The sequence below is a fragment of the Thiosocius teredinicola genome, assembly GCF_002009425.1.
GTDB lineage: Bacteria > Pseudomonadota > Gammaproteobacteria > Chromatiales > Chromatiaceae > Thiosocius > Thiosocius teredinicola.
This window is the reverse complement of sequence record NZ_CP019936.1, coordinates 1-230686: the sequence shown is the minus strand read 5'-3', so window position 1 is coordinate 230686 and position 230686 is coordinate 1. Positions and strand designations below refer to the sequence as shown.

At 61.0% G+C, this 230686-nt stretch carries 189 protein-coding genes and 1 pseudogene (1 of these 190 cut by a window edge); 104 read left to right on the top strand and 86 right to left on the bottom strand.

What is annotated here, in order from left to right:
• The 3 genes in view from B1781_RS01040 to B1781_RS01030 are tightly spaced (at most 34 nt apart) and all read right to left on the bottom strand, a layout consistent with a single transcriptional unit that may run on beyond the window.
• Nucleotides 1-698 carry the 5' portion of an alpha-E domain-containing protein gene (locus B1781_RS01040; RefSeq protein WP_078117905.1) on the bottom strand. Its footprint begins 253 nt before the window's first position, so only the first 698 of its 951 coding nucleotides appear in the window; its start codon is at nucleotides 696-698; its stop codon lies beyond the left edge, outside the window.
• A gap of 11 nt (nucleotides 699-709) precedes the next feature.
• Nucleotides 710-2161 (bottom strand): circularly permuted type 2 ATP-grasp protein, encoded by a 1452-nt coding sequence (locus B1781_RS01035; RefSeq protein ID WP_078117904.1) that lies wholly within the window; start codon nucleotides 2159-2161, stop codon nucleotides 710-712.
• 34 nt (nucleotides 2162-2195) lie between these two features.
• A complete protein-coding gene (locus B1781_RS01030) occupies nucleotides 2196-5531 on the bottom strand; it encodes a transglutaminase family protein (RefSeq protein ID WP_078117903.1) in 3336 nt (1111 codons plus the stop codon).
• A 153-nt stretch (nucleotides 5532-5684) separates the two neighbouring features.
• Between B1781_RS01030 and B1781_RS01025 the strand changes: the two genes are divergently transcribed.
• The 13 genes from B1781_RS01025 (at nucleotide 5685) to B1781_RS00965 (ending at nucleotide 20139) form a co-directional block, all read left to right on the top strand.
• A complete protein-coding gene (locus tag B1781_RS01025; RefSeq protein WP_078117902.1) occupies nucleotides 5685-6491 on the top strand; it encodes a 20S proteasome subunit A/B in 807 nt (268 codons plus the stop codon).
• Between the two features lie 114 nt (nucleotides 6492-6605).
• Nucleotides 6606-7892 (top strand): glutamate-5-semialdehyde dehydrogenase, encoded by a 1287-nt coding sequence (locus B1781_RS01020; protein ID WP_334223840.1) that lies wholly within the window; start codon nucleotides 6606-6608, stop codon nucleotides 7890-7892.
• Between the two features lie 85 nt (nucleotides 7893-7977).
• Nucleotides 7978-8595, top strand: coding sequence for a nicotinate-nucleotide adenylyltransferase (nadD, locus tag B1781_RS01015; protein ID WP_078117900.1), 618 nt, complete (start codon nucleotides 7978-7980; stop codon nucleotides 8593-8595).
• A gap of 120 nt (nucleotides 8596-8715) precedes the next feature.
• The gene (rsfS, locus tag B1781_RS01010; protein WP_078117899.1) at nucleotides 8716-9078 is read left to right on the top strand and encodes a ribosome silencing factor; all 363 of its coding nucleotides are present in this window, start codon (nucleotides 8716-8718) and stop codon (nucleotides 9076-9078) included.
• 46 nt (nucleotides 9079-9124) lie between these two features.
• Entirely contained in the window at nucleotides 9125-9595 is a 471-nt protein-coding gene (gene rlmH, locus B1781_RS01005; RefSeq protein ID WP_078117898.1) for a 23S rRNA (pseudouridine(1915)-N(3))-methyltransferase RlmH, read from the top strand.
• Entirely contained in the window at nucleotides 9588-10184 is a 597-nt protein-coding gene (locus B1781_RS01000) for a Maf family protein (RefSeq protein ID WP_334223839.1), read from the top strand. The genes rlmH and B1781_RS01000 overlap by 8 nt, the downstream gene beginning before the upstream one ends.
• Nucleotides 10185-10193: 9 nt before the next feature.
• A complete protein-coding gene (gene rng, locus B1781_RS00995) occupies nucleotides 10194-11645 on the top strand; it encodes a ribonuclease G (protein WP_078117897.1) in 1452 nt (483 codons plus the stop codon).
• A gap of 38 nt (nucleotides 11646-11683) precedes the next feature.
• Nucleotides 11684-15685, top strand: coding sequence for a YhdP family protein (locus tag B1781_RS00990; RefSeq protein ID WP_078117896.1), 4002 nt, complete (start codon nucleotides 11684-11686; stop codon nucleotides 15683-15685).
• Nucleotides 15686-15799: 114 nt separating this feature from the next.
• Entirely contained in the window at nucleotides 15800-16630 is an 831-nt protein-coding gene (locus B1781_RS00985; protein WP_078117895.1) for a carbon-nitrogen hydrolase family protein, read from the top strand.
• Nucleotides 16631-16678: 48 nt separating this feature from the next.
• Nucleotides 16679-18121: a metalloprotease TldD gene (gene tldD / locus B1781_RS00980; RefSeq protein WP_078117894.1), complete on the top strand. Its 1443-nt coding sequence runs from the start codon at nucleotides 16679-16681 to the stop codon at nucleotides 18119-18121.
• A 13-nt stretch (nucleotides 18122-18134) separates the two neighbouring features.
• Nucleotides 18135-19466 carry a metalloprotease PmbA gene (gene pmbA / locus B1781_RS00975; RefSeq protein WP_078117893.1) on the top strand — a complete coding sequence of 444 codons (1332 nt, stop codon included), beginning with the start codon at nucleotides 18135-18137 and terminating at the stop codon, nucleotides 19464-19466.
• A 45-nt stretch (nucleotides 19467-19511) separates the two neighbouring features.
• On the top strand, nucleotides 19512-19901 hold the full coding sequence (gene gloA, locus B1781_RS00970; RefSeq protein ID WP_078117892.1) for a lactoylglutathione lyase: 390 nt from the start codon (nucleotides 19512-19514) through the stop codon (nucleotides 19899-19901).
• 10 nt (nucleotides 19902-19911) lie between these two features.
• Nucleotides 19912-20139, top strand: a complete 228-nt coding sequence (locus tag B1781_RS00965) for a hypothetical protein (RefSeq protein ID WP_078117891.1) — start codon at nucleotides 19912-19914, stop codon at nucleotides 20137-20139.
• A 106-nt stretch (nucleotides 20140-20245) separates the two neighbouring features.
• Here the strand turns inward: B1781_RS00965 and B1781_RS23360 are convergent, their stop codons facing one another.
• Entirely contained in the window at nucleotides 20246-20959 is a 714-nt protein-coding gene (locus B1781_RS23360) for a histone H1-like repetitive region-containing protein (protein ID WP_334224008.1), read from the bottom strand.
• A gap of 90 nt (nucleotides 20960-21049) precedes the next feature.
• Nucleotides 21050-21598, bottom strand: a pseudogene (locus B1781_RS23355) (adenylate kinase family protein); the annotation flags it as partial.
• A gap of 330 nt (nucleotides 21599-21928) precedes the next feature.
• Here B1781_RS23355 and B1781_RS00955 point away from each other — a divergent pair.
• The 4 genes from B1781_RS00955 to B1781_RS00940 all read left to right on the top strand — a co-directional run bounded on the left by B1781_RS00955 (nucleotide 21929) and on the right by B1781_RS00940 (nucleotide 26264).
• Nucleotides 21929-22288, top strand: coding sequence for a hypothetical protein (locus B1781_RS00955; RefSeq protein WP_078117889.1), 360 nt, complete (start codon nucleotides 21929-21931; stop codon nucleotides 22286-22288).
• A gap of 56 nt (nucleotides 22289-22344) precedes the next feature.
• Complete coding sequence (locus B1781_RS00950; RefSeq protein ID WP_078117888.1) at nucleotides 22345-23601, top strand: 6-phosphofructokinase; 1257 nt, start codon at nucleotides 22345-22347, stop codon at nucleotides 23599-23601.
• Between the two features lie 267 nt (nucleotides 23602-23868).
• Nucleotides 23869-26007: a putative bifunctional diguanylate cyclase/phosphodiesterase gene (locus tag B1781_RS00945; protein ID WP_078117887.1), complete on the top strand. Its 2139-nt coding sequence runs from the start codon at nucleotides 23869-23871 to the stop codon at nucleotides 26005-26007.
• Between the two features lie 53 nt (nucleotides 26008-26060).
• Complete coding sequence (locus B1781_RS00940) at nucleotides 26061-26264, top strand: hypothetical protein (RefSeq protein ID WP_078121860.1); 204 nt, start codon at nucleotides 26061-26063, stop codon at nucleotides 26262-26264.
• 45 nt (nucleotides 26265-26309) lie between these two features.
• On the opposite strand, the gene B1781_RS00935 is transcribed toward B1781_RS00940, so the two are convergent.
• Nucleotides 26310-28310, bottom strand: coding sequence for a sodium-translocating pyrophosphatase (locus B1781_RS00935; RefSeq protein ID WP_078117886.1), 2001 nt, complete (start codon nucleotides 28308-28310; stop codon nucleotides 26310-26312).
• Nucleotides 28311-28623: 313 nt separating this feature from the next.
• Between B1781_RS00935 and B1781_RS00930 the strand changes: the two genes are divergently transcribed.
• The 9 genes from B1781_RS00930 (at nucleotide 28624) to B1781_RS00890 (ending at nucleotide 37854) form a co-directional block, all read left to right on the top strand.
• Entirely contained in the window at nucleotides 28624-30633 is a 2010-nt protein-coding gene (locus B1781_RS00930; protein ID WP_078117885.1) for a sodium-translocating pyrophosphatase, read from the top strand.
• Nucleotides 30634-30805: 172 nt separating this feature from the next.
• Nucleotides 30806-31351 carry an inorganic diphosphatase gene (gene ppa, locus B1781_RS00925; protein WP_078117884.1) on the top strand — a complete coding sequence of 182 codons (546 nt, stop codon included), beginning with the start codon at nucleotides 30806-30808 and terminating at the stop codon, nucleotides 31349-31351.
• A gap of 234 nt (nucleotides 31352-31585) precedes the next feature.
• Nucleotides 31586-33349, top strand: coding sequence for a bifunctional alpha/beta hydrolase/class I SAM-dependent methyltransferase (locus tag B1781_RS00920; protein ID WP_078117883.1), 1764 nt, complete (start codon nucleotides 31586-31588; stop codon nucleotides 33347-33349).
• Between the two features lie 5 nt (nucleotides 33350-33354).
• Entirely contained in the window at nucleotides 33355-34680 is a 1326-nt protein-coding gene (locus B1781_RS00915; protein WP_078121859.1) for a phosphatase PAP2/dual specificity phosphatase family protein, read from the top strand.
• A gap of 17 nt (nucleotides 34681-34697) precedes the next feature.
• Entirely contained in the window at nucleotides 34698-35120 is a 423-nt protein-coding gene (locus tag B1781_RS00910) for a hypothetical protein (RefSeq protein ID WP_078117882.1), read from the top strand.
• Between the two features lie 87 nt (nucleotides 35121-35207).
• Nucleotides 35208-35750: a metallophosphoesterase family protein gene (locus B1781_RS00905; RefSeq protein WP_078117881.1), complete on the top strand. Its 543-nt coding sequence runs from the start codon at nucleotides 35208-35210 to the stop codon at nucleotides 35748-35750.
• On the top strand, nucleotides 35747-36241 hold the full coding sequence (gene moaC / locus B1781_RS00900) for a cyclic pyranopterin monophosphate synthase MoaC (RefSeq protein WP_078117880.1): 495 nt from the start codon (nucleotides 35747-35749) through the stop codon (nucleotides 36239-36241). Before B1781_RS00905 ends, moaC begins: the two co-directional genes overlap by 4 nt.
• Nucleotides 36238-36852, top strand: a complete 615-nt coding sequence (gene yihA, locus B1781_RS00895) for a ribosome biogenesis GTP-binding protein YihA/YsxC (RefSeq protein ID WP_078117879.1) — start codon at nucleotides 36238-36240, stop codon at nucleotides 36850-36852. Before moaC ends, yihA begins: the two co-directional genes overlap by 4 nt.
• Nucleotides 36853-37098: 246 nt before the next feature.
• Nucleotides 37099-37854: a hypothetical protein gene (locus B1781_RS00890; protein ID WP_078117878.1), complete on the top strand. Its 756-nt coding sequence runs from the start codon at nucleotides 37099-37101 to the stop codon at nucleotides 37852-37854.
• A 73-nt stretch (nucleotides 37855-37927) separates the two neighbouring features.
• Here the strand turns inward: B1781_RS00890 and polA are convergent, their stop codons facing one another.
• The 3 genes from polA to trkA form a co-directional block, all read right to left on the bottom strand.
• A complete protein-coding gene (gene polA, locus B1781_RS00885; protein ID WP_078117877.1) occupies nucleotides 37928-40633 on the bottom strand; it encodes a DNA polymerase I in 2706 nt (901 codons plus the stop codon).
• A gap of 184 nt (nucleotides 40634-40817) precedes the next feature.
• Nucleotides 40818-42269, bottom strand: coding sequence for a TrkH family potassium uptake protein (locus B1781_RS00880; protein WP_078117876.1), 1452 nt, complete (start codon nucleotides 42267-42269; stop codon nucleotides 40818-40820).
• 5 nt (nucleotides 42270-42274) lie between these two features.
• Nucleotides 42275-43648 (bottom strand): Trk system potassium transporter TrkA, encoded by a 1374-nt coding sequence (trkA, locus tag B1781_RS00875; protein ID WP_078117875.1) that lies wholly within the window; start codon nucleotides 43646-43648, stop codon nucleotides 42275-42277.
• A gap of 209 nt (nucleotides 43649-43857) precedes the next feature.
• Here trkA and B1781_RS00870 point away from each other — a divergent pair, with 209 nt between their 5' ends.
• Complete coding sequence (locus B1781_RS00870) at nucleotides 43858-44307, top strand: ligand-binding protein SH3 (RefSeq protein ID WP_078117874.1); 450 nt, start codon at nucleotides 43858-43860, stop codon at nucleotides 44305-44307.
• Nucleotides 44308-44340: 33 nt separating this feature from the next.
• Here B1781_RS00870 and ybaK read toward each other — a convergent pair whose 3' ends face one another.
• The 7 genes from ybaK to def all read right to left on the bottom strand — a co-directional run bounded on the left by ybaK (nucleotide 44341) and on the right by def (nucleotide 51799).
• Complete coding sequence (gene ybaK, locus B1781_RS00865; RefSeq protein WP_078117873.1) at nucleotides 44341-44820, bottom strand: Cys-tRNA(Pro) deacylase; 480 nt, start codon at nucleotides 44818-44820, stop codon at nucleotides 44341-44343.
• A complete protein-coding gene (locus B1781_RS00860; RefSeq protein ID WP_078117872.1) occupies nucleotides 44820-46187 on the bottom strand; it encodes a sigma-54-dependent transcriptional regulator in 1368 nt (455 codons plus the stop codon). Before B1781_RS00860 ends, ybaK begins: the two co-directional genes overlap by 1 nt.
• The gene (locus B1781_RS00855) at nucleotides 46184-48379 is read right to left on the bottom strand and encodes an ATP-binding protein (RefSeq protein WP_078117871.1); all 2196 of its coding nucleotides are present in this window, start codon (nucleotides 48377-48379) and stop codon (nucleotides 46184-46186) included. Before B1781_RS00855 ends, B1781_RS00860 begins: the two co-directional genes overlap by 4 nt.
• Nucleotides 48376-48936, bottom strand: coding sequence for a DUF4390 domain-containing protein (locus B1781_RS00850; RefSeq protein ID WP_078117870.1), 561 nt, complete (start codon nucleotides 48934-48936; stop codon nucleotides 48376-48378). The genes B1781_RS00855 and B1781_RS00850 overlap by 4 nt, the downstream gene beginning before the upstream one ends.
• Nucleotides 48933-50240 (bottom strand): 16S rRNA (cytosine(967)-C(5))-methyltransferase RsmB, encoded by a 1308-nt coding sequence (rsmB, locus tag B1781_RS00845; protein WP_334223838.1) that lies wholly within the window; start codon nucleotides 50238-50240, stop codon nucleotides 48933-48935. Before rsmB ends, B1781_RS00850 begins: the two co-directional genes overlap by 4 nt.
• Nucleotides 50233-51168: a methionyl-tRNA formyltransferase gene (gene fmt / locus B1781_RS00840; protein WP_078117868.1), complete on the bottom strand. Its 936-nt coding sequence runs from the start codon at nucleotides 51166-51168 to the stop codon at nucleotides 50233-50235. Before fmt ends, rsmB begins: the two co-directional genes overlap by 8 nt.
• Before the next feature lie 100 nt (nucleotides 51169-51268).
• Nucleotides 51269-51799, bottom strand: a complete 531-nt coding sequence (def, locus tag B1781_RS00835) for a peptide deformylase (protein ID WP_078117867.1) — start codon at nucleotides 51797-51799, stop codon at nucleotides 51269-51271.
• Nucleotides 51800-52050: 251 nt separating this feature from the next.
• Between def and B1781_RS00830 the strand changes: the two genes are divergently transcribed.
• The 8 genes from B1781_RS00830 to B1781_RS00795 all read left to right on the top strand — a co-directional run bounded on the left by B1781_RS00830 (nucleotide 52051) and on the right by B1781_RS00795 (nucleotide 60947).
• Nucleotides 52051-53016, top strand: coding sequence for a LysM peptidoglycan-binding domain-containing protein (locus B1781_RS00830; protein ID WP_334223837.1), 966 nt, complete (start codon nucleotides 52051-52053; stop codon nucleotides 53014-53016).
• 23 nt (nucleotides 53017-53039) lie between these two features.
• Nucleotides 53040-54155 (top strand): DNA-processing protein DprA, encoded by a 1116-nt coding sequence (dprA, locus tag B1781_RS00825; RefSeq protein ID WP_078117865.1) that lies wholly within the window; start codon nucleotides 53040-53042, stop codon nucleotides 54153-54155.
• A gap of 85 nt (nucleotides 54156-54240) precedes the next feature.
• Nucleotides 54241-54720 (top strand): DUF494 family protein, encoded by a 480-nt coding sequence (locus B1781_RS00820; RefSeq protein ID WP_078117864.1) that lies wholly within the window; start codon nucleotides 54241-54243, stop codon nucleotides 54718-54720.
• 215 nt (nucleotides 54721-54935) lie between these two features.
• Nucleotides 54936-57233, top strand: coding sequence for a type I DNA topoisomerase (gene topA, locus B1781_RS00815; RefSeq protein WP_078117863.1), 2298 nt, complete (start codon nucleotides 54936-54938; stop codon nucleotides 57231-57233).
• Between the two features lie 45 nt (nucleotides 57234-57278).
• Entirely contained in the window at nucleotides 57279-57845 is a 567-nt protein-coding gene (locus B1781_RS00810; protein ID WP_078117862.1) for an L-threonylcarbamoyladenylate synthase, read from the top strand.
• Between the two features lie 133 nt (nucleotides 57846-57978).
• The gene (locus B1781_RS00805; RefSeq protein WP_078117861.1) at nucleotides 57979-59565 is read left to right on the top strand and encodes a GGDEF domain-containing protein; all 1587 of its coding nucleotides are present in this window, start codon (nucleotides 57979-57981) and stop codon (nucleotides 59563-59565) included.
• Nucleotides 59566-59635: 70 nt separating this feature from the next.
• Nucleotides 59636-60568, top strand: a complete 933-nt coding sequence (gene hemF / locus B1781_RS00800; RefSeq protein ID WP_078117860.1) for an oxygen-dependent coproporphyrinogen oxidase — start codon at nucleotides 59636-59638, stop codon at nucleotides 60566-60568.
• An 82-nt stretch (nucleotides 60569-60650) separates the two neighbouring features.
• Nucleotides 60651-60947, top strand: a complete 297-nt coding sequence (locus B1781_RS00795; protein ID WP_078117859.1) for a hypothetical protein — start codon at nucleotides 60651-60653, stop codon at nucleotides 60945-60947.
• A gap of 226 nt (nucleotides 60948-61173) precedes the next feature.
• Here the strand turns inward: B1781_RS00795 and B1781_RS00790 are convergent, their stop codons facing one another.
• Nucleotides 61174-61521, bottom strand: coding sequence for a thioredoxin family protein (locus tag B1781_RS00790; RefSeq protein ID WP_078117858.1), 348 nt, complete (start codon nucleotides 61519-61521; stop codon nucleotides 61174-61176).
• Nucleotides 61522-61524: 3 nt separating this feature from the next.
• Complete coding sequence (locus tag B1781_RS00785) at nucleotides 61525-62004, bottom strand: DUF302 domain-containing protein (RefSeq protein ID WP_078117857.1); 480 nt, start codon at nucleotides 62002-62004, stop codon at nucleotides 61525-61527.
• Nucleotides 62005-62125: 121 nt separating this feature from the next.
• Between B1781_RS00785 and hemC the strand changes: the two genes are divergently transcribed.
• The 4 genes from hemC to B1781_RS00765 all read left to right on the top strand — a co-directional run bounded on the left by hemC (nucleotide 62126) and on the right by B1781_RS00765 (nucleotide 66544).
• Entirely contained in the window at nucleotides 62126-63058 is a 933-nt protein-coding gene (hemC, locus tag B1781_RS00780; RefSeq protein ID WP_078117856.1) for a hydroxymethylbilane synthase, read from the top strand.
• Nucleotides 63059-63063: 5 nt separating this feature from the next.
• On the top strand, nucleotides 63064-63849 hold the full coding sequence (locus tag B1781_RS00775) for a uroporphyrinogen-III synthase (protein WP_078117855.1): 786 nt from the start codon (nucleotides 63064-63066) through the stop codon (nucleotides 63847-63849).
• Between the two features lie 149 nt (nucleotides 63850-63998).
• On the top strand, nucleotides 63999-65243 hold the full coding sequence (locus B1781_RS00770; protein ID WP_078117854.1) for a uroporphyrinogen-III C-methyltransferase: 1245 nt from the start codon (nucleotides 63999-64001) through the stop codon (nucleotides 65241-65243).
• Complete coding sequence (locus B1781_RS00765; RefSeq protein ID WP_078117853.1) at nucleotides 65240-66544, top strand: heme biosynthesis HemY N-terminal domain-containing protein; 1305 nt, start codon at nucleotides 65240-65242, stop codon at nucleotides 66542-66544. The genes B1781_RS00770 and B1781_RS00765 overlap by 4 nt, the downstream gene beginning before the upstream one ends.
• 19 nt (nucleotides 66545-66563) lie before the next feature.
• Here the strand turns inward: B1781_RS00765 and B1781_RS00760 are convergent, their stop codons facing one another.
• Entirely contained in the window at nucleotides 66564-67586 is a 1023-nt protein-coding gene (locus tag B1781_RS00760; protein ID WP_078117852.1) for a CDP-6-deoxy-delta-3,4-glucoseen reductase, read from the bottom strand.
• A gap of 75 nt (nucleotides 67587-67661) precedes the next feature.
• Between B1781_RS00760 and B1781_RS00755 the strand changes: the two genes are divergently transcribed.
• The 3 genes from B1781_RS00755 (at nucleotide 67662) to B1781_RS00745 (ending at nucleotide 69508) form a co-directional block, all read left to right on the top strand.
• The gene (locus B1781_RS00755) at nucleotides 67662-68534 is read left to right on the top strand and encodes an SDR family oxidoreductase (protein ID WP_078117851.1); all 873 of its coding nucleotides are present in this window, start codon (nucleotides 67662-67664) and stop codon (nucleotides 68532-68534) included.
• A gap of 91 nt (nucleotides 68535-68625) precedes the next feature.
• Entirely contained in the window at nucleotides 68626-69045 is a 420-nt protein-coding gene (locus B1781_RS00750; protein ID WP_164513198.1) for a hypothetical protein, read from the top strand.
• Between the two features lie 13 nt (nucleotides 69046-69058).
• Nucleotides 69059-69508, top strand: coding sequence for a hypothetical protein (locus B1781_RS00745; protein WP_078117849.1), 450 nt, complete (start codon nucleotides 69059-69061; stop codon nucleotides 69506-69508).
• A 128-nt stretch (nucleotides 69509-69636) separates the two neighbouring features.
• Here the strand turns inward: B1781_RS00745 and B1781_RS00740 are convergent, their stop codons facing one another.
• The gene (locus B1781_RS00740; protein WP_125931809.1) at nucleotides 69637-70536 is read right to left on the bottom strand and encodes a hypothetical protein; all 900 of its coding nucleotides are present in this window, start codon (nucleotides 70534-70536) and stop codon (nucleotides 69637-69639) included.
• A 283-nt stretch (nucleotides 70537-70819) separates the two neighbouring features.
• Here B1781_RS00740 and B1781_RS00735 point away from each other — a divergent pair, with 283 nt between their 5' ends.
• Complete coding sequence (locus B1781_RS00735; RefSeq protein WP_164513197.1) at nucleotides 70820-71359, top strand: pyroglutamyl-peptidase I family protein; 540 nt, start codon at nucleotides 70820-70822, stop codon at nucleotides 71357-71359.
• A 40-nt stretch (nucleotides 71360-71399) separates the two neighbouring features.
• Here B1781_RS00735 and B1781_RS00730 read toward each other — a convergent pair whose 3' ends face one another.
• Complete coding sequence (locus tag B1781_RS00730) at nucleotides 71400-72134, bottom strand: 2,3-bisphosphoglycerate-dependent phosphoglycerate mutase (RefSeq protein WP_164513196.1); 735 nt, start codon at nucleotides 72132-72134, stop codon at nucleotides 71400-71402.
• 191 nt (nucleotides 72135-72325) lie between these two features.
• Between B1781_RS00730 and B1781_RS00725 the strand changes: the two genes are divergently transcribed.
• From B1781_RS00725 to B1781_RS00700, 6 genes are all read left to right on the top strand, one after another.
• Entirely contained in the window at nucleotides 72326-72958 is a 633-nt protein-coding gene (locus B1781_RS00725; RefSeq protein ID WP_078117846.1) for an HAD-IA family hydrolase, read from the top strand.
• A gap of 160 nt (nucleotides 72959-73118) precedes the next feature.
• Nucleotides 73119-74480: a (Fe-S)-binding protein gene (locus B1781_RS00720; protein WP_078117845.1), complete on the top strand. Its 1362-nt coding sequence runs from the start codon at nucleotides 73119-73121 to the stop codon at nucleotides 74478-74480.
• A gap of 9 nt (nucleotides 74481-74489) precedes the next feature.
• Nucleotides 74490-76163: a SagB/ThcOx family dehydrogenase gene (locus B1781_RS00715; protein ID WP_078117844.1), complete on the top strand. Its 1674-nt coding sequence runs from the start codon at nucleotides 74490-74492 to the stop codon at nucleotides 76161-76163.
• 14 nt (nucleotides 76164-76177) lie between these two features.
• Nucleotides 76178-76507, top strand: a complete 330-nt coding sequence (locus B1781_RS00710; protein ID WP_078117843.1) for a hypothetical protein — start codon at nucleotides 76178-76180, stop codon at nucleotides 76505-76507.
• Nucleotides 76504-77472 carry a Rossmann-like domain-containing protein gene (locus tag B1781_RS00705; RefSeq protein ID WP_078117842.1) on the top strand — a complete coding sequence of 323 codons (969 nt, stop codon included), beginning with the start codon at nucleotides 76504-76506 and terminating at the stop codon, nucleotides 77470-77472. Before B1781_RS00710 ends, B1781_RS00705 begins: the two co-directional genes overlap by 4 nt.
• Before the next feature lie 281 nt (nucleotides 77473-77753).
• Nucleotides 77754-79070, top strand: coding sequence for a multidrug effflux MFS transporter (locus B1781_RS00700; protein ID WP_078117841.1), 1317 nt, complete (start codon nucleotides 77754-77756; stop codon nucleotides 79068-79070).
• Nucleotides 79071-79104: 34 nt separating this feature from the next.
• Here the strand turns inward: B1781_RS00700 and B1781_RS00695 are convergent, their stop codons facing one another.
• Nucleotides 79105-80046, bottom strand: coding sequence for a LysR family transcriptional regulator (locus B1781_RS00695; RefSeq protein WP_078117840.1), 942 nt, complete (start codon nucleotides 80044-80046; stop codon nucleotides 79105-79107).
• A gap of 130 nt (nucleotides 80047-80176) precedes the next feature.
• Between B1781_RS00695 and B1781_RS00690 the strand changes: the two genes are divergently transcribed.
• The gene (locus tag B1781_RS00690; RefSeq protein ID WP_078117839.1) at nucleotides 80177-80731 is read left to right on the top strand and encodes a cytochrome b; all 555 of its coding nucleotides are present in this window, start codon (nucleotides 80177-80179) and stop codon (nucleotides 80729-80731) included.
• Between the two features lie 107 nt (nucleotides 80732-80838).
• Here the strand turns inward: B1781_RS00690 and B1781_RS22690 are convergent, their stop codons facing one another.
• Nucleotides 80839-81153 (bottom strand): hypothetical protein, encoded by a 315-nt coding sequence (locus B1781_RS22690; protein WP_125931808.1) that lies wholly within the window; start codon nucleotides 81151-81153, stop codon nucleotides 80839-80841.
• A gap of 249 nt (nucleotides 81154-81402) precedes the next feature.
• On the opposite strand from B1781_RS22690, the gene B1781_RS00680 reads away from it, so the two are divergent.
• From B1781_RS00680 to B1781_RS00670, 3 genes are all read left to right on the top strand, one after another.
• Entirely contained in the window at nucleotides 81403-82086 is a 684-nt protein-coding gene (locus B1781_RS00680; RefSeq protein ID WP_164513195.1) for a c-type cytochrome, read from the top strand.
• Between the two features lie 132 nt (nucleotides 82087-82218).
• Nucleotides 82219-83229: a HAMP domain-containing protein gene (locus B1781_RS00675; RefSeq protein ID WP_078117836.1), complete on the top strand. Its 1011-nt coding sequence runs from the start codon at nucleotides 82219-82221 to the stop codon at nucleotides 83227-83229.
• A gap of 16 nt (nucleotides 83230-83245) precedes the next feature.
• Entirely contained in the window at nucleotides 83246-83857 is a 612-nt protein-coding gene (locus tag B1781_RS00670) for a methyl-accepting chemotaxis protein (RefSeq protein ID WP_334223836.1), read from the top strand.
• A gap of 26 nt (nucleotides 83858-83883) precedes the next feature.
• Here B1781_RS00670 and B1781_RS00665 read toward each other — a convergent pair whose 3' ends face one another.
• From B1781_RS00665 to ubiD, 3 genes are all read right to left on the bottom strand, one after another.
• Nucleotides 83884-84267, bottom strand: a complete 384-nt coding sequence (locus B1781_RS00665) for a hypothetical protein (protein WP_078117834.1) — start codon at nucleotides 84265-84267, stop codon at nucleotides 83884-83886.
• Nucleotides 84249-84878, bottom strand: coding sequence for a nucleotide-binding protein (locus tag B1781_RS00660; protein ID WP_078117833.1), 630 nt, complete (start codon nucleotides 84876-84878; stop codon nucleotides 84249-84251). The genes B1781_RS00665 and B1781_RS00660 overlap by 19 nt, the downstream gene beginning before the upstream one ends.
• 102 nt (nucleotides 84879-84980) lie before the next feature.
• The gene (gene ubiD, locus B1781_RS00655; RefSeq protein WP_078117832.1) at nucleotides 84981-86447 is read right to left on the bottom strand and encodes a 4-hydroxy-3-polyprenylbenzoate decarboxylase; all 1467 of its coding nucleotides are present in this window, start codon (nucleotides 86445-86447) and stop codon (nucleotides 84981-84983) included.
• A 99-nt stretch (nucleotides 86448-86546) separates the two neighbouring features.
• On the opposite strand from ubiD, the gene B1781_RS00650 reads away from it, so the two are divergent.
• From B1781_RS00650 to B1781_RS00640, 3 genes are all read left to right on the top strand, one after another.
• Nucleotides 86547-86795 (top strand): GlsB/YeaQ/YmgE family stress response membrane protein, encoded by a 249-nt coding sequence (locus B1781_RS00650; RefSeq protein WP_078117831.1) that lies wholly within the window; start codon nucleotides 86547-86549, stop codon nucleotides 86793-86795.
• A gap of 25 nt (nucleotides 86796-86820) precedes the next feature.
• Entirely contained in the window at nucleotides 86821-88038 is a 1218-nt protein-coding gene (locus tag B1781_RS00645; RefSeq protein WP_078117830.1) for a TIGR03087 family PEP-CTERM/XrtA system glycosyltransferase, read from the top strand.
• A gap of 69 nt (nucleotides 88039-88107) precedes the next feature.
• Nucleotides 88108-88734, top strand: a complete 627-nt coding sequence (locus tag B1781_RS00640; protein ID WP_456300671.1) for a D-sedoheptulose 7-phosphate isomerase — start codon at nucleotides 88108-88110, stop codon at nucleotides 88732-88734.
• Nucleotides 88735-88823: 89 nt separating this feature from the next.
• Here B1781_RS00640 and B1781_RS00635 read toward each other — a convergent pair whose 3' ends face one another.
• The 7 genes from B1781_RS00635 to B1781_RS00605 form a co-directional block, all read right to left on the bottom strand.
• Complete coding sequence (locus tag B1781_RS00635) at nucleotides 88824-89084, bottom strand: hypothetical protein (RefSeq protein ID WP_125931807.1); 261 nt, start codon at nucleotides 89082-89084, stop codon at nucleotides 88824-88826.
• Nucleotides 89085-89381: 297 nt separating this feature from the next.
• Nucleotides 89382-90092 (bottom strand): TIGR04211 family SH3 domain-containing protein, encoded by a 711-nt coding sequence (locus B1781_RS00630; RefSeq protein WP_164513193.1) that lies wholly within the window; start codon nucleotides 90090-90092, stop codon nucleotides 89382-89384.
• A 79-nt stretch (nucleotides 90093-90171) separates the two neighbouring features.
• Nucleotides 90172-90732, bottom strand: a complete 561-nt coding sequence (locus B1781_RS00625) for a UPF0149 family protein (protein WP_078117826.1) — start codon at nucleotides 90730-90732, stop codon at nucleotides 90172-90174.
• Nucleotides 90732-92765, bottom strand: a complete 2034-nt coding sequence (gene prlC, locus B1781_RS00620) for an oligopeptidase A (RefSeq protein ID WP_078117825.1) — start codon at nucleotides 92763-92765, stop codon at nucleotides 90732-90734. The genes B1781_RS00625 and prlC overlap by 1 nt, the downstream gene beginning before the upstream one ends.
• 111 nt (nucleotides 92766-92876) lie before the next feature.
• A complete protein-coding gene (locus B1781_RS00615; protein WP_078117824.1) occupies nucleotides 92877-95114 on the bottom strand; it encodes a putative bifunctional diguanylate cyclase/phosphodiesterase in 2238 nt (745 codons plus the stop codon).
• 146 nt (nucleotides 95115-95260) lie between these two features.
• Complete coding sequence (locus tag B1781_RS00610; RefSeq protein WP_078117823.1) at nucleotides 95261-96217, bottom strand: GIDE domain-containing protein; 957 nt, start codon at nucleotides 96215-96217, stop codon at nucleotides 95261-95263.
• Nucleotides 96218-96220: 3 nt separating this feature from the next.
• Nucleotides 96221-96793 (bottom strand): LemA family protein, encoded by a 573-nt coding sequence (locus B1781_RS00605; protein ID WP_078121857.1) that lies wholly within the window; start codon nucleotides 96791-96793, stop codon nucleotides 96221-96223.
• Nucleotides 96794-96856: 63 nt separating this feature from the next.
• Here B1781_RS00605 and B1781_RS00600 point away from each other — a divergent pair, with 63 nt between their 5' ends.
• Complete coding sequence (locus B1781_RS00600) at nucleotides 96857-97402, top strand: gamma carbonic anhydrase family protein (protein ID WP_174575395.1); 546 nt, start codon at nucleotides 96857-96859, stop codon at nucleotides 97400-97402.
• A gap of 66 nt (nucleotides 97403-97468) precedes the next feature.
• Here B1781_RS00600 and B1781_RS00595 read toward each other — a convergent pair whose 3' ends face one another.
• Both B1781_RS00595 and aroE read right to left on the bottom strand, forming a co-directional pair.
• Complete coding sequence (locus B1781_RS00595) at nucleotides 97469-99196, bottom strand: hypothetical protein (protein ID WP_078117822.1); 1728 nt, start codon at nucleotides 99194-99196, stop codon at nucleotides 97469-97471.
• 38 nt (nucleotides 99197-99234) lie between these two features.
• Entirely contained in the window at nucleotides 99235-100050 is an 816-nt protein-coding gene (gene aroE / locus B1781_RS00590; protein ID WP_078117821.1) for a shikimate dehydrogenase, read from the bottom strand.
• Nucleotides 100051-100458: 408 nt separating this feature from the next.
• On the opposite strand from aroE, the gene B1781_RS00585 reads away from it, so the two are divergent.
• Nucleotides 100459-101277: an ABC transporter substrate-binding protein gene (locus tag B1781_RS00585; protein WP_164513192.1), complete on the top strand. Its 819-nt coding sequence runs from the start codon at nucleotides 100459-100461 to the stop codon at nucleotides 101275-101277.
• A gap of 9 nt (nucleotides 101278-101286) precedes the next feature.
• Nucleotides 101287-104028: an EAL domain-containing protein gene (locus B1781_RS00580; RefSeq protein ID WP_078117819.1), complete on the top strand. Its 2742-nt coding sequence runs from the start codon at nucleotides 101287-101289 to the stop codon at nucleotides 104026-104028.
• A 3-nt stretch (nucleotides 104029-104031) separates the two neighbouring features.
• Here B1781_RS00580 and B1781_RS00575 read toward each other — a convergent pair whose 3' ends face one another.
• Genes B1781_RS00575 through B1781_RS00560 form a run of 4 tightly spaced genes read right to left on the bottom strand, consistent with a single transcriptional unit; the run spans nucleotide 104032 to nucleotide 107409 of the window.
• The gene (locus tag B1781_RS00575; RefSeq protein WP_078117818.1) at nucleotides 104032-104613 is read right to left on the bottom strand and encodes an HPP family protein; all 582 of its coding nucleotides are present in this window, start codon (nucleotides 104611-104613) and stop codon (nucleotides 104032-104034) included.
• Nucleotides 104606-105619, bottom strand: a complete 1014-nt coding sequence (gene hemB, locus B1781_RS00570; protein ID WP_078117817.1) for a porphobilinogen synthase — start codon at nucleotides 105617-105619, stop codon at nucleotides 104606-104608. The genes B1781_RS00575 and hemB overlap by 8 nt, the downstream gene beginning before the upstream one ends.
• Before the next feature lie 48 nt (nucleotides 105620-105667).
• Complete coding sequence (locus tag B1781_RS00565; RefSeq protein WP_078117816.1) at nucleotides 105668-106390, bottom strand: LytR/AlgR family response regulator transcription factor; 723 nt, start codon at nucleotides 106388-106390, stop codon at nucleotides 105668-105670.
• Complete coding sequence (locus B1781_RS00560; RefSeq protein WP_078117815.1) at nucleotides 106390-107409, bottom strand: sensor histidine kinase; 1020 nt, start codon at nucleotides 107407-107409, stop codon at nucleotides 106390-106392. The genes B1781_RS00565 and B1781_RS00560 overlap by 1 nt, the downstream gene beginning before the upstream one ends.
• 94 nt (nucleotides 107410-107503) lie before the next feature.
• Here B1781_RS00560 and argH point away from each other — a divergent pair, with 94 nt between their 5' ends.
• Both argH and B1781_RS00550 read left to right on the top strand, forming a co-directional pair.
• Nucleotides 107504-108883 carry an argininosuccinate lyase gene (gene argH, locus B1781_RS00555; RefSeq protein ID WP_078117814.1) on the top strand — a complete coding sequence of 460 codons (1380 nt, stop codon included), beginning with the start codon at nucleotides 107504-107506 and terminating at the stop codon, nucleotides 108881-108883.
• A 74-nt stretch (nucleotides 108884-108957) separates the two neighbouring features.
• Nucleotides 108958-109314: a nucleotide pyrophosphohydrolase gene (locus tag B1781_RS00550; protein WP_078117813.1), complete on the top strand. Its 357-nt coding sequence runs from the start codon at nucleotides 108958-108960 to the stop codon at nucleotides 109312-109314.
• A gap of 45 nt (nucleotides 109315-109359) precedes the next feature.
• On the opposite strand, the gene B1781_RS00545 is transcribed toward B1781_RS00550, so the two are convergent.
• Nucleotides 109360-109818, bottom strand: a complete 459-nt coding sequence (locus B1781_RS00545; RefSeq protein ID WP_174575394.1) for a hypothetical protein — start codon at nucleotides 109816-109818, stop codon at nucleotides 109360-109362.
• Nucleotides 109819-110045: 227 nt separating this feature from the next.
• Between B1781_RS00545 and B1781_RS00540 the strand changes: the two genes are divergently transcribed.
• From B1781_RS00540 to hslU, 11 genes are all read left to right on the top strand, one after another.
• A complete protein-coding gene (locus B1781_RS00540; RefSeq protein ID WP_164513191.1) occupies nucleotides 110046-110843 on the top strand; it encodes a sensor domain-containing diguanylate cyclase in 798 nt (265 codons plus the stop codon).
• A 17-nt stretch (nucleotides 110844-110860) separates the two neighbouring features.
• Nucleotides 110861-113680: a class I adenylate cyclase gene (locus B1781_RS00535; protein WP_078117811.1), complete on the top strand. Its 2820-nt coding sequence runs from the start codon at nucleotides 110861-110863 to the stop codon at nucleotides 113678-113680.
• Between the two features lie 83 nt (nucleotides 113681-113763).
• Nucleotides 113764-114216, top strand: a complete 453-nt coding sequence (locus B1781_RS00530) for an RT0821/Lpp0805 family surface protein (RefSeq protein ID WP_078117810.1) — start codon at nucleotides 113764-113766, stop codon at nucleotides 114214-114216.
• A 159-nt stretch (nucleotides 114217-114375) separates the two neighbouring features.
• Nucleotides 114376-114513, top strand: coding sequence for an LPS translocon maturation chaperone LptM (gene lptM / locus B1781_RS23050; protein WP_164513190.1), 138 nt, complete (start codon nucleotides 114376-114378; stop codon nucleotides 114511-114513).
• 6 nt (nucleotides 114514-114519) lie between these two features.
• Entirely contained in the window at nucleotides 114520-115770 is a 1251-nt protein-coding gene (lysA, locus tag B1781_RS00525) for a diaminopimelate decarboxylase (protein ID WP_078117809.1), read from the top strand.
• An 11-nt stretch (nucleotides 115771-115781) separates the two neighbouring features.
• Entirely contained in the window at nucleotides 115782-116456 is a 675-nt protein-coding gene (locus B1781_RS00520; RefSeq protein WP_078117808.1) for a class I SAM-dependent methyltransferase, read from the top strand.
• 76 nt (nucleotides 116457-116532) lie between these two features.
• The gene (gene dapF, locus B1781_RS00515; RefSeq protein WP_078117807.1) at nucleotides 116533-117384 is read left to right on the top strand and encodes a diaminopimelate epimerase; all 852 of its coding nucleotides are present in this window, start codon (nucleotides 116533-116535) and stop codon (nucleotides 117382-117384) included.
• Between the two features lie 49 nt (nucleotides 117385-117433).
• Nucleotides 117434-118120: a DUF484 family protein gene (locus B1781_RS00510; protein WP_078117806.1), complete on the top strand. Its 687-nt coding sequence runs from the start codon at nucleotides 117434-117436 to the stop codon at nucleotides 118118-118120.
• Nucleotides 118121-118128: 8 nt separating this feature from the next.
• Nucleotides 118129-119058 carry a tyrosine recombinase XerC gene (gene xerC / locus B1781_RS00505; protein WP_334223834.1) on the top strand — a complete coding sequence of 310 codons (930 nt, stop codon included), beginning with the start codon at nucleotides 118129-118131 and terminating at the stop codon, nucleotides 119056-119058.
• Between the two features lie 108 nt (nucleotides 119059-119166).
• On the top strand, nucleotides 119167-119712 hold the full coding sequence (gene hslV, locus B1781_RS00500) for an ATP-dependent protease subunit HslV (protein WP_078117805.1): 546 nt from the start codon (nucleotides 119167-119169) through the stop codon (nucleotides 119710-119712).
• A complete protein-coding gene (gene hslU, locus B1781_RS00495) occupies nucleotides 119705-121045 on the top strand; it encodes an ATP-dependent protease ATPase subunit HslU (RefSeq protein ID WP_078117804.1) in 1341 nt (446 codons plus the stop codon). Before hslV ends, hslU begins: the two co-directional genes overlap by 8 nt.
• A gap of 48 nt (nucleotides 121046-121093) precedes the next feature.
• On the opposite strand, the gene B1781_RS00490 is transcribed toward hslU, so the two are convergent.
• From B1781_RS00490 to B1781_RS00365, 6 genes are all read right to left on the bottom strand, one after another.
• Nucleotides 121094-122407: a TolC family outer membrane protein gene (locus B1781_RS00490; protein ID WP_164513189.1), complete on the bottom strand. Its 1314-nt coding sequence runs from the start codon at nucleotides 122405-122407 to the stop codon at nucleotides 121094-121096.
• A gap of 227 nt (nucleotides 122408-122634) precedes the next feature.
• Nucleotides 122635-127356 carry a retention module-containing protein gene (locus tag B1781_RS00485; protein ID WP_078117802.1) on the bottom strand — a complete coding sequence of 1574 codons (4722 nt, stop codon included), beginning with the start codon at nucleotides 127354-127356 and terminating at the stop codon, nucleotides 122635-122637.
• Between the two features lie 197 nt (nucleotides 127357-127553).
• Complete coding sequence (locus B1781_RS22685) at nucleotides 127554-142868, bottom strand: Ig-like domain-containing protein (RefSeq protein WP_125931806.1); 15315 nt, start codon at nucleotides 142866-142868, stop codon at nucleotides 127554-127556.
• A gap of 118 nt (nucleotides 142869-142986) precedes the next feature.
• Nucleotides 142987-143640 (bottom strand): response regulator transcription factor, encoded by a 654-nt coding sequence (locus B1781_RS00375; protein WP_078117801.1) that lies wholly within the window; start codon nucleotides 143638-143640, stop codon nucleotides 142987-142989.
• A gap of 3 nt (nucleotides 143641-143643) precedes the next feature.
• A complete protein-coding gene (locus B1781_RS00370; protein WP_078117800.1) occupies nucleotides 143644-144972 on the bottom strand; it encodes an HlyD family type I secretion periplasmic adaptor subunit in 1329 nt (442 codons plus the stop codon).
• A gap of 11 nt (nucleotides 144973-144983) precedes the next feature.
• On the bottom strand, nucleotides 144984-147143 hold the full coding sequence (locus tag B1781_RS00365) for a type I secretion system permease/ATPase (RefSeq protein WP_334223833.1): 2160 nt from the start codon (nucleotides 147141-147143) through the stop codon (nucleotides 144984-144986).
• Nucleotides 147144-147257: 114 nt separating this feature from the next.
• Here B1781_RS00365 and B1781_RS00360 point away from each other — a divergent pair, with 114 nt between their 5' ends.
• The 3 genes from B1781_RS00360 to B1781_RS00350 all read left to right on the top strand — a co-directional run bounded on the left by B1781_RS00360 (nucleotide 147258) and on the right by B1781_RS00350 (nucleotide 152388).
• Nucleotides 147258-147560: a hypothetical protein gene (locus tag B1781_RS00360; protein WP_078117798.1), complete on the top strand. Its 303-nt coding sequence runs from the start codon at nucleotides 147258-147260 to the stop codon at nucleotides 147558-147560.
• Between the two features lie 117 nt (nucleotides 147561-147677).
• Nucleotides 147678-151271, top strand: coding sequence for a pyruvate:ferredoxin (flavodoxin) oxidoreductase (nifJ, locus tag B1781_RS00355; protein WP_078117797.1), 3594 nt, complete (start codon nucleotides 147678-147680; stop codon nucleotides 151269-151271).
• A gap of 106 nt (nucleotides 151272-151377) precedes the next feature.
• Nucleotides 151378-152388 carry a dihydroorotate dehydrogenase-like protein gene (locus tag B1781_RS00350; RefSeq protein WP_078117796.1) on the top strand — a complete coding sequence of 337 codons (1011 nt, stop codon included), beginning with the start codon at nucleotides 151378-151380 and terminating at the stop codon, nucleotides 152386-152388.
• Between the two features lie 25 nt (nucleotides 152389-152413).
• Here B1781_RS00350 and B1781_RS00345 read toward each other — a convergent pair whose 3' ends face one another.
• The 4 genes from B1781_RS00345 to B1781_RS00330 form a co-directional block, all read right to left on the bottom strand.
• Nucleotides 152414-152671: a hypothetical protein gene (locus B1781_RS00345; protein ID WP_078117795.1), complete on the bottom strand. Its 258-nt coding sequence runs from the start codon at nucleotides 152669-152671 to the stop codon at nucleotides 152414-152416.
• A gap of 235 nt (nucleotides 152672-152906) precedes the next feature.
• Nucleotides 152907-153905, bottom strand: coding sequence for an alpha/beta hydrolase (locus B1781_RS00340; protein ID WP_078117794.1), 999 nt, complete (start codon nucleotides 153903-153905; stop codon nucleotides 152907-152909).
• A 29-nt stretch (nucleotides 153906-153934) separates the two neighbouring features.
• The gene (locus B1781_RS00335; protein WP_125931805.1) at nucleotides 153935-154291 is read right to left on the bottom strand and encodes a hypothetical protein; all 357 of its coding nucleotides are present in this window, start codon (nucleotides 154289-154291) and stop codon (nucleotides 153935-153937) included.
• A 263-nt stretch (nucleotides 154292-154554) separates the two neighbouring features.
• Nucleotides 154555-155079 carry a M23 family metallopeptidase gene (locus B1781_RS00330; protein ID WP_078117792.1) on the bottom strand — a complete coding sequence of 175 codons (525 nt, stop codon included), beginning with the start codon at nucleotides 155077-155079 and terminating at the stop codon, nucleotides 154555-154557.
• A gap of 196 nt (nucleotides 155080-155275) precedes the next feature.
• On the opposite strand from B1781_RS00330, the gene B1781_RS00325 reads away from it, so the two are divergent.
• The gene (locus B1781_RS00325; RefSeq protein ID WP_078117791.1) at nucleotides 155276-156025 is read left to right on the top strand and encodes a M48 family metallopeptidase; all 750 of its coding nucleotides are present in this window, start codon (nucleotides 155276-155278) and stop codon (nucleotides 156023-156025) included.
• A 34-nt stretch (nucleotides 156026-156059) separates the two neighbouring features.
• Here the strand turns inward: B1781_RS00325 and B1781_RS00320 are convergent, their stop codons facing one another.
• The 3 genes from B1781_RS00320 to B1781_RS00310 form a co-directional block, all read right to left on the bottom strand.
• The gene (locus B1781_RS00320; RefSeq protein ID WP_125931804.1) at nucleotides 156060-157898 is read right to left on the bottom strand and encodes an SLC13 family permease; all 1839 of its coding nucleotides are present in this window, start codon (nucleotides 157896-157898) and stop codon (nucleotides 156060-156062) included.
• Between the two features lie 85 nt (nucleotides 157899-157983).
• Nucleotides 157984-158742 (bottom strand): toll/interleukin-1 receptor domain-containing protein, encoded by a 759-nt coding sequence (locus B1781_RS00315; RefSeq protein WP_078117789.1) that lies wholly within the window; start codon nucleotides 158740-158742, stop codon nucleotides 157984-157986.
• A 183-nt stretch (nucleotides 158743-158925) separates the two neighbouring features.
• Nucleotides 158926-160239, bottom strand: a complete 1314-nt coding sequence (locus tag B1781_RS00310) for a hypothetical protein (RefSeq protein WP_125931803.1) — start codon at nucleotides 160237-160239, stop codon at nucleotides 158926-158928.
• Between the two features lie 194 nt (nucleotides 160240-160433).
• Between B1781_RS00310 and B1781_RS00305 the strand changes: the two genes are divergently transcribed.
• The 5 genes from B1781_RS00305 (at nucleotide 160434) to B1781_RS00285 (ending at nucleotide 164592) form a co-directional block, all read left to right on the top strand.
• On the top strand, nucleotides 160434-160802 hold the full coding sequence (locus tag B1781_RS00305; protein ID WP_078117787.1) for a gamma-butyrobetaine hydroxylase-like domain-containing protein: 369 nt from the start codon (nucleotides 160434-160436) through the stop codon (nucleotides 160800-160802).
• Between the two features lie 40 nt (nucleotides 160803-160842).
• A complete protein-coding gene (gene ubiE, locus B1781_RS00300; protein ID WP_078117786.1) occupies nucleotides 160843-161595 on the top strand; it encodes a bifunctional demethylmenaquinone methyltransferase/2-methoxy-6-polyprenyl-1,4-benzoquinol methylase UbiE in 753 nt (250 codons plus the stop codon).
• Nucleotides 161596-161607: 12 nt separating this feature from the next.
• The gene (locus tag B1781_RS00295; protein ID WP_078117785.1) at nucleotides 161608-162234 is read left to right on the top strand and encodes a ubiquinone biosynthesis accessory factor UbiJ; all 627 of its coding nucleotides are present in this window, start codon (nucleotides 161608-161610) and stop codon (nucleotides 162232-162234) included.
• Complete coding sequence (gene ubiB / locus B1781_RS00290; RefSeq protein ID WP_078117784.1) at nucleotides 162231-163868, top strand: ubiquinone biosynthesis regulatory protein kinase UbiB; 1638 nt, start codon at nucleotides 162231-162233, stop codon at nucleotides 163866-163868. The genes B1781_RS00295 and ubiB overlap by 4 nt, the downstream gene beginning before the upstream one ends.
• Nucleotides 163869-164043: 175 nt before the next feature.
• The gene (locus tag B1781_RS00285) at nucleotides 164044-164592 is read left to right on the top strand and encodes a DUF2058 domain-containing protein (RefSeq protein WP_078117783.1); all 549 of its coding nucleotides are present in this window, start codon (nucleotides 164044-164046) and stop codon (nucleotides 164590-164592) included.
• A gap of 49 nt (nucleotides 164593-164641) precedes the next feature.
• On the opposite strand, the gene modA is transcribed toward B1781_RS00285, so the two are convergent.
• The 11 genes from modA to gpmI all read right to left on the bottom strand — a co-directional run bounded on the left by modA (nucleotide 164642) and on the right by gpmI (nucleotide 177624).
• On the bottom strand, nucleotides 164642-165391 hold the full coding sequence (modA, locus tag B1781_RS00280) for a molybdate ABC transporter substrate-binding protein (RefSeq protein WP_078117782.1): 750 nt from the start codon (nucleotides 165389-165391) through the stop codon (nucleotides 164642-164644).
• Between the two features lie 200 nt (nucleotides 165392-165591).
• Entirely contained in the window at nucleotides 165592-166362 is a 771-nt protein-coding gene (locus tag B1781_RS00275; RefSeq protein ID WP_078117781.1) for a type IV pili methyl-accepting chemotaxis transducer N-terminal domain-containing protein, read from the bottom strand.
• Between the two features lie 143 nt (nucleotides 166363-166505).
• On the bottom strand, nucleotides 166506-167870 hold the full coding sequence (locus tag B1781_RS00270; RefSeq protein WP_078117780.1) for a TRAP transporter large permease: 1365 nt from the start codon (nucleotides 167868-167870) through the stop codon (nucleotides 166506-166508).
• Nucleotides 167860-169041 carry a TRAP transporter small permease subunit gene (locus tag B1781_RS00265; RefSeq protein WP_078117779.1) on the bottom strand — a complete coding sequence of 394 codons (1182 nt, stop codon included), beginning with the start codon at nucleotides 169039-169041 and terminating at the stop codon, nucleotides 167860-167862. The genes B1781_RS00270 and B1781_RS00265 overlap by 11 nt, the downstream gene beginning before the upstream one ends.
• Nucleotides 169042-169423: 382 nt before the next feature.
• Nucleotides 169424-170572, bottom strand: a complete 1149-nt coding sequence (gene dctP, locus B1781_RS00260) for a TRAP transporter substrate-binding protein DctP (protein WP_078117778.1) — start codon at nucleotides 170570-170572, stop codon at nucleotides 169424-169426.
• A gap of 251 nt (nucleotides 170573-170823) precedes the next feature.
• On the bottom strand, nucleotides 170824-172134 hold the full coding sequence (locus B1781_RS00255; protein WP_078117777.1) for a hypothetical protein: 1311 nt from the start codon (nucleotides 172132-172134) through the stop codon (nucleotides 170824-170826).
• A gap of 44 nt (nucleotides 172135-172178) precedes the next feature.
• Nucleotides 172179-172730: a DJ-1 family glyoxalase III gene (locus tag B1781_RS00250; RefSeq protein ID WP_078117776.1), complete on the bottom strand. Its 552-nt coding sequence runs from the start codon at nucleotides 172728-172730 to the stop codon at nucleotides 172179-172181.
• Nucleotides 172676-173467, bottom strand: a complete 792-nt coding sequence (locus B1781_RS00245; protein WP_078117775.1) for a divergent polysaccharide deacetylase family protein — start codon at nucleotides 173465-173467, stop codon at nucleotides 172676-172678. Before B1781_RS00245 ends, B1781_RS00250 begins: the two co-directional genes overlap by 55 nt.
• A gap of 16 nt (nucleotides 173468-173483) precedes the next feature.
• A complete protein-coding gene (locus B1781_RS00240) occupies nucleotides 173484-174797 on the bottom strand; it encodes a S41 family peptidase (RefSeq protein WP_078117774.1) in 1314 nt (437 codons plus the stop codon).
• A gap of 38 nt (nucleotides 174798-174835) precedes the next feature.
• A complete protein-coding gene (locus B1781_RS00235) occupies nucleotides 174836-175996 on the bottom strand; it encodes a murein hydrolase activator EnvC family protein (RefSeq protein WP_164513188.1) in 1161 nt (386 codons plus the stop codon).
• Nucleotides 175997-176073: 77 nt separating this feature from the next.
• The gene (gene gpmI, locus B1781_RS00230; protein ID WP_078117773.1) at nucleotides 176074-177624 is read right to left on the bottom strand and encodes a 2,3-bisphosphoglycerate-independent phosphoglycerate mutase; all 1551 of its coding nucleotides are present in this window, start codon (nucleotides 177622-177624) and stop codon (nucleotides 176074-176076) included.
• Between the two features lie 327 nt (nucleotides 177625-177951).
• Between gpmI and B1781_RS00225 the strand changes: the two genes are divergently transcribed.
• From B1781_RS00225 to B1781_RS00210, 4 genes are all read left to right on the top strand, one after another.
• Nucleotides 177952-178287 (top strand): ArsR/SmtB family transcription factor, encoded by a 336-nt coding sequence (locus tag B1781_RS00225; RefSeq protein WP_078117772.1) that lies wholly within the window; start codon nucleotides 177952-177954, stop codon nucleotides 178285-178287.
• A 120-nt stretch (nucleotides 178288-178407) separates the two neighbouring features.
• Nucleotides 178408-178830, top strand: coding sequence for a rhodanese-like domain-containing protein (locus B1781_RS00220; RefSeq protein WP_078117771.1), 423 nt, complete (start codon nucleotides 178408-178410; stop codon nucleotides 178828-178830).
• 21 nt (nucleotides 178831-178851) lie between these two features.
• Nucleotides 178852-179322 carry a protein-export chaperone SecB gene (gene secB / locus B1781_RS00215; RefSeq protein ID WP_078117770.1) on the top strand — a complete coding sequence of 157 codons (471 nt, stop codon included), beginning with the start codon at nucleotides 178852-178854 and terminating at the stop codon, nucleotides 179320-179322.
• Nucleotide 179323: 1 nt separating this feature from the next.
• Nucleotides 179324-180325 carry an NAD(P)H-dependent glycerol-3-phosphate dehydrogenase gene (locus tag B1781_RS00210; protein WP_078117769.1) on the top strand — a complete coding sequence of 334 codons (1002 nt, stop codon included), beginning with the start codon at nucleotides 179324-179326 and terminating at the stop codon, nucleotides 180323-180325.
• 103 nt (nucleotides 180326-180428) lie between these two features.
• Here B1781_RS00210 and B1781_RS00205 read toward each other — a convergent pair whose 3' ends face one another.
• The 4 genes from B1781_RS00205 to B1781_RS00190 form a co-directional block, all read right to left on the bottom strand.
• Nucleotides 180429-182525 carry a vanadium-dependent haloperoxidase gene (locus B1781_RS00205; protein ID WP_078117768.1) on the bottom strand — a complete coding sequence of 699 codons (2097 nt, stop codon included), beginning with the start codon at nucleotides 182523-182525 and terminating at the stop codon, nucleotides 180429-180431.
• Nucleotides 182526-182910: 385 nt separating this feature from the next.
• Entirely contained in the window at nucleotides 182911-183198 is a 288-nt protein-coding gene (locus B1781_RS00200; protein WP_078121853.1) for an antibiotic biosynthesis monooxygenase family protein, read from the bottom strand.
• A gap of 157 nt (nucleotides 183199-183355) precedes the next feature.
• Nucleotides 183356-183961 carry a nitroreductase family protein gene (locus tag B1781_RS00195; protein ID WP_078117767.1) on the bottom strand — a complete coding sequence of 202 codons (606 nt, stop codon included), beginning with the start codon at nucleotides 183959-183961 and terminating at the stop codon, nucleotides 183356-183358.
• Between the two features lie 22 nt (nucleotides 183962-183983).
• Nucleotides 183984-184535 (bottom strand): carboxymuconolactone decarboxylase family protein, encoded by a 552-nt coding sequence (locus B1781_RS00190; protein WP_078117766.1) that lies wholly within the window; start codon nucleotides 184533-184535, stop codon nucleotides 183984-183986.
• A gap of 292 nt (nucleotides 184536-184827) precedes the next feature.
• Here B1781_RS00190 and B1781_RS00185 point away from each other — a divergent pair, with 292 nt between their 5' ends.
• The 7 genes from B1781_RS00185 (at nucleotide 184828) to B1781_RS00155 (ending at nucleotide 191664) form a co-directional block, all read left to right on the top strand.
• A complete protein-coding gene (locus B1781_RS00185; RefSeq protein ID WP_078121852.1) occupies nucleotides 184828-185247 on the top strand; it encodes a heavy metal-responsive transcriptional regulator in 420 nt (139 codons plus the stop codon).
• Complete coding sequence (locus B1781_RS00180; RefSeq protein WP_078117765.1) at nucleotides 185225-185518, top strand: heavy-metal-associated domain-containing protein; 294 nt, start codon at nucleotides 185225-185227, stop codon at nucleotides 185516-185518. Before B1781_RS00185 ends, B1781_RS00180 begins: the two co-directional genes overlap by 23 nt.
• Nucleotides 185519-185598: 80 nt before the next feature.
• Nucleotides 185599-185997: a hypothetical protein gene (locus B1781_RS00175; protein ID WP_078117764.1), complete on the top strand. Its 399-nt coding sequence runs from the start codon at nucleotides 185599-185601 to the stop codon at nucleotides 185995-185997.
• Nucleotides 185998-186079: 82 nt separating this feature from the next.
• Complete coding sequence (locus B1781_RS00170; protein WP_334223832.1) at nucleotides 186080-187351, top strand: efflux RND transporter periplasmic adaptor subunit; 1272 nt, start codon at nucleotides 186080-186082, stop codon at nucleotides 187349-187351.
• A 10-nt stretch (nucleotides 187352-187361) separates the two neighbouring features.
• Complete coding sequence (locus B1781_RS00165; RefSeq protein WP_078117763.1) at nucleotides 187362-190724, top strand: efflux RND transporter permease subunit; 3363 nt, start codon at nucleotides 187362-187364, stop codon at nucleotides 190722-190724.
• Nucleotides 190721-191284 (top strand): DUF924 family protein, encoded by a 564-nt coding sequence (locus B1781_RS00160; protein WP_078117762.1) that lies wholly within the window; start codon nucleotides 190721-190723, stop codon nucleotides 191282-191284. Before B1781_RS00165 ends, B1781_RS00160 begins: the two co-directional genes overlap by 4 nt.
• 41 nt (nucleotides 191285-191325) lie before the next feature.
• Complete coding sequence (locus B1781_RS00155; RefSeq protein WP_078117761.1) at nucleotides 191326-191664, top strand: hypothetical protein; 339 nt, start codon at nucleotides 191326-191328, stop codon at nucleotides 191662-191664.
• 150 nt (nucleotides 191665-191814) lie between these two features.
• Here B1781_RS00155 and B1781_RS00150 read toward each other — a convergent pair whose 3' ends face one another.
• The 3 genes from B1781_RS00150 to trmL all read right to left on the bottom strand — a co-directional run bounded on the left by B1781_RS00150 (nucleotide 191815) and on the right by trmL (nucleotide 195497).
• Entirely contained in the window at nucleotides 191815-193839 is a 2025-nt protein-coding gene (locus B1781_RS00150; protein WP_078117760.1) for a putative bifunctional diguanylate cyclase/phosphodiesterase, read from the bottom strand.
• A 101-nt stretch (nucleotides 193840-193940) separates the two neighbouring features.
• Nucleotides 193941-194891: a PDC sensor domain-containing protein gene (locus B1781_RS00145; RefSeq protein ID WP_078117759.1), complete on the bottom strand. Its 951-nt coding sequence runs from the start codon at nucleotides 194889-194891 to the stop codon at nucleotides 193941-193943.
• Nucleotides 194892-195032: 141 nt separating this feature from the next.
• On the bottom strand, nucleotides 195033-195497 hold the full coding sequence (gene trmL / locus B1781_RS00140; protein WP_078121850.1) for a tRNA (uridine(34)/cytosine(34)/5-carboxymethylaminomethyluridine(34)-2'-O)-methyltransferase TrmL: 465 nt from the start codon (nucleotides 195495-195497) through the stop codon (nucleotides 195033-195035).
• A 19-nt stretch (nucleotides 195498-195516) separates the two neighbouring features.
• Between trmL and B1781_RS00135 the strand changes: the two genes are divergently transcribed.
• The 6 genes from B1781_RS00135 (at nucleotide 195517) to B1781_RS00110 (ending at nucleotide 205138) form a co-directional block, all read left to right on the top strand.
• Nucleotides 195517-196485, top strand: coding sequence for a dihydroorotate dehydrogenase (locus B1781_RS00135; RefSeq protein WP_408646315.1), 969 nt, complete (start codon nucleotides 195517-195519; stop codon nucleotides 196483-196485).
• Between the two features lie 123 nt (nucleotides 196486-196608).
• On the top strand, nucleotides 196609-196833 hold the full coding sequence (locus tag B1781_RS00130) for a hypothetical protein (protein ID WP_078117757.1): 225 nt from the start codon (nucleotides 196609-196611) through the stop codon (nucleotides 196831-196833).
• A 123-nt stretch (nucleotides 196834-196956) separates the two neighbouring features.
• Entirely contained in the window at nucleotides 196957-198216 is a 1260-nt protein-coding gene (locus tag B1781_RS00125) for an HDOD domain-containing protein (RefSeq protein ID WP_078117756.1), read from the top strand.
• Nucleotides 198217-198260: 44 nt separating this feature from the next.
• Nucleotides 198261-199571, top strand: a complete 1311-nt coding sequence (locus B1781_RS00120; protein ID WP_078117755.1) for an HDOD domain-containing protein — start codon at nucleotides 198261-198263, stop codon at nucleotides 199569-199571.
• Between the two features lie 338 nt (nucleotides 199572-199909).
• Nucleotides 199910-202828 (top strand): type VI secretion system Vgr family protein, encoded by a 2919-nt coding sequence (locus tag B1781_RS00115; protein ID WP_334223831.1) that lies wholly within the window; start codon nucleotides 199910-199912, stop codon nucleotides 202826-202828.
• Between the two features lie 3 nt (nucleotides 202829-202831).
• Nucleotides 202832-205138: a hypothetical protein gene (locus B1781_RS00110; protein ID WP_125931801.1), complete on the top strand. Its 2307-nt coding sequence runs from the start codon at nucleotides 202832-202834 to the stop codon at nucleotides 205136-205138.
• Here the strand turns inward: B1781_RS00110 and B1781_RS00105 are convergent.
• The 10 genes from B1781_RS00105 to B1781_RS00060 all read right to left on the bottom strand — a co-directional run bounded on the left by B1781_RS00105 (nucleotide 205135) and on the right by B1781_RS00060 (nucleotide 216362).
• Nucleotides 205135-206199, bottom strand: coding sequence for a formylglycine-generating enzyme family protein (locus tag B1781_RS00105; RefSeq protein ID WP_164513187.1), 1065 nt, complete (start codon nucleotides 206197-206199; stop codon nucleotides 205135-205137). The genes B1781_RS00110 and B1781_RS00105 overlap by 4 nt on opposite strands.
• Before the next feature lie 655 nt (nucleotides 206200-206854).
• The gene (locus B1781_RS00100) at nucleotides 206855-207925 is read right to left on the bottom strand and encodes a formylglycine-generating enzyme family protein (protein WP_078117751.1); all 1071 of its coding nucleotides are present in this window, start codon (nucleotides 207923-207925) and stop codon (nucleotides 206855-206857) included.
• 310 nt (nucleotides 207926-208235) lie between these two features.
• Nucleotides 208236-208994 carry an oxygen-binding di-iron domain-containing protein gene (locus B1781_RS00095; protein ID WP_078117750.1) on the bottom strand — a complete coding sequence of 253 codons (759 nt, stop codon included), beginning with the start codon at nucleotides 208992-208994 and terminating at the stop codon, nucleotides 208236-208238.
• A 121-nt stretch (nucleotides 208995-209115) separates the two neighbouring features.
• Entirely contained in the window at nucleotides 209116-209514 is a 399-nt protein-coding gene (locus tag B1781_RS00090) for a hypothetical protein (RefSeq protein WP_078117749.1), read from the bottom strand.
• Nucleotides 209515-209626: 112 nt separating this feature from the next.
• Nucleotides 209627-211045, bottom strand: a complete 1419-nt coding sequence (gene ntrC / locus B1781_RS00085; RefSeq protein WP_078117748.1) for a nitrogen regulation protein NR(I) — start codon at nucleotides 211043-211045, stop codon at nucleotides 209627-209629.
• Nucleotides 211038-212147 (bottom strand): nitrogen regulation protein NR(II), encoded by a 1110-nt coding sequence (gene glnL, locus B1781_RS00080; protein ID WP_078117747.1) that lies wholly within the window; start codon nucleotides 212145-212147, stop codon nucleotides 211038-211040. Before glnL ends, ntrC begins: the two co-directional genes overlap by 8 nt.
• A 162-nt stretch (nucleotides 212148-212309) precedes the next feature.
• The gene (locus B1781_RS00075; protein ID WP_164513186.1) at nucleotides 212310-213062 is read right to left on the bottom strand and encodes a DUF4124 domain-containing protein; all 753 of its coding nucleotides are present in this window, start codon (nucleotides 213060-213062) and stop codon (nucleotides 212310-212312) included.
• Between the two features lie 141 nt (nucleotides 213063-213203).
• Entirely contained in the window at nucleotides 213204-214613 is a 1410-nt protein-coding gene (gene glnA, locus B1781_RS00070) for a glutamate--ammonia ligase (protein WP_078117745.1), read from the bottom strand.
• Nucleotides 214614-214944: 331 nt separating this feature from the next.
• Nucleotides 214945-216123 carry a cation diffusion facilitator family transporter gene (locus B1781_RS00065; protein WP_078117744.1) on the bottom strand — a complete coding sequence of 393 codons (1179 nt, stop codon included), beginning with the start codon at nucleotides 216121-216123 and terminating at the stop codon, nucleotides 214945-214947.
• The gene (locus B1781_RS00060; RefSeq protein ID WP_078121849.1) at nucleotides 216123-216362 is read right to left on the bottom strand and encodes a sulfurtransferase TusA family protein; all 240 of its coding nucleotides are present in this window, start codon (nucleotides 216360-216362) and stop codon (nucleotides 216123-216125) included. Before B1781_RS00060 ends, B1781_RS00065 begins: the two co-directional genes overlap by 1 nt.
• A gap of 170 nt (nucleotides 216363-216532) precedes the next feature.
• Here B1781_RS00060 and B1781_RS00055 point away from each other — a divergent pair, with 170 nt between their 5' ends.
• Entirely contained in the window at nucleotides 216533-218149 is a 1617-nt protein-coding gene (locus tag B1781_RS00055; RefSeq protein ID WP_125931799.1) for a methyl-accepting chemotaxis protein, read from the top strand.
• 42 nt (nucleotides 218150-218191) lie between these two features.
• On the opposite strand, the gene B1781_RS00050 is transcribed toward B1781_RS00055, so the two are convergent.
• Entirely contained in the window at nucleotides 218192-219235 is a 1044-nt protein-coding gene (locus B1781_RS00050; protein ID WP_078117742.1) for a tRNA (5-methylaminomethyl-2-thiouridylate)-methyltransferase, read from the bottom strand.
• A gap of 109 nt (nucleotides 219236-219344) precedes the next feature.
• Here B1781_RS00050 and glyQ point away from each other — a divergent pair, with 109 nt between their 5' ends.
• Genes glyQ through B1781_RS00025 form a run of 5 tightly spaced genes read left to right on the top strand, consistent with a single transcriptional unit; the run spans nucleotide 219345 to nucleotide 224004 of the window.
• Nucleotides 219345-220268: a glycine--tRNA ligase subunit alpha gene (glyQ, locus tag B1781_RS00045; protein WP_078117741.1), complete on the top strand. Its 924-nt coding sequence runs from the start codon at nucleotides 219345-219347 to the stop codon at nucleotides 220266-220268.
• Nucleotides 220261-222348: a glycine--tRNA ligase subunit beta gene (gene glyS, locus B1781_RS00040; RefSeq protein WP_334223830.1), complete on the top strand. Its 2088-nt coding sequence runs from the start codon at nucleotides 220261-220263 to the stop codon at nucleotides 222346-222348. The genes glyQ and glyS overlap by 8 nt, the downstream gene beginning before the upstream one ends.
• Nucleotides 222349-222351: 3 nt before the next feature.
• Nucleotides 222352-222693, top strand: coding sequence for a MazG nucleotide pyrophosphohydrolase domain-containing protein (locus B1781_RS00035; protein WP_078117739.1), 342 nt, complete (start codon nucleotides 222352-222354; stop codon nucleotides 222691-222693).
• Nucleotides 222694-222724: 31 nt separating this feature from the next.
• Nucleotides 222725-223285 (top strand): D-glycero-beta-D-manno-heptose 1,7-bisphosphate 7-phosphatase, encoded by a 561-nt coding sequence (gmhB, locus tag B1781_RS00030; RefSeq protein WP_078117738.1) that lies wholly within the window; start codon nucleotides 222725-222727, stop codon nucleotides 223283-223285.
• Complete coding sequence (locus tag B1781_RS00025) at nucleotides 223282-224004, top strand: lysophospholipid acyltransferase family protein (protein WP_078117737.1); 723 nt, start codon at nucleotides 223282-223284, stop codon at nucleotides 224002-224004. The genes gmhB and B1781_RS00025 overlap by 4 nt, the downstream gene beginning before the upstream one ends.
• Before the next feature lie 177 nt (nucleotides 224005-224181).
• Here B1781_RS00025 and gyrB read toward each other — a convergent pair whose 3' ends face one another.
• From gyrB to dnaA, 4 genes are all read right to left on the bottom strand, one after another.
• A complete protein-coding gene (gene gyrB, locus B1781_RS00020; RefSeq protein WP_078117736.1) occupies nucleotides 224182-226605 on the bottom strand; it encodes a DNA topoisomerase (ATP-hydrolyzing) subunit B in 2424 nt (807 codons plus the stop codon).
• A 58-nt stretch (nucleotides 226606-226663) separates the two neighbouring features.
• Nucleotides 226664-227734 (bottom strand): DNA replication/repair protein RecF, encoded by a 1071-nt coding sequence (recF, locus tag B1781_RS00015; RefSeq protein WP_078117735.1) that lies wholly within the window; start codon nucleotides 227732-227734, stop codon nucleotides 226664-226666.
• 86 nt (nucleotides 227735-227820) lie between these two features.
• A complete protein-coding gene (gene dnaN, locus B1781_RS00010) occupies nucleotides 227821-228921 on the bottom strand; it encodes a DNA polymerase III subunit beta (protein WP_078117734.1) in 1101 nt (366 codons plus the stop codon).
• A 233-nt stretch (nucleotides 228922-229154) separates the two neighbouring features.
• Nucleotides 229155-230525, bottom strand: coding sequence for a chromosomal replication initiator protein DnaA (dnaA, locus tag B1781_RS00005; RefSeq protein ID WP_174575393.1), 1371 nt, complete (start codon nucleotides 230523-230525; stop codon nucleotides 229155-229157).
• Nucleotides 230526-230686: the final 161 nt, after the last annotated feature.

The window sequence follows — 230686 nt, the reverse complement described above, 5'->3', positions numbered from 1 at the left end:
GAGTGACGAAACAGGAAATCCAGCACCTCAGACCGGCTTACCCGAATCGCGACATGTCGCCGGTATGCCTGGTAGCCGGACAGCGAGCGCAGCACGCTGATCCATTGCAGCGTATCGAGTGAACGCGACTCAAGGAGGTCATCGGCGAACAGATCGGTCGAGCGCACGTCGATGATGCGCGTCGTCATGTCCGCGCGTTCCAGGTTGCGGCCGATGCGGGCGAATTCCCAGGCCTCGTCGCGGTACATCACCGACCCGAACAAGCCGGTAAGCTGTTGCGATCCGGTGATGATCCCGTCGAGAAAATGATCGCGCCCGCCTTTGGTCAGACCGGACTGAACGTTTTCCTTGGCGAACAGGTAGAGTTCGTTGAGACCTTCCCACGCCGAACGCGGCAGAATCTCTCGCACCGTACGACAGTTCTCTCTGGCTGCCGCGAGCGACCGCAGGATCGAACCGGGATTGTTCGTGTCGCCGATCAGGAAGCGCACGACATTGCGTTCGTTGGCTTCGCGCTCGACCGCGCTCCAGTAATAGCGCAGCCCGGTGATATCGACCAACGGCTCCCAGCCGGGCGTAATCCCGCTCGGTGTGTCGAGCACCAGATGCGAGTTGACGCGCACCAAGCGCGCAGTGTTTTCCGCGCGTTCGACATAGCGCGCCAGCCAGTAGATGTTTTCAGCTACACGAGAGAGCATGCTGCCTCCGATTACGATCCGCTTTCAACGATCCAGGTATCTTTGGATCCACCGCCCTGCGAGGAATTGACGACCAAAGAGCCTTTGCGTAACGCCACGCGCGTGAGCCCACCGGTGGTTACCGACGGCGTGCGTCCGCTCAGAATGAACGGCCGCAGGTCGACGTGCCGGGGCTCGAGCGTCTCGCCTACCACCGTCGGGACGGTCGAGATGCCGAGCGTCGGTTGGGCGATATAGTTGCGCGGGTTGCGCTTGATCAGCTTCTGGAATTCTCTGCGTTCGGCCTTGGTCGACCGTGGGCCGATCAACATGCCATAACCACCGGATTCGTTGGCCGGCTTGATGACCAACTCCTCGATATGCTCCAGCACGTACTCACGCTCTTCTGGGTACATACAGCGGTAGGTCGGCACGTTGGGGATGCCCGGTTCTTCGTCCAGGTAGTAGCGAATAATCTCGGGCACGAAGGCGTACACGACCTTGTCATCCGCCACACCGGCCCCCGGGGCATTGGCCAGGCCGACATTGCCGGCCTTCCAGGCGCGCATCAATCCGGGTACGCCAAGAATCGAATCGTCGCGGAACACCTCGGGATCGATGAACTCGTCGTCGATGCGCCGATAGATTACGTCAACCCGCTGCGCGCCGGACACGGTACGCATGTAGACACAGTCGTCTTTGTCGACGAACAGGTCACGGCCCTCGACCAGCTCGGCTCCCATCTCCATCGCGAGATAGGCGTGCTCGAAGTAGGCCGAGTTGTAGATACCCGGCGTCAACACAGCGACCTTTGGCCGCTTCAACTGACGTGAGGTAAGGCAAGTCAGCGTCTCGTACAACTGGGTGGGGTAATCGCCGACCGGCAAGGGATTGTAGGAATCGAAGAGCTCAGGAAAAACCCGCTTGGTCACCAGGCGGTTCTCGAGCATGTACGACACGCCCGACGGAACCCTGAGGTTGTCTTCGAGCACATAGATCGTGCCCTTGTCATCGCGCACCAGATCCGAGCCACAGATGTGCGCCCAGATCCCGTGCGGTGGATTCACACCGATACACTGCGGACGGAAGTTTTTCGAATCCGCCAGCACCTCTTTGGGAAACACGCCGTCCTTGATGATCTTCTGGTCGTGATACAGATCGTCGATGAACATATTCAGCGCCTTCACGCGCTGCTTCAGTCCAGCCTCGACGATGTCCCACTCCGCCTTGTCGATCACCCGCGGCACGATGTCGAACGGCCAACTTCGGTCGATCATGCCGTCGTTTTCGCTGTACACCGTGAAGGTGATGCCCATCTCTTTGATGGCCATATCGGCCGCTGCCTGGCGCGCTGCCAGTTCTTCACTGTCCATCTTACGGAACAGACCGATCAGTTCCTTCGCAATCGGCCTCGCCCGGTTCTTACCTGCCATCATCTCGTCGAAGAAGGGGCCCGGGTCGTAGTCTTTGAGTTCTATGGGCATCGTTGCATCCTTTTCGGTATGCGCTGTGGTTGTTCTAGCTCTTGTTCGAGAACCTCAGATCCAAGGTATAGGGATGATCGCACTGCGGAGCCTCGTTCGGGGCCGTGACGTTACCGGCGGTGTGACCGACAGGCCAAAACCGTGCCAGCCTGCGCGATTCAGCCTCGTAGGCGTTGACCGGCAACGTTTCGTAGTTGCGCCCACCTGGGTGTGACACATAGTACGTGCAACCGCCAAGCGATCTATCCGACCAGGTATCGAGAATATCGAACACCAATGGTGCATGTATTGGAATTGTAGGATGTAATCCGGAAGGTGGGTTCCAGGCTTTATATCGGACGCCCGCAACAAACTCGGCACGTTCGCCTGTGCACCGCAATGGGACGCGGCGTCCGTTGCATGTGACAACATGGCGCGTATCCGTCATGCCACGTGCCTTGATCTGCAAACGCTCGACCGATGAATCAACGAAGCGCGCAGTCCCCTGCCCGGTCACCTCTTCGCCGAGCACATGCCATGGCTCGATCGCGAAGCGCAGTTCCAGCTCGATGTCATCGACGTTGATCGTGCCGTAACGCGGGAAACGGAATTCGACAAACGGCTCGAACCAGCTGTCGTCGACCGGGTAACCCCAGCGCTGCAGATCGGCGACCACATCATTCATATCGCGCTCGACGTAATGCGGCAGCATAAAGCGGTCGTGCAGTTCGGTACCCCAGGTCACCAGCTCCTTGTCATACGGCTGCTTCCAGAAACGCGACACGAGTGAGCGCAGCAGCAGGCTTTGCACCATCGCCATGCGCGAATGCGGCGGCATCTCGAACCCGCGGAACTCAACCAGACCCAAACGCCCGGTCGATGAATCCGGCGAATACAGTTTGTCGATACAGAACTCCGAGCGGTGCGTGTTGCCGGTCATGTCGGCCAACAGGTTGCGCAACACGCGGTCGACCAGCCACGGCGCAGGCACCTCGCCCGGTGGAAGCTGCTGCATGGCGATGTTCAATTCATACAGACTGTCGTCACGCGCCTCATCGACGCGCGGCGCCTGCGAGGTGGGGCCGATGAACATACCGGAGAACAGGTACGACAGCGACGGATGGTTCTGCCAATAGCGCACCAAGCTGCCGAGTACCTGCGGGTTACGCAGTATCGGGCTGTCCGCCGGGCTCGGGCCGCCCAGTGTCACGTGGTTGCCGCCGCCGGTACCGGTATGCCGCCCATCCAACATGAACTTTTCGGTACCCAGTCGCGACAGGCGCGCCTCTTCGTAGAGGATCTCGTTGTTCTCCACCATCTCCTTCCAGCTATGCGCAGGATGGACGTTGACCTCGATAACACCCGGATCGGGCGTCACCGAAAAACGCTTGAGGCGTGGATCATGCGGTGCAGGATAACCCTCGAGCACAACCGGCTGCCCAAGTTCACGCGCGGTATCCTCGATGCCGGTGACCAGCTCCAGCCAGTGCGCCACGTCGCCGATCGGCGGCATAAACACATGCAGATTGCCGTCGCGCGGTTCGAACGCCATCGCGGTGCGCACGAAGTGCTTGCCCTGATGCTCGGCGTCGGCCAACGACTGCTCACTCAAACCATGGGTCTGGTAGTTGGACGGCGGATAACCCTCGGTGAACTCGGCGTAACGCTCGGCCACATCGCCCGGACCGCGACTGCGCCCGGCACCCGGCAATGCACCGCGCGGTGCAAACGGATCGGTGAACAGCAACGGCTGGCGCAGTTCCGGTTTCTCCCAGACCAATGCATCGAGCGGTAGACGGAGACCCATCGGGGAATCGCCGGGCAACAAGAACATGTGGCCGCGGCGGAAAGACCATCGCGAGCTGGTCCATCGGTCTGCATCGTGATCCCAGCCGAGCGGCAAAGCGTAGCCGACGGTCTGATCCAGTCCGCGCTCGAACAGCCGACGCAGGCGCGCGCGTTCGAGCTTGTCCGACAGCTTGCTGTCCAGCACGTCGACGTTCTCCGGCAACGTGCCTTCCTTCCACAGGTAGTACAGCACGTCTTCGAAACCGGCTTCGACGTTGCCGGCCGACACACCGAGACGCTTGGCCAATGTCTGGGCAAACCGCTGCGCACTGCTTGCATCGGCATTGCCCGGCGATGTCGGATCGGTGAGCAACGACGAATCTTCCCAAACCGGCGTGCCGTCTTCGCGCCACAGGCAGGACAAGGCCCAGCGCGGCAGCGGCTCGCCCGGGTACCATTTGCCCTGACCGTGATGCAACGCGCCGCCCGGTGAAAAACGCTTCCACAGACGGCGCAGCAACACCTCCGCACGTTCGCGCTTGTGCGGCCCGAGGGCTGCGGTGTTCCACTCGGCGCCGTCCATATCGTCGATCGAAACGAATGTGGGCTCGCCACCCATGGTCAGGCGCACATCGTTCGCCGTCAGCTCGGCATCGACACGTTCGCCCAGCGCCATGACGGCCGCCCATTGTTCATCCGAATACGGCAAGGTGACGCGCGGGTCTTCATGGATGCGCTTAACCTCGTTGAGAAACTTGAACTCGACCTCACACTTGTCGGTCGCCCCCGTGACCGCAGCGGCACTGACATAGTCCGGCGTGCAGGCGAGCGGGATATGCCCTTCACCGGCGAACAGGCCCGAGGTCGGATCCAGGCCGATCCAGCCTGCACCGGGTACGTAGACCTCGGCCCAGGCATGCAGGTCGGTGAAATCCTCGGTGGGTCCGGACGGGCCATCGAGTGACTCCTGGTCGGGTGCGAGCTGCACGAGGTAGCCCGACACAAAACGCGCAGCCAAGCCGAGGTGACGCAGTATCTGCACCAGCAGCCAGGCACTGTCACGGCACGACCCTTTGGCCCGCCCCAGCGTTTCTTCGCAGGTCTGGACTCCGGGTTCCATGCGGATGACATAGCCGATGTCTTTCTGCAGCCGCTGGTTGAGCTCCACGAGGAAGGTCACGATGTGCACCGACTCGCGCGACACCGACTGCAGCCACTCGCTCAGCCGCGGCCCCGATTCGGTGCATTCAAAATAGGGTTTGAGTTCCTTATGCAGCTGCTTCGGGTACTCGAACGGAAAATGCTCGGCGAACTCCTCGACAAAGAAATCGAACGGGTTGATCGTGACCATCTCGACCACGAGCCCGACATCGATCACCATTTTGCGGGTCTTTTCAGGGAACACGTAGCGCGCGGCGAAGTTGCCGAACGGATCCTGCTGCCAGTTGAGGAAGTACTCCTCCGGCTCGACCTTCAGCGAATACTCATGGATCGGCGTTCGCGTGTGCGGTGCGGGACGCAGGCGAATCAGGTGCGGCGAAAGCGCCACGCTTCGATCGAACAGGTACTCGGTTCTATGGCGTATCGCCACCCGGATCGACATGTCACCACCTCGGCCAAACAACGGCCTGCAAAGGAAAAAGCCGTCATCAGCTTAGCAGAGCAGAAGGCCGCTGAGACACGAAAAAAAGACTTCCATCACCGCGGCGTTTCATCCGATACTATTACACTCTGCAACCTTCGGTTGGATCCTCCCATGACTTACTGTGTCGGTCTCAGCCTCGACGATGGCTTGGTATTCGCATCTGACTCGCGCACCAACGCGGGCGTTGACTATGTGACTACCTACAGCAAGATGCACGTGTTCACGCCTTCGCCGGATCGCCTATTCGTGATCCTGTCGGCCGGCAACCTCGCGACCACGCAGGAAGTCATCAATCACATCCAGCGCGACCTCGACTACCCGTCGGGCGGGCCCAACCTGGCGAATGTCCGCTACCTGTTCGAGGCCGCCGAGTATGTGGGCGCGGTCAGCCTGTCGGTGCAGAAAGAACACAACATGGCGCTGTCTCAGTCAGGCGTCAGCGGCGAAACCACCTTGCTGATCGGCGGCCAGATCGCAGGACAGCCGCACGGCCTGATGCTGATTTATCCGCAGGGCAACTACATCACCTCGTCGCCCGAAACGCCCTACCTGCAGATCGGCGAAAGCAAATACGGCAAGCCGGCGCTCGACCGCATCGTGCATCCGGGCCTTTCCCTGAATCAGGGTGCACGGCTGGCGCTGGTCTCGCTCGACGCCACCACCCGATCGAACATCACGGTCGGACCGCCGTTCGAAGTCGCCACCTACGAGAAAGACAGCCTGGTGCTCGGTTGTCGCTGTCGCTTCGATGCCGACGACCAGTACCTGATCGCCCTGCGTGACGCCTGGAACAACGGCATCCAGGAAGGTTTCCGCAACCTGCCGAAGTTCTCGTGGGAGCAACCGGCGAAGAAAGCCGCGCAGGCCGCGAACAAAGAGCCCGCGCCGACCGGACCGGTACCGGTTCCCAACACCTGAGCCGAACCCCGGCTCCCCAAGCGGCTTGCCAACCGGCCCCGGCCGCGGCGCTCCCTGGCCGCCGCGGCTTTTGCTAGTATGAGGAGTTCCCGTACTACCTCAGCCGACGTCGCCATGACCCAAGCCGCACAGATCCAGATCGACGACATTGCCAGCTATATGCAGGACACCGGTGCGCGTGCTCGCACCGCGTCACGCGTCCTGGCCGCCGCGGAAACCGCCGCCAAGAACGCCGCTCTGCTGGCTATCGCCGACACTCTCGACCGACAGCGCGCCACGCTGATTGCCGAGAACCGCAAGGACCTCGACGCCGGCGCCGCGAAAGGCCTCGATGCTGCGCTGCTCGACCGTCTGGAACTCAACGAAGCACGCATCGACTCGATGATCGAAGGCGTGCGCCAGATTGCCGCGCTGCCGGATCCGATCGGTGAGATGTTCGATATGAAATATCGCCCCAGCGGTATCCAGGTCGGCCGCATGCGGGTGCCGTTGGGCGTCGTCGGGATCATCTACGAGTCGCGGCCGAACGTGACGGCCGACGCGGCGGCGTTGTGTCTGAAATCGGGCAACGCGACCGTCTTGCGCGGCGGCTCTGAAGCGTTTCATTCCAATCAGGCGATCGCCGCCGCGATTCACGCTGCACTCGAAAGCGCGGGCCTGCCTGCCGATGCCGTGCAGGTCATCGCCACGACCGACCGCACCGCCGTCGACCTGATGGTTACCATGCCGGAATCCATCGATGTAATTATTCCGCGTGGCGGCAAAGGCCTGATCGAGCGCATCTCGGCTGCCGCACGTGTACCGGTCATCAAACATCTCGACGGCATCTGTCACGTCTATGTCGATGACGAAGCTGACCCCAAAAAAGCCTTCGACGTCGCGCTGAATGCCAAGACCCAGCGCTACGGCACCTGCAACACGATGGAAACGCTGTTGGTCAACGATACTATCGCCGCCGACTTTCTGCCGGAGATTGCTGCGGCATACCTCGAGAAAGGCGTTGAACTGCGCGGTTGCGACAAGACTTGCGCACTGCTGGGCGATCGCTGCTCGCCCGCCAAGCCGCAAGACTGGGACGAGGAGTATCTCGCCCCCATCCTGTCGATCCGAGTGGTCGACGATCTCGACGGCGCGATCGACCACATCACACGCCACGGCTCGATGCATACCGAGAGCATCATCACTGAGAACATCACCAAGGCGCGCCGTTTCCTGCGCGAGGTCGATGCCAGCTCGGTCATGGTCAACGCATCGACGCGCTTCGCCGACGGCTTCGAATACGGCCTGGGTGCGGAGATCGGGATATCGACCGACAAGTTCCACGCGCGCGGACCGGTCGGCCTCGAAGGGCTCACCTCGGTGAAATACGTGGTGCTCGGTGACGGCCACATCCGGCAGTAAGCCGTTCTTCTCGGCGACGCCGGAACGATCTTCGAAGCGAGCTCCATGTGCTGACGGGCACTGAGTTCGCCGACGGAGAGAAACCATGATCGGCGTATTCGGCGGCACCTTCGATCCAGTTCATCTCGGGCATCTGCGCATTGCGCTGGATGCCCTGGAGCAGCTCCCTCTGGAGCAAGTACGCCTGATACCTCTGGCGCAGGCCGTGCACCGTGACCAACCCGGCACACCTGCGGCATTTCGCCTGCAGATGCTGAAGGTCGCCACCGAAGGGCGCAGCGATCTGGTCGCCGATGACCGGGAGATTCTCCGCAGCGGTCCGTCGTACACGATCGATACACTGCGGTCGCTGCGCGCCGATTTCCCCGACCAGGGTCTGTGCCTGCTGCTCGGCGGCGATGCATTCGGCGCGTTCGATACCTGGCGTGACCCGCAAGGCATCCTGGCGATCGCCAACATCGCGGTGCTGCAACGCCCGGGGCATTTGCCGCATACCAATCCAGCCGTCAGGCAGATGTTGGACGACAGGCAAACCGAGCGCCTGGTGGCCGGAGTAACCGGGCAGGTCGTATTCTGTCCCGTCACTCAGCTCGAGATCTCGTCGAGCGACATTCGTGACCGCCTGCGTGGCGGCCGGAGTATCGACTACCTCGTGCCCGACAGGGTCCGCGATATGATTCTCGAGCGAGCACTTTACGCCTGAATAATCAGTCACCTACATGTCGAACATCGGGCTGACGGGAGCGCCGACGAGGCGAATCGGGGTGCAGTCCCCGGTAGTTGGTTTATCATTCACCATTAGCAGCTTTTTTCGGAATCCCGCATGCAGGTAGAAGAACTCCGCGATCTTGTCGTCAAAACGCTAGAAGATATGAAGGCCTTCGACATCGCCACGATCGATGTTCGCGGCAAAACCAGCATTACCGATTACTTCGTTATTGCCTCCGGCACCTCAGACAGACACGTCAAATCGACCGCCGAATCGGTCGCATTCCAAGCCAAACAGGCGGGCCAGCCTCCCATCGGCACCGAGGGCCTGCAGGAAGGCGAATGGGCGCTGATCGACCTGAACGGCGTGGTGGTTCACGTGATGCAACCCAAGGTGCGCGATTTCTATCAGTTGGAACGCCTGTGGAACCTCGATCCGGTCATGGCCGAGAAGGTCAGCAAGGAGCGCGGCGGCTGATCACAATCGCCGACGTCCGGTTTGAACGGACTGACTCTGATAACCCATGCAGATCCATTTGATCGCCATCGGCGAAAAGATGCCGGCGTGGGTGCAGCAGGGTTATCAAGAATACGCAAAACGCCTTCCCGCTGAATGCCGCCTGAAGCTGGTCGAGATCCCGGCCGGCAAGCGCGGCAAGAACGCCGACATCGAACGCATCATGCGCGACGAAACCGACCGCCTGCTCAACGCGATACCCAAAGGGGCACGCGTTGTTGCGCTTGAGGTCGGCGGCCGCAACTGGTCGACCGAGCAGCTCGCCGAGCAACTCGGTGATTGGATGCAGTCGGGTCAGGATGTCGCCCTGCTGGTCGGCGGACCTGACGGTATGACCGAACGCGCCCGTTCCGCAGCAGATCAGCTATGGTCGCTGTCGGCCCTGACCCTGCCCCATCCACTGGTGCGCATCGTGCTGGCCGAGCAGCTCTATCGGGCGTGGAGCGTGCTGCGCAATCACCCCTACCATCGTGCGTGACAAGTCCACAGCCGACCCGATGATCATCCTCGCCTCGCAATCCCCGCGGCGCGCCGAACTGCTGTCGCAGATGGGCGTGGCATTCCGCACCGCACCGGCGGACATCGACGAGCGGGTATTGCCGGGCGAATCACCGACTGACTATGTACAGCGCATCGCCACCGCCAAGGCGCAGGCCGTCCACGCGCTGCATGCCGATATGCCGGTGATCGGCTCGGATACCGCCGTGGTTGTCGACGCGCAAATACTCGGCAAACCGGGCGGACGTGACGACGCCGTGCGCATGTTGCTCGCGCTGTCCGGCCGCAGCCATCAGGTGATGACGGGCGTGGCCATCTGCCACGAGAACATCGACTACCGGCTCAGCGTCAGCAGCGTGACCTTTCGCACGATCAGCCAAAGGGAAGCCTTTGCCTACTGGGACACCGGCGAACCCGCCGATAAAGCCGGCGGCTACGCGGTACAGGGGTTGGCGGCGGCGTTCATCGAGCGCATCGAAGGCAGCTACTCAGGCATTATGGGATTGCCGTTATTCGAGACCATGCAATTACTCAACTCGGTAGGGGTTCGCGGCCGCCTCGGCGTGTAAACTCTTCTTATGAGTGAAGAAATCCTGATCAACGTTACGCCGCCGGAAACCCGCGTGGCCGTTATCGAAAACGGCGTTGTTCAGGAGATCATCGTCGAACGCACGGCCAAGCGCGGCATCGTCGGCAACATCTACAAGGGCAAGGTATGCCGGGTACTGCCCGGCATGCAGGCGGCCTTCGTCGACGCCGGCCTGGAACGCGCAGCGTTTCTGCATGCATCGGACATACACGCCGAGAACGGCGACAAGTCCGATCAGATCACCGACCTCGTACGCGAAGGTGCCGAGGTGATCGTGCAGGTCGTCAAAGATCCTCTGGGCACCAAGGGCGCCCGCCTCACGACCAACATCTCGATTCCTTCGCGCTACATGGTGTTCATGCCAAACGTAAGCAACGTCGGCGTATCGCAGAAGATCGAAGACGAAAGCGAGCGCTCCCGCCTGCGCGAAGTACTGACGCAGTACGCCGAGGCCAACCAGGTCAACGCCGGTTTCATCGCGCGCACCGCTGCCGAAGGCATCTCTGAAGAGGCGCTGCACAAAGACATGCGCTTTCTGACCCGGCTGTGGGTGTCCATCCAAGAGCGAGCGGCAGCCGTGCCGGCCAAGGAGATGATCCACGAAGACCTGCCGTTGGCGCTGCGTGCATTGCGCGACCTGATCAACCCGGAGGTCGAAAAGATTCGCATCGACTCGCGTTCCACCTGGGAAAAGGCGCAACTGTTCGCCAGCAAGTACATCCCGGATCAGCGCGCATCGATCGAGTACTACCCGGGCGAACGCCCGATCTTCGATCTCTATGGCGTTGAAGACGAGATCGTCAAGGCGCTCGAACGCAAGGTCGACCTAAAGTCGGGCGGCCACCTGGTTATCGATCAGACCGAGGCGATGACCACCATTGACGTCAATACCGGTGCCTTCGTCGGCCACCGCACGCTCGAAGAGACGATCTTTAAGACCAACCTCGAGGCGGCGCAGGCGATCTGCCGTCAGCTAAGGCTGCGCAACCTCGGCGGCATCATCATTATCGACTTCATCGACATGACCGACGATGAACACAAGCGCCAGGTGATGCGCGCACTCGAACGCTGCCTCGCGCGCGATCATGCCAAGACGCATATCTCCGAGGTCTCATCGCTCGGCCTGGTCGAGATGACCCGCAAGCGCACGCGCGAGTCGTTGGAACATGTGCTGTGCGAGAGCTGTCCTACCTGTGGTGGTCGCGGCACGTTGAAAACCGCCGAGACAACCTGTTTCGACATATTCCGCGACATACTCCGCGAATGGCGTCAGTTCGACGTGGAACAATTGCTGGTTCTCGCGTCGCAGGAGGTCGTCGACCGCTTACTGGACGAAGAATCGCAGAACCTCGCGGAGCTGGAACAGTTCATCGGCCGACCCATCAAACTGCAGGCCGAAGCACTGTATAACCAGGAACAATACGACGTCGTACTGATTTGATAGACGCAGCACGGCGACCGGGACGTTAAGGAACCAGATTGCGTATCGTCAGAAATCTGCTGGCCGGATTGGTAATCCTGTGGGCGATCCTCGCCATCACGGTGCGCGTCGCTGCACCGTTCATCGCCGACCATCGCGACGATCTGGCCTCCTATCTCAGCAGTGAACTCAATACACCGATCACGATCGGCGACATGTCGTCGCGCTGGTATGGCTTAAGTCCACTGATCGAATTGCACGACGTCACGGTCGGCGCCGAACCCGACGCGATCGATGTCAACAGCGTGTCGGTGAGTTTTGCCGCCGGCGAACTCCTGGGCGGCTCGCTGCTGGATGCACTACGAGTGACGGTCGATGGCATGCAACTCACCCTGGTGCGCGAAGAATCCGGGCAACTGCATCTCGAGGGCATCGGTATCCTTAACACGGATGACACGGCCAGCGAACAGATCGCACTACCGAATCACGTCAACCTGGTGAACACCCGCGTCGTCTGGATCGACCGCAAAGCCGGGCGCGCACCCATGACGCTCGACAACGTCGCCGTGATACTCGATCGCGACGGCAGCGAACTGGCGCTGCATGCGCATCTCGAAACCGAGGTCGGCCGGGCCGAAATGGGCGCGCGACTCGATGGCCTGCTGGCGACCACGGCGTGGAATGGCGACGCCTACCTCCACGTCGAGAACCTGGATGTGGCCAATATCCTGTCCGGCTACATCCCGGAAAGCTTTGGCCTGACCAGCCTGCAACTCAACCTCACGGCCTGGAGCGAATGGCGCGACGCCTTCCCGGTCGCGGTACAGGGCGACTTACGCATCCGCGACCTCGACCTAAGCCCGCGCAGCGAACACTCGAAAGCGCTGGCGATCCCAGCCGCGAGTGCGGAGTTCACCGTCAATCACGAGGACGACAGACTGCGGGTCGGCGTGCGCAACCTCGAATTGCAGATGGAGGACCACACCTGGCCGGCAACCGACCTGGCCCTGTCATTGGCGGATACCGATGACGGCACGCTGCAGATCGCAGCGGCCGCCGACTATCTGCGCATCGATGATGTCGTGCGCATGCTGCAGGTGCGGGTGCCCTGGGCAGCGTTGGGTGAGACCTTCGATCAACTGCAGCCCGGCGGTGAGATTCGCAAGCTGCGCATGGCCGCCAACATCGGCGACCAACAGTTCGACTGGCGCGGCACGGCCGCTTTCAGCGGTCTGCAAATGTCGCCTACTGGCGGTGTTCCAGGCATCGAGAACATCAGCGGCACGCTGCACGGCCAACAGGATCATGTGCAGATAACGCTCGACAGCAGCGATGCCAAAATCCTTTTCACCGACCTGTTCCGCAATCCGCTGCCGTTCGATCGGCTCGCCGGGCAACTCGACTTCGAGCAACACGCACTGGGCTGGCGGCTATCGAGCGACAAGCTGGTCGCGAATACGCCGCACATCAAGAGCAACACCCGCCTGGCACTGGTGCAGGAACCCGGCAAACCCCTGTTCGTCGATGTGCAGTCGGACTTCGCCGACGGCGATGCCGCCTATGCCTCGCTGTATTACCCAGCGGCCATCATGGGCGACGAACTGGTGGCGTGGCTCGACAAGTCGGTCATTTCGGGCAAGGTAGTCTCCGGATCGGCGCTGGTCTACGGCCCGGCCGATTCGTTCGCGTTCGAAAAGTCCGGCAACGGCGTGTTCGAGGTCGTGTACGACACCCGCGACGTGGTACTCGCCTACCGTGAAGGTTGGCCGCACCTGGAAAACATCGATGCCTACGTGAAGTTCTTCGGCAACCATCTCGACATCGTGACGCGCTCCGCCACGCTGTACGACAGCAAGGTCGTCGAGGCACATGCCCACGTCGCCAGCCTCGAGCCGACCTCGCCGATCGAGATCAGCGGTCGCCTGGTCGGCCCGTTGAAAGACCCGCTGCAACTGTTGCGCGACGAAGGCCTGCGCGATCGTTTTGGTCAGTTCGCCGACGCATTGCAGGCGCAGGGCGATTCGGATCTGTCGCTCGATTTCACGATACCGCTGGTGAGCGGCCGGGGAGACTATGCGCTCGACGGCAAATTGCGGCTCAACGGCAGCACGCTGTCGTTGCCCGACTGGCAGCTCGACATCACCCAGATCGACGGTACGCTCGATTTCACGCTCGACGGCCTGCGCGCCAAGGGCATCAAGGCGCGCGCGCTGGGCTCGCCCATCCGAGTCGACCTGGCCCCGGCCAAAAACGGAACGACTCGCATCAGTTCGAGCGGCACGTTTGATCTTGCCGACATCCACCGCCAGCTGCCCGCACTCGATATACCGCTAATCAAAGGCAAGGCCGACTTCGCCGTTGACATCGATATTCCACCGAGCAGCGCAGGCGACAACAAAGCCGCCCGGTTGACTGTCGCCAGCCAGCTCGAGGGTATCGCGGTGGCGTTGCCGACACCCTTTGGCAAGGCACCGCCCGAGAAGCGCTCGTTTAGCGTCACCATCCCGCTGAGCGGCAAGGATCGCACCGGCCATGCGCGCTACGCCGATCTGGTGGATGCCGAGTTCGGCCTGGATGGCCGGCAGGTCGACGTCTTACTGGGCGGCGACGAAGCGGTACTGCAACGCGGCCCGGGCGTGCGCATCGGCGGGCACATGAAGGTGCTTGACGTACTCGCATGGGCCGACGCGCTAAGCGCCGTAGCCACACAAAACGCTGCGGATACGCCCCCGCTGACCGTCGACCTGCGTTTCGACCGGGTATTGGTCGACGAATTCAGCATCAAGGATGCCCACCTCAACACCACGCACAGCGACCGACAGTGGCGCGGCATCGTCGACGCCGACTCGTTGGCCGGGACGTTCGTGGTCGCCGATGCGATCGACAACATCCCGGTGCAGATCGAACTGCAGCGGCTGCATCTCGACATACCGGTCGATGGAGTTGAAGAAGAGGTTGCCGCACCACCGGACCCTGCTACCGGACCCGACCCCTTGTCGCTGCCGGGCTTGGTGCTAAGCATCGTCGACTTCAAGATCAATCAGGCTGAACTCGGCCAGCTGCGCCTCGATGCACAGCCCAGCGGCAGCGGCATGCAGATCACGCGCCTGGATCTGAGCGGCGGGCAGTTGGAACTGCAGAGCGCAGGACATTGGTCGCGAGAAGGCGATGGCTTCGTCAGCCAGCTGGGCGGACACGCGCACAGCAAGGCGATCGGCGACTTCCTGGTCGCGCTCGGCTATTCGCGCCAGGTCGAAGAAGCAAAGACCGACATCGAGTTCTTCGGCCAGTGGCCGGGCAACCCGGCGCAGGTTCACCGCGCCACGCTCGACGGCCATTTCAATCTCGATGTCGGACGCGGAAGACTCGCCGAACTCGACCCCGGCGTAACCCGGGTGGTCGGCCTGTTGAACCTGAACGCACTGACCCGGCGACTACGCCTCGACTTCAGCGACTTCTACAAGAAGGGCTACAGTTTCGACAGCATCAAGGGGCACTTCAGGATCGCCGACGGGGTCGCCAAAACCGAGGACCTGAGCGTACTCGGGCCGACCGGCAGCATCGATCTGAAAGGCACGGCCGATCTCGTGGAGCGCACCCTCGACCAACACGTCACCGTCGTCCCGAACCTGGATGCGACCCTGCCGATCGCCGGCACGATCGCCGGTGGACCGGTCGCCGGGATTGCCGTGTACGTCGCCCAGAAACTGGTCACCAGCGGGGAGAAGATCAACCGTTTCGAGTACAGCCTGAGCGGATCGTGGGATTCACCCGAGATCACTCAGCTCGATACCGGGGGCACGCTGTCGAAGATCCTCGGTCCCGGCGGCGACTCGAAGGAACAAACCGCACAACCGCCCGACCCGGATGCACCGCTACCCGGCCAGACCCTGCCGCAAGATCCTACCGAGGCCTTCGAGCCACCGTCGGCGGGCGTGCCCAGCACGCAGCCGCAAGAGCCTGCCTCGTCGTCGGACGACGACGAGGCAGGCAATGGATTGATGCGTCTGCTGAAGAAAGGCGATCCGCACGGCGCGGACATACCCGGCACCCCGGATTGATCTGTCTTGGGCAATTACCATCCAGACTCACCTGGTTTCTTGGCGCAACAAACCTTTGCGCTCGGCGCGTCAGGCAGTAGAGTTCGTAACAAGGACAGCAGTTAAGCACCCCAGATGAGCAAATCGCAGAAAAAAGTGGCCGCTATCCAGCTGGCGTCAGGCAGCAATGTGAGCGCCAACCTGCTGGAAACGCAGCGGCTGGCTGAACAGGCCGTCAAGGAAGGCGCAGCCATGATCGTGCTGCCCGAGAATTTCGCCTTCATGGGCAACACCTGCAGTGATGCCAATGCGCTGCGCGAAGAACCCGGCGACGGCCCGTTGCAGTCCTTCCTGTCGCAATTGGCCAAGCGGCTCGGCATCTGGATCGTCGGCGGCACCATCCCGATCGAGGCCGACCACGCCGCCAAGTGGCGCGCCGCCTGTACCGTCTACGACGACCGGGGCAAGCAGGTCGCGCGCTACGACAAGCAACACCTGTTCGACGTCAACCTGATCGAGAGCGACGAGCAGTTCGTCGAATCCGAGAGTATCGAACCGGGTGACCGGGTTGTGGTGCTCGATAGCCCGGTAGGTCGATTAGGGGTGTCGGTCTGCTACGACCTGCGCTTTCCCGAGATCTACCGCGCGATGATCGACCGTGGCGTCGAGGTGATCGCACTGCCGGCGGCCTTCACCGCCATCACCGGCCGCGCGCACTGGGAAATCCTGGTACGCGCACGTGCGATCGAAAACCTGTCGTACGTGATTGCGGCAGCGCAGGGAGGCTTTCATGTCGGCGGTCGCGAAACCTACGGCCACAGCATGATCGTCGACCCCTGGGGAACCAAGCTCGCCGAGCGCGAACGCGGCAGTGGCTTCGTGGCCGCGCACATCGATCCCGACTTTCAACACACGACGCGACGCAACTTCCCCTGCCTCGATCATCGTCGCCTGCATTGCCGCTGACAGCGAGGCCCTTGCGGCCCGCCGTCACGCTAGAGAGAGCTATCAACTATGTCTCAAAGTCTGACCATTGCCCGCCAGACCCTGCTGGACCTGCCCGGGCTGAGCGACAACCAGCTGGAAAAGGTCATGGACCGCCTGCTGAGCCGACAGGTCGATGCGGCGGACATCTATTTTCAATACGGCCGGTTGGAATCCTGGGTGCTCGAAGACGGCATCATCAAGGAAGGCAGCCACAGCATCGAACAGGGCGCCGGGCTGCGTGCGATCAGCGGCGACAAGACCGGGTTCGCCTATACCGACAGTCTTGAACTTTCGCGCCTGCTCGAAGCAGCCGGCGCCGCGCGGGCGATCGCGCAGGCAGGGCAACACGGCAGCCAAGCGGTCTCGGCATCGCCCCAGGTGCCCGCCTTGTACGCCCCGATCAACCCGCTGGAAACGCTCAGTGAGGCGGAGAAACTCGACCTGATGCGGCGTGCAGACGCGGCGGCACGCGCCGCCGACCCGCGGGTACAGCAGGTTATCGTCAGCCTCGTCGCGGCGCACGATATCGTGCTGGTCATGGACAACGGTGGACAGATCCATGCCGACGTCCGCCCGCTGGTACGCATGAATGTTCAGGTGATCGCCGAGCATCAGGGCCGGCGCGAACAGGGCAGTGCCGGCGGCGGTGCACGCCAGGGCCTGGATTATTTCCTGCAGGACGATCGCGGATTGAGCTTCGCCCGCGAGGCGGTACGCCAGGCACTGGTCAATCTCGAGGCGGTCGCCGCCCCCGCCGGCATGCTGCCGGTGGTGCTCGGCCCGGGCTGGCCCGGGGTGCTGCTGCACGAGGCGGTGGGCCACGGTCTCGAAGGCGACTTCAACCGCAAGGGCACCTCGGCGTTCTCCGGGCGCATCGGTGAACAGGTCGCCTCGCCGCTGTGCACCGTGGTCGACGACGGCACCCTGCCCGGCCGGCGCGGCTCGCTGACAATCGACGACGAAGGCACCGCCTCCGGCAACAACGTGCTGATCGAGAAAGGGATCTTGAAAGGCTACATGCAAGACAAAATGAACGCCCGCCTGATGGGCGTCGCGCCCACCGGCAACGGGCGCCGCGAGTCATACGCCCATCTGCCGATGCCGCGCATGACCAACACCTACATGCTGCCCGGCGAACACAAGCCCGAAGAGATCATCGCCTCGGTGGATCGCGGCATCTATGCCGTGAACTTCGGCGGCGGCCAGGTCGACATCACCTCAGGCAAGTTCGTGTTTTCGGCCAACGAAGCCTACATGATTGAAAACGGCAAGATCACGCACCCGGTGAAAGGCGCCACCCTGATCGGCAACGGGCCGGAGGTCATGACCCGCATCAGCATGGTCGGCGACGATCTCGAACTCGACACCGGTGTCGGCACCTGCGGCAAAGAGGGCCAGAGCGTGCCGGTCGGCGTCGGCCAGCCCACCCTCAAGATCGATCAGCTTACCGTCGGCGGCACCGCCGCCTGACCCCAGGGACGTAATGACAGATTCACAACAGATAGAACACCTGCAGCAGGTCGTCGCCGACTTGCTGCAAGAGGCCCGCACCCAGGGCGCCGACGCAGCCGAAGCCGGCGTCTCGGCGCAGACCGGGCTGTCGGTGACCGTGCGCCTCGGCGAGACCGAGACCATCGAACACAACAGCGACAACGGCCTGGGTATCACCGTCTACTTCGGCCAGCGTAAGGGCTCGGCCAACACGACGGACCTGCGTCCCGAGGCGATACGCGAAAGCGTCGCCGCGGCCTGCCGTATCGCCAAGTACACCTCGGAAGACCCGGCCGCCGGCCTGGCCGATCCGGAACTGATGGCACGCGACATCCCGGATCTCGACCTGTTCCATCCATGGGATATCAACGCCGACCAGGCCGCCGATATCGGCAAACGCTGTGAAGATGCAGCACGCGGATTCGACGCACGGATAACCAACTCCGAAGGCGCAACCGTGTATACCCAGCGCTCGGCGTTCGTGTACGGCAACAGCCACGGCTTCGTCGGCGGCTACCCCACCTCGCGCCATAGCGTGAGTTGCGCCGTGATCGCCCAGGAAGGCGACGACATGGAGCGCGACTACTGGTACGACAGCGGTCGCGTCGCCAGCGAACTCGGCGATCCGATCGCGATTGGTCGCAAGGCGGCCGAACGTTCGCTGGCACGCCTCGGCGCCAGGCACTTGGGCACCCGCGAATGTCCGGTGCTGTTCCGCGCCGAGACCGCGCCCAGCCTGCTACGCAGCCTGTTCGGCGCGATCCGCGGCCACGCGGTGTATCGCAAATCGACGTTTCTGCTCGACCAGGTCGGCACGCAGTTGTTTCCCGATTGGGTAAAGATCAGCGAGAACCCGCTGCTGCCACGCGGTCCGGCGAGTGCGCCATTCGACAACGAAGGCGTTGCCACCCAGTACCGCGAACTGATCAGCGACGGCGTGCTGCAGGGTTACCTGCTCGACAGCTACTCGGCACGCAAACTCGGGCTGCAAAGTACTGCCAGCGCAGGCGGCGTGCGCAATGCCAGCATCAGCAGCACCGGCCAGTCTTTCGACCAACTGGTGCGCGAGATGGACCACGGCGTGGTCGTCACCGAGCTGATGGGCCAAGGGTCGAACATGGTAACCGGCGACTATTCGCGGGGCGCGGCAGGCTTCTGGGTGGAGAACGGCGAGATCAAATACCCGGTCGAAGAGATCACGATTGCCGGCAACCTGAAAGACATGTTTCGTCAGCTGGTCGCCGTCGGCAACGACAACGATATACCGGGCAGCATCGATACCGGCTCGTGGCTGATCGAGCGAATGATGGTCGGTGGCGACTGAAACCGTCGCCACGCAGCCGTACAAACTGAACGGAGGACTCTTCTGATGCGTATCCTGCACACGATGCTACGTACCGGCGACCTGCAGCGGTCGATCGATTTCTACACGCAGGTGTTGGGCATGCGCCTGCTGCGTCAAAAAGACTACCCGGATGGCGAGTTCACGTTGGCATTCATCGGCTATGGCGACGAGTCGGACAACACGGTGATCGAGCTCACCTACAACTGGGGCGTCGACACCTACGAGATGGGCAGCGCCTATGGGCACATCGCGATCGAGGTCGACGATGTATACAAGGCGACCGACGATATCCGCACCCGCGGCGGCAAGATCCTGCGCGACGCCGGCCCGATGAACGCCGGTACGACGATCATCGCGTTCGTCGAAGACCCGGACGGTTACCCCATCGAACTGATCGGCAAAAAAAGCCACTGAGGTTGTACAGATGTCGAGTTCTGACCTGATGATCCTGCCCGCAAGCAACAAGTCGCATATCCGGCTGGTGAAGATTCCGCCGGACTATCAAGGGCAGGAGGTCTATCGCAAGGTCACGGGGCTGATCGCCGAAGTGGAAGAACAGAACCCCGATTACACCTGGGAAGATGTTTTGGCGATGCTCGAAGACCACGGCTTCGAGGCCGTCGAGTTTCAGCTCGGACCGTCGTTGGATTGATACTGCAGCAGCCCCGGCAGCGTACGTTCCGCTGAACCCGCCGCCACCGGTCTGACATCGACAGCGATCCGCCGCAACGGCCGGCGCCAGCCCGCCATATCGGCGATCACCGCCGTCCGGATTTCTTCTTGGCCGGCTTTTTCGCCGCTTTCTTCTTGGCAGCAGCCTTCTTGGAGGCGGCTTTTTTCACCACCTTCTTCGCTACAGCTTTTTTGGCTGCCGCTTTCTTCGCCACCGTTTTCTTTGCCACGGCCTTCTTGGCTGCGGCTTTCTTCACGGCGGCCTTCTTCACGACTTTCTTCTTGGTTGCGACTTTCTTCGCAGCCGTTTTCTTGGCGACGACCTTCTTCTTGGCGGCAGCCTTCTTCGCCGCTGCCTTCTTGGCAGTCACCTTCGTTGCCGTGGCCTTCTTGGCCGCAACCTTTTTGGCCGGCTTGGCGGCTGCCTTCTTCTTCGCAGCCTTCTTGGCGACTGCCTTCTTCGCTGGTTTAGAGGCCGTCTTCTTGGCCGCGGCTTTCTTGCCTGCCGCTTTGCCGGTCTTGGCTGATGCAGGTTCGGCCGCTTTCGTGGCTGCCGCCTTTTTCTTGGCAACCGGCTTCGCTTCGGGCTTTTGCTCTGCCTTCCTCGCCGGCTTTTCAGTCTTGCCCTTGGCCGCCGCAGCCTTCTTCGTCGACTTGGATTTGGTGACGCTGTCCGCTGCTTTTGCCTTGGCTTTGGCTTTGCCGCCTGCCTTTCGCTCGCCGGCGGGCTTTTCCGCGGCAGCCGGCGGCTCGGCCGGTGCTTCCTCGGCGGCTGATGCCGGCGGTACGCTCGGCGGCATGGCCTTGATAATCGCACCCACCGCTTTCCAGACCTTTTCGCCGCCGTCATCAGCGTCGATGCGCTTGAGCTTGTCGCTCAGCTGGTAGTACTGCAGCAGCGGCCCCATCTGGTTCTCGTAGACGCGCAGACGGTTGCTGATCGTTTCTTCGTAATCGTCTGGCCGACGCACGACACGGGCGCCGCAGGCGTCACATACGCCTTCGACCATCGGCGGATTGACGTAGGTGTTGTACTGGGCACCGCAGTTGTCGCAGGTGATCCGGCCCACCAGCCGCTCCATCAGCTCGTCCGGGTCGACTTCGAGATTGAGCACCAGCTCGATATCGGCGCCCAGGTCGCTGAGCACGCTGTCGAGCACGTCGGCCTGGCCGGCGTTTTTCGGCAGGTCGACCAGTACGAATCCCTTGCTGAGGTCCATCTGCGGGATCTGTATCCGCAGGAGCGCCAGCAGCAGCTCGTCGGATACCCGCGACATATCCATCGCTTCTTTGGCCAGCCGGCCAAGCTCTGAGGATTCCGAGGCGGCACGCTGCATCACGCTGGAGACGGTGATGATCGGCATGCCGTAGTGTTCTGAAATCTGTTGGGAGAGTTCGGATTTCCCCGATCCAGGGGGACCTAAAAGAACGATCCTCATTATGGCTCCTCAGTGGCCTTTATTGTTTTGTTTGGCGCGTCGCTGCCTGCACTCTGCGGGTGTCGGCGGCAAGTTTTCCAACTATTTGTCATATAAGGAAATTAGGATTTTCCTATGGGGGCATGCGTGTTTTGCATTGGCTGCGTTGTGCCGCGTTGTCTAAGCTAATCGCACATTAAATTACCTGTCAACGAAGCGCCTGATTTTCTAAAGATTTTAGGCGATTAACTGAAATAAACGAGTATATTAGCTTGGTTTTTTCTAAAACCGGGCTTTGAGCCGCGCTGTCTATTCCGACCAGGTCGCGGTACCCGGACACGGGTAAACGCCATGAGCACAATTCCAGACATCACCGAGACCGAGGAGTGGATCGTCAAGACCACCCTCAAAGAACGCTACGGGCGCGACATCGATCTGCAATACGCAGACGCCGAAATCCGCCTGAATCCCGCCGACCGCGAGCTCACCTCGTGCCCCGTATTCGTGTGGGAGGCCGAAAATTGCCATTTCGTCATCTTTAAGAGCGGCGAAAGACGATATCGTTGCCAGTTCTTCTACCGCGGATATCAACAATACGGCACCGGGGTCCACGAGTATGACGACCTGACCGAGTGCGCCGTTTCGCTGCTCCAGGCGCAGGCCGACCACCTCGCCCGAGAGCGCGGCGACATCGACGCCAAGCGTCGCTAAGCAACTGAATTCACGGCAGATTCTTCAAAACAAACAACCGACCAGAGGGAACATAAATGACGGCGAAAAACGCCTTTTACGCACAGTCCGGCGGGGTCACCGCCGTTATCAATGCCTCGGCCTGTGGCGTTATCGAGACCGCCCGCGCCCACCCGGACAAGATCGCCAATGTGTATGCCGGCCGCAACGGCATCATCGGCGCACTCACCGAAGACCTGATCGATACCAGCCAGGAATCTGCCGAAGCGATCGCAGCCCTCAAACACACCCCGTCAGGCGGTTTCGGCTCTTGTCGTTTCAAGCTCAAGAGCCTGGAAGACAACAAGCGCGAATACGAACGCCTGATCGAGATCTTCAAGGCGCACAACATCGGCTACTTCTTCTACAACGGCGGCGGTGACTCGGCAGATACCTGCTACAAGGTCTCGCAGCTGTCCGAGAAGATGGGCTACCCGGTGCAGGCGATCCACGTGCCGAAGACGGTCGACAATGATCTGCCGATCACCGACAACTGCCCGGGCTTCGGTTCGGTCGCCAAGTACATCGCGGTATCGACGCTGGAGGCCAGCTACGACGTGCGTTCGATGGCGGCCACCTCGACCAGGATCTTCGTCATCGAGGTCATGGGTCGTCACGCCGGCTGGATCGCCGCCGCGGGCGCTCTGGTTGAAGACGAGGGCATTCCCGTGGTCACGCTGTTCCCCGAAGTCGAATTCGACAAGGACAAGTTCCTGGCGAAAGTCGACGCCAATGTGAAAAAGCATGGCTACTGCACAATCTGTGTCTCGGAAGGCTGTCACTGGCCGGACGGCAAGTTCCTCGCCGAGCAGGGCACGCGCGACTCGTTCGGGCATGCCCAGTTGGGTGGCGCAGCACCGGTGGTCGCCAACATGATCAAGGACGCGCTGGGCTACAAATACCATTGGGCGGTCGCCGACTACCTGCAGCGCGCCGCGCGTCACCTGGCGTCGGCGTCGGATGTCGAGCAGGCCTACGCGCTGGGCAAGGCGGCGGTCGAGAAGGCATTGGAAGGCAAAAACTCGATCATGCCGACCGTGGTGCGCACCTCGAACAGCCCATACAAATGGGAGATCGGCGAGGCGCCGCTGAGCGAAGTAGCCAATGTCGAGAAGATGATGCCGACCGATTTCATTTCCGACGACGGTTATGGCATCACGCAGAAGTGCAAGGACTACCTGTATCCGCTGATCCAGGGCGAGGCCTATCCACCCTACAAGAGCAACGGCATGCCGGACTACGTCACCCTCAAACTGGCCGGCGTGGCGCGCAAACTGGATAACTTCGAGCTGTAAGCGGCAGGTTCCAGCCGACCCTCTCAAGGGCCCCATGTTGGGGCCCTTTTTATTTGCGGCACGGAAGCGGGCTCGAGTAGGGCGCTAAGTCCGGCGTTCTGTAGGGTTATGTGGCCGTGTCTTTGAGAGGGAATCAAAGTACACTCGGCGCAACCCGACCAAAAACGTGCGCCAGATCACACTTTTGTAGCAACCGCAGATGCCTGTCGACCTGACAAATCTTCAATTCGGAGACGCCTGCAGCGGCGACTCGGGCGCAGGTGTCGGGTGAGCGCAACGGATATCCTCGGTCGCCCCATTAGGCTTCTGGTCGTCGACGACGACGCGACCGTGGCCCTGATGGCCAAGATGGCACTGAGTGACTTCGGGTTCGAGGTACGCACGGTGACCTCTGGCGACGCTGCGCGGGACGCGATCCAACGGCAGACCCCGGACATCATCGTGCTCGACCTCGTGCTGCCCGGCACCAGCGGCTTCGAGATCTGCCGAGAGGTGCGCAACTCGCCGGCCGGCCACCAGATTCCGATCGTTATCGCGAGCAGCAACGACGACACGGCATCGATCGAGGCCGCTTACCAGGAAGGCGCGACCACGTTCGTCAACAAACCGATCAACTGGGCCATTCTGCGCCACCAGCTGCAATACCTGCTGCGCGCGGCGCGCGACCGTGCCCGGCTGGCCGAGAGCGAGGAACGCTACGCACTCGCCGCCGCGGGCGCCAACGATGGCCTGTGGGACTGGAATATCGCCCAAGACACCGCCTATTTCTCTCCCCGCTGGCGCGAGCAGCTGAAGTTGCGCGAGGCAGACCTCGGCGGCAAGACCAGCAACTGGTTCAGCCGCATTCATCCCGACGACCAACTGGGATTTCACAACGAACTCAATGCCCACCTCGCCGGGCAAACGCCCAAACTCGAGATCGAATACCGGGTGCGCGATCGCGACGACACCTATCGCTGGATGCTGTGCCGCGCCCTGGCGATCCGCGATGGCGACGGCAATCCCTACCGCATCGCCGGTTCACAGACGGATATCACGGAACGCAAAGACGCCGAGCAACAGGTGTTGCACGATGCGCTGCACGACCCGCTCACCGGGCTGGCCAACCGAAGACTGCTGCTGGAGCGGATCTCGCACGCGATCAAGCTCGCTCGCCGGCGCGTCGACTACGCATTTGCTGTCGCGATCATCGACCTCGACCGTTTCAAAACCATCAACGACAGCCTGGGCCACTTGGCCGGCGACAGCCTCTTGCGCCGTATCGGCGAACGCATCGCGGGCCACTTGCGGGCGTCCGACACCCTGGCGCACCTCGGCGGCGACGAATTCGCGATCCTGTTCGACGACTTCGCCGATTTCACCAACCTCGATCACCTCATCGAGCGGATCCGTCACGAGATCGCTCAGCCCTTCGTACTGATGGGACAAGAAGTCGCGACCGCCGCGAGCATCGGCGTGACCTTGAGTTCGGTCGCCTACAACGTTGCCGAAGACATGCTGCGCGACGCCGACATCGCCATGTACCGCGCCAAAGCGACCGGCAAGAACCGCTACCAGGTGTTCGACAGCACCATGCATACACAGGTCGCGAGCATGCTGCAGATGGAAAGCGAGTTGCGCGCTGCGACCACGCGCAACGACTTCGAGATCCACTACCAACCTATCCGCCACCTGGGGGACGACCGTATCGTCGGCTTCGAGGCGCTACTGCGCTGGCGGCATCCCGCCAGGGGCGAGCTTGCGCCGGAAGCCTTTATCGGTCTCGCCGAAGAGACCGGGCTGATCGTGCCGATCGGATATGGCGTGATCCGCCAAGCGACGCAGCAACTCGCCGCCTGGCACCAGGAATTATCGGCAGCACGCAAGACCTTTGTCGCCATCAACCTCTCCAGTCGTCAGTTCAGCCACCCCGACCTGCTGCAGCACGTCGCCGCGGCGCTCGAAGACAGTGGACTGCCGGCCGAATTTCTGCGTCTCGAGATCACGGAGTCGGTGCTGATCGACAACACCCGTCAAGCCGCCCAGGTTCTGCAGGAACTGAAGCAACTGGGCGTCAGAACGATCATCGACGACTTCGGCACCGGGTACTCGTCATTCAGCTATCTGCATCGTCTGCCGTTCGATGCGCTCAAGATCGACCGCAGCTTTGTCGCCGGTGTGGACCGCGACACCAAGAGCCGCGAGATCGTGCGCGCCATCGTCTCGCTGGCGCAGAACCTGGGTCTGGCCGCCATTGCCGAAGGCGGTGAGACACAACAAGAAGTCGAATACCTGCAGTCCATCGGCTGCGAGTTCAACCAGGGCTTCGCGTTCTCCAAGGCTATCTCAGCCGATAAGATCGTGGAATTTGTCCGCCGGCATTCTGCAGCCAGGCTTAAGATGATTGACGGTGGCAAGAACGCCTGATGCCGCTTGCGGCGTCACCGAGCAACTCAACCGCAGCAAGCAGGAGCCGCAGCATGACACTCGACAGGGCACGCGAACTGATCCAGGTCCAACTGTCGTTCACCAGTGGGTACAACCGCAATGCGGTGCGCCTGATTCTCGCCGAGGTGAGCAATGTGCACGGCCAGGGTGCGGTCGATCAGTTGATACGCGAATTCGACCTGCAGCAGAAGTTCGAGCTCGAACCCGGTACGGACTTCTCCAAGGTGGGTCGCTGAGGCGAACGCCGAGCGGCATCCGCCTCAGACTTGATTGCCGCGCCCTTACAGCAACGGCGCAATCACCAGCGACACGATCGCCATGACGTTGATCAGGATGTTCATCGACGGACCTGAGGTGTCTTTGAACGGGTCGCCGACGGTATCGCCGACCACCGCGGCCTTGTGAACCTCAGAGCCTTTGCCGCCGAGGTTGCCTTTCTCGACCCATTTCTTGGCGTTGTCCCAGGCGCCACCGGCATTCGCCATGGTCAGCGCCAACAGCACGCACGACACCAGCGCGCCGCCGAGCATCCCGCCGAGCGCCTGGGCACCGACACCGAATCCAACCGCAACCGGGGCGACCACTGCGATGGCCCCGGGCAACACCATGCGTTGCAGCGCGGCGCTGGTGGCGATATCGACGCAGCGCGCGGTATCGGGCTCGCCCGTGCCTTCGAGCAGGCCGGGGATCTCGCGGAACTGCCGACGGATCTCGTGAATCATCTCGTAGGCGGCATCGCCAACCGCAGTCATCGTGATCGAAGCAATCAGAAACGGCAGCAGCCCGCCGACGAACATACCGATCAGCACCAAGGGATCGTTTAGATTGAGGGCGAAATCCGGTATCCGGGCAGACACGGTTTCCACGAATGCGGTGATGATCGCCAGCGCAGCCAGGGCAGCTGCGCCGATGGCAAAGCCCTTGCCGATCGCCGCCGTGGTGTTGCCCAGTTCGTCCAACGAGTCGGTGATCTTGCGGGTTTCTTCACCCAAGCCCGCCATTTCGGCGATGCCGCCGGCGTTGTCGGCGACCGGGCCGTAGGCGTCGATCGCCATGGTGATACCGACGGTCGCCAGCATGCCGACAGCGGCAATACCCACGCCGTAAAGGCCAACCAACCAGTTGGACACGAAGATGATCGCGCAGATCGTGATGACCGGAATAACGACCGACTGCATGCCGACCGCCAGGCCGGTAATCATGACCGTGGCCGAGCCGGTTTCACCCGACTTGGCGATCCGCCGGACCGGGGCACCGCCGGTGTAGTACTCGGTGACCAGGCCGATGATCACGCCACCGACCGCACCGGAAACCACCGCGCCCCAGATGGCCACCGAGCCACCCATCGCATCGATCAGCAGGTAGGCAACCACGATGAACAGCGCCGACGCGCCGAGCGTGCCCGTGCGCAGCGCCTTTTCCGGCGCCTTGTCGGACGACTTGCGCACCAACAGGATGCCGGCGATCGAACACAACAGCCCGATGGACGCCAGATGCAGCGGCAATCCCATCAACATCTCCCTGCCGCCCAAGGCGTCGGCCGCAACCAGCGTCATGGTCGAGGCGATGGCGATCGTGGCGATCATCGAGCCGCAGTAGGATTCGAAAATGTCCGATCCCATCCCGGCGACGTCGCCCACATTGTCGCCCACGTTGTCGGCGATCACGCCCGGGTTGCGCGGATCGTCTTCCGGAATACCGGCCTCGACCTTGCCGACCAGGTCCGCACCGACGTCTGCGCTTTTCGTATAGATACCGCCGCCGACACGCGAGAACAGGGCAACCATTGAGGCGCCCATGCCGAAGCCGTGAATCGCATGTGCCGTGTCCGGGTCACCGCCAAACACCAGGTACAGCGTGCCGAGCCCGAGCAAACCCATCGAGGCGACCAACAGGCCCATGACCGAACCGCCGAAAAAGGCCACCGACAGGGCCGCGGCCGGCCCTTCGCGGTTGGCGGCCGTCGTGGTGCGGACGTTGGCGTGGGTGGCGGTAAACATGCCGAAGTAACCGGCCAGACCCGAGGCCAGCGCGCCGGCGACGAAGGCGATTGAGGTTTTCACACCGAGAAAGATGAGCAGGAACGCGAGAACGATCACGCCGAAGATGCCGAGCGTCTTGAATTCGCGCTTCATGAACACCATCGCGCCGAGGTGGATCTGGTTGCCGATGCCGGTCACCTTCTCCTCCCCCGCAGGGTGCTCATGGATAAGCCGATAGATGTAATAAGCGGAAAGCAGACCGATGATGCCAAGGATCGGCGGCAGGTAAGTGCCCATCATTAAACTAACTCCTCCGGTGTTATTGTTTTGTGTTTCTGGCGAAACGCATATCGACTTTTACATGGCAAGTGTCTTGCGCTACCCCAAAATTTTCTAATAGTTATCCATTGTAAGAACCGCCCCCGCGACTGCAAGCGCCGCCCGAAAACCCGTCACCACGGCGCCCATTACCCTGCTAGCAGCACTGTTAATCGCGCCATTCGAACAATTTGGTTGGTAATTTGGTTCCGAAAGCGAACAATCCGTCACGGGAATTACCAATAAAAATTATAAATTTCCAAAATAACGAGGTTTTCATAAAGGGGATACGTTGATGGACACTGCACTGTGGTTCGCGCTCGCCTGCTCGCTGTTGGCGATCGGTTATGGCTTCGTTTCCGTCAAATGGATATTGAGCCAGCCCAGCGGAAGCGAACGGATGCTGGAGATCGCCCAGGCAGTGCAGGAAGGCGCCTCGGCCTACCTCAATCGCCAGTACACCACGATCGGTATCGTCGGGGTGATTCTCACCATCGTCCTGTTCATCACCCTCGGTTGGGCCACGGCGGTCGGTTTTCTGATCGGTGCGGTTTTCTCAGGGCTCGCCGGCTACATCGGCATGAATATCTCGGTCAGGTCCAACGTGCGCACCGCAAAGGCCGCCGAGCACGGCATCAACGCTGCCCTGCAGATCGCATTCCGCGGCGGTGCGATCACCGGCCTGCTGGTCGTCGGCCTGGGGCTGCTGGGCGTTGCCGGCTACTACGGCATCCTCGTCTGGCTGGGGGTCGAAGACCCGCTGCATCCGCTGGTCGGGCTGGCATTCGGCGGCTCACTGATCTCAATCTTCGCCCGTCTCGGCGGCGGCATCTTCACCAAGGGCGCCGATGTCGGTGCCGACATCGTCGGCAAGGTCGAAGCAGGCATCCCCGAAGATGATCCGCGCAACCCGGCCGTGATTGCCGACAACGTCGGCGACAATGTGGGTGACTGCGCCGGCATGGCGGCCGACCTGTTCGAAACCTACGCCGTCACGGTGGTCGCCACCATGTTGCTCGGCGGGCTGATCCTCGGTTCGGCCGAGGCCATCATGTACCCACTGATTCTGGGCGGGGTGTCGATCGTCGCGTCGGTTGTCGGCACATTTTTCGTCAAGGCGAAAGCCGGCGATACCAAGATTATGATTGCGCTGTATAAGGGCCTGATCGTGTCCGGCGTGATCGCCGCGATCGGCTTCTACTTCGTGACCGACTCGATGATGAGCGGCAACGAACAGTTCTCGTCATTCGACCTGTATCTCGCCGCCCTGATCGGCCTGGCGCTGACCGCGGCCATGGTCGTCATCACCGAGTACTACACCGCGACCGAGTACAGCCCGGTGCGCCACATCGCCTCGGCATCGACCACCGGCGACGGCACCAACGTGATTGCCGGTCTCGCGGTATCGATGAAATCGACCGCACTGCCGGTGCTGGCGGTTTGCGCGTCGATCTGGGCGGCCTACGATCTGGCCGGTCTGTACGGCATTGCGGTCGCGGCGACCTCCATGCTGTCGATGACCGGCATCATCGTCGCGCTCGACGCCTACGGACCGATCACCGATAACGCCGGCGGCATTGCCGAGATGGCCGAGTTGGACGAGAAGATCCGCAACATCACCGACCCGCTGGATGCCGTCGGCAACACCACCAAGGCGGTCACCAAGGGTTATGCGATCGGTTCGGCCGGCCTCGCCGCACTGGTGCTGTTCTCGGACTACACCCACTCGCTGGAGAAAGAAGGCATCAGCATGGCCTTCGACCTGTCGGACCACATGGTGATCATCGGCCTATTCATCGGCGGCCTTGTTCCTTATCTGTTCGGTTCGATGGCGATGGAAGCGGTCGGCCGCGCGGCGGGCGGCATCGTCAACGAGGTGCGCCGTCAGTTCAAGGAAAAGCCGGGCATCATGGATCACTCGGAAAAGCCCGACTATGGCCGCGCAGTCGACATGCTGACCAAGGCCGCGATCAAGGAAATGATCATCCCATCCCTGCTGCCGATTGCGGTACCGGTGGCGGTCGGCCTGCTGCTCGGCCCGAAGGCACTGGGCGGCCTCTTGATCGGCACCATCGTCACCGGCCTGTTCGTCGCGATCTCGATGACCACCGGCGGCGGCGCATGGGACAACGCCAAGAAATACATCGAAGACGGCAACCATGGCGGCAAGGGATCGGATGCTCACAAAGCAGCCGTGACCGGCGACACCGTCGGCGACCCCTACAAGGACACCGCCGGACCAGCCGTGAACCCTTTGATTAAGATCATCAATATTGTGGCGCTGCTGATTGTGCCAATGCTCTAAGCAACGGATTTTTGGTGGAAAATTAACGGGGGCCGATGAGCCCCCTTTTTTGTGGGCGGCCGGCGCGGGTGTGGACGGCGACCGGAGCTACGCTTACTCTACCCAGCTATTTCACGTCCGGCCGAGTCCGGGCCGTTCAGAATCTGCAACTAAGAATCCCAAGGAAACGCGCATGAACCTCGACCGCGTGAGCAAGGGCGATGTGCCCAATCAAATCAACGTCATCATCGAGATCCCGGCCAACTCCGATCCGGTCAAATACGAGCTCGACAAAGAGACCGGCGCCATGTTCGTCGATCGTTTCATGTCGACGGCGATGTACTACCCGTGCAACTACGGCTACGTGCCGCACACCCTGTCGAAAGACGGCGACCCGGTCGACGTGCTCGTGCTGACGCCGCACCCGCTGATCTCCGGTTCCGTCATCAAGTGCCGTCCGGTCGGCGTGCTGAAGATGACCGATGAATCCGGTGACGACGCCAAGGTGCTCGCCGTGCCGGTCGACAAACTCAGCAAGGCCTACCGCGGCGTGGAAACCTTCCGCGACCTGCCGGGCGACGTACTCAACAAGATTTCGCACTTCTTCGAGCATTACAAAGACCTCGACGAAGGCAAGTGGGTGCGCGTTGACGGCTGGTACGGCATCGACGAGGCGAAAAAAGAGATCATGGACAGCGTGCAGATGTACAAAGAGGCGCCGGAAAGACCGGCTTTCTGATAGCCCTCTGTCCATCTGCCAAATGAAACGCCCGTGCATCGCATGGGCGTTTCTTTTTGCAGCCCGGTGTCCTGCTGAATCTTCCGCAAGTCCTGCCGCTCACACCGACAGGTATCGCGATGCGCAACTTTTTGCAAAGTTCGCGCCGGCTCGGCCGCCGATAGCTATGCTCTGCACAACTTAAAACGCGAAGCGGGCCCCAAAGCGGTCCGTCAAACCAAGGCAGGTGTCTTCATGAACGCGCTGAGCGAACGTCCCGTAACAGAATGCAGCTTCACAACCCACGACGGCGTCGAGCTTTTCTACCGTCACTGGCCAGCGACCGGAACCCGCCGCGGCGCAGTGGTGATGTTTCATCGCGGTCACGAGCACTCAGGACGAATGGCCCATCTGGCCGATGAACTGAAGCTACCGGACCTCGACGTGTTCGCCTGGGACGCCCGCGGCCACGGCCGCTCGCCCGGCAAACGCGGCTATTCACCAAGCGTCGGCACCTCGGTGCGTGACATCCAGACCTTCATCGATCACATCAACGCACACCACGCGGTCGCCACACGCGATATCGCGGTGGTCGCGCAGAGTGTCGGCGCCGTGCTTGCGGCCACCTGGGTACATGACTATGCACCGCCGATCCGCTCGCTGGTGCTTGCCTCGCCGGCATTCAAGGTAAAACTCTATGTCCCGTTCGCACGCCCGGGGCTGCGCCTTCTGCAGCGCATCAAAGGCAACTTCTTCGTCAACAGCTACGTCAAATCCTCGTTTCTCACCCACGACAAGGCGCGCCAGGCGAGCTATGACAAAGACCCGCTGATCTCGCGACCGATCTCGGTCAATATCCTGCTCGGCCTGTACCGAGCCGCCGAACGCCTGGTGGCAGACGCGCAAGCCATCACGGTGCCGACACAGCTACTGATCTCAGGCGCCGATTGGGTCGTGCACCATAAACCCCAGCACGATTTCTTTGACCGCTTGGGCAGCCCTGTCAAAGAAAAGCACGTGCTCGACGGCTTCTTTCACGACACGTTCGGGGAAGATGGCCGCGAACGGGCGGTGCGCCAAGCGCGTGACTTCATTCTGCGTCAGTTCGACGACCCGGCACCTGCCGTCGATTTCAGCGATGCACACAAACATGGCTATACGTTCGACGAAGCCGAACGCCTTGCCGCACCGCTACCTCCGCGATCATTGCGGGGCATCGGCTGGAACCTGTACCGCAAGGGACTCACTTGGTCCGGCATGCTGTCTGAAGGCGTTTCGCTAGGACAACGTACCGGCTTCGACTCCGGTAGTACGCTCGACTATGTCTACCGCAACCAGGTGAACGGACTGACACCGCTGGGGAGGATGATCGATCGCAACTATCTCGACGCCGTCGGCTGGAAAGGCATTCGGCGGCGCAAGGTACACATCGGCGAGTTGATCCGCGCCGCCATGCAACATCTGCGCGACCAGGATCGCGCGGTCAAGGTGCTTGATATCGCGGCCGGACACGGACGCTATGTTCTCGACGCGCTCACCGCAGACAGCGGCAAACCCGACGCCATCGTCTTGCGCGATTTCAGCGACATGAATGTCGAGGCGGGCCAACGGATGGTCGAGCAAAAACATCTCGGCGACATCGCGCACTTTGAACAAGGCGACGCCTTCGACACTGATTCGGTGGCGGCCGCCCAACCGGCAACCACGATCGGCATCGTTTCGGGGCTGTACGAACTCTTTCCCGACAACGACCTGGTCCGACGGTCGCTCGCCGGCATGGCCAGTGCTGTCGAACCCGGTGGCTACCTGATCTACACCGGCCAACCCTGGCATCCGCAACTGGAGATGATTGCCCGGGCATTGACCAGCCACCGCGATGGCGCCGCCTGGGTGATGCGTCGCCGCACGACCGCCGAGATGGATCAGTTGGTGCGCGATGCCGGTTTCGAGAAGATCGAACAACGCATCGACGAATGGGGCATCTTCACCGTCGGCCTGGCGCGCCGGGTTACAGCGTGAACCCGATGGATGGCAAACAAGGGTATGCCATTCAGTGGGGGCGCAGCCTCGCCTGGCTCGCGCTGCTCGGCCCGCTGTTCTTCATCAGCTATGGATGGTCCAACCAATTGGCTGCCGAACGCCAGATCACGACCAGCATCGTGTTCGGCTGGGAGCAGCAGATTCCGTTTTGGGCCTGGACCATCGTGCCCTACTGGTCAATCGACCTGCTGTACGGCCTATCGTTTCTGCTGTGCCGCACACGCCGTGAGGTGGATCGACATGCACTGCGGCTATTGACGGCACAGCTCATAGCTGTGGCCTGTTTCGTACTGTTCCCACTGCAATACAGTTTTGATAAACCGCCGGTCGATGGGTTCTTCGGCTTGTGGTTCGACGCCCTGGCCGCCTTCGATCAGCCTTATAACCAGGCGCCCTCTCTGCATATCGCATTGCTGGTCATCATCTGGCACAGTTTCGCCGCGCATGTCACGCGCTACTGGCGTTGGTTGATCAATGCCTGGGCTATCCTGATCGCGGTCTCCGTGCTGACGACCTACCAGCATCACTTCATCGACGTGCCGACCGGCGCCCTGCTCGGCTTTGTCTGCCTGTGGCTTTGGCCCGATACACAACAAAGCCCGCTAAGACGCGGTGTGGTACCAACCGAACGACACCGGCGTCTCGCCAGCTACTACGCCATCGGCAGCATGATCTTCGGCGCCATGGCATTGTTCGGCGGCGTGGCACTGTGGTCACTGTGGCCCGCCGTTTCGCTGGCCATGGTCGCGGTGATCTACGCCTGGAGTGGCGAACGAGGCTTTCAGAAAACGCGCACCAGGCAGAGCATCGCCGTCGCCGTGCTGTTGGCCCCCTATCATCTGGCCGCCTGGATCAATTCACGGCTATGGACATGGCGCAAACCCGAGCCTAGTCACATCACAGAGGGGGTGTGGCTCGGCCGCTTCCCGACCGGAGACGAATTCGCACGGCTCGGTTTCACTGCGTTTGTCGACCTCACTGCGGAACTCAATCCGCCGACAGGCATCGCGCATGTCGCCAATGTGCCGATGCTCGACCTGGTGCCGCCAACCCCGACGCAATTGCGCGAAGCAGCCGCGCACATCGAGCGCCTGCATCGTGCCGGCGGCAACCTGTTGGTGAGCTGTGCACTTGGCTATTCACGCAGCGCGCTGGCGGTCGCCGCATGGTTGTGTGTGAGCGGTCGGACGCACTGCTGGGAGACGGCTTTGCAACATGTGAGGGAACAACGCCCGCAGGTGGTGCTGGGCGCCAAGTGGATCGACAACCTCAGGACGGCAGTGCAGCAGCAGTCACCAGCGATGCCCTGATGTCACCATCGTCTTCAATGAGCACCGATCAGCACGCAGCGCGGGCCGCGCAGACTGCCCGGCGACTGCGAAACGGCGCATGGCTGGCACTGGTCTCGATACTGGCCGGCGTGCTGGCGTTCATCGCGGTCGGCGTCGCTGGCCTTGCGAGCAACACCGCCTGGCTGGTCGTGTCGATCGCTGCCGGGGCCGCTCAGCTCTATCTCGCCGCCAGAACCCAGTTTGATGCAACCGTCTTCCATCGCTGGGCCAATCAGTGGAAGACAGGCACAGACCCACACGCCGACATGGCCGCATTCGACCGGAAAATAGGCCGCGACACCGATCCGCCGCGCTCGCTGGACGCCCGAATCGAGGGCGCAATGCGGCTCCTCCGCTATCAGGGCGCCATGCTGTTGGTGCAACTGGTCGCCTCGGCACTGGCTTTCCTGCTGCCTTAAAGCGGTTATGGACCAGCCGGCTTCGCCGCCGGGTGGCCGGAATTACGGTACGATACGCGCTATTCCGCCGCATAGATGTTGTCACCCATGAAGGTATGCATTCTTTCCGACAGCCATGACCATATCGCGCTGATCGACGCCGCCGTCGCCGATGCCAAGGCAGCTGGCGCCGAGGCCGTGTTGCACTGTGGCGATCTGGTCGCGCCGAGCACACTGCATTGCCTGGAAAAGTACGGCCTGCCGGTGCACGTCATCCACGGCAACAACACCGGTGACCTGTACGCCCTGACCCAACTGGCGCACAAACCCGGCGGCGTCGTGCGCTTTCACGGCATGGACGCGGGCATCGAGCTGGCCGGCAGACGCATCTTTCTTGTGCACTACCCACACTATGCACGCGCCATGGCGGCAACCGGCGACTGGGATCTGGTGTGCTGCGGCCACAGTCACAAGGTCGACATCCTCGAACAGAAGAACTGCAAGGGCGGGACGACGCACGTCGTCAATCCCGGCACCATCGGCGGTGTCGGTCAGGCGCCGGCCACCTGGGTGATGGGCGATCTTGAGAGCATGCGGTTCGAGCAACACGAAATACCCAAATCACTCGAGTATCGGGACCGCGTTCAATGAGCGACCGGTTCACCCATTTCGATGCCGACGGCCAGGCGCACATGGTCGACGTTGGCGACAAAGCCGTCACGGAACGGGTCGCGATCGCCAGCGGGTTTATCCGGATGCAGGCAGAGACGCTGGCGATGATCCTCGAAGGTGGGCACAAGAAAGGCGACGTACTTGGCGTGGCGCGAATCGCCGGCATCATGGGCGCCAAGCGTACCAGCGACCTTGTTCCCCTATGCCACCCGCTACCGCTGACCAAGGTATCGATCGACTTCACACCGCTGGTGGATCAGCAGCGCATTCGCTGCGAGGCGACGGCAAAGACCCACGGCAAGACCGGTGTCGAGATGGAGGCCCTGTGCGCTGTCCAGGTCGCATTGCTGACCGTGTACGACATGTGCAAGGCGGTCGACCGCGGCATGGTGATCGAGCAGGTCCAGCTCGAGGAAAAAGTCGGCGGCAAATCGGGCCATTGGCGGCGTAGCGCATCCGAATCGACGTGAACCCGATCTATCGACAGACGGCGTTTCTGACCAGCGCCGCGAAACTGCACCAGGCACCGGACGACAGCGGCTACGAGGTGGCGTTCGCTGGGCGCTCGAATGCCGGGAAATCGAGCGCGATCAACGCCATCTGCGATCAGAAGACGCTGGCGCGCACCAGCAAAACGCCCGGGCGCACCCAGCTTCTGAACTTCTTTGCGGTTGACGAGCAACGGCGCATCGTCGACCTGCCGGGCTACGGGTATGCCAAGGTGTCGGAAGGCATCAAGCGTGAATGGCAGGGCACGCTGGCGAGCTATCTCGAGGAACGCAAATGCCTGCGCGGCCTGATGTTGATGATGGATATCCGCCATCCATTGAAAGAATTCGACCTGGAGATGCTGAACTGGGCGAAGCACATTGCCTTGCCTGTGCATGTGTTGCTGACCAAGGCCGACAAACTCAAGAGAGGCCCGGCATCCAGTACCTTGCTCAAGCTGAAAAAAGACCTGAAGAATATGGATGAGCGTTTCAGCGCGCAGACGTTTTCTTCGCTGAAACGCGACGGCATCGACCAGGCACATGCCAAGCTCGATGCATGGTTCGAGTTGACGACTCCGCCATCCGACTGACCCCCACCCCACTGCCATCGCAGACATTGCCACGCCGACCGTGACCGGTCCCGTCAAGCGCGAACCCGGTCACATCCGTCCAGCCACTATTCAGCGGCTGTTCAGCTTCCACTCCATAAGCTGACCCTACGTCAAACAACAAACTACGCGCAGCAAAACGGCACGTGCTCGATGGCTCTTACAAGCGGGCGACACAGCGTGGCGTACCGATCAGCCAGAGATTTGCGCTGTGCAGAGGAGAATGGCATGAACACACCGCTACCGCATCACCGCACGGCCCTGCGGTCGATCGTCGTACTGAGCCTGCTGTCGCTTGGCCTCGGAGGCTGCGTAACGACCATGGGAGCAGGCTACGGTGGCCACTACAATTCGCACTATGACGGTTACCACGACCACGGCTATTCGCGTCGCGACTACTACGACCGTGGTCATGACGACTATTACGGCAGTTCTTTTCCCGGCTCAGCGCTGATCTTCAACTACTCCAAGCACTCCAGTCACGATCGCGATCGGCGCTCACACCGCGATAATGCTTCGTCGCATCGGCAGGGCCACGACCGCGATAGACGTAGCCATCGACGCGACAACGATCATCGCCAGCGCGCCGACAACCGAAATCGCGAATCGCGACGCGACAGAGACCGGCACGAACGACAGCGTAATCGCGCAGACGGGCGGTCACATCGGGAGCGGCAGCAGAAAGACGTGCGCAACCGCCAAGACAAGGGCAACCGCAACAAGCAACAGCGGCGTGGCGACGATCGCATGGAAAGACGGCAACGCGCAGCGTTCGGTCCGCTCGAAGCCAAGGAGCGTCGACATCACTCGCGTGACAATTCGTCTCCGCGCAAAGCGCCCGTCGCCCCCGTCAGAGCGCAGCATAGACCAAAGAATAACGAGCGACACGAGCAGCGTAGAAACCATCCGCGGGTAAACAAGCAAGAGCGTCAAGACAGAAGGGACTGGCGCCGAGAACGCCGCGAGCGCCACGCTGAGCGATGAGTGGATGCGGGCAACCTTGTGCAAAGGTGCCCGCAATATCCTACGGTGTCGACGCTCAATGTAGGTTGACCGACTAGTGGGCCTCGTCCCAGTTGTCGCCGACACCCACATCGACCAGCAACGGCACCTTGAGTTCGGCAGCGCCCTGCATCAGGTCGCGGATCTTCTTGCCTGCCTTATCGACCTCCGATTGCTTCACCTCGAACACCAGTTCGTCGTGCACCTGCATCAACATCCTGACCGGCGGCTGCTTCGCAACGATCCAATCGTCGACTGCGAGCATCGCCCGCTTGATGATATCGGCGGCCGTCCCCTGCATCGGCGCATTGATCGCGGTACGTTCTGCACCGGAACGTACCTGCTGGTTGCGCGCATTGATATCCGGCAGGTAGAGACGTCGGCCAAACAACGTTTCGACGTAGCCCTGCTTACGCGCCTGCTCGCGCGTGCTTTCCATGAACTCCTTTACGCCGGGATAACGGGCAAAGTACAGGTCGACATACTCCTGTGCCGCGCCACGTTCGATACCCAGCTGTTTCGCCAGGCCGAATGCCGACATACCGTAGATCAGGCCGAAGTTGATCGCCTTGGCCGACCTGCGCTGATCGCTGGTGACCGCCTCCGGGCTGTCTGCACCGAACACCTCGGCGGCCGTTGCCCGGTGGATGTCTTCGCCCGCAGCAAACGCCTTCAGCAATCCCTCGTCGCCAGACAGGTGCGCCATGATGCGCAACTCAATCTGTGAGTAGTCGGCCGCCAACATCTTCCAACCTTCTTCAGGTATGAAGGCGCGCCGGATCTTGCGACCCTCATCGCTACGCACCGGAATGTTCTGCAGATTCGGATCGGATGAGCTCAGACGTCCGGTCGCTGCGACTGCCTGGTGATAACTGGTGTGTAAGCGCCCGGTCTGCGGATTGACCAGCTCGGGCAGTTTCTCGGTATAGGTCGAGCGCAGCTTGGCCAGGCCGCGATGCTCCAGGATAACCTGAGGTAACTCGTGCCCTTGGTCGGCCAGCTCCTGCAAAACCGACTCTGCCGTAGATGGCGCGCCTTTCGGCGTCTTGGCAATTACCGGCAGCTCGAGTTCTTCAAAGAAGATCTGGCCGATCTGCTTCGGTGAGCCCATGTTGAAGTTACGTCCGGCGATTTTGTAGGCCTGCTGCTCCAACTCGTGCATACGCTTCGCCAATTCCTGACTCTGACGGTTGAGCATCTTGGTATCGAGCCGCACACCTGTACGTTCAATGCGTGACAACACGCTGAGCAAAGGCACCTCAATGTCCTTCAGCACCGAGCGCAGCGATGGCTCTTTCTCAAGCTGAGGCCACATGGTCTGGTGCAGGCGCAGCGTGATGTCGGCGTCTTCCGCCGCGTAAGGCCCAGCCTGGTCGAGTGGAATCTGATCGAAGGTCAGCTGCTTCGCGCCTTTGCCGGCGATATCTTCGAAATGGATGGTCTTGTGATTGAGGTAACGCTCGGCCAAGGTGTCCATGTCGTGTCGACCGGTCCCTGCATTCAACACGTAGGACTCAAGCATCGTGTCGTACGCGATGCCGACCAAGTCGATGCCATGGTTTGCGAGCACGCTCTTGTCATACTTCAGGTTCTGACCGACCTTTGCGTACTTTTTCGCTTCGAGTATGGGCTTGAGCTTGTTCAGCACCTCATCGCGGCCGAGTTGGTCGGGGGCACCCGGGTAGCTGTGGGCGAGCGGCACATAGGCCGCTTTGCCGGCCTCAACGGCAAACGAAACCCCGACGACTTCCGCCACCATGTAGTTGAGGCTGGTGGTCTCGGTATCGAAGGCGAAAAGATCAGCCGACTTGAGCTTCTTCAACCAAGCGTCGAGTGACTTGGCATCGAGCACCGTTTCATAGTCGGCGTCGGCCGCGACGGGCATTGACTCACCGTCGTCTGTGTCGCCATCGTCCAGGCTGGCCAGCAGGCGCCGCGACTCCAGGCGTTCATAGTGCCGGCGCAAGGCAGACTTGTCTCCGTCGTGCGGCTGCAGATCGCCGGGCGCTTCATCCAGCTCGACATCGGTCTTGATCGTCGTCAACGTGCGCGATAGCGGCAGAAAGTCGAGACTCGCGCGCAGGCTCTCGCCGATCTTGCCCTTGGCCTCTTCTGCATGCTCCATCACCGCGTCGAGCGTGTCGTATTGAGCAAGCCATTTGGCTGCCGTCTTCGGCCCGCATTTGGGAACACCCGGGATGTTGTCGACGCTGTCACCGGTCAGGGCCAGAAAATCGATGATCTGGTCAGGACGGACACCGAATTTTTCTACCACGCCATCTTCGTCCGTAACCTTGTTGGTCATCGTGTTGATCAACGTGACATGCTTGTTGACCAGTTGCGCCATGTCCTTATCGCCAGTCGACACGAGCGTTTCGACACCCTGCTCTGTGGCTTGACGTGCGAGCGTGCCGATCACATCGTCGGCCTCAACACCTTCCACGATCAGCAGCGGCAAGCCCATTGCGCGAATGATGTCGAGCGTGGGCTCGATCTGTGATCGCAGATCCTCGGGCATCTCCGGGCGATTGGCCTTGTATTCGGGATACAGGTCGTCACGGAACGTCTTGCCGGGCGGGTCGAACACTACTGCTATGTGTGTCGGTTGATAGTCTGCGATCAGCTTGCGCAGCATGTTGATCACTCCCACCGTTGCGCCGGTAGGTTCGCCTTGACTGTTGGTCAGCGGAGGCAGGGCGTGGAAGGCACGAAACAGGTACGAAGACCCGTCGACCAGGATGAAAGGCGGTTTCTTGCTCATGGAGTGGAGGATACTACGAACGCCGCGTGCGGATATGCGGCCGAGGGCATTCACGAGGGTGCAACTGATCGGTTTTTTGCCCGCGCAAATGACCCGCCGGCTCAAGCAGCAGTCGAGCGAAATTCTTGCGTTCTCAGCCGGCGTATGACAGTGGCCGCCTGCGCTGCGAAGCCAAACAGAATGCTCACTTGCGCCAAAAGGCCGGTGTCAACAATACCAGCAGGGTGAAGATCTCCAGGCGCCCCAGCAACATCGAGAAACACAAAATCCATTTTCCCGGATCGTGCATGTAGGCGAAGTGGGCGCCGACGCTGCCAAGTCCGGGGCCGAGGTTGTTGATGGTGGCTGCCACCGCACTGAAGGCCGTCATCAGGTCGAGACCTGTTGTCGCCAAGGCCAGGTACATCACGGTGAAGCTGGCGACATACAGCGCGAAAAATCCCCACACCGCTTCGACGACGCGCGAGCTGACCGTCTTGCTACCAACCCTGACAGGGATATGTGCACTCGGGTGCACGAGGCGGGTGATCTCCCGCATCCCCTGCTTGACCAGCAGCAACAGACGAATGACTTTGATGCCGCCCCCGGTCGAACCGGCACAACCTCCGACGAAGCTGGAAAACAACAACAGAATCGCCAGGAAGCCCGGCCAGTTGTAGTACTCCGCGGTGGTGAAACCTGCGGTCGTGCCGATCGATACCGCCTGGAACAGGCCATTGACGATCGCGTCGGGCCAGGTCTCGTAGGTGCCGGTGAAATACAGGCCGAGAATCGTGATGCAACTGACGATTCCGATCAGCAGCAGGTAGAAGCGGAACTCGGCATCGTGAAAATAGCCGGTGATGCTGCGATACCGGATAGCGATGAAATGCAGCGAGAAGTTCACGCCGGCGAGCAACATGAACACGACCGCAATCATGTCGATTAATGGGCTGTTGAAGTAGCCCATGCTGGTATCGTGGGTCGAGAAACCACCGATGGCGACCGTCGAAAAGGCATGGCCGACCGCATCAAACGCGCTCATACCGGCCAGCCAATAGGCCACACCGCAGGCAACCGTTAGCCCGAGATAGATGTACCACAACGCCTTGGCCGTCTCGGTGATCCTCGGGGTCAGCTTGTTGTCCTTCATCGGCCCGGGCGTTTCGGCACGGTACAACTGCATGCCACCGATACCGAGCATCGGCAGTACGGCGACCGCCAACACGATGATGCCCATGCCGCCCAGCCACTGCAGCTGCTGCCGATAATACAGAATCGATTTGGGCAGCCCTTCGAGGGTGGTGATCACGGTCGCGCCAGTCGTGGTCAGCCCGGATATCGACTCGAACACGGCGTCGGTGATCGACAGGTGAGGATGATCGGCAAGCACGAAGGGCAACGCCCCGATGGCCGACAGCACGGTCCAAAACATCACCACGACCACGAACCCGTCGCGCAACCGCAGCTCGCGGCGCACGTTGCGCACCGGGAACCAGCTGATGAAGCCGACGACCAAGGTCAGCGCAAACGCCATCGCGAACGCCGTCGACGCACCGTCCTGCGCAAACAGCGACACGATGAACGGCGGCACCAAAGTGAAGCTGAACACAGTCAGCAGCAGGCCAAGGATGCGCTGAACGGCGGCAAATGACATGGCGATCAGAGAAAGGTGATGCCGACCTGGAACAGGCGCTCTACATCGGTGATGCGCCGCTTGTCGGTGAGGAACAGGATCACGTGGTCTTCGGATTCGATCACGGTATCGTGGTGCGCGATGATGACCTGATCACCGCGTACGATCGCGCCGATGCTGGTGCCAGCGGGCAGCTTCACGTCTTCGACCGCACGCCCGACCACGCGTGACGACACCTTGTCGCCATGCGCTACCGCCTCGATGGCCTCGGCTGCACCGCGCCGCAGAGAGTGCACCATGACCACGTCGCCACGACGAACGTGGGTCAGCAGCGTGCCGATCGTGGCATGTTGCGGCGAGATCGCGATATCGACAGTCCCCGAATGCACCAAGTCGACATAAGCGGCGCGGTTGATCAGCGCCATGACTTTGCGCGCACCCAGGCGCTTGGCCAGCATGGCCGATAGGATGTTGGCCTCGTCGTCGTTGGTTACCGCGCAGAATACGTCGGTGTCTTCGATGTTTTCTTCGAGCAGCAGGTCTTCGTCAGCGGCATCGCCCTGCAGCACAATCGTGTGATGCAGATCTTCGGATACCCGGCGTGCCTGTTCTTCGTTGTGCTCGATGATCTTGACCCGGTAATCGTTCTCGAGCGCGGACGCCAGGCGCTTACCGATGTTGCCGCCACCGGCGAAGATAAGCCGGCGGAATGGTTTTTCGGCCTTACGCAGTTCGGCCATGACGGCCGGGATATTGTTCGCCGCGGCGACGAAGAACACCTCGTCATCCGGCTCGATCACCGTGTGGCCTTCCGGTTGAATCGCACGTCCCTTGCGATAGATCGCCGCGACGCGTGCCTCTGCCCCGCTCAGGTGCTCGTTGAGCGTACGCAGTTCGTGCCCGACCAACGGACCACCGTAATAGGCACGCACAGCTACCAAGCGCACGCGGCCGCCGGCGAAATCGAGCACCTGCAGAGCGCCCGGATGCTCGATCAAGCGCAGGATGTAATCGGTCACGAGCTGTTCCGGGCTGATCAGCACATCGATCGGCAAAGCGCCTTGGCTGAACAAGGCCGGATGGCTCAGGTACTCGGGTGCGCGCACACGCGCGATCTTGGTCGGGGTATGAAACAGGGTCCATGCGGTCTGACAGGCGACCATGTTGGTTTCATCGCTGTTGGTAACCGCGATGATCATGTCGGCATCGTCGGCGCCGGCGCGCTGCAACACGCCGGGGTGCGATGCCTGCCCGAGTACGGTGCGAATGTCGAGGCGGTCCTGCAGATCGCGCAACAGGTGCGAATCCTGGTCCACCACGGTGATGTCGTTGGCCTCGGTAGACAGGTTGTACGCGACAGTTGTGCCGACCTGTCCGGCGCCGAGGATGATGATCTTCACTGTGTCCGATTCTACTTCTTCGTATTTGGCGCCAATTCTAGCCGGAATGCGGTTAAAGCGAACCCGGTTTCGACATAAACACAATTGGATTTTGCAATGCGTTGGGCAGTACGCATACCGATCGCCGGACAGGCAGGTGAAGCGTGCGGAACCATTCCTTAGTGTTTTAGTCAGATATTAAGAATATGCCGAAATACAGGAGGCCATTGATGAGCGGTTTGATCAGTAACTTTCCGTACAACGGCGTCGTGACGGTCAACCGGGTGATTCTCAAACCCGGTTACACGGTCGACGACCTGCAGGAACGTGTCGCCGAACTTTGCGAAAACGTAAAAACGTATCACTCCGATACGGGTTTCGTCGGCGGCTTCGTGGCACTGAACAGCGGTGATATCTCGAACGAGGGATCGACAGTTGGCCAGGCCGTGCGCAGCCCGCTGAAAGACAAAGAGGCGTTGATCGTCACATTCTGGCGATCGTTTGAAGACCACGAAGCGTCGCATCGCAGCGATACCTTCCAGCCGCTGTTCCGAAAGGTTTTGGAACTGTGCGAAAACGGCAACGAAGAGATCGCCTACGAGATGTTGTGGTCGGGCAAAGCCTATTCGCCGGAAGATGCGAAAGCGGCACGTGCCGCCAAGGCGCAATACGCTGCCTGACGTTGAACCACCCGCCCCAATGGGGCGGGTTATTCATGCCGCACGGCCTATCGCCGCGGTGTGCGCACCGCACACCTTCAGCAGGTCGTTCGGCGCGATCTCGATATCCAGGCCGCGCTTGCCGCCGCTGACGTAGATCGATTCATAAGACAGCGCAGATTCGTCCAGGACCGTGGGCAAACGCTTCTTCTGACCGAGCGGACTGATCCCGCCGACGATGTAACCGGTGGCGCGCTCGGCATTTTTTGGTTCGGCCATCTCGACCTTCTTGACCTTGCATGCACTGGCCATCGCCTTGAGATCGAGTTGACCGGTAACCGGCACGATCCCCACGGCGAGTTGTCGCTGATCACCATTCAGCGCAACGAGCAGCGTCTTGAACACCCGGACCGGATCGAGATTGAGCGCCTGGGCCGCCTCCAGACCATAGTTGGTGTTGGCCGGGTCGTGACTGTATTCATGCGCCTTGATAGTGATACCGGCGGCCTTGGCCGCGCGCATGGCCGGCGTCATCAGCGACGGTCCTTGATCTCGATGCCGCGATCACGCAGCTTGCGATACAAGTGGGTGCGCTCCATGCCGGCTTCGTCGGCCATCTGGCTGACGTTGCCCGCATGCTTCTCGAACTGATATTCGAGGTAGGCCTTCTCGAAGGCATCGCGCGCGTCGCGCAACGGCTGATCGAACGACACCCCCGGTATTGCGCTGACCGCGGTGGCTGCCTGCGCTGCCCCCATGGCCGCCTCGACTTCCTGTGCACTGATCTCATCGCCGGTGCCCAAGATCAGCACGCGCTGCACGAGGTTCTTCAACTCGCGGATATTGCCCGGCCAGCTGTGATTGCGCAGCACGTTCTGCGCGCCGATCGAAAACCGCCGATAGGGCAGCTTGTCCTGCTCGACCAGACGATCGACCGCATTCTCGAGCAACTCAGGGATGTCTTCGCGATGCTCGCGCAACGGCGGTACGACCAACGGCACGACATTGAGCTGGTAGAACAGGTCTTCGCGAAACTTGCCTTCCTCGACAGCCTTGTGCAGGTCATGTTGGGTCGCCGCGATCACGCGCACATCGATCGTCACCGGCTCGGAACCCCCGACGCGCAGGAAAGAGCCGGTATCGAGTGCGCCGACCAGTTGCGCCTGCGCCTCCAGGTCCATGTCGGCAACTTCATCGAGAAACAGCGTGCCGCCGGCGGCCTGTTCGAGTCGGCCGTACTGAGTGCCGCCCTCACCCTCACTGCCGAACAGTTCGCGCGCCGCATTGCCTTTGCTGATCGCCGAGACACCGACGTCAATGAAAGGCCGGTCCTTGCGCGAGCTGTGGGCGTGCAGGTATCTGGCGAAAGTTTCGCGGCCACTGCCAGGTTCTCCCGAGATCAGCACCCAACTGTCGTGCTGGGCAATCCGCTTAACCTGTTCACGCAGGCGTTGAACCGCGGGACTGTGCCCGATCGGCTCGATAACAGGCAGACCACGACGTTTGAGGCCCACATTCTCTTGTGCCAGGCGGTCGGCTTCGAGCGCGCGTTCGACGGTCAGCAGCAGCTTGGCCAACGACAACGGCTTTTCCAGAAAATCGTAAGCGCCCAAGCGGGTCGCCTCGACCGCCGTCTCGACCGTCCCGTGACCCGACATCATGATGACCGGGCATACCAGCCCCCGCCCCTCGGACCACTCCTTCAACAGGCTGATGCCATCGGTGTCAGGCATCCAGATGTCCAGCAAGATGAGATCCGGACGGCGATCGCGCAATGCCCGCCGTGCCGCCGCCGCGTCTTCGGCGATGCCGACGCTGTAGTTTTCGTCTTCGAGAATATCGCGCACCAGATCGCGGATGTCCGGCTCATCATCGACCACCAGGATATGCGGTGCACTCATCGCGACACCCCGTGACCGTTGAGGCCGTTGGCCGCGACTACGGATGCACCGTGCGCATCGCTGTGCGCCGGCAAACGCAGGACGACGCGTCCGCCGCCATCGGCCGGATTTTCGGCATGGATCACGCCGCCGTGTTCGGCAACGATCCTCTTGACGATCGCCAGACCAAGACCGGTACCCTTGGTTTTATTGGTCACATAGGGCTCGAACACCTGGCCGATCAACTCAGGGTCGAAGCCCGGGCCGTTGTCACAGACCGCAACCTCCACGAAATCTCTCCCTTCTTCTTCTCCCGCCCGGCTGCTGACCTCGATACGGCCATCGTCACCGGCCGCTTCGACGGCATTCTTCACAAGATTGTGCACGACCTGGCGCAAGCGCACCGGGTCGGCCTCGATACTCATCTCCGGCGCGTTCAAATTCATCTTCACCTGCTGCGGTCCACCCTCGTACAACGCGACCACCTCGTTCAGGAAGGGGTCGATCTTGAGCGGTTCGATCTGCAGCTTACTGGGTTTGGCATAATCGGAGAAATCGTTGACCATCGCCTTCATGGCCTCGACCTGCTGCACGATGGTGTGCGTCGCGCGGTCGAGCACGGCACCATCTTCCGGCGCCATCTTGCGCAGGTATTTGTGGCGTAAGCGTTCTGCCGACAACTGGATCGGCGTCAACGGATTCTTGATTTCGTGCGCCAGGCGGCGCGCGACTTCGCCCCAGGCCGCATCACGCTGCGCCTTCACCAGTTCGGTGATGTCGTCGAATACCAGTACATGGCCAACGGCGCCGCTGGGATCCGTTTCCAACGGCGAATGGCGGCACAGCAATACCTGGCGACCGCCCCCGCGATACAGGGTGATCTCCGCCCGACCCTCGCGCTCACCGGCCTCCAGACTTTCGATAATGCCGTCGACGAAGGGTTTCAGCGCATCGTTGCGCGCCCCCAGCGCCTTGAGCTCGCGCCCCTCGAGTTCGACCAATGGCACCCCGAGGATTTGGTTGGCCGCGCGGTTGGCCGTCTGGATGCGGCCTTCCGCATCGAGCGCCATCACGCCCGTGGACAGACCGCCGAGCACGGTCTCGAGGTAGTTGCGCTGCGCCTGCAGCTTACGCCGGCTCTCTTCGAGCGCGTTACGCGCCAAAGCAACGCGCCGCGTCATCGAGTTAAACGACGACACCAGGAAGCCGAGTTCATCTTCGACCTTCGGCAACGGCAGGCGCTTGTCATAGTCGCCTTCGGCCACGGCGCGGGTACCTTCGGCTATGTCACTGAGCGGCTGCACCAGGCGGCGTGCCGTGAACACCGCGGCCCACGCGGCGGCGAACAGGCCCAGCAGCAGCACCAGCGAAAGGCTCAGCGCAAAACTGAACTTGATCTGCGAGCGCATGTAGGCGCGGGTACGGTACGTCTCGTAGGCATCCTGCACGTTCTGGCTCAGATCGCTGAGCGACTCGGGCACGGGATACAGCGCTTGCAGCACGATGCCGCGTTGCGCCTTGTCCAGCACCAGGCAACGCACCAGCAGCCGGCCGTCCTGCGCATTGAATACGCCGACGTAGTCCTGGCCTCCGACCACCTGCTGCACCATGCCACTGTCGGGCGGGGTCGGCAGCAGGATGTCCGGGTTGGCGTTGCTCAAACCGAGCAGCTTGCCCTGGGTGGTGAACAGGGCCATCTCGGTCGCACCCGAGTCGGCACGCAGATCGTTGATACTCAGCGCAATCGCCGTCTGCGAAGTATCTTCGATGTTATCCAGGATGCCCTCGGTGGCACGCAGGCGTTCGCGTTTGTGCAGGTCGAGCGACACCTTGCTGAGGGTCAGCGCATCTTCCATCGCGCTGTCCACCTGCAGGTCGAACCAGCTGTCAATTCCAGTCGACAGGAAACGGATCGAGTAGAAATAGACGACGCTGACCGGCACCAGTGCCAATACCAGGAACAGCACCGAGAGCCGCGCGCTCAGGCGCGAACCGGCCACACGCTGGCGATAGTCGCGTAGCAGCTGCGAGAGGTTCCAGCCGACCAGCGCAAACAGCAGGATCAGGCCGACCACGGTGAACAGCAACAGCGGGGTAAACCATTCGCCGAACTCCTCGGAACGCTGCACCGCCGCGCTGATCAGGTGGAGCGAGGCCAGCAGCAACACGAACAGCATCCCTGCTGCGAGGACATCGAATCGCCGTTTGTTCATGGCCGCAGACGCCACTCCCAGGGTTCGCTGACGATCGACCAGTCGCGCGTCAGATAGGCCATCGGGCGCATCGGCAGCGGCAGGGCCTCGATGTCGAGGCTGACGTCGAGCCGGACGATGTAGTCTTCATCGAGATCGAGTTTGCCGCGTTTGACGATCGGCATGCCGACGATCTTGCCGAGCGTTCGCAGCGCGGCGTCACGCGTTGCGAACGACAGGCGTTCGTCGCCGCGCAGGTTTACCAGTTCGTACAGTCCCGACAGCGGCCGATAACGCAGCACGGTGCGCAGACGATGCTCGACGACATCCTTTTCCCAGGCCCAGGCATCGGCGCGCCGCATCTCGACGTGGGTTTCGAAGGTCAGTGGTACGCCGTTTTCCAGCGCCTCGGAGACGGTATCGTTGAGCTCGAAAGCGATCTCGGCATCGAGCACGATCTGGTCGTCTTCATCCAGTGCAATCGAGACACGCTGGAACTCGACACCGTCGGCCCACGCGCTCAGCGGCACACAGACGACCAGTGCAAGAACGACATTGCGCACGAGTGCTTTCATCATGTCGAGTGGGGGGCCTTTACCAACGCCGCGTAAAAGAATCCATCCGTATCATCGCGATTCGGCAACAACTGTACACCGTCACCGATACAGGTGCCGGGATTCGTCGGCAATTCACAGGCTTTTGCATCAGGCGTACGCGCCAGGAACGCGGCCACCTGCTCGTGGTTCTCGGCAGGCAACAAAGAGCATGTCGCGTACAGCAGCCGGCCACCCGGCGCCAATACAGACCACATCGCATCCAGAATATCGGACTGACGACGAACCAGGGCCGGGATGTCCTCGGCGCGACGCAGCAAACGGATGTCGGGGTGACGGCGCATGACGCCGGTGGCGGAGCATGGCGCATCGACCAGGATGCGATCGTACATGACACCACCCCAATCAGTACTCTGCGGACGTGCGGCATCACCCACCGACAGTTGCGCCTGTACCCCGGCTCGCTGCAGGTTCTGCCCGACACGCTGCAGACGCTGCTCGTCGATATCGATGGCCGTCAGCCGAACCTCGGGTTGATGCTGGGCGATATGCAGCGTCTTGCCACCAGGTGCTGCGCAGGCATCGAGCACGCGTTGCCCCGGCTTCAAATCCAGAAACGGCGCAGCCAACTGAGCCCCGGCATCCTGCACCGACACCTCACCATCGGCGAATCCCGGCAGTCGATCCACGCCGACCGGCCCATCCAGCACCACCGCGCTGGCAACACCTGCGTGTGGCTTGGCGGCGATGCCGGCCGCCGCGAGCTTGTGTGCATACTCGGCACGGTCGGTACGCCGCAGATCGACGCGCAGCACCATGGGTGCCCGCTGTTGCAGCGCGTCCATCAACGGATCCACTTGTTGCGGCCAGGCCTCTGCAATCGCGCGGTACAGCCAGTCCGGCTGCGCATGGCGAATCGCCGGGTCCGCATCGATGGCTTGCTGCAATGCCGATTGTTCGCGTTGCAGACGCCGCATGACGCCATTGACCAGTTTGCTGGCCCAGCCTTTGCCGAGTTGCCGCGAGACGTCGACGGTCGTCGACACGGCGGCATGCGGCGGCACGCGGCTGTACAACAGCTGATACGCGCCGAGCATCAGCAACAGGTGCAGATCGCGATCTTTGCGTTTGAACGGCTTTTTCAGCAATTGGCCGACCAGGGCATCGAGGCGCCGGTACCAGCGACAGACACCGAAGCTCAGTTCGGCGACAAAGGCGCGATCGCGCTCATCGATAGCCGGCGGCATGCCGGCCAACACGTCATCGAGCGATCGCCCATCGAGCACCGCCGCGATGTTGCCGATCGCCGTCGCACGCGGATCAGCCAAGCAACATGCCCTGGATACTGTTGGCATTGATGAAGTCCTGCGCACCCATGGCACGCTTGCCCGGTAGCTGCAGTTCGGTGATCCGCAGCAGGCCGTCGCCGGTAGCGACATCGACGCCGCTGCGCGTGGCATTCATGACGGTGCCGGGCGTGCCTGCAACACCGCCGATGGCGTGGGCACGCCAGACACGCAGGTTGGCATCTTCGAAACGTGTCTGTGCCACCGGCCAGGGATTGAAGGCGCGAACCTGGCGCTCGATGTCCTGCGCCGGCCGCGACCAGTCGATCCAGGCCTCAGACTTGTCCAACTTTTTGGCATAACAGCTCAGGCTGTCATCCTGCGGTTCGGGCCGTGAACTGCCGTCGAGAATCCCCGGCAGTGCCTTCATCAGCGCATCTGCCCCGAGTTCCGACAGTCGATCATGCAGGCTGCCGCCGGTCTCGCTGTCATGCAGCTCAACCTCTTCGATCAGGTACATCGGGCCGGTGTCCAGCCCTTCTTCCATCTGCATGATGGTCACGCCCGACACCTTGTCTCCGGCCAGCACGGCGCGCTGGATGGGTGCAGCACCACGCCAGCGCGGCAATACCGAGGCATGGATATTCACGCAGCCGCGCCGCGGGGCATCGAGCACCGATTTGGGCAGCAGCAGACCGTAGGCCACGACGACCATCAGATCGGCGTTGAGCGCCTTGAGTGCCTCCACATCGGCGGGCTCTTTGAAGTTGACCGGCTGGTATACCGGGATGCCGGCATCCACCGCTACTTCTTTGACCGGGCTCGGGCTGAGTTTGCGGCCGCGCCCGGCGGGGCGGTCCGGCTGGGTGTACACGGCCACGACCTGGTGGGGCGACGCGAGCAGCGCGCGCAGCGGTGGCACCGAGAAGTCCGGCGTGCCGGCGAAGATGATGCGTTTTGAGTCAGTCATGGCGCGTGGTCAGATTTAAATTCGCAAGAGATCAATCCCGCCGAACCGTTCACATGTCGGGCAGGACGGCCCGGCCTGGTGTCGCCGGAGATGCCGAAGACTAGATCGCGCGTCGCTTTTGCGGCTTTTCGCCGGACTGGCGAGCCTCTTTTTCCAGCTTCTTGCGAATCCGCTGGCGCTTCAGGTTGGACAGGTAGTCAACAAAAAGTTTGCCGTCGAGGTGGTCGATCTCATGCTGAATGCAGACCGCCAACAGGCCGTCGACATCCATCTCGAACTGCTTGCCGTCCCGGTCGAGGGCGCGTACCCGCACCTTCTCGGCCCGCTGTACCGTCTCATACACGCCCGGCACCGATAGGCAGCCCTCGTCCATCTCTTCTTCGCCTTGTTTTTCAACGATTTGCGGATTCACCAGCGCGAGCGGGGCGTTGCGCTCCTCGGATGTGTCGACGACGATCACTCGGCGCGGATCGTTAACCTGGATGGCTGCCAGACCGATGCCTGGCGCGTCGTACATCGTCTCGAACATGTCGTCGATCAGTTTGCGCACCGAGTCGTCCACCTCGGTCACCGGTTTGGCGACATTGCGCAGACGGGCATCCGGAAAGTGCAGGATATCGAGGATCGCCATGTTCTCTCTCGCGTTCTATAGTTAGGGCTCAAAAATGACTTCTAGACAGCTGTATAGGCTAGAATTTCGCCGGAAAATCACGGTTTGGGATCAATCACCCTAAAGAGTGAGGGCATCCAGGCCGTAAATAATACCGCAATCGAATCTTTTTGACCGTCCAGAAGTCGCCATTGCGCCAAGGGAATTCCATGTTTAAAGCCTGTAAAAGTTTGATTCTGCTGTTGTCGTGTGCTCTCACGATGCCCATCGCAATGGCAGAGGATCTGCTGAAAGCCGACCACCCCGATCACTACACCGTCGTCAAGGGCGACACGCTCTGGGACATCTCAGGGCGCTTTTTGCGTAGCCCATGGCGCTGGCCGGAGATCTGGCACGTCAACCAGCAGATCGCCAATCCGCATCTGATCTATCCCGGTGATGTGCTCGAATTGGTCTACATCGACGGCAAGCCGCAACTGCGCCTGCGCCGCGGACCGCTGAAGCTGTCGCCGCGGGTGCGTTCAACGCCGTGGGACGGCGCCATACCGACCGTGCCGATCGACGCAATCGGTCCGTTCCTGACCCGCCCGTACGTGATGGACGAAAACCAGCTCGACACCGCGCCTTACATCGTCGACTTCGCCGACGAGCACATTCTCGGCGGTGCCGGCCAGAAGGCCTATGTCCGCGCCATCGAGCAGGATCAGCCGACCAAGTACGAAATCGTGCGTCCCGGTGGCCCGTACAAGGACGCTGAAACCGGTGAAATTCTGGGCTACGAGGCGGTTTACATCGGCACCTCGGAACTGCACCGCACCGGCGATCCAGCCACCGTATTCATCAACTCGACCGAACTCGAGGCGGTGATCGGCGATCGGCTGATGCCGGCCGGTGAGGAACGCGCCTCGGTCAACTTCACCCCGCACGCCCCGATCGCTCCGGTCGAAGGCAGCATCATCTCCGTGATGAATGGCGTCAGCCAGATCGGCCAGTACAACATCGTGGTCATCGACCGCGGTGAAGCCGACGGCATCGCGGCCGGTACCGTGCTGCGCGTCGACCAGAAGGGCGAAGAGATCCGCGACGTGGTAACGCCGGATTCGCGCGACACCGTGCAACTGCCGGACGAGGAAGCCGGCCTGATGATGGTGTTCCGTACTTTCGAACGGGTCAGCTTCGGACTTATCATGCACGCAACCCGCGTCATGCACGTCAATGACAAGGTCCGCAATCCCTGACTCCTGACCCAAAGCGAGGTTGAATGGACTCAACCCCCAACGATGAACTGGCCGCCTGGTGCGTGCTGCTGCGCGCACCAGGCATTGGCTGCCAAACCCTGAACCCACTGCTTGCCGACGGCATACCCGCCCGGCAACTGATCGACCATCCACCCCCATCGCTACCGCCGTCACTGGCCGACTACCTGCGTGAGCCCGATTGGCAGGGGGCAGAGGCCGACATGGCGTGGCTCGAGCAGCCGCGCAACCATCTGCTGCGGATTACCGATCGAGACTATCCGGACCGTCTGCGCCAGCTGGCCAATCCGCCTTCGCTGTTGTTCCTGCATGGCGACCCCGACCTGTTGCCCCTGCCCCAACTCGCCGTCGTCGGCAGCCGCAACCCGAGCACCGGTGGCGCACGGGCTGCACGCGAGTTCGCCGAGCACCTGGCCGGAGCGGGACTGGTTATCGCCAGCGGACTGGCGATGGGCATCGATGCCGCCGCCCACCAGGGGGCCCTCGATGCGGACGGCCTGACACTGGCGGTGACCGGGACGGGGCTGGACCGCGTCTACCCAGCCAAAAACCGCTCGCTCGCCCATCAGATAGCAATGAACGGCTTGCTGGTATCGGAGTTTCCGACCGGCACCGCCCCACTGCCGGGCAACTTCCCGCGCCGCAACCGGATCCTTGCCGGTCTCAGCCTGGGCACCCTGGTGGTCGAGGCCGCCCTCAAGAGTGGCTCGCTGATCACCGCCCGCCTCGCGGGCGAGGCCGGACGCGAAATCTTCGCCATTCCCGGCTCCATCCATAACCCCCTGGCGCGCGGCTGCCACGCCCTGATCCGCGATGGCGCAAAGCTTGTAGAAACCGCGGATCACGTGCTCGAAGAGCTCGCTCCGCTGCTCGGCGAGGGCTTTGTGCCGGCACCGCAGAACGAGCTGCAATTCCCTGAAAAAACTGGGAATATTGATCCCCAACATCAGGTCATTCTGGACGCCATGGGCTATGATCCCACGACAACGGATGAGTTGGTGGCGCGAACCGGCTTCCCCGCGGCCGAGGTGTCATCGATCCTGCTGTTGCTCGAACTGCAAGGTCATGTATCATCGGCCGCAGGTGGATTGTTCACACGTATTGGAAATAGCGCTGAGTGAACCCTAACCCTGCCCTAATCGGCCCAAACACGGGACACAGTCCGTCGTCCTCCGAGGCCCCCCTTTCTCCGCCAGGAAGATTGCCGTGAACGAAAACGTCATCGACGTCCTGATCTATATCTACGAGAACTACATGGATGCTGAGGAGTCCGTTCCGACCGATCAGATCATGCTGGAAGAAGAACTGGTCCAGGCTGGATTCCCGCAAGGCGAGATCAAAAAAGCGTTCAACTGGCTCGACGAGCTGGCGTGGCGGCAGGGGTCGCTGGCGTACGGTGACGCGCAGCCCAACCGCTCGATGCGCATTTACAGCGAGCGCGAGCAGCAGCGCATGGATCTCGAGATCCAGGGCATGCTGCTGTACCTGGAGCAGACCGGCATCCTCGACCCGATGAGCCGCGAGCTGGTCATCGAGCGGGCCATGGCGCTGGAAACCGAAGAGCTGACCGCGGATGACGTCAAATGGATCGTGCTCCTGGTCCTGCTGAACCAACCGGGTCAGGAGAATGCGTTCGCCCTGATGGAAGAGCTTGTCTACAACGGCGAACCCGTTTATCTGCATTGATTTTCTTAACGCTTCCGGTCCGTGGCCGGGGGCGCATATTTGGTCAAGCGCGGCAATTCGCGCTTGACATCACTTCCGCTTGGCGGCTATCCGTATAAAAAAGCAAGTCGGCCTGCGCATGCTCAGAATGGCATAACCCGCGCCGGTCCTTGTTGAAAAACACCCGACCCGTACCGACGCCAGGTGCGGGTTTTTTTGACAGAGCAGTTACAACGATGAACCTGGTAATTGTCGAATCGCCGGCCAAAGCGAAGACAATCAAGAAATACCTTGGCAAGGACTTCGAGGTCCTGGCCTCGTACGGCCACGTGCGCGACCTGGTGCCCAAAGAGGGCGCGGTCGACCCTGCCAACGAGTTCGCCATGAAGTACCAGGTGATCGACCGCAACGACAAGCATGTCAAGGCGATCACGACCAAGCTGAAAAACTCCGATGCCCTGTACCTCGCAACCGACCCGGACCGCGAGGGCGAGGCCATCTCCTGGCATCTGTACGAACTGCTCAAGACCAAGCGCGCGCTCAAGGACAAACCGGTCCACCGCGTGGTGTTCAACGAGATCACCAAGAAGGCCGTGCAGGACGCCGTGGCCCATCCGCGCGAACTGTCGATGGACCTGGTCAACGCGCAGCAGGCACGGCGCGCGCTCGACTACCTGGTCGGTTTCAACCTGTCGCCGCTGCTGTGGAAGAAGGTCCGCCGCGGCCTGTCGGCCGGTCGCGTGCAGAGCCCGGCATTGCGCCTGATCTGCGAACGCGAAGAAGAAATCGAGGCCTTCAAGGCCCGCGAATACTGGACCATCGAGGCCGACACCGAGAAAGACGGCCAGGCGTTCAGCGCCAAGCTGACCCATTTCGCCAACGAGAAGCTGTCCCAGTTTTCCGTCACCAACGGCGACCGCGCCACCGAGATCGAAACCGCGCTGCACGCGGCGGCCGGTGGCAAGCTCGATGTCCTCAAGGTCGAAAAGAAGCAGCGCAAGCGCAACCCGGCGGCGCCGTTCACGACCTCGACGCTACAACAGGAGGCCTCGCGCAAGCTCGGCTTCACCGCGCAGCGCACGATGCGCATCGCGCAGCAACTGTACGAGGGCGTAGATATCGGCAGCGGCGCGGTCGGCCTGATTACCTATATGCGTACCGACTCGGTCAACCTCGCAGACGAGGCCGTCGCTGAGCTGCGCGGCTTTATCGGCGACAAGTACGGCAAAGACCAATTGCCAAAGGCACCACGCCAGTTCAAGACCAAGGCCAAGAATGCGCAAGAGGCGCACGAGGCAATCCGCCCGACGTCTGCCTTGAACGTGCCCGACGAGATCGCTAAGCACCTCGATAAGGACCAGCTCAAGCTCTACAGCCTGATCTGGAAGCGAACCGTGGCCTGCCAGATGATCCATGCGACCATCGACACTGTCGCCGCCGACCTGGGCGCAGGCGACGGCAACGTGTTCCGCGCCAATGGCTCTACCATCGCCAGCCCGGGCTTCATCCAGGTCTACCTAGAAGGCACCGACGACGCCAAGCCGGGTGAAGACGACGAAAAGATGCTGCCGCCGCTGAGCGAAGGCGAGAAGGTCTCGCTGAACAAGATCCGGCCCGAACAGCACTTCACCGAGCCGCCACCGCGCTACAGCGAGGCCAGCCTGGTCAAGGCGCTCGAGGAGTTCGGTATCGGCCGCCCCTCGACCTACGCCTCGATCATTTCGACGCTGCAAGATCGCGAATACGTCGAGATGGACAAGAAACGCTTCATCCCGACCGACGTCGGTCGTGTGGTAAATAAGTTCCTGACCAACTATTTCACGCAATACGTCGACTACGACTTCACCGCCCGCCTTGAAGACGAGTTGGATGCCGTATCGCGCGGCGAGGAAGAGTGGATTCCGCTGCTGGAGAAATTCTGGCAGCCGTTCAAAGACCGCATCGACCATACCCAAGAAAACGTCCAGCGCTCGGACGTCACCCAGGAAAAGATCGACGAGAAATGCCCGAAATGCGACGGCCAACTGGCGATCCGGCTGGGCCGCAACGGTCGCTTCATCGGTTGCACGAACTATCCCGAATGCGACTACACGCGCAACCTGGATGACGACGGCTCGGCCTCGGCCGAACCCGAAAAGGTCGGGCGCGATTGCCCAGAGTGCGGCAGCGAGCTGGTGTTCAAGCAGGGACGATACGGCAAGTTCATCGGCTGTTCCGGCTACCCCAAGTGCCGCTTCATCGAACCTCTCGAAAAGCCGAAAGACACCGGCGTGAAGTGCCCCAAGTGCCACAAAGGCACGCTGATGCAACGCAAGTCACGCCGCGGCAAGATCTTCTATTCCTGCTCCACCTACCCGAAGTGTGACTACGCGGTATGGAACGAACCGGTGGCGGAAAACTGCCCAAGCTGCGGTTGGCCGATCCTGACGATCAAGACAACCAAGCGCAGTGGTACGCAAAAAGTCTGTCCACAGCAGGACTGCTCCTTTGCCGAAAGCTATGAAGCACCGGCCGACACGCCCAGCGATAGCTGATCGACGTGTAAGAGTTGCAGCGGCCGGCAGGTCAGCCGACGACCGATGACTGATCGCCCCGATCATTTTCGCCTGCGACTCGCCGCTCGCCTGCTGCGCGAGGGCGCGGTCATCGCCTACCCCACCGAGGCCGTATTCGGCTTGGGTTGCGACCCGCTGAATCGGCGCGCGGTCTATCGACTGCTGGCAATCAAACAACGTCCCGTCGAGAAAGGCCTGATCCTGATCGCCAGCGATATCAGCCAGCTACTGCCCTTCGTTTCGATACCGAGTACCGTGTTGCGCGCCGAACTGGAGGCGACCTGGCCCGGCCCTGTGACCTGGTTGCTGCCGACCCGGCCCGAAACACCAAAGTGGTTGCGTGGCGAACACACAACCATCGCGGTTCGCGTAACGGCACATCCCGTCGCCGCTGCCCTTTGCGATGCCTTTGGCGGTCCGATCGTATCGACCAGCGCCAATGCCAGCGGCAGACCCCCGGCGCGCACCGCACTGCAGGCAAGACGCCGATGCCCAGGCATCGATGCGATCCTGAACGGCAAGACCGGTGGGCGGGCACGCCCGACCGAGATTCGCGACGCGGCGACGGGACGCACCGTCAGACCTGCTTAGACAATCCCGGCGTTCTCGAAGGACGCCAATTTTCGCGAATCTCCACGGAGTTTGACAGCCGACGCGGGCTGCGACGTCTACACTGGTTCTACAACGCCGCAGATCCGATAGCGGTCGATTTTAGGTGAGCCGCATGGGTATGCGACAAGACAACAGGACGTTGTATTCAGCGATCAGTTTGATTATCGCTCTGTTCCTCGGGATGGGCCTGTCTGCCATTTATGCGGTCTTCGACCTCAATCGTGATGTCGAACGACTGTATCGACATCCGTTTGCGGTCAGCAACGCAGTCAAGAACATCCGCATCCATCTCGCCTCCATGCGCGGCATGATGAAAGACATCATTCAGCTCGAATCGGATGAAAACATCCTGAAGCAAGCGCGCACCATCAGTGATCGTGATATCGAGGTGTTGCGCGAGTTCGATACGGTCTTCGACCGTTTTCTCGGCAATCCTGAGCAGATCCACGCCTTTCACGATGCATTCACCGAATGGCGAAGTTCACGGGACGAAGTGATTTTCCTGGTGCGCTCCGGCCAACGCCAGGCGGCGAAAGCATTGTCGCAAGGCAGACAGGCAGAACAGGCTGCGGCACTGGAACGTCAGGCTACGGATGTCGTGGACTTCGCCGTCGCCAAGGCCCGCGAGTTCCAGGCCAAGGCAGCAGAACGACGCGAAAATTATTTTCTGCTGCTCGGCATGTTGCTCGCACTGGTGTTGCTGTTGTCGATCTGGATAACGCAGAAGGCGATGATGCGCCTCCACCGCAGCCAGCAAACCCTATTGCGACAATCGCAATTGATCGATGAGCACATCGGCATGGCGACCATGGACACCGCCGGTCAGATCAAGACCGCCAGCAGACAGTTGGCGCGCATGCTCAGCGTACCGCCGCGCAAGCTGCCGGGCCTGCGCGCAGAAGCCATACTGCCGGTCGGCGAAGATGCGCCGTCGGTGCAAGACATTATCGACTTCGGTGGCAGCGGACGTAACTGGTTCGGCCGCGCCCAATCTGCCGATGCCGATATCGCCGCCAAGTTTTTCTCGCTCGAGGCACACCCGGTTCACGATGAACACCTGAATGTTCAGGAATTCATGCTGCTGTACGAAGACATTACGGAAAAAGTGCGGATCGAGGAATTGTCGCGCATCGACAAGCTCACCGACCTGCCCAACAGGCGGGCCTATGATGAGCGGATTGAGTACCTCGTGCGTCGGGCAAGGCGCGATCGCTGCAACCTGACCCTGGCGGTGATCGATGTCGACAATTTCAAAGCGTTCAATGATCTGTACGGCCATCCGCAGGGCGACTACGCACTGACCCAGGTTGCCGACGTATTGACCTCTGCCATGCGCCGGCCGGACGACCATGCATTCCGGCTCGGTGGTGAAGAATTCGCTTTGTTGTTCATCGGCCTCGATGTCGAACGCTCCTCCAAACTGTTGGAAACCGTTCGCAGCAACGTCGAGGCATTGGGTCTGGTGCATGCCGGCAATACCGGCGTCAGCAATGTACTGACAGTCTCGATCGGTGCCGTGGTGGCCAGCGACAGCCACGCCCTTCGCCCCCAAGTCATGTACCAACAGGCCGATCAACAACTGTATCGCGCCAAACGCAAACGCAACGATCTGGCCGTGCTCGAAGGCACCGAACTCACCGTAGTCGAAAACCTTGCCGCCGCCGAACATCCGGCTGACCAACAGCAGGAGAAAAGCTGAACGCCGCTTGTGACAGCAGGCGCGGTTCTGGTCAAATGCCGTCAAGCTTTCCACTTGCCCGACGATCACTATGCCCGATACGCCCGATATCGAAGCCGTCAAAAGCTACCTGCTCGATCTGCAAACCCGCATCTGCGATGCCCTAGGCAGCGAAGATGGCGAGGCTTTTCGCGAAGACAGCTGGGAACGACCCGGTGGTGGCGGTGGCCGATCGCGCGTGCTCGAAGGCGGCAATCTGTTCGAAAAAGCGGGCGTCAACTTCTCGCATGTGTTCGGCGACGGCCTGCCGCCTTCGGCCACTGCGCAACGACCGGAACTCGCCGGACGCAGCTTCCAAGCCATGGGCGTGTCGCTGGTCATCCACCCACGCAATCCCTACGTGCCGACCTCGCATGCCAACGTGCGTTTCTTCGTTGCCGAAAAAGCGGATGCCGACCCTGTCTGGTGGTTTGGCGGCGGATTCGACCTGACGCCTTACTACGGCAATCGTGACGACGCCCGACACTGGCACGAAACGGCCAAAGCCGCATGCGACCCGTTTGGCGAAGAGGTCTATCCGCGTTTTAAGAAGTGGTGCGACGACTATTTCTTTCTCAAGCACCGCAACGAACCACGCGGTATCGGCGGATTGTTTTTCGACGATCTGAACGAATGGGGATTCGAGCAATCCTTTGCCTTTATGCGCAGCGTCGGCGATCACTACATCCCCGCCTATCTGCCGATCGTTCAACGCCGGTGCAAACACGCCTACGGCGAGCACGAACGCGAGTTTCAACTCTATCGACGCGGCCGCTACGTGGAGTTCAACCTGGTCTACGATCGCGGCACCATCTTCGGACTGCAGACCGGTGGGCGCACAGAATCTATCCTGATGTCCCTGCCGCCACTGGTTACCTGGCGGTACGATTGGCAACCCGAGCCAGGATCGGCAGAAGCCGAACTGTACGAGGTGTTCCTGCAGCCACGCGATTGGCTCGCCGAAAAAGAAGTGAAAATGGATTGAAAAGTTTTCGTGGGTGCCCGGGTCTTTAGGGGCAAGAACGCACAACACGTTCCAAACATTGACCCAACTTCAGGAGACACCCATGAAACACTTTATCGCTATCGCCCTGCTCGCATCGACCGGCCTCGCCCAGGCAAGCTCTTTCGATTACGAAAAAGCCGTCGGCGCACCGGAACTGTTCTCGACGCTGGTCACCGACCAGGTAACGCATACCGCCGCCTCGTCGGCCGAGTTCAGCTATCAGCGCAGCATCGGATCGGACGACCTGTTCTCAACGCTGAACATCCAGCGCGGCGACACTCACGTATCGAACGGACCGAGCGCATTTGAGTACCAGCTGTCGATCGGCAGCAGCGAACTCGATCCGTCGCTTTCCTGATCGTCGAACGCTACGCAGCTGACTGGGCGCCCCTGGCGCCCTTTTTTCCTTGGCCCAGAAAGCAGACAAAAAAATACCCACCCGTTGTGCGGGTGGGTTACGAATGCGCATTCGAGCGCCGGAGGAGGACCAACCTGGAGCAAAGCTCGCAAAATGCTCCAGGCCATCGCTAGGTGAATTAGCGTCCCCTCGCGCCGAAACCTTAGTCGCTTAAGAATTTAATTCTCTATACGTTCAGATGCTCGTCGATCCACTCGCGGATCCAGTGCGATGCACGCGCGCCGCTGAAACGTCCGCGTTCCTCGCCGTGCTGGAACAGGATAACGGTCGGAAAGCCACGTAGACGGTAGCGGCCCGCCAGTTTCATGTTGTCGCCCTCATCGACCTCGACCTTGCACAGCCTGACGGCACCATCCAACCCTTCGATCACGGTCTTGAGGTGCGGCGCGATGGCATGGCACGGTGCACACCAGTCTGCCCAGAAATCGACCAGGATCGGGGTCGCCGCCGATGCCGCCAACACCTTGTCTTCGAAGTCTTCCAGATCGCAATTAAAGGTCTGTGCTTCGCTCATACTTCAATCCTTCTCCGCTTTGCTGACAGCGGACTGCAGCGCCTTGGCGATCACATCCTCGATCTCTTTGACGATACCGATGGCCGGGCTGCCCTCGGCAACCAGGGTCGGCCGGGCGAACAGCACCCGCGTGATGCCGTCTTTTTCGACCAAACTCACGCGTATCGGGCACAGCGCCAACAGGTCGGGGTCGGCGTTACTCACTTGATTGGCATACCAGGCATTGCAGACGACGATACTCTTGATCGCGTCGAGCGCATTGCGGTTGTAGTCGTCGCCCCAGCGTTCGGCAAGGCCAGCCATGCCACCACCGACGTCCGCTTCGAATACCACCCAGAAGCGCGCCTCTTCCAGCGCCGCGTACACCGCCGGATAGGTCTTGCTCAACGGCGCCTTGGCGTCGAAACGCATGACCCCCGGCGCGGCCGCATGTACACCCAACGACACCATCAGCAGGCACAGCGCCGGCAACAACTTCCTCATCGCGAAATCTCCGTAATTTTCAGATGACCGATTGTAACCCGGGCCGCAACTACGCTTTGTCAGACGCGCCGCGAGCCATTAGCATTAGCGCCTCCCTCGTCAGCCGGCGGTAAACACCGACATGTCCGAAGCGCCCATTCGCATCGCTACCCGCAAATCCCCCCTGGCCATGTGGCAGGCGGAACACGTCGCCGACGCGTTGCGCAAAGCCCATCCCGGCCTGGAAGTGGAATTGCTCGGTATGAGTACACAGGGCGACAAGATTCTGGACACGCCGCTGGCCAAAATCGGCGGCAAAGGTCTGTTCGTCAAAGAGTTGGAGCAACGCATGCTCGAAGGCGACGCAGACATTGCCGTGCACTCGATGAAAGACGTGCCGGTCGAGCTGCCCGATGGCCTGCACCTGGCGGTCATCCTCGAACGCGAAGACCCACGTGACGCCTTCGTTTCGAATCACCATGCCAGCCTGGTCGCCCTGCCCGAAGGCGCACGCGTCGGTACGTCCAGCCTCAGACGCCAGTGCCAGCTTGCCGACCAGCGGCCCGACCTCGAGATCATCCCGTTGCGCGGCAACGTCAACACCCGCCTCAAGAAACTCGACGATGGCGAATACGATGCCATCATCCTCGCCGCCGCCGGATTGCTGCGCCTCGGCCTGGCCGAACGCATCCGTAGTTTCATCGATACCGAACACAGCCTGCCGGCGATCGGGCAAGGCGCGATCGGCATCGAATGCCGCAGCGACGATGACCGTATCAATTCGCTGCTGGCGCCGTTGCACCATGCACCGACCGCAGCGCGGGTACGTGCCGAACGCGCGATGAATCACCGGCTCGAAGGTGGCTGCCAGGTGCCGATCGGCGGGCACGCCACGCTCGACGGCGACCAACTGTTTCTGCGCGGCCTGGTGGGCACCGTCGACGGTAGCGAGATCGTGCGCGCCGAGATCACGGGCCCCGAAGCAGACGCCGAACAACTCGGTACAGCGCTGGCCGAGGAACTGCTCGCGCATGGCGCCGCCAAGATTCTCGCTGAGCTGTATGCCGAGCACTGATCGCGTTGAGCCAGTCTGCATCACCCTGTGATCTCGGCGGCCTGAGCGTGCTGGTCACGCGGCCGGCACACCAGTCCGAAGGCCTGTGCAGTGCGATCGAAGGGTCACGCGGCAGACCGGTGCGTTTCCCCACGCTCGAGATCCTCGGGCCACGCGACAAGCGCGAGGCGCGCACACAGCTGACGGGAGCCAGCCGGGCAGACCTGTTGATCTTCATCAGCGCCAACGCCGTGCAATATGCGTTTCCACTTCTGCCGGAGCAGCTGCCGGTCGATGTCGACATCGCCGCCGTCGGCAGTGCGACCGCCCGGGCGCTGACGGACGCCGGGCTCGACCCCACGCTGACCCCCGATCGCATGGACAGCGAGGGATTGCTGGCGCTGCCCTCGCTACAGAACGTAGCGGGTAAAACCGTGTACATCCTGCGTGGTGAAGGTGGGCGCGAACTGCTGTATGACACCCTGGTCGAGCGCGGCGCGCTGGTCCAGCAAGTCGACGTCTATCGCCGCCAGGTGCCGCAGCGCCCTGCCGGCACAAACAACCTGGTGCAAAACTGGGAACGTCTGGTCGATGCCGTCAGCGCGACCAGCAATGCGATCCTCGACAACCTGTTCACCTTGCTGGGCGAACCAGGCGCCGCCCTGATCCGTGGCACACCGTTGGTGGTGGTCAGCCAGCGCATGGCCGAGCATGCGGTGGAGCTTGGTTGCGAAGTCGTCTACGTGGCCTCATCCGCGCGCGACGCCGACGTACTGGCGACCCTGTGCGAGGTTGAAGCCGATTTAAATTGAATGCGCGCAGGTGGCAGTCCTGATCGCCGTTCGTCCGGCCCCCGGTTCCCAAAAAAACCATCCCGATTTAGCGATCACCGCCAGTCTTGTTACTATCGACACGCTAACCGAAACAGAGCTGCTCAACGCAATCCGGTAACCAATCCCTGATGAGTGAAGAAGATCCGAAACCGGGCGTCATAATCGACGTTGAACCGGAAGACGCAACGCCGGCGCCAGACGAACACGCCATCGACGCAGACAACGAGCCGCAGGCGCAAACGCCCACGGAGACCGGTCAGGAAAAGTCCGGTAGCAACATCCTGCCGTTGGTCATCGCCATCATCGCGTTGCTGTCTGTGGCCGGCGCCGGCTGGTACGGCTACGAATACACCAAGCAATTGCGCGAAGAACTAGCCGCGATGAATGTGCGCGTCGAGCAGGCCCGCGAGCAACAAACCCAGCTCAACAACGCCCTGGGCAACGCCACCGAAACACTGCGCGCACAAGAAGGCGTGCTCGGCGAACAGCAGCAGGTGTTGTCGCAGCAGCAAGATGCCGTGCAGCAGGCGCGCGATGCCTTCAAACAGCAGGAGCAAAAACTCGCCGACGAGAACGTGCGTCTGCAAGAACGCGAAGCCGAGCTGCGCGCCGCTGTCGCCGATGTCCATCGCCGGGTCGGTCGCTCGGGCACGCAATGGATGATCGCCGAGGCCGAATACCTGTTGCGCATCGCCAGCCATCGCCTGAGTCTCGCACGCGATACCAAAACGGCGCGCCTCGCTCTCGAACTGGCCGACCAGCGCCTGCGTGATACCAACGATCCCGGCTGGACCGGCGTGCGCGAGCAGATCGCGCGCGATATCGCCAAGCTGAGTGCGTTCGAGGCACCAGACGAGGCCGGCATGTCGGCCCGCCTGTCGGCCTTGATCGAGCAGATTCCTCAACTTCAGCTGGCACGCGCGACGATCGGACCGGAGCGCACGCTGCCGGAACGCCCGGATCGCGACCCTAGCGAGCGCAGCTGGGATACCCTGCTCGACGACCTATGGGGTGGCCTGAAGGATTCGGTGCGTATCCACGAGCGCGATCAACCGGTGCAGGCCATGTTGGCGCCCGAGCATCAGTTCTTCCTGTACGAAAATCTGAAACTCCAGATGGAAGCGGCCCGCCTCGGCTTGGCGCGCAACGATCAGGCGCTGTTTCACGACAACCTGGCCACCGCAGGCGAATGGTTGAACAAGTATTTCAACCCCGAAGACGGTACCACCAAGGCGATCGGCGAGGCGATTGCCCAGATGCGCGATGTGCAGATCCGTCCCGAGCTGCCGGATATCAGCCAGTCGCTGCGCACCCTGCAGGTGCGCAAGAAGCTGATGGAAGATGTCGCGCCGAGCGGAGTGGCTGAGCAATGAGAGCGCTGCTCAAAGTCTGGCTGTTCGTGCTGGCCGGAGCCGGGATCGGCGTGATCCTGAGCCGCGACAGCGGCTACGTGTTGATGTCTGTCGGCAACTACACGATCGAGATGAGCTTGGCTTTGTTGTTGATGCTTATCGCAGCCTTGTTTGTTGCGACCTATTTCGGTATCCGCCTGATGGTGCGTACGCTGCATCTGCCGCGCGATGTCCAGAAATGGAAGCAGAAACGCGGCTCGCGTATGGCGCAACAGGCCATGACGCGTGGGCTGCTCGAGATGTCCGAAGGCAACTGGCGCAACGCCGAGCGCCGCCTGGTGCGCTTCGCCGATCGTTCAGAGACACCGCTGCTCAACTACCTGGCTGCAGCGCGCGCCGCCCAATTGCAGGGCGCGCACGACCGGCGCGATGGTTACATCCGCCTGGCACATGAATGCATGCCGTCGGCCGACGTCGCAGTCAGCCTGACCCAGGCCGAGTTGCAGCTCGCCGACCATCAGTTGGAACAGGCGCTGGCAACCCTCAAACACTTGCGCAGTGTCGCGCCGAAGCACAACTACGTACTACGCCTGCTACGCCGTCTGTATGAACAGCTCGGCGACTGGGAACACCTGCGCGAACTGTTGCCGGAGCTCAAGCGGCGCAAGGTCGAAGAAGACGACGACCTGAACCGTCTCGAAATCCGCACCCATCGGGCATTGCTCGAACAGGCGTTTCTGGCCGGAGACGAACGCCGCCTGAGCATTGCCTGGGCCGACGTACCCAAAGGACTGCGTGACGATCCTCAGATACTCGGTGACTACGCCGGCTACCTGCAGGAGGCCGGGCAAGATGCCAAGGCCGAACAGCTGTTGCGCGACGCACTGCGCAAGCGCTGGGACGCGGGGCTGGTCGAGACGTATGGCTTACTGGAAACCAGTGAGCCCGGCAAACAATTGTCGCATATGGAAAAACTGCTGGCCGAGCATCCCGACGACCCGACGCTGCTGCTCACGCTTGGCCGATTGAGCCTGCGCGCGCAGCTGTGGGGAAAGGCGCGTGGCTATCTCGAAGCCTGTATCGGCCGCAATGGTCCGGCGCAGGCCTATCGTGAACTGGGCCAGCTGCTCGAGCACATGAACGAACCGGACAAGGCGATCGACATCTACCGTCGCGGCCTGGCCGGCACCGGCGGTCCCGACCCGGTGGCGTTGCCGCGGGAGATCGGCAAGACCAAGGCCAACCGGCCGATGCTCGATGAACAACCGCAGCAACCATCGACGCACGAGGTTGCGCAGCACAACCCCGAACCGTCAGCTTGACGGGGCCACGAGTAGCACGTCAGTTCCCGGCGTCGTCTTTGTTACTGTCAGCAGCGTATTCGAACGAATCGTAGTGCATCTGCTCGGCCGGCATGCCGGCCGCCATGAAGGCGTCGCGTGCAGCATTCACCATCGGCGGTGGGCCGGCCATGTACAGGTCATAGCCGGACAGATCATCGAAGTCGGCCGCCACCGCCTCATGCACCCAGCCGGTCCGGCCCTGCCAGTCGTCATCCGGCTCGGATAACACCGGCACATAGCGGAAGTTGCCATGCTCGCGGGCCCATTGCTCGGGCAGATCGGGCAGATACAGATCACGTTTCGACCGCACCCCCCAATACAGCACCATCGGGCGGGTGATGCCTTCTTCGAACGCCTGTTCGATCTGGCCTTTCAGCGGTGCGAAACCGGTACCGCCACCCATGAAGATCATCGGGCGATCAGACTGGTCGTCCAGGGTGAAGCTGCCGAGCGGCGCCTGGATACGCAGGATGGCGCGTTCTTTCATCTGGTTGAACACCCAATCGGTGAACTGACCACCGTCGACATGGCGGATGTGCAGTTCGATGAACTCGTCATCGTGCGGCGCGTTGGCGATCGAGAAGGCGCGCCGGCGGCCATCGGCCAGCATGAAGTCGAGGTACTGGCCGGCAAGAAACTGCAGACGCTGGCCCTCGGGCAACTTCAGCAACAGGCGCACCACGTCATGTGACAGATGATCGACCGCGTGGACCCGGCAAGGCATCATCTTGACCTCGATGTCGGCCGACGTCTCGGCCTCGCGAATGGCGATGCTCAGATCGCTCGCGGCGAACCCCTGGCACGGCAGGCATTTGCCCTCGCCGGCCGTTTCCAGGGCCGGCGGCTGCCCGTAATACTTCACCTCGCCCGACTCAAGATCAGCGGCACACGCACCACAGCGACCGTTACGGCACCCATACGGCAAACCGACGCCCTGCCGGATGGCAGCATCCAGGATCGTTTCGTTTTCCTCAGCCTCGAACTTGTGGCCGCTGTTGCTGATCTTGACGGTAAAAGTCATGGTTTCCTGCTTGCGGGGGTGCGAAACTCTGCGATTCTCCTTGATTTCAACGGCTTTTAAAACCGTGGGGTGCTCATGCTAATCATCGGTTGCGGCGATGTCGGAAGGCGACTTGCCGCGCTGGCGCGGACACGCGAGGAGGCCGTTTTCTGCCTCGTGGCGACGGCTCCGAGCGCCGAAAAACTGGTGGCTGGCGGTGTCGAGGCACGCGCTGTCGACCTCGACAGCAGCACGCCCACGTTCGATGGCGACTGGAACCAACGCGACGTCTTCTATTTCGCGCCGCCACCGCCGACAGGCGACAACGACCCGCGCATGCAGCGCTTTCTCGCCTCGCTGCCGACCGACAGTGCACACCGCATCGTCTACATCAGCACCACCGGCGTGTATGGCGACTGCGATGGCCAATGGGTCGACGAACAGCGGGCGCCGAATCCCCAGGTCGACCGGGCCAAGCGTCGCTTCGATGCCGAGCAGCAGTTACGCGCCTGGCACGCCGCCGGCCACGGTGAGATCGTGATCCTGCGCGTCGCCGGCATCTACGGCCCCGACAAGCTGCCGCTGGATCGGTTACGCAAGCAGGTGCCGATGATCGGCGAAGACGAGGCGCCGTGGACCAACCGGATCCATATCGACGACCTGGTCGAGGTGTGCACTGCCGCGATGAAGAACGGCGGCGATGGTGCGGTCTACAACGTCAGCGACGGCACACCCGGCAACATGCGCAACTATTTCGACAACGTGGCCGACCTGTTCGACCTGCCGCGGCCGCCGATGGTGAGCATGGCCGATGCGAACGGTCGCCTGTCGGCCGGCCTGCTATCGTACCTGCGCGAATCCCGCCGGCTCGACAACCGCAAGATGTTGAGTGAACTGGGGGTCACGCTGAGATACCCGACGCTCAAACTCGGGTTGCAAGCGAGCAAACAGGCTATGCACGGCGACTGACGGCGACGTCTTCAGCCATCAATTCAGTTCAAGCGATCGACTCCAGAGGAACATGGACAGCTCAATGGCAAAACGAACAATAAAACAGCGCATGCGCACAGCAGTTACCGTACTTGGAACCTGCTTGTTGTTGGCCGCGTGCGCCGCCACGCCGGATCAAGCCGCAAAAGATACGCTGCTGCTCGACTATGAAGATTTCGGTCCGCAGGCCATGGCCCATGAACTTCTCGGCATGCAGTGGTGGCAATGGGAAAACAGCGGATCGCCGAATCCCAATGATCGCTATGCCATCAAGGTGGTCGCCTACAAAGACCTGACGCGCGCCGAGGTGGAACAACGTTTTCCCGTGGTACCCGACAAGCTTCAGGATTACCGCTACGTGCCCTATGAAGAGGCAATGCGTTACCTCGACAGGCATATCGCTGACGATGTGATTGCGGACGTGACCGCCCGCCTGACCCGCACCCGCGAGGCGCTGCTTGCGACGCTCGGCGGCAGTACGCAAAAGTAGATCGGAGACACCGATGGATCTGGTCGCGCGAGTCAGACAGGGGTTCTTCCCCGAGGTTTACGACCAGGAATGCAAGACGCCGGGGTCGCTGCAGCTGTGCCTGCTCAAGAAGCATAGCGGCGCGCGCTATTGCCTGGCCGTAGCGGAGTTCGACCCCACCGCCGATCTCGCCTCGCAGATCGCCGCCATGCGGGCGGCGGTGCGCCAGGCGACCGGCGCGCTATGGATGTTCAAGGAGGTCGGCGCCTACCTGGTATTGCACGCTGACGCCGCCGATGTGAATCTGCATGCCGACCAGCTCGAGGTCGACAAAACCGGCGTCCATGCCGTCATTGTCCAGGGTATTCATCTGGTCGGCCGCGATAGCGCCGAGGTATTCAAACACAGCCAATGGGGCGGGCAGACCTTCGGCAGCGCCGATGCGATCGGTGCCCGGATCAGCGACATCGTCCGCAGCCGCTAGCGAGCGCGGCGTCGACCGCGACATTCAAACTCACACTCCGACCGTTACCGATCAGCGCGTGGTCACCACAGGCAGAGGGAGGCTGACCGCCCCCCTCTGCACCGAACGCTCAGCTAACTCGGTTCACATTACCGCGCAGTCCGTTTGCGCAGCGTGAATCCCAGCAGCCCCAGCGTCATCAGAGCGACCGGGGCCGGCAGCGGTACATCGGCGTCAACCGTCTCGCCGTCGAGCGTGAACGCTGCATTGAATGCACCCGCACCGATCACGTCGGTACCGACACGCAGCCAGTCCGGCTGCAGGTCTTCGTCGCGAATCCACGATTGAAGGTCACCGTCGAAGGGGGTGCCACTTGCGTCGATCGGCTTGGCGGAAGACAGCCAATAGAACTCGGCGATGTCGCCGTTCGGTCCGGGCTCGTCGAACGCGACCCGCGGCACAAAGAAGTATTGGCCGGCTTCAAGCAGCAGCGCCTCGTTGAACACGAACTCGATCGCGGCCATGGTTCCGCTCAACGGTCCGTCACCACCGGTCGTCTGATCCGGGATCGGGTTGATGCCGTCCGGACCGATCGAGTTTGTCACGCTGAACCCATCCTGCAGCACCACGGCATTGACGCTGGCGAATGCGCCATCGACCGCTTCGAAAGAGGCGAAATCGACATCGGCGGGCGAATTCTCGCGGGTTGGAACACGCCCGGACGGTGGCAACTGTGAGTCGCCGGGAAAGACTCGATAGAACTCGACAATCACGTTGCTGAGATCACCGTCGCCGACCACCAGGCCGGTGAAACTGCCCCCGGTTAGCAGCGTCTGCTGGGTCAGCACGAAATCGTCGGCGGTCTCGACCTCGCCGCCCCCATTCGCGTCGAAGCCTTGCTGGGCCAATGTGCCGATCTGTCCATCGGGTGCACCGCTGCTGAAGGTGAACGGCGCCGCGATGGCGGCCGGTCCGGCGAGCATTGCGGCGAGCAATACGGCCGTACCGGGCAGGTTCGCCGGCGGTCTGTTTGATATGCGCTTTTTCACTGTTTAATACTCCGTATCAAAGATAGCTATCGGCCCAACTCATCCGGTCGGGCCAACGGTTTTTTCGCGAACCCCGCGCGAAAGCTCGACGGGGCATTTTCTGATACGCAGTGAAGATGACGCGGGGATTCAAAACAGACGCGAGAATCTCGGCCGCACTAAAAAATGCGGCATGCGTCACACCTACTGCCTACTGCCGTGCAATTGGTCCAACTTCTGCCTCATGAGCCGGCGGGGGCTTTCGAGCCGAGGCGTAGCGGCAGGACGAACGGCGATGGAAGCGATGAACACAGCAAACAAGGGGAGTATCGGGATGTCGCCCGGGCCGATTCTGATCTACGGTTTCGGCCCCTATGATGAGTTCGAGCACAACATCACCAGCGACGTGGTCGATGCCTTAGCTACCTTGCCGGGCCTGACGACAACCACCTTCGAGGCACGCTTCGACCGCCCGATGTTCGAACGCTGCCTGACCGCCTGTCGACCGGCCACGATTATCGGATTGGGGCAGCACCGTCATGCACGCAAATTGCGTCTCGAACGACGTGCCGTGAATCGCAAGGGAAAGCGCGGCGGGCCGCTGACAATGATCGATCCACTAGGCCCGGCGGCGCTGGCGGTCAATCTGCACCTACCGGACAGGCCGTTCACGACGGTCGCCTACGACGCCGGCACCTATGTCTGCAACTTCTCGATGTACGTGATGCTGCAATACTGCGCGCTACACGAAGCGCGTTTCGGTTTCATCCATGTGCCCTTGCGTTTCGATGTGGCGACCTTGACCGATTACCTGACGCAGGCCCTGCGGACGACCGCTGCCTGACCGGTGCGCACAGGCAGACGAACAATGTCCGCCGGGCGCTTCAGGCGGCGTGTTGTGCCTCCCCGGACGACTTGAGGTAGTGCCAACCGAGCGGCTCACCTCGCGCCGAGAACACGTACACGATCGGCACACCCGTGGGTATCTCGAAGCTTTCGACCTCGTCCACCGTCATGCCGTGCAACCCCATGATCAGCGCGCGCAGCGTGTTGCCGTGGCTGGCAATCAGCAGGCGCTTGCCCTGACGTAGTTGCGGCACGATCTCATCGGTCCAGAAACCCATCACGCGCGCGCGGGTGGCGGCCAGATTTTCGCCGTTGGGCAAATCGGCGTCGGCGATATCGGACCACTTCGGGTCGTGGCGCGGGTGGCGCGGGTCGTCGACACGCAATGCCGGCGGGCGGTCGAGATAGCCCCGGCGCCAACGCCATACCTGGTCTTCACCGACGCGCTGCGCCATCGATGTCTTGTCTTCGCCCTGCAACGCGCCGTAGTGACGCTCGTTCAGACGCCAGTCTGCGAGCAGCGGTACACCTTGGGCGCCGATCTCATCGAGCACGATCTGTGCGGTCGCCCGAGCGCGCGCCAGCCGCGAGGTGTACGCCTTGTCGAACTGGAAGCCCCGCTCACGCAACTGCCCGGCTGCGCGCACGGCTTCGGCCTCACCGACCTCGGTCAGCCCCGGATCGGCCCAGCCGGTGAAACGGCCTTCTCGGTTCCACTCACTTTGCGCATGCCGAATCATGACGACGCTCGGCAGAAAGAGTTGTGGCGACATGGTTTGCCTCCTTTTCATTTCCACTTGGTCGGGGTGTTTGCCATTCATGGCTGTACGATGCGACGCGGTCATAGATTAGTAAAATCATTTGTTGCTATTTTCGCGATAGCAATTTGCTATTCTTTCAGAGACACTTCGACGACACCGCCGAAGCGATAGAATCGGCCCGAAGGTGAGCTGGAGACCGCTATATGGCGCAACGTTCGGCTGTTCGAGCGCTGTTATTCGACCTGGGCGGCGTGGTGTTGCGGATCGATGTCGAACGCGCCCTGCGCGCCTGGGCACCGTTCTCGAGCCTGCCGCTTCCCCAACTCGTCGAACGCGCCGTGGTCGACGAGGCGTTTCGGCAGCACGAACGCGGCGAGATCGATGCTGCGACCTACTTTGCCCACCTGCGAGAACAGCTGGCACTCGACGCAAGCGACGAACAGATCGGTGCTGGCTGGAACGCCATCGTCGTCGAGCCCTTCGCAACCTCGGTGTCTTTGATCCGCGATGTGCGTCGACGGCTTCCCTGCTATGCCTTCACCAACACCGGGGCCTACCACTATGCACGGTGGGGCCAGGCGTTCCCCGAGGTCGTCGGCCTGTTCGAGCGGATATTCATGTCGTTCGAGCTCGGCATGCGCAAACCCGAGACGGCAGCGTTCAACTCGGTCGCGCAATCGATTGACTGTCCACCCGACCAAATCCTGTTCTTTGACGACAGCGCGGAGAACGTAGAAGGCGCGAGACTTGCCGGATTGCAGGCCGTGCAGATTACCGAGCCGGATGACATCGCCCGGGCCCTGAACGCTGCCGGCATCACCCCGCCATTGTCGTGAAACCGACAAAACGAGGGACACCGCGCGGTCAACTCTGGGATACCGACCGGCGCTCCGCACAAAATCAATGACTTGCCCACCGGGCACCATGGTTCGCTTATTGCTTCGCCCAGACCATGTCTCACATTCCGAACAGGCCGGCCCGCAGGAGTTGCGGACGATGAAAACCTACCTCGATTGGTCGGCGTACAAAGATGCCGGCATGGGTGACGCCTACGCCGACATCCCACGCCACGGCGGCGATTTCGCCAAGGCCGTCGCGGTCTGCATCAACAGCCGCCAGTGCGAGGCCGACGGCAAGCAGGTGATGTGCCCGAGCTTCAAGATCAGCGGCAACCCCAACCTGTCGACCGGCGGTCGCGTGCGCTTGCTCAAATCGGCGCTGTCGCAGGATATCGCCGAGCAGGCGCTTGCCGACCCGCTACTCGGCGAGGCGATGGATCTGTGCCTTGCCTGCAAAGGCTGCAAACGCGAATGCGAGAACAACGTCGACATGGCGTTGATCAAGAGCGAATTCCTTGCGCAACGGGCGGCACGCGACGGGCTGAGTCGACGCAGCCGTCTGTTTGCGTCGACGCCGCAATGGCTGTTCGAGCGCCGCTGGCTGCGCCACCTGATCGCCTGGCGCAACCAGCAGCCATGGCTGGCCAAGGCCACCGAGCGATGGCTGGGGTTGAGCGCAGCTCGCGCACTCCCGGTGCCGTCGGCCGAGCCGTTTTCCGACTGCGCCGCGGCCAAGGCAGTGAATCAATCAGAGCTGCCCGAGGTCGCCCTGGTGGTCGATACCTTCACCCGCTACTACGAACCGGCCATCGCACAGGCTGCACTGCGGGTGCTGCGCGCCGGTGGATATTCGGTGACCATCGTCTCGCCGGCGGACGACGATGCACAATCCAAGCGCCCGCTGTGTTGTGGCCGCACCTATCTGGCGCAGGGAATGATCGACAAGGCCCGCACAGAGGCGCAACGTCTGCTGGCCGCGCTCGATGAGCATGCCGCAGCGGGCCGGCTGCTGGTCGGCCTGGAGGCCTCGTGTGTGCTCGGTCTGCGCGACGATGCCCAGGCACTCGGTCTGGGCGAGATCGCCGCGCGCGTCGGTAAGCAGGTGCTGTTGTTCGAGGAGTTCCTGGCCAAGGAGTCGATGGCGAAACGCCTGCGCTTGCCGCTCAAAGCGATCAGCGGCGAGCGCACCCTGATACACGGGCATTGCCACCAGAAGGCCGTCGGCGCGATGAAGTCGGTACGTCGGGTGCTGAAGCTGATCCCCGATCACGAGTTCACAATGATCGAATCCGGGTGCTGCGGCATGGCCGGCACCTTCGGGTTGGAGAGTGAGCACGTCGACATGGCCGATGCATTGGCCGAGCAGGGCTTGATGCCTACGCTGCGCGACAACCCACAAGCGCGTGTCGTAGCCAACGGATTTTCATGTCGCCAACAGATCCGCAACCACGGAGATGCGCGCCCCAAACACCTGGCCGAGTTGCTCGACGAGGCCCTGGACGCTACCCAAGTAGGTTAAACAATCAGCATGGCCGACGCGGCACAAGCAATCAAACAGGTTCGCGCCTATCACCAGGCAACCAAGCACCACACATCGGGATATGCACCCAGCCCCGGCTTTCTCGACTGGGACTCGCAACCCAATCCTTTCCGCCGTTACCTCGGCGCACCGCTGATCCCGCTGCCCCTGGTCGGCGGTGACGGACTGCGCGACTACCATGACCTGTATCGTGCCGAAGGCTCAGTCGCCGCTGCGCCTGCGAACGACAGTCTCGGGCTGATGTTAGAACTCGCCCTGGGCTTGAGCGCTTGGAAAACCGCGGGGCCGGACCGCTGGTTGCTACGCAATAACCCGTCGAGCGGCAACCTGCACCCCACCGAAGGCTACCTGGTGCTATGGCGACAGTTGTCTGACGAACTGCTGCCCGGCGTGTACCACTATGCTCCATTCGAGCACGCGCTCGAACGGCGCGCACTGCTGGCTGCGGAAACCGCGGCCCAGCTCCAGCAAACCTCGGCAGATGCCTTCGGCGCCATCGCGCTTACGTCGATCCCCTGGCGTGAGGAGTGGAAATACGGCTCGCGCGCCTTTCGCTATTGTCAGCACGATGTCGGCCACGCCGTGGCCGCCGTGCGCTTCGCATCGGGCCTGCTGGGCTGGCATCTGGGTATCGATCCCTGCGCCGGCGACGACGCACTGAGCGCCTGCCTCGGCATAGACCGAGATGCCGACTTCAGCGAGGACGCCGAGCGCGAACATCCGGACCTGATCGCATTGCTGGGCACCTCGCACTCGCTGGGCCCCACGCCAAGCTGGCCAAGCGTCGCAGAGGCGCTTGGCGACTGGCGCGGTTCAGCCAACCTGTTGAGCCCGGAGCGTGCACACTGGCCGCAGGTCGCACAGGCCTTGGCAGCGACCCACAAACCGACCCTGCCATCACCGCCGCCTGTTGCACCCCCGCCGTCCATCGGGCCGGCACACGCAACAGCGCCGCGCGATGCCGCCGGCCTGATCCGACAGCGACGTAGTGCGCAACGCATGGATGGCGAGTCGACGATGGCGTTCGCCGACTTTGAACGCACCCTGGCGTGCACCCTGCCGCGCGCCGACACGCCGCCGTTCGACGCCTGGCCGTACGAGCCGGCGATCAACCTGTTGCTGTTCGTTCACCGTGTCGACGGTCTTGAACCCGGCCTGTACCTGCTGAACCGGACCCCGCAGCGTTTCGACGCGCTGCGCGAGGCCTGCGAAACTGAACAACTGGCGTGGGACAGCGTGGAGAACGCCAGCCTGCCGCTATACCGTCTGGCAGCGCCCGCCGATGTACGCAAGATTGCATCGCAGTTCTGCTGCTACCAGGGAATCTCCGGCCGCGGCGCCTTCAGCCTGGGTATGCTGGCCGACATTGCCCGGGTACTCGATGCAGAGGGCGCATGGGCCTATCGTCGACTGCACTGGGAGGCCGGCATGATCGGTCAGGTGCTTTATCTCGAGGCCGAGGCGTCGGGCCTGCGCGGCACCGGCATCGGCTGCTTTTTCGATGACGAGGTCCATCACCTGCTGGGACTGGGAAGCGCCGCCAACGCCTCGTGGCAGACGCTGTACCACTTCACGATCGGCGGCCCGATGGACGATCAACGACTCGGCACCGAGCCCGCATATGGGCATCTGGGACCGCGCCCGCCCTTGGGTGACGGGTAGAAACGGAGCGCAGCATGAGTTCGGAACAACCGACCGTGGAAGACTACGTCGACCTGTTCAAACGTTACGGCGATGACCTGGGCTCGATCTACAAAGAACCGGACGACGATCGCTACGCCTTGTTGTTCGAACAGATGGTTCGCCTGCTACTCAAGCCGTCGGCGTTCAACCTGTCGCTGCCGGAACAGTTTCGCACCACCGCCCTGCGCTACCATCGAGGCGATGCCGGCACCCTTGCCCACATGGGCGATCCGGCGAACCAACACTTTATGCTGTGCGATCTGCACGATCTGGTCATGCTCAGAGGCGGCCTGGCACTGAAGCGAAAGAGGCAGTCGCCGTGACCCGATCCAGTCCACACTCGCCGTACGACGCCATCGAACGGGCGTGTAGCGAGCGCGACGAGGTTATCGCCGCGCTGTGCATTGGCCTGACCTGGACGACCTGCCGCACCGCGCACAATGTCGGTTTTGCAATGAGTCCGGGTACGCCGACCCGCACGCTGAGCTGGCCGGGCGAGATCGCCGGCCGCGCAGCCGCCGAGGTGGCAACCTGGGTGCGCTCGTGGGACCTGTACGAGGCGACGGTCGGCCTGGCCGCCGCCAACGCGTTGATCAACACGCCGGGCAATGCATTGATGCAGTCTGCGGAACCGGTTCCGCCCGGATCATCCGCCAACCTGTCGGTGTTCGAATACTTCCGCCCCCAGCTCAACGGCCGCAAGGTTGTCGTCGTTGGCCGCTATCCCGGGCTGGACAACGCCACCCGCGGCCTGGATGTGACCGTGCTCGAACGCAACCCGTCCGGCAACGACCTCGCCGACCCGGCCGCCGAGTTCGTCCTGCCCGATGCCGACTGGGTGTTCCTGACGTCGACCTCGCTGATCAACAAGACCTTTCCGCGCCTGGCTTCATTAGCCGAGAACGCCGTCACCGTCATGATGGGGCCCTCGACGCCCTGGCTCACCGATTGGGCCGACTTCGGCGTCGACTTCATCGCCGGCGTGAGACCGGTCGACACCGATCGCGCGGTTCAGATCGCCGCCGAGGGTGGCGGCACGCGGTTGTTCGGCGACGGTGTGCAGTATGCCGTGGCCGACATCGGTGCCGAGCGCATGACCGCCACCAAGGCGCGGATTGCCGAGACGTTTGCCAGGCGCGACGCACTCAAGGCCGAAATGCTCGCCTGGTACGACGCGGGCAACCAGAAGCGCTTCCCAAAACGTGGCGAGCTGGAAGCGGTGGACGTGACGCTTTCCGAGCTCGACACCCGTTACAAACGCCAATGGGACGCACGTAATCCGCATTGACCGGATACAACCGTCGCGTCGCAAACGCAAAGTCGCCTTGCCGCGGCAGCCAGATTGCTTCACCAAGCCCGGCTGAATAGACCCACCCTCTCTTACGGCGTGTTCAGCTCGCCAGCGGCAATGCCGATAACCTGGAGCTGGAAACGGCCGTTGGCTGCGCGCACCGCCACCCCATGCGCCGAACTGATTTCGACTATAGCGGATATGCATTGGATGAATAACGATGATCGCCTTAGGCTGAGGCAATGTAATCACCACGCCTGTTCCCAAGGAGGAACTCGTTGACCGGGGATGCGCCGAGCAGCGACGCAGAAGCCATCAACATCAACCCTACCCCGATGCCGAACCCTCCCGACTTGCCCTTCCACCGATCTCAGGCGCCTGTCTACCTGTTGCCGTTTCTGAGCGCGCTGGTCGCCCTCGGCCCTTTGACCATCGACACCTATCTGCCGGCCCTGCCGCTGATCGCAGCGAACTTCGGTGTCGATGTGCCACACATCAGCGCCTCGGTCAGCACTTACCTGTTGGGTTACGCCATCGGGCAATTCTTCGGCGGCCCGCTTTCCGACCAGATCGGTCGCAAGCGCATTGCCGTCGTCGGCCTGACGATATTCGTACTCGCGTCGCTTGGCATACTCGCTGCCGTAACGGTTGAGCAGTTCCTGGTACTGCGCCTGCTGCAGGCGATCGGTGGCGGCTTCTCGACCGTGATCGCGATGGCAATGGTCAGAGACCTGTATCCGTCGCACGAAGTCGGACGGCGGTTTGCCATGATCGCCATGGTCATGATGGTCGCCCCCATGCTGGCCCCCGCGCTTGGCACTACCCTGCTGGCGTTCGGCTGGCATTCGATCTTCTGGATGTTTGTCGCCTACGGCGCCTTATTGGTTTCGATCCTGTCGACAGCCATTCCTGAGACGCTCGCGAAACCGCAACCGCGCATCTCGCTGCCGTCGATTGTCAGCCAGTACCGCGACACACTCGTCACGCGCATGCGCGGTGGGCAGCTTGCCGTGCAGTTCCCGCTCGCCATGGCCTTCTCCGGTGGCGTGATGATGATCTTCATCACCCAGTCGGCGGTGATCTATCTGCAGCACTTCGCGGTCGGCGAACGCCAGTTCTCGCTGTTGTTCGGCGCCAACGTCGCACTACTGATCGCCAGCAATTTCGCCAGCTCGCGGCTGCTGCGCACGGTCAACCCGCAGGTCCTGTTTCGCATCGGGCTAACCGTGCAACTCAGCTGCGTTGCCCTGCTGTTCGTCGTGGTAACGCTGACCGCCGCGCCCCTGTCGCTCGTGGTACCGCTGATGATGGGCAGCATCGGCAGTATCGGATTGATCAACCCAGCGGGGATGACGTTGTACATGAGCAGCTTCGCCAAAACCGGCGGCAGCGCAGCCGCATTATTCACCACGATGATGTTCAGCCTCGGCGGCCTGCTCGGTTCGCTGCCGAACCTGTTCGATCACGCCGGGTTGGCGCCGATCATCGGCGTGATGCTGCTGGCATCGTCGCTCGCCAACCTGATCGGGCAGACGGCCAGGCCCGTGTCGCTACAAGGCGAAGAACCGCTGGCGGAGAACAGCGGTACGGCGTGAGGAAAACGGCACAGCGCTTCTCGGCCCACGTGCCTCAATTCCCGCTGAGCGCACCTGCCGCCTTGAGTTCACGCAGTTGGTCGCGTATCCAGACACACATCGGATCCTTGTGATGCCGCTCGTGCCAATACAGGCGAATCGTCAGCGGAGCTGAACGAAGATCGGCCGGCGGTTCGCGCAGCGCGATATTGCGCCCTTTTGCCATTTCTTCGGCGAAACGTCGGGGCAGATGAAACAGGATATCGCTGCGTTCGCAGAAGGCCGCCACCGAGGTGAAACTGGTCAGGCGCAGTGCGATGTCGAGGCGCCCGCCGCGTCCGAGATGACCCCGTTCAATCAGATCGTCTTCCTGCATGCTGGTGCCGCGCCCGGTCAGCGAGATCATGGCGTGACTGGCCGCGAGATATTTCTTCATCGTCAATCGACCGCGTGCAAGCGGGTGGTCGGCGCGCATCATCAGCACGAAATTGAGCGTGTCCAGCGCGCTGCTGCGCAGCTGCGAGGTATTCGCACTCGGCTCCAGGGCAGACATCACGAAATGCACCTCGCCCGATTCCAGCAACGCAAAGTGATCCATCGGGTCGCTACGCGCTTCCAGCGCCATGTGCGGTGCCAGGTTGCGCATCCGCTCGAACAGCGCCGGCATAAACCAGCCGATCTCCGGGTCGGGTCCATAGAAGCGCACTGTCTGAGCAGACGTGGAGGGATCGAATGTCGGCCCGCTGATCAGGCGCGCAGTGCTGTCGAGCAGCCGGTCGAGCTCAGGCATCAACGCGGCGGCCCGCGCGCTCAGATCATAGCCGTGTTGGGTGCGCACCAGCAGAGGATCGTCGAAGGTGTCGCGCAGACGTTGCAGGGCCCGGCTCACTGCCGGCTGACTCATGCCGAGCACCTCGGCAGCGTGCGAAACGTGGCGCTCCGCCAGCAGCTGGCGGAGCACGACAAGCAGATTGAGGTCGACCGCACGAAGGTTCACTTACTGAATACCGGCAATTCGCACTATGCATTGGACGAATAAAACCTAGCCGAATAACTTGGCCGCAACAAGCACGTATCGCTTCGCTATCGCAGCCCGGTGCGAGGCCCATTTTTCAGCAGGTAGTCCCATGGATACAGCCAGGAAACTCAGCCCAACAACCGTCACATTGCACTGGATCGTCGCCATCATGATGATCGGACTGCTCGGTGTCGGCATCTACATGGAAGAGAACGAGGCCTTCGCGCTCTACCCATGGCACAAATCGTTCGGTGTTCTGATCGGTGTGTTCGTTGTGTTGCGGGTGTTGTGGCGCATCAAGAACGGCTGGCCACCCGCTGCGGGCGACTACACGATCTGGGAAAAACTACTGTCGAAAATCGTTCACTACCTGCTGATCATCGGCACCGTGTTGATGCCGATCTCCGGCTTCATGATGTCGGCGATGGGCGGGCACGGCGTCGCCTTTTTCGGTATCGAACTGTTCGCGCCCAACCCGGATCCTGCCAATCCACAAGAGGCGCTGCCGGTCAACGCGACCTTGGCGCAAGTGGGACACGTCGTGCATGGGCTGGGTGGCAATATTCTGATCGGCGCCATCGCACTGCATATCATCGGCGCGCTCAAACACCACATCATCGATCGCGACGGCACCTTGCGGCGGATGCTCGGCGCCACCGTGTAAGCGACGCAAACCGGCCGAAGCGGCGAGCCACCCGGCTGACCGCTTCGGCTTTCTACATCGTGGCGGCAACCGATATCGGTGCCATCTCAGCAGGCGCCGCTATCCGACTATCGGCTTCCGACAACGCGAAAGGTCGCGAAACGCTGCTCGGCGCCCGCACGGATCGTACATTCAACCTCGACATCGTCGCCATCGACCCGCCACCGGCCCTCAACGCGAAACAGGTTGCCCTTACGCAGGGTGGTATGGCGCCAGTTGTAGATCTCGTCGGTCGACTGCAGAAAATACTGGTACGCCGTGTCCTTGCACCAAGCCGAGAGTTCGGCGCCGCGGGTAACCGGCATGTCTTCGTTGTGGGCCATTGCCGGCGATGCCGAGATCGCGGCGGCCAGCATCAGTCCGGCGTTGAGGGTTCGTGTCATCGTCGCTTCCGCTCCCTGAAACCTGTTGAAATCCAGTGCCAGAAGTGGAGACCGCGCTCCACCTGAAAGGTTCGGCTCGAACCGAACCCGGTTCACAACCCCGGCATCGTTGACGTCGCCTTGGCCATCGCCATCGGCTTTCGACGCGATGGCTGAACCAGCGAGCTGATGATCCAACCGGTTCAAGACTTGGCTGCTCGCGCCGAAGCAGTCAGTAAGAGACGATCGAATTATGTCAGCACCTCGCGCATGATTATGTATTCCCTATCTCAGAAAACCGGCGCAGCCTTGGTCACGATTGGCCTGTCGCTGGCGCTTGTTGTTGCGGTGCCACCGACGGCCTTCGCCGCCCCCTTGTCGCCAGAGCAACTCGGCCTGATCGACACCGCTGACCCTGCGCGGGCCGACAGCAAGGCGAAAAAATGCGCCAAGTGCCATGGTGACGACGGTGTCAGCGACGACCCCGAGGTACCGCATCTTGCCGGCCAGCGATCGAGCTACCTGCTGAAGCAGCTGCTTGATTTCAAAGCGGACAGCCGCGAAGGCGGGCGCATGAACAAGACAGCACGCAAGCTGGGCGAGCAAGAGATGGCAGATCTCGCAGTGCGCTTTTCCAACACCGTGTTGCCCACCTCGGGTGCCGTCACGGTGCCTGCCGAACCGCCCCAAGTGGCCGCCGGCGACGCGCCCTGCGCCGATTGCCACGGCAACGACGGCAAAGGCAAGCGCGACAAGTACGACGCCCCGGCGCTGGCCGGCATGCCGTTCGACTATTTCGTGATGTCGATGCAGGGGTTTCGCGACGCCAGCCGTAGCAACGATACGGACGCCGTGATGCGTGAAGCCGCCAAGCCACTGAGCGATGCGCAGATCGCCGATCTCGCTGCCTACTACCTGGCACTCGGCCAGCGCGAACGCCTTTCGCCGCCCTGACCCCCCCCGGAACGTCAGTCCGGCGGGCTTGGGAAATAACCTTCTCAAAATTAAGTTTTTTCCAAGGGCGCCGATGTGGATGGCAACTGCCGAACTTTTGCGCCGGCCCGCTGAGGCCACAGGAACCAACCGATGTCCGAACAACGACTCGACCGGCCGAAGATGCGGTCAGTCCGCTCCAAGATCAACCTGGTGATCGTCAGCATCTTTGCGGTCGTCATCACGCTGTTGATGCTGTTCTCATACTATTCGGATCGCGCCGACAACCTCGATCTGGCGATTGCCCAGGTCAAGGGCATGAACAGTTTCTATTTCGACTCCCTCAACACCCTCATGGTGGCCGACGTCATGGAGGATCGCGAGATCCTGCGCGACAAGATGCTTGAACTACCGGGCATCGTCGAGGTGCGGATGAACCGCGCCGACGTCATCAAGAAGAAGTTCGGTGAGGGGCTGCCCAGCGAACAACCGGTCGACGAACTCGACCAGCGCGGTCTCAACGGTGAGACGCTCGTCGACGTCCGCGAGATCGACGGCGAGCGCATCGTGACCGTCGTCAAACCCTACTTGTTGACCGAAGACACGCACGGTACCAACTGCCTGGAGTGTCATCGGCGGATCAAATCGGGAACTGTCGGTGGCGCTGCCCGGATCAGCTACTCGCTGGAGGAAGTCGATGCCGCCGCACTGGCGGGACTGTGGCGCAAACTGGGTGTGTTCGGCGGCCTGTTCCTGGTCGGCATCGTCGTGCTGTCGCTGTCGATGAACAGCGTGATCGTCAAACCGCTGCGTCGCATGCTCGACCGGGTCAAAGACATCGCGAGCGGCGAAGGCGACCTGACGGCCGAGCTGGATGCCCGCGCGAACGACGAGATCGGCGAACTGGCCCACTGGTTCAATACCTTCGTCGGCAAGCTGCGCGGCATGATCAAGGAGATCGGCTCAAGCGCGGCCGAGCTGACGAACGCCACCGAACATATGTCGCAGCTGACCGAGCACACCAGCCAGAGGCGTTCGCCAGCAGCAGGGCGAAACCGATCAGGTCGCCACCGCGATGACGCAGATGACGGCGACCATCGACGAAGTGTCACGCAATGCTCAGGAGGCGGCCAATGCTGCCGCGGAGTCGAATACAGCGGCTGATCAAAGCAGGACAGTCATGGCGGAGACCATGCAATCCATCGATGCGCTGGCCGGCGACGTCGACGCCGCCGGAGAAGTCATCCAAACACTTGCTTCCGACAGCAACAACATCGGCGCCGTGCTCGACGTGATTCGTGGGATCGCGGAACAGACCAACCTGCTCGCCTTGAATGCGGCCATCGAGGCGGCACGCGCCGGTGAACAGGGCCGGGGCTTCGCGGTCGTGGCCGACGAGGTGAGAACCCTGGCGGAACGCACACAGCAATCGACGGAAGAGATTCAGGTGATGATCGCCAAGCTGCAGGACGGGGCACACAGCGCGGTGTCGGTGATGACCAAGAGCAGGGAACAAGCACAGCACAGTGTCGACAAGGCCGCGCTGGCCAGTTCGTCACTCGACACGATCACCTCGGCCTTCCATCGCATCGCCGACATGAGCGTTCAGATCGCCAATGCGGCCGAAGAACACAGTGCGGTTTCCGGCGAGATCGGTCAGAACGTGGTCAACATCAGCAGCGTGACCAACCAGACCGCCGCGGACGGCGTAAGCCTGGCGCAAGAGAGTCGCCAGCTGTCCGGCGTCGCCGAGCAATTGCAGCGACTGGTGCAGCAGTTCAAGGTCGACTGAGCGTCAGCTGACGGCGGGTGACCGTCTCAGGGATGCGGCACGCTCACGGTGACGTCGCGTCCACCTTCGCCGTGCACGAGGTCGTTCGCACGCACCTTCACCCAGGTGAATTCGCCGGGGATCCTGACATTCGACAGACTGCGGGTGAACGGCTGCTCGTTGACGTGCGGATGAGCCAATACGCGGGTCGCAATCACCTTGTCGTCGGGCCCGAGTATCTCCCAACGATTGGCGTAATGGTCCCAGCCGGTATCGGCGTGCTTCACCGTCACGTCAACATCGAAATAGCCCGGCCTGTGGTCAACCGGCCGGATGTCCACTTTCAGCACATTGGCCTGGCCCGCCGCTGCCAGCGGCGGGCACAGCAGCAAGGCCGCCCCGAGGATCTTGATCAGCCTTGGCGCAACCATGAAATCACCGGATCCCACTGCACGACGTCGTTGGCCACCTGCGACGGTGCCAACTCGAAGATACCGAGGCCGGTCTCGGCCGAGCGGATGTAGTTCTGGCTCTCGCGCAGATGGGTGAGCAGGGGAATGTCGTACTCAGACAGGAATTCCTCGAGCGCCTGGTAGATGCGCGTGTTTTCACGTACCCGGTTGGCGATCAGGCCGATCCGGGTCTGGCCGCGGGAAATCCGGCCGGACTTGAGCAATTCGTCGATGAAACGCGCCGCCGCGCGCATGTCGATCGGCGACGGTAACACCGGCACCAACAGGGCGTCGGCGCGACGCAGCAGTTGGGTGACCTCGGGGCCGTAGACGCCGGCCGGGGCGTCGAGAATTGAGATATCGGTGCCATGAGCGGCGCGCGCGTCTCCCTCGACGGCATCCACACCCTCGATCGCCGGCACACCCTCGTAGTCGTCGCGCGCTGCAAGCCAGTCGATCGCCGAGCGCTGCGGGTCGAAATCCATGAGCGCGACCTGCTTGCCCTCATCCGCATACCAGGTCGCCAGGTTGGTGGCGATCGTGGTTTTGCCGCATCCGCCTTTCGCGTTCATGCAGAGGATCGTCTGCATTTATCTCCCCCTTTTGCTGATTCGAGTCGGCCGCATTACAGACGACTTGGCGGCTGACAGCAACCCGAACCCCGATTTATGACTGCATCGTCGGGGCGGGGTTCAGTCGATGCCGAGATCGTCCCAGAGCTGGTCCACGCGGGCCTTGACCGCCGGATCCATGACGATCGGCCGGCCCCATTCGCGCTGCGTTTCGCCCGGCCACTTGTTGGTCGCATCGAAGCCCACCTTGCCGCCGAGGCCGGATACCGGCGAGGCGAAGTCGAGGTAGTCGATCGGCGTGTCTTCGACCAGCGTGGTATCGCGCACCGGGTCCATGCGGGTGGTCATGGCCCAGATCACGTCGTTCCAGTCGCGCACGTTGACGTCGTCGTCGGTCACGATGACGAACTTGGTATACATGAACTGGCGCAGAAACGACCACACGCCGAACATCACCCGCTTGGCATGCCCCGGGTACTGCTTCTTCATGCTGACCACCGCCATGCGGTACGAACAACCCTCGGGCGGCAGATAGAAATCGACAATCTCAGGGAACTGCTTCTGCAGGATCGGCACGAACACCTCGTTCAGGGCGACGCCGAGAATCGCCGGCTCGTCGGGCGGACGGCCGGTGTAGGTGCTGTGGTAGATCGGGCTGTCGCGGTGGGTGATGCGATCGATCGTGAATACCGGAAACTGGTCGACCTCGTTGTAGTAGCCGGTGTGGTCGCCGAACGGCCCCTCCGGCGCCATATCGTCGGGGTGGATATGGCCTTCGAGCACGAATTCGGCACTGGCCGGTACCTGCAGGTCCGAGCCGATGCAGTTGGCCACCTCAGTACGACCGCCGCGCAGCAGGCCGGCAAAGGCGTATTCCGACAAGGTGTCAGGTACCGGCGTGACCGCGCCGAGGATCGTCGCCGGGTCAGCACCCAGGGCGACCGCGACCGGAAAGGGTTCGCCGGGATGCGCCCGCTGCCAGTCGCGGAAGTCCAGCGCGCCGCCGCGGTGTGCCAGCCAGCGCATGATGACGCGATTTCGCCCGATCACCTGCATACGGTAGATGCCCAGGTTTTGCCGCGGCTTGTCGGGCCCGCGCGTAACCACCAGCCCCCAGGTGATCAGCGGGCCGGCGTCTTCCGGCCAGCAGGTCTGCACCGGAATGCGGCCGAGATCGACCGCCTCGCCCTCGAGCACGTTCGATTGGCAGGCCGCGCCCTTGACCGCCTTGGGCGCCATATCCAGCACCTTGCGATACAGCGGCAGCTTCTCCCAGGCGTCTTTCATGCCCTTCGGCGGTTCGGGCTCTTTCAGCTGCGACAACAGCACGCCGACATCGCGCAACGCGCTCACCGAACTCTCACCCATACCCAGCGCCACGCGGTCGGGCGTGCCGAACAGGTTACCCAGCACCGGTATGTCATAGCCCTTGGGATTCTCGAACAACAGCGCCGGTCCGCCCGCGCGCAGCGTGCGGTCGCAGATCTCTGTCATCTCCAGATGCGGATCGACTTCGACCTGAATTCGCTTCAGTTCGCCACGCTGTTCCAGTTGATCGATAAAATCACGCAGATCGCGATATTTCATTTTGTTATCCTGCGACAAATCGGTCTTACTTTACCGACCGCCCGATGCGGTCACTAGGGCCAATCGACACTAGTCTGTCATGCGGAAGCAAACCACCGGATGTACATAGTCGCCATTCTGATTGTCGGTGCGCTCGCCGGCTGGATCGCCGCCACCATCGTCAAGCGCCGCGACCTCGGCCTGTGGGGTTATGTCGGCGTCGGCATCGTCGGTGCTTTGCTCGGCGGGCTGGTGCTGGGCAGCATGGGAGTTCGGCTCGGCGGCGCCTTCGGTCAGCTGATCACCGCCACACTCGGCGCCCTGGTTCTGCTCGGCGTGGCAGGGCTCTTCAAACGTAAACGCAAATAGCCCAGCCAGCAGGAACCTGCCGCGCGTGAAAAATAAGCTGCTGTACCTGGTACACCGCCTGCCGTACCCGCCCAACAAGGGCGACAAGATCGCTTCGTTCAACCTGTTGAAGTTTCTCGCCGAGCGTTACGAGGTGTACCTGGGCACCTTCATCGACGACCCGGACGACCGCGCCTATGTCGACGAGGTACGCGCCTACTGCGCCGATCTTTGCGTTGCCGAGATCAATCCAACCGTCGCCCGGATAGCCAGCCTGCGCGGCCTGCTGAACGGCGAAGCCCTATCACTTCCTTACCTGCGCAGCGCAAAACTGCAGGCTTGGACCGACGGTGTGCTGCGCGACATCCAACCCGAACGCGTCGTGATCTTCAGCGGCCCGATGGCACAGTACGTCAGCGGCAAGGTACCGGCCGGCGCCGTCACGCTGTTCGATATGGTCGATGTCGACTCGGAGAAATGGCGCAGCTACGGTGAGCGCAAGCGCTGGCCGATGAGCTGGCTGTACCGGCGCGAGGCCGACAAGTTGCTCGAGTTCGAGCGGCGCATGGCAGCCGAGTTCGATGCCACGGTGTTCGTGTCGAAAGAGGAGGCCGAGCTGTTTCGCGACCTCGCGCCCGAATCGGCGGCCAAAACCACCTACCGCATCCAGGGCGTCGACAGCGACTTCTTCGATCCGTCGGAAACGCTCGACAACCCCTACCCGCGGGGCGCACCGGCGCTGGTGTTCACCGGCGCGATGGACTACTGGCCGAACATCGACGCCGTCTGTTGGTTTGTCGATGAGATCTTTCCACATATTCGCGCCCAGGTGCCGCACGCCGTCTTCTACATCGTCGGCATGCGACCCTCGCCGGAAGTCAGCAAACTCGGCGATCGCGACGGGGTGATTGTGACCGGCGGGGTTCCCGACGTGCGCCCCTACCTCGCGCACGCACACGCCGCCGCGCTGCCGCTGCGCATCGCGCGCGGCATTCAGAACAAGGTGCTCGAGGCGATGTCGATGCAGCTGCCGGTGATCGCAACCCCCGGGGCGATGACGGGTATCCAGCCCTATCCCGGCTTCAGGCCGACGATCAGCGACGACCCGGCCGTGTTGAGCAATGCGGCGATCCGCCTGCTCGAAGCCGATCGCCACGCCGACACCGCCGGCCGTCAGTGCGTGCTCGAACGTTACAACTGGAGCGCCAACCTGGAGCGCATCGCACGCGTCCTTGAAAGCGGGCGGGTTGAGCCCGATCTATAGAAACCGCAAGGTTGTTGCGCTGCGACTTCGCCGGCCACTCAGGCTAGAATTCGCGCCCTGACGCCTGATTTGAACGCTCCGCAAGAGAAAGGTACTGCCTTCATGGCCATCGCCACGCCCGAACTGATCGCCAAGCAGATTGGCGAATCCATCTCCGTCAAGCAGGCGATGCTGGCGGACGATCGCCTGATCAATCAGATCGCCGAAGTGGCGGACCTGATCGTCGACACCTACCGCGCCGGTGGCAAGGTGTTGATTGCGGGCAACGGCGGCAGTGCGGCCGATGCCCAGCATATCGCCGCCGAGCTGGTCAGCCGCTTCACCATGGAGCGCCCGGCATTGCCGGCGATTGCCCTGACCACCGACACCTCGATCATTACCGCCATCAGCAACGATTACGGCTACGACAATCTGTTCAGCCGCCAGCTCGAGGCCATGGCGCGCCCGGGCGATGTCTTTCTGGCGATCTCGACGTCGGGCAACTCAGCGAACGTGGTGCGGGCGCTCGAAGGCGCGGCCGCGCTCAAGCTGGTCAGCGTAGGCATGACCGGTGCGACGGGTGGGAAATTGAAAGCGTATTGCGATCACTGCCTGTGCGTGCCATCGACCGACACGGCACGCATCCAGGAAGGCCACATCACGATTGGCCACATCCTATGCGAAACGACCGAACAGGGGCTGTTCGGCAACGCCTGACGCACCCGGCACGGGCCCGGTCTGCGCGACCGCGCCTTCGGGCTGTGCCTTGATCTGAACCCGGGCGGGTTGCCCGGGCAGGGAACGCCTTACAAACGATCGCCGCGAGCGGCTGGCGCCTCGACCGGACCCAGCGGCGACGGCGATCCGACCGCCATATCGCCCGCCAGAACCGGGTTGTTCCAATAGCTCGAACGGTGCACCGGATGGCTGCGAAGCTTCTGTGCTTCCGCTGCCACCGCCTGATTCCAGCTGCTTGCTCCGTAACCTTCTCCCTGGTCCTGCGCCTGTGCGGCCATTGCACCGGCGGACATTGAAGAAAGAAGCGCCAAAACTACTAACGTCTTCATTACTGCATTCTCCATAACTACATTAGGCATATTTATATGCCCCATAAGTGGATATTAGTAGCGAAATCGGCCGCAGAATCAAGATCTTTAGCGAATTAAGCGAATTTGTGATCAATTTCGCTTATGCCGATCGCCTATCCACCAGGGCATTCGCCCGATTCACAGTAATTATGACAGCTCAGAAGTAATTTTTATCCATGACAATTGTTAATTAATGAAAAACTAATGTATCGGTCAACATCACCCGCACCCCGGGCTCCAGCAGGGGTGCTTAAAACACTGTTTTAATTAGTTTTATTAGATCCGCAGACCCGCGTAGCGCTTGCGGAAGCGATAGTCGATAAACGCCACGCCGACGCCAAAACCAACGACGAGGGCAATCAGGCCGACGATCCAGGCCTGGTGGCGCGTCACAATCCCCGGCCGCGTAGCCGCCTGCTCGGATTCGACCGGTAGCTCGCCCGCCGACAGCAGATCGATCGCGCGCTGCACCCGGGTTTCAAGTTGGTCCAGACGCGCGTCGGCGCCGATGTCGGGCACGAGCTGCGGGGCGGCCGCTGCTTGTTGCAGCGCCTCAATTCTGGCATTCGCCTTGTCGAGCGCATCCTGCAGTTCACGCTCACGGGCACTCGGCGCCGACGGTGCGTCAGCAGAGCCCGCGGCGTCCACCTCGGATTCATTCTCGGCCTTCAGCGTATCCAGTTCCTTCTTCATCTGGCGCAGCTTGGTCTGCGTTTCGAGCAGCAGGGCTTTGGCCGGTTTTTCTTCGGTGACATAGGCCGATTCCACCCACCCGGTGGTCTGGTCGGCCATGCGCACCCGGACGAACTGGGTCTTGCGCTCGAGGATCTCCAGCGGCGTGCCGCTCGAGATCAGTTTTTTCGGCGAACCTTCGACACTCGGTTCGGCGTAGATACCGACGACCAGTTTGTCGGTGATGTGGGCGGCATCTGCCGTAGCGGCAAGGAACAGGAGGACGACCAGCAATCGGCGGGTTATCGGTGGCATCACACTTCTTGGGTGGCTAATCGGAACCCGCTTAGTGTAGCGGGATTTATTGCGACCGACCGGGTGCGCGACACGGCGCCTAGGCGTCTTGGTTCTCGTTCGCGTGGCGCAGCCAGCGGTACAACCCGACTGCCACATCACCGAGTTCACTGACCGTCTCGCGGTGAGCCGCTTCGTTCGGCGGGTCAAACCACTGCGCCTCGTCATACATCAGGAACGACAGGATCGGCGTCAGCAGTGCAGCGGCCTGCTCATCGGCTAGCAGGCTCTCGCGTTTGGCTTCGCCGAGATACTCCATGCCCGAGGCGTAACCCTGGCACCAGCCGTAGGGCAAGGGCAGCATGCTGCCGTCGTCGCGTGGCATCTGCAGTATCAACGGGCCATATTCCGCGCACTCGAGATCGGTCAGCAACTGGCGACGAAACCGCTCGAGCAGCTCGCGCAGACCGTTGTCGCCAGCCAATCCGCCCAGCACCCGATCGAGAACCGCGGACGAACCGGCGTCCGGAGTGACCGCCGTCGCCGTCAGAAAGCCATGCGCGACATCCAGCGGCATGCACGCCGCCTCTTCCATCTGCTCGACCAGGGTAGTCTGCAAGCGGTCGAGCTCCTCCGGCACCAACGGCTCGGTCGCACCCATCAGGCAGCGATCCCGCTGTGCCGCAGCAGGGCATCGATCTCCGGCTCCCGCCCACGGAATGCCACGAACAGCTCCATCGCGTCCTTCGAGCCGCCCTTTTCGAGAATGTTTTGCAGGAACGACTGGCCGGTCGCCTGGTCGAACACGCCTTTCTCCTCGAACAGGGAGAAAGCGTCGGCCGACAGCACCTCGGCCCATTTGTAGCTGTAGTAACCGGCTGCGTAGCCGCCGGCAAAGATATGCGAGAAACCGTGCGCGAAGCGGTTCCAGCTCGGCGGCTGGATCACTGCGACCTCGCGACGCACCTCGTCGAGAATCTCGTAGATGCGGCCGCCTTTGGCCGGGTCGTATTCGCGGTGGATGCGAAAATCGAACATCGCGAATTCGAGCTGGCGCACCATCATCATCGCCGACTGGAAATTCTTGGCCGCGATCATGCGATCGTACAGATTGTCGGGAATCGGCTTGCCGGTATCGACATGCGCGGCGAACAGGTCGAGCGCCTCGCGCTGCCAGCAGAAGTTTTCCATGAACTGCGAAGGTAGCTCGACCGCATCCCAGGCGACGCCATTGATCCCGGAGACAGCGACATAGTCGACCCGCGTCAGCATGTGGTGCAGGCCATGCCCGAACTCATGGAACAGCGTCTCGACCTCGTCATGGGTCAGCAACGAAGGCTTGCCACCGACCGGCGGGGTGAAATTGCAGGTCATGTACGCGACCGGGATCTGTTCGACGGTCTGGGTCTTCATGCGCGACTGGCAATCATCCATCCAGGCGCCGCCCCGCTTGTTCTGGCGCGCGTACAGATCGAAATAGAACTGGCCGCGCAGCCCGCCGTCATGGTCGCGGATCTCGTAGAACTTCACATCCGGATGCCAGGTATCGATGCCGTCGACCTCATGAAAGGTCACGCCATACAAACGGCCGACAACCTCGAACATGCCGGGCACGACGCGGGTGGCCGGAAAGTACGGCTTCACCTCTTCCTGCGTGATGTTGTAGCGATGTTGACGCAGCTTCTCGCTGTAGTAGGCCACGTCCCACGGGTTCAATTCGTCAACGCCGTGATGTTCCGCCGCATAGGCCTGGAGTTCGCCCAGTTCACGCTCGGCCTGGGGCTTGGAGCGTGCGGCCAGATCGTGCAGAAAATGCATGACCTCATCGGTGGAGCGCGCCATCTTGCGCGCCAGCGAACGTTCGGCGTAGTTGTCGAAGCCCAGCAGCTGCGCCTGTTCGTGGCGCAAGGCCAGGATGCGCTCCATGTTGTCGCTGTTGTCGAACTTGCCGGCATTCGGCCCCTGATCACTGGCCCGCGTCTGGTAGGCCTCGTACATCTCGCGGCGCAGCTCGATGTCGTCGGCGTAGGTCATCACCGGGTAGAAAGACGGAAAGTCGAGGGTCAGCACCCAGCCCGACATCTCGCGCTCTTCTGCAGTGTGCTTGGCCAGATCCAGCGCCGATTCGGGCAGCCCGGCCAGCGCATCGACATCGTCAATCTGCTTGATCCAGGCATGGGTCGCATCCAACACGTTCTCGGAGTAGTTGCTGGTGAGCTTCGACAGCTCCTGGCTGATCTCCTTGTAACGCGCCTTCTTCTCTGCCGGCAGGTCTACACCGGACAGGTGAAAGTCGCGCAATGCGTTATCCAGCACCTTGCGCTGCGTGGCATCAAGATCGTCTGTTTTCTCGAAAACCGCCTTGTAGGCGGCGTACAGCTTTTCGTTCTGGCCCATCTCGGTGCTGTAGTCGGAGAGCTTCGGCAGGCAGGCGTTGTACGCGGCGCGCAGCGCATCACTGTTGACCACCGAGTTCATATGCGACACCGGCGACCACACCCGGCCCAGGCGGTCTTCCCATTCCTCGATCGGTTCGACCAGATTGCCCCAGCTGGGCTCAGCGGTGGCCTCGAGCAGTTCGGCGATATGGTTGCGGTTGTCGGCCAGAAGCTGGTCGATCGCCGGCTCAACGTGTTCAGGTTTGATCTGCGAAAAGGCCGGCAGGCCGTCCTGTTCGAGCAAGGGATTGGTCATGTCGTGATACTCATACGCACGGAAGCAATGCCTCGATTCTTACACGAAGCGATGCAGAACGGCAGGGTGGAAAACCGCGGTGTTGCTGGCTGTTTAGCCTGTAAACGACGATCAGGATGGGGCAAGCGTCGGACTGTACAGCAGCAGCACGTTCAGCTCGTCGCTGGGCACCGGCTTGCCGAACAGGAAACCCTGCACCTCGTCGCAACCGGTGCCGCGCAGGAACGCGCTTTGCTCCGGTGTCTCGACGCCCTCGGCCACCACGCGCAGGCCGAGGCTGTGCCCCATCGCGATGATCGCCGACACGATGGCGGCGTCGTCGGAGTCACTCGGGATATCGCGGATGAAGGAACGATCAATCTTGAGCTTCTGCACCGGAAAGCGCTTTAGATAGGCCATCGATGAATAGGCGACGCCAAAGTCATCGATCACGAGGTTCACACCGAGATCATGCAGCATGCGCATCTGCTTTTCGGCGCGGAACGGTCCTTCCATGACCCAGCTCTCGGTAATCTCGAGTTCCAGCCTGTCGCCGGGCAGACCGCTGTTCTGCAAAGCGGCAGCCACGGTTTCGTGCAGCGCTTCATCGTGGAACTGACGTCCCGAAATGTTGACCGACAGGCGGCCGAACTCCAACCCCTGCGACCGCCATTGCTGGGCCTGGCGACACGCCTGGTTCAATACCCAGGCACCCAAGGGCACGATCAGGCCGCTGTCTTCGGCTACCGGGATAAAACGTGACGGCGGAATCTGGTTGCCCTCGCTGTCTTTCCAGCGGGTCAGCGCCTCGACGCCGACCAGACGGCCCGATGCGAGATCGTACTGCGGCTGATAACACAGCGAGAATTCGTCGTGCTCCAAGCCATGGCGGATCTGACGCGTCAGGTGCAGACGCTCTTCGGCGCGCTTGTTCATCTCCGGCTCGTAGAAGGCATAGCGGTTCTTGCCGCTCTCCTTGGCCTGGTACATCGCGGCGTCGGCATGTTTCAACAGCGTCTGTACGTCGCGGCCGTCGTCGGGAAACAGCGCGATACCGATGCTGGTCGTCACGCGGTTTTCCTGGCCGCTGATTTCGTAGGGCTCGGTGATGACCTGCAGCAACTGGTCACAGATCGCCTGCACGTCTGACGCCTGGCCAACGTCGCCGAGCACCACGGCGAACTCGTCACCGCCGATCCGCGCCACGACATCGGCCTTGCGCAAGCGCGATGTCAGACGTACACCGACCAATCGCAGCACCTCGTCACCGGCGGCGTGCCCGTAGGTATCGTTGATCAGTTTGAAGCCGTCGAGGTCGAGAAACAGCAGCGCCAAGCGGCCGCCCGAGCGTGCGACGCGGTTGATCGCATGCAGCAGGCGGTCCTGCAGCAATACGCGGTTCGGCAGTTCGGTGGTGGCATCGTAGTGTGCCAGGCGATGGATACGCTCGGCCGCGAACTTCTCGGCCGAGATATCGCTGAACATGCTGACATAGTGCTGCAGGCGATTGCCGCGATCGCGTACCGCAACGACGGTGCGGTTCTCCGGATAAACCTCGCCGTCGCGTCGCCGGCTCCACAGCTCGCCGACCCAGTTGCCACGGCGGTCGAGCGCCGATTGAATCTCGTCGCGTAGGTTGGGATCGTCGCGGCCGGCGCTGAGCATGCTGTCGCGCCGACCCAGAACATCGTTTTCCGACCAGCCGGTGATCTCGGTGAAGGCCTCATTGACCTTGCGGATACGGTGTTCGGTGTCGGTGATCATGATGCCCTGCGGGCTATGATCGAACACGCTTGCCGTGAGCTGCAGCTCTTTCTCGACCTGCATGCGCCCGATCTCGAGCGAGATTCGATCGGCGTACAGACCAAGCACCGGATGAATCCAGGAGTCCTTGCTCATCGGCTGGGTGTCGGCGACAACGACGATGCCGATCTTTTCGCCCTGGGCATTCTTCAATGCGGCCCCGAAATAGCCGTCGATCTCGAACTCGGCGATCAGCCGGCTGTCCGGATAGATCTCACCCGCCCCCTGCCTGATGAACACTCGGTCATGCTGTAAGACATCGACGCAAGGCGAGCCTTTGAGCTCGTAGGTGAACCGCTTTCCCGCCTGCTCGTCGGCCCAGAAGGCGACCGCGGAGATCTTGTTTTTGGTGTCGTCGGTGTAAGTAGCGATGTACGCGTAGGCGACGCCGTAGGCCGACGTCAGCAGGCGCACGCAGTCGGTGAAGAAACGCGTGCCACCGCTCGATGAAGCGGACGCGAGCGCAGCTACCGCTTCGAGAGCACGGTCGCCCGGGCGTTGATCGGCGATGCCGACTGTGCCGCCGAGTTCAACCTGCGGTGGTCCGATCTTTTTGGGCAACAACACGCGTTCTCACAATCCTTTAGACAATCCCATATTAGCCGAAGCGACAACCCGCCGATTGCGCGCGTCACAGCAAATGTCGCGATCGGGGCGGAAGCTAATTAGGTAACGCTAAAAACCGTTCGCCAAGTCCTTTTCTTAACGTTTTTTTACACTCTTGTCGATAACATCAGGATGAAAGACCCGCCAAAAAGCGCGAACCCGAAGAACCCCAATCGCATGCGCCAGCGGTAGCGCGACAGCAGGTCGAATTCCTCCATGTTCGACAGCAGAAAATAGCGCCCGTCTGCGGGTTTCCCGAGCGTGTGGGTCGACTCGCCCAGCAGGTGTTCGGCCAATTCGGCAGATGCCTGTTTTTCGGCGAGGCGGCGCGCCCTTTCCCATTCCTCGGCATCGATCAACCCATCGCGGTTGGTATCGAAGCGCTCGCGCAGCGTGTCCGGCCGCTGCTTCCATTCGCGCAGCACCTCCGCCGTCAGTTGGCTCAGGCTGGCGACCTGATCGGCAGGACTCAGGGTGCGAAACTGACCGATCACGTATAGCGGATCATCGTGCATGATCAGCGCTTCCGTATAACGGTAGTCGCCGGAGTCGACACCAATACTTTCGAAAATCCTGCCACTCCAATTGGCAAGCAGGTCAGGCATGGCGCCCAGGGCGACCGTACGCATGTGCACCCCCGGTGGCTCCCAACCGCTGCCATTATCGAACCAGGAACGTTTGTGATTGGTCGACACCTCGGCGCCTTCCGGGTCGATGACGCAGATCCCCGTGGCATCGTGCAGCGCAAAAATGGCATCGCTGGTACCGGTTTCCACCGTGCTCCAGTTCTTGCCGTTGTACTTCTGAATGCGATAGCTGTACCAGCAGCAGGCGGTCTTGGATAACGGCGCAATGATGGGCTCACCATCGAGCATGCGGGCCTTGCCGATGAGTTCGACGTACCCCTGCGGCGCGGAGCGCACGCGCGCAGTCGGCACATCTTCGATGTGACGCGTTCTGCGCAGACCGGAGAATCCGAAGTAGAACGCCACCGCAGTCAACCCTGCGGTGATAAAGAGGTACATGGCCGGCGCATGCGCCAGCTTGTACAGGAAGTCAGACATGGCTTACTGAAACAGGGCGCCCACGTTCACGTCAGCGGTTTCCTCAACACTGAATTCAAGCAGATCGGCCGATTTGAAATTGAACATGCGCGCGATGATCACATCGGGGAACTGCTCGATGCGCACGTTGTTGGCATTGACCGAGGCGTTGTAGAACTCGCGACGGTCGGCAATACCGTTTTCCAGCCCGCTGATGCGCGATTGCAGATGCTGGAAACTCTCGTTGGCTTTCAGATCGGGGTAGGCTTCAGCGACCGCGAACAAGTTGCCCAGCCCCATGCGCAACATCCCTTCCGCACGACCGACGCCATCAACATCGTGCGCCTCTTGCGCACTGGCGACGGCGGCACGCGCCCGCATCACCTGCTCGAGCGTCTCACGCTCGTGTTTCATGTACTGCTTGCAGGTCTCGACCAGTTTCGGCAGCTCGTCGTGGCGCTGCTTCAGCAGCACCTCGATATTCGACCAGGCCTGGCTGACGGCGTGTTTCAGCCCTACCAGGTTGTTGTAGATCACAATGGCATACACGATCACGACTACCGCAACACCAATGAAAACCATTGTTCCTACACCCATTTTCCCGGCTCCTTATGCCTGTTAAGTTGTTGTGCAACTATATCGGCAGCTTGTCCAATAATCATGAGTTCTACCCGCAGCTTCGAACAACACGGCCCGCAGATCGACCCGGATGCCTGGCTCGACCCGACCGCGCTGGTCATCGGCGACGTACACATCGGCGCCGGATCGAGCATCTGGCCGGGGGCGATCGCACGCGGCGACATCAACAGCATCCGGATCGGGTGCGATACCAACGTGCAGGACGGCAGCGTGCTGCACAACAGCCACGATGGCCCGTTCATGCCCGGCGGCTCGCCGCTGGTGATTGGCGACCGCGTCACGATCGGTCACCGGGCGATCCTGCACGGCTGCGAGATCGGCGATGACTGCCTGATCGGCATGGGGGCGATCGTGATGGACAAAGTCGTCGTCGAATCCGGCGTGGTGATCGGCGCCGGCAGCCTGGTGACGCCGGGCAAACGCCTGCAATCCGGCTATTTGTATACCGGCAGCCCGGCGCGGCAGGTGCGGCCGCTCAACGACAAAGAAAAGACTTATTTCGCCTACTCGGCGAACTACTACGTCGAGCTGTCGCGCCGCCACAAAGCGGCGCTCGCCATCGACTGAGGCGTTGCATCCAGGCACAAAAAAGCCCGGCGCACCGAAGTGCGCCGGGCTTCGACGTCGGATCGCTTAACGCAGTTCCATAACCTGGTCCATGGTCAGGCCCTGCTTGTCGGCCAGCACCGACACACGGACGCGATCAAACAGTTGCGCCTGCATACGGAAGCTTTCCAGTTGCGTGCGCATTTCCTGGGCCATGGCCGCATCTCCCGATGCTTCCATGTTGGCCGCTGTCTGCTCTACCAGGCCACCGAACTTTTCGACCAGCTTGTGGATGCCGTAGTCGAACACCATCAGCGGCGCCGGCGTGGTGGGTGTGGCGTCGAGCATCGATTGGGCAACGCTGGTCGAGTCGTTGCCGGCGACCAGCATCAATGACTGATCCTTCATCGCGACCTTCACGTTCGGCATAGGCGCCTGAATGCCTACTTCCGGCGGCAGGTCGACAAAGGTGCCGTCGCTCGGCACGTCGAGTGCGGCCAGTGCCGGATTGAACATCGCGCCCATGGCGAAGATGCCACGCGGGTCATCCACCGCCGCCAACAGGCCGGCCTTGACGTCGGTCGGCATCATGGTCTGCGGATCGAGCGTCAACTCGTCGAGTTGCAGATTGAAACCCTTCACGCCCGCGGTCATCGGGCCAAACACCATGCTCAGCTGCGGAATCGCCTGCTGGATCTCGTCTTTGTCGACCCACTCGCACTCCGCACCGTTATTCATGACGTAACGCAGTAGCGACTCGATGCCGTTGCGCAGCTGCGGCAGGTCGACGCCCACGCCGACCGACATCATGCCGTCATACGGCTGACCGACACCCGGTACCGGGGCGGCGAGCTTCTGCAGCTGTTCGGCCACGACCGGACTGGTTTCCCAGGTGAAGCGCGCGACCATGCGTTCGTCTTTGGCCTCGGTAATGCCGGCCACCATGCGCGGCATGTTGGCCACCACGCCTTCGGTCAATGCCGAACAACCCGCTGACATCGGTACCGGTTCCGGCTGCAGGGCCTTCATGATCTCGGCGTTACGCCCGGTCGCTTTGCCCAGGGCGATGCTCAACAAGGTATCCACCTTGATGAAGCCCTCGCCGTAGCCGACGAAACCGTATTTGTCGGTAAGCGCCTTGATGTCGCCATTGTCGGCCAAGGTCTTTTCCGGTGCGCTCTGGCCCAGCAACAAGGGCAAATCGGTGTCGAAACGTGAGTCGACGAGCGCGCCGGCGATCGCGTACTGGTCGGTGACGGCCAACACCGCGTCCACCGGGCCCATATCGATGCGGCGGTATTCCAGCTCACCTGCCTTGGCGCGGTCGGCGGCAACGCCGGCTTTCTGCTCGACACGGTCGAGCATCGCGTTGAACTTGGCGGCATCGGAGATCTCGACACGCATCGCCGGCAACACGCCGATGCCGTAGATTACCGAGCGCGGCGCCGGCTCGAGGCCGAGTTCACGCACCTGTTCGATCGACTCATGACCCTCGAATTCCGACAAGATGGCGTCGAGAATATCGAATCCCTTGGCGACCTTTTCCGACTCGGGCGAGCCGGCGGCTTCGGCTTCGATCTGCTCGCGCACACTCGCAAAAATCTTGCGTTGCGAGGCAAGTTGCGCGGCGTAGTAGTTGCCGAGCTTGTCACGCAGACCATCCGGCAGCTTTTCACGCGTTACAAATACATAAGGGGTTTCGGCCGGCACAAATTGCAGTAGTCCGGCTTCCGGCGGCTCTGCTTCTTGCGTACACGAGGCTGTCAATCCCAGCAATACAGATGCAGCCAGGGTTCGCTTTATAAAACGGGGCATTCGACTCACTCCAGGGTCAAAACAAATTCAAAACAAAACTAGGCGGCCCGCAATTGCTCGATGACCGCTTCGGTGTCCGGGCGAACGCCGCGCCACAGCCGAAACGACTCTGCCGCCTGCTCGACCAGCATGCCAAGGCCATCCAACGCTCGCTGAGCACCGTGATCCCGGCCCCAACGCACGAATGCCGTGGGTTCATGACCGTACAGCATGTCGTATGTCCAGCCGCCCGTTGCCAGGCAGTCGTCCGGAATGGCCGGTACTTTAGCCGCCAAACCGGCAGCCGTACCATTAATAATCAGATCAAATTGCTGATTTTCGAGCTCATCCAGGCCGCAACCGAGCACATTTCCCGCATCGGCGGTAGCGCCCGCCAAGGCAAGCGCCTTGCCCGGCGTACGGTTGGCCACTACCAATTTGAGCGGTTGTTCAGCCAGCAAGGGGCGCAATACGCCACGCACTGCGCCGCCCGCTCCGAGCAACAGAATGCGAGCACCTTGCAGGCGGAATCCGTGATTGCAGCCCAGGTCGCGCACCAGGCCGACACCATCGGTATTGTCGCCGAGCAGACCGTCTTGTTCGACGATCAGGGTGTTGACCGCACCGGCATCGGCCGCGCGGTCGGTCAGGCGATCGGCCAGACGGCAGGCCCGTTCCTTGAACGGTACCGTGACGTTCAGCCCACGCCCCCCTTTGGCGACGAATTCTTCCACGTCGTCCTCAAACTCTTCGAGGTCGCCGAGAATCCGGCCGTATTCAACATCCTGTCCGGTCTGGGCGGCAAACGCGGCGTGGATCTGCGGTGATTTGGAATGTTCGATAGGGTTGCCGATGACGGCATAGCGATCGGACATCAAAAAGCCTGCTGTGGTGCAACAAAGTCGCGCATTGTACGCGCCGAGCACGGATTGGGTACCGTTTCCGCACTACAAAAACGATCGCTCAGCAACCATTGCAGTACACGTCAATTTCTGAAAAGGGCGAAAAACTTTTGCAAAATGAGTGTCCTACAAACCGCTCAAACAAGGTAAAGTCAAGAATGTAGTGCATCGGCCGATGTGTTCCGCACACGGTTTGACAGAATCAGACGAGAGATCACTATGCACCTGAGTTGTGCCGAGAATCGAGTCAGTCGGGGCTTACGACTGATCACTGCGGGCGTTGCGTTGTGGGCAGCAAACGCCATCGCAGATCTACCCAAGTGCCTCTTCGTTTCGTCATATCACAAGGGATATGCGTGGTCCGATGGCGTTGAGCGCGGCTTGCGCAGTACGCTCGACGGCAAGTGCACATTGCGTCAGTTCGACATGGATACCAAGCGCAAGAAAAGCGAAGGCGAGATCGAAGCGGCGGCGAAGAAAGCCAAGGCCTTGATCGAAAACTGGCATCCCGATGTTGTAATAACCGCAGACGACAATGCCGCCAAGTACCTGATACAGCCCTATTATAAAGACGCCAATATGCCGTTTGTATTCTGTGGCATAAACTGGACGGTGGGCGAGTACGGCTTTCCTTACGACAATGTGACAGGGATGATCGAGGTCGCGCCGGTAAAAGCGATGATCGATGAAGCGGTCTCTCTGGTACCGGGCGCCCGGCGCGTTTTGTATATCGGCGCCGACACCTCGACCGAAGTGAAGAACGCCGACCGCATGCGCAAAGCGGCCGAAAGACGCGGTCTGCAACTGGATGAAAAATTCGCCGGCGACCTGGATGCCTGGGTTGCAGCATACGCCGCCGGCCAGGAATACGATTTCGTGATCATCGGCAGCAATGCCGGGATTAACGACTGGGACGAGCAGAAGGTGATCGAGGCGATACTGCCGATCAGCGATCGACTGACCGTGACCAGTCACGAATGGATGATGCCGGTTGCCATGATCGGTATGACCAAGGTGCCTGAAGAACAAGGCGAGTGGGCAGGACAGGTTGCCATGCAGATCCTCGAGGGTACGAAACCGGTGTCGATTCCCGTGATTGCCAACCGCAAATGGGACCTCTACCTGAACGCACAACTGGTTGAAGCAGCCGGTTTGATCATCCCCGCCCAACTTGCCAGCAAGGGCAAGGTTTTTCACTGATCCACCGCCATGTCGTTGTTGAACTCTCATTTCAGCCGTAGGTTCGTCGCCGTATTGCTCGGCATCGTGGTGATGTGCCTCGCCTTGGCGCTGGCGATCTACAACGACCTGAACACGGCCGAAACCGAGTTCACCGAGCTGAACAACGAGATCGAGACTGCGTTGACCCGTCGGCTGGACAACATCAACGCCTCGCTGCGTTCGCTCAGCGGCATGCACCACGCGATGACCCGCCTGACGCAACAGGAACTGTCGGCATTCGCCCAGGAAATCGGCCGCAGCCATCCTTACATCAAGGCGATCCTGCAATTGCGCCTGGTAGAACAGGAAGAGCGCGCGGCCTATGAAGACGAGTTTCGCGAGAGCGGCTTCCCAACCTTCCAGATGCTCGGCAGCGACACCAACGGCGCCATGGTCACCAGCCCGGTGCACGATACCTACATGTCGCTGAACTTCATCGAGCCACTCGATCCCGGTCTGGCACGCTATCTCGGTCTCGACTTCTACTCGCGTGAAGAGCTCAAGGCCGGCGTCGAACGCGCCGTGCGCAGCGGCGAGGTATCGATTTCGCCATCGCACCCGATCGATCGTGATGCCTTCCTGGCCTTCAAGGCGGTGTACAAAGGGTTCTTCGTACCCCGCTCCGCCGAGCAACGGGTCGCCCAGGTGCATGGCGCTTATGCCTTGCTGATCGATGCACATACGGTGTTCGAAGACATCATCGACCATTACCGCCACCTCGGCCTGCGCCTGGTGACACTCAACGACGGCGAGGAAACCCCGCTGTTCGAAAAAGTCACGCCGCGTTCCGACAGCCTTGCTTCGCGCCTGCTGCCACACCAGAAGAGCACACGCGAGATCGACCTGGGGCCGGCCAAATTCCGCATCCACGTCGAAAGCCCGGTGAGCTCGGCGACGTTCAAGCCGGCGCGCTGGGCCACGGTGATGGTCACCTTCCTCGGGTTGTACATCGCCGCCGTCGCCGTGGTATTCACCCGCATCCGCGCCGCCGAGGCCGCACGCGAGGCCAAGGAACAACTCTTCCAAGAAAAGGAACGTGCGCAGGTTACGCTGCAGTCGATCGGTGAAGCGGTAATCACGACCGACCCGACCGGTGTTGTCGACTTCATGAACCCGGTCGCCGAACACCTGACCGGTTGGGACGCACACGAGGCCTGCGGTCGCCACCTCAACGAGATCTTCTCGCTGGTTTCCGAATCCGACGGCACCGCGCTGCCCGACCCGATCGCCCGCGCCCTGCGCGATCACGACGAGTCCGAGGCCGCCGCCATCATGGTGCGCAGTGACGGTGCAACGATCGCGGTCATCGAGAACGCCGCGGCGATCCGCGACAGCGACGGCAACTTCACCGGTGCCGCACTGATCGTGCGCGACGTCAGCCGCGAACGTAACCTGCTGCGCGAGATGGCGTTCCAGGCTACCCACGATCCGCTCACACGCCTGATAAACCGCCGTCAGTTCGAACGCGAGCTGATTGCCGTGATCGAAGATGCGATGAAGGCAGAAAGCCAGCACGCCTTAATGTACATCGACCTCGACCAGTTCAAGGCGATCAACGACAGCTGCGGCCACATCGCAGGCGACCAGCTGCTGAAGCAGGTCGCCAGCCACCTCGGCGAAAATATTCGCCGGCTCGACCGCCTCGCGCGCCTGGGCGGCGACGAGTTCGGCGTGCTGCTGCGCGACTGCAGCATCAAGAAAGCACTCGAGGTCGCCGAATCGCTGCGCCACGAGATCAAGGACGTGCACCTGCACTGGGAAGACAAGAGCTTCCGCATCAGCCTGAGTATCGGCGTGGTTGCGATCAACAAAGACAGCGGCAGCCTCGACGAGGTACTGCGCGCCGCCGATGCAGCCTGCTATGTCGCCAAGGACCAGGGTCGCAACCGGGTGCACTATTACCAGCCGAACGACGAGATGCTGGCGCGCCGCAGCAGCGACATGCAGTGGCTGCACAAACTGCGTGAGGCGATCGACAACGATCAGTTGGTGCTGTATACGCAGACGATCTTCCCGTTGAACGACGACAAACCGCAACCGCCGATGAGCGAGTTGCTGGTGCGCATGATCGACAACGACGGACGCCTGGTGCCGCCGATGACCTTCATCCCGGCAGCCGAGCGTTTCAACCTGATGTTCGATCTCGACATCTGGGTGATCGGTTCGGCCTTCCGCCAGTTCGCCGAGTTGTGGCGGCGCTTCCCGGACGATCCACGCATCTTCACGATCAACCTGTCGGGCCAGTCGCTGGATCACCCGGACCTGGAACGTGCGATCCAGGAACTGGAGATGCAGTACAACGTCGATCCACATCGCATCTGCTTCGAGATCACCGAGACCAGCGTCATCGCCAATATGGATCGCGCGCTGAGCCTGATGGATCAGCTGCGTCGCCGCGGCTTCCTGTTCGCGCTGGACGATTTCGGTACCGGCCTGAGTTCGTTCGCCTACCTCAAGAAGCTACCGGTGGACTACCTCAAGATCGACGGTGAGTTCGTGCGCGACATCCTGCACGACCCGGTCGACAAGGCCATGGTCGATACCATCAAGCGCATCGGCGGCGTGCTCGGCATGATGACGATCGCCGAAGCGATCGAAGACGCTGAGACCTGCCAATTGCTGAACGCCATGGGCATCGACTACGGCCAGGGTTATCACCTGGGCAAACCCGAGCCCGGCCAGATCATGCCGCAGACGTCGAACGTGATTGCGTTCAAGAATGGTAAGTAGAACTCAGTCCCAGCGCACCGGGTAGCTACCCGGTTCATACAGATTGTTGCTGATCAGCGCCGCGACCAGCAGGATCAGACTGCCGAGCAGCACCGGAAACACATAACCCCAGCCGAGACCGTGCACGGCCTCTGAGCCGATCACGGCAATCAACGCCGTCGCGCCGCCGGGCGGGTGCACGGTACGCGTGATCATCATCAAGGCGATCGCCGTAGACACCGCGGCCGCCTCCTGGATGAACATGGTATCCGGCAGATAGCTGAAGCAGGCGACACCGACCAAGGCCGAGATCACGTGGCCGCCGATCAGATTGCGCGGTTGAGAGAAAGGGGCCTTGGGTGCACCGAACAACAGCACGGCAGATGCCCCGAACGAGCCGATCACCAGCAGTTGCAGGGTCGGCAGGCGGTCGACGACAAACGCCAAGGCGGCCATCCCGACAAAGGCGCCGAGCCACGCCACCAACACCGCCAGCGGTTTTACCTCGCGACCGCGGCCGTGCCCCTTGAACGGTTTGGTGCGCGCATGGGCGGGATGATCAGCGTCCGGAAGTCGCTCGTCTTCCCGCGGTGGTTGTTCAGTCATTCAGCCACTGCGCGGCGCGTTTGGCGAAATAGGTCAGAACACCGTCGGCGCCGGCGCGCTTGATGCACAACAGCGATTCCATGACCACGGCCTTCTCGTCCAACCAGCCGTTCTGTGCCGCTGCCATGTGCATCGCGTACTCACCGCTGACCTGATAGACGAAGGTCGGCACGCCGAACTGGTCTTTCACCCGGCGCACGATGTCCAAATAGGGCATGCCCGGCTTGACCATCACCATGTCCGCCCCCTCGTGCAGGTCGAGCGCCACCTCGCGCAGTGCCTCGTCGCTGTTGGCCGGGTCCTGCTGATAGGTGTACTTGTTACCCTTGCCGAGGTTGGCAGCCGAACCGACCGCGTCGCGAAACGGGCCGTAGTAGCTGCTGGCGTACTTGGCCGAATAGGCAAGGATGCGGGTGTTGATATAGCCCTCGGCCTCGAGCACGTCGCGAATATCACCGATGCGCCCGTCCATCATGTCCGACGGCGCGACGATGTCGGCACCGGCCTCGGCATGCGACAGCGCCTGCCTGACCAGCACCTCGACGGTCTCGTCGTTCATCACGTAGCCATTGCCATCGATCAGCCCGTCCTGGCCATGCGTCGTGAAAGGATCGAGCGCTACATCGGTTATCACACCCAGTTCAGGCACGGCATCTTTGAGCGCCTTGACGGCGCGCTGGGCGAGACCGTCGGGATTGAACGCCTCGGCGGCATCCTCGCTCTTGGCGCTGGGCGGCGTAACCGGGAACAACGCCATCGCCGGAACCCCCAGGCTATGCACGGCTCGCGCCTCTTCGACCAACAGGTCGATGCTGAGCCGCTCGACGCCCGGCATCGAGGCAACCGGCTCGCGTTCACCCTGGCCTTCCAACACAAACACGGGATAGATGAAATCGTCTGGTGTCAGGTGCGATTCACGCATCAGGCGACGCGAGAAATCGTCGCGACGCATCCGCCGCATGCGGGTGTAGGGGTAGCCGGAGAAGGCCTGCGTGTCTTTGGTCATGATGCTGGACCGGTCTGAGTGGCGATCCAGCTATGTTATCACCGCCGCTCAGTCACAGCCGCGAATCAGCCGCCGCACCGTCGGTGCATGCCGACGACTGACGTCGACCTGCTCATCGGTGCCGCGCATCGCCAGCACCAGCTGGCCGGCGGCATCTTTGTGGATCTCGGAAATTTTTTCCGGACTTACCAGCGCCGCACGATGCACACGCAGAAAACGCTCCGGCAGGCGCTCTTCGATCGCGCGCAACGACTCCTCGGTCAGCGCCATGCCCTCGGCATGCCACACCTCGACATACTTGGCATCGGCGCGCAGAAAGATCACCTCGTCGGCCGGTATGCGTTTCACGCCGCCGCGGTAGCTGACGGTGATGTAGCCGTAGTCGGCCGCCAATGCTTGCTGCTGGTCGCTGCTCAGTGCACGGGCCTTGTCGAGCGCGCGTTGTAGCCGCTCGGGTCGCACCGGCTTGAGCAGGTAATCGATAGCGTTGGCCTCGAACGCGGCCAAGGCATGCTCATCGTAAGCCGTCACGAATACCACCGCCGGCGGATTCGACTGCCCTGCAAGGGTCAACGCGGCCTCGATGCCGTCCACACCCGGCATGCGGATATCCAGCAACACCAGGTCGACCGGTATCTTTGCGCAGTGTTCCAGCACCTCGGCGCCATTGCTGGCCTCACCGACGATCCGGTAATCCGGGCCGGCAGCCTCGAGCAGCGATACCAAACGTGCGCGCGCCGGCGCTTCGTCGTCTGCAATCAAAACGTCCATCAGGTCTTCACCGGAAAATGGATGCGCACCTGGTAACAGTCATCGACCTGCCCGACGACCATACCTGCCGCCGGACCGAACGCCGCCTCCAGACGCTCACGCACATTGCGCTGCGCCATGCGGTTACCGCGGCGTGACGAGGTCGTCGCCCCTTCGGGCAGGGTGTTGCGTACGGCGATATTGATGATCCCGTTGCGGTAACGCGCACTCACAGCGATCTCACCGCCATCGGTTGCCGGCTCGATGCCATGATAGACGGCGTTCTCGAGCAACGGCTGGAGCAGCAGCGGCGGCATCTTCGCGTCCATCGGCAGCTCCTCCCAATCCCAACGCATGCGCAGGCGATCGCCCAGGCGCTGCCCCTCGATGCGCAGATAACCGTGCGCGAGTTCCAGCTCGCGCTCGAGCGTCGACAGGGTATCGGCCTGCGACAGCGTCGCGCGAAACAGGTCCGACAGGTCCTGCACCACCTGCTCGGCGAGTGCGGCATCGACACGTGTCAGGTTGGCGATGGTGTTCATGCTGTTGAACAGGAAGTGCGGCCGAATCCGGGCCTGCAGAGCCTGCAGACGCGCATCCGACTCGGCCAGCTCACGCTGGCGTTCGCGGTGCTGCTCATACAGGTAACGCAGGATCACCACGCCGACGATCCCGGCGATCGCGACGTGATGTGCCAGGGCAGGCATCACCGGTTCACCCTGACGCAGCCCCAATGCCTGGGCGGCCCCGAATACCAGTGCGGTGACGGCCACGATTACCAACCAGGCGGCAACGCCGGCAGCCGTATGATCCAATCGCGCCAGAGGCTTGCGCAAAATGCAGTAAAAGGCGCTGACGCTGAGCGCAATCCACTGGATGTAAAGCGAGCGCATGCTCAGCTCGACCCAGAATGCCGAGGCCTGGGTGTAGGCACCCAGTGTCAGGATGATCGCCAGCAGCTCGGCGCTGACCACCACCGCGAACACCATCGGGATGGCACAGAAGTTCGGCAGAAAGGCGCGGTGGGCAGATGAAGTCATCGGTCGAAGTATAAAAGCGTTCCGCTGGCGTGCTCAGTGTGGTCGGCGCGAAGCGAGTATAATCGCGTCCTTTCTCAGTTCTGGTGCCTTGTTCATGTCGGATAAAAAGCTCTGGGCCGGCCGTTTCGCCGAGCCGACCGATGCCTTCGTCGAAGCCTTCACAGCGTCGGTGGAGTTCGACCAGCGCCTAGCACCCTACGACGTCCAGGGCTCGATCGCGCATGCCACGATGCTCGCCAAGCAGGGCATTTTGAGTGACGCCGAGCGCGACGCCATCATCGCCGGACTCGAGCGCATCATGGCGCAGATCGAGGCCGGCCAATTCGATTGGTCGATCGCACTCGAAGACGTGCACATGAACATCGAGGCCGCCCTGACCGAAGATATCGGCATCGCCGGCAAAAAGTTGCACACCGGGCGCTCGCGCAACGACCAGGTTGCGACCGATGTCCGGCTATGGCTGCGCGACGAACTGGCGACGATCGGCGACGCTATCCGCCGCCTGCAGCACGCGCTGCTCGATCTGGCCGAGCGCGAGACGGATACGATCCTGCCCGGTTTCACCCACCTGCAGACTGCTCAGCCGATCACCTTCGGCCACCACATGATGGCCTGGTTCGAGATGCTCGACCGCGATCACGAACGCATGGCCGACTGCGCCAGGCGGCTCAACGTCATGCCGCTGGGTGCTGCGGCACTGGCCGGTACAACCTATCCGATCGACCGTCAGCTCACGGCGGAGCTGCTCGGCTTCGAGCGCCCGGCGGAAAACTCGCTCGATGCGGTCTCAGATCGCGACTTCGCGATCGAATTCGCCGCGGCCGCCAGCATCCTGATGATGCACCTGTCACGCATGAGCGAAGAGCTGATCATCTGGTCATCCGCGCAATTCCACTTCATCACGCTGTCCGACAGCTTCTGCACCGGTTCGTCGATCATGCCGCAGAAGAAGAACCCGGACGTACCGGAACTGATCCGCGGCAAATCCGGCCGCGTGTTCGGTCACCTGATGGCACTGCTGACGCTGATGAAGTCGCAACCGCTGGCGTACAACAAGGACAACCAGGAAGACAAAGAACCGCTGTTCGACGCGGTCGACAATGTGAAAGGCTCGCTCAAGGTATTCGCCGACATGATGCCGGCGGTCACCTGCAACGCCGATGCGATGCGCGACGCCGCCTCCAAGGGGTTTGCCACCGCCACCGATCTGGCCGATTACCTGGTGCGCAAGGGCGTGCCGTTCCGCGACGCCCACGAGGTGGTCGGCAAGTCGGTCGCCTATTGTGTCGACAAACGTTGCGACCTGGCGGATCTCAGCCTCGAGCAACTGCAGGGCTTTTCCGACGTGATCGACAGCGACGTGTTCGACTGCCTGACGCTCGAAGGCTCGGTTGCCGCACGCGACCACATCGGCGGCACCGCGCCCGCCCAGGTCAAGGCCGCGATCGCGCGCGCCCGGAAAAAGCTCGCCTGAGAACCCGGTCTGGCCGTGGCCCGGCACAACGTGTTGAGATAACCGCCATCGCTGACCACGCATGGCAGGGCATCATGGCCAAAGACAGTCTCGACGATCTCAATGCGCAACTGCTGGCATTCGCCCGCGAGCGCGATTGGGAACAATTTCATTCGCCGAAGAACCTGAGTATGGCGCTGGCCGGCGAGGCCGGTGAACTGCTGGAGCACTTTCAGTGGCTCAGCGAGGAACAGAGCGCCAATCTCGACGCCGACAAAAAGCAGGAGGTCGGCTTCGAGATGGCCGACATCCTGATCTACCTGATCCGGCTGGCCGAACGGCTCGACATCGACCTCGTCGACAGCGCCTACCGCAAAATGGCCGTCAACCAGGCACGTTACCCGGCCGAGCGGGTACGCGGCGATGCCCGTCGCGCCGATGAATACGACTAAACCGGGACGTACTGCGTCCGAAGCCGCCTGTCGCGCGCCTCTTCGCTAACGCTGCGGTCCGCGTAACAGCAAGCGGGTGCGACGCTTCAACTGCCGGATATGCCGCCAGAAACGCGTCGCTGACGGCGCTGCCTGCAGCGTATGCGCCTGGCCGAGCTGCCCCCCGACCAACAACGCATCCGGTACCCGTTGGCGGATGGAGCGCGCGACACTGCCGGTCAGGCCCGGCTCCGCGGCCACGCTGACCCAAAGCACATTGATCGAGAAATCCATGTTGGCGAAAGCCACGCGTTCGCCGAACGATGCACACACGTCGCGGATCGCCTCGGTGACCTGATCGCGACACAACGCCGAGCGCGCCCCCAAGCCCGGGATCAGCATCATGAAATCGGCCAGGGCCCGGCCTTCCTCATCACGCACGGGCGCCACCTGCCACAACGGTTGGGCGGGGTTGAGACACGCCGCACGAGCCGGAGGTTGAGCCTTTCGATCGAGGTCACTCATGTCTAGACATCCTAGCCGGATTCACCAATATCGCCATAAATGGCGGCGCACGTCATACCAATACATCAGCCGCGAGTAGGCACTTACTTGCGCGTCTAACCCCATTTTTGGAAAGGGTGGGTGACAAAATTTCGACTAAAGACGCCCGCCAATCGGCCGACCTAAAAGCAGGGGAACAAACTGTCTTTAGGGACTCGCTTTTGGGGGAGCGAATGGAACAAAGCGAAATGAGTGAAATCGATCAAAACCTGCTGCAACAAGTGCCGTTCGGAATGCTGACGCTGGATACCGACGGCGGCGTTGTATGGGTCAACGAAGCCATGTGCAATATGCTCGCAGTGCAGGACTCGGAACTGCTCGGCAAGTCGATTGCGCAACTACCGGAACACGTACGCAACCTGCTCGAACCCGGGCCCAAGTTGTACCGCATGCCCACCGACCATCGCTGGGTGTGCCGCGAACTGATTGGAAACGATGGCTCACAACGCCTGTTCATCGTGGCCGACGTCTCGCTACAGGAACAACTTGCCGAAGAGAACGCACGCTTGATGCAACAGGTCGAAGACCTGAAGCTGACCGACGAGCTGACGGGGTTGGCCAACAAACGCGCGATCACGCAGGCCCTCGACCTACACATCTCGCGCAGCCGGCGTTACCAGAATCCGCTGAGCACGGTGCTCGTGCATGTCGACCTGTCTGCGTTCAACGGCGTTCAGCCTTTGTCGACCGACCCGATCATCCTGGCTGTATCGCAGTTCCTGCGCGACCGCCTGCGTTGGGTCGACCAGATATCACGCTGGGAAGACAACACCTTCCTGCTGGTACTGCCGGAAACGACCGAAGAGGATGCGCGCGGCCTGGTCGACAAGATCCGCGATGAGCAGGGCAGCATCCAGTTGCCGGAAGCCTATACGGAACTGATGCCGCAACTGGCGTTCGGTGTTGCCTGCTGGAAGAAAGGCGATGACCAACGCACCCTGCTGCGCAGCACGCTGCAAAACATGCAGGAGAGCAGCGGCGCTTGATAGCCGCGTGAGCGGCGATGACGACACAGGCGGTTGACGAACAGGAAGGTCTCGGACGCAAGGACCTCAACCGCATCGTCGCGCGCTTTCTGGCACTCGGTGATCAAAGGCTGGCGCGTATTCGCGCCAGCCTGACCCACGAACAAAGCAACTTCTTCGATCTGCTGCCGCTGCTGTGGCACGTCAATCACCCGACGATGCCCGGCTTCGTCTCGTCCGACACACCGTGCGGCGTCGCCGGTTTCCGCCCGGATCGGATGCAGATTCTGCTCGCGCGTCGCTATGCGCGCGGCTTCAAGGAAGACAAACGTCACCACCAGGAACACGCCATACTCGGCCTGTACCTGATGGGCAGCATGGGCAGCCTCGGCCAAACCGTCGGCAGCGATCTCGACTTCTGGCTATGTCACACCAGCGATATCGATGCGGCTGGACTGGCCACCCTGCGACGCAAGGCAGAACTGTTGGAGCAGTACGCCTCGAGCATCGGCCTGCACGCCCATTTCTTCCTGATGAACGCCGATTCGTTCCGCGGCGGCGTAGTCGAACAGTTGTCGAAAGAAAGCAGCGGCCATACGCAACACACCTTGCTGCTCGAGGAGTTCTACCGCACCGGCATCCTGCTCGCCGGCAACCCGCTGATGTGGTGGATCGTGCCGCCCGAGCAGGAAGCGAACTACACCCAATACACGCAACGACTGGTCAGCAAGCGTTTCATCCGTGCCGATCAGTGGCTCGACTTCGGCGGCCTGCATACGCTGCCGGCCAACGAATTCTTCGGCGTCGCCCACTGGCAGTTGTTCAAGGGGATCGATGCACCGTACAAGTCGCTGCTGAAACTGATGTTGCTCGAGGCCTACGCGGCCGAATACCCCAAGGTCGACTGGCTGTGCCTGGAGACCAAGCGCGTTATCTACGAAGGGGGCGACGCGGATGTCGACCGGGTCGATCCCTATCGGCTGATCCTCGGTCGCATCACCAAGTACTTCACCGAACGCAACGAGCTGGCACGTCTGCAACTGGCGCGCCGTGCTTTCTATTTCAAGGCCGGGCAGCTGCTGGCGCGATCCAACCTGCTGATGGACTGGCGTCGCGAACAGATGATCAGGCAGTGCAACGATTGGGGCTGGGGGGAGAACGAGATCCGGCAACTGGATACGCGTGCGGAATGGAAACTGGAGCGCGTCGTCGAAGAACGCGAGGCACTGGTATCGGAGCTGTCGCGCAGCTACCGCCTGCTGACCGAGTTCGCCCGCGAACTGGATGCCGACGCCGAGTTGAACCAGCAGGAACTGGCGCTACTCGGCAGAAAACTGCACGCCGCACTCGACAAGCGGCCCGGCAAGGTCGACCGCATCAACCCCGGCATCTCGCGCGACCTGTCGGAACGCACGCTGTGGCTGCGCAAGGTGCCGGGCAATCCTGCGCGCTGGCAGCTTTTTCTGCACCCGCCGGAAGACATGCCCAACACACCGGTCAAGAGCTGCATCAGTCTGGTGGAGATTCTTACCTGGATGCATATCAACGGCATCTGCGAACGCAGTACGCAGATCCACTACCAGCCGAAGCCACCGGGGTACGGCGAACCGGAGCAGGACAAGATTCTCAAAACCCTGCGTAAACGTTTTCCGCGCACCCTGCCCGAAGACCACGATCTGACGGCGTACGCCGACGAGGCACAGGGCAAGCAGTCGATCTGGTTCATTAATGTCGGCCATAACCCGCTGGCAACGCTGGCCGATGCCGGCTATCAACTGATCAGCGAACGCGTCGACGCCCTGAGCTTCAGCGGGGTACACGAGTGCCTGGTGGCGAACATCGAACACGTCTACCTGACCAGCTGGGGCGAGGTGATCGTCGAACGCCACCCACAGGGCGGAACCGGCTTGCTCGATTGCCTTTGCCGTTACCTCAACCTGTTCTCGCCGCACAAGCACAAACCGGGCTCGATCGCGGTCTACAGTTTTTCGTCGACCCGCGGCGGCGCGATCGCCAACCGTGTGGCGCGCTTGGCGCAGTCGGTGTGCAGCACCTTCCACCAACTCGGCGAGAATGCGCGCTACCTTCTGCGGATCAGCGACCAGTTTCACGAGATTCGCTATCGCGACGGTCGATACGACTGGTCGCCGATCGGCGAACTGGACGCGCTGTATGACTACCTGGCGCATCCGCAGGACGGCTATGTGCCACTGCGCATCGACCGTATCAGCATGCAGGATTCACCCCTGCCCACGCTGATCAAACGCAGCGAACCCGGGGTGATCCAGGTCTTCTACGAATTGACCGATCGCGGCATCCACCTGTATTTCTTCGACCAACACGGTGCCTTCACCAGTCAATGGATGTCGGGCGCCGACGAATACCATCTGCTGATCCACCAACGCCGCTTCCTCGATGCGGTGATCGAGAATCGTTTGCTCGGACCGCGCGGTGACGGCGCGGCGCAACGCCCCGACGTCAGATTCACCCGCATTCATCGGGTCGCATCGGGGGATCTGCAGCTCAGCATCATGAAGGTGCCGCCGGCAGCGGGAGACGACTACGTCGAACTGGTGGTAACTGTCAGTCCGCGCTGTCGCATCGAAGACGGTTTTCGTCTGCGCCTCGGCCAGCAGTCGTTCGACTCGCAGCAACTGGGCACATCACTCTACCCGCAGGTCGCCAGCCAACTACGTCGCCTGCGACGCAGCAATATCGACTACCCGGTGTACCTGACCGGCATGAAGTCGTTCGACAACAGCGGCAAGAGCAGCTGCAGCCTGATCGACGTGTTGCATTTCAAGCGACAAGTGGAACAGCGTCTCGCTGAGGCAATGAGGTCCGGAACCAAATTGTGACCTGTCGGTCAACGTGCCTGCGAGGGTGCGGGTAATCTCCCCAAGCATTCGAGAATCGTTGATCACCGCGAGGGGCGACAAGCATGCAGATTCGAACAACCTTGGTTGCGGCGACCGCCATCAGCCTGATGGTTGCCGGCTGTGGTTCGACCAGAGAACAACAGGGTAATGTGATTGGGGCGGTCGCCGGCGGTGTGCTCGGCAGCCAGATCGGCGGCGGCAGCGGCAAGGTGGCAGCGACCATCGTCGGCACCCTGCTTGGCGGATACATCGGCGGCAACATCGGTCGACGCATGGACGAAAGCGATCGCTATCGCGCAGGTGAGGTGCTTGAATCGACGCCGACCAACCGCAGTTCTACCTGGGAGAACCCGGACACCGGCACCAACTATGAAATGACGCCGACCCGTACCTATTACGACGATTCGACGCCGTGCCGCGAGTACACGACCGAGGCATGGATCGACGGCCGCAAAGAGACGATCTACGGCAATGCCTGTCGCAAGGCCGACGGCACCTGGCAGGCATCCAACTGAACTGCGCCGGTCATCTGCCCGGCTGAAAACCCGCTGCCGAACGGCCATCGACAGGGACCGACCATGCGCGGCTGATGCGCTTCAGCCGCCTTGGGCGGCAATAGGCTCCACCATGGCGAGCAGCTATACTGCCGGCCTTGAGTCTTTCTGGAGCCGGGTATGATTCGACGCCTCTTGATCACCACCAGCCTGCTGATGTTGCTGCTGACTTACGGTTGCGGCAACAAGGGGCCGCTGTACCTGCCGCAAGACGGTGAGCCGGCCTCGACCGAGCAAGACAACGAGCCGTCGGAATAGCGCACCATGGATCATTTCCAGTATCGCGACGGCGAACTGTTTGCCGAAGACGTGCCATTGCGCGCAATCGCGGAGCAACACGGCACGCCTTGCTACGTCTATTCGCGCGCTACTCTTGAACGTCATTGGCGTGCATTCGATAACGCGTTCGGCACGCACCCCCACCTGGTGTGCTACGCGGTCAAAGCCAATTCCAACCTCGCCGTACTGAATGTGCTGGCACGCCTGGGCTCGGGTTTCGACATCGTGTCCGTCGGTGAGTTGGAACGCGTGCTGGCAGCCGGCGGCGACCCGAGCAAGGTGCTGTTTTCGGGTGTCGGTAAACAGGAGCACGAGATGCGGCGCGCCCTGGAGGTCGGCATCCGCTGTTTCAACGTCGAATCAGCAGCCGAGCTCGAGCGCCTCGACCGAGTTGCGGGCGAGATGGGCACACGGGCGCCGATCGCGCTGCGCGTGAACCCCGATGTCGATGCCGAGACCCATCCCTATATCTCGACGGGTCTGAAAGAAAACAAATTCGGCGTGTCGGTCGAAGATGCGCTTGGGCTGTACCGCCGGGCGGCACAGATGGCCAACATCGAGGTCTCCGGCGTCGACTGCCACATCGGCTCGCAGCTGACCCGCATCGACCCGTTTCTCGATGCACTCGACCGCGTCATGGCGCTGGTCGAACGCTTGGCCGGCGAGGGCATCGCAATCGACCATCTCGACCTGGGCGGTGGACTGGGCGTGCGCTACGACCAGGAAAAGCCTCCCGAACCCGACGCCTATGCACGCGCCCTGCTCGACCGCATGGGCGATGCACGCTACGAGATCTTCATCGAACCGGGACGCGCGATCGCGGCCAATGCCGGCGTGCTGCTGACCCGGGTCGAATACCTCAAGCGCAACGAAGGCAAAGACTTTGCCGTGATCGATGCCGCGATGAACGATCTGATTCGCCCGTCGTTGTACCAGGCGTGGCAACAGATTGTCACCGTCGAACAGGCACCGCAGGGCACGCCTGCCAGCTATGACCTGGTCGGTCCGATCTGCGAAACCGGCGATTTCCTCGGCAAACAACGGCCGTTGACGCTGCAGCAGGGCACGTTGCTTGCGGTACGGTCCGCCGGCGCCTACGGTTTTACGATGGCGTCGAATTACAACACCCGCCCGCGCGTGCCCGAGATCATGGTCGATGGCGAACAGATGTTCGTTGTACGCCGCCGGGAAACGGTTAGTGAACTGTATGCCGGCGAATCAACCCTGCCGACCTGAGAGGCCCATCCGTGGAACGCGTCCCCGAACCGGAAGAACTGATGAACGACATCGAGCAGGCGCTGGCGTATGCGCGTGCCGATTTCAGCGAGGCCAACCAGCTGTTCATCACACTGCTCGAAGACATCGCCGGCAACGATGGCTTATCCGGGGCGTTGCTCGACCTGGGCTGCGGCCCGGCCGATATCCCGCTGGAACTGGCACGTCGGCATCCGCAGCTGCGGATTGACGCACTCGACGGCGCAGCGGCGATGCTCGACCTGGCGCGCCAGCACCTCGACGAAGACGAACAGGTTGGATCGCGCATCCGCCTGATGTGCGAATACCTGCCGTGCCCGGCGCTGCAACACAACAGCTACCAGTCGGTGGCGTCGAACAGCCTGCTGCACCACATGGCCGACCCGGCGGTACTGTGGCAGACGATCAAGGAATGCGCGGCGCCCGGCGCACATGTCGTGGTTATGGACCTGATGCGACCGCACTCCGAGTTGGCCGTCGACGCACTCGTTGAGACCTATGCGCTGAATGAACCGGATGTGCTGCGGCGCGACTTTCGCAACTCGCTGTTCGCGGCCTACTCGCTCGACGAGGTCGCACAGCAGTTGACCGATGCCGGCCTCGATTCGCTGAGCATCGCCGGCGTCAGTGATCGCCATCTCGCGGTGACCGGCACCCTACCCGCCTGAGTCTATTCAATCGGCTGCGCCAACTATCGGCGCTCGGTTTCTCGCCGCCGTCGGCCGACGGCGTTATATTCATAGCATGATGCTTGAATTCACCAAGATGCACGGGCTGGGTAACGATTTCGTCGTTATCGACGCGGTCAACCAGCAGTTAGTGCTCGACGAGACCCAGGTGCGCGCCCTCGCCGACCGGCGTTTCGGTATCGGCTGCGACCAGGTGCTGCTGGTCGAACGCCCGCGTCATCCGCAGACGGAGTTCTTTTACCGCATCTACAACGCCGACGGTGGTGAGGTCGAACAGTGCGGCAATGGGGCACGCTGTTTCGCCCGCTTCGTCGCCGACAAGGGCATGACCCGCAATCGCGAGATTGCAGTAGGTACCGCCGCCGGCAATATCACCCTGTATCTCGAAGACGACGACCAGGTGCGGGTGAACATGGGCCGGCCGCACCTGACGCCTGAAAATATCCCGTTCGAGGCCGATGCCCTGGCCGACCGCTATGCGATCGCCGTCGACGGGGAAACGTTTGAAATCGGCGCGGTATCGATGGGCAACCCGCACGCCGTGCTGCTCGTGGAGGATACCGCGAGCGCCCCCGTAGAAACGCTCGGACCCGCGCTGGAAAGGCACCCGCGCTTCCCGCAGCGCGCCAACGTCGGCTTCCTGGCCGTGCGCGACGAAAACCATGTCGATCTGCGGGTATACGAACGTGGTGCGGGCGAGACCCTGGCCTGCGGCACCGGCGCGTGCGCCGCCGTGGTTTATGGCCGGCAGCGCGGCTTACTGGCGGAACGCGTTGCTGTTCGCCTGCCCGGCGGAACGCTTGTGATAAGCTGGGCGGGAATCAACGAGCCGGTGTGGATGACCGGGCCCGCGGTGAGCGTTTTCGACGGCCGCGTAGACCTGCAGGCACTGACAGCGGCGCGTTAACCGCCAACGGTAAAGACGAGATGCCCGCAACCTTGATGGAAGGCCGCCCATGAGTCTGCAACCTGATGATGTCGCTCAGTCGGCAGATGAACGCGAAGAAGAGATCGCGGCATACCTGACGACCCATCCGGATTTCTTCGAACGCCATCCGGACGCCCTCGCCGCGATCGATATCCCGCACCCCACCGGCGACGCGGTATCGCTGATCGAACGCCAGGTGCGCACGCTACGCGACCAATCGGGCAACTACCGTCGTCAGCTCGAAGACCTTGTCACCGTAGCGCGCGAAAACGACGCCTTGGCCAAACGCCTGCACCGTTTGACGCTGGCGCTGATCGAAACCCATTCTTTCGACGAAGTGCTCAATACCCTGCAAGATGAGCTGCGCGAACAGTTCAAGGCCGATTCGGTCGAGATGAAGCTGTTCGCTACCGAACAACTCGACGCGCACGCGCATGAGCCGGGCCCGGCCTTGTTCAAGGACTTCCTCGATCGCGCGCGCCCCAACTGCGGCAAGCTCGACAAGGAGAAGCTCGAGTATCTGTTCGGCCCTCAAGCCGGCGAAACGGGGTCGGCCGCATTGATCCCGCTGACTGCGCCACCGCTGGCCGGCGTATTAGCAATCGGCAGCCGCGATCCGGAACGCTTCCACGAAGGCAAGAGCGTCGATTTTCTTCAGCGGCTGGCCGAGGTCGTCAGCGCGACCCTGCAGTCAGCGTCCAGCCCCGGCGTCTGACCCGACCCGTGTCCGACGGCGACAGCGTTTCTTCCATCACTGTCGAAGCACTGCCGGCGCTGCGAGGGTTTCTAGACTATCTGCACTATGAACGCCGCCTGTCGCCGCGCACGGTCAGCAGCTATCGGCGCGATCTCGATGAATTCCTCATCTGGGTAGTCGATCAGGGCCTTCCCGATCCATCCAGGGCGGACAGCCAGCACATTCGCGCCTACGCCGCCTACCGACATCGACGCGGACTCTCGCCGAAAAGCCTGCAACGCCATTTATCGGCGATACGCGCCTTGTATCGCTACCTGCTACGTGAAAGCGCGGTCAAAGCCAATCCTGCCGAGGGCGTACGTGCGCCGAAAGTCGAACGACACCTGCCGCAGACGCTCGACGTCGATCAGCTCGGTCGGCTGTTGGACATCGCCGGCGACGCCCCGCTCGACCTGCGCGACAAGGCGATCATGGAACTGTTCTATTCATCCGGGTTGCGGCTATCGGAACTGGTCAGCCTGAATACCGCCGACGTTCAGACAAGCGACGGCCTGCTCGAGGTGCTCGGCAAAGGCGGCAAGACCCGCCGCGTGCCCATCGGCCGACTGGCGCGTGAGGCGATCGATGCCTGGCTGTCGACACGGCCGGCACTCGCCGCCGACGGTGAAACCGCATTGTTCGTCAGTCAGCGGGGTTCGCGCCTGAGCGCCCGCTCAGTCGAGGCGCGCCTGCGCCAACGTGCCATCGAACAAGGCATGCCGCGCCACGTTCACCCGCACATGCTGCGCCACTCCTTCGCCAGTCACCTGCTCGAATCCTCCGGCGATCTGCGCGCCGTACAGGAACTGCTCGGGCACGCGGATATCAGCACGACCCAGATCTATACCCATCTCGACTTTCAGCATCTCGCGCAGGTCTACGACCAGGCGCACCCACGCGCCAAACGCAAGCGCTGATCGGCGTTATTTGCGCGCGCAAGCGTGCGAAGCGGGTTCGCCGCGTCCTTCGTGCAACTTGCGACATTCCGCTACAATGACCCGTTCTTTCAGCGTCCAGGATAGGCAGTGGAAAAGATTCGCGGTACGACCATTCTCTCGGTACGACGCAACGGCAAGGTAGTCGTCGGCGGCGATGGCCAGGTCTCGATGGGTAACACGGTCATGAAAGGCAATGCACGCAAGGTGCGCCGCCTGTACAAGGGCCAGGTGTTGGCAGGATTCGCCGGCGCCACCGCAGATGCGTTCACCCTGTTCGAACGCTTCGAAGGCAAGCTCGAAAAGCATTCCGGTCACCTGACCCGGGCCGCGGTCGAGCTGGCCAAGGACTGGCGCACCGACCGCATGCTGCGCCGTCTCGAGGCGTTGCTCGTGGTGGCGGACAAGGAGGCCTCGTTGATCCTCACCGGTACCGGCGATGTCGTCGAGCCGGAAGACAGCCTGATGGCCATCGGCTCGGGCGGCTCTTACGCCCAGGCCGCGGCGCGCGCCATGCTCGATACCACCGAACTGGGCGCGCGTGAGATTGTCGAACGCGGTCTGCAGATTGCCGCAGACATCTGCGTGTATACCAATCACAACCTCGTCATCGAAGAGCTGGACTGCGATGCCTGAATTTACCCCTGAAGAAATCGTTCGCGAACTCGACAAGCACATCATCGGCCAGCAAGAGGCGAAACGCTCGGTGGCGATTGCCCTGCGCAACCGCTGGCGACGCACCCAGGTCGAAGACACCCTGCGCAACGAGATCACACCGAAAAACATCCTGATGATCGGCCCGACCGGGGTCGGCAAGACCGAGATCGCTCGCCGCTTGGCAAAGCTTGCCAACGCGCCCTTCATCAAGGTCGAGGCCACCAAGTTCACCGAGGTGGGCTATGTAGGCCGCGAGGTGGATTCCATTGTGCGCGACCTCGCCGATGCCGCGGTGAAAATGGTGCGCGTGCAAGAGATGGAAAAGGTGCAGGACGTCGCCGCTGCCGCGGCGGAAGAACGCGTGCTCGACGCGCTGTTGCCTCCCGCGCGCACCAGCAGTTGGGAAGACGAAGCGGTTCCGGTGCGCACCGAAGGCGGCAGCACGCGCGACAAGTTCCGCGACAAGTTGCGCAATGGCGAACTCGATGAGAAAGAGATCGAGATCGAAACCGCCGGCGTGAACATGGGCGTCGAGATCATGGCCCCGCCCGGTATGGAAGAGATGACCAGCCAGTTGCAAGGCCTGTTCCAGAACCTCGGCGGCCAACGCATGAAGAAGCGTAAGCTGCGCATCAAGGATGCACTGGCACAGATCCGCGACGAAGAGGCCGCGAAACGGGTCAACGAAGAAGACCTGAAGTTGCGCGCCATCGAAACCGTCGAGCAGCACGGCATCGTCTTTCTTGACGAGTTGGACAAAGTCACCAGCCGCAGTGAATCCCACGGAGCGGACGTGTCACGCGAAGGTGTACAGCGCGACCTGCTACCGCTGGTCGAGGGCTGTACCGTGTCGACCAAGCACGGCATGGTGCGCACCGACCACATCCTGTTCATCGCTTCCGGCGCCTTCCATCTGAGCAAGCCGTCTGACCTGATCCCGGAGCTTCAGGGAAGGCTGCCTATCCGCGTGGAATTGTCGGCGCTTTCGACCGATGACTTCGTGCGCATCCTGACCGAGCCGGATGCCTCATTGACCGAGCAATACCAGGCCCTGATGAAAACCGAAGGGGTCGAGCTACAGTTCACCGACGACGGCATTCGACGCATCGCGGAGATCGCCTGGCAGGTCAACGAGAAAACCGAGAACATCGGTGCGCGTCGCCTGCACACGGTGATGGAACGTCTGTTGGAAGAGGTTTCGTTCATGGCGCCGACCTACGCCGGCCGCACCATCACGGTGGACACCGAGTACGTCGATAGAAACCTGTCTGAACTGGCAGCGGACGAAGATCTCACCCGCTACATTCTTTAACGGCTATTCGATCCGGTATCCGCTCGTTCAAGCGGATACCGCAACATCCTACTGCGCCGGTGTCTGACCGGCTTGCGGCTCCATCGCCAACGCGTCAGCGGCATCGACCTTGTCGATCAAGACACCCAACGCCTCGAGCAGGCGATATTGCGCCAGCAGATGGTCAGCTTGCGTCTCGACGATCGCCTGTTGCGCCGTCAACACCTCGTTCTCGGAATTCAGCAGATCGAGCAGTGTACGCTGGCCAATGCGGAACTGCTTGCCGTACGCATCGCGGGTGGCGCGCGCAGCCTCCACTTGGCGTTCGAGCAAGGGGAGCTGGGCGCGGGTCGCCTCGAGGGCAGCCCATGCCAGGCGGATACTTTCTTCCAACTGACGAACCGAGCGGTCACGAACATCTTTGGCCTCGTTGATGTTATAGGCCGTGGCGCGCTTGCGGGCGGCATCCGCACCGCCGCGAAAGAGGTTGTAGCGCATGCGGATCATCGCCGTGGCATCGTTGTCGTGACCTTCCACACCACCGATGTTGTCGTTCAGGTTGCCGCCGACTTCGAGGTCGAAACGCGGATAGAAGAACTGCTTGGATGCTTCATGCTGCGCCTTGGCCGCTTCGATATCGGCTGACGCCGTCTGCAGCACGGGATTGTTCGCCTGTGCGATCTCCATCGCCTGCTCGAGCGATCCCGGCAGCGCGTCGCCTACGGGATCGGCTGCAGGGTAGCTCTCGGCCGGCGCTGCACCGACGACGCGATAAAATGTGGTTTGTGCATCCTGCACGTTGACGTCGGCCGCAACCAGATTGACCTCTGACAAGGCGACGCGCGAGGTGACCTGGTCGAAGTCGGCACGGCGGCCGACACCGGCATCGCTGCGTGCGCGGATCTGTTCTTCGATGCGTCGATGGATATCGAGACTTTGTTGCGAGATATCCTGCAACTGCTGGTAGCGATTCAGATCGACGTAGGCCTGCACCGCCTTCATCGCGGTCGACTCACCGACCGACATCAGTCTGGCCGCCGCGGAATTCATACGGGCATTTTGGCGATCCACTTCGCTGCTCGTGCCCCAACCATCGAACAACATCTGGCGTACGGTCAGGCCGAGTTCGCGTCGTTCAAGGTCGTTGGTGTGGCCATCATTGGCCCGGGTGGTGGGGTTATCCGTGTGCTCGTGTCCGAAACCGGCATTGAGATCGATCGATGGCAGATAGCCGCCTTCGGCCTGTCGGACTTCTTCGCGGCGCGCCAGCCACTGGTTACGCGCTTCCGCCACATCGGGATTGGTCGTCAAAGCGGAACGAACGACGTCCGTCAAAGCACCCTGTTGTGCCTGGGCCGATGACCAGCCGACCAGGACACACATGAACGACGCGCATCCAACCGCGCGCAACCGAGCTCCATCCATCATCAAATTCACACTTTTTTGTTTTGGCAGACTTCACAAAGCGGGCCGGCAATCGCGAGGTTGTCCTAGACAACATCCAAGCGAATCAAACACCTACCGGCCGCCTCCCTTGGCGCGGCATCATGCCACATATCGAACATTGGGCAATAATGTCCGGAAACACTTTGATGGATGTCACCTTTTGCTCAGTCGGTCTGCAGATTGTTGCTCGTCAGCAGGCTGTCGATGATCTGTTGATCGTTGGATCCAAGCACGCTCAGATCGACATTCTGCAACACGATGGTCTGATCTTCGGAACCGGCCGAGTAACCTGCGCTGAATCCACCATTCGAGCTGACGTGTACGACGCCGTCGCTACCCGATTGCTCAAAGTGTAGATAATCCGTCAGGTCTCCGCCTGCTTCGCCGCTGAGCAGGTCCTGCAGGTTCAGGACATCGCCCTCGGCGAGGCTGAAGTTGGTCACCTGATCGACAGCGGGGCTGCCCGCGGTGCCCTGGTAGCCGTCGTTCCAATAGAACTCGTCGGCACCGCTGCTGCCGGTCAGCACGTCGTCGCCAACACCACCATCGACAGTCGGCAGCGCAGCGCTGACAAGCAGGCTGGTTGCCGCAGTCGCCGCCGCATCGACGCCGATATTGGTAACGACCGCGGTTGCCGTATCGGTGCCGCCGTTGCCGTCACTGATCGTATAGGTGAAAGAATCCGTCGCGACCTCGCCGGCGCCAAGGCTGTCGAACTGACCGTTCGGGTCGTAAACGAACGAGCCGTCATCCGAGATCGTCAACAGGGCACCGGAGGACAGGGTGACTGTCTGGCCATCGGTCACGGCATTGCCGTTTACCTCGATCAAGGTCAACGGGTCGCCGTCCGGATCGGAATCGTTATCCAGCAGGTCGTTCGGTGAGGCAGCGGGGATCGTCAGCGTTTGATCCGCCGACAGGGTGTATTCGGTATTGGCCGACGCAGGACCCGAACCGGAGAAACCGGCCAGGAAATAGTCGGAGCCATCGCCTGTGCGATTCACCGTGTCGATGGATTCGAATCGCACCTCGTTGAACACCAACGCACCGGTATTGATGTTGAACGTGCCGATATTTCCTGTGCTGAGCACAAAGGTGCCTCGGGCGACCTCGTGGCCATCGTACAGTGCCACCCAACGCCCCTGCTCACCGCCGTCTTCATTCGCGAACAGGCGTTCAACACCGAACCGCGCCTGATTCATATTGCCGGCGAACTCCAACGTGATCGATTCCGATTGGCCCGTCGTCCGATCGAACTCTATCTGCTGCGGAACCGTCTCCAGGACAGTTCGCGGCGTGCCCGCCACACCCAGGTTGTTGCCTTGCTGGAACAAGGTACCGGGGCTGCCGTCGGCGTCGCGCGCAACAATCGTGGTCTGTTGGCCCATGCTGTCGATTGCAGTCCAAGACGTGCCCAGCTTACCCAACGCCACGCTGTATGGCGCGGCGTCAGGATCATCGACGGCAACCGGCGGGACACCGATCGGCGTCAGGTCGAGTGTCGCGGCATCGCTAGCCGGGCCCGAGGTATTGCCGGCCGCATCTGTCAATGTAGCGGTGACCGAGATGGTGTTGCCGTCGCCCGGGCTGGGGAAGGTCGTCGCCACGGCGCCGGCAGCAATGTCGGCCGCCGTCAGCACGATTGTGGTGGTGTTGCTGCCGTCGCTCACGGTCAGGGTATCTCCGGCAACGGCGTCGCCCGGCAGCCCGATCTCGACGTCGATATCACCGCTGAGCTCGCTGCTGTCGATGATGCCGTCGTTGTCGGCGTCTTCGGTGATCACCACGGTGGGGGCCGAGGGTGCGGCCGTGTCTACCGAGTAGGGCCGCGACGTGGTCGCGGTGGCTTCGCCGTTTACATCGCCGGTGGAGGTTGTCACCGAGGCATCGACGGTGGTGTCCGGATCCGCGGCAAGCGCACTGCCCGGCACATCGATGCTGAACGCGCCACCGGCGACGGCTCCCACGTAGTCCAACCCATTCACGGTGATCGTCACGATGTCGCCATCGGTAACATCGCCACCCACCGTGCCCGTGATGGCTACCGTGGCACCGGCTTCGGCGGCGTTGAGTACGTCATCGGCAGCGATCGGATCCAGGGCGATGCTTGCCGTCGGCGGCGTGGTATCGACCGTGTAGGTTTGCGTAGTGGTGGCAGTGGCTTCGCCATTGACGTCGCCGGTACTCGTGGTAACGCTCGCATCCACGGTCAGATCGGGATCGCTTGCCAACACGCTGCCGGGCACATCGATGCTGAAAGCGCCGCCACTGACGGTACCGATGTAGTCGACGCCATCGATGGTCAGCGTGACCGTATCGCCATCAGCAACGTCGCCACCTACCGTGCCGGTGACAGCGACCGTGCCGCCCGCCTCCGCCGCGTTCAATATGTTGTCGGGCGTAATCGGATCAAGCGCGATGCTCGCCGTCGGCGCGGTGGTGTCTACCGAATACGTCTGGGTGTCGGTCGCTGTGGCCTCACCGTTGACGTTACCCGTGCTGGTGGTAACGCTGGCATCGACCGTGCTGTCCGCATCGGCCGCCAAGGCGCTGCCCGGCACATCGATGCTGAAGGTACCGCCACTGACCGGCCCGGTGTAGTCGGCGCCACCGATCGTCAGCGTAACGATGTCGCCATCGGCAACGTCGCCACCTACCGTGCCGGTGACAGCGACCGTGCCGCCCGCTTCCGCCGCGTTCAATATGTTGTCGGGCGTGATCGGATCGAGGTTGATGCTCGCCGTCGGCAGACCCGTATCAACGGCATAGGTTTGCGTGTCGGTCGCCGTGGCTTCGCCGTTTACATCGCCGGTGCTGGTCGTCACGCTGGCGTCGACCGTCAGGTCGGGATCGCCGGCCAATGCACTGCCGGGCACATCGATGCTGAAAGCGCCGCCACTGACGGTGCCGGTGTAATCAACTCCGTCGACCGTCAGCGTAACCGTATCGCCGTCGACCACGTCGCCACCAACCGTGCCGGTCAAGGCAACCGTGCCGCCCACTTCCGCAGCACTCAGAATATTGTCGGCAGTCACCGGATCAAGCGTGATCGTGGCGGTCGGGGGCGTGGTATCAACCGTGTATGTCTGTGTCGTAGTGGCGGTGGCTTCGCCGTTCACATCACCGGTACTGGTCGTGACACTGGCATCGACCGTCAGGTCAGGATCGTTTGCCAGGGCACTGCCAGGCACATCGATGCTGAAGGCCCCGCCGCTTACCGTGCCGGTGTAGTCTACGCCATCGATGGTCAGGGTTACCGTGTCGCCATCGGCAACGTCACCGCCAACAACGCCGGTAATGGCGACTGTGCCACCCGCCTCGGCGGCGTTCAGAACGTTGTCCGCCGTGATGGGATCGAGGGCGATCGTCGCGACGGGAGGCGTAGTATCGACTGCGTAGGTCTGCGCATCGGTCGCCGTCGCTTCGCCGTTCGCATTGCCGGTGCTGGTCGTGACACTCGCGTCGACCGTGAGGTCGGAATCGCTGGCCAGGGCGCTGCCCGGGACATCGATACTGAACGCGCCGCCGCTCACTGCGCCGGTGTAATCGGTGCCATCGATGTTCAAGGTCACCGTGTCGCCGTCGGCGACGTCACCGCCAACGGTGCCGGTAACGGCAACCGTGCCGCCGGCTTCAGCTGCGTTCAACACATTGTCTGCGGTAATCGGATCGATATTGATCGTCGCCGTGGGCAGATTGGTGTCGACGGTATAGGGCTGGCTCGCCGTTGCCGTCACTTCGCCGTTCACATCACCGGTGCTGGTGGTAACGCTGGCTTCGACGGTGGTATCCGGGTCGTTGACCAGGGCACTGCCGGGCACGTCGATGCTGAAGGTGCCACCGCTGACGGTGCCGGTGTAGTCGATGCCGTTTATTGTCAGGGTCACCGTGTCGCCATCGGCGACATCGCCACCGACCGTACCCGTGATGGCCACCGTACCACCTGCTTCAGCGGCGTCGATCAGGTTGTCGGCAGTGATTGGATCAAGCGTGATCGCAGCGGTCGGCGGGGTGGTATCGACAGTGAAGGGCTGGCTGTCCATCGCCGTCGCTTCGCCGGCGGGGTCACCGGTAGACGTCGTTACGCTGGCATCGACAATGCCGTCGGCGTCGGCAAGCAGTTCGCTACCGGGCACTGAGATACTGAACGCGCCACCACTGACCGGACCGGTATAGTCGGTACCGTTGACGTTGATCGTGACGATGTCGCCATCCGCTACGTCGCCGCCGACCGTGCCGGTGATGGCCACCGTCGTGCCGGCCTCGGCCGCGCTGATAATGTTGTCGCCAGTGATCGGCGACAACACCAGAATCGCACTCGGGCCACTCGGCCCTGTCGTGCCACCACCCGCACCGCCATCATCGCCTTCGACGAGCAACGGGATCGGATCGACGAGCAATTGTTCGAAATTCTGCTCGAGGCCGGTGGTTTCATAGCCGGCCTGTACCAGCCCGACACGCCCGGTGCGGTCGACGGACAACGCGGATTGCGCGGATTCGCCCAATGCAGACGTCGGCGCAGGCTGGTCGCCGGCGGCCGGTGGTTCGGTGATTTCGGTGGGATCTGCACCCGCAGCAATGGCTGCCTGAATCTCTTTGACGTCGGCAAGTGCCGCTGCACGCGCGGCGTCGACATCGTCGCTGTAGACCGATTCGTCGAGCGATGCCTCTGTATTGCTGCCAAGATCCAGTCGCGATCCGTCTTTCATCGCGATGACCGCGCTGGCCTCACCGATCGTCTTGATCAGGTCGTCAGCGTAGACCATGTCGCCGGCAAACAGCTGCCTTTCCACACCGTCGGCACCTGTTGCGACGACGCGTCCGGTTACGGACTGGACCTCGCCGACCACGGCGGCAGCATTGTTATTCAAGGTTTGTTCGGCCATGCGGCTCTCCGCGCGAAATCATCGATAAGTCAGATGATCATGGCGCGCGGCAGGCATTCGGCACATAGAACCTTGGTACTAAAAAGGAATAGGGGTCACGCCGCACGTACCGCGCGAAACCCGGCCAGAGGGGGGCGTCGATGCTCCGGCCGTCCCCGCCCCTCGGAACAACCGGGGTTTGGGGACGGCCGCGTGGGTCAGTCGGTAACCAGGTTGCTACCGGCCAGCAGGCTGTCGATGATCTGTTGATCGGTTGTGCCGAGCGCGCTGAGATCGACATTTTCGAGCACGATCGTCTGGTCGGTGGCAGCGCTATCGAAACCGGTACCGAAACCGCCATTGCTGCTGACGTGAATTACCGCGTCCGCACCACTCTGCTCGAAATGCAGGAATGGCGTCAGGTCACCTGAGCTGTCTTCGCCCTGCAGCAGATCACTGAGGTTCAGGGCATCGCCATCACCGATGCTGAAATCGACGATCGCATCGACTGCCGGGGTACCGGCAACGCCCTGGTCACCGTTGTTCCACTCAAAACTGTCGCTACCTGCACCGCCGACCAGGATATCGTTGCCCGAACCACCGATCAGGATGTCGTTGCCGGCACCCGCATCGAGTTCGTCGTCATCGGCACCACCATCCAAGGTGTCACCCAGATCGGTGCCGATCAGGATGTCGTCACCGCCTGCACCGACCAATGTCGCACCCTCGTAAGGCTGGGTCGCTGTGGCGACACCTACGGCGCCGCTCGCACCGTCGCTTCCGTAGACCACGGTCTGGCTCGAGCCGTCGCTGAAGGTCACGGTGAATTCGACCTGTCTGTTGGCGAATTCTGCGCCGTTATCATTGGTGCCGAGGCCGTCGGTATCCACGCCGAAGTGCATCTCGTCGCCTACGCCGAATGCGCCGTTGGCGAAATTGATCGTGAGCAGCGGACTGCCGTCGACCGCAGTGATCGAGATATCTGAAGCACTCATCCCGGTCAATGTACCGAGAGTAGGCCCGTAAGAAGCCCCGCCTTGGGTGTCGAAGTACGCATTGCCGTCAGTACCGGCCTGCAGATCGATCGAGATCTGCGTGACGTACACCCCGGCGATTCCTGCACTATCCATGCGGAAGCTGTATTGCTCCGGCCCGGTGGAATAGGTGCTGCCCGCGGCGACTGCACCAGTTACCGTGTTCGAGTACTCGGTCATGCGGCCCACCAGTTGATCCGGATCGCCGTCGCCCGTAACGGTGCCACTACCGATCGTGACCTCCATGCGATTGACTTCGATATCGACCGACGAAGAAGCGGTATCGCCATCTGCGTCGCGGACCACATATTCAATGCTGGTACCAGCCAGGCTTAGGTCGCCGCTGCTGGGTGCACTGTAGGCATAGGTGCCGTCGGTAAAATCGATCGTGAGCACACCGCCATTCGTCGTGTTGACAGTCAAGACATCGGTCGACGGATCGAAGCTAGAACGGTCAATGCCGCTTACAGTGACCGAATGCGTTGACAAATCGAATGTGTAGGTTGTGCCCTCAGACGTCAACGACTCAATGTAACCACCATCCGCACCAAACAGGCTGCCTGCGCCGATCGTACCGGTGGTATGCAGATAGCCCGAAGCAGAACCCAGCACGGTCGTTTCAAGCACGGCATCGAGCTGCGCGAAATCCGTCACCAGAACACCGTCGGTATCGGCGCCGGTCAAACCATTGTAGGCAATCGGGTCCAACGAAGACGTGCTGCTCAAACCGCTGCCCATACCAATGGCGTACGACGTTATCCCATTCGCGTACAGAAACTCCTGCCACGCAGCTTCTTCGTCGGCGTTGATTCCCACATCGCCTGAGGGGCGTGTTGGCTCACCGTCGGAGAAGAAATACGCCACATTTTGTCCACCGGCGATTGAGCCGGCATCGGCAAACGCGCTTTCAGCAGTGGTCAACGCCGCATCGTAGTTGGTCTGACCGCCCGCCGACAAACCGCTCAGCACGGACCTCGCCTCGGCGATCGTCATCCAATCCGATCCCTGCTCGGCTGCACCGGTTGAGAATGTCACGAGACGAACGGCGACCTCGCCGAACTCGTCGTAGCGGTCGAGCAGAGTATTGATCGATGCGATAGCGCTAGCCAAGCGGGTGGCCCCGCCGACGCCGTCGCTTGTTCCCATGCTGCCGGACACATCCAGCATGATCAGCAGATTCGAATCGAGAGTCGACAACGACTCGGTGCGCGCTGCAATGTCGACCGGGGCATCGTCTTCGACATTGATATTGATGGCAGCGGGTACCGACGTGGTACCGCTCGCCGAAGTCGCCGAGATACCGAATGAGAACTGCAGCAGACCTTCGCTGCCTTCATCACCGACATGATCGACAGGTGCCGTCAGGTCGAACGTATAGTTGCCGGCCGTATCGATCGACAACGTTGCAACGGTCACACCGTTTGCGGTGCCCGTCAGCGTGGAGGTTCCCGAACCTGACCAGGTTATCGCATAGCCGCCGGAGTTATAGGCACCGTCGGCCGGCGCCGTCAACGTGACCGAGGTGATTGCATCACCATCCGGATCGAAAATGCTGACCGTACCGCTCACGGAGGTTTCGTCCGTCGTATCCAGGCCAGACGGCGTTGCGTCAGGCTGGCCACCTGCCAATCCCTCCTCAGAAACGTTGGCGGTCACCGACGAAACGAAAGGCAAGGTGGCATGCGTTGAAACCGTACTCGCACTGAAAGCGTTGCCCGCATCGTCGTTGCCCGTCACAGTTGCAGTGAACGAGGCATCCGCAGCCAAATCGCTCCCGGCAACACTCACACTCCAGGTGACACCGTCGGGATTGACGCTGGTACTGTAAGTGGTGCCATTGATCACCATGCTCACGGCGTCGCCCGCATCTGCATCGCCACCGACCGTGCCGGTAACGACCACCGTACCGGCCGCCTCACCCGCATCCAGAACGTCATCTGCAGTGATGTTGTCGACGGAAATCGTTGCCGAAGCAACCAGATCGACGGCATAACTCTGCGTCGCGGTGGCAGTCGTTTCGCCGTTCACATCACCCGTACTGGTCGTGACGCTGGCTTCGACGGTGGTGTCGCCGTCTGCGGCCAAAGAGCTTCCGGGCACATCGATGCTGAATACACCACCGCTTACGGTGCCGGTGTAATCAACACCATCGACTGTCAGCGTGACGGTGTCGCCATCGGCAACGTCACCACCGACCGTGCCAGTAACGGCTACAGTGCTACCGGCTTCGGCAGCATTCAGGATGTTGTCAGCTGTGATCGCATCGAGGGCGATCGTCGCCGTCGGTGCAGATGTGTCTACGGAGTACGCCTGCGTATCAGTCGCCGTTGCTTCGCCGTTTACGTCGCCCGTGCTGGTGGTAACGCTGGCTTCGACCGTGGTATCACCGTCGGCTGCCAAGGCACTTCCGGGGACGTCGATGCTGAACACACCGCCAGAGACGGTGCCCATGTAATCGACACCGTCGACTGTCAGCGTGACGGTATCGCCGTCGGCGACATCACCACCGACCGTGCCGGTGACCGCTACCGTACTGCCAGCTTCAGCAGCACTGAGGATATTGTCTGCGGTAATCGCGTCGAGCGTGATCGTCGCGGTCGGCGCTGACGTATCGACCGAGTACGCCTGTGTGTCGGTAGCAGTCGCTTCGCCATTGACGTCACCGGTACTCGTGGTGACGCTAACTTCGACGGTGGCATCACCGTCTGCAGCCAGAGCACTTCCCGGCACGTCAATGCTGAACACACCGCCCGAAACAGTGCCGGTGTAATCCGCACCGTCGACCGTCAGAGTGACCGTGTCGCCATCGGTGACGTCACCACCGACGGTGCCAGTGACAGCTACTGTGCCACCTGCTTCGACGGCGCTGATGATATTGTCTGCGGTGATTGGGTCGAGTGCGATCGTCGCGGTCGGCGCTGACGTATCAACCGAGTAGGCTTGCGTGTCAGTGGCCGTGGCTTCGCCATTGACGTCGCCCGTACTGGTCGTGACGCTGGCTTCAACCGTGGCATCACCATCGGCAACCAGTGCACTTCCCGGCACATCGATGCTGAACGCACCGCCCGAAACAGTGCCGGTGTAATCCGCACCGTCGACCGTCAGAGTGACCGTGTCGCCATCGGTGACGTCACCACCGACGGTGCCAGTGACAGCTACTGTGCCACCTGCTTCGACGGCGCTGATGATATTGTCTGCGGTGATTGAGTCGAGTGCGATCGTCGCGGTCGGCGCTGACGTATCAACCGAGTAGGCTTGCGTGTCAGTGGCCGTGGCTTCGCCATTCACATCACCGGTGCTTGTGGTCACGCTGGCTTCGACTGTGGTATCGCCGTCTGCGGCCAAAGCGCTTCCGGGCACATCGATGCTGAAGGCACCGCCAGAGACACTGCCCGTATAGTCAATGCCGCCGACTGTGAGCGTAACTGTGTCGCCATCCGCGACGTCGCCACCAACAGTACCCGTGACTGCTACCGTACCACTTGCCTCTGCGGCATTGAGAATATTGTCTGCAGTAATCGAATCCAGCGTGATCGTCGCGGTCGGGGCTGACGTATCGACAGAGTACGCCTGCGTATCAGTCGCCGTTGCTTCGCCGTTTACGTCGCCAGTAGACGTGGTAACACTGGCTTCAACGATGGAATCGCCATCGGTAGCCAGTGCGCTTCCTGGCACATCAATGCTGAATGCACCGCCTGACACAGTACCTGTGTAATCCACACCATCGACCGTCAGCGCAACGGTATCGCCATCGGCAACATCGCCACCGACCGTGCCGGTCACGGCCACCGTGCCACCCGCTTCTGCGGCGTTCAGGATGTTATCCGCCGTGATCGAATCCAATGCGATCGTGGCCGTCGGCGCTGAGGTATCGACCGAGTAAGCCTGTGTATCAGTCGCCGTAGCCTCACCGTTCACATCGCCGGTAGACGTGGTGACACTAGCCTCGACGGTGGTATCAGCATCGGAAGCCAATGCGCTACCGGGGACATCGATGCTGAACGCACCGCCTGACACAGTACCTGTGTAATCCACACCATCGACCGTCAAAGTAACCGTATCGCCATCGGCGACATCGCCACCTACGGTGCCGGTGACTGCGACCATGCCGCCCGCTTCGGCAGCGTTGAGGATATTGTCTGCTGTGATCGCGTCGACCGTGATCGTCGCCGTCGGTACCGACGTATCAACCGAGTAAGCCTGCGTATCAGTCGCCGTAGCCTCACCGTTCACATCGCCGGTAGACGTGGTGACACTAGCCTCGACGGTGGTGTCAGCATCGGAAGCCAATGCGCTGCCGGGCACGTCGATGCTGAACGCACCGCCGGAGACACTGCCCGTATAGCCAATGCCATCGACCGTCAGCGTGACCGTGTCGCCATCGGCAACATCACCACCGACCGTGCCGGTGACCGCTACCGTACTGCCAGCTTCAGCAGAACTGAGGATATTGTCTGCGGTAATCGCGTCGAGCGTGATCGTCGCGGTCGGTGCCGACGTATCAACGGAGTACGCCTGCGTATCAGAGGCCGTGGCCTCGCCATTGACGTCGCCCGTACTGGTCGTGACGCTGGCTTCAACCGTGGCATCACCATCGGCAGCCAATGCGCTTCCCGGTACATCAATGCTGAACGCACCGCCCGAGACAATGCCGGTGTAATCAACACCATCGACCGTCAGGGTAACCGTGTCGCCATCAGCGACATCGCCACCTACCGTGCCGGTAACGGCTACGGTGCTACCGGCTTCAGCAGCATTCAGAATGTTATCTGCGGTAATCGCATCGAGTGTGATCGTGGCCGTCGGCGCTGAAGTATCAACCGAGTACGCTTGCGTGTCAGTCGCCGTCGCTTCACCGTTCACATCGCCAGTCGTTGTGGTAACGCTGGCTTCAACGATGGCATCGCCATCCGCGACCAAAGCACTGCCCGGCACGTCGATGCTGAACACACCGCCAGAGACGGTGCCCGTATAATCGACACCATCGACCGTTAGAGTGACCGTATCGCCATCAGCGACATCACCACCGACCGTGCCGGTCACCGCAACAGTACTGCCGGCCTCAGCAGCATTGAGGATGTTGTCTGCGGTGATCGCATCAAGAGCAATCGTCGCGGTCGGTGCCGAGGTATCAACCAAGTAAACCTGACTATCGGTCGCCGTCGCTTCGCCGTTCACATCGCCAGTAGAAGTGGTAACGCTGGCTTCAACCGTGGCATCGCCATCCGTGGCCAAAGCGCTGCCGGGCACGTCGATGCTGAACGCACCGCCAGAGACGGTACCCGTGTAATCGACACCGTCGACTGTCAGCGTGACGGTATCGCCGTCGGCAACATCACCACCGACCGTACCAGTCACAGCGACAGCGCCACCTGCTTCAGCAGCATTGAGGATGTTATCTGCGGTGATTGAGTCGAGGGTGATCGTCGCCGTCGGTGCGGATGTGTCTACGGAGTACGCCTGCGTATCAGTCGCCGTCGCTTCACCGTTCACATCGCCAGTAGAGGTGGTGACGCTGGCTTCAACCGTGGTATCGCCATCCGCGGCCAAAGCACTGCCCGGCACGTCGATGCTGAACGCACCACCAGAGACGGTACCCGTGTAATCGACACCGTCGACTGTCAGCGTGACGGTATCTCCGTCGGTGACATCACCACCGACCGTACCGGTGACCGCTACGGTGCCGCCGGCTTCAGCAGCATTGAGGATGTTGTCTGCGGTAATCGCGTCGAGCGCAATCGTAGCGGTCGGTGCCGACGTATCAACGGAGTAAGCTTGCGTGTCGGTAGCGGTGGCTTCGCCATTCACATCACCGGTGCTTGTGGTCACGCTGGCTTCGACGGTGGTATCGCCGTCTGCGGCCAAAGCGCTTCCGGGCACATCGATGCTGAAGGCACCGCCAGAGACACTGCCCGTATAGTCAACGCCGCCGACTGTAAGCATAACTGTGTCACCATCCGCGACGTCGCCACCGACGGTACCGGTAACCGCAATCGTACCGCCTGCTTCAGCAGCACTAAGTACGTTGTCAGCGGTAATCGCGTCAAGCGTGATCGTAGCCGTCGGTGCAGAAGTATCGATGGAATATGCTTGCGCATCAGTAGCCGTTGCTTCGCCGTTTACGTCGCCTGTACTGGTGGTAACGCTGGCTTCGACCGTAGTATCGCCGTCGGCTGCCAAGGCACTGCCCGGCACACCGATGCTGAACACACCGCCAGAGACACTGCCCGTATAGTCGACACCATCAATCGTCAGCGTGACCGTATCACCATCGGCGACATCGCCACCTACGGTGCCGGTGACTGCGACCGTACCGCCGGCTTCGGCAGCATTGAGAATGTTGTCAGCTGTGATCGCGTCAAGCGCGATCGTTGCCGTCGGGGCCAAGGTATCAACCGAGTACACCTGCGAGTCAGTTGCCGTCGCTTCGCCGTTGACGTCGCCCGTGCTGGTCGTGACGCTAGCTTCAACCGTGGTGTCACCATCGGCAGCCAACGCGCTCCCCGGGACATCAATACTGAACGCGCCGCCTGAGACTGAACCGGTGTAATCAACACCATCAACCGTCAAGGTAACCGTGTCGCCGTCAGCGACATCACCACCGACCGTGCCGGTAACTGCCACGATGCTGCCCGCTTCGGCAGCACTGAGGATGTTGTCTGCGGTGACCGCATCCAACGCGATCGTTGCTGCCGGGGCTGAGGTATCAACCGAGTAAGCCTGCGTGTCGGACGCGGTCGCTTCACCATTGACGTCGCCCGTGCTGGTCGTAACGCTGGCTTCGACCGTGGTATCACCATCAGCCGCCAAGGCGCTTCCCGGGACATTGATGCTGAACACGCCAGCACTAACAGTGCCCGTGTAGTCAACACCGTCAACCGTCAAAGTGACCGTGTCGCCGTCGGCGACATCACCGCCAACCGTACCGGTGACCGCTACCGTACTGCCAGCTTCAGCAGAACTGAGGATATTGTCTGCGGTAATCGCGTCGAGCGTGATCGTTGCTGTCGGCGCTGACGAATCGACCGAGTACGCCTGCGTATCGGTCGCCGTGGCTTCACCGTTCACGTCGCCAGTAGATGTGGTAACGCTTGCCTCAACGGTGGTGTCGCCGTCGGTAGCCAGCGCGCTTCCCGGCACACCGATGCTGAATACGCCGCCACTAACGCTACCGGTGTAATCGGTACCATCGACAGTCAGCGTGACCGTGTCACCGTCAACAACATCGCCACCGACGGTGCCGGTGACCGCGACCGTGCCACCAGCCTCGGCCGCACTGAGGATATTGTCTGCAGTGATCGAATCCAGCGCGATCGTGGCCGTCGGCGCACTGGTATCGACGGAGTACGCCTGCGAGTCAGTTGCCGTCGCTTCGCCGTTGACGTCGCCGGTCGTTGTCGTAACGCTGGCGTCAACGGCGGTGTCGCCGTCGGCAGCCAGTGCGCTTCCTGGCACATCAATGCTGAATGCACCACCCGAGACAATGCCGGTGTAATCCACACCATCGACCGTCAGCGTAACGGTATCGCCATCGGCAACATCGCCACCGACCGTGCCGGTCACGGCCACCGTGCCACCCGCTTCTGCGGCGTTCAGGATGTTATCCGCCGTGATCGAATCCAATGCGATCGTGGCCGTCGGCGCTGAGGTATCGACCGAGTAAGCCTGTGTATCAGTCGCCGTAGCCTCACCGTTCACATCGCCGGTAGACGTGGTGACACTAGCCTCGACGGTGGTATCAGCATCGGAAGCCAATGCGCTACCGGGGACATCGATGCTGAACGCACCGCCTGACACAGTACCTGTGTAATCCACACCATCGACCGTCAGAGTAACCGTATCGCCATCGGCGACATCGCCACCTACGGTGCCGGTGACTGCGACCGTACCGCCGGCTTCGGCAGCGTTGAGGATATTGTCAGCCGTGATGGCATCGAGCGTAATCGTTGCCGTCGGTGCAGAGGTATCGACCGAATAAACCTGGCTATCGGTCGCTGTTGCTTCACCGTTTACGTCGCCCGTGCTGGTCGTGACGCTGGCTTCTACCGTAGTATCGCCGTCTGCCGCGAGCGCGCTGCCCGGGACGTCGATGCTGAACGCGCCGCCAGAGACGGCACCCGTGTAGTCGACACCATCGACCGCCAGCGTAACCGTATCGCCGTCGGCAACATCACCACCGACCGTGCCGGTAACAGCGACCGTACCGCCTGCCTCTGCGGCATTGAGAATATTGTCTGCGGTGATCGAATCCAGCGTGATCGTCGCGGTGGGGGCTGACGTATCAACCGAGTAAGCTTGCGCATCGCTCGCCGTTGCTTCGCCGTTTACGTCGCCAGTAGAAGTGGTAACGCTGGCTTCAACCGTGGCATCGCCATCGGCAGCCAGTGCGCTTCCCGGCACATCGATGCTGAACGCACCACCCGATACGATGCCAGCGTAGTCGACACCATCAACTGTCAGCGTGACGGTATCACCATCAGCCACATCACCACCGACCGTACCAGTCAAAGCGACAGCACCACCTGCTTCAGCAGCATTGAGGATGTTGTCTGCGGTGATTGAGTCGAGGGTGATCGTCGCCGTCGGGGCCGACGTATCGACAGAGTACGCCTGTGTGTCGGTAGCGGTAGCTTCACCGTTCACGTCGCCGGTGCTTGTTGTAACGCTTGCCTCGACGGTGGTATCGCCGTCTGCCGCCAGCGCGCTTCCCGGCACATCGATGCTAAATGCACCACCAGTGACGGCACCCGTATAGTCGACACCGTCGACTGTCAGCGTGACGGTATCGCCGTCGGCGACATCACCACCGACCGTGCCGGTCACCGCAACAGTACTGCCGGCCTCAGCAGCATTGAGGATGTTGTCTGCGGTGATCGCATCAAGAGCAATCGTCGCGGTCGGTGCCGAGGTATCAACCAAGTAAACCTGACTATCGGTCGCCGTCGCTTCACCGTTCACATCACCAGTAGAGGTGGTGACGCTGGCTTCAACCGTGGCATCGCCATCTGCCGCCAAGGCGCTTCCCGGGACATTGATGCTGAACACGCCAGCACTAACAGTGCCCGGGTAATCAACACCGTCGACCGTCAGGGTGATCGTGTCGCCATCAGCGACGTCGCCACCGACCGTGCCGGTAACGGCTACGGTGCTTCCGGCTTCGGCAGCATTCAGAATGTTATCTGCGGTAATCGCATCGAGTGTGATCGTGGCCGTCGGGGCCGAAGTATCTACAGAGTACGCCTGCGTATCAGTCGCCGTCGCTTCGCCATTCACGTCGCCTGTACTGGTGGTAACGCTGGCTTCAACGGTAGTGTCGGCATCGGAAGCCAATGAGCTACCAGGGACATCGATGCTGAACGCACCACCAGAGACGGTACCCGTGTAATCGACACCGTCGACTGTCAGCGTGACGGTATCGCCGTCGGCGACATCACCACCGACCGTACCGGTCACAGCTACGGTACCGCCTGCTTCGGCAGCGCTGAGGATGTTGTCAGCCGTGATGGCATTGAGCGTAATCGTTGCCGTCGGTGCTGAGGTATCGACCGAGTACGCCTGGCTGTCGGTCGCCGTTGCTTCACCATTCACATCGCCGGTGCTCGTGGTAACACTCGCTTCGACAGTCATGTCGCCGTCTGCAGCCAATGCACTTCCTGGCACGTCGATGCTGAATGCACCGCCGGAGACGGTGCCTGTATAGTCGACACCATCAACCGTCAGCGTAACCGTGTCGCCATCGGCAACATCACCGCCAACGGTGCCAGTTACTGAAACTGCACCGCCAGCCTCAGCGGTGCTGAGAATGTTATCCGCCGTGATCGAATCCAGCGTGATCGTCGCCGTAGGTCCAGATGTGTCTACGGAGTACGCCTGCGTATCAGTGGCCGTGGCTTCGCCATTGACGTCGCCCGTACTGGTCGTGACGCTGGCTTCAACCGTCGCATCGCCATCCGCAGCCAAAGCACTGCCCGGCACGTCGATGCTGAATGCGCCGCCGGAGGCCGTACCCGTATAGTCGACACCGTCGACTGTCAGCGTGATGGTATCGCCATCGGTGACATCACCACCGACCGTACCGGTAACAGCTACGGTGCCGCCTGCTTCGGCAGCGCTGAGGATATTGTCAGCTGTGATGGCATCGAGCGTAATCGTTGCCGTCGGTGCTGAGGTATCAACCGAGTAAGCTTGCGTGTCAGTCGCCGTTGCTTCACCGTTCACGTCGCCCGTGCTGGTCGTAACGCCGGCTTCGACGGTTGTGTCGCCATCTGCAGCCAAGGCACTTCCCGGCACGTCAATGCTGAAGGCACCGCCAGTGACCGTACCCGTGTAATCCACACCATCGACTGTCAAGGTAACCGTGTCGCCATCGGTGACATCACCACCGACCGTACCAGTAACGGCTACGGTACTACCGGCTTCGGCAGCGTTGAGAACATTGTCTGTGGTGATCGAATCCAGGGCGATCGTTGCCGTCGGAACCGACGTATCGACCGAGTACGCCTGTGTGTCGGTAGCGGTAGCTTCACCGTTCACATCACCGGTGCTTGTGGTCACGCTGGCTTCGACGGTGGTATCGCCGTCTGCGGCTAGAGCACTTCCCGGTACGTCGATGCTGAACGCACCGCCTGCCACAGTACCGGTGTAGTCCACACCGTCAACCGCCAGCGTGACCGTATCGCCATCGGCGACATCGCCACCGACCGTACCGGTCACAGGTACGGTGCCGCCTGCTTCGGCAGCGCTGAGGATATTGTCAGCCGTGATGGCATCGAGCGTAATCGTTGCCGTCGGAGCAGAGGTATCGACCGAGTACGCCTGCGTGTCGGTGGCGGTAGCTTCACCGTTCACATCACCGGTGCTTGTGGTCACGCTGGCTTCTACGGTGGTATCGCCGTCTGCGGCCAAAGCGCTTCCGGGCACGTCGATGCTAAATGCACCGCCAGAGACACTGCCCGTATAGTCGACGCCATCGACGGTTAACGTTACCGTGTCGCCGTTGGCAACATCACCGCCGACCGTACCGGTGACCGCTACGGTGCCGCCAGCCTCAGCAGCATTAAGGATGTTGTCTGCGGTAATGGTGTCGAGAGTGATCGTCGCGGTCGGTGCCGACGTATCAACGGAGTACGCCTGCGTATCAGAGGCCGTGGCTTCGCCATTGACGTCGCCCGTGCTGGTCGTGACGCTGGCTTCAACCGTGGCATCGCCATCCACGGCCAAAGCGCTGCCTGGGACATCGATACTGAACGCGCCGCCAGAGACCGTACCGGTGTAATCAACACCGTCGACCGTCAGGGTAACCGTGTCGCCGTCGGTGACATCACCACCGACCGCGCCGGTGACAGCTACGGTGCCGCCAGCTTCAACGGCATTCAGAACATTATCAGCCGTAATCGCGTCGAGCGTGATCGTCGCGGTCGGGGCTGAGGTATCGACCGAGTACGCCTGCGTGTCGGTAGCGGTGGCTTCGCCATTGACGTCACCAGTACTCGTGGTGACGCTGGCTTCTACCGTCGTATCGCCGTCAGCTGCCAAAGCGCTGCCCGGCACATCAATGCTAAATGCACCACCAGAGACAGTGCCCGTATAGTCAACACTATCGACCGTCAGCGTGACCGTGTCTCCATCGGTGACATCGCCGCCAACCGTACCGGTAACGGCTACGGTGCTACCGGCTTCGGCAGCATTCAGGATGTTGTCAGCTGTGATCGCATCGAGGGCGATCGTCGCCGTCGGTGCAGATGTGTCTACGGAGTACGCCTGCGTATCAGTCGCCGTTGCTTCGCCGTTTACGTCGCCAGTAGAAGTGGTAACGCGGGCTTCAACGGTGGTGTCGCCGTCTGCGGCTAGAGCGCTTCCCGGTATGTCGATGCTGAACGCACTGCCTGACACAGTACCGGTGTAATCAACACCGTCGACCGTCAGGGTAACCGTGTCGCCGTCGGTGACATCACCACCGACCGCACCGGTGACAGCTACAGTGCCACCGGCCTCAACAGCATTAAGGATGTTGTCTGCGGTAATGGCGTCGAGAGTGATCGTCGCGGTCGGGGCTGAGGTATCTACTGAGTACGCCTGCGTGTCGGTAGCGGTGGCTTCGCCATTGACGTCACCAGTAGAAGTGGTAACGCTGGCTTCAACGGTGGTGTCACCGTCCGCTGCCAATTCGCTGCCAGGCACGCCGATGTTGAACGCACCGCCCGCGACCGCGCCCGTGTAGTCAACGCCGTTCACCGTCACTGTTACGGTATCGCCATCGGTGACATCGCCACCTACGGTACCTGTGATCGCTACTGTCCCGCCGGCTTCGGCGGCGCTCAGGATGTTATCGACGGTTACCGTGTCTAGCGCAATCGTTGCCGTCGGCGCAGAAGTATCAACGCTGTAAACCTGCGTATCGGTTGCCGTCGCTTCGCCGTTGATGTTGCCGGTGGTGGTCGTCACGCTAGCTTCAACCGAGGCGTCGCCATCGGCGGCTAACGCACTTCCAGGCACATCAATGCTGAACAGCCCACCCGACGCACTGCCGGTGTAGTCGATGCCATCCACAGTTAAGGTGACTACATCCCCATCCGCGACATCGCCGCCAACTGTTCCGGTCACGGCCACGGTGCCGCCGGCTTCCGCTGCGCTGAGAATATTGTCTGCAGTGATCGGATCGAGATTGATGGTAGCGGTCGTCAGGCCGGTGCTGACCGTATAGGGCTGTGCCGCCGTTGCGGTTGCTTCGCCGTTGACGTCGCCGGTGCTGGTCGTCACGCTCGCGTCTACGATGGCGTCTCCATCGGATGCGAGCTCGCTGCCGGGTACGTTCACGCTGAACAGCCCACCGGAAACGCTGGCGGTGTAATCGACACCGTTGACGCTAACGGTCACCGTGTCGCCGTCAACGACGTCACCCCCTACGCTGCCGGTAATCGCAACCGTTGCACCCGCCTCGGCCGCGTCGAGCACGTTGTCGCCTGCGATCGGATCGAGAACAATGGTTGCCGTCGGTGCCGTGGTATCGACGCCGTAGGTCTGTGCGTCGGTGGCTGTTGTCTCGCCATTGACGTCACCGGTGCTGGTGGTGGCGCTGGCCTCGACAGTCACATCACCGTCAGCGACCAGCTCGCTGCCCGGCACGCTGATGCTGAAGCTTCCACCCGCTACCGGGCCGCTGTAATCGATTCCATTTACCGTCAGCGTCACGATATCGCCGTCGGTGAGATCTCCGCCGACGGTGCCGGTAACGGCGACGGTGCCGCCAGACTCGGCGGCATCGATGATGTTGTCGGCGGTAATGGCGTCCAGGGTGAGCGTCGCAGCCGGGGCGGCGGTATCGACGCCGTACGTGCGAGAAGCGACCGCAGTCGTCTCACCGTTCACGTCGCCCGTGCTGGTCGTAACACTCGCTTCGATCGCGGTGTCGGCGTCTGCGGCAAGCGCACTGCCGGGTACATCAATGGCAAACGTACCGCCGGTGACGGTACCGGAGTAGTCGATGCCGTCTACCGTGACGGTAACAACGTCACCGTCGGCGACGTCACCGCCCACACTGCCGCTGATTACCACGGTGCCGCCGGATTCTGCGGCGTTGACGATGTTGTCGTCGGTGACCGGGTCGAGGGTGATGCTCGCTGTAGGCGGCGTTGTGTCCGAACTGAAGCTCTGCGTGTCGGTGGCAGTGGTTTCACCGGCCGGGCTGCCGGTGTTTGTCGTGAAGCGTGCTTCGACGACGCCGTCTGCGTCGGCGAGCAATTCGCTGCCGGGCACCAGGATGCTGAACACCCCGCCCGCCACCACACCGCTGTAGTCGACACCATTGACCGTGACGAACACGGTGTCGCCGTCGCTGACGTCGCCAACCACGGTACCGTTGACCGTGACCGGGCCGCCCGCTTCTGCGGCGTTCAGGATGTTGTCTGCGGTAATCGAAGCCAGCACGATGCTGGCGCTGGGCGGGACCACCGGTGCTGCGCCGGCCGTGCCACCGCCGGCATCGCCGCCTGTGAGCGGAATGGGATCAACCAAGATGGGATCGACGTTCTGGCCTGCTGTACTGGTCTCGAAGCCGGCTTCGACCAAACCGACGCGCCCCGTGCGGTCAACCGAGAGCGCGGACTGCGCCGAATCTGCTGCGCTGGATGCGGCAGCCTGATCACCGCCGGCGGCGGTGGGGTCGGCAACTTCGGTCGGGTCGGCACCGGCGGCGATCGCCTCCTGAATCTCTTTGATGTCGGCGATGGCTGCTGCACTGACAGCCGATTCGTCGCCGTATACAGAGTCGTCGAGCATCGCCTCGGCATCGTGACCAAGGTCAACGCGGGTGCCGTCGTTCATCGCAATGACGATACTGCTGTCGCCTACCGTCTTGACCAAGTCATCGGCAAACACCATGTCTCCGGCGAACAACTGGCGCTCAACGCCATCTGTGCCCACTGCGACGACGCGTCCGGTTACGGATTGCACCTCGCCGATGGCTGCGGTTTGCGTGTTGTTCGTGGCTTGGTCCGCCATGGGATACTCCCGACAAAGTCAGCTTCGTTTAAATGTCAGCTTTAATGTCGGCAGCGATCGGGATCACCGCATAGGACTTTGGTACTAAGCCGGTCTTAACGACCGGAACCTAAGTCATTCAGCCGTTTGAGAGTTCGCGCGGTGTCTCTTGGGTCTGGCTGATGGCGAGAGCGAGTTGAACCCGGTTGGAAAGACCGGTCTTGCGGAAAATGCTGTTGAGATGGGCCTTGACGGTGCGTTCGGAGATGCCGTTTTCGGCCGCGATCACCTTGTTGCTCATGCCGTCGGCTACCTGCAATGCGATCTCGGCCTCGCGGCGCGTGAGGTCTTTCAGCACATCGCTGGTATCGGGACGTTCGACGGTGCCGGCGATGGCCTGCTCGAGCAGAAAATCCGTAACCTGTTTACCGGCCCAGACTTCGCCCGAAGCAACGGCGGAGATCAGCGCATTGAAGATCGCCGGCGAGGCCAGCCGGTTGCAATAACCGCGCACGCCGCCCTTGAGGACTCTCAATCCTTCACCGGCATTGGGAACTGCGGTCATGGCGATGAATTTGGTATTCGGACGTTTGGCCACAGCCTTGAGCAAGGCTGTGGTATCCGCATCGCGCTGCGCGCCGAGGTCGTACAGGCAGATATCCGCCGGCCAGGCGGCCGCCGTCAACACCGACCGTGGCGGCTTGACCAGAAAATGATGCCCGCCCGCCAGCGCCGCATCCGACCAGCGCATCAACACATCGCGGTCTTCGCCTGATGCAACAATCAACGTCACTCGTCAGGGCTCCCGCAATGCCGTCTCGCGCGCCCGCAAAACGGGCTTGAGCAAATATGTAAGCACGGTTTTTTCACCGACAAGGATATCCACCTCCGCCGTCATACCCGGGATGATCGAGTACGACTTCTGCCCCTTCACCAGGGCAGGCTGATCGGTTCGAACCCGTACCAGATAGTAAGACTCGCCATCCTCATCTACAAAAGTATCGGCGCTGATGTGCTCAACCTGAGCGTCGAGGCCCCCGTAGATCGCGAAATCGTATGCGGTCAGCTTGACCTTGGCCGGCAACGCCGGGCGCAGGAAGGCGATATCGCGCGGCTTGACGCGTGCCTCGATGAGCAGACTGTCCTCGACCGGCACAATTTCAACCAGGTCCATGCCCGGCTGAATCACACCGCCGACGGTACGCACCGACAGCACCTTGACGATGCCCTTGATCGGCGAGCGCACCTGGGTGCGGAGCACGCGGTCTTCCAACGCCACGTTGCTCGCGTTCAGCGCGTTGAGTTCAGCAGTCGCCTCGCTCAGCTCGCCGCGTGCTTCGGTGCGGAACTTGGCGTCGAGTTCTGCGCGACGCTGCTCAACCTCGGCCAGTTCGGCCTCGGCACGCGGTATGGCCAGGCGCGTCTCGTCCAAATCGCCACGTAAGTCGTTGACTTGCCTGCGTAATCGTAGAATCTCGACCTCCGACACGGCACCCTGTTGCTGCAGCGGGCGGGTCACTGTGAGTTCCTGTTCAGTCAGGCTCAGGCTGCGGCCGAGGCGATCTATGCGCGACTTCATCTCGGCGATCGCTTGGCGTTTTTGCGACGCCTGCTCGATCAACACACGTTGCATCGCATCGTGCGCACCGCGGCGCTCCTCGAACAACTTTTTTTCCTGCTCGTAGGCTTTTGGCAACGCATCCGTGATCTCGTCAGGCATCGGTGGAAACTCCTCCCACCCCTCGGCCTCGGCGCGCAGGCGAATCACCTTGGCCTTGAGGCTCAACAACCGGGCGCGGTTTTCCTGCAGCGACGAGTCAAAGCGGGTGTCGTCGATCGTCAGCAGCACCTGACCGGCCTCGACGATCTCGCCTTCGCCGACCGCGATATGCTTGACGATGCCACCCTCGAGGTTCTGCACCACCTGCACCTGCGACGACGGAATCACCTTGCCGTTGCCGCGCACCACTTCATCCAGCACGGCGTAGTACGCCCAGACGAAGAACGCGGCCACGCACAGCAACATGACCCATACCAGCAGCTGTTCGCCGCGCACCGAGCGCGAGCGGATGGCGGCCGCGGCGTCGACCGCGAATTCGTTGGCTTTGCTGGTGCGTTCGCTCATTCCCTGCTCCGTCAACGCGTCTGCTTGATCCGGCCGGCGCGCAAGGCATCGAGCACCTGGGCCTTCGGACCATCCGCCACGATCTTGCCCGCATCGACCACGATCACCCGTTCAACCAGGTCGAGCAACGACGCGCGGTGCGTGATCAGCACCAGCGTTTTGCCGTCGACCACCTTGGCCAGCTCGCGTTTGATGTGTTCCTCGCTGCTGTTGTCCATCGCACCGGTCGGTTCATCCATCAGCAGAATCGGCGCATCCTGTACCAATGCCCGCGCCAGCGCGACCGCCTGACGCTGGCCACCCGACAGCCGGCTACCGTGCTCTCCCACCGGCATGTCAAAGCCGAGCGGGTGACGATTCACGAACGACGACACGCCCGCCAGCTCGGCGGCGTGCACGATCTGTTCATCGTCGACATGTGCCAGGCCCATAGTCAGGTTGTCGCGGATCGAACCGAACAGCAGCTGGTTATCCTGCGAGACATAAGCAATGTTGTGCCGCAGATCGCCCGGATCGAGTTGGCGCATGTCGACACCATCGATTCGCACGGCGCCATTGTCGGCATGATAGATCCCGGCAACCAGGCGGTTGATCGTGGTCTTACCGGACCCGACCCGACCGATGATCGCCACGCGTTCGCCCGGCTCGACTTTGAAGCTCGCATCCTGCAACGCGGGCAACTCCTGGCCGGGGTAATTGAAGGTGACGTGCTCGAACTCGATGCTGCCGTTGAGCACCGGGCGGGTTACGAACACCTTGCCGTTCGGGCGCTCGACCGGCATCTGCATGATCTCGTTGAGCGTCTTCAGCGCCGTGCTCGCCTGGTAATAACGGGTCAGCAACGCCGCGATCTGGGCAAGCGGCATCACCGCGCGGCCGCTCAAGATCACCGCGGCGATCAAGGCGCCCATCGTCAGCAGGCCGTCGGAGATCAGGTACACACCGCTGACCACGACGCCGACCGATACCAATTGTTGCAGGAAGGTCGCCAGGTTGGTGGCCGACAAGGCCCACTGGCGCGCCTGCGCATTCCAGCGTGCCGTCTCGCCCACACTGCTCTCGAGCTGGCGTTGCAGCCGGCCTTCCACGCCCAATGACTTGACGGTTTCGGCCTCGACCAGGGCCTCGACCAGGGTCGCATTGCGCTGCGCCGATGCGCGCATGCCGTTTTCGGCCGCACGCCGCAGGCGCGGCTGCACGAACAGGCCGTACAGCAGCAGGATCGGGATGGCCGCCAGCGGCACGATGACCAGCGGGCCGGCGATCAGCCAGATCACCAATAGAAAGAGCACCGCGAACGGCACGTCGACGAAGGTGGTCAGGGTCAGCGAGGCAAAGAAATCGCGCACGCCGTCGAACTCACGCAGGTTGTTGGCGAAGGCGCCGGCCGATGCCGGACGCGCATCCATACGCAGACCCAACACGCGCTCATAAAGCTTGGCCGACAGTTCAATATCGGCCTTGGCGCCGGCCACGTCGATGAAGCGGCCACGCAGGCTGCGTAGCAGGTAGTCGAAGCCGTAGACCACGGTTACGCCGATCGCCAGCACCCACAGGGTTTCGAGCGCCTCGTTCGGCACTACCCGGTCGTAGACGTTCATCACGAACAGCGGGCTGGCGACCGCGAACAGATTGACCAGCACCGATGCCAGGATCACGTCGCGATAGATGCGCCACGAAGCGGCGATCGTGCCCCAGAACCAGTGACCGCCTTCGCTGTCGTGCTCCGGCCCCGGCGTACGCGCATCGTAGCGATGCGTCGGACTGGCAAGGATCGCATGGCCGGTATACAGGCCGCGCAGCTGGTCGGCATCCTGAATGACTTCGGCTTCCGGGTTCTCCGGCAGGATGAGCTTGGCCTTGCCATCGTGCAGCGGCTCGAGCAGCACGCAGGCCCGGTCATCATCAAGCAGCAGCACCGCCGGGGTGACCAGGCTGTCGAGGCGTTCCAGGGGCCGCGCCACGACACGCGCGCGCATGCCGACGCGCCGCGCGGCGCGGTCGAACATTGACGGCAGCAGACGGCCGTCGTGCAACGGCAGCCCGGCCGTGGCGGCAAACTCGGAGACCGGGAGGCCATGTTGCCGGGCGAGGATCAACAGGCAGCCGACCAACGGATCGGCCGCATCGGCCTCCGTCGCCAAGCTCACGTCCACTGCTGTTTCGCTCAAAACCCTGCTCTCCACTGGTGCGCGCCGCTGGAATTATGCGGTTTTAGGAATAAAGTTATCGACTAGCGATCCGAAATCCTGAAACATCCCACGAAATTGTCGAGGCAGACCGGCATGCAGCCAATTTTTGTCATCCGAGACGCCAGCGGCGTCATTACCGGGCTGTCGGCGACGGCCGAAGGCGGCGCCGAGGCGGCAGCGATCGACGATCCGGATGTTCAGGCATTTCTGCGCGAACTCGATATCGGGCTGGTCAGGGTACTCGAAGACGTGATCGACCTGCTGGTCGGTCGCGGCGTATTCCGCTTCACCGATCTGCCTGAATCGGCGCAGGAAAAGCTGTTGTTTCGCAAGAATCTGCGCTCGCAGTGGCAGGCGGTACCCGATCCGCTGGGCAACGAAGAAGGGCTGTTCTAGACAGCACCGGGCCTGATCCCCCGCTTGACGCACGTCAAGCAAGCCTGTGGGTGCGGTTGCCGAGCAAGGTAGCCATCGCCAATCTTGGCGACATAAAGGCAACCGCTGGTCACTCCCATGTCTACCACGCTCGTCACGCTCGACGGCAACGAAGCCGCCGCACGGATCGCTCACCTGTGTAACGAGGTCATCGCCATCTATCCGATCACCCCCGCATCGCCGATGGGCGAATGGGCCGACGACTGGTCGGCAGTCGGGGTGAAGAACCTGTGGGACTCGGTGCCGCAGGTCATCGAGATGCAGAGCGAGGGGGGTGCGGCCGGCGCCATCCACGGCGCGCTGCAGGCCGGTGCACTGGCCACCAGCTTCACCGCGTCGCAGGGATTGCTGCTGATGATCCCCAATATGTACAAGATCGCCGGCGAGTTGACGCCCACGGTGCTGCACGTGGCGGCGCGCTCGCTGGCGGCGCAGGCGCTGTCGATCTTCGGCGACCATTCCGATGTGATGGCGTGCCGTGCCACGGGCTACGCCATGCTGTGTTCGGCAAGCGTACAAGAGGTGCAGGATTTCGCCCTGATCGCCCAGGCCGCCTCGCTCGCCGGTCGCATCCCCTTTGTGCACTTCTTCGACGGTTTCCGCACCTCGCACGAGGTCGACAAGATCGAGGAACTCGATCGGCAGACCGTGCGCGCGATGATCGAAGACGAGCTGGTCGCCGCGCATCGCTCGCGCGCCATGTCACCCGACAAACCGGTGCTGCGCGGTACCTCGCAGAACCCGGATGTGTACTTCCAGGGGCGCGAGTCGGTAAACACTTACTACGCCGATTTACCCGATATTGTCGATAACGTGATGTCGCAGTTCGGCCGCTTGACCGGGCGCCAGTACGGCCTGTTCGAGTATGTCGGCGCACCGGACGCCGCGCATGTGATCGTGCTGATGGGCTCAGGTCTGGGGGCTGCCGAGGAGGCCGTTGAAACCCTGGTCGATCGGGGCGAGAAAGTTGGGGTGGTCAAGGTACGGCTGTTCCGACCCTTCTCGCCCAGGCACCTGCTGGCCGCGCTGCCAGAAACCGTCAACACCATCGCGGTGCTCGATCGCACCAAAGAACCAGGCGCCGACGGCGAGCCCCTGTACAAGGACGTGCTGACCGCGCTGGTTCAGGCAGTGGCCGACGGCGAGCGCAACGCGATGCCGCGGGTCATCGGTGGTCGCTACGGCCTGTCGTCGAAGGAGTTCACCCCCGGCATGGTGGCCGGCGTGTTCGCCGAGCTGGCCAACGAACGGCCGAAAAACGGTTTCACGATCGGCATCCACGACGATGTGAGCCACACCAGCCTGCATTGGGATAGCACCTTCGCCCCACTGGCGGCGCAGGGCATCACGCGCTGCGTGTTCTACGGCCTGGGCTCGGACGGCACCGTGTCGGCCAACAAGAACTCGATCAAAATCATCGGCGAGAGCACCGACCAGCACGTGCAGGGGTACTTTCAATACGATTCGAAGAAGGCCGGCGCAGTCACCGTCAGCCATCTGCGCTACGGCGACCAGCCGATCCGCTCGACCTACCTGATCGGTAACGACGAGGCCCAGTTCGTCGCCTGTCACCAGCCGAACTTCCTGGTGCGTTACGACATGCTCGCCAAGGCAGCGCCGGGGGCGACCTTTCTGCTGAACTCGCCGGCCTCGCCCGACACCGTGTGGGGCAGCCTGCCACGCAAGGTGCAGCAACAGATCATTGATAAGCAGCTGCGGCTGTTCAGTATCGATGCCTACGGTATTGCGCAGCGTACCGGCATGGGACGACGCATCAATACCATCATGCAGGCCTGCTTCTTCGCCATCACCGGGATCCTCGATCGCGATGAGGCGCTGAACAAGATCAAGGCCATGGTGCAGAAAACCTATGGACGCAAAGGGCGCCGGCTGCTCGAACGCAACTTCGCCGCCATCGATGAAGCTGTTAGCGGACTGCACGAGATCGATGTGCCGCAGCAGATCAGCAGCCAGGTAGAGATGCCTCCGGTGGTCGCCGCCAATGCCCCCGACTTCGTGCAACGCGTGACTGCGCCATTGATCGCCGGCCTCGGCGACAGCCTGCCGGTCAGCGCGATGAGCGCCGACGGCACCTGGCCGCTGGGTACCGCCGCCTACGAAAAACGCCAGTTGGCGCTCGAGATCCCGCAGTGGGAGATGGATCTGTGCACCCACTGCGGCAAGTGCCCGCTGGTGTGTCCGCATGCCGCAATCCGCTCCAAGGTCTTTGATGCGGGCCTTGCGCGCAGCGCCCCTGCCGGTTTTCTGCACATGCCGGTCAAAGGTGCCAAGGATTTCCCGCCGGATACGCATATCAGCTACCAGGTTGCACCGGATGACTGCACCGGCTGCGGCCTGTGCGTTGAGATCTGCCCGATCCGCGACAAACAGAACCCGGCACGCAAGGCGCTCAACATGGTGCCGGTCGAACCGCGCCGCGAGGTCGAGCAGGCCAGTTGGGACTTCTTCCTGACGCTGCCTGAGTTCGATCGCACCCAGTTGAAGGAAACAACGCTCAAAGGCGCGATGATCATGCAGCCGCTGTTCGAGTTCTCGGGCGCCTGTGTCGGCTGCGGCGAAACACCGTACATCAAGCTGGCGACCCAGTTGTTCGGCGACCGTATGCTGATCGCCAACGCCACCGGTTGTTCATCGATCTACGGCGGCAACCTGCCGACCACGCCCTACACCACCAACCCCGACGGTCGCGGTCCCGCGTGGAACAACTCGCTGTTCGAAGACAACGCCGAGTTTGGCCTGGGCATGCGGATCGCCGTCGACAAGCAGACCGAGCATGCGGTTGAACTGCTGCAGGAACTGGCCGGCGATCTCGGCGATACCCTGGTCGAGGCGATCGGCACCGCCGATCAACATACTGAGGCCGACATCTTCGAACAACGCGGCCGGGTCATCGAGCTGCGCAAGAAACTCAAGGCAATCGACAAACCGGCTGCGCGCTCACTCGAAGCAGTCGCCGATTACCTGGTCAAGAAAAGTGTCTGGCTGATCGGCGGCGACGGCTGGGCCTACGACATCGGTTACGGCGGCGTCGACCATGTGCTGGCGTCGGGGCGCAACGTCAATATCCTGGTGCTGGATACCGAGGTGTATTCCAACACCGGCGGCCAGACCTCGAAAGCGACACCGCTGGGCGCGGTCGCCAAGTTCTCCGCCGGCGGCAAGCCGGTCATCAAGAAAGACTTGGCGATGATGGCAATGGCCTACGGCGACGTGTATGTGGCACAGGTTGCCTATGGCGCCAAAGATGTGCAGGTGCTGCGCGCCTTCCTCGAAGCGGAAAGCTACGATGGCCCGTCATTGATCATTGCGTACTCGCCATGCATTGCGCACGGCATCGATCTGGCGAAGAACCTGCAGCAACAGAACCTGGCCGTCAACGCCGGTCACTGGGGCCTGTTCCGTTACGATCCACGCAAGGCTGCCGAAGGCCAGAATCCACTACATCTCGATTCGAAAGAGCCGAGCGTGCCGTATCGCGACTTCGCCATGTCGGAAACGCGCTTTGCTGTACTCGAGCGCACCCATCCGCAGGCAGCGCACCGCTTCATGGATGCCGCCCAACATCAGACCAAGGCCAAGTTCCACCTGTACGAACAGCTGGCGAAACTGGCGGTCGGCGAGACCGAACCGACGGTACCGGACAAACAATAGATGCCGCCAAAGCGCGACTGGCCGGCGCATGTTCGAGCGTCGGCAAGCCGAGGCAGGCGGTCTACGCTTAATCAGTAACCACGACGCGCACGACGGAGGACACAGCATGGATATGAGCACCCAATGGCTAGGGCTGAAACTCAAAAACCCCTTGGTACCCTCGGCCTCACCGCTTTCCCGCAGTCTCGACGCAGCCAAGCAACTCGAGGACGCCGGCGCGGCCGCTATCGTGATGTATTCCCTGTTCGAAGAGGCCGTGCGCGCCGAAGAAGACGGCATGCTGACCTTTCTGCACCACTCCGAAACCGGCCATGCCGAGGCAGACAGCTACCTGCCCGCCCACCAGGACTTTCCAGGCGAACTCGATCGCTACCTGGAACAAGTCGCCGCCCTCAAAGCGTCGTTGGAGATCCCGGTGATCGCCAGCCTGAACGGCGTCACCGCGACAGGCTGGATGACGCATGCCAAAGAGATCGCGGATGCGGGCGCCGATGCACTCGAACTGAATGCCTACTACGTGGCGGGTGACGTCTGGGAAGATGGTCACTATGTCGAGCAACGCTACATCACGTTGCTGAAGGAATTGCGCGAACACATCAGCATCCCGATCAACATGAAGCTGTCACCTTTCTTCAGCTCGATCGGCAACATGATCAAGAAACTCGAAGCAGCCGGTGTCGCCGGCGTATCGCTGTTCAATCGTTTCTATCAACCGGATATCGATATCGAAGGCATGCGGCTGCAGCACGCCTTGACGCCGACAAGATCAAGCGACGCCTTGTTATCTATGCGATGGATCGCCATCCTGCACGGCCGAGTTGAATGCTCGCTGGGCGCGACCGGCGGCGTACACACCGGCGAAGACGCTATCAAGCTCTTGCTGGCCGGTACCGATGTCGTGCATCTGTGCAATGCCTTGTTGGCGCTTGGCCCGAAGCACCTGAGCAAAGTGATCGCCGACATGTCTGCCTGGATGGAACACCAGGGCTTCGAGAGTGTTGCGGAGTTGCGGGGCCGCTTGAGTCAGTCGAGCGTTCTCGATCCCTCTGACTATGAACGCCTGAACTATATCCGCGTGCTGGACAGCTATAGTGGAGCCGAAGGCGTCTGGCGCTGACAACAAGCGCCAGACACAAAGATCGTCAGAGCAAGGGAGTCTTGCGCAGACCGACCATCATGCCGAGCTTTTCGGCACCGGTGACCAGCATCCACAACGTATGCACGCCGAACATGATGGCAAGGATGCCTCCGGCCATCGCCAACGGCGCGACCAGTAGCGAGACCGCCCAATGCATTTGGAAGGCGCCGGACAATGCAATCGTGGTGATGACGAACAACGCGACCAATTCTAATTTCGACTTGGCCAGGCTCGATTCTGCGAGGGTGTTCGGTTGCTTCATGTCGGGTCTCCGCTGTGTTGCCGTTGAGCGAACTGTAGTAAGCGATAGCGCTTAGCTGACTAGAACCAGGTCGCAGTTTTTGGCGCATGCGGCTTGGCAACTACGCTGCATTGTGGTGCGTACCACAGCTTGTCGGGAGGCGCATTCGGGCAGCAAGAATTAAAGGTTGCGCACTGCCCAACGCACGATGAAATCGCTGCCCGCGTCAACGTTGGCTCGCGAACCTTGCCCGCAGTCAGTGCCTCAAGCGCGCGGCGACGAGCGAGTCGATTGAAGCCATGAACGCCTCCACTGCTGTGGTGTAGCTGCCGGGCAACCCGAGTTGCTCGTTGATCTCACGATGCGACATCGGCTGTGGCAGCACCTGTCCCCGGCGGCCCAAGGCGTGCATCCTGGCGACGAAACTATCTGCAGCACCACAAGGATCGTCACGCCGTTGCGACGAACACACCGCAAGCACCGGCGGTCCCTTGGCGACGAGTGCGTGATACGGCGAAGCCTTGCGCCAATAGTTCGGATCATCACCGAACGCATTCTTGTAAACCTTGCGCATGATGCGCGGCGGTGCGCGCATCGTGTCGGGAACATTCAGGGCCGCGCTATCGAGCAGTACTGCACCGAGCCAGGGCGATACGCCCTGTTGAGCCGCCAGTGAAGGATCGGCGGTCAACAATGCGACAAGATGCGCACCGGCGGAGTGGCCGATCAGGATCACCTTACGCGGATCGGCGCCGAACTCTGCGGCGCGACGCTGAAAGGCCGCCAATGCGCGCGCTACATCGGTTGCCTGACGCACCGGATCCGCATCTGGTACCAGGCGATAGTTGGTCGATACGAACACGAAGCCTCGCGGCAGCCAACGCTTGACCTTGTTCTCGACTACCCGGTCATGCGCCTTGTCGCCTCGACGCCAACCACCGCCATGCACCATGAAGACAACGGGTGCATCGTGTACACCATGCGGTGCATACACGTCGAACCTGTGCCGCGCATGCTCGCCATACGGCACATCGTTCGTGATCTGTATATCGCTTGGCAGCGCGCCGGCATCGACGCGCTGCAATTGATCATCTTCAGACCCACGACGCTCGTCGAGCCAGTCGCGCAACGGGCCGGCATATGCACCCGCTGTCGCCAGGCACACCAGCAGCACACCTATGACGCCAACGAAAAAGCGCCGATCAGTGGCTCGGTGGCGTTGTGCAACGTGCGATGTGCTTGGTCGTTTCGACATGTCGGTCTCCGCGCGGCCTTTCGTACCAATCAGGTCGGCCGTTGCCAGGCCAGAAAGCGGGCATCATCGACCGAAGTCATGGCATCGATAACGACGTCGTTATCGAATGCCGGCAACTGCTGCAGCCTCGAGAGCAAGTCGTCGAAACCTGCCGTATCGGCAGCCATTCGCCAACTGCGTTCCGGATCGCTACCCACCAGCAACCAGTGCACGTCATCGACGAACGGACCCAAACTGTTCGTCTCGATCACGACCATCGACAGTTCGTCCCAGGTCATGTGCTCGACATTGTCGGTCGATAGCTGGATCGTCATACCTGCGTCGTCGTGTTCGATGCGCTGCGCCGAAATAACCGCCGTGGGCAACCCAGGCTGGGTGCTTTGCATGTTTGGCGCTACAGGCTCGGCACAGCTGTGCTCGTATTCGCCGATGATCAGCTCCCACACAAACGCGAGGCCACAGATCAAAACACTCCAATAGACTTCCGGTCGCAGCCAAGTGACAAACAGCGCCGCAAGCGTCGCGACTGCTGTCCAAACAATTCGCATCGCGCGGCGCTTCGAATACCGCGATATGGTCGATTCAGCCATGATTGACGGACTATTTCACGTTGGCCGGCTGTTGGCCATTGCCGGATTGTTAAATCGCATTACCGGGCCAATGCAGCGCGCAGATAGCGATCGGGGTCGATGAAGAAGGCTTTCTTGTATCCCTGTGTCGACCTGTCCATCTTCCAAGGCAGCGGAATCATACGCACGATCGCGTAGTGCAGATGCGGCGGTTTACCTTTCGCATTGCCGCTATCGCCAAGGCGGCCGACGATGTTACCGGAAGTAACCCAAGAACCGGCAGATACGTCGACGGTGTCGAGGTGGGCGAAATAGTGCAAGCGCCAACTCGGCCCAAGGACCAAGGCGACATTGCCGCCTTTGCGTAGATCGCCCGCAAACACCACCAGCCCGTCAACCGTGCTGACGACCGGCGTGCCTTTCGCGCCGAAGATGTCGATGCCCTTATGCACTCCCGAGGTGCCCCAGGGCTCGAACCAAAACGAGTCCGGATGCCAATCGTTGCTGCTCGCATTCTGCACCGGCACGACGACACGCTCGGGCAACAGATAGCCGGCTGCAATCAATATCCCTGTCGCGAGCAGTATCACCGTACGTTTCCTCATCAATCCACCTGTTTGCTCGACAACCCGGGCGCAGGCGTCATGCCTGGTTCTTCGCAACCCGTTCGCGGCCGCAAAGTGTCGTAACCGGAGGTCGTTCGTGTTTTGGCCGGATCATTAATGCGAAAATCCCGCGCGCTGTACACCCTTCGGGTGGCAAAACGTTTGTTGAATGAGTTTTTAGAGGACGAATGGACCTATGGATAGAAGAGAAATGTTACGTCAATGCCTGCTGCTGCTCGGCGTATCGATGGCCGGCCGGGTTTCGGCACTGGATCTCGACCGCGCATTCGGTGCGGCAAAATCGCTGACCGGCGCCGCTACCTTGAGCGACGAGGACATTGCCAACTATTGCGCACAACTTGCAAAGGAACAGGATGATGCAAACCGTGTCGCGGCACCCGACAGCGAGTACGGCAAGCGCTTGGCGACGCTCACCGAGGGTCTCGACAGTTATGACGGCATGACGCTGAACTTCAAAGTCTACGAGACCGAAGAGGTCAACGCCTTCGCCATGGCTGACGGAACAGTGCGACTCTACAGCGGCTTGCTCGACCTGATGACCGACGACGAAGTCCGCTACGTGGTCGGCCACGAGATGGGTCACGTCAAGGCCGGGCATTCCCGCAAACGCATGCAGGTCGCGCTGACCACCGGTGGCCTGCGCGATGCCGTCGCAGCCAGCGGTACCAAGCATGCCGACCTGGCGGATTCGCAATTGGGCGAGCTGTTTGAAAAAGTGGTAGTCGCCCAGCACTCGCAGGGCAACGAGAACGAAGCCGACGACTACGCGATGGGCTTTATGAAAGACAAGAACTTCGCGCCTGCAGCGTGCGTAACGGCGCTCGAGAAGCTCGACGCCTTGTCGGGCGGCGGAGGTTCGAACTGGCTGTCGACCCACCCGGCACCAAAAGAGCGCGCTGCGCGGATGCGTGGCCAGCTAGCCTGATACGTAGACGGCGCAGCGTTCGCCGTTGCGCCGTCTACCAGGCGAGCCCGTAGAGCATCGGCAGCAACCATGAAAAAGCCGCCCACATGATCAAGGTCAGCGGTATGCCGATGCGCAGGAAATCCGCAAACAGGTAGCCTCCGGCGCTCATCACCAGCAGATTGGTTTTGTAGGCGATCGGCGTCGCATAGCTCATGTTCGCGCCGAACAGCACCGCCAACACAAAGGGTTCGGCAGGCAGATTCAACTGCCGGGCAATACCGATGGCGATTGGCGTACCGATCAGCGCGGCGGCGTTGTTCGAAACGATGTTCGTCATCAACGCCATCAACAACATCAAGCCGCTAAGTAGGCCGCCCGGCGACACCCCCTGGGTGTAGGCAACGAACACCTGGGCCAGATAATCGGCGGCGCCGGTATCCAACAGCGCCGAGCCGAGGGCAAGGCTCGCCACGACGATCATGACGACCTGGGTATTCAATGCGCGTACGGCATCGCGCCAGCTCAGACAGTTGGTCGCCAGCATCGCGAGGACACCGACCAGTGCGCTGATGGCAATCGGTACCAGGCCGAGCGCGGCGCTCAGTATGATGGCCGCCATGATGAGCATCGCCAGCGGCGCCCGGCGCGTGGTCGGCAGGTCGGCGGTGGCGTCGAGCACCAGCACGTCGCCGCGCCGCTTCATCTCACTGATGTGATCACGTGCGCCCTGCACCAGGATCACGTCACCGACGCGCAGGCGGATGTCGTGCACCTGGGCTCGCAGTGCCTGCATCTGCCACCCCGCGCGATGCAGCGCCAGAGTGAGCAGCTGATAGTTGTCGGCGAAGTGTGATCGCGACAGGCTGCTGCCTTCCAACGAGGAACCCTGAGTGACGACGACCTCGGCCAGTTGCTGATCGTCGGCATGCAGCGGGTTGTCTTCATCGACTGGTGCATTGGCCGAATACAACGCGGCGCCCAGGGCGCTCTCGAACTCTTTGAGGTTGTCGGCCGTATCGTTGACCAGCAGCCGGTCTCCCGCACGCAGTACGGCATCCGGCAAAGGGGTGACATAGGTCTGCTCGCCACGCAGTATGCGGCTGACCTTCATGTCGCCGGCCTTGTCGATCGCGTCGCTCAGTGTCTTGCCGTCGGCGAAGCTGTCTTCCGGAATGTGCAGCTGGGCGGAGAAAACACGTGGCCGGTTGTCTTCGAGCTCGGTCTGGCGTATCGGCATGATGCGCGGCGCGATCAACCACAGGTAGAGGATCGCGACGCTGCCGGCAATCGCCACCGGCAGGAGGAAGTCGAACATCTCGAATCGCGGCACCCCGAGGTCGGCGGCGACGCTGACCACGAGCAGGTTGGTAGAGGTGCCGATCGTTGTGCTCATGCCCCCGACCAACGTGGCAAAGCCCATCGGCATCAGCACCGCCGAGGGCGGGTTGCCGGTGCGCAGCGACACACTGATCAGGATCGGCAGCAACAACACCACGATGGGGACGTTGTTGACGAAGGCACTGAACAGCGCGCCTATCAACAAGGTCAGCAGCAACGAGAACGACGGCGCCACCCCCCAGGCACGCGCCAACAAGCGGCCCACCGGCTCGAGGGCCCCGGTGCGCACCAGGCCCTGCCCGGCGATCATCAGGGCACACACCGCCACCAAGGCCTCGTGACCGAAACCGAGAAAGAAATCGGTAGCATGAAGACGGACACCCTCGCGGGCAAAAGGAAACAACTCGAACCCCAGCACCAGGGCAGCGAGCACGAACAGGCTCGAGGTTTCCAGGGCGAGGCGCTCGCGGGTGAACAACAGCAACGCGACCAGCGTCAACAGCATGACGGCAATTGCATGGGGATTCGGGGTGGCGAGATCGGCAGGTGTCACGTCGTAGCCGCGTCAGCTGGATGATGCGTCAAGCATAGTCACGACAGTGGGGGTGACGCGAGCCGGCCAAGCCGACAAGCGGCAATCACTGAAAGCGCTGGTTCACCACCGACTCGATGGCATCGAGTTCTTCGATCATCTCGGTGTTGCCGAACAAGCGCACACCCATGTAACCCAGTGCCCCCACAATCAACAGAATCAACATGACCAGCGAAGCGCGCAAGACACCCCGTAGCAGGCGTTGCCCGAAGGTGGGCGGCAAGGTTGGCGGGGCCACTTTGGGCCGACGACGCGAATGCACTTTGGCTTGAAAGCCATCATCCAATTCACGCAGCACGTCCAAAGGCGTCTCGGAATAGGCACCGCGCACCCTTTCTGCAACGAGCGAGGGACACAAATCGACAAGGTGGTCGACCAATTCGGCGACGCCGGTCTGCCAGTCGGTCGCGGTCAGCGAATCGGAATGGTAGCTGGCGAGCCGCGCGATGCTGCGCGGCAGCGATCCTCGCCCCGGCATCTCTGCGCCACCGACCAGAACCGGCACGACGGCCTTGCCTTGGGCGAACGCCGCTTCAATCTGCGTGCGTATCCAATCGGTGGGATCGAACAAGCGGGTGGCGTGCCCATCGTCGGAAAGTGCCGCCCAGTGGCGTCCAACGACCACGACCAGCGCATCGGTAGCCGCGATCGCGCGATGCAGCACATCGGTGAAGTCGCTGTCCGGCGGAATCTCTACGTCGCGGAAGACGCGATCGGCACCGAGAAGTTCTCGGAGATCATCTGCGAGGCGGCTCGCATAGCCTTGGCTGTCATCTCGGCGGTAACTAACCAGAACCCCTGCCATTGCGGCGTACTACTCCAGAAAGGGCGTTGAATTTTGGTCGCAGATACTAACGTGCCGTCTGCCGGGCGACCATCATCGAAGCCACTAATTATTGTTCGGCATAGCAATAAGCTACGTAAATACCCATGCCAACGGCAAGGTGCAACGCAGCATGCGCAGACGGCAAACCGGATGTTGGACCATCTAGATGTAAAAGCGTTCAAAAATATGTAAAGCCACAACATCGAAAAACAACATGATCAAGGTGAAGCGTCCGTTCCAACGCAGAAACCCACGCGCATCGATGCCGAAGCGCCCTTGCATACCCAGGTGCATCCCCGAAAACGGCGAGCTGGATACACCGGCAGCCCATGTCATGAGGTAGGTAATGCCCATCAGGTTCGGGTCGGGAGACATCGGCGCGAGCAATCCATGGGCGGTCGAGATGCTGATGACCGGGTGTACCCCGGCGACGGACACAGCCACCATCACCAGCAACAAGGCGCTCGCCTCGGTCGCACCGACGTGTTCGATATCGAGACGCCATCCACTGCTGTGCGCAACGCTGGCGATGCCGGCGGCCAACACGCCCGCCGCGAGAAACAATGCCAACTCACCCGACATCTGCGGCAACCCGCCCCGTACGTGTTGCTGTAGCCGTTGCAGCGCCGCATTGCCGTGACGCACGACCAGCACCACGGCCGTCAGCAGGATCGACAACAGGCTGATGAATGTGAGAATGGGTACGGCACGAAAGACCTCGTGGGCGGCGAGTACCATCAGGGCGAGCAGCCCGGGTATCCACAGCGCGCCGAAATGCATTGGGTAGCCGACGAAATCCAATCCGCCCGCGCTCCGTGTCAATTCGCGGCCGGATATGACCAGGCCGAGCACCGCGAGCGGCAGACCGACCAACGACAGCGTCGTCAGCTGCGCACCCGGCGCGTTGCTCAGTGCGATACCCATGGCAGCGAAGAACGGCGACCACAGCGCGGCCAGTGAAAAGCCACGCGACAGCACGGTCGCCTGTAACGACGTCATCGGCGCACGCCGAGATTGCCGGTCGCCGAGAATCATCACCGCCGACAGATTGATCACCGAGCCGAACAGGTGAACGCCAAACAAGGTGCGCCACAAGGCGTGCGGTCCGCGCGGATCCTCTTCTCCGGCATCCACCTCCGGCAGACTGATCAGGCGCAGAAAGGTCACCCCTCCGAGCATCGCCAGCAACGCCTGGTTGGCACTGATCGCCTTGGTTATCTCGGCACTGCCGCCGGTCCACGCCGCATAACCCAGGCCCGCCAGACCAACCAACAGCATCACGATCATCTGGATGCGCGGCAAACCGCGGACCCTGTGGAGCAGCAGCAGACCGGCGAGCCAAAATGCCAGCCCCGGCACCACCGCACTGATGGGCAGACCCAGGCCGAGAATGATCGACGCCACGATGGCGGCAAACAGCATCCATCCGGCGATAGCGGTATCGCCGGCGGCTAGGCGGGTAAGCAAAGACTTCATCTGCGACAGCATATCGTTCCTTGGTCGACGGGGCGATGGCGTTTGCCTGCCGACAAGCGGCGATGCGTACCTTTAAATAGGCGGACATTTTTTGGGCTATCCGACAGGGCAAAGACGGTAGAATCGCCGGCATCGAGAAATTTGCCACCCGTGCGCCCGAGGCACAGCGGGACGAAACCGTCGAGGAATGTCGTATGAGTACGCCCACGCCCACAGAGCTCAACCTGCACCGCATGTCGCGCGTGCTCGAGGTCACCTTCGATGATGGGTCGAACTTCAAACTGCCGGCAGAGTACCTGCGGGTTTATTCGCCGTCGGCCGAGGTCGCCGGTCATGGGCCGGGGCAGCGCAAGGTGCCGTTGGGCAAGGAAGGCGTCAATATCGATCGCATCGAACCGGTCGGCAACTATGCGGTGGTGCTGCACTTCGACGATGAGCACAACACCGGCATCTACTCGTGGGAAACCCTGTACAATCTGGGCAAGCACTACGATGACCTGTGGGCGCAGTATCTCGAAGAGCTGAAGGAAAAGGGCTACACCCGTAAAGAGCCCGCCGCCTGACGTTCTGCGGCGCCCGCCCCACCACAGCGGGACCGCTCCCATGGCAGACAACAAAGACAGCACCCATTTCGGCTATCGCAGCGTCGACCCGCGCGATAAAGCGGGCCTGGTGCGCGGCGTGTTCGATTCGGTCGCCGGCAAATACGATGTCATGAACGACCTGATGTCGATGGGCGTTCATCGGCTGTGGAAGCGCTACGCGGTCGAACTCGCCGGTGTGCGCCGCGGACAGACGATTCTCGATCTGGCCTCCGGCACCGGTGATCTGGCAGACCGGTTCGCCGACCTCGTCGGCCCCGATGGGCTGGTGCTGATGACCGACATCAATGCGGCCATGCTCAGCGTCGGGCGTGATCGCATGGTCGATCGCGGACATGCCGGCAATCTCGCGTATGCGCAGGTCAATGCCGAGGAGCTGCCATTTCCCGACGACACCTTCGATCTGATCACCATCGCGTTCGGCCTGCGCAATGTCACCGACAAACAGAAGGCGCTCGAATCGATGTACCGTGCGCTCAAGCCGGGCGGTCGCGCGCTGGTGCTGGAGTTCTCCAAGCCGCTGAACAAGCCCCTGGAAAAACTTTACGACCTGTACTCGTTCCAGGTACTGCCGCGCATCGGCGATCTGGTCGCCAAGGATGCCGACAGCTACCGCTACCTGGCCGAATCGATCCGCATGCATCCCGACCAGGAAACCCTCAAGGGCATGATGGAACAGGCGGGATTCGAGCGCTGCGATGTACACAACCTTACCGGGGGCATCGTCGCCGTCCATCGCGGTTTCAAGTTCTAGGAGCCTGTCGGCATGACACTGCGCGACCTCGCACTCGAAGGCCTGGAACAATCGATCAACGCGGTAATCGCCCTCGACCCGGATGCCGCCAGACGGCTGGCAACCCTGCACGGCAGTAGCGTGCGCATCGAGCTTAGCGGCACAGGCATTGCGCTGAACATGGTGCCGGGCCATGACGGCCGCTTGCAGATGCTCGGCTCGATCGAAGGCGAACCCGACTGCACCCTGCGCGGCAGTGCGTTCGACCTGATGCGGGCCAACGAGCAGAACCAGGGTACGGCCCAGTTGTTCGCCGGGCGCGTCAGCATCGACGGCGACGCCAAGCTCGCACAACGCTTCAGCGAAGCACTCGGCAGCCTCGATATCGACTGGGAAGAACAGTTGTCGCGCCTGACCGGCGACATCGCCGCACATGAGATCGGGCGCGGCGTACGCGCCGCCATGCAGCAGGGCGCACGCATGCGCGATAGTGCCGAACAGAACCTGTCCGAATACCTCACCGAAGAAACGCGCGTGCTGCCGCATCGCTACGAAGTCGAAGACTTTGTGAGCGACGTCGATACGCTGCGCGACGATGTCGAACGCCTCGAAGCACGCATCGCCCTGCTGGAGAAAGCACGCCGGGGTGACGGCGCGTGATCCCGATTCGAGAAAGCCTGCGCGTGATGCGCATCGGCTGGGTGTTGATGCGACACGGTCTGGATGAGGTCATCCTTGCCGCGCACCTGTTTCGACCGATTCGCTTCTTCAGATTCCTGTCACCGTTTTATTGGGGCAAAAAGCCGCCGCGCGGCGTACGCATGCGGCGCGCACTCGAAGACCTCGGCCCGATCTATGTGAAGTTCGGCCAGATCCTGTCGACCCGGCGCGACCTGTTGCCGGACGACATCGCCGCCGAACTGTCGAAACTGCAGGACCAAGTCCCGCCTTTTCCCGGCAAGCGTGCGCAGGCCATCATCGAACGCTCACTGGGCAAGCCGGTCAGCGAACTGTTCGCCGAGTTCGACAGCGAGCCGCTGGCGTCGGCCTCGATTGCCCAGGTGCACGCAGCAACCCTGCACGACGGCAGCAAGGTGGTGGTCAAGGTTGTCCGCCCCGGCATCGAGAAAACGATCCAACAGGACATCGACCTGCTGTTTACGATCGCCAAACTGGCGCGCAAGTATTCGCGCGAAGCGCGCCGCTTGCGCCCGGTCGAGGTCGTCGAGGAATACGACAAGACCATCCACGACGAACTAGACCTGATGCGTGAAGCCGCCAACGGTGCGCAGCTGCGGCGTAACTTCAGCGGCAGCGACATTCTCTACGTGCCCGAGATCCACTGGGACTACACACGCGAGAACGTCATGGTGCAGGAACGCATCTATGGCATTCCGGTCGACCGGATCGACGAACTGCTCGCCAAGGGCATCGACCTGAAAAAGCTTGGCGAACGCGGCGTCGAGATCTTCTTCACCCAGGTGTTTCGCGACAACTTCTTCCACGCCGATATGCACCCGGGCAACATCTTCGTACGCCCGGACGGCAGCTACGTCGGCGTCGACTTCGGCATCATGGGCACCCTGACGACCGGTGACCAACGTTACCTTGCCGAGAACCTGCTGGCGTTCTTTCATCGCGACTACCGCAAGGTCGCCGAGCTGCATGTCGAATCAGGCTGGGTGCCGAGCACCACGCGCATCGAGGATTTCGAGGCCGCCATCCGCACCGTCTGCGAGCCGATCTGGGAAAAGCCGATCAGCGAAATCTCGTTCGGTCATTTCCTGTTGCGGCTGTTCCAGACGGCGCGTCGCTTCAACATGGAGGTGCAGCCGCAGCTGGTGCTGTTGCAAAAGACCCTGCTGAACATCGAGGGACTTGGTCGCATGCTGTATCCGCAGCTCGATCTGTGGAGCACCGCCAAGCCATTCATGGAACGCTGGATGTCGGAGCAGGTCGGCCTCAAGGCATTCGTCCGCCGCCTCAAAGACCAGCTGCCGCAGATCTCCGAAGACCTGCCCGAAGTCCCGCTGCTGGCGCATCGTTTCCTACGCAAAGCCGTGGACGGGCAACTGAAGGTGCAGTGGGAATCGGAAAAACTCGATGAGATCCACGAAGAGATCCGCACCGGCAACAAGCGTACGCAAACCAGCATCGTCGGTGGCAGCCTGCTGATCGCCGGTGTGCTGGTTGGCGGCCTGATCGATATCGGCCACGTGCTGAATCCGATGTGGGCCATGGCGGCGCTCAGCGGGACCGGCGGCTTGCTGCTGGCACTGTCCTTCCGCCGCTAATGCGTCGATAGGCGGCTTGATAAATGCGACGAATCGCTGCATCAGAAGCGTTCAGCGCCAATTTGTGTTTTTTGCCATGAAATTGTCCCCTTGTTCGACCGATAATCACGGCAGACACCGCTATCGGTGGAAAGTCCGGCACGGCGATATTGCCCGTTAACGTGGAGGGCGGACTTTGGGTAACTCACTGCAAGACGAATTGTTGAAAGCCGGCTTGATCGATCAGACCAAGATCGACCAGGCAAAAAAACAGCAAAAGAAGAATCGCACCCAACAGCCCAAGGCCAAGCGCAAGGCTGCGAAATCGAAGCCGGTTGATCCCGCCGTCGAGAAAGCGCGCGCCGAAAAGGCCGCGCGCGACCGTGAACTCAACAAGCAGCGTGACGAGGTGCGCCGCCAACGCGAGGTGGCGGCCGAGGTGCGCCAGTTGGTCCGCGGTCACAAGCACCCGCGCAGCGAGAAAGACGACGACGTGCCGTTCCACTTCGAGAACAAAGGCAAGATCAAGCGCATCTTCGTCTCAGCGGACACCCACAAGCTGATCAGCGACGGCAAACTCAAAATCGTCAACGACAATGGGGTATTCGAACTGGTGCCGCCCGCGATCGCAGAAAAGATCCGCGAACGCAATTCGAGCCTGGTGATCGATCTGCCCGAAGACAAACCGGCAGATGGCGATGATCCCTATGCCGACTATCAGGTGCCCGACGATCTGATGTGGTAACGCTGTTTCCCGAATTGCGGCGCCGGCCGCAACAGGGTTTCGATTCAGCTCATTCCAGACCGTACCCGTAGCGCTCGATGATGGCGCGCGCCTCGTCGCCTTTGAGGTAATCGAGCAGCGCCGCCGCGGCGGGCTGATCCGTTCCCTTCGCCAATAGCACCGCATCCTGGCGGATCGGGTCATACATTTCTTGCGGCACGATCCAACGTGAACCGCCGTCGCTCAACACCACCTGGGCCAGGGCGACGAAGCCGAGTTCGGTGTTGCCGGTGGCAGCGAACTGGTGGGTTTGTGCAATCGAATCGCCGCGCACGAGCTTGGGGCGGACTGCCTTGGCAATGCCGAGCGAATCCAACACCTGCATGGCCGCCACACCGTAGGGTGCGGTCTTCGGATTGGCGATGGCCAGCCGTTTGAAGCCTCCGTTCTTCAACACGTCGGCCGTGTCGCCGATCAGATCTTCCTGTTTGCTCCAAAGCACGAGTTTGCCGTTGGCATAGGTGAACTGACCGCTGGCCTTGCCCGCCTCGACCAGCTTTCGCGGCCTCTCCTGGTCGGCAGCGAGAAACACGCCGAACGGCGCGCCGTGAAGGATCTGCGCGTAGAGCTTGCCGGTCGAGCCGAAGCTCAACACGGCCTTGTGGCCGGTCGCTTTCTCGAAACCGGCGGCGACCTCTTTCATCGCTGCGGTGAAATTTGCGGCAACCGCCACATTCACTTGGTCGCCGGATGCGGTCGCGCCGATCATCAGCGCAGCCCATGCAACGGCCGAGCGCAACAACCTCTGAGCATTCCTCATCTGTACAACTCCATACACCAACCTCGCAGACGGCCGGTCGACGACAGCCGTATCCGCATCAAAGTGTCAGCCACCAACCAAGCACTTTTCAGGCCGCTTTGTGAACCCGTTGTTTCATCGAGGATTCCCTACTGAAGATCGAGGCCACCACCGGCCCGAGATGTCGGCATTGCGACAAGTTTGTGCACGCCGAGAGGCTGTCAGTGCAGATTGGCGTACATCGCTGTGACGTCGTTCATCTGCGCCATGATCTTATCCATTGAGCGAACAACCAGCGAGGGCACACGCGTGTTGTACTTCTTGCTGTAGTTGCTGATGTTGAAGATCTTCCAGTTCTTATCCACCTGGGAAAGGGCGTCGGTGATCTCCGCCGTGTTGATCTTGGCACCGTGCAGTTGAATCAAGGCGGTGCTGAACTCATCGACCGCGCCTTGGTATTGCTGTTGCACCAACGCGGCGTCCATACCCCATGTCTCCAACAGATAGAGCTTGGCGATGCGCTGCGACAACATCCGTTGGCGCCCGGCAAGGTTGACCATGCCACCGGCCTGGGTGCCGGCCCGTTTTTCGAGCAACAGCACGAACTGGTGAGACTCTTGCAACAGCAGTTCGGCGAGATCGTTGACCTGTCCGATACGGCTGGCGTCGGGCGCGTTCAGCAATTCAGTGCGAAGCTCGCTCCACAGCAGCCGGGTCTTGTCGATCTGCTCGTTCTCTTCACTGGTTTCGGCGACCTTCGACAGCTCTTTGAGCTGTTTGTCGAAGCGGGTCAACGCCGCATTCAGCTCACCGCGCGCCCCCGGGTTGAGGTCCATGCCCAACAACGCGTAGGCCTTGACCATGCGCTGGGTCAGCATGCGCTGACTGCCGGCCTTGTCGATCGCCGGTCCGAGGCTCGACGCTGCCGAAGCCCCGCCACACAGGGTTAATAGAAGGATCACAAAGAGCGAATAGTATTTGGTATTGTTCATTGTTATCTGAATCGTGAACGCTTATCAGTCGTATTGGAAAACGGATCGCGATACTAGCGCCCAAGACAAGCCGCGCTAAATGACACACGTCAATTGCCTTAAGGATTCAGGAAGTTTGTTACTGCAGTTGAATCGCCGGGCTCCTAACCGTAGACCTGCCGCGGCAACCACAGAACGATCTCGGGGAAGATGATGCACAGCGCCAGCCCGACGGCCTGAAGAAACAGGAACGGCAGTGAGGAGCGATAGATCTGCGCCATTGTCACGCCGGGCGGCGCAACACTCTTCAGGTAGAACAGGGCATAGCCGAAAGGCGGACTGATGAACGACATCTGCATGTTCACCATGTAGACAACGCCGAACCACAAGGCGAGCTCTTCCGGCGCCACCCCGGGCAGGCCGAACACGCCATCGAACGACAGGGTCTTCATCAGCGGCACGAAGATCGGCACGGCGAGCAGCAGGATACCGACCCAGTCGAGGAACATACCGAGGATGACCAGGATCACCATCATCAAGGTCAGGATGCCGTACGGCCCCAGGCCGGTGCCGATGATGGTTTCGTTGACGAACTGCTGACCGCCGTTGACCACGTAGAAACCGACGAACAGGGTCGCGCCGAAGATGATCCACAACACCATGCCGGTAACCCTAAGCGTAGTCAGCGCGGCAGCGCGCGTATTTTCCCACGACAGGCGACGGTGCATCGCCGCAACCACGATCGCACCGAAGGTGCCGACACCGGCGGCCTCGACCGGCGTTGCGATGCCGGCAAAGATGATGCCGAGCACCAAGGTGACCAGTGCAATCGGTGCCATCATGTTCTTCAGCAGGCGCAGCTTTTCGCGCGTATCGACGCGTTCCTCGGGCGGCAGCGCCGGACCCGCTTCGGGCTTGAAGAAGGTCACGATCAGCACATACAGGATATACATGCCCGACAGGATCAGGCCGGGCACGACCGCGCCGATGAACAGCTCGCCAACCGACTGCTGCGCAACCACGGCGAACAGGATGGCGAGGATGGATGGCGGGATCAGGATGCCGAGCGTGCCGCCGGCCAGGATCGAGCCGCAGGCGATCGTCGGGTGATAGTTGCGTGCCACCATCGCCGGCAAGGCGATCATGCCCATCGTGACCTCGGTGGCCCCGATCACACCGCACATCGCGGCCAGCAAGGTTGACGCGATGATGGTCGCGACCGCCAGGCCGCCGCGCAAGCCGCCGAGCAGCTTGTACACCATGTCGTACAGCTCTTCGATGATGCCGGCACGTTCCAGCATGGAGGCCATGAAAATGAACAGCGGGATCGCCGATAACTGGTAATCGGTCATCAACGGGAAGATGCGCGACGGCAGGATGTTGAGCATCTGCGCGTCGCCGAACAGGAACAGGAACACGCAGGCCAGGCCGCCGGTAACGAAGCTCAGCGGCAGGCCGGCCATCAACAGGATGGCGAGCGAGCCGAACATCAGTACGGTCAGCCACAGGATGTCGATTTCAAGCCCCACAGTGCGACTCCGGTGGCAGATGACGCAGGCCGCGATAGGCGGCGACGTCGTTGAACAGGCGGACGATGCCCTGCAGCAGCAATAGCACGGCCCCCAGCGGCAGGGCGAACTTCACCGGGTAGTACTGAATACCCCATTCGGTGAAGGACACCTCCTGCGCCGACCAGGCATCGTGGAAGAAGATCCAGCCGGTCACCAGCAGGGTCACCGTGAAGATAAAGAAGAACACCGACGTGATCAGATCGGCCAGCGCCTTGCCGCGCTCGCTCAGATGCGTGTACAGCACATCGACCCGCACATGCGCGTTCTCCCGCAGGCAGAAGCCGCCGGCGATCAGGTACTGCATGCCGAACATCAGGAACATCGCCTCGTGTGCCCAGTTGGTCGGCGAGTTGAACACGTAGCGTGCGACGACCTCGTAGTAATAGGCGAATACCGCGATCAACGACCAGTAGGCGACGAACTCCCCCGCCTTTGCGTTGAACCAATCGACATAGCGCTCGTACCAGGGCAGCGACTTGTCCAACGTGAACTCAGGCACCGTCTCGGCGCACGGCAGCGCTATGCCCTCTTCGCGGGGAACGTGTTCGCGCGCGTTGCAACGCGCGACCAACCTGGGAATCAGCAAGGCGTCGATCAACATCAACAGCACGATGGCCGCCCCGGCCGCCATCGCGAGATTGCTCCAGTAGGCGGCGTGCTCCTGCGCTGCAGTGTTCTCGGCCTGTGCCGTCACCAAGCGCTGTTTGGCCTCGACGAGTTTCGACTCGGCGTCTTCGAGACGCGTGCGATTACGTTCGCTGTCGCTGCGTTGCAGGCGCTTCTGCGCCTTCTCTACGTTGCGCTCACCGCGACTGATTCGGCTCTCCGCCAGCTTGACCGCGTTGGCGCCTGCTGACACCTCGTCACGCACGAGCCGTGCCTCGACGTTGATCAACAGAACGCCCACCAGCAGCGCCAAGAACACCGCCGCGATCGGGCTTTTCACGTACAGGCGGTGAATACCGAGGAAGCCACCGGTCGCCCAGAAAAAATAGGCAAGCCCGGTCGATACCGGCTGATCACTCTGCCTGTGGCGCGAACGCCGATACAGCCAAGCGGCAAACAGCGGAAACAACAGCAAGGTTGCCCAATAGAGCCAGTGCGGCAGAACAAAACTGATTTCAGGCATGCGCGTTAACCTGCATGTTGCACCCGTATTCGAAGGCGCCGCGAGTTCCGCCACCGTTGTGACACCACGTCGCTGCGTACACGAAAGCCGCGGCGCTCACTTGAGCGACCGATCTGCTGTGAGCCGATGGCAACAGGCGAACGCCGGACCGAAGGGCGCGGCACACGTATGTACCGCGTCGCACCTTGGCCTGGCGAACGAGTAACAGCGGAGATTCGAATACAACGACACCCGATACACAATGTGCTGTCTGACAAGCTGCCGGTTTCAACCGAAATTCCCAAGCACCCAAGCGGCTGCTCAGCCAGTGTCCTTCAACCCGTTCAAGCAGCAGAGCCATCTAGAGCGCGGGCACCCTCACGGATGCCCGCTCTCGCGGTGGTCAGACGTTCAGCGAATGACCCTCTACCATGTCCGGCGTCACGTAGCCCAGCGAGCCCGACATCATGTAGTCGAGCTGAATCTTGAACACGCGTGCCGCATCCGGATCCTTGTTGGCCCACTTGAACCACAGCGGTACCGCCAGTTCGGTGAACGCGTCGACATCGTCCTGCGTCAGGCGCGTGACCTCGGTGCCGGCCTCGGTGAACTTGGCCCAGGCCTCCTGGTCGGCCTTCTGGATCGCCGCATGATGCAGGTCGGAATAGACATGCACCTCCATCTCGACAAACTGCTTCATGCTGTCGGACAGGGCGTTCCACGACTTCTTACCGACCGTCAGGTCCATCAGGTCGACCGGTTGGTAGATCGACATGAACCCGGGCGGGCCCATCGAGATGTACTTGGTCACCTGGTGGAAGCCCAGGGCATAGTTGATCGCCGGGCCGACATAGTCAGCCACATCGATGGTGCCTTTTTCGAGCGCCGGGAAGATCTCCGAACCGGGCAACAACGTGGTCTTGGCACCGGCCGCCTGAAACAGCTCGGCGACCATGCCGCCGGGCAGACGCATCTTGCGGCCGCGGAAGTCGTCAATCGAGCGGATCGGTACCTTCGAGTGAATGATGTTCGGACCATGGTGAATCGGACCGACGTAGTGCATATCGAACTTGGCGAACAATTCACGCGCCAGTTCGAGGCCGCCGAGGGCGTAATAGAAAACATCCCACTCGTGCGGATAACGCAGGCCCATGGGGTAGGACGTGAGGAACACCGACGCCGGCATGCGACCGGCCCAGTAGATCGTGAACGGGTTCATCGCGTCGAGTACGCCGTTCTTCACTGCGTCGAACAGCTGAAACTCGCCAACCACGTCTTTCGCGCCGAACGGCTGGAAGGCGAGCTCGCCGCCGGTTTTCTCGATGATGCTGTTACACCACGCCTTGAAGGTGTCGAGGCCGATACCACCCGGCCACGAGGTCTGCACTTTCCAGGTAGTGGTTTGGGCGGCCTTGGCGTCGCGAATCCAGGGTGCGCCCAGAATGGCCGCGCCCCCCGCTGCAGCCACGGAGGATTTAAGAAAACGTCGGCGCTCTGGATCTTGGGTTTGCTTTTCGGGAGCGGCCAAGGGCTGCTCTGTCTTGTCAGACATCGGGTTCTCCTTACGCTCTGGTGGTCCCGGCGGGACTCTTTATCAGTGTTATAAGCGGGCGATTAAGACAGGAGGACCGGGCGACCTCTGCTGTCCGGCAAGGCCTGTTAACACTACTCGGACTGAACAGCGTCAATCGGCCCCAACAAGCCCTCAAGTAAACATAGCAGCTAGGAAAAACCCTGGGGGACCCAAGCGGGGTTGCCGGGGAGCAGAGCGTTCCCCGGCGTTGTCACATCGTGAAAACCGGATTATTGAACCGGCTTAACCTCGCGCTGAACCAGCGCCTGCGCGGTCACGATATCGGCTAACGGCACGTACACGGTGTACTTGCCGCCGTGCAGCGTTTGTTCGACTTCGGCGAGCGCATTGCGCACGCCTTTGAGTTTGCCCTCGCGCATGGGTTGTCCACGCGGCTTGAGCTGAACCTGGTGGTCGATGAATTCTCCAAGACGGGCCACCGGGACGTTCTCGTATTCACGTCGCACCAGAATACGGCGCGGCTGTTCGGCCGGCTTCGCTGCGGCCGGCGCTCCACCCGGCTGCTGCATGCCGAACAAAGCACTCAGCTGCTGGTTGTCGGGCTGTACCCAGGTGAAGCTGGTGTCGCCGACCGGTTTGCCGTTCAGGCGCATGTCGACCGACAAGGTTCTCACCAACTGTTCCGGTGGCAGAAACGCGAGACTCAGCACGCCAACCGGCTGTTTCGGCGACGCCTTGACCTCGACCTCGCCCCAGTCGTTATAGAAGGTACGCAGTGCGCGCTTCAGGCCGTCGCCAAGCGTCAGCCCGGCCAACTGCAGGCGCTGCTCATCGATGTCGGCGAGCATCGCGCTCCATTCCTGCACCGTCTTTCCGGTACCGGCTGCGCAGGTCTTGAGCGCACGGTGGCCGAACTGCGGCAGCACCGTGGTAGCGACCGTAAAACCGCCGAGATTGAAGGCCGGCGGTGCACCGTTCGACAAGGTCTGCACGTCGACGTCGGTGAACGTGGCCGACACCTGGAATGACTGCACATCGTGCAGTTCCGAACTGATACTCACATCCAGGGTACGCTGCGCCTCGTTCAGCGTGTAGTTCACGTCCATGTCCATGTTCATCTCGTCGAATCCCATGGCGCCCAACAGGCGGGCGTTGATATCCAGGCCGCCGGCACACAGCGAGGACTGCTCGTCACCCTCGACAGCCATAGCCGGGATCGCCGGCTGGTCGAGCATGCTGCCTTCGGCCAACGACATCGGCACGTGCATACCCATAATCTGGAACGACACGCTGTCCGGCAGCTTCTTCTCACCGGGCAGCCATTCGGCCGTCTTGATAAACGCCAGCGGATCGCTGCTGGAGATGCGCACCGCATCCACCGTGATGCTTTCCGACTCGCCATAAGGCGACGCCGTGATGCCCTTGTAGGTGACCCCACCGGTCAGGTCCGTACTGATATCGGTATAGCGAACCTCGGCGTGCGGACGCGCCGCTTCAACGAAGTCATCGGCGGCCTGTTTGGCATTGAAGTACATGACGCCCTTGGCGACACCATAGACCGCTGCCGGAACCAGCAGCACAGCCAAAATTTTCCCTGGACGAAAAGCCATTGCTCAAAAAAACCTCATGTGCGCATCAAAGGGGCTTCAACTTCCTGACGTTTGTCGGCACCAAGCAGCCTTTCTATAAGGGTAAGTGCAAAATCCATCGCCGTTCCCGGGCCGCGCGAGGTCACCACGCGGCCGTCGACCACGACCGGATCCGACAGCAATCTGGCCTTGTCGGTAACCATCCCGTCGATCACCCCGGGGTATGCCGTGGCGTTTCGACCGTCGAGCAGCCCGGCGTTGAGCAGCACCTTCGGCGCCGCACAGATCGCCGCGGTGTAACGATCGTTTTCGGCCATGCGCTGCAGCAGGGCATGGATTCTGGGGTCTTCATCGAGGTAGTTGGCTCCGGGTAGACCACCGGGCAGGGCGATCATGTCGAAATCGTCATCGATGACCGCATCGAGCGTGGTATCGGGCACCAGGACCACGCCGCGGCTGGCCTTGACCGGGCCGTCGCCGAGACCGGCGACCACCACCTCGATGCCCGCGCGGCGCAGCAGATCAATGATGGTTACCGCTTCGAGTTCTTCGCAACCGTTTGCAAGGGGGACGAGGACGCGTGCCATAGTTGTTCGCTCCGTGGTTCGACCAGTTCGGAGACGGGAACCAGCTCGATGCCGTAATCGGCGAGCCTCGGCAGCATCTCCTTCAGGACCTTGATGGTTTCAGGATAGGGATGACCGATCCCGATCGCCGTACCGTTGCGGCGCGCCTCGCGGATCAGCTGGCGCATCTGGCCGCGGATGTAATCGGCATTGCGCTGGTTATCGAGGAACACATCGCGTTCGGCGTTCGCCAGGCCCTCTTCGCGCGCCAGGTCTCGCGCCACGGTACGCACATCGGTGCGGCTGTCGACAAAGTAGTAGCTGCCGAGACTTTTGAGATCCTGCATCAGCCAGCGCATCGCTCCCGGGTGACGCGTCAGCAGGCTGCCCATGTGATTGTTCACGCCCGCTGCGTAGGGCACGGCATCGAGGTTGGCTTTGACCTTGCGGGCAAAGCCCTCGCGGGTCATATCCATGTGCAGGCCGCCCGGGCCCATCAGGCGACCGTCTGCGGTCTGCATCGGCAGGTGCAGCATGACTTCCTTGCCGTCGCGGTGGGCGCGCTCGGCCAGTTCGCGGCTGTGAGCCAGGTCAGGCAGCACCGCACAGGTCAGGGCGCCGGGCAGATCGACCGCCTTGCGGCCGAGCGAGAGGCTGTTGCCGAGATCGTCGATGATGATGGCGACGCGCGCGATCGGCTCCGCCTGCACAACAACGGCCAGCAGGCACAGGGCCAGGCCGCAGATCAGCCGGCGCATTGCCCCGCCCTCGCCATCAGGCCTTGTTCGGCCGAAGTATGGCAAGTCCCTTCAGCAGGTTGAGTGCTTCGCTGAGCATGTAGTCGTTCTCGGCCTCTTCGTCTTCGCTCTTGGGTTTCGGCTGGGCGGGTTTCTCGACCTCGCCATCCTCTTCCGGATTGACCAGGTGCCGCGCCAGGTCGGCTTCCTTGAGTTTAGGCGCTTGTTCTTCGCCGCGTGTCAGGCGCACATTGCCGAGCTTGATGTCCGGCACGATGCCTTCGGCCTGGATCGACCGGCCGTTGGGCGTGAAATAGCGTGCGGTGGTCAGCTTGACCGCAGTGCGCTCGTTGACCGGCACGATGGTCTGCACCGAACCCTTGCCGAAGGTCTGCTGGCCCATGATCACCGCGCGCTGGTGATCCTGCAGCGCACCGGCGACGATCTCGGAGGCCGACGCCGACCCCCCGTTGACCAGCACGACGATCGGCGCGCCATCGAGCACGTCGTCCGGTGCGGCCTTGAACTTGAGCTGCGAATCGCGGATCCGGCCCTCGGTGTAGACGATGGTGCCGTCGGTCAGAAAGGCATCGCTGATCGCCACGGCGGCGTTCAATACCCCGCCCGGGTTGTTGCGCAGGTCGAGAATCAGGCCTTTGAGCGAACCACCGGCCTCGCGCTTGAGCTTGCCGATACCGTTCAACATGTCTTCGGGCGTGCGCGCCTGGAACTGCGAGATGCGCACATAGCCGTAGCCCTTGTCGATCAGGCGCTGCTTGACGCTGACGGTTTTGATCACGTCACGCACGACCGTGATCTCCAGCGGTTTGTCCGCGCCTTCGCGCACGATGGTCAGGGTCAGTTCGGTGCCGGGTTTGCCGCGCATCATCTTGACCGCTTCATCCAGCGTCATGCCCTTCACCGGCTTTTCGTCGAGCCGGATGATGATGTCGCCCGCCTGAACCCCGGCGCGCTTTGCCGGCGTGTCGTCGATCGGCGAAATGACCTTGACGAAGCCGTTCTCCATACCGACCTCGATCCCCAGGCCGCCGAACTCGCCGCTGGTGCCGACCCGCAGGTCGCGATAGTCGTCTTCGTTGAGATAGGCCGAGTGTGGATCGAGTCCGCTGAGCATGCCTTCGATGGCGAAGTTCAACAGTTTGCGATCGTCGACCGGTTCGACGTAGTCGTTTTTGATCCGCCCGAACACCTCGGCGAATATCCGCAGTTCGTCGAGCGGCAGATCGCTGCTCGGCTTGGTTTCTTCAGCCAGCGCGCCGAACGGGGTGACGAGCATCCCGGTTGCGACGATCAATCCGGCAGCCAGCGCTGCGGGCAAACTTTGCTTCATAACGTCCTCAATCTGCCGCACCACCCTGCGGATGCGGTTCAACCCACCTTATTGCCGGTGGCGCGCCGGCACCATTTGGCCGGATTCACCGGTTTCCCTTCATGCCGGATACCAAAGTACACACCAGAGCGCTCGCGGCCGCCACTGCTGCCGACCAGGGCAATCGGTTCGTTGACGTCGACCCAGTCGCCGGCCTCTTTGAACAGACTCTGGTTGTGCCCATAAAGTGTCATGTAGCCGTCGCCGTGATCGACGATCAACAATAGACCGAATCCACGCAGCCAATCGGCAAAGGCGACCCTGCCGTGATGCACTGCACGCACTTCGCGCCCTTCGGGCGCTGAGATCATAACACCGTCCCACTGCAGGTTTCCGAGCTTCGGCGCGCCGAACCGCTTGACGATGCTACCGCTGGCGGGCCACGGCAGCTTGCCGCGCAGACCGGAGAAACGCGTTTGTTGGGGATGTTCTGCCGGGATGTCGGCCAGGGCGCGCTCCAGGCCGTCGATCAGGGTCTTGAGCTGCTGTTCGTCGGACTGCAGGCGGTCGAGGTTTTTGCTCTGGTCGCTCAGTTCCAGCGTCAGGCGCTCGACGATCGCCCGCCGCTGGGCCTGCGAGCCGCGCAATGCCAGCAATTCCGTTTCCTGCTCGCCGCGCAAACGCTCGAGCTTGGCCTCTTCAGTGGCGATCTCGTGTTCGGTCTCCGCGAGCTGCGCCATGTGTTCGTGAATCACGCGCATCTTCTGCACCCGCGCGCGGCTCAGGTAGTCGTAGTACACCATCATTCGACTGACGGTGGCCGGGTCCTGTTGGTTCAGGAGAATCTTCAGTCGCTCTTGTCGACCCATCGCATAAGCGGCCCGGACCTGGCGTGCGAGCACCCGGCGCTGCTGCTGCAATGCCTTGGTCTGGGCCGCCTGTTCGATACGCAGACCGTCGAGCCGGTCGCGCTGTCGCTCGAGCCGGCCGTCGAGCACGCGCACCTTGCGCGCCAGCCGGCCGATCTGCTGTTCGGCGTTCTGCAATGCCTCCGAGGCCTCGGTTTTTTCGCCGGTCTTGGCCTGCATCTGTTCGCGCAGGTCGGCGATGCGTTCGCGCAGGGCCTTGAGCTTGGCGCGCTGTTCCGCAGAATCGGACGCCGCCGAGGCGATGCCCGGCAGCAAAGCGAACAACACGAGAAACAGCAAAGCGCGCGGCATGGGTGGCAATTTGTACCTACCGGTAAGACACGCCGGCAGCATAGCAATAAGCGATCGCAAACCGCGAGATAACGCGATCAGGCCGCGTCGGCGTCAGCCATCTGCAACAACGAGCGGCCAGTCATCTCGGCCGGTTGCGGCAGCCCCATGATCTGCAGCAGGGTCGGTGCGATGTCGCACAGGGCGCCGTGCTCCATCAGGCCGGCGGCGGCCTTGCCGACATAGATCAGCGGTACCGGGTTGAGCGTGTGCGCGGTGTGCGGCTGGTCGGCCTTGGGGTCGAGCATCTGCTCGGCGTTGCCGTGATCGGCGGTGATCAGCATCTCGCCACCGACCTTCTCAACGGCTTCAGCCACTCGTCCGACGCAGGCGTCGAGCACCTCGATGGCCTTCACGGCAGCATCGAAGTTGCCGGTATGGCCGACCATGTCGCCGTTCGCATAGTTACAGATGATGGTGTCGTAGCGGTCACTTTCGATCGCCGCGACGAGCTTGTCGGTAACCTCGTAGGCGCTCATCTCCGGCTGAAGGTCGTAGGTGGCGACCTGCGGCGACGGCACCAGGATGCGATCTTCGCCTTCGTTGGGAGCCTCGACACCACCATTGAAGAAGAAGGTGACGTGCGCATATTTTTCGGTCTCGGCGATGCGCAGCTGCAGCAGGCCGAGTTTGGCGATGTACTCACCGAAGGTATCTTCGAGACGCTCCGGCGGATAAGCGACCGGGATATCGAAATCCTTGCTGTATTCGGTCAGCGATACGAACGCCGCAAGTTGCGGCACGCGCGCGCGCTCGAAGCCATCGAAATCCGGCTCGATGAAGGCACGGGTGATCTGGCGTGCCCGGTCGGAGCGGTAGTTCATATTGATGATGACGTCGCCATCGGCCACCTTTACCGGCTCGCCGATGCATGACGCTTTAACGAACTCGTCCGTCTCACCCCGTTCGTAGGCCGCCAGCAGGGCCTGCACGGCGGTGTCTGCACAGTATTCGGCCTTGCCGTCGGTGATCAGGTCGTAGGCGCGCTTGATACGGTCCCAACGATGGTCGCGGTCCATCGCAAAATAGCGACCGACGATGGTTGCGATACGACCGCAACCAATCTCCGCAAGCACGGCATCCATGGCCTCGAGCGATGGCTGAGCACTCTTCGGCGGCATGTCGCGGCCGTCGAGAAACGCGTGGATGTAGATGCGTTCAACACCGCGCTCGGCGGCCAGTTTGGTCATCGCATGGATGTGTTCTTCGTGGCTGTGCACGCCGCCCGGCGACAACAGACCAAGGATGTGCACCGCCGTTCCGGCTTGGGCGGCCTGGTCGACCGCGTCGGTCAGGGTACGGTTGGTGAAGAACGAGCCGGTGCGGATCGAGCGACTGATGCGGGTGAATTCCTGGTACACCACCCGCCCGGCCCCCAGGTTGAGGTGGCCGACTTCGGAGTTGCCCATCTGCCCTCCGGGCAGTCCGACGGCCGAACCCGAGGTGCGGATTTCGGTGTGTGGGTACTCGTTCCACAGACGGTCCCAGTTCGGTTTGCCGGCTGCGTTGATCGCGTTGTGGTCGGTATTGTCACTTAGACCCCATCCATCGAGGATCAGCAGTACCGCAGGACGCACCTTGCTACTCATATTTGTGCTTCGCTCGGCTGGATCGCCTGTCCGGCAGACGACAGCCAAATAACCCTATGAAAAGTATAAAAAATTCGACACCGCCCAGAGGCACGGACATGCCGTTGGCGGCGCATGCTATTGAACCATTTTAGCCCCGAGCCTGCTACCCGAAGCGCATATAACCCCACAGCCATAAGTGAAAATTAGGCTTAAATTCAAGAAAAATGCTCGCCCTTGGTGCCGATTTCCTGTTCCAATAGCTGTCTATTATTAGATTAGAGGCTAGTAAATAGCCCATTGATGGAGGATATTTCGGTGCACCTGTATGAGAGTTCCACTGGTTCTATGCACGACGACGATCTAGACACAGAAAACGAACTGTCACTTCTCGAAGGCGACGAAGACATCGACCGCGCTTCGCGTTCCCTCAAAGCCATGTCACATCCGCTGCGACTCAAAATCCTGTGCACCCTCGGTGACGAGGAAGTCAGCGTGCAGGATATCGTCGACCATGTGGGGACATCGCAGAGCAACATCTCGCAGCACCTTGCCATATTGCGTGATAAGGGTATCCTCACGTCCCGCAAAGACGCCAACCGCGTGTTCTATCGGGTCAGCGACAACCGCACGCTGCGCCTGATCGGCATGATGCGCGAAGTGTTCTGTACGCACGAGCACTAAGCCGCTCGCTGCGGCCGACCACCGGCGTCTACATTAAATTTTGAGCGAACGGGCAGGCAGCCGCCTCCCGTTTCGTCGTTTGTAGCGCCGGCAATCGCTGACCGGCGGTGGCGAGGCAACATGGAACAACTCTTGGAATTCGCCGGCAACCACACCTTGCTGGTTGGGGCATTTCTGGCGGTGTTGGCGGCGCTGGCCTGGAATCTGATCACCGATCCCGGCGGCAAGAACGCCGTTGACCCGCTCGGCGCGACCGCGCTGATCAATCACGAAGATGCCGTGGTGCTCGACGTACGTTCGATGGCCGAGTTCAAAGATGGCCATATCGTCAACGCGATCAATGTCCCGCTGAACGGCCTGAACAACGGTCTCAAACAGCTCGAAAAACATCGCAACAAACCGATCGTGGCAGTGTGCCGCTCGGGCTCGCGCTCCGGTGCGGCCTGCAGCATGCTGCGTAAGCACGGCTTCGAAAACGTGAAAAATTTGCGTGGTGGAATGATGGCCTGGGAAAACGCCAATCTGCCGGTGAAACGCAAATAACCGGTTCCGCAGGAGATAACAGTGAGCGACGAACAACAAGCCCAACGCCAATTCCTGGTACAACGCATCTACACCAAGGACATTTCTTTCGAAGCACCGCACTCGCCGGCGATCTTCCAGGAGAACTGGACCCCGGAGATCAGCGTCGGCCTCAACAGCAAGGTCAACGAGATCGCCCCCGGCAGCCTGGAGCTGGTACTCAAGGTAACCGTCGAGGCGAAACACCAGGACAAAACGGTGTTCCTGGTCGAGGTCGCACAGGCCGGTCTGTTCCTGGTGCAGGGCTTCGCCGCCGAAGAACTCGACGCCCTGATGGGTATCGCCGCACCCAACGTGCTGTTCCCCTATGCGCGCGAACTGGTCTCCGACCTGGTCACCCGCGGTACCTTCCCGCAATTCGTGCTGCAGCCGGTGAACTTCGAGGCGATGTACGCTCAGAAGCGCCAGGCGCAGGCCGCCCAGACCAGCGAAAAAACCGAAAACGCCCATTGAGTTGAGCAGCGTCGACCCAAAACTGGCCGTCCTGGGCGCCGGCTCGTGGGGGACGGCTCTTGCCATCCAGCTGGCGCGCAATGGCTGCAAGGTCGCCTTGTGGGGTCACGACGCACAAGAAGTCGCGGCGTTGCGGCAAGACCGGGAAAACCGGCGCTACCTGCCGGGCATTGCGCTGCCCGAGTCGCTGCAGCCGAATGAAGACCTCACCGCCTGTATCGGTGAGGCCGAAGAGGTTCTGCTGGTTGTGCCCAGCCATGCCTTCGACGCGGTGTGCCGCCAGGTCGCCGCGATCCGCCCGGATATCCGCTCGCTGAGCTGGGCGACCAAGGGTTTCGACGACGCCAGCAACGAGCTGCTCAGCACCGTGGTCGAACGCCACCTGCCCGAGGCCGACATGGCGGTAGTATCCGGCCCGACATTCGCCGGCGAGGTCGCGCGCGGCCTGCCGACCGCGATTACGGTGGCCTCGAACCGGATGGAAAACGCCGAGCGGGTCGCCAGCTACCTGCACGGCGAAAACTTTCGCGCCTATACCAGCGACGACCTGATCGGCGTGCAGGTCGGCGGCGCCAGCAAGAATGTCATGGCGATCGCCGCCGGCATCTCGGATGGCCTGGGCTTCGGCGCCAATGCCCGCGCGGCCTTGATCACGCGCGGCCTGCACGAGATCACCCGACTGGGACTGGCGATGGGCGGCAAGCCCGAGACCTTCATGGGCCTGGCCGGGCTCGGTGACCTCGCACTGACCTGCACCGACAACCAATCGCGCAACCGGCGCATGGGCCTGGCACTGGCACGCGGCCTGGACATCGCAGCCGCGAGAAAGGAGATCGGCCAAGAGGTCGAAGGCGTCGGCACGGCACGCGAAGTGCGCAGCAAGGCCTCGTCACTGGCGGTCGAGATGCCGATCACCGAACAGACCTACCAGGTGCTGTACGAAGGCCTCGAACCGTCGGCTGCCGTACGCAATCTGCTCAGCCGCGAAGCCCGCTCCGAATAGACAAGCGCCCCTCGGGACCACGCCCCAGCACGCACAAAAAAACCCCCGTACCGGGCGATACGGGGGGTTTGCAATCGCTGCAAAAGGAAGTCTTGGCTAAGGTTTACAGGTCTTCCGACAGCTCCTCACCCGGCACATGTCGCAGCCACCAATCGTGTGGTGAGACCGGGTTGCCGTAGCGGTCCTGCACGACGAGCGCCGGACAGCTGCCGGCCTCGCCGTAGATGGTGATGTAGTCACCGTCGAACGACTTGAAGGTGGTCTCGACGGCTTCGCCGTACGTCGGCGCCTGTTCGAGCAGGATACCGACGGCGATCCGCTCGCCCATGCGCAACGAGTCGTAGTAGTCGGAGTAGTAGTGCACCCCGGCCATGTTGCGGCCGATCGAGATGTTCGCCGCCAGCTTGTCGAGCTCGCCCTGGATCGTCAGCTTGCCTTTGAACTTGCTGTCTTTGACCAGGCGCGAGCCATCGGCGTTGGGCACGTAGACGATCGGCTTGCCGTCCTTGTCGCACAGTCCGCGTTCGACGTGGCTGTCGCAGTCTTCGAACATCTCGAAGAACGCCTTGAGCATGGTGACGCAGCCGCCAGCCACCGTTGCATGGCCGGCACCGTAGGCCGGGTGCATCGGCGAGCCTTCCGGAAACGCCATCGGCAACAGCACATTGCAGTCCGCAAAATCGCCCGGGTCGACACCGTCGGGCGCACACGCCTTGCTTGTGCAGTCGAGGTTGCGCATCGCAGCCATGTTGTCGTTCTGATCCTTGTTGTGCTCGACGATCGCCTTGAGCAGGTCCGACGGAATCTCCTTGAACGTGTTCTCGAACGCCTGGGACGAACAACCAAGCTTGTCATGGACCTTGGAGCACACCAGGGCGAGACGCCCGGCGATGGTCTCTGGGCGCGCACGGCGGTGATAGTTGAACTTCTGCCGACGTACTGCCTTCAGGCAACGGGTCGCGACCTCGGTCACCAGCGACAGGATGTGCGGACCACCAAAGGTGGCGAAGGCATCGCGTCGCCCGGAGGGGCTCGGTTCCGGGAACCCCTTGGATGCCGGCACGCCCATCGCGAGCATCAGCAGGCAGGCGTTCAGATAGGCCTCGTAGAGCGCATCGAAATGCACATAGGTGGCAAGATCGCGCGGGGTCGTGATGAAGCGCCGGTTTTCCTCGAACAGGTCGGCGCCCTTCAGGTTCGCACCGTTCTGCACGTCGAGCCACGAACACCAATCGGTCATGTAGTCGAGACAGTTTTTATGCGACAAGGCGCGCTGGTCGATGATCAACGAGCCATAGGGGATGTAGCCGTCCTGCAGGTCGAACGGCGCATCGCGGCCCGGATAGCTGGCCGCGCCACCACCGGCACAGGCGAGCGACTTGGCACCGATCAGCATGAACTGCGACAGGTAGGGACCGACCAGCGCCCCCTTGGTCGAGCCGCGGAACGCGGTCTCCGGGGTCAGTGCACCATCGGCCGATTGGGTGCGCGCAAAACGCCGGTTGCGTTCGTAGCTGTTGAGGCCGGACTCGTCGACATTGTGCGGCGTCGACGAGGTACGGTCGGTGCCCGAGTAGAACGGCATGTCGTTGAGCAGGTCGACGAGTTGCGCCGCCGACAGCAACGACTTGGTCTGCTCATCACTCGATGTACACAGCTTTTCGTCGCCTCCCTGGCAGATCTCGGTGAACGGCACATCGCGCAGAATGGCCAGCGCATACACTTCGGCCATCTCGGCAGCGAGTTCACTTGAGCCGACGCGCGGCGCGGGTGCCATCCCGCAGGCGCCCGGATCGGAGCCCTCGAGTTCATACACGTGACCGCCGCGTGGGCTCTCCCAACCGCGCCAGGCGACATCCTGGTCACCGTGGCAGGTCGTCTTGGTGACGCAGCTATACGTGACACCACGCGTTTGCGCCGACTCGACGTGTTTTTCGAACAAGGTCGGATCGGGCGCGTTGATCGCCTCGACGAAGCAGCGGTAGTCCTCCGGGTGCTTCACCAGACCGCAGCCGTCATGCAGCAGGCCTTTGGTGAAGTTCGCCGGATATTGCGGTCCGTGGTCGGCCTCTTCGCGGTTGGCGTGAGTCAGCGCCTGTGGGCGCAGGCGTGAAATATCGGCCGCCAGGGCGCGCATATCGCGCGCGATGCGGGCACGTTCGGATCCCGCGGGATCCGGTTCGGAATAGGGCAATTTCATGGCAGTTTCCTTTCTGTTTAGATGCTTTGTTCTTCCTGGCCACGCCGACCCGGCACAAACGAGTCAATAAAACCGGAATGGCGTATGCCGCAGCTTCATCGCTGCTGTTAGTCGTTATCCAACTGCGCCCAACGCACCCGGCAATGTCGTTTTTTGCCGACGTAACAGGGGGTTGCGGGCTCAGTGAGACACAGTCTAGATGACGAAAATCGCCGGTTTTGGCGCTCGGTGACAACCTTACGAATGAATCAGATTCGTCTGACAAGGGGGTGAGACGAACCGGGCAATAGCCCGCTCGCGAGCCGGGGAATCGGTGGAATGAGGCGTTACGGGTTGGTCGCGAAACGGCACGGCTTTGGCATCGGGATGGCCGAATTGCGCGCCATCAAGGGTAACTGCGTTTGATCTCCACGACCTCGACCGAGTACTGGTTGTACCAGCGGCGGCGACCGCGGGCCTGGGCTTCGATGTGTTCCGGGTCGGCCTTCCATGCCGCGATATGCGCCTCGCTCGGCCAATAGGAGATTGCGATTTCCTGGTCGCCTTCGCTCAATGCGTGGAAGTCGAGACAGCCATATTTCTCGAACGCCAAGGCACGCAGACGCTCGGCGGTTTCGACGTAGTCTTCGTCCAGCTGCGCGACCTGCGCGCGAAAGATCACCGCGAATGTCATGGCCTTTCTCTGACAGGGGATGTAACCGGTCATCGCTGTTGAATGCGAGACCCTATGCATACGATAGTGCAAACTCCCACCCCACACCTTGCCCTGCAGCAGCCGTCCCTGGCTGCTTATCCTTCAATAATCTGACAAAGGCATCGACTGCAAGACGTCAGCCGAAGCGGTTCTCGACCATGACCTCGCTGAGCGCCAATTGCCCACCGCGCGGCCATGGATCTTTGATGCCCTTACCGATCGCTACCATGAACGCGATGCCGTGGTCATCGGGCAGATTGATGATCTCGGCGACGGCGGCGAAATCGAAGCCATCCATCGGACAGCTGTCGTAGCCCATTTCCAGCGCCGTCAGCATCAGTGTCTGGCCGACCAAGCCGCACGACCTCAGACCCTCATCACGCTCGACGCGCGACTTACCCTCGTAGTACTGGGCGATGGCCGGCACGATGAAGTCGCGCACCTCTTGCGGGGCCTCACGCCAGTAGCGTGCCGGGTCTTTCTTCCAGGCCTTCAGGTCAAAACACAGTACCAGCAGCTCGGAGGCGTCTTCGACCTGGGCCTGATCCCAGGCTACCGCGCGAATTGCCTTGCGTTGCGCCCGATCGGTCACGCGGACGAAACGCCAGTTCTGCAGATTGAACGCTGTCGGCGACAGCAGCGCCGCAGACATCAATCGCTGAAACACCTCTTCCGGCATCCGGTGCTCCGGGTCGAACCATTTGACCGACCGTCGTCGCTCGACGGCTTCGATGACTTCCATCGGGTTGTCTCCTTGCCTTGCGTCAGACGAAGGCCTCTTGCGTTTCCACATTGAATGTTTTCAGAACCAGATTAAACGCCCGGTTCGATGCCGCTTGCAAAACCGCGTCGAAAATCGCCCGGTCGGACCAACCGGCCTCGCGCGCCTGTTCGATCAGCTCGGATTTGTCGGCATCGGGTTGCTCGACTGCCGCCACGGCCAGTTTCAGCAACGGCAGTTCTTCTGCCGCGACCGGCGCCTTGGTGATATCCCCCCGCATCGCGCGCACGCTGTCGAGGTCTACGCCCATGCCGGCAAGAAAGGTCTCGTTGAGGTCGATGCAGAACTTGCAGTCGATGCGCTCTGACACCAGGTAGCGGATCGACGCGGTGAGTTTTCCTGAAAGCTCGGTTTCGCCGCGAAAGTAGCCGACGGTGCCGGCGAACAGTTCGAGCAAGGTCGGGCTGATGCCGTACAGGCGCATGCCGGCCGGGACGAAGCCAATCATCTCTTCGGCCATTTTGAAAACGGCATCGACACGATGTCGGTCGGCCGCAGGGGGTGTCGGGTCAAGTAGTGCTTGGGTTGTGATCATGGGTATCTCCTCGAAAAATTAAAGTTATCTGACCGGTCGGTTTAGCGATCGCACAACAAGACCCCGCAAAGCGCGTTTTTGTTTCGTTGGCCCGGGTAATGCTCGTCTCGCCTAATGGACGTCCCGACAGCGGATTGCTGATGACTATAGTTGACCGGTCGGTTTAGTCAAGCCTTTTGTTCGCACCCGAACTGCCAGACTCAATCGAAGGAAATGGCCCCTTGACTTGGAGTTAACTCCAGGTATTACTTTCTTCAACGAAACGAACGACGAGGCTTGCGACGGCGTGCAGATGACCATCAAGAAGGCCGGTGAGCGCACCGGTTTGTCGCCCGATACCCTGCGGTACTACGAGCGGATAGGCCTGCTCGACCAGGTCGCGCGCAACGCCGGTGGACAGCGCCGCTACTCGGCTGAAGACGTAGCCCGCCTGCGCTTCATCAAGCGTGCGCAAGCCATGGATTTCAGCCTCGACGAGATCGGGCAGTTGCTGCGCTTTCGCGAGCAGGAAGGTGACGTTCGCGCCGATGTGCGCGCGCTCACCGAGACCAAGTTGGCCGCGATCGAGGAACGTATCGAGACCTTGACGCGTCTGAGAGATGAACTCGCCGGGTTGGTCCGGCAATGCCATGCGAGCGAGCGGGATTGCCCGATCATCGCCAGCATGGACAACCAGAAGGAGTGCGACCATGAGCTACACGATTGCAGTTGAGAACATCAAGTGCGGCGGTTGTGCGAACAGTATCCGCAGCAAACTCGTCGATCAGGAACTGGCCCAGTCGGTCGAGGTCGACATCGAACAGGGTCAGGTACACGTCGAAGGCAATCCGGAATGGCGTGATCAGGTAGCCATGGCGCTCGCCAAGATGGGTTACCCCGAGGTCGGCTCGGTTGAAGGCATGAAAGCGGCGGCGGCGAAGGCCAAGTCGTTCGTCAGTTGCGCCATCGGGCGAATTGACAACGCCTCCCAAGGCAAAGGATAAAGTGCACTGAAACGAAAACGACGGCTGGCCGGTCTTTCTCTAGCCGGCCATCTGCCGTTCAAGGGGCACGACCCACGACAATGACACCGCATCGACGCAGCAACCAATCCGTTTCGAGCATCGGCTTTCGCCTGTTGCTCGCATTGGTGCTCGTGCTGAGCCCGATGTGGTCGTTGGCGCAGATGCCGCCGGCCACGATCGGCGCCGCAAATGCCACGGTCGACATGCCGTGTCATGGCGGTGCGAACAAGAGCGACCAGCAGGCCAAGAACAGCGTCCCCTGTCCACATTGCGACGGCGGCGGCGCGGCGGCGCAGTGCCAGTGCTGCCACTACGCGGCGCCGGCAGGCGCACCGGTCAGCATGATCGCGGCCGACATCGCCACCTACCTCGCCGAAGTCAGCGCCGAACCGGTTCCCGACTCGCTGCCGGACTCGCCCCGCAACCGCCTTTATCGTCCTCCCATAGTCGCTATCTGATTGCCAACGATTACCAACGGCAACCCGCCGTTGATCTTTGGACACCCAGCGCAAAAGCCGCTGGAAATTATGGATTGCGAAAGTGAATACTTACCCCTATCGCCTGCGAAGCATCTTGATCGTGCTGCTTACCGCACTGCTCGTCGCCTGTTCAGAACCGCCAGTCGAACCGAGCGAATCGATGGCCGAGGCCAGCAAAGACACGGCACTGGAACACGCGCAGAAACATCTCGACCCGAAGTATGTCTGCCCGATGCACCCGCAGATCGTGCGCGACGAACCCGGCTCATGCCCGATCTGCGGCATGGACCTGGTGGCGAAGATGATCGACGCACAGGCCGGCAAACGCCCCACAGTCGAGATCAGCAATGCGGTGATCAACAGCATGGGGGTGCGCACTGCGCCGGCGCGTAACGACACCCTGTGGAAATACATCGAGACGGTCGGGCGCATCGAATACGACGAGACGCGCCTGGCCCACGTGCACCCGCGAGCCGAGGGCTGGATGGAACAGCTCAGTCTGCGCGCCGAGGGTGAACCGGTGAAACGCGGCCAGGTGCTCGGCCGTCTGTATTCACCCGAGATCCTCTCGGCCCAGGTCGACTTCCTGATCGCGCTCGATCAGCAGGCCGGCTCGGTGCGGATCGAGAAGGCGCGCAACCGCTTACGCCTGCTGGGCGTGACCGAAGGCACCATCTCGACGATCCAAAACAGCCGCAAATCGCTCAACACGGTGCCGCTGGTGGCCAACGCCTCGGGCGTCGTCACCAAGCTCGGTGCGCGCGAAGGCATGTACGTGACCCCCAACATGGAGGTTGTGACCATCGCCGATCTGGGCAAGATCTGGGTGCTGGTCGACATCTACGAACACCAGATCGACTGGCTGGCCGCAGGTGTGACCGCCGAGATCAAGGTGCCCGCCTACCCGGGCCGAACCTGGGAGGGCAAGGTCGAGTACATCTACCCCGAGCTCGATCCCAAATCGCGCACGCTCAAGGTGCGACTCGCATTCGACAACCCCGATGGCCTGCTGAAGGCCAACATGTTCGCCGATGTCGTGATCTACGGTGGGCCGAAGCGTGACACGCTGTCGGTCCCGGCCGAGGCCGTGATCACCACCGGCAAGCGCGATACGGTCGTGATGGCCTTGGGCGAAGGACGCTTCCAACCGGTCGACGTGGTAACCGGTATGCGCACCGACGACAAGGTCGAGATCCTCAGCGGCATCAAGGCCGGCGACGAGGTGGTGGTGTCCGGGCAGTTCCTGATCGATTCGGAATCGAGCCTGCAGGCGAGCTTCCTGCGCATGGACGATACCGGCAGCGCCGGTAGCGCTTCACACGGCAGCCACTGAGGATCGGACCATGTTGACGAAGCTGATCGCCTGGTCGATCAACAATCGCTTTCTGGTGCTGCTCGCGGCGCTGGTGATCACCGGCTGGGGCTGGGTGGCGCTGCACAAGACACCACTGGATGCGATCCCCGACCTGTCCGACGTGCAGGTCATCATCAAGACCAGCTACCCCGGGCAGGCACCGCGCGTGGTCGAAGAACAGGTCACCTACCCGATCACGACCACCATGCTGTCGGTGCCGGGGGCGCAGGTGGTGCGCGGTTACTCGTTCTTCGGCGACTCGTATGTCTACGTGATCTTCGAAGACGGCACGGATCTCTATTGGGCGCGCGCGCGTGTGCTCGAGTACCTGAACCAGGCCGCCGCCGATCTGCCGGACGGCGTACAGCCGCGACTCGGGCCAGACGCCACCGGTGTCGGCTGGGTATACAACTATGTGCTGGTCGATCGCAGCGGCAAGCACGATCTGGCCGAACTGCGCAGCCTGCAGGACTGGTTCCTGAAGTACGAGTTACAGACGGTGCCCGGCGTGTCCGAGGTGGCGACCGTCGGCGGCATGGTGCGGCAGTACCAGGTCGTGGTCGACCCGGAAAAGCTGCGCGCCTTCGGCATCTCGCTGGCCCGGGTTTCTGCCGCGATCAAAGCGGCCAATCAGGAGGTCGGCGGGTCTGTGCTCGAGCTGGCCGAGGCCGAGTACATGGTGCGCACGCGCGGCTACCTGAGCGGACTCAAAGACCTCGAACACATCCCGATCACGGTCACCGAGATGGGTACGCCGGTGCTGCTGCGCGATATCGCCACGGTACAGATCGGCCCGGAGATGCGCCGCGTGGTCGCCGACCTCGACGGCGAAGGCGAAGTGACCGGCGGCATCGTCGTGATGCGCTACGGCGAGAACGCGCTGACGACCATCAAACGCGTCAAGGCCAAGCTCGAAACACTGCGCCAGGGGCTGCCCGAAGGCGTCGAGATCATCGAGACCTACGACCGCTCGGCACTGATCGAGCGCGCCGTGAACAACCTCGAAGACAAGCTGGTCGAGGAGTTCATCGTGGTCGCGCTGGTGTGCCTGGTGTTCCTGTTCCACCTGCGCTCGGCATTCGTCGCGATCGTAACCCTACCGCTCGGCATCCTGGCCTCGTTCATTGTCATGCAGCAACAGGGCATCAACGCGAACATCATGTCGCTCGGCGGCATTGCGATTGCCATCGGCGCAATGGTGGATGCGGCGATCGTGATGATCGAGAACGCGCATAAGCATCTCGAGCGCTATCGCCACAACTATGGGCATGATGCTGAAGGTGCCGAGCACTGGGCGGTGATCACGCACGCTGCAGCCGAGGTCGGCCCTGCCCTGTTCTTCTCGCTGCTGATCATCACGCTGAGCTTTCTGCCGGTGTTCACGCTCGAGGCACAGGAGGGTCGTCTGTTCGCGCCGCTGGCCTTTACCAAGACCTATGCGATGGCCGCAGCGGCCGGCCTGGCCGTCACGCTGGTGCCGGTGCTGATGGGCTACTTCATTCGCGGCAAGATCCCGGCCGAAAACAAGAACCCGCTCAACGTATTTCTGATCTGGCTGTACAAGCCGCTGCTGACGGCCGTCATGCGACTGCCCAAGCTGACTCTGTTGGTCGCTTTTCTGGCGATCGTCAGCCTGGTGATTCCGATCGCCGGTCTCGGCGGCTTTTTCGAGCCGGCCAAGTGGCCGTTCCAGCTGGTCGAGATGGCGACCGGCAAGCCGCAGTCCGCCCCCGCTGAAATCGAACAGGCCAAACAGGATTTCGTTCGTGACTGGCGCAAGAGCTTTCGCGACACGCCCTGGCTGGCGCGCTTTGCCGACGGCCTGGGTTCGGAGTTCATGCCCGAGCTCGACGAAGGCGACCTGATGTACATGCCGACCACCCTGCCCGGCCTGTCGATCGGCAAAGCGCAGGAGTTGTTGCAACAGACCGACCGGCTGATCAAGAAGGTGCCCGAGGTCAAGCAGGTGTTCGGCAAGATCGGCCGCGCCGATACCGCGACCGACCCGGCACCGTTGACCATGATCGAGACGGTCATCCAGCTCAAACCGCGCGATCAGTGGCGGCCCGGCATGACGACCAAGAAGCTGATCGACGAACTGGACGCGGCTGTGCAATACCCCGGCGTCACCAACGCCTGGGTCATGCCGATCAAGACGCGTATCGACATGCTGGCGACCGGCATCAAGACCCCGGTCGGCATCAAGGTGGCCGGACCGGATCTAGCCGAGATCGAGCGTATCGGACGCGAGATCGAGAAGGTGGTGATGCAGGTCGAGGGCACCACGTCGGCCTACTCCGAGCGCGTGGCCGGCGGGCGTTACATCGATATCGTGCCCGACCGCGTCACTGCCGCGCGCTACGGTCTGAACATCGATGACATCAACCAGGTGATCGCCGCGGCGGTCGGCGGTATCAACATCACGCAAACGGTCGAAGGGCTTGAGCGTTACCCGGTCAATCTGCGCTTCCCGCGCGAGCGCCGCGATGACCTGGAGAAACTGCGTAACCTGCCACTGGTCACGCCGACCGGCGCGCAGGTTCCGTTGGCGCAGGTCGCCGAGGTCAAGATCATCGACGGCCCTCCGATGCTCAAGAGCGAGAATGGCCGGCTCAACGGCTGGACCTTCGTCGACATCCGCGACGTCGATCTCGGCGGCTACGTCGCACGCGCCCAGCAGGCGGTACGCGAGCAGGTCGAGTTGCCGGCCGGCTATTCGATCACCTGGTCGGGCCAGTACGAGTACATGCTGCGCGCCAACGAGCGCTTGTCGCAAGTGGTGCCGCTGACCCTGGTGATCATCTTCGTGTTGCTGTATCTGACGTTCCGCCATGCCGGTCAGGCACTGATGGTCATGGCCTCGCTGCCGTTCGCCTTGGTCGGCGGCTTCTGGCTGATCTTCCTGCTCGACTTTCACCTGTCGGTTGCGGTCGGCGTCGGCTTTATCGCGCTGGCGGGCGTTGCCGCTGAGTTCGGCGTGGTGATGTTGGTCTATCTCGACAACGCGCTACGCGACCATCAACGGCAAGGCGAACTCACGCCGGCCAGCCTGCGCGCCGCGATCATGGAAGGCGCCGTACTGCGCGTGCGGCCGAAGGCGATGACGGTAGCGGTGATCGTCGCCGGCCTGCTGCCGATCTTTCTCGGTACCGGCACGGGTTCGGAAGTGATGAGCCGCATCGCTGCACCGATGATCGGCGGCATGATCACCGCACCTTTGCTGTCGCTGTTCGTGATCCCCGTGATCTACCTGTTGTGGAAGGGCCGCGGCCTGCGACAACCTGAAGAACCCGACCCGGAACCAACCGAGACCTTGCCCGAGTCGGATGAGCCAGACGAGAAACCGGCATGAGTTCGCTCGATCAAGGAATCGAGGCGAATGACGTTATCGATTTTTGGTTTGCGCCGACCATACGCAAGGCCTGGTTCCGCTCGACGCCCGAAATCGATCAAGAGATACGGCAACGTTTCGAACAGATCTGGCAAGCGGCCGGTCAGGGCCGGTGCAGCGATTGGTTGAATGATGCAAATGGCTGTCTGGCATTCGTCATCGTGTGTGACCAGTTTCCGCTCAACATGTACCGCGGTACCGCCAAGTCGTTCTCGACCGAAACGCTCGCGGTGGCCGCCAGCCGGCGCGCGGTGGATACCGGCCTCGATCAGGCATTGCCCGACGAGCACAAGGCCTTCCTGTACATGCCGCTGATGCACAGCGAGCGCATCGAGCATCAGCAGCGTGCAGTGGAACTGTTCGATGCCGCCGGGTTAAGCGACAACTTGCGGTTCGCCAAACACCATCGCGAACTCATCGAACGCTTCGGGCGCTTTCCGCACCGCAATGCGATACTCGGTCGGCGCAGCACGCCGGAAGAGCGGGCCTATCTTCAATCCAAAGAGGCGTTCACCGGCTGATATGTTCTTTAACCGTTACACCATCGATTGAATTCAGTCGCATGCCTGAGATCACACTGACAGACGAACGCTTCACCGTTGATCCGGAACAAGTGGCAACTCAGCTACCCGCCGTATTGCAGATGCTGCGCGATCAACTACCGCTGCAGCCCATGTGCAATCAGGGTGGCTTCGCGGATGCCGAACATCTCACGCTGAGCGTCTTGTCGGTCGAACACCAAGGCGATAGTAGCCGCGCGAGGGTCAGCGTGTTTTTCGAAGAGGTCGCCGGCGGATGCAATTGCCACGACGATCCGCACCGCGCCAATGTTCACGGCCTGTTGCAGGTCAGCGTCGACCGCAGCCGTGGCAGCGCAGTTGTAGACATCATCGACGATTAGCCGAAAGGTGCAACCAAGGCGAAACGATCACTCGATCGGTTCGAGCGACACCACTTTGCCGGCCTCATAACGTTCGGCATGGGTGAACACGCGTTGCTTGTCTCGGTAGTCTCGCCGGCCGTGAAACTCACCGTCGACCATGAAGATAGATCAGGCGGAGTCGGCCGCAAGTCGGTCGATAGCGAAGGGCTGCAACGGCGGCGCGACGCTGCGCGGCATCCGGTAGAGGTTCGATGCCTGATTGAAGAAATCGGTCTGCGTCATCGGTCGACTGAAGTGATAACCCTGCAGATATCGGCAACCATGCGCCAACAACCAGTTGAGCTGTTCTTCGGTCTCGACACCCTCGGCGATGATGTCAAAACCCAGGCGGTTGCCTATCGTCAGAATCGCTTCGACCAGTGCGCCATCACGCTCGCCATGCGTCAGGTCATCGATAAACGATTTGTCGATCTTGATGACGTTCACAGGCAAATGCTTCAGGTACGACAGCGATGAGAACCCGGTACCGAAGTCGTCCAACGCGATCTTGACCCCAATCTGCGCGAGCGCACCGAGCAGGCACTCCGCGCGCTTCGAGTCTTCGATCAAGGCGCTCTCGGTCATCTCGAGGTCGAGCACATCCGACGGCAGGCCGGTGTCGCGCAACGCGGACTGCACCTGGTCGACGAAGCCCGGCTGCATCAACTGGTGGGCGGACACGTTCACATGCATGGTGATGTCATAGCCCGCCATTTCGCGCCATACCGCGGCGGTCTTCAGCGCTTCGCGCAACACCCATTCACCGATCGGATTGATCAGACCACTGTGTTCCGCCACGTCGATGAACTGGCCCGGCGCAAGCAACCCGCGCGTCGGGTGATTCCAACGCAACAGCGCCTCCGCCGAACTCACGCGGCCGGACTTGGCATCGACGATCGGCTGGTAGTAGACCTCCAACTGACTGCGCTCGAGCGCCTGGCGCAGGTCATCGCGCAACTCCAGCTGCTCGCCGACCTGCTGCGACATGGTCGCATCGTAGAAGGCGTAGTTGTTCGGACCCATCGCCTTGGCCGCGTACATCGCGGTGTCGGCGTGCTTGAGTAGGGTGTGAACGTCCTGGCCGTCGCGCGGATAAACGACGACACCGCAGCTCCAGGTCACATAGGTTTCGTATTCACTGATGGTGTAGTAGCGACCGACGCACGAGAACAACCGCTCGATAAAGCGTCCGATATCCGAACCTTCACCGTGCACATAGTCTTCGATCAACACGACGAACTCGTCGCCCCCCAAACGGGCCACCGTATCGCTGGCGCGCACCGCCAGGCGCATCGCGTCGGCCACCTGGGTGAGCAGGTAGTCGCCATACTCATGGCCATAGGTGTCGTTGATCGCCTTGAACGCGTCCAGATCGATGAACGCCACGGCCACTTCGCTATCGTTGCGCTTGGCGCGGGCCAGCGATTGTTCCATACGCGTATGCAGGTAGGCGCGGTTGGGCAGCCCGGTGAGCACATCGTGGGTCGCCATATACTCGGCGTGTTCTTTCTGTTGCTGCAGTTCGATGTTGGCGCGCGCCAACCGCTCGATCATAACGACGAAAAATTTCGGCATCAGCACCAAGCCACCCATCAAACCCGTGTAGGCGAGTGGCTCGGCCGCGAGGTAGCCGTTGTAAACAGCCGCACCGGTGAACCCGAGCAGGCCGACCAAGGTCGCGATCTGCATGTGATGCTGGCCGTAACGCAGGCCGTTGCCGATCATCACCCACAGAAACAGCGGGTAGAAGGCGATTCCGGTGGTACCGAAGTAAGCGGTCAACAGCGTGGCAACGGAAAGGTCGGCGACGATCGCGACGTAACGTCGCCACAGGTGGGTAGCCTTGTGGCGGGCGATGTACGACAGGTAGAAGATGCTGGCGAGCATGTACGACAACGCCAACATCACCGGCAGGTTGTCGGCTCCATCGAAAGCGCGAACGATAGCCAGCATGGCACTGCCCAGGATGCTGAGTGCGACACGCGCAACGGCCTGGCCCTGCTCCTGGTTGATATCCCCGCCGGAGCCGAAAAAGATCAGCCGCCAAAGCGATACGTCGCCGTCAGGCTTGGCCTGGGCCGGGCTTTGCGGCGTTGGCAGCAGGAGGTCGGCCGCTCGGGGTTGTTGTTGTACCTGACCGTCGTTGCGGGACATGTCCTTTGCACTTGTCGGGGCATCGCGCTGCCCTAACTGCCGGCAGCTCCACTTGAAACCATCGGCCCGGACGGGGTTTTCTTAATGGAAGGAGCGCTTGCTCAGGCGGCGCCGAACCAGAAGCGATCGTCTTTGCCGAGAAACTCGTCGACCGGCATGTAGTGGCTGCCGTCGCAGGAGAACGTCAATCCCACCATGCCGTTGATGACGTTCAGCGAGCCCGACCGCAGGTAAAGCGTACTGTCGGCCAGACGCAGTCGCGCCATGCGGCCAAACACGTCGCGCAGCGCCGAACGCGGCACCTTGGCACGTTCGGCGTATTGGGCACGCGGATAGGCCAGGCAAACCGAGGGGTCGGTGATCTCATCGAGCACGTGCAGCCGATAGTTGTGCGGATCGTCGTACAGCCACAACGTCGCACGCGAACTGCCGTAGTGCAGCTTGGCGTGAAAGATGCCGCGTTCGGCCATCAGTGACACGACCGTGTCGTGCACCTCTTCCAGGCGCTCGTCCATCGCGCTGTGCACACGCTCCTGCAGAAAGAGATTCTGCCGGATCGCCGGATCGCCCTTGATCTGACGCCATGCCGACGACCCGCACAGTGCGGCGTTGTTGGTGCTGGGCAGGCTGTCGAGCGCAAAGTCGGCGGCCACGAAACCGAGCACCGCGCCACCGGGTTCCTGCACGCGGTGCAACGCGGTTACGCAGGGCTGACGATCGACGCGGCTGACATACACCGGTGAAAGATGGAACTCGGCATCCACCGCCAGCCCAAGCAGAAAGGGACGCACCGACAGATCCTGTCCGCGGACCGAGGACTCGATACGGTCGTCTGTCACGTTGGCCGACACCTGGCGACGCTCGGTATCCAGGGCATAAAGCAGCTTGCAGCCCGGCAGGTGGGCGATCGACGCCGCCAGCACCGCGTCGAGCTTGTCTGCCGTCGACCAGGTTGCCGCGCACACCGAAGCAGTCGGCGCCAGCACCAGGCGTAGCGCCCTGTTCAGGATCGTCCGTTGACGTTCGATTTCGGCCTTGAGCGAAGGACCCATCGTCCCTCCAAAACGGGTTTCTTAACCTGAAGCAAGAAGCGCTCCCGGGTTATACACCCATAAACTCAGGCCATGGTGGGCTGAGACCGCCCCGTGTTGGTGCGGCGCAGCATGTCGCGCACCGGCGCGACTCATCGGCGCTCATTCGCCGCCCGCAAACCCCTGCTGTCGCCAGGCCTCGAACACCAGCACCGCCACGCTGTTCGACAGGTTCATGCTGCGCTGCCCCGGCACCATCGGCAGACGCAGGCGACGCTCCGGCGGCAAGGCGTCGAGCATGGCCTGCGGCAGGCCGCGCGTTTCCGGACCGAACACGAAGGCATCGCCGGCGGCGTAGTCGATCTGATCGTAGCGTTGACGGCCGCGGGTCGATACGCCGAACCAACGCGGTGGCTCAACCGACGAAAGGAAGTGCGCGAAATCGGCATGTTGCTGAACCGTGGCGAACTCGCGGTAATCGAGCCCGGCGCGTCGCAGGCGCTTGTCGTCGAACTCGAATCCGAGCGGATGAATCAGGTGCAGAGTGCTGCCGGTGTTGGCGCACAGGCGTATGATATTGCCGGTATTCGGCGGAATCTCCGGCTGATAGAGCACGACATGAAACAACGCGAGGAACCCGATCTCGATGGCTGACATTGACCCACGCCTGGCCTCTGAATTCTGCGGTATGCGATTCGCGACACCCCTGGTGTTGCTGTCCGGCTGCGTGGGCTTCGGCGAAGAGTACACGCGAGTGAAAGGCTTCTCCAACCGCGATGCCGGCGCGATCTGCCTGAAAGGTACGACCGGCACACAGCGTTTGGGCAACGCACCGCATCGGGTCTACGAAACACCCGGCGGCATGCTCAACGCGATCGGCCTGCAGAACCCGGGAGTCGACAAGGTGGTCGACGAGATCCTGCCGACACTCGATTTCGACGAAACCCGGTTTATCGCCAATGTCTCGGGTTCGACGATCGAGGAATACATCGCGGTTACGCGCAAGTTCGACGACTCGCCGATCGATGCCATCGAAATCAACATCTCGTGTCCCAACGTCAAGGAAGGCGGCGTGGCCTTCGGCAACGATCCCGACATGTCGGCGCGGGTGGTCGAGGCCTGCCGCAGCGTGACCGACAAACCGCTGATCACCAAGCTCTCGCCGAACCAGACCGACATCGCCGAGAACGCCCGCCGCTGTATCGAGGCCGGCAGCGATGCCTTTGCGGTGATCAACACGCTGATGGGCATGGCGATCGACATCGAGGCGCGCACCCCCTATATCGGCAACAACCAGGGCGGCCTGTCGGGCCCCGCGATCAAGCCGATCGCGCTGCTCAAGGTGCACCAGGTGTACCAGGTCACCAAGGAGCACGGCATTCCGATCATCGGCCAGGGCGGCGTGACCACACCGTCCGACGCGATCGAGTTTCTGCTCGCCGGTGCCTCGGCGGTCGGGGTAGGTACTGCACTGTTCTACGATCCGCTGATCCTGCCCAAGATCAACCAGGGCATCGTCGACTACATGGACCGCCAGCAGCTGGCCAATGTCGGCCAGATCACCGGCGCCCTGCAGCTCAACACCCGCAAACCGGCGCAGGCCTGCGGCTGCTAGGCACCGCCAAACCGCGGCATGGCCAGCTTGTCGCGGATTGACTTCGAACATTAGCAATGGGTTATACTCGGCGTACGCGTCCCTGGCGGACGTAGATAACTCTCAAACCTTTTGGAGAGAACCATGAGTGACGTAGAAGCCCTGAAGGCTGAAAAAGCCAAACTGATCACCGAAATGCTCGACATGCAGAAGCAGTTCATCGATATCGAGCACAAGAACGGCATTTCCGGCAAAGACTACTACTACTCGCAGGAAGGTCTGCTGAAAGACTATCGCGAAGTCTATATGCAGAAAGCCATGCGCGTGGTTGAGTTGTCGCACCAGATCGTCGGTTCTTCCGCCAACTGATCGACCCAGGCTTTCCGCCTAAAAGGCCCGCCTCTGGCGGGTTTTTTTACGTCTGTTTACCTTCAGAATCTGCCCGGCGCGCCGACTTTTGGATAGCGAAAAGTCTCTGTCAGCCGAGCATCTATGACCGAAACGACCGAACATCCTTCACCCGCCGCACTGCGCCGGCTGAGCACCCTGCGCGACTTGGGGGATGACATATTGCACACGCTGAGCGCGCAGACGTTTGTTCATCATGCGCCGAAAGGCGCCGAATTGTTGCAAATCGGTTCCGAAGATGACGCCATCTTGTATCTGTTGGATGGCACCTGCGAACTCCAGGCGGAAGATGGCGCGGTGACCACGATCCGCCATACCGACGAGTCGGCCAAGTCGCCGTTGGCGCGCCTGCGCCCCAGCCATTATCACGTCGTCGCGCGCAGCCCGGTGCGCTTTCTGCGGATCGACAACGGCCTTCTGAGCGAATCGCTCGGATCGGTCGAACCGCATTCCGGCCTCACGATCGACAATTACGAAGTGGAAGAGGAAGAAGACCTCGGCCACCTCGGCGCAGAGAACCGCCTGACTCTGAGGTTGTACGAAGACCTCAACACCGAACACCTGTTGCTGCCGAGCCTGCCCGAAGTCGCCGTGCGCATCGGCGAGGCGGTGAACAACGACGATGCCGACGCCCGGCGGATCGCGAAACTGATCGAAACCGATCCGGCGATTGCCGTGAAAGTGATCAAGGCGGCCAACAGCGCCCGTTTCGGCGGTGTCGCGCAGTTGGCGACCGTCGCCGATGCCGTGGCCCGGCTCGGCATGCAGAACATACGCACACTGGTCGTCACCTTCGCGTTGCGCGAGTTGTTCCGCACCGACAGCAAGGTGCTGAAAAAGCGCATGCTGGGATTGTGGGAACACAGCCGGCGCATTGCCGCGCTGACCCACGTACTGAGCACGCGGGTCAACGGTTTCAATCCGCATGAAGCGATGCTGGCCGGCCTGATACACGACGTCGGCGGTTTGGCCGTGATCAGCTACGCACGTGAAGTACCCGAGGTTGCCGAAGATCCGGTCGCGCTCGAGGCAAGTATCCGTTCACTGCGCAGCCAGCTCAGCGGGCTGATCCTTTCAAAATGGAAGCTACCCGTCGAGTTGGCCAACGCCGCCAAAGAGGCAGAGAACTGGCGACGCGAACACCCGGGCAAACCCGATTACGCGGATCTTGTGATCGCAGCACAGGTACACGAAGGGATCTTCGGCGACCTCGATCCACAGAAGGTGCCGGCGGTGGCGCGTCTTGGTCTGATGGTCGATGAACAAAGCCAACACCTGCAGGCGCTGAAGGACGACGAAGCGGAAGCGGAGATCGCAGCCGCCAAGCAGTTGCTTGCCGGATGAGCGTGCCCCGACAGGAATAGTCAAACATATACGGCAGCGATAACATGAGTGCCCAGATAAAAAACGAATCCACCAAGCCGGGAGCCAAGCAGATGCCGGAGGATGACCGCGCATCCATCATTGCTGCTTTGCGCCGCCTCGAACATCTGTCCAGTCTCGACGACCAACAGCTGGAAGGTTTGGCGGAACTGCTCGACGTCCAAAAAGCACCGCCCGGCACCTGCCTGCTGCCGATGGGCAGCGAAGACAAGCGCCTGCTGTTCTTGCTGTCCGGTCGCGTTGAACTGGTCGCCAATGACGGTGCACGACACGTCGTGGCCGACGGTGACGAAGCCGCGCAAGGCCCGCTGTCGAAACTGCGACCTTCGCGATATCGGGTAACCGCCCAGACGCTGACCCGCTACCTGTTCGTCGAACAACAATTACTCGATCGCTACGTCTGCGACCTGTCTACGCAGGCGTTCATTGTCGAAGAGACCGACCTGTTCAACACCGCGAGCCAGCTCATCGAGGGCGAGGAATCGCATCATCCGCTGATCTTCGACCTGTTCGATGACATCAACCGCGGGCATGTGTTCGTGCCGTCGGATCCGGAAGTGGCCGTACATGTCGGTCGTTCGCTGAATCCCAACGGCGACATCCCCAAGATGGCGAAGACACTGTCGCGCTGCCCGGTCATCACACTCAAGGTATTGCGCGCGGCCAAGTTGATCGGCGGTGCCGAACAGGTATCGCGCAACATCCCGGCCGCGATCAAGCAACTTGGCGCCGAGCAGTGCTTCGAGTTTGCGGTGCGCTGCGTGCTACGTGAATCACTGCGCAGCGATTCGCAGACAGTACGCAACCAGATGCGCGCCTGGTGGCGACGCGCCGTACAGATGGGTGCCGTTTGCCGCGTGCTTGCGCGCATCGACAGCCGTTTCGATCGCGACTCCGCCGGCGTGGTCGGCCTGATGCACAGCATCTCGGAACCGGTTCTGCTCAGCTACGCAGACCAACATGCCGATCTTCAGGACCCTGCCGCATTGCAGCGCGTACTACGCCAGAATCGCGCGACCGTGAGCCAGGTGTTGCTTACCTTGTGGAACATGCCGCACGAAGCGGTCGAGACCGCCAGCATCAACCGGCCCTGGTCGTACGATCATGACGGTGACCCCAACTATTCGGATATCACGATCGCCGCCTTGTGGCACATCGGTCGTTCCGACGACGGCGACGAGGCATTGCCGGCGGCCGATGACGTGCCGTCTTTGGTGAAATCCGGCCTGGCGAACCCGCCGGACGAGATCATGCGCAAGGTGGCCGCAACCATCGAGCGGATCAACAACTTCGCCGCATCGTTGGCCGATCCTTAGCCGATCGTGCTGCGCACGAAAGCCAGATGTAAAACCGTGTTATCGAAATCGACGTAGCGCAGACGAATTGCTCTGTTTGCCCGACACACTCGCCGCTTCTGTGCACCGAATTCAAGAATCTACGTCTGCTCGATGACGCGAACAGCGCAACCGTCGTGATATCATCGCACGCGTTACGTTAGTCGGCCCGCTGGTTGTGGGTAGGCGCGGAGCCAACCCTCAGACAAGGCTCGGCGCCGGCCGCGATCGGTAATCCAGGGCAACGTCATCGGATGGCAAAAGCCAAGGCGTAACCTGTACCGCGCATCGGGTGTAGTTACCCCAAGGAAGGGATGTTCGTGATTGATTCGCTGTTAAACGGAGCTGACTGGAGCCAGAACAACCGGCTACTGGTTCTGCACACGCCCGCCGGCCCGGACGCCTTCCTGGCTGAAACCGTCCAGATTCGCGAAGCCATCGGCCCTACCTGCGACCACACCGGTTTCGTCATCGATATGACGGCATTGTCGGCCGATGCCCATCATGACCTCACTACCTTGCTCGGCCAGCCTGTGCGGCTCGACCTGCAAACGAGTCAGTCACGTACCGAGCTTCGGCCGTTCCATGGGCATATCACCCAGATCACGCGCGTCGGCGCCAACGCCGGGTTCGGACGTTACCAACTGAAGATCGAACCGTGGTTGGCGTTTCTCAATCATCGTCGCGACAGTGTGATCTATCAGGATCGTACAGTGTTCGACATCGTCGAGCAGGTTCTGGGCAGCTGGCAACAAGCCAAACTCGTGCCCGACTGGCGCTGGGAAATTGCCGACCGCGAGCTCTACCCCACCCGCTCGATCACTACCCAATACCAGGAAACCGATCTGGCATTTGTCCGTCGCCTGCTGGTCGAAGAAGGACTGTTCTGTTGGTTCGAACACACCGGCGATGACAGCGACGTTTTCGGCAAACATACCTTGGTCATCGCCGATCACAACGAAGCGTTCGTCGACAATATTCAGCCGGCATTTCGTTTCACCCAACCCGGAGCCACGCTGAGCGAAGACAGCCTCGATCGATGGCACGGCAGCCGTCGCCTGGACAGCAGCATCACCACGTCAGCGAGTTGGGACTACCGCACGCTCGATACCCGACCCCAGTCTGCGCCCAGCCGAATCGACAACGGCAGCGAATCGTGGATGATCGAAGCTGTCGACGACCCCGGCCAGTACGCCTGGGAAACATCGGCGCAAGGCAATCGCCGCATCGACAATCAACGCCAGGCACTCGATGCGCGCGCGAAACTGTTCACCGGTGAAGGTACCGTGCGTACCGCGATGCCGGGCAGCATCTTCCGCCTCGACGACCACGAAGATCACGCCGGTGACGAAGAAGAACATCGCCGCTTCGCGATCGTCGAGATTACCCATCAAGCACGCAACAATCTCAATGAGCGCGTCCCCGACGCAATGGCGGCGCTCGGTGATCGGGCATCGCTGTTCGACGAGGTCTGGGGCGATGCCGAAACCTCGCCCGACCTTTATCGCAATCGGCTGACGGCCGTGCGGGTCAACGTGCCGTGGCGACCACTCGATATCGACGGTCACGGCAGGTTTATCCATCCCAAGCCGACAATTGACGGCACCCAGACGGCGATCGTTGTCGGCGACGGCGCACCGACCCACACCGATCGCGACCATCGCGTACGCGTGCAGTTTCATTGGCAACGTGGTGCCAATGCCGCCAACCGACGCAATCAACCCAACTACGGTGACAATGCGCCGGCCAGCGATCGGCTGGGTACATGGGTGCGCGTCGCCACACCGGTCGCGGGTGCCAACTGGGGCGGCCACCTGATCCCGCGCCCCGGCCAGGAGGTGCTGGTGGCATTTCTGCACGGCAACATCGATCGACCCGTTGTGGTTGGTGCGGTATACAACGGTCAAGGACAGGCCGACGCCGCGGGTAACCAACGTGCGCAAGGTGGTAGCCAATCGAGCGCCAATGCGCCGGCCTTCTTCGCCGGCAAGGCCGAGCCGCACGCCCATACCGCATCGCTGTCAGGCATCAAGACCCAGGCCTTGCAGACCAGCCGCAGTGGCCAGGGCGGCTTCAACCAGCTGGTGTTCGACGACGCACCGGGTGAGGCGCGCATCGAACTGGGCAGCACCCAGTTCGATACCTGGCTGCAACTCGGTCACCTCAAACAACAGGACGACAATGAACGCCTCGCAGCGCGCGGACACGGTGTCGATCTGACCACCCAAGCCAGCGCCGCGCTACGTGCCGGTGCCGGCGTACTGATCTCGGCCGACGCCCGGCGTGGCGCATCGAGCGCCCACCTCGACAGCCGCGAGCCAATCGATCAAACCGGCATCGCCAAAGACCTGACCGTGTCGCTCGCCGATGTCGCCGCCAAGCAGAACGCCGCACTCGCCAACGACCCGGCTGCCAAAGAGCTGCCTGTCAGCAAGGCCCTCGAGCATGCCTTGGAGGTACTCGAAAGCACCGACAACCTCGGCGAGCACAGCGAGAGCACCCACGGTGAATTCAAGGCAACACTGGGCGGCAGCGGCACCGTACCGGCCTGGAGCGAACCGCGCATCCAATACGCCGCACCCGGCGGCATCGCGCAACTGACCCCGGCCAATGCCTTCCTGGTCGCTGGCAAGACCACGAGCATTACGACCAGCCAGGACACCAACTTCGTTACCCAGGCCAACCAGAGCGTCGCGATTCGCAGCGGGCTGTCGATGTTCACCATCGGCAAAGCCGAGAACGGCAGCAAACCGAATACCGAGACGGGTATTCACCTGCACGCTGCCAGCGGCAAAGTCAGCATGCAATCGCAGTCAGACCAGACCAAGATCGCCGCTGAAAAGAAAGTGACCATCACCAGCACCCACGCCAGCACACACGCGTCGGCCAAGGGTCACCTGCTCGCCACCGCACAAGGGGCCTACATCAAGCTCGAAGGCGGCAACATTGAAGTACATGCGCCGGGTGAGGTGAAGTTTAAGGCCAGTCAGAAGAACTTCACGGGGCCGGCAGATTCAACTGGGCTTGGACTAGATCTTCCCGACCCAAAGGATCTCTACGACGAACTGTTTGTAATTCGCGACGAAACGTCGGGAGAACCTCGGGCGTTTCTTCCCTACCGGATAGAAGACGAGACGGGAGCTGTACTCGCCAGCGGACTAACGAACGCTGATGGGCAGACGGTGCGTGTGCAAACTGGTTTTGAGAAGAAAACTGTACGATTGATCTTGGAAGACTGAATCATGGATGAGCCTGTATTTCGCCCCGACAACAATAAGAACGAAAGATACGACCCGTACGCAAAATCCAACGATTCAAGCTCAACAGTATTTCGACCAACACGAGAAAGGAAGCAGGTCATCGCTGACGGGACGAGCAACGCACGTGCAGGTAGCGAAGTTGAGGCACGTGTATCCGGCGGTGCATTGTTGTTCTACCGGCCAGAAACTAACGAGTTTGTGGTTGTCGAACCACAACACGCTGCGGCCTTCGAGAACGAATGCCGCAAAATGGATTACTTAATCTACGAGTTTCGCAATGCGAAAGAGGCTCGCATGCTCGCCGCCGACCAGATGCTAGAGGCGGAGCGGAAAGCTGAAGGCGTACCCACCAAAGGCAAACCCGAAGATTCGCAAGTCGTTCTAGAACAGGAACGTAAGTTGCAGGAAGCTGATAGCAAATTGCAGGCAGCTCAAGATTCGATTGTCAACGAAATCAAGCCAATAGGTAACCTGGATGGGACCGGTGACAAAATTCTAGAACTCATCCCGATTTATCCGAGGAACGCCGCGAGCGAAGATGCGTCTTCAGGCAGAGACAAACATAAGTGGGGTAGAAAATGGACATATGTCAGAAGCAAAAAGATAAAGTCGCATTTCCGTACCTATCCGCTCAGTACCAAAGAGCGTGATCAGTATTTCGGGCGCCCGCAGAACACCATAATTACAGAAGACGGAAAGATTGACACGAAGAAGCTCGGGCAGCAGCTCAAAAATTTTGAAGCGTCCGGCAAACTTTACGATGAACCATGGGCCTCCGGTGTTGCGCTGGCAGACGTCAACAAATCGATCAAAGAATCCCTGGATTCATGGGCAAGAGGCATTAACGCGGGCCACGAGAATGTTGAAGTCGGCGCGGAAGCACAACTGCTGCGTTACTTCGCCGGTGCGGGCCTCCAAACAGAATGGGCTCCCAAAGAAGGCAACGTCGCCCTACGAGCGAATGCACGTGGTGAGTTCATCGTTGCCGAAGGCAAGTTTCGAGCGAGTTGCTATTGGCCGGATAGATCTGGGTTTCGATGGGCAATAACGGGCCCGAATACCAAAACCGAATACAAGATCGGTCTGGTTCGACTTGCTGCGAATCTCGAGCTCTATGGCGCCGCTGGCGCTAGCGCTGTCGCTGAACTTGATGTGGCGGTCGATTACACGAGTCTGATGGAAGGCAAAGCCGGCATGCGTGGTCATCCCCGTCCAGGAAGCCAGCGCGATCGTTACATCGACATTTCGAAAAAGGCGCGTGATGGGGCATCGGGCAATGGAAATATTGAAATCTTTGCCGGTGTGAAAGCTGGCGGAAGTATAAAGGGGGCGTTCGAATGGAATAGCCCAGAAGCACGAGAGTTTGTTCCGCTGGCGGCGATTGGGCCTGGCGTCGGATTCCAAGCTGGCGTAGGAATCGGTGGGCGGGCAACGATAACCTTCATGGACGGAAAATTTCGCATATTAGTCGCCGCATCAGCCTGCCTTGGCGTTGGCGCGAGAGGCAAGCTGGAGCTGGAAGTCGATGTCGGTAAGACTTTGGAGATGATGAAGTATCTTGCCTACGCTCTGTATGCGACAAACTATGAGTTCATGGTGATCCTCACAGATATCGCATTCAAGACTTGGCAAGCAATATCGCTGTTGATGATACAAACGGGTCAGATTATTGAAGACGCCATTGCGATGCTAGGGAAGAACGTAGAACAATTTTTGATTAGATTGGTACAACAATACGAAAAGGAAGAGTTTCGAGTCGAACTCATGAAAGGCGTGCTAGATGAGCCTACTGCCTTGAACTACTCCCCACCTGAAACTAGAGGACAGATTCTTTACCAACTAACCCGGCACAGCTGGATGACTAAGACAACACACTTACCAGAAAATCAGGGCACACATTTGGCGTTTTTGAAGCTTCGCAAAGAAGCTATAAAGATCGTCTGCTTTAAGGCGCGTAGCAAAGCAGACTTTCGAAATATGATGCAGCATATGACGCCGAATGGCACAAAGGGTTCGAAAGGCTGGGAAGAGAATTTCCAGCACGTTAAAAACTTCATGGACATGGGGTACGACCCTGACGACTACGATAAGCAGGTAAGCCGATACTACGAGTCACTTCAAGATTTATACGACAACCTTTATGAAAAGCCTGTTGTCGGGTATTCATTCGTCGACAACAACAACGCCTTGTATGCTGCGCGCGTAAATATGGGTGACCATCCCGGGTTCAACGTCGCCGGAGGATACGATCCAGGATCAGAAAGACCAGACCTTTCGATTATCACTTAGCGGATACCTGCTGTCGCGCATCGAACAGTATTTGACGTGCTCGGACCGCCTCCGTACGACAGCCCATTCACTACTCGGGGCTCAGGAACCTCCATTGGTTCGCTATGCCGGTCGAAACTCATTGCAGCCAAATCCCAGCCGGGCGGCCATGAACGGACAACTTTTTCCTTTCCTGTTGAAGGGCCTCTTGGATCAGCGATTGTCGGAGAATCAGCATAATCGCTATCTGAATACCAATCATTGGTCCACTCCATGCCGTTATGTGCGAGATCATATATTCCTAGCGGATTCGGCGGGAACAACGCGATTGGATGCAGAGACCCTTCGTTAAGGGCTGTGAACAATTTGTAGCTAGGAACATTTCTGTCCCATGTCAGAGTTCCGTCATCTGTGGGCCACACAATTAGAAAGCCTCGACTACGCGCGGCAAACTCCCATTGTGCTTCCGTAGGCAGATCAAAAGGCTTTTCGGTCAGCTTGCCTAGCCAAGAGCAATACGATTTCGCCTGTTCCCATGTCACTCCAGCTGGTGCGGCTGAAAGCCGATAATTTTGGAACCATTCCTCTGTTTGGATGCTCTCTAATCCATTTGCTTCGGTGTACAGGTCAAATTCTGCATATGTCACCTTGTACTTGCTGATGGAGTAGCTAGATAACATAACCTCTCTCAGTGGCTTATTTGACTTTGTCGAGCTCCAAGGTAGCCCCTCTTTGCTTTGCAAATGACCGAAATCGCCCATCAGAAACTTGCCGCCCCCAACAAACACTTGGTCATCGATCGATTTCTTTTTCAACGCTGCCAGCCGTTGCTCGAGAGCACCCGTTTGAATCGCCTTTAGGTCCTGTCTTAGGCTTTCAGGTTGATGCAAGCTTTCAGGGTCGGGCATTGAGTCGGCCTTTTCAATACTCGGAAATATTCCGTCGGTCGGAAAATCTGGGTAAAGCTTTGCGGCTCGTGGCGTTGGCGTCAGCTCTAACGTTGTCACATTTACCATTTCATCTGCGCAAGCCGGTAACGAGAGAATGGTGACGATGGCCAATGCGTAAATAATGTGCTTCATGCGTTTCTCCCTGAGATCCATTGGAGCTGATTGTACCTAGTTGATGCAACGGCATGTGCACACAAAATGCTAAGCATGTCCTAACAACAGCAACGACTGACCACTATGGATCGAAGCCATCGACGACCCCGGCCCATACGGCTGGGTGAAATCGGGCACAGGCAGTTGCAGCATCGACAACCTACGCCAAGCACTCGATGCTCGCGAAACGAGATGTCGGATTCTTTGTAAGCTGGCAAGGCATAGCTGGAAATCCGGAACAACATACCTTTCAGAAATCCAAGGACCGAACTTGGCGTTCTTAAGCATCGAAAAGAAGCAATTGGAATCGTCAGTCTTCAGCCTCGTAGCAAATCGGGCTTCAGGAATATGATGCGGCTCTTGACGCCAATTGACGCGAAGATCCTTCGGGCTGGGGTAGGAAACTTTGCTAAGTATAGAGCTTCGTAGCGATGGGATATGATACAAAGATCGACGGCAAAGGGATTGGCAATTTCAACGGCAATCTATATGACGAAGCAATCATTGGATATGCGTTCGTTAGTAAAAACCGTGCACTATATGCGTAACACGTTGAAATAGGCGATGACCCCGGGTTTGAAGTGGCCGGGGGATTTGATGCGGGTTTGGAAACGCCTAGGATATCGAAGATAGCTTAACGAAGTTGTTCTGTTATCTTTGAGCCGCAACGCACTGTCCTTGTTGGACTTGGCCCGCCTATCATCATTCCGGCCACCTTTGGCTTTGCCGGTGTGCCCGGCTGAAAAGCTCTCTTGTCGAAACTCATTCCAGCAAAACTGTCACCGGGCGGCCACGAGCGCAATACCTTAAGGTCGCCATCCGGCGGCCCTTTAGGATCAGTCGCGATTGAAGATTCAGCGAAATATGAGGCTGAATACCAATCATCGACCCACTCCAGCCCGTTGTGGGCGAGATCGTATAGCCCCAGCGGATTTGGAGGAAACTTACCAATCGGGTAGATTGATCCACCATTCAAGCGCTCACGAAGTTCGGAGGTGGGCACATTGTAATTCGGGCGCAACGTTCCATCATTGGTCGGCCACACGATCAAATAACCTCGACTTCGTGCGGCAAACTCCCATTGAGCCTCTGAGAGCAAGTCGAACGGCTGCCCTGTGAGAGTGCTTAGCCAAGTACAATACGCTTTTGCTTGCTCCCAAGTTACACCTGCTGGAGCATCAGGGATACGCTTTGGCTTGAACCACATGTCTGTTTGAATACGTTCGGCATTATTGGCTTCCGTGAATAGATCAAACTCTGCGTACGTTACCTTGTACTTGCTCATTGCATAGCTTGACAGCCTAATTTTCCGTAGCGGTTTATTCGATTTTGCGCTGCTCCAAGGAAGCTTTTCATTGCTTTGCAAATAACCGAAATCGCCCATCAAAAACTTGCCGCCCTCAATAAAAACCTGGTCGTCGATGGACTTCTTCTTCAACGCTTGCAGCCGCTCTTCCAGTGTGCCTGTTTGAATTGCTTTCAAATTCTTCACGAGGCTTTCTGGCTGACGTAGTGCGCTTGGATCAGGCGCTGATTGCGCGTCCTCAATCCTCGGGAAAATACCGTCGGTAGGGAAATCGGGATAGAGCTGTGCGGCTCTTGGAGTTGGTGTCAGTTCTAACTTTGGCGCACTTGCCAGCACACCTGGACAAGCAGGTGCAAACGTTGCGGCGAACGCAATAATTGGGTAGGTAAGAAGCTTCATGCATTGGTCCCCTAATCCTTGTGGGGCGATTGTGCCTAGTTAATTCAGTCGAATCTTTAGTCCATTTACGCGGCGTGTCCTACGGTCAGTGAAGTGAGGGTGCTCCAGTTCGGAACCGGTACCATCGACGGCCTAAGGTGATCATGAAGCGTTGGGAATGTCGCTGAGTTCATCTTTGAGCAGCTGGGCAGTAGCTGACGAATCGATACGATTGCCTTAGCACCGAGTCTGGCCACAAGCATCGCAGTTCATCGTCAATGCGATTTCGAACGGCCTAAGGGTCACCATGAATGACCCTAGCGTACGACAATCAAGGCACCTGATAATCCGACTGCTGGATCAGGTCGATCCCGCAATTCAGCTCGCTGATCCACACGATGAACTCTTTGATTGCTTTGCCGGTGAATGCGCGGCCGTGTTGTGGAACGAGCATGTTGATATCCATACCAGCTGCCATGTTGGCCCAGAAGCGGCAGACGCGGTTGCTGTTCATGTAGCGGCGGTGAAAGCCTTCCATATACGGCATGACTTCGTTAAGGCTCTCGGCCGGCTTGTCGAGTTGCTCCGGTGGGCAGAGGTTGGCGCCCAGGTCGCCCGAGAACAGGATCTTGCTCTTGGGATCGTAGAACTGGAAGTTGCCTTCGGCGTGCAGGAAATGGGCGGGGATCGCCTTGATGTTGATACCCCCAAGTTCGAGGTTCATGCCTTTGTCGGGCATGCCGATGATCCGGCCCTTGGTTTTGCCGGGTCGGGTGAAGTGCGGAATGAAACGCTCCCAAAGCTCGGGCACGACGATCTTGGCGTTGGTGCCGACCAGCCACTTGTTGAGGCTGGCAACGATATCCGGGTCCTGGTGAGAGGCGATGACGTAATCGAGATCCTTCACCGTCATGTATTTACTTATTTCCAGAAACAGCGCTGTATAAGTAAATTCGCCGCCGGGGTCGATGAGTGCGGCGTGGTTGCTGTCATAAATCAGAAACTGATTGGCTTGAACGGCTTCACCACTGGCGAGGTCGCGGATAGCGACGCAGACATGGTTGCCGTCGTTAAAGAGTTCAATCGCCATGTTTCGGCCTTCCTCAATAACCGCACTGGATAGAAGTGTATGAGGGGATGTCGGCAAGTCGACCGCAAAACTTGATCCCAAATTTACACGGCGCGATTTATGGCGCAGTTCGCGGTGAAACTTATTCGGGCCGCAAGTGTTCGATGTACTTCGGGACGTCGTCCATGACCAATCGCAATGCGGTTCCGCTGATCCGGACGTTGCCATTGGCGGTCTTGATGGCGCAATGCACGTGGCCGCGGCTTTCGAGCGGTACCGGCACCATGTCGCGGTAGGTGTAGACGTTTTCGCCGACATCGCCGCCGAGGCATTCTGCGGGCAGTTCGGGCAGCGGCTCGTCGTCTGCGAGCTCGGCACCGTCGAATACCAGTGCACCGCTCTGTCTCCAACGGGTGCGCTCGGCCGAACCCGTCATCATCTTGATGAGGTATGCCGGTTCAAATCGGACAGAGATGGTTTCGCCATCGACTTCGACGGCGCTGATCAGGGAACCGGGCAATTCAATATTGGTGCTATCCATCTATAAAAACTCCGCAACACACGGTGCGGCATTATAGAGGCAAAGCGATACTGGACTGGACGGGCAAGCTAATCCGTCAAAACCGTGTTTTCGCAGGGGAATGATCGCTCACTCATCCGGCTTCGCGGTGCTCTTCTTCGAGACCGAGTTCTTTTATCTTGCGTGTCAGCGTATTGCGACCCCAGCCGAGCAGACGGGCGGCGTCTTGCTTGCGCCCGCCGGTGAACTCCAGTGCCGTTTCGATCATGATGGTTTCGAACTCGGGCATCGCCTGGTCGAGCAGGCCGACCTTGCCGGCATTGAGGCTGTTGCGAATCCAAATGCGCAACGTCGTGCGCCAATCCCCTTCGCTCGTTTCCGAATCGTGTTCGCGATGCAGCTCTGGCGGCAAATCTTCGACATGGATCTCGCGACCCGACGCCATAACCGTCAGCCAGCGTGCCGTGTTCTCTAGTTGACGCACGTTACCGCGCCATTCTAGCGCTTGGAGTTCCTTAATGGTCTCCGGCAGCAGAGTCTTGCTTTCGACGCCCAGCTCCTGTGCCGCGCGCTTGAGGAAGTGATCCATCAATAAAGGAATGTCTTCACGCCGTTCGCGCAATGACGGCAGGTGCACGCGAATGACATTCAGCCGGTGGAACAGGTCCTCGCGGAACCGTCCTTCCATGACCAATTGCTCGAGGTCCTGGTGGGTGGCAGCGATGATCCGCACGTCGGCCTTGATCGCTTCGTGACCGCCGACGCGGTAGAACTCGCCGTCGGCCAGCACGCGTAGCAGGCGTGTCTGTAGCTCGGACGGCATGTCGCCGATCTCGTCGAGAAACAAGGTGCCTTGGTGCGCCTGCTCGAACCGCCCGACGCGTCGCGCCTGGGCACCGGTGAAAGCGCCTTTTTCGTGGCCGAACAACTCCGATTCCAGCAAGTCGTGCGGGATTGCGGCCATATTCAGGGCGATGAACGGACCCTTGGCGCGCGGACTGTGTTTGTGCAAAGCGTGCGCAACAAGCTCTTTACCGGTACCCGACTCGCCGTTGATCAGCACGGTGATGTTGGAGCGCGCCAGTCGTCCGATGGCGCGAAACACTTCCTGCATCGCCGGCGCAGCACCGATGATTTCGGTCGCCGCGGTGGTTTCGTGTTCTGCGCTGGCGCGCGCTTCACGCCGCAGCTTGCACGCGCGCTGAACCTGGTCGACTGCTTCTTCGATATCGAAGGGCTTGGGCAGGTACTCGAATGCACCACTGTGGTACGCAGAGACGGCGCTATCGAGGTCGGAATGCGCGGTCATGATGATGACCGGCAGTTCGGGATAGGCCTGCTTGATCTTCTCCAGCAAAGAGAAGCCATCCATGCCCGGCATGCGCACATCGGAAATAATCGTTTCGGGCTGGCCGCGCTCAAGCGCCTCCATGACGCCGTTGGCGCTCGAAAAACTGGTGACGTGCATACCGGCTTTGGTCAGGGCCTTTTCCAAAACCCAGCGAATCGAGCGGTCATCGTCGATGACCCAGACCTGGTTTCTCTCAGTCACGGGCAGCGTTCTCCTTACCCCTATCGGTGCCGATGTCTTCACCGATCGGTAACAAAATTGTGAAAGTGGTTTCGCCCTTACGGCTGGTGCACTCGATCAACCCTTTGTGTTGATTGATCAAAGACTGTGCAATTGACAGTCCAAGGCCCATGCCGCCCGTGCCGGACGTCACCATGGGGAAGAACAGGGTCTCGGCGATTTCCGGCGGAATGCCCGGTCCATCGTCGACGATGTCGATCTGGGCGCCCAAACGATAACGACCCGAACCGATCGTGATCTGGCGTTGAATGCGCGTACGCAATGTCACTGTGCCGTCATCGTCGAGCACGCGTGTCGCGTTCCGAACAATGTTCAACACCGCCTGGATGAGTTGATCGCTATCGCCGACAAGCTCGGGGATGCTGGGGTCGTAGTCACGAACGATCGAGATGCGGTCGCCGGTTTCAGCGAGCACCAGCGAGCGCACCCGCTCGAGCACATTGTGCACGTTGACCGGTGCGTAGCTCGGCCGGCGGTTGGGGCCGAGCATGCGATTCACCAGCTCCTGCAGGCGGTCGGCCTCCTGGATGATGATGTGCGTGTATTCCTTGAGCTCTTCGCTTTCGAGTTCGCTTTCGAGCAACTGAGCGGCACCGCGCAAGCCGCCGAGCGGATTCTTGATTTCATGGGCCAGGCCGCGGACCACGTCGCGCGTCAGTGCCTGCTGGTTGATCAACCGTTCTTCGCGGCTGATTCGCAGGTGCCGATCGATCTGCTGCAGCTCGACGATGGTCATCTGCTTGCCGTCTTCGTCGACCACCGGCGTGACGGTGCAATCGACGGTGACTTCGGCGCGGTCGGTGGACAACACCACACCACGCTTGGTGATCGGCGCGCCGATCGTGGCGGCCTCGATCAGATCGACCAGGGGTTCGCCATGACAGGCCATCCAGCTGGTCGGTAGTTCGCCGAGGACATGTTTTGCGCTAATGGCAAGCAGCATCTCGGCCATCTGGTTCAGATAGCTGACGCGAAGATCCTCGTTGAACACCACAACGGCGGAAGCCAAATTGTCGAGAATACTGGTGCTTAACAAGGACAAGGGTTCGATCGAGACCTGCATGCATCCTCTGAAGCAAAGTTTGGGCCATGACGCGCCACGACAGGCGTTGCGTAAATGCCCATTTTGCAAGGCGAAATCAACGGCTTGGGGAAGGCTGACGAGGCATGCGCCCGATCACGGCGCATACCTGCAGGCTCCACGCACTATTTTAGTGCATGGAGTTTATTTTGAATAACTTGGCTTGAACGCAGGGTTGGTTTTGCCGGGCGTGGTCGAGATGCCGCTAGTGCCCGGCTTGTAGTTGGCGCCACTGCCAGGTTCGTAGGACGTGTCGCCAGACGGAGTGAAACTGGAACCATAGTCGGGGTCGAACGGCTTTTTGTCATCATCGCCGTTGGAACCATCACCGCCGTCACCATCTCCATTGTCGCCGGAATCGCCATCTTCGGCGGCATCCAGCGCAGCTTTACGCATCGTGAAGACAACGGAATCGGAACTGATCAATACGGTACCGGCGGCATTTACGACCGAAGCGCGCACGGTATGCGTGCCGCGATCGACGCCGCTGAGCTCGATTGCCAGACCATCGAAAGCACCGGAAACCGCGGTGCCGTCCAGATAGATCTTTACCGTGTGGTTCGGTTGCAGGCCCGGTTGCAGAGAAATGGCGACCGGCACCTTACCTTCGTTGTTGCGCACGGTGCCGTTGGTTTCCGGCTGGCTGATCACCATCGCTGTGTAACCGGTGAAGTTTTCCGGTGCGGCAGGCGCATTGCTGCCCGACGACAGGTTGGCTGGTCGTTCGATTGGGCGCGGCGAGTAGCGCGAATAATCGGGGAGCTCGACCTTGTTCGGACATTCACCCGCCGGCACGTCGGTATAACCCACCACGCCGTCGGCATCGACGGTCTTGCAGATAACGGCCGACGCCATCCCCGGCAACAGGAAAAACAGCAACAATGCGAATTTAATCATGCCGTTAGCATAGTGCAGGTGCATACGGGTTGCGACTCCGAAATCCATTAGATGCACTACCTTGTGGCATATCCGGCGCCGCTTGTAAACAAAAAACCCCGCCGGATAGGTGGGGTTCTTCGTTCCAAACCTGCTGAAAGATCAGAGGCTGAAGTACATGTCGAACTCGACCGGGTGCGTAGTCATACGCATCGTGGTCACTTCTTCCATCTTCAGTGCGATGTAACCGTCGATCAGATCGTCGCTGAACACACCGCCTGCCTTGAGGAAGTCGCGGTCGGCATCGAGGGCTTCCAGCGCCTGGTCGAGGCTGTGACAAACCGTCGGGATGCCTGCTGCTTCTTCCGGCTCCAGATCGTACAGGTCCTTGTCGGCAGCATCGCCGGGGTGGATCTTGTTCTGGATACCGTCGAGACCGGCCATCATCATCGCGGTGAAGGCAAGGTAAGGGTTGGCGGTCGGATCCGGGAAGCGCACCTCGATACGGCGTGCTTTCGGGCTCGAAACCCACGGAATACGAATCGAAGCCGAACGGTTACGCGCCGAGTAGGCCAGCATGACCGGCGCTTCGAAGCCCGGCACCAAACGCTTATACGAGTTGGTCGACGCGTTGGTGAATGCGTTCAACGCGCGGGCATGCTTGATGATGCCGCCGATGTAGTACAGCGCGGTTTCAGAAAGACCGCCGTAGAGATCGCCGGCAAAGATGTTGTTGCCGTCTTTGGCAAGCGACTGGTGAACGTGCATGCCCGAGCCGTTATCGCCAACCATCGGCTTCGGCATAAAGGTGGCCGTCTTGCCGTAGGCATGAGCGACGTTCCAGGTGCAGTACTTCTGGATCTGGACCCAGTCGGCACGCTGAACCAGGGTCGAGAACTTGGTGCCGATCTCACACTGACCGGCGGTCGCCACTTCGTGGTGATGGACTTCGACAGGCACGCCCATCTCTTCCATCGCGTCACACATAGCGCCACGCAGGTCGTGCAGCGAATCAACCGGGGGAACCGGGAAATAGCCGCCTTTGACGCCCGGACGGTGACCGATGTTGCCGTCTTCGTAGACGCGCTCGGAGTTCCACTCAGCTTCCTGCGAGTCGATCTTGACCATCGAACCCGACATGTCGATGCTCCAGCGAACATCGTCGAGAATGAAGAATTCCGGCTCCGGTCCGAAGTACGCCACGTCGGCGATGCCGGTCGATTGCAGGTAGGCTTCAGCGCGCTTTGCCACCGAACGGGGATCGCGCTCGTAGCCTTCCATCGTCGACGGTTCGAGAATGTCGCAACGCAGGTTGACGGTTGCGTCGTCGGTAAACGGGTCGAGTACAGCAGTGCCTGCTTCCGGCATCAAGATCATGTCGGATTCATTGATGCCTTTCCAACCGGCGATCGACGAACCGTCGAACATTTTGCCGTCGGTGAACAGTTCCTCATCAACGACAGATGCTGGCACGGTGACGTGCTGTTCTTTGCCTCGGGTGTCAGTGAATCGGAAATCGACCCACTTGACGTCGTTGTCCTTCATCATTTTTAGGACGTCTTTTGCGGACATTCTCGGTTTCTCCAGAAGTAGCGATGAGTGCTGCTGTCTGCAGACAGCGGTTACATTGGGTCGCCAGGCAGGTCTTCCAGACCGGCGGGTTGGCGTTGCGATGTGGGAGCAGGAAACATGCCACTCCCCTTGCCTGTTGATCGAGCGTTTCCGACACTCGATTGCTAATCGTTCTCGTCCCGGCTTAGTGCCTTGAAATCAGCCGCTTACGGCAGCTGGCGCGCCATAGTTGGGCAGCCTCATCGAATAAGCTTGCCGCTACAATCCGTTGCCTTCCCAGCTTGGCGCACTCATACAGTGCATCGCCATCCGTGATCGCACCATATTGGTGCTAGCCATAGAGCACCCGCAGGCTACCGAACCAGGGTAGCACAGCGGCTGCCTGGGTCAGGTTCTCGCGCAACGCGGCCGTATTGGCTTCATCGACGAAACTGGCTACCGGCAGAATCATCTCGACGTCGATCGATCCGCCGAGGTAATGCAATCGTATCTCACGCTGCGCCGGTGCTGCATGCACTTCGTTCCAAAGTTGCTCGAGCGCCGCCAGTGCCTCGGCGCGCAGCGGCAAACCACGGCAGGTCGGCGCATTCTCGTCGTCTTCCGGATCGATGTGCACGGTTACATCAGTGATCGCGTCGAGTTTTGCGATCATCCTGTCTTCTACCGTCTGGCTGATCATGTGCCCTTCCGAGACCGACAGACGCGGCGCCACCTGTACATGCACGTCGGCGCTCGCTTCGGCGCCATGCCGCCGGGTGCGCAGCATGTGCACCGAGCGCACCCCATCGATCGCCATGATGACGCGTTTGGCCTCGTTGACCTGGTCCTCATCGAGCGCGGTATCGACCAGCTCGGTGAGCGCGCTCCAGCCGAGATCCCAACCAATCTTGGCGACCATGATGCCGACGATGATTGCGGCCAGCGCGTCCATGTAGGAAAAGCCCATGACCGCTGCACCAACCCCGATCAGGACAACGATCGACGACAGGGCATCGGACCGGTGGTGCCAGGCGTTGGCCCGCAACATCTCCGAGTTCAGACGTCGCGCCACGGCGATCGTGTACCAGTACAGTGATTCTTTGGCGGCGATGCCGACCGCCGCAATGATCAGCGCCAGCTTGCCGGGCAGTGGCCGATCGGGATCCAGCAGACGCTCGCCGCCGTTCCAGACGATGCCAAGCGCGACCAATGTCAGCAGGATGCCCAGGCCGAGCGTCGCCGCAGTCTCGAATCGCCCATGCCCATAGGGATGATCCTTGTCCGGCGCCATGGCGGCATGACGCGCAGCAAACCAGACCAGGATGTCCGACAACAGGTCCGAGGCCGAATGGATGCCGTCGGCCACCAAGGCGGCGGAATTGGCGATCAGCCCAACGATCACCTGGGCGAAAGACAGCAGCAGATTGACCAGTCCGCTGACGATAGCGACCCGCCGGGTAGCGCGACCACGCGCCGTGCGCTGGGCCTGCGCCGAGTCCTCCGGGTGCGTATGTTGCTGGCTGGCAGTCACTATTTATCAGCTTCTACACGGATAGTGATTACATACTCACCATCGTGCTCTGCAGTCTCCAGAACGGTGTGGCCGTTGATTCTGCACCAGGCCGGAATGTCTTGCATGGCCCCCGGGTCGGTGCACACGGCCACCAGCTCATCTCCCGCCGACAGGGTTTCCACCTTGTCCTGAACGCGGATGACCGGCATAGGGCAAAGCAGGCGATGGCAATCGAGTGTTTCGCGGCGTGGTTTCATCGAGGAGCGCATGATACGAGAAACCGCGTTCCCTGGCAGCGTGCAGCGCATTTTTGGCGGCCGGAATCCTTAACAAAACGGTCATATTGCCGATAAAAACAGCGCCGAATAACCACTTGTCGGACCGCTGCTGTTGGGAGCGATGGTCTGGCCCTTCTGGAGCGTCCACCGTGGGCAAAAATAATCTCAGTTCATTCAAACGCCGCATGGTGATGATCTCGGCGCTGCCGGTGATCATTCTGCTCGCCGTGACCATCGTTTCGGAAACCATGCTGTCGCGTGTTAACGAGGGAGTCGACCGCATCTATCACGATCGCGTGATACCGCTCGACCAGCTCAAACACATCGCGGATGCCTACGCCGTCGGTGTGATCGATGGCGTGAACAAGGCCAACGCCGGCATTCATTCCAAGGGCGAGTTGCTGCAGGAAATCGCCTCCGCCGAACAGACCATTGACGAGCATTGGCAGGCCTACCTTAAAACCCAGCTTACGGCCGACGAGGAGAAGCTGGTTGGAGCTGCCAAATCGAAATTCGCCAAGGCCGACGCCGCTGTCTCTGAGCTGAAGGCATTTGTCGGTACGCTCGACGGCAACCTCAAGGGTCAACTCGACCGATTCGACGGACCTTTGTACGCCGAAATCGATGCCATCGGCGGCGTGATCACCGAACTCGTCGACCTTCAGCTTGAGGTTGCCGCGCAAGAGCGCGAACACGCTGCCGACGTCTACGGCATGACCGTATGGCTGCTCGCCGGTATCTGCGTGGCGTCGCTCGGCCTGCTGGCTTTCACCGGCTGGCAGACCTACCGCAGCATGTCGGCACCACTGGCCGTTGCGCAGCTGATGGACGAGGTGTCTGAAAAGGCTGACCTGACGCTGCGCACCACGCAGAAAGGCAGCATGGCGGATTCCTTCAACCGCTTGATGCAGCGTTTCCAGGAGCTGGTCAGTAGTGTGGCCAATGGAGCAGAACAACTGTCATCGGCAGCCGAGGAGATGACGGCAATCACGCGCGACAGCGCCGATGGCGCCAGACGCCAGCATGCCGAGAGCGAACAGGTCGCAACGGCTGTGAACGAATTGACCGCATCGGTTGAAGAAGTGGCGCGCAGCACATCGGCCGCGGCCAGTTCGTCGGCAGATGCTAAAAAGGTCGCCGGCGACGGCAGCCAGACCGTGCAAAGTGTGGTCAACACGATTCGCGACCTGGCCAACGAGATCGATGGCGCAAGCCACGCGATCACGCAGCTGAACCAGCACTCGAATCAGATCAGCACCGTGTTGGACGTTATCCGCGGCATCGCCGAACAAACCAACCTGCTGGCATTGAACGCGGCGATCGAGGCCGCGCGTGCCGGCGAGAAAGGACGCGGTTTCGCGGTAGTGGCCGACGAGGTACGCACGCTGGCACAAAGGACGCAGGAATCCACCAGCGAGATCGAGCAGATGGTCGAGCGCCTGTTGCACAGCGCCGGCGAAGCGAACTCGTCGATGGCGCGCAGCCAGGAGCGGGTCAACGAATCCGTGGAAGTTGCCGGGCGTGCCGGTGAATCGCTAACCCTGATCAACAGCAGTTCTGAGAACGTCAGCGCGATGACGATTCAGATCGCCAACATGTCTGAAGAGCAGGCCAGCGTGGTCGAAGAGATCAATCGTTCGATCACGGCGATCAGCGATGCCGCGCATAGCGCAGCCACTGGTTCGGAACAGGCCGCAACAGCGAGCGAGCAACTCACGCGCATGGCCGAGCAGTTCCGTGCGCAAGCTGCGGTATTCAAGATCTGAGGTTGCAGGCACCAACACGCGGACGTGTGGTGCGTCCGGGTGTTACAGCAACCAGGCCTTCGGCAGTTCGTCTGCGGTCATCGGTTTGACCTTGATCGCCTGGGTCGAACCGTCGAGCGCGCGGTATTCGAGTTCGACCGTCTCGGCATCGCGCCCCTGGCTATATCGCCCAACGATGCGCGCAGCCAGACGGATGTCTGCGTCGCTTGCTTCGCCGTCGATCAGTGCCAGTGGCCCCCCGTGGCTTACCAATGAAAGACTGGGGTACTGTTTGCGGTAGCCCGACAGAAACCTGCCCTCGCCTTCTTCTCGCGACACGATGACCTTGAAATGCGGTGCCGGTCGGACGTGGCGACCGACTTTCAGCAGCATGATGTCATCGAGCTCGTAACGACGTTTGCCGCGTGCCTGCCACAAGTCTTTGAGCTTGACCGAATAGTTCTCGTCGGTAAGAAAACAGCAACCGCCGGCCGGTTGGGCGTAGTCTTCAAACCCGAACTCGGCGGCGAGCGCCATCTGCGGTTTGCGACTACGTCCGGAGAAACCGTATAGCCGATCACGCTGCACCCAACCTTCGCGCTCGGGCAAGGTTGCCGGCAGATTCTGCGCACTCAGCGGACGCAGCAAGCGGTCTTCAATACCCGAATCGTGCTGGATGATCGGCATGGTGTCTTTGCGCTGCGATTTGGGTCGCTGGCCGACGACCTCACCGGTGATGACGAAATCGAAGCCCCTGCGCTCGATCCATTCACGCGCCTTGCGCACCATGAACACCTTGCAGTCGAGGCAGGGGTTGAGGTTGGCGCCGTAGCCGTAACGCGGGTTGAAGACCACGTCTTTGTATTCTTCGACGATGTCAACGATATGCAGCTTGATACCGAGCTGCTCGGCAACCCAGAGCGCGTTGTTGCGTTTCTGCCTGTCGCGGTCTTTCTTACGGATGGCGTGGGTGTGCCCTTCGACACAGAAACCGGTGAAGAAATTGATGCCCTCGACGTGGACGCCCTGAGCCTGAACGACCTTGGCCGCCAACAGCGAATCGAGGCCGCCGGAGATCAATGCCAATGCCTTGCGTTGTTCAGCCATGGTCGGTCGGTGCGTGGGGAAAACGACACATTATATTTATAGTCCCCGCTTGAGGGCTATATAATGAGCGGCTTTTCACCAGCAGCGCTTCCACGGGCAACCGAATTACATGAATAACGCGCCGGATGTTTCCACTTTCCAGGGCCTAATTTTTGCCCTGCAACAATACTGGGCCGAGCAGGGCTGCGCGATTTTGCAGCCGTACGATATGGAGATGGGTGCCGGTACCTTTCATACGGCGACCTTCCTACGGGCGATCGGTCCGGAGCCGTGGAACGCGGCCTACGTGCAACCTTCGCGCCGCCCGACCGATGGTCGCTACGGTGAGAACCCCAACCGCTTGCAGCACTATTACCAGTTCCAGGTGGCGATGAAGCCGTCGCCGCTGAATATCCAGGAGCTGTATCTCGGCTCGCTCGAGATGATGGGCCTGGATCCGCTGGTGCACGATATCCGCTTCGTCGAAGACAACTGGGAATCACCCACGCTGGGGGCCTGGGGCCTGGGTTGGGAGGTCTGGCTGAACGGCATGGAGGTGACCCAGTTCACCTACTTCCAGCAGGTGGGCGGTCTCGATTGCCGGCCGGTGACCGGTGAGATCACCTATGGTCTCGAACGGATCGCGATGTATCTGCAGGGCGTCGAATCGGTGTTCGACCTGGTCTGGACCAAGGGGCCGCAGGGGCCGGTGACTTACCGCGACGTGTTCCATCAGAACGAGGTCGAGCAGTCGGCGTACAACTTCGAACACGCCGACGTGGATTTTCTCTTCGGCTTGTTCGACCAATGTGAAAAGGACTCGTCGCGCCTGATCGAGGCCGGGCTTTCGCTGCCGGCCTACGAACAGGTACTCAAGGCTTCGCATGCCTTCAACTTGCTGGACGCACGCCACGCGATCTCGGTGACCGAACGGCAGAGATACATACTGCGGGTGCGCAAATTGGCGCAGGCAGTAGCGCAGGCGTATTACGACGCCCGCGAGAAACTCGGCTTCCCGATGGTGAATGCCGCCAGGGAGGCTGGCGATGAGTGAGTCTATGATCGAAACCGCGAACCTGATATTCGAACTCGGGACCGAAGAGCTTCCGCCGAAGGCATTAAAGAAGCTCTCTGTCGCGTTTACCGAAGAGTTCGTCAAAGGCCTCAACGACGCCGGGCTGCAGTTTGGCGAAGTAAGTGCTTACGCTGCCCCAAGGCGCCTTGCTCTGTTGGTTCGCGACTGCGCGACTGCACAACCTGACCGGGATATCGAGCGCCGTGGCCCGGCGCTTAAAGCCGCCTACGACGGTGACGGCAATCCGACCAAGGCAGCCGAAGGCTTTGCCAAGTCATGCAACACCACGGTCGACCAGCTGCAGAAGCTCGAGACGGACAAAGGCAGTTGGCTGGTCTTCAATGTTCACCAGAAGGGCCAGCAGGCCGTCGATCTGCTGCCGGGTATCGCTGAGAACGCACTCAACAAGCTACCGATTCCAAAGCGCATGCGCTGGGGTGATTCCGATGCCCAGTTCGTGCGCCCAGTGCATTGGCTGCTGTTCATGCTCGGTGACAGCGTTGTCCCCTGCACGCTGCTCGATGCCAAGGCGAGCAAGGAAACCTACGGCCACCGATTCCATCATCCGCATGCCATTACGCTCTACAGCCCGGATGACTATGCCGAAGTACTAGGCTCTCTTGGCAAAGTAATCGCTCACTTCGATACGCGGCGCGCGCGCGTGAAGCACCTTGTGGAGCAAGCTGCCGGCGATATCGGTGGCGTGCCGGATCTGGATGACGATCTGCTCGACGAGGTGACAGCGCTGAACGAATGGCCGATGCCGATCACCGGTACCTTTGAAGAGCGATTCCTCGAAGTGCCTCAGGAAGCGTTGGTCGCCACCATGAAAGGCAACCAGAAGTACTTCCCGGTGTTCAGCAAAGACGGCCAGCTGATGAATAAGTTCATCACGATCGCCAACATTGAAAGCAAGCAACCGGATCTGATCCGCCAAGGCAACGAACGTGTTGTGCGGCCGCGACTCGCCGACGCCATGTTCTTCTGGGAACAGGACGGCAAGAAGCGTCTACAAGACCACGTGGGCAAACTCGAACACGTCGTATTTCAGAAAGATCTTGGCAGTATGCGCGACAAGTCAGCACGGGTCGCCGAACTCGCCGCGTTCATCGCGCAACATGTTGGTGGCGACGAGGGTTTGACCCGGCGTGCCGGCGAACTCAGCCGCTGCGATCTGATGACTGAGATGGTATTCGAGTTCCCCGAGATGCAGGGCATCATGGGTCGATACCAGGCACGACGCGACGGCGAACCGGACGAACTTGCGCTGGCGATGGACGAGTTTTACATGCCGCGTTTCTCCGGTGACCGCCTGCCGGAGACCAAGACCGGTATTGCGATCTCATTGGCCGAAAAGATCGACACCCTGGTCGGCATCTTCGGCATCGGATTGAAACCGACCGGTGACAAAGACCCGTTTGCGCTGCGCCGCGCCGCACTCGGTGCGTTGCGTATCCTGCGGGAACACGCACTGCCGATCGACCTGGTAGCCCTGCTGCAGAAAGCCGAAGCGGGTTTGCAGGGACAGCTCAAGGAACAAGGCATCGCCGACCAGGTTTACGACTTCATGCTTGAACGCCTGAAAGGTATCTACAGCGACAGCGGTACGAGCCATGACACCTTTGAGGCCGTTGCCAACATCCGGCCCAAAACGATCGCCGATTTCGAACATCGCATCCGGGTAGTGACCGACTTCCGCGCATTGCCCGAGGCTGAAGCGCTGTCTGCAGCCAACAAGCGCATCGGGAACATCCTCAAGAAAACCGACGAAGCGGTGCCGGATCAGGTAGACCCCGACCTGTTTGAATTGACTGCCGAAAAAGCGCTGCATGATCATCTGCTGGCAGCGGAGAAGGCGATTGCGCCGCTGATGGCCGAGAGCAACTATGGCGCAGCGCTGCAGGTGCTCGCGCATCTACGCGGTCCGGTCGACACCTTTTTCGACGATGTCATGGTGATGGCAGAAAAAGCAGCTGTGCGCGGTAACCGCCTGGCCATGCTGAAAACGATGAGTCAGCAATTTCTGCAGGTGGCGGATATCTCGGTGTTGCAGGTCTGATCGATGGCGGCGCATTCGGATTCATGGGACGACATGATGCGCGCCGTGCAGGCATTTCATGACAAGCATGATTTCCGTAACACCGGTGGCGAAGAACTCACCTATCGGGTTGCCTTGATGGCCGAGGAACTGGGCGAGATCTCGTCGTGTGTCACCAAGGGGAAACCGCGCGAAGCGCTGGCAGAAGAGGTAGCCGACCTTTTGATCTTGGTGATGGGTACCGACATCGCCGCGCAGCTCGACTTGAAGAGCGCCTTTTGGAACAAGATGGATAAGCTGATGCAACGTGAATCGCGCATGATCGACGGCCGCATCCGGGTATCCGAGTTTCGCGACGTCGATTGATCACACCACATCAGCGGGTAACCGATCCAAGATGAGTGACCTACCCAAACTCGTGATCCTCGACAGAGATGGCGTGATCAACCAAGACTCGGACGCCTACATCAAATCCGCCGACGAGTGGATCCCGATACCGGGCAGCCTGGAAGCGATCGCCCGCCTTAATCATGCCGGGATTGCGGTGACGGTTGCGACCAATCAGTCAGGTATCGGTCGCGGCATGTTCAGCGTAGAAGATCTCAACGAGATGCATGCGAAGTTTCAGCGCGCACTCGGTCGAGTCGGTGGTCATATCGATGGCATATTTTTTTGCCCGCATGCACCCGACGCCGGTTGCGATTGCCGTAAGCCGAAACCCGGTTTGCTGAGGGCGATCAGCGTACGCTTCGGTCTACCCCTGGCACGCGTACCGGTGATCGGCGATAGCAAGCGCGATATCGACGCCGCGATTGCGGCACATGCCGTTCCAATGCTGGTCAGAACCGGCAAAGGCACCCGAACCTTCGAAAAGCATCCGGAATTGCATACCTTGCCGTGGTTCGACGATCTGGCCGCCGCCGTAGACTACATCCTGGAAGGAGGAAAACGCGCTTGATTTTGCTGCGCTCGCTGCTGTATTTCGCTGGTTTAGTCATATCGGTCGTAGTTTTCGGTCTATTGATTGCGTTGTTCGGTTGGTTTTTGCCGAGCAGCTACGCCGATACGATGTCAAATGCCTGGGGTACGACCAATCTTTGGCTGCTGAAATGGGTCTGTGGACTCAGTTACCGGATCAAAGGTGAAGAACACCTACCGGCTGGTGGCGCCATCATCATGGCGAAGCATCAATCGACCTGGGAGACGATTGCCCTGCGCGGCATCCTGCCCGCCGCGCAGTCGTGGATACTGAAACAAGAGCTCATGCGCATCCCATTGTTTGGGCTGGGATTAAAATTCGCAAAATCGATCGCCATCGACCGCTCCGCCGGGCGCAAGGCTGCGATGAAGGTCGTTACGGAAGGCATCGAACGCCTCAATGAAGGACGCAACGTGATCATTTTCCCCGAGGGCACCCGCACCGCTCCGGGAGAACGGAAGAAATACAGTATAGGCGGCGGTTTGCTTGCCGAACGTAGCGGAGCGACAGTCGTCCCGATTGTTCACAACGCCGGTATTTTCTGGCGTCGGCGCGATGTGAAAAAGTACCCGGGAACGATCGATGTGGTCGTCGGCCCACCCATCGCCAGTGAAGGCAAGAAGGCGTCTGAGATCATGCGTGAAGTCGAGGAATGGATCGAGAGCACGCTGGAAACTCTCCCTACTGAAAAGCTCTAATAGTAAGTAACCGCTTACTTACATTTCCATTAGACGAACACCGGCTCACTCGCGATCTGTTAGGCGCTGTAGTCCGCACCGTCTTTCTTCGCCTTAGCAAACCTGTGGATAAAATCGTGGATAATCCGACGCCCGAACGAATAATCGGGCATCGGATACGTTATGACGTGTAGATAGTTAGACGTCGAGATTTTCGACGGTTAACGCATTGCGTTCGATGAAATCACGGCGCGGTTCGACCTGGTCGCCCATCAAGGTCGTGAATATCTGATCAGAGCCGACGACGTCTTCGATGTTGACGCGCAACAGGCGGCGACTGGCCGGGTCCATGGTCGTTTCCCAAAGCTGCTCCGGGTTCATCTCACCCAGGCCTTTGTATCGCTGGATGTGTTGGCCGCGTTTCGCCTCTTCCATCAGCCACTGCAGGGCCTCTTCGAAAGTGGCAACCGGCTTACCTTTATCGCCGCGGCGAATCTCTGCATCCTGCGCCAACAGCCCGTCCAGTGCTTCACCCATATCGGCAATCTTTTGATAATCGCTCGAGTGGAAGAAATCGAGGGGAAGATGTTTTTCCGTCGCTATGCCGTGGGTCCAATGCTCAATGGCGATACCGGCCGTACGCTCTTCTTCCGCCGGCGTCATAACCAGCTGGTAGCGATCGGCCACGCCGGTGTCGACATTGAGTCGGTTCTGCAGTTCTACCATCCATCCCTGCAGTGCCTCCTCGTTCCCGAGCAGATCATCACCCACTCGCGGCATGTACAACAGATTCTGCAGCACGCCTTCATCGTAGCGTTTACCCAGACGCTGCTGGATGGCCTTGACCACAACCATCTTGTGCGCGAGATCCTCGAGCGCCGGACCGGAAAGCGGTGGCGCTTCGGCGTTGACGAGGAGACTTGCTCCGTCCAAGGCCGTGCGCAACAGGTAGGCGTTCAACTCAGTGTCGTCTTTTAGGTAGTGCTCTTGTTTGCCCTTCTTCACCTTGTACAACGGCGGTTGCGCAATATAGATATGGCCGCGCTCAATCAGCTCGGGCATCTGCCGATAGAAGAAGGTAAGAAGCAAGGTGCGGATGTGGGCGCCGTCAACGTCGGCGTCAGTCATGATGATGATCCGGTGGTAACGCAATTTGTCCGGATCGAATTCTTCGCGGCCGATGCCACAGCCCAAAGCGGTGATCAAGGTACCGACTTCTGCTGATGACAGCATCTTGTCGAAACGCGCTTTTTCGACGTTCAGTATCTTGCCTTTGAGCGGCAGGATAGCTTGTGTACGCCTGTCCCTACCCTGCTTGGCTGAGCCGCCGGCAGAATCACCCTCCACCAGGTAGAGTTCTGACAGACCGGGGTCTTTCTCTTGGCAGTCGGCAAGCTTGCCGGGTAGCCCGGCGATATCCAGCACACCTTTGCGGCGGGTCATTTCCCGCGCCTTACGTGCCGCCTCGCGGGCTCGCGCTGCCTCGATCATTTTGCCAGCGATCATCTTGCCTTCATTCGGATTCTCTACCAGGTACTCAGAGAGCTTTTCGGCAAGCAGTGCTTCGACAACGCCTTTGACCTCTGACGAAACGAGCTTGTCTTTGGTCTGCGACGAAAACTTCGGATCCGGCACTTTGACCGAAAGCACCGCGGTCAAACCTTCGCGGGCGTCGTCTCCCGACGTCGCAACTTTCTGCTTCTTGGCCATCCCTTCCTGCTCAATATAGCTATTCAGCGTACGGGTCAGGGCCGCGCGCATACCCGCCAAGTGGGTACCGCCATCGCGCTGTGGGATGTTGTTGGTGAAGCAGAAAATGCTTTCCTGGTACGACTCGTTCCATTGCAGAGCCACTTCTACGCCGACGTCGCTTCGTTCTGCGCTGAAGTGAAACACGCTCGGGTGCAAAGGGGTTTTGTTGCGATTCAAATGCTCGACGAAGGCACGAATCCCACCTTCGTATTCGAAGATATCTTCGCGATCGGCTCGCTCGTCTTTCAGATGGATTTTCACGCCCGAGTTCAGGAAAGATAGCTCGCGCAGGCGTTTGGCCAAAATATCGTAGTGGAACTCGGTGTCCGTGAAGATTTCGGGGCTGGGATGAAACCGGACCTGGGTGCCGGTTTCATCGCTGTCGCCGACGACTTTCAACGGCTCTTGAGGAACACCAAGATGATATTCCTGTTGGTGAACCTTGCCTTGGCGCCAGATGGTCAGTTCAAGCTTGTCCGACAAGGCATTGACCACCGAAACACCGACACCGTGGAGTCCACCCGAAACCTTGTAGGAGTTGTCATCAAACTTCCCGCCTGCGTGCAGCACGGTCATGATGACTTCTGCGGCAGAAATGCCCTCTTCTTCGTGGATACCCACCGGGATGCCACGGCCGTCGTCCTTTACGCTGACGGAGTTGTCGGCATGGATGATGACCTTGATCTCATCGCAATGCCCGGCGAGTGCTTCATCTATCGCGTTGTCGACGACTTCGAAAACCATGTGATGAAGGCCAGTGCCATCATCCGTATCGCCGATATACATGCCGGGGCGCTTTCGCACCGCATCCAGACCTTTCAACACTTTGATGGAAGATGTGTCGTAGCTGGATTTGTCGTTGTCGGTCATACAGGAAGGAACTCAATGCCGGGAGAGGTGGAGTGATCGACGCATTATACACTGTTGTTCATGTCGTCAGGTGGCCATGTTCCACGTGGAACATCGTACAACTTGGGGATAGCGCAGGATCCAAGACCGAGCTGATGTTAGTAATAAATGACTGTTCGCAGCGATCGCTCACTGCGAGAAGAACACGTTCTTGATTACCCTTGTCCAGCTCCGCAGCGAGGTCATCAAGCAACAGAACAGGCACCTCGCTTGATCGCGACTTCGCTACGTCCAGCATCGCCATGTTCATTGCTAGAACAAGCAGTTTCTGTTGGCCACGCGATAGCGTCTTTTCAGCCAAACCCTGTACGGCCTTTATCTCGATATCTGCGCGGTGCGGGCCCGCGTAGGTGTAGCCCAGATTGAAATCGGTGTCGCGTTTGGTGCGGTAGATTTCCAGCAAATCTTGTTGTCTATTCCACCCACGACGGTAGACAAACGAAACATCAAGGCCGCCCAACCATTCGCTTAGGATGTCGCGGACCCTAGGCGCCCATAACTCCAAAAAGGATTGTCGAAGACGGTCGATGGCGGTGCCTGCTGTTGCCAATGGCTCATCCCACATCCGCACCAATTCGGGTTGATTCATTCTGATTGCGGCGTTGCGTTGCCGTAGAGCGCGTTGGTATCCCTTAGCCTCTTCGGAATACACAGAATGTTCCACGTGGAACACTCCCAAATCCAAAAACCGACGCCGAACCTCTGGTCCCATACTCAACAGCAGCTGAGGCTGCGAGCCAATCCACTGCACCGGCAAGGCCATCGCCAGCCCTGATCGCTTCGAAACGTTCTCGCCATTCAAACGGCATTCAACATTTTTCGCGCTGCGCCTAACGCCAAGAATGGCCTGCCGACCGCCTGCTCCCACCATCTTCACGACAATCGTCGCATCGTCGGACCCATTTCTAATCATCGGCCCGGCGTCCTGGTGGCGAAAACTCTGTCCACGACCTGCCAGATAAATCGCTTCGAGGATCGTCGTCTTGCCGGCACCATTCGGCCCACACACAAAGTTAATCCCTTCGCGTGGTCGGAGCTCGAGCGACCGAATAACCCTCAAGTCAGAAATACTCAGTGAATTGATCCACATCGGAGCATTCTCGCCGCATCACCAAAAAAGGGGCCGACTTGGCCCCTTTCTCTTCGATGCTACTTGCTGCGTCACGGCGACTAGGCCTACAGACGCATAGGCATGACAACGTACCGACATTCCGCTGAATCCTTCTGCGTAATCAGGCTACTGGAATTCGAGTCAATGACCGCCATCTGCACTTCGTCTCCATCCAGTACGCCGAGCACATCAAGCAAATAGCCAACGTTGAATCCGATCGTCATCTCCTCGCCATCGTAGTCCACCTCGATTTCTTCCTCGGCCTCATCCTGTTCGGGATTATGTGCCTGAAGATGCAGCAGGCCTTTGCTCAACCTGAAACGGATGCCCCGGTACTTTTCGTTCGACAAGATTGCTGTTCGGGTCAACGCCTGTTTAAGCGTGTCTTTTTCGGACAGCATGATGGTGGTCTGACCGTTCGGCATGACCCTCTCGTAGTCGGGGAAACGACCATCGATCAACTTGGTCGTGAAACTACTGTGATCGAGATGAACCCGCAGGTGGCTGTTGCTGATCTCGAACGTTGCTTCACTGTCTGAATCATCCAGCAATCGACCAAGCTCGATGACCGCTTTACGCGGCAGGATCACCTGCGTGTCGATCTCAGAATCATCGTCGAAAGACGCGTCACACAGCGCAAGTCGATGGCCATCCGTTGCGACCGCCCTCACCCGCCCAGGTCTCAGTTCCAATAGCAGACCATTGAGGTAGTAGCGAACATCCTGCTGTGCCATCGCAAACTGCGTTTTATCGATCAGACGTTTCATAACGCCAACCGGCAGTTTGAATGTGTCACTCGCCTTGGCCGGCTCGATACTTGGATAGTCCTGCGCGGGTAGCATCCCGAGTGTGTAACGTCCCCGACCCGACTTCAGCGTGGCTTTGTCACTCTCTACCTCGAGCGTGATACCTGCGGAGTCCGGCAGTGCCTTGCAGATATCCATCAGCTTACGTGCCGGCAAGGTGAATTCACTTTCGCCTTTGCAGTCCACCAACGTATGGGTCCGCAATTCGACTTCGAGGTCCGTAGCCGTCAACGACAATCGATTGTCTTTCACGACCATCAGCACATTGGCCAGGATCGGGAGCGTCTGTCTGCGCTCGACCACGCCGACGATCTGCTGCAAGGGTTTGAGCAGATCATCTCGGTTTGCGCTGATCTTCATCCGACTGATTCCCCATTGGTTGATAGTTAAAATAAGATTTTATTAAGAAATTACTATTGTTATAAGCACAGCTGCCAACTGTGGAAAACCTATTTTTACTTAATTAAATCAATAGGTTAAGTGATAATTTCGTGACCCAAAACAACGTGATGGATGCTATTCAACCCTGTGTGCCTATTGTGGATAACTCTGGCTCAATCGGTTCTTTGATTTTGCCTCAACTGTCGCACACATCAATTACTCAAGGTTCTTAACAGGTTGTTATAGTCTTCGGCAACCCGATGGTCGGTCTCGCGTAACTCAGCAATTTTGCGCGTGGCATAAAGTACCGTTGTGTGGTCGCGCCCGCCAAATGCTTCGCCGATCTCAGGCAGGCTGTGATTGGTAAGTTCTTTGGCGAGGGTCATCGCTACCTGGCGAGGGCGTGCAATCGTACGGCTGCGTTTTGCAGACAGCAGGTCCGACGTTCTGATCTTGAAATATTCAGCGACGGTACGTTGAATGTTGTCGATCGTCACGAGTTTGTCTTGCGCTGCGATCATGTCGCGCAACGCATCCTTGGCAAAATCCATCGTGATCGCGCGACCGGTGAACTGCGAGTTGGCCACGATACGGCGCAACGCTCCTTCCAGTTCGCGGATGTTCGACCGCACCCGCTTGCCGATAAAGAACGCGACCTCGTTGGGTAGTTCAACACCGAACAGTTGTTGGCCTTTGCTCTTGAGAATGGCGACCCGCGTCTCCAGATCCGGCGGTTCCACGGCAACAGTCAATCCCCAACCGAACCGCGACTTCAGGCGGTCTTCCAAACCGTCGACTTCTTTCGGAAAGCGGTCACTCGTCAGGATGATCTGTTGCTGCGACTCGAACAGCGCATTGAAGGTGTGGAAAAACTCTTCTTGCGATCGTTCCTTGCCGGCGAAGAATTGAACATCATCGATCAGTAAGGCATTAACCGAGCGCATCTTGCGCTTGAAATCATCAATTGTGCCGTGTTGCAGGGCCTTGACCATCTCGGCCACAAAACCTTCCGAGTGCATGTAGAGCACCTGCGCCTGCGGATTGTTCTGCAAAATGCGGTTGCCGACGGCGTGCATGAGATGGGTTTTGCCTAAACCTACACCGCCATAAATGAACAAGGGGTTGTACACACGGCCGGGGTTGTCGCCGATCTGCATACCGGCGGCACGGGCCAACTGGTTCGATTTACCTTCGACAAAACTCTCGAACGTGAAATCGGCGTTGGTATTGGCCTTGAACGCCGGTTTTACATTCGGTACGTCGTTGTGTCGCGCACCCGGTTCGCGAAGGTGTGGCTCAGGCGGCGTCGTTGGGCGAACGCCGGCGGTGGGCGAGCGCGGTGCGCTGCCGATCTCCAGACTGATCGCCATGGCATTGCCCTGCCCCAAATCGTCGACATAGCCTCGCAACCTGTCGAGGTAATGCTTTTTGACCCAATCGAGCACAAAAGCGTTGGGCGCCATCAGGCGCAGGCGGTCTGATTCCTGAATACAGTGCAACGGACGAATCCAGGTGTTGAACTGCTGATTGGGGATCTCATTGCCCAGTCTGTCGAGACAATGCTGCCAGAGATTGATGTTCATAGGTCAATACAAAACCGTGACGACCCTGTCACGCGCACCCGTCACGTTCCAAGAACCGTCTTGTAGTAATTCGAATACGGAAACGACCGCTGTTTGTTCCGCGCATCCAACCTTGTTGTTTATTCGTCCAGGCACCGGCCCCGGGTACTGCAATTGGGCGA

Bases quoted from the DNA above. Each gene is read 5' to 3' on its own strand.
- B1781_RS00765 (WP_078117853.1), top strand. From the start codon at position 65,240: ATGAGAGCGCTGCTCAAAGTCTGGCTGTTCGTGCTGGCCGGAGCCGGG.
- B1781_RS00125 (WP_078117756.1), top strand. From the start codon at position 196,957: ATGACCGAAACGACCGAACATCCTTCACCCGCCGCACTGCGCCGGCTG.
- B1781_RS00785 (WP_078117857.1), bottom strand. From the start codon at position 62,004: ATGAGGAAGTTGTTGCCGGCGCTGTGCCTGCTGATGGTGTCGTTGGGT.
- B1781_RS01020 (WP_334223840.1), top strand. From the start codon at position 6,606: ATGACCCAAGCCGCACAGATCCAGATCGACGACATTGCCAGCTATATG.
- B1781_RS00540 (WP_164513191.1), top strand. From the start codon at position 110,046: ATGAGTGAAATCGATCAAAACCTGCTGCAACAAGTGCCGTTCGGAATG.
- B1781_RS00135 (WP_408646315.1), top strand. From the start codon at position 195,517: ATGGCTGACATTGACCCACGCCTGGCCTCTGAATTCTGCGGTATGCGA.
- lysA (WP_078117809.1), top strand. From the start codon at position 114,520: ATGGATCATTTCCAGTATCGCGACGGCGAACTGTTTGCCGAAGACGTG.
- dctP (WP_078117778.1), bottom strand. From the start codon at position 170,572: ATGTCTGACAAGACAGAGCAGCCCTTGGCCGCTCCCGAAAAGCAAACC.
- prlC (WP_078117825.1), bottom strand. From the start codon at position 92,765: ATGACCAATCCCTTGCTCGAACAGGACGGCCTGCCGGCCTTTTCGCAG.
- B1781_RS00035 (WP_078117739.1), top strand. From the start codon at position 222,352: ATGGCGGCGCATTCGGATTCATGGGACGACATGATGCGCGCCGTGCAG.
- B1781_RS00350 (WP_078117796.1), top strand. From the start codon at position 151,378: ATGGATATGAGCACCCAATGGCTAGGGCTGAAACTCAAAAACCCCTTG.
- B1781_RS00340 (WP_078117794.1), bottom strand. From the start codon at position 153,905: ATGTCGAAACGACCAAGCACATCGCACGTTGCACAACGCCACCGAGCC.
- rng (WP_078117897.1), top strand. From the start codon at position 10,194: ATGAGTGAAGAAATCCTGATCAACGTTACGCCGCCGGAAACCCGCGTG.
- B1781_RS00100 (WP_078117751.1), bottom strand. From the start codon at position 207,925: ATGAAGCTTCTTACCTACCCAATTATTGCGTTCGCCGCAACGTTTGCA.
- B1781_RS00755 (WP_078117851.1), top strand. From the start codon at position 67,662: ATGCTAATCATCGGTTGCGGCGATGTCGGAAGGCGACTTGCCGCGCTG.
- hemB (WP_078117817.1), bottom strand. From the start codon at position 105,619: ATGACCAAAGACACGCAGGCCTTCTCCGGCTACCCCTACACCCGCATG.
- B1781_RS00175 (WP_078117764.1), top strand. From the start codon at position 185,599: ATGACACCGCATCGACGCAGCAACCAATCCGTTTCGAGCATCGGCTTT.
- B1781_RS00915 (WP_078121859.1), top strand. From the start codon at position 33,355: ATGGATGGCAAACAAGGGTATGCCATTCAGTGGGGGCGCAGCCTCGCC.
- B1781_RS00650 (WP_078117831.1), top strand. From the start codon at position 86,547: ATGTACATAGTCGCCATTCTGATTGTCGGTGCGCTCGCCGGCTGGATC.
- rsfS (WP_078117899.1), top strand. From the start codon at position 8,716: ATGCAGGTAGAAGAACTCCGCGATCTTGTCGTCAAAACGCTAGAAGAT.
- ubiD (WP_078117832.1), bottom strand. From the start codon at position 86,447: ATGAAATATCGCGATCTGCGTGATTTTATCGATCAACTGGAACAGCGT.
- B1781_RS00180 (WP_078117765.1), top strand. From the start codon at position 185,225: ATGAGCTACACGATTGCAGTTGAGAACATCAAGTGCGGCGGTTGTGCG.
- B1781_RS00920 (WP_078117883.1), top strand. From the start codon at position 31,586: ATGAACGCGCTGAGCGAACGTCCCGTAACAGAATGCAGCTTCACAACC.
- B1781_RS00930 (WP_078117885.1), top strand. From the start codon at position 28,624: ATGGACACTGCACTGTGGTTCGCGCTCGCCTGCTCGCTGTTGGCGATC.
- B1781_RS00575 (WP_078117818.1), bottom strand. From the start codon at position 104,613: ATGACTGAACAACCACCGCGGGAAGACGAGCGACTTCCGGACGCTGAT.
- B1781_RS01030 (WP_078117903.1), bottom strand. From the start codon at position 5,531: ATGTCGATCCGGGTGGCGATACGCCATAGAACCGAGTACCTGTTCGAT.
- B1781_RS00760 (WP_078117852.1), bottom strand. From the start codon at position 67,586: ATGACTTTTACCGTCAAGATCAGCAACAGCGGCCACAAGTTCGAGGCT.
- B1781_RS00510 (WP_078117806.1), top strand. From the start codon at position 117,434: ATGAGTCTGCAACCTGATGATGTCGCTCAGTCGGCAGATGAACGCGAA.
- B1781_RS00155 (WP_078117761.1), top strand. From the start codon at position 191,326: ATGCCTGAGATCACACTGACAGACGAACGCTTCACCGTTGATCCGGAA.
- def (WP_078117867.1), bottom strand. From the start codon at position 51,799: ATGGCGATCCTCGATATCCTGCACTTTCCGGATGCCCGTCTGCGCAAT.
- B1781_RS00205 (WP_078117768.1), bottom strand. From the start codon at position 182,525: ATGAAATTGCCCTATTCCGAACCGGATCCCGCGGGATCCGAACGTGCC.
- B1781_RS00335 (WP_125931805.1), bottom strand. From the start codon at position 154,291: ATGCAAAGCACCCAGCCTGGGTTGCCCACGGCGGTTATTTCGGCGCAG.
- B1781_RS00225 (WP_078117772.1), top strand. From the start codon at position 177,952: ATGCACGACGACGATCTAGACACAGAAAACGAACTGTCACTTCTCGAA.
- B1781_RS01035 (WP_078117904.1), bottom strand. From the start codon at position 2,161: ATGCCCATAGAACTCAAAGACTACGACCCGGGCCCCTTCTTCGACGAG.
- B1781_RS00185 (WP_078121852.1), top strand. From the start codon at position 184,828: ATGACCATCAAGAAGGCCGGTGAGCGCACCGGTTTGTCGCCCGATACC.
- dapF (WP_078117807.1), top strand. From the start codon at position 116,533: ATGATGCTTGAATTCACCAAGATGCACGGGCTGGGTAACGATTTCGTC.
- B1781_RS00360 (WP_078117798.1), top strand. From the start codon at position 147,258: ATGCAGCCAATTTTTGTCATCCGAGACGCCAGCGGCGTCATTACCGGG.
- B1781_RS00315 (WP_078117789.1), bottom strand. From the start codon at position 158,742: ATGGCAGGGGTTCTGGTTAGTTACCGCCGAGATGACAGCCAAGGCTAT.
- dprA (WP_078117865.1), top strand. From the start codon at position 53,040: ATGGACTCAACCCCCAACGATGAACTGGCCGCCTGGTGCGTGCTGCTG.
- ppa (WP_078117884.1), top strand. From the start codon at position 30,806: ATGAACCTCGACCGCGTGAGCAAGGGCGATGTGCCCAATCAAATCAAC.
- nadD (WP_078117900.1), top strand. From the start codon at position 7,978: ATGATCGGCGTATTCGGCGGCACCTTCGATCCAGTTCATCTCGGGCAT.
- recF (WP_078117735.1), bottom strand. From the start codon at position 227,734: ATGTGGATCAATTCACTGAGTATTTCTGACTTGAGGGTTATTCGGTCG.
- lptM (WP_164513190.1), top strand. From the start codon at position 114,376: ATGATTCGACGCCTCTTGATCACCACCAGCCTGCTGATGTTGCTGCTG.
- B1781_RS00295 (WP_078117785.1), top strand. From the start codon at position 161,608: ATGACACTGCGCGACCTCGCACTCGAAGGCCTGGAACAATCGATCAAC.
- nifJ (WP_078117797.1), top strand. From the start codon at position 147,678: ATGTCTACCACGCTCGTCACGCTCGACGGCAACGAAGCCGCCGCACGG.
- B1781_RS00665 (WP_078117834.1), bottom strand. From the start codon at position 84,267: ATGGTTGCGCCAAGGCTGATCAAGATCCTCGGGGCGGCCTTGCTGCTG.
- B1781_RS00690 (WP_078117839.1), top strand. From the start codon at position 80,177: ATGGATACAGCCAGGAAACTCAGCCCAACAACCGTCACATTGCACTGG.
- B1781_RS00965 (WP_078117891.1), top strand. From the start codon at position 19,912: ATGTCGAGTTCTGACCTGATGATCCTGCCCGCAAGCAACAAGTCGCAT.
- B1781_RS00870 (WP_078117874.1), top strand. From the start codon at position 43,858: ATGAGCGGTTTGATCAGTAACTTTCCGTACAACGGCGTCGTGACGGTC.
- B1781_RS00370 (WP_078117800.1), bottom strand. From the start codon at position 144,972: ATGAGCGAACGCACCAGCAAAGCCAACGAATTCGCGGTCGACGCCGCG.
- B1781_RS00560 (WP_078117815.1), bottom strand. From the start codon at position 107,409: ATGACTTCATCTGCCCACCGCGCCTTTCTGCCGAACTTCTGTGCCATC.
- B1781_RS00120 (WP_078117755.1), top strand. From the start codon at position 198,261: ATGAGTGCCCAGATAAAAAACGAATCCACCAAGCCGGGAGCCAAGCAG.
- B1781_RS00810 (WP_078117862.1), top strand. From the start codon at position 57,279: ATGACTGATCGCCCCGATCATTTTCGCCTGCGACTCGCCGCTCGCCTG.
- B1781_RS00715 (WP_078117844.1), top strand. From the start codon at position 74,490: ATGGCCGACGCGGCACAAGCAATCAAACAGGTTCGCGCCTATCACCAG.
- hemF (WP_078117860.1), top strand. From the start codon at position 59,636: ATGCCCGATACGCCCGATATCGAAGCCGTCAAAAGCTACCTGCTCGAT.
- B1781_RS00745 (WP_078117849.1), top strand. From the start codon at position 69,059: ATGGATCTGGTCGCGCGAGTCAGACAGGGGTTCTTCCCCGAGGTTTAC.
- B1781_RS00245 (WP_078117775.1), bottom strand. From the start codon at position 173,467: ATGCGCCGGCTGATCTGCGGCCTGGCCCTGTGCCTGCTGGCCGTTGTT.
- B1781_RS01025 (WP_078117902.1), top strand. From the start codon at position 5,685: ATGACTTACTGTGTCGGTCTCAGCCTCGACGATGGCTTGGTATTCGCA.
- modA (WP_078117782.1), bottom strand. From the start codon at position 165,391: ATGAGGAATGCTCAGAGGTTGTTGCGCTCGGCCGTTGCATGGGCTGCG.
- B1781_RS00605 (WP_078121857.1), bottom strand. From the start codon at position 96,793: ATGGGTGTAGGAACAATGGTTTTCATTGGTGTTGCGGTAGTCGTGATC.
- B1781_RS22690 (WP_125931808.1), bottom strand. From the start codon at position 81,153: ATGACACGAACCCTCAACGCCGGACTGATGCTGGCCGCCGCGATCTCG.
- B1781_RS00735 (WP_164513197.1), top strand. From the start codon at position 70,820: ATGAACACAGCAAACAAGGGGAGTATCGGGATGTCGCCCGGGCCGATT.
- B1781_RS00600 (WP_174575395.1), top strand. From the start codon at position 96,857: ATGAGTTCTACCCGCAGCTTCGAACAACACGGCCCGCAGATCGACCCG.
- dnaA (WP_174575393.1), bottom strand. From the start codon at position 230,525: ATGAACATCAATCTCTGGCAGCATTGTCTCGACAGACTGGGCAATGAG.
- B1781_RS00105 (WP_164513187.1), bottom strand. From the start codon at position 206,199: ATGAAGCACATTATTTACGCATTGGCCATCGTCACCATTCTCTCGTTA.
- B1781_RS00190 (WP_078117766.1), bottom strand. From the start codon at position 184,535: ATGATCACAACCCAAGCACTACTTGACCCGACACCCCCTGCGGCCGAC.
- glyS (WP_334223830.1), top strand. From the start codon at position 220,261: ATGAGTGAGTCTATGATCGAAACCGCGAACCTGATATTCGAACTCGGG.
- B1781_RS00860 (WP_078117872.1), bottom strand. From the start codon at position 46,187: ATGAGTGCACCGCATATCCTGGTGGTCGATGATGAGCCGGACATCCGC.
- B1781_RS00275 (WP_078117781.1), bottom strand. From the start codon at position 166,362: ATGAACAATACCAAATACTATTCGCTCTTTGTGATCCTTCTATTAACC.
- B1781_RS00595 (WP_078117822.1), bottom strand. From the start codon at position 99,196: ATGCCCCGTTTTATAAAGCGAACCCTGGCTGCATCTGTATTGCTGGGA.
- B1781_RS00855 (WP_078117871.1), bottom strand. From the start codon at position 48,379: ATGAACAAACGGCGATTCGATGTCCTCGCAGCAGGGATGCTGTTCGTG.
- rlmH (WP_078117898.1), top strand. From the start codon at position 9,125: ATGCAGATCCATTTGATCGCCATCGGCGAAAAGATGCCGGCGTGGGTG.
- B1781_RS00530 (WP_078117810.1), top strand. From the start codon at position 113,764: ATGCAGATTCGAACAACCTTGGTTGCGGCGACCGCCATCAGCCTGATG.
- B1781_RS00305 (WP_078117787.1), top strand. From the start codon at position 160,434: ATGAGTACGCCCACGCCCACAGAGCTCAACCTGCACCGCATGTCGCGC.
- B1781_RS00565 (WP_078117816.1), bottom strand. From the start codon at position 106,390: ATGGACGTTTTGATTGCAGACGACGAAGCGCCGGCGCGCGCACGTTTG.
- B1781_RS00675 (WP_078117836.1), top strand. From the start codon at position 82,219: ATGTCCGAACAACGACTCGACCGGCCGAAGATGCGGTCAGTCCGCTCC.
- B1781_RS00345 (WP_078117795.1), bottom strand. From the start codon at position 152,671: ATGAAGCAACCGAACACCCTCGCAGAATCGAGCCTGGCCAAGTCGAAA.
- B1781_RS00670 (WP_334223836.1), top strand. From the start codon at position 83,246: ATGGCGGAGACCATGCAATCCATCGATGCGCTGGCCGGCGACGTCGAC.
- B1781_RS00935 (WP_078117886.1), bottom strand. From the start codon at position 28,310: ATGATGGGCACTTACCTGCCGCCGATCCTTGGCATCATCGGTCTGCTT.
- B1781_RS00630 (WP_164513193.1), bottom strand. From the start codon at position 90,092: ATGCCACCGATAACCCGCCGATTGCTGGTCGTCCTCCTGTTCCTTGCC.
- gpmI (WP_078117773.1), bottom strand. From the start codon at position 177,624: ATGAGTAGCAAGGTGCGTCCTGCGGTACTGCTGATCCTCGATGGATGG.
- B1781_RS00130 (WP_078117757.1), top strand. From the start codon at position 196,609: ATGAGTGACGTAGAAGCCCTGAAGGCTGAAAAAGCCAAACTGATCACC.
- aroE (WP_078117821.1), bottom strand. From the start codon at position 100,050: ATGTCCGATCGCTATGCCGTCATCGGCAACCCTATCGAACATTCCAAA.
- pmbA (WP_078117893.1), top strand. From the start codon at position 18,135: ATGACAGATTCACAACAGATAGAACACCTGCAGCAGGTCGTCGCCGAC.
- argH (WP_078117814.1), top strand. From the start codon at position 107,504: ATGTCGGATAAAAAGCTCTGGGCCGGCCGTTTCGCCGAGCCGACCGAT.
- B1781_RS00985 (WP_078117895.1), top strand. From the start codon at position 15,800: ATGAGCAAATCGCAGAAAAAAGTGGCCGCTATCCAGCTGGCGTCAGGC.
- B1781_RS00535 (WP_078117811.1), top strand. From the start codon at position 110,861: ATGACGACACAGGCGGTTGACGAACAGGAAGGTCTCGGACGCAAGGAC.
- tldD (WP_078117894.1), top strand. From the start codon at position 16,679: ATGTCTCAAAGTCTGACCATTGCCCGCCAGACCCTGCTGGACCTGCCC.
- B1781_RS00635 (WP_125931807.1), bottom strand. From the start codon at position 89,084: ATGAAGACGTTAGTAGTTTTGGCGCTTCTTTCTTCAATGTCCGCCGGT.
- B1781_RS00325 (WP_078117791.1), top strand. From the start codon at position 155,276: ATGGATAGAAGAGAAATGTTACGTCAATGCCTGCTGCTGCTCGGCGTA.
- B1781_RS00550 (WP_078117813.1), top strand. From the start codon at position 108,958: ATGGCCAAAGACAGTCTCGACGATCTCAATGCGCAACTGCTGGCATTC.
- B1781_RS00720 (WP_078117845.1), top strand. From the start codon at position 73,119: ATGAAAACCTACCTCGATTGGTCGGCGTACAAAGATGCCGGCATGGGT.
- B1781_RS00330 (WP_078117792.1), bottom strand. From the start codon at position 155,079: ATGAGGAAACGTACGGTGATACTGCTCGCGACAGGGATATTGATTGCA.
- B1781_RS00200 (WP_078121853.1), bottom strand. From the start codon at position 183,198: ATGACATTCGCGGTGATCTTTCGCGCGCAGGTCGCGCAGCTGGACGAA.
- B1781_RS00580 (WP_078117819.1), top strand. From the start codon at position 101,287: ATGTCGTTGTTGAACTCTCATTTCAGCCGTAGGTTCGTCGCCGTATTG.
- B1781_RS00195 (WP_078117767.1), bottom strand. From the start codon at position 183,961: ATGGAAGTCATCGAAGCCGTCGAGCGACGACGGTCGGTCAAATGGTTC.
- fmt (WP_078117868.1), bottom strand. From the start codon at position 51,168: ATGACTGACTCAAAACGCATCATCTTCGCCGGCACGCCGGACTTCTCG.
- B1781_RS00790 (WP_078117858.1), bottom strand. From the start codon at position 61,521: ATGAGCGAAGCACAGACCTTTAATTGCGATCTGGAAGACTTCGAAGAC.
- B1781_RS00265 (WP_078117779.1), bottom strand. From the start codon at position 169,041: ATGCCTGAAATCAGTTTTGTTCTGCCGCACTGGCTCTATTGGGCAACC.
- glnL (WP_078117747.1), bottom strand. From the start codon at position 212,147: ATGCAGGTCTCGATCGAACCCTTGTCCTTGTTAAGCACCAGTATTCTC.
- moaC (WP_078117880.1), top strand. From the start codon at position 35,747: ATGAGCGACCGGTTCACCCATTTCGATGCCGACGGCCAGGCGCACATG.
- B1781_RS00940 (WP_078121860.1), top strand. From the start codon at position 26,061: ATGACACTCGACAGGGCACGCGAACTGATCCAGGTCCAACTGTCGTTC.
- B1781_RS00485 (WP_078117802.1), bottom strand. From the start codon at position 127,356: ATGGCCGAACAAACCTTGAATAACAATGCTGCCGCCGTGGTCGGCGAG.
- B1781_RS00145 (WP_078117759.1), bottom strand. From the start codon at position 194,891: ATGGGTCCTTCGCTCAAGGCCGAAATCGAACGTCAACGGACGATCCTG.
- B1781_RS00905 (WP_078117881.1), top strand. From the start codon at position 35,208: ATGAAGGTATGCATTCTTTCCGACAGCCATGACCATATCGCGCTGATC.
- B1781_RS00950 (WP_078117888.1), top strand. From the start codon at position 22,345: ATGACGGCGAAAAACGCCTTTTACGCACAGTCCGGCGGGGTCACCGCC.
- B1781_RS00795 (WP_078117859.1), top strand. From the start codon at position 60,651: ATGAAACACTTTATCGCTATCGCCCTGCTCGCATCGACCGGCCTCGCC.
- B1781_RS00075 (WP_164513186.1), bottom strand. From the start codon at position 213,062: ATGATTAAATTCGCATTGTTGCTGTTTTTCCTGTTGCCGGGGATGGCG.
- glyQ (WP_078117741.1), top strand. From the start codon at position 219,345: ATGAATAACGCGCCGGATGTTTCCACTTTCCAGGGCCTAATTTTTGCC.
- B1781_RS00160 (WP_078117762.1), top strand. From the start codon at position 190,721: ATGAGTTCGCTCGATCAAGGAATCGAGGCGAATGACGTTATCGATTTT.
- hslU (WP_078117804.1), top strand. From the start codon at position 119,705: ATGCCTGAATTTACCCCTGAAGAAATCGTTCGCGAACTCGACAAGCAC.
- B1781_RS00240 (WP_078117774.1), bottom strand. From the start codon at position 174,797: ATGAAGCAAAGTTTGCCCGCAGCGCTGGCTGCCGGATTGATCGTCGCA.
- B1781_RS00725 (WP_078117846.1), top strand. From the start codon at position 72,326: ATGGCGCAACGTTCGGCTGTTCGAGCGCTGTTATTCGACCTGGGCGGC.
- B1781_RS00850 (WP_078117870.1), bottom strand. From the start codon at position 48,936: ATGATGAAAGCACTCGTGCGCAATGTCGTTCTTGCACTGGTCGTCTGT.
- topA (WP_078117863.1), top strand. From the start codon at position 54,936: ATGAACCTGGTAATTGTCGAATCGCCGGCCAAAGCGAAGACAATCAAG.
- B1781_RS00545 (WP_174575394.1), bottom strand. From the start codon at position 109,818: ATGAGTGACCTCGATCGAAAGGCTCAACCTCCGGCTCGTGCGGCGTGT.
- B1781_RS00090 (WP_078117749.1), bottom strand. From the start codon at position 209,514: ATGGATAGCACCAATATTGAATTGCCCGGTTCCCTGATCAGCGCCGTC.
- B1781_RS00060 (WP_078121849.1), bottom strand. From the start codon at position 216,362: ATGAAACCACGCCGCGAAACACTCGATTGCCATCGCCTGCTTTGCCCT.
- B1781_RS00750 (WP_164513198.1), top strand. From the start codon at position 68,626: ATGCGCACAGCAGTTACCGTACTTGGAACCTGCTTGTTGTTGGCCGCG.
- B1781_RS00880 (WP_078117876.1), bottom strand. From the start codon at position 42,269: ATGTCATTTGCCGCCGTTCAGCGCATCCTTGGCCTGCTGCTGACTGTG.
- B1781_RS00235 (WP_164513188.1), bottom strand. From the start codon at position 175,996: ATGCCGCGCGCTTTGCTGTTTCTCGTGTTGTTCGCTTTGCTGCCGGGC.
- gloA (WP_078117892.1), top strand. From the start codon at position 19,512: ATGCGTATCCTGCACACGATGCTACGTACCGGCGACCTGCAGCGGTCG.
- B1781_RS00610 (WP_078117823.1), bottom strand. From the start codon at position 96,217: ATGTCTGACTTCCTGTACAAGCTGGCGCATGCGCCGGCCATGTACCTC.
- B1781_RS00910 (WP_078117882.1), top strand. From the start codon at position 34,698: ATGAGCACCGATCAGCACGCAGCGCGGGCCGCGCAGACTGCCCGGCGA.
- B1781_RS00250 (WP_078117776.1), bottom strand. From the start codon at position 172,730: ATGGCACGCGTCCTCGTCCCCCTTGCAAACGGTTGCGAAGAACTCGAA.
- B1781_RS00150 (WP_078117760.1), bottom strand. From the start codon at position 193,839: ATGTCCCGCAACGACGGTCAGGTACAACAACAACCCCGAGCGGCCGAC.
- glnA (WP_078117745.1), bottom strand. From the start codon at position 214,613: ATGTCCGCAAAAGACGTCCTAAAAATGATGAAGGACAACGACGTCAAG.
- B1781_RS00310 (WP_125931803.1), bottom strand. From the start codon at position 160,239: ATGAAGTCTTTGCTTACCCGCCTAGCCGCCGGCGATACCGCTATCGCC.
- B1781_RS00110 (WP_125931801.1), top strand. From the start codon at position 202,832: ATGGATGAGCCTGTATTTCGCCCCGACAACAATAAGAACGAAAGATAC.
- dnaN (WP_078117734.1), bottom strand. From the start codon at position 228,921: ATGAAGATCAGCGCAAACCGAGATGATCTGCTCAAACCCTTGCAGCAG.
- B1781_RS00095 (WP_078117750.1), bottom strand. From the start codon at position 208,994: ATGGCGATTGAACTCTTTAACGACGGCAACCATGTCTGCGTCGCTATC.
- B1781_RS00165 (WP_078117763.1), top strand. From the start codon at position 187,362: ATGTTGACGAAGCTGATCGCCTGGTCGATCAACAATCGCTTTCTGGTG.
- B1781_RS23360 (WP_334224008.1), bottom strand. From the start codon at position 20,959: ATGCCGCCGAGCGTACCGCCGGCATCAGCCGCCGAGGAAGCACCGGCC.
- B1781_RS00770 (WP_078117854.1), top strand. From the start codon at position 63,999: ATGAGTGAAGAAGATCCGAAACCGGGCGTCATAATCGACGTTGAACCG.
- B1781_RS00955 (WP_078117889.1), top strand. From the start codon at position 21,929: ATGAGCACAATTCCAGACATCACCGAGACCGAGGAGTGGATCGTCAAG.
- B1781_RS00660 (WP_078117833.1), bottom strand. From the start codon at position 84,878: ATGCAGACGATCCTCTGCATGAACGCGAAAGGCGGATGCGGCAAAACC.
- B1781_RS00050 (WP_078117742.1), bottom strand. From the start codon at position 219,235: ATGGCTGAACAACGCAAGGCATTGGCATTGATCTCCGGCGGCCTCGAT.
- gmhB (WP_078117738.1), top strand. From the start codon at position 222,725: ATGAGTGACCTACCCAAACTCGTGATCCTCGACAGAGATGGCGTGATC.
- ubiE (WP_078117786.1), top strand. From the start codon at position 160,843: ATGGCAGACAACAAAGACAGCACCCATTTCGGCTATCGCAGCGTCGAC.
- B1781_RS00730 (WP_164513196.1), bottom strand. From the start codon at position 72,134: ATGTCGCCACAACTCTTTCTGCCGAGCGTCGTCATGATTCGGCATGCG.
- B1781_RS00830 (WP_334223837.1), top strand. From the start codon at position 52,051: ATGGCAGAGGATCTGCTGAAAGCCGACCACCCCGATCACTACACCGTC.
- B1781_RS22685 (WP_125931806.1), bottom strand. From the start codon at position 142,868: ATGGCGGACCAAGCCACGAACAACACGCAAACCGCAGCCATCGGCGAG.
- B1781_RS00710 (WP_078117843.1), top strand. From the start codon at position 76,178: ATGAGTTCGGAACAACCGACCGTGGAAGACTACGTCGACCTGTTCAAA.
- B1781_RS00805 (WP_078117861.1), top strand. From the start codon at position 57,979: ATGGGTATGCGACAAGACAACAGGACGTTGTATTCAGCGATCAGTTTG.
- B1781_RS00680 (WP_164513195.1), top strand. From the start codon at position 81,403: ATGATTATGTATTCCCTATCTCAGAAAACCGGCGCAGCCTTGGTCACG.
- polA (WP_078117877.1), bottom strand. From the start codon at position 40,633: ATGAGCAAGAAACCGCCTTTCATCCTGGTCGACGGGTCTTCGTACCTG.
- B1781_RS00890 (WP_078117878.1), top strand. From the start codon at position 37,099: ATGAACACACCGCTACCGCATCACCGCACGGCCCTGCGGTCGATCGTC.
- gyrB (WP_078117736.1), bottom strand. From the start codon at position 226,605: ATGACCGACAACGACAAATCCAGCTACGACACATCTTCCATCAAAGTG.
- ybaK (WP_078117873.1), bottom strand. From the start codon at position 44,820: ATGACGCCGGCCATGCGCGCGGCCAAGGCCGCCGGTATCACTATCAAG.
- hemC (WP_078117856.1), top strand. From the start codon at position 62,126: ATGTCCGAAGCGCCCATTCGCATCGCTACCCGCAAATCCCCCCTGGCC.
- B1781_RS00220 (WP_078117771.1), top strand. From the start codon at position 178,408: ATGGAACAACTCTTGGAATTCGCCGGCAACCACACCTTGCTGGTTGGG.
- B1781_RS00490 (WP_164513189.1), bottom strand. From the start codon at position 122,407: ATGTGTGTCCTGGTCGGCTGGTCATCGGCCCAGGCACAACAGGGTGCT.
- B1781_RS00625 (WP_078117826.1), bottom strand. From the start codon at position 90,732: ATGGGTGCGACCGAGCCGTTGGTGCCGGAGGAGCTCGACCGCTTGCAG.